This is a genomic window from Mitsuokella jalaludinii (assembly GCF_928722185.1).
Lineage (GTDB): Bacteria > Bacillota > Negativicutes > Selenomonadales > Selenomonadaceae > Mitsuokella > Mitsuokella jalaludinii.
In genome coordinates this window covers 747,975-975,894 of the sequence record NZ_CAKMXA010000001.1, presented here as the reverse complement: position 1 = coordinate 975,894, position 227,920 = coordinate 747,975, and the positions used below count along the sequence as shown (strand labels likewise).

At 58.5% G+C, this 227,920-nt stretch carries 232 protein-coding genes, 3 tRNA genes, 1 other RNA gene, 2 pseudogenes and 1 riboswitch (1 of these 239 running past the window's edge); of the genes and pseudogenes, 201 read left to right on the top strand and 37 right to left on the bottom strand.

Annotated elements, in window-relative coordinates:
• The 7 genes from QDI87_RS04630 to QDI87_RS04600 form a co-directional block, all read right to left on the bottom strand.
• On the bottom strand, positions 1–81 hold the 5' end (the start) of the coding sequence (locus QDI87_RS04630; RefSeq protein ID WP_036373539.1) for an ABC transporter substrate-binding protein. The gene continues 1,242 nt to the left of window position 1, outside the view; 81 of the gene's 1,323 nt are visible here — the first part of the coding sequence; it begins with the start codon at positions 79–81; its stop codon lies off the left edge, out of view.
• Positions 78–770 (bottom strand): response regulator transcription factor, encoded by a 693-nt coding sequence (locus QDI87_RS04625; RefSeq protein ID WP_211248158.1) that lies wholly within the window; start codon positions 768–770, stop codon positions 78–80. The genes QDI87_RS04630 and QDI87_RS04625 overlap by 4 nt, the downstream gene beginning before the upstream one ends.
• The gene (locus tag QDI87_RS04620) at positions 767–2,119 is read right to left on the bottom strand and encodes a sensor histidine kinase (protein WP_255240499.1); all 1,353 of its coding nucleotides are present in this window, start codon (positions 2,117–2,119) and stop codon (positions 767–769) included. The genes QDI87_RS04625 and QDI87_RS04620 overlap by 4 nt, the downstream gene beginning before the upstream one ends.
• Positions 2,120–3,085, bottom strand: coding sequence for a sugar ABC transporter substrate-binding protein (locus QDI87_RS04615; protein ID WP_255240500.1), 966 nt, complete (start codon positions 3,083–3,085; stop codon positions 2,120–2,122). It abuts the gene before it with no gap.
• A gap of 201 nt (positions 3,086–3,286) precedes the next feature.
• Positions 3,287–4,162, bottom strand: a complete 876-nt coding sequence (gene manZ / locus QDI87_RS04610; protein ID WP_172674652.1) for a PTS mannose transporter subunit IID — start codon at positions 4,160–4,162, stop codon at positions 3,287–3,289.
• Entirely contained in the window at positions 4,134–4,952 is an 819-nt protein-coding gene (locus QDI87_RS04605; RefSeq protein WP_255240501.1) for a PTS mannose/fructose/sorbose transporter subunit IIC, read from the bottom strand. The genes manZ and QDI87_RS04605 overlap by 29 nt, the downstream gene beginning before the upstream one ends.
• Positions 4,953–5,038: 86 nt before the next feature.
• Positions 5,039–5,530, bottom strand: a complete 492-nt coding sequence (locus tag QDI87_RS04600; RefSeq protein ID WP_255240502.1) for a PTS system mannose/fructose/N-acetylgalactosamine-transporter subunit IIB — start codon at positions 5,528–5,530, stop codon at positions 5,039–5,041.
• Between the two features lie 253 nt (positions 5,531–5,783).
• On the opposite strand from QDI87_RS04600, the gene uvrB reads away from it, so the two are divergent.
• The 5 genes from uvrB to QDI87_RS04575 all read left to right on the top strand — a co-directional run bounded on the left by uvrB (position 5,784) and on the right by QDI87_RS04575 (position 14,273).
• The gene (uvrB, locus tag QDI87_RS04595; protein WP_255240503.1) at positions 5,784–7,850 is read left to right on the top strand and encodes an excinuclease ABC subunit UvrB; all 2,067 of its coding nucleotides are present in this window, start codon (positions 5,784–5,786) and stop codon (positions 7,848–7,850) included.
• A gap of 70 nt (positions 7,851–7,920) precedes the next feature.
• Positions 7,921–10,749, top strand: coding sequence for an excinuclease ABC subunit UvrA (uvrA, locus tag QDI87_RS04590; protein WP_278742368.1), 2,829 nt, complete (start codon positions 7,921–7,923; stop codon positions 10,747–10,749).
• A gap of 327 nt (positions 10,750–11,076) precedes the next feature.
• Positions 11,077–12,381 (top strand): RNA-guided endonuclease IscB, encoded by a 1,305-nt coding sequence (iscB, locus tag QDI87_RS04585; protein ID WP_278742366.1) that lies wholly within the window; start codon positions 11,077–11,079, stop codon positions 12,379–12,381.
• 50 nt (positions 12,382–12,431) lie between these two features.
• A complete protein-coding gene (locus QDI87_RS04580) occupies positions 12,432–12,764 on the top strand; it encodes a hypothetical protein (RefSeq protein WP_270843152.1) in 333 nt (110 codons plus the stop codon).
• A 60-nt stretch (positions 12,765–12,824) separates the two neighbouring features.
• Positions 12,825–14,273, top strand: coding sequence for a sodium:solute symporter family protein (locus tag QDI87_RS04575; RefSeq protein ID WP_278742364.1), 1,449 nt, complete (start codon positions 12,825–12,827; stop codon positions 14,271–14,273).
• Between the two features lie 261 nt (positions 14,274–14,534).
• On the opposite strand, the gene QDI87_RS04570 is transcribed toward QDI87_RS04575, so the two are convergent.
• Complete coding sequence (locus QDI87_RS04570; protein WP_278742362.1) at positions 14,535–15,584, bottom strand: Fic family protein; 1,050 nt, start codon at positions 15,582–15,584, stop codon at positions 14,535–14,537.
• 113 nt (positions 15,585–15,697) lie between these two features.
• Between QDI87_RS04570 and QDI87_RS04565 the strand changes: the two genes are divergently transcribed.
• From QDI87_RS04565 to QDI87_RS04370, 40 genes and pseudogenes are all read left to right on the top strand, one after another.
• Positions 15,698–15,865, top strand: a complete 168-nt coding sequence (locus tag QDI87_RS04565; protein ID WP_278742360.1) for a hypothetical protein — start codon at positions 15,698–15,700, stop codon at positions 15,863–15,865.
• A gap of 33 nt (positions 15,866–15,898) precedes the next feature.
• On the top strand, positions 15,899–16,099 hold the full coding sequence (locus QDI87_RS04560; RefSeq protein WP_278743396.1) for a hypothetical protein: 201 nt from the start codon (positions 15,899–15,901) through the stop codon (positions 16,097–16,099).
• A 3-nt stretch (positions 16,100–16,102) separates the two neighbouring features.
• The gene (locus QDI87_RS04555) at positions 16,103–16,282 is read left to right on the top strand and encodes a hypothetical protein (RefSeq protein WP_278742358.1); all 180 of its coding nucleotides are present in this window, start codon (positions 16,103–16,105) and stop codon (positions 16,280–16,282) included.
• Positions 16,279–16,764 (top strand): annotated as a pseudogene (locus tag QDI87_RS04550) (N-acetylmuramoyl-L-alanine amidase family protein); the annotation flags it as partial. The gene QDI87_RS04555 and the pseudogene QDI87_RS04550, both read left to right, overlap by 4 nt.
• 81 nt (positions 16,765–16,845) lie before the next feature.
• On the top strand, positions 16,846–17,106 hold the full coding sequence (locus QDI87_RS04545; protein WP_278742354.1) for a hypothetical protein: 261 nt from the start codon (positions 16,846–16,848) through the stop codon (positions 17,104–17,106).
• A 96-nt stretch (positions 17,107–17,202) separates the two neighbouring features.
• Positions 17,203–17,592, top strand: coding sequence for a hypothetical protein (locus tag QDI87_RS04540; protein ID WP_278742352.1), 390 nt, complete (start codon positions 17,203–17,205; stop codon positions 17,590–17,592).
• A 1-nt stretch (position 17,593) separates the two neighbouring features.
• Positions 17,594–18,088, top strand: a complete 495-nt coding sequence (locus QDI87_RS04535) for a site-specific DNA-methyltransferase (protein WP_278742350.1) — start codon at positions 17,594–17,596, stop codon at positions 18,086–18,088.
• Positions 18,089–18,143: 55 nt separating this feature from the next.
• Complete coding sequence (locus QDI87_RS04530; protein ID WP_278742348.1) at positions 18,144–19,622, top strand: site-specific DNA-methyltransferase; 1,479 nt, start codon at positions 18,144–18,146, stop codon at positions 19,620–19,622.
• Between the two features lie 4 nt (positions 19,623–19,626).
• Positions 19,627–22,290, top strand: a complete 2,664-nt coding sequence (locus tag QDI87_RS04525) for a DEAD/DEAH box helicase family protein (RefSeq protein ID WP_278742346.1) — start codon at positions 19,627–19,629, stop codon at positions 22,288–22,290.
• Positions 22,291–22,910: 620 nt separating this feature from the next.
• Positions 22,911–23,450, top strand: a complete 540-nt coding sequence (locus tag QDI87_RS04520; RefSeq protein ID WP_278742345.1) for an IS66 family transposase — start codon at positions 22,911–22,913, stop codon at positions 23,448–23,450.
• Between the two features lie 81 nt (positions 23,451–23,531).
• Positions 23,532–23,657, top strand: coding sequence for a hypothetical protein (locus tag QDI87_RS04515; RefSeq protein ID WP_278742342.1), 126 nt, complete (start codon positions 23,532–23,534; stop codon positions 23,655–23,657).
• 570 nt (positions 23,658–24,227) lie between these two features.
• Entirely contained in the window at positions 24,228–24,863 is a 636-nt protein-coding gene (locus QDI87_RS04510; RefSeq protein WP_278742341.1) for an IS607 family transposase, read from the top strand.
• Complete coding sequence (locus QDI87_RS04505) at positions 24,823–26,052, top strand: RNA-guided endonuclease InsQ/TnpB family protein (protein ID WP_278742339.1); 1,230 nt, start codon at positions 24,823–24,825, stop codon at positions 26,050–26,052. Before QDI87_RS04510 ends, QDI87_RS04505 begins: the two co-directional genes overlap by 41 nt.
• Positions 26,053–26,692: 640 nt before the next feature.
• Entirely contained in the window at positions 26,693–27,991 is a 1,299-nt protein-coding gene (locus QDI87_RS04500; protein WP_278519791.1) for a fused HPr family phosphocarrier protein/2-hydroxyacid dehydrogenase, read from the top strand.
• Positions 27,992–28,291: 300 nt separating this feature from the next.
• Complete coding sequence (locus QDI87_RS04495; protein ID WP_255240511.1) at positions 28,292–29,710, top strand: diguanylate cyclase domain-containing protein; 1,419 nt, start codon at positions 28,292–28,294, stop codon at positions 29,708–29,710.
• Positions 29,711–30,071: 361 nt separating this feature from the next.
• Positions 30,072–32,750 (top strand): valine--tRNA ligase, encoded by a 2,679-nt coding sequence (locus QDI87_RS04490; protein ID WP_278742337.1) that lies wholly within the window; start codon positions 30,072–30,074, stop codon positions 32,748–32,750.
• Between the two features lie 17 nt (positions 32,751–32,767).
• The gene (locus tag QDI87_RS04485; RefSeq protein ID WP_055160054.1) at positions 32,768–34,072 is read left to right on the top strand and encodes a bifunctional folylpolyglutamate synthase/dihydrofolate synthase; all 1,305 of its coding nucleotides are present in this window, start codon (positions 32,768–32,770) and stop codon (positions 34,070–34,072) included.
• A 25-nt stretch (positions 34,073–34,097) separates the two neighbouring features.
• Positions 34,098–35,420, top strand: a pseudogene (locus tag QDI87_RS11705) (O-antigen ligase family protein); the annotation flags it as partial.
• Between the two features lie 604 nt (positions 35,421–36,024).
• Entirely contained in the window at positions 36,025–36,654 is a 630-nt protein-coding gene (locus QDI87_RS04475) for a redox-sensing transcriptional repressor Rex (RefSeq protein WP_036374397.1), read from the top strand.
• A gap of 197 nt (positions 36,655–36,851) precedes the next feature.
• Positions 36,852–38,381 carry an acetyl-CoA hydrolase/transferase family protein gene (locus QDI87_RS04470; protein ID WP_278742336.1) on the top strand — a complete coding sequence of 510 codons (1,530 nt, stop codon included), beginning with the start codon at positions 36,852–36,854 and terminating at the stop codon, positions 38,379–38,381.
• Between the two features lie 90 nt (positions 38,382–38,471).
• On the top strand, positions 38,472–40,001 hold the full coding sequence (gene mmdA / locus QDI87_RS04465) for a methylmalonyl-CoA decarboxylase subunit alpha (RefSeq protein ID WP_036373488.1): 1,530 nt from the start codon (positions 38,472–38,474) through the stop codon (positions 39,999–40,001).
• A gap of 20 nt (positions 40,002–40,021) precedes the next feature.
• Positions 40,022–40,177 (top strand): hypothetical protein, encoded by a 156-nt coding sequence (locus tag QDI87_RS04460; protein ID WP_036373485.1) that lies wholly within the window; start codon positions 40,022–40,024, stop codon positions 40,175–40,177.
• Positions 40,178–40,258: 81 nt separating this feature from the next.
• Positions 40,259–40,666: a biotin/lipoyl-containing protein gene (locus QDI87_RS04455; RefSeq protein ID WP_036373482.1), complete on the top strand. Its 408-nt coding sequence runs from the start codon at positions 40,259–40,261 to the stop codon at positions 40,664–40,666.
• Between the two features lie 141 nt (positions 40,667–40,807).
• Positions 40,808–41,683, top strand: a complete 876-nt coding sequence (locus tag QDI87_RS04450) for a metal ABC transporter substrate-binding protein (RefSeq protein WP_415950080.1) — start codon at positions 40,808–40,810, stop codon at positions 41,681–41,683.
• Positions 41,684–41,818: 135 nt separating this feature from the next.
• Positions 41,819–42,685 (top strand): hypothetical protein, encoded by an 867-nt coding sequence (locus tag QDI87_RS04445; protein WP_036373476.1) that lies wholly within the window; start codon positions 41,819–41,821, stop codon positions 42,683–42,685.
• A 41-nt stretch (positions 42,686–42,726) separates the two neighbouring features.
• Positions 42,727–43,404 (top strand): CsgG/HfaB family protein, encoded by a 678-nt coding sequence (locus tag QDI87_RS04440; RefSeq protein ID WP_036373473.1) that lies wholly within the window; start codon positions 42,727–42,729, stop codon positions 43,402–43,404.
• Positions 43,405–43,446: 42 nt separating this feature from the next.
• On the top strand, positions 43,447–44,301 hold the full coding sequence (locus tag QDI87_RS04435; protein ID WP_036373468.1) for a hypothetical protein: 855 nt from the start codon (positions 43,447–43,449) through the stop codon (positions 44,299–44,301).
• Positions 44,279–44,926, top strand: coding sequence for a hypothetical protein (locus QDI87_RS04430; protein WP_155948019.1), 648 nt, complete (start codon positions 44,279–44,281; stop codon positions 44,924–44,926). The genes QDI87_RS04435 and QDI87_RS04430 overlap by 23 nt, the downstream gene beginning before the upstream one ends.
• Positions 44,927–44,960: 34 nt before the next feature.
• Positions 44,961–46,253: a hypothetical protein gene (locus QDI87_RS04425; RefSeq protein ID WP_255240513.1), complete on the top strand. Its 1,293-nt coding sequence runs from the start codon at positions 44,961–44,963 to the stop codon at positions 46,251–46,253.
• A 167-nt stretch (positions 46,254–46,420) separates the two neighbouring features.
• Positions 46,421–46,873, top strand: coding sequence for a CtsR family transcriptional regulator (locus QDI87_RS04420; protein WP_036373454.1), 453 nt, complete (start codon positions 46,421–46,423; stop codon positions 46,871–46,873).
• Between the two features lie 87 nt (positions 46,874–46,960).
• Positions 46,961–47,512 carry a UvrB/UvrC motif-containing protein gene (locus QDI87_RS04415; protein WP_036373451.1) on the top strand — a complete coding sequence of 184 codons (552 nt, stop codon included), beginning with the start codon at positions 46,961–46,963 and terminating at the stop codon, positions 47,510–47,512.
• The gene (locus tag QDI87_RS04410) at positions 47,499–48,587 is read left to right on the top strand and encodes a protein arginine kinase (protein WP_255240514.1); all 1,089 of its coding nucleotides are present in this window, start codon (positions 47,499–47,501) and stop codon (positions 48,585–48,587) included. The genes QDI87_RS04415 and QDI87_RS04410 overlap by 14 nt, the downstream gene beginning before the upstream one ends.
• The gene (locus QDI87_RS04405) at positions 48,584–51,085 is read left to right on the top strand and encodes an ATP-dependent Clp protease ATP-binding subunit (protein ID WP_036373445.1); all 2,502 of its coding nucleotides are present in this window, start codon (positions 48,584–48,586) and stop codon (positions 51,083–51,085) included. Before QDI87_RS04410 ends, QDI87_RS04405 begins: the two co-directional genes overlap by 4 nt.
• Before the next feature lie 2 nt (positions 51,086–51,087).
• On the top strand, positions 51,088–51,219 hold the full coding sequence (locus tag QDI87_RS04400) for a hypothetical protein (RefSeq protein ID WP_255240516.1): 132 nt from the start codon (positions 51,088–51,090) through the stop codon (positions 51,217–51,219).
• Positions 51,220–51,270: 51 nt separating this feature from the next.
• Positions 51,271–52,650, top strand: coding sequence for a DNA repair protein RadA (radA, locus tag QDI87_RS04395; RefSeq protein WP_036373442.1), 1,380 nt, complete (start codon positions 51,271–51,273; stop codon positions 52,648–52,650).
• Positions 52,651–52,732: 82 nt separating this feature from the next.
• Complete coding sequence (locus QDI87_RS04390) at positions 52,733–53,923, top strand: D-alanyl-D-alanine carboxypeptidase family protein (RefSeq protein ID WP_051652116.1); 1,191 nt, start codon at positions 52,733–52,735, stop codon at positions 53,921–53,923.
• 61 nt (positions 53,924–53,984) lie between these two features.
• A tRNA-Leu gene (locus QDI87_RS04385) sits at positions 53,985–54,069 on the top strand.
• A 59-nt stretch (positions 54,070–54,128) separates the two neighbouring features.
• Positions 54,129–55,442: a TrkH family potassium uptake protein gene (locus QDI87_RS04380; protein ID WP_036373438.1), complete on the top strand. Its 1,314-nt coding sequence runs from the start codon at positions 54,129–54,131 to the stop codon at positions 55,440–55,442.
• Positions 55,443–55,497: 55 nt separating this feature from the next.
• Positions 55,498–56,154 carry a potassium channel family protein gene (locus QDI87_RS04375; RefSeq protein ID WP_036373432.1) on the top strand — a complete coding sequence of 219 codons (657 nt, stop codon included), beginning with the start codon at positions 55,498–55,500 and terminating at the stop codon, positions 56,152–56,154.
• A gap of 24 nt (positions 56,155–56,178) precedes the next feature.
• Positions 56,179–57,384 carry an alanyl-tRNA editing protein gene (locus QDI87_RS04370; protein ID WP_051652115.1) on the top strand — a complete coding sequence of 402 codons (1,206 nt, stop codon included), beginning with the start codon at positions 56,179–56,181 and terminating at the stop codon, positions 57,382–57,384.
• Positions 57,385–57,442: 58 nt separating this feature from the next.
• On the opposite strand, the gene accC is transcribed toward QDI87_RS04370, so the two are convergent.
• The gene (gene accC, locus QDI87_RS04365; RefSeq protein ID WP_036373427.1) at positions 57,443–58,810 is read right to left on the bottom strand and encodes an acetyl-CoA carboxylase biotin carboxylase subunit; all 1,368 of its coding nucleotides are present in this window, start codon (positions 58,808–58,810) and stop codon (positions 57,443–57,445) included.
• 185 nt (positions 58,811–58,995) lie between these two features.
• Between accC and uvrC the strand changes: the two genes are divergently transcribed.
• The 8 genes from uvrC to QDI87_RS04325 all read left to right on the top strand — a co-directional run bounded on the left by uvrC (position 58,996) and on the right by QDI87_RS04325 (position 66,859).
• Positions 58,996–60,849, top strand: a complete 1,854-nt coding sequence (uvrC, locus tag QDI87_RS04360) for an excinuclease ABC subunit UvrC (protein ID WP_036373424.1) — start codon at positions 58,996–58,998, stop codon at positions 60,847–60,849.
• Positions 60,850–60,856: 7 nt separating this feature from the next.
• Positions 60,857–61,759 (top strand): PHP domain-containing protein, encoded by a 903-nt coding sequence (locus tag QDI87_RS04355; protein WP_036373421.1) that lies wholly within the window; start codon positions 60,857–60,859, stop codon positions 61,757–61,759.
• A gap of 55 nt (positions 61,760–61,814) precedes the next feature.
• On the top strand, positions 61,815–61,979 hold the full coding sequence (locus QDI87_RS04350; RefSeq protein WP_036373418.1) for a rubredoxin: 165 nt from the start codon (positions 61,815–61,817) through the stop codon (positions 61,977–61,979).
• A gap of 317 nt (positions 61,980–62,296) precedes the next feature.
• Positions 62,297–63,265, top strand: a complete 969-nt coding sequence (locus tag QDI87_RS04345) for a malate dehydrogenase (RefSeq protein ID WP_036373415.1) — start codon at positions 62,297–62,299, stop codon at positions 63,263–63,265.
• Between the two features lie 141 nt (positions 63,266–63,406).
• On the top strand, positions 63,407–63,937 hold the full coding sequence (gene tadA, locus QDI87_RS04340) for a tRNA adenosine(34) deaminase TadA (protein WP_051652114.1): 531 nt from the start codon (positions 63,407–63,409) through the stop codon (positions 63,935–63,937).
• A complete protein-coding gene (locus QDI87_RS04335; RefSeq protein WP_255240517.1) occupies positions 63,906–65,270 on the top strand; it encodes an MATE family efflux transporter in 1,365 nt (454 codons plus the stop codon). The genes tadA and QDI87_RS04335 overlap by 32 nt, the downstream gene beginning before the upstream one ends.
• 22 nt (positions 65,271–65,292) lie before the next feature.
• Entirely contained in the window at positions 65,293–65,580 is a 288-nt protein-coding gene (locus QDI87_RS04330; RefSeq protein WP_051652113.1) for a hypothetical protein, read from the top strand.
• Between the two features lie 160 nt (positions 65,581–65,740).
• Positions 65,741–66,859: an alpha/beta hydrolase gene (locus tag QDI87_RS04325; protein WP_148485425.1), complete on the top strand. Its 1,119-nt coding sequence runs from the start codon at positions 65,741–65,743 to the stop codon at positions 66,857–66,859.
• Between the two features lie 17 nt (positions 66,860–66,876).
• Here QDI87_RS04325 and QDI87_RS04320 read toward each other — a convergent pair whose 3' ends face one another.
• Positions 66,877–67,755: a hypothetical protein gene (locus tag QDI87_RS04320; RefSeq protein ID WP_278742333.1), complete on the bottom strand. Its 879-nt coding sequence runs from the start codon at positions 67,753–67,755 to the stop codon at positions 66,877–66,879.
• A gap of 138 nt (positions 67,756–67,893) precedes the next feature.
• On the opposite strand from QDI87_RS04320, the gene QDI87_RS04315 reads away from it, so the two are divergent.
• Positions 67,894–69,018, top strand: a complete 1,125-nt coding sequence (locus QDI87_RS04315) for an MBL fold metallo-hydrolase (RefSeq protein ID WP_036373407.1) — start codon at positions 67,894–67,896, stop codon at positions 69,016–69,018.
• A gap of 70 nt (positions 69,019–69,088) precedes the next feature.
• On the opposite strand, the gene QDI87_RS04310 is transcribed toward QDI87_RS04315, so the two are convergent.
• Positions 69,089–69,289, bottom strand: coding sequence for a hypothetical protein (locus tag QDI87_RS04310; protein WP_036373404.1), 201 nt, complete (start codon positions 69,287–69,289; stop codon positions 69,089–69,091).
• A 154-nt stretch (positions 69,290–69,443) separates the two neighbouring features.
• Here QDI87_RS04310 and QDI87_RS04305 point away from each other — a divergent pair, with 154 nt between their 5' ends.
• The 5 genes from QDI87_RS04305 to QDI87_RS04285 all read left to right on the top strand — a co-directional run bounded on the left by QDI87_RS04305 (position 69,444) and on the right by QDI87_RS04285 (position 71,932).
• A complete protein-coding gene (locus QDI87_RS04305) occupies positions 69,444–69,653 on the top strand; it encodes a hypothetical protein (RefSeq protein ID WP_036373401.1) in 210 nt (69 codons plus the stop codon).
• Complete coding sequence (locus tag QDI87_RS04300) at positions 69,650–70,069, top strand: cupin domain-containing protein (RefSeq protein WP_036373397.1); 420 nt, start codon at positions 69,650–69,652, stop codon at positions 70,067–70,069. Before QDI87_RS04305 ends, QDI87_RS04300 begins: the two co-directional genes overlap by 4 nt.
• A 31-nt stretch (positions 70,070–70,100) precedes the next feature.
• Positions 70,101–70,559, top strand: a complete 459-nt coding sequence (locus QDI87_RS04295) for a carboxymuconolactone decarboxylase family protein (RefSeq protein ID WP_081828369.1) — start codon at positions 70,101–70,103, stop codon at positions 70,557–70,559.
• A gap of 61 nt (positions 70,560–70,620) precedes the next feature.
• Positions 70,621–70,788, top strand: coding sequence for a flavodoxin (locus QDI87_RS04290; RefSeq protein ID WP_081828368.1), 168 nt, complete (start codon positions 70,621–70,623; stop codon positions 70,786–70,788).
• Between the two features lie 37 nt (positions 70,789–70,825).
• Positions 70,826–71,932: a DUF362 domain-containing protein gene (locus tag QDI87_RS04285; RefSeq protein WP_278742331.1), complete on the top strand. Its 1,107-nt coding sequence runs from the start codon at positions 70,826–70,828 to the stop codon at positions 71,930–71,932.
• Positions 71,933–71,996: 64 nt separating this feature from the next.
• Here the strand turns inward: QDI87_RS04285 and QDI87_RS04280 are convergent, their stop codons facing one another.
• Entirely contained in the window at positions 71,997–72,938 is a 942-nt protein-coding gene (locus QDI87_RS04280) for a ketopantoate reductase family protein (RefSeq protein ID WP_278742330.1), read from the bottom strand.
• Between the two features lie 35 nt (positions 72,939–72,973).
• Positions 72,974–73,396: a PPC domain-containing DNA-binding protein gene (locus tag QDI87_RS04275; protein WP_055160090.1), complete on the bottom strand. Its 423-nt coding sequence runs from the start codon at positions 73,394–73,396 to the stop codon at positions 72,974–72,976.
• Between the two features lie 319 nt (positions 73,397–73,715).
• On the opposite strand from QDI87_RS04275, the gene QDI87_RS04270 reads away from it, so the two are divergent.
• Both QDI87_RS04270 and QDI87_RS04265 read left to right on the top strand, forming a co-directional pair.
• Positions 73,716–74,669 (top strand): magnesium transporter CorA family protein, encoded by a 954-nt coding sequence (locus tag QDI87_RS04270; RefSeq protein ID WP_036373389.1) that lies wholly within the window; start codon positions 73,716–73,718, stop codon positions 74,667–74,669.
• 11 nt (positions 74,670–74,680) lie between these two features.
• Positions 74,681–74,908, top strand: coding sequence for a hypothetical protein (locus QDI87_RS04265; RefSeq protein ID WP_255240523.1), 228 nt, complete (start codon positions 74,681–74,683; stop codon positions 74,906–74,908).
• A 54-nt stretch (positions 74,909–74,962) separates the two neighbouring features.
• Here QDI87_RS04265 and QDI87_RS04260 read toward each other — a convergent pair whose 3' ends face one another.
• Complete coding sequence (locus QDI87_RS04260; RefSeq protein ID WP_278742327.1) at positions 74,963–75,682, bottom strand: hypothetical protein; 720 nt, start codon at positions 75,680–75,682, stop codon at positions 74,963–74,965.
• A 239-nt stretch (positions 75,683–75,921) separates the two neighbouring features.
• Here QDI87_RS04260 and QDI87_RS04255 point away from each other — a divergent pair, with 239 nt between their 5' ends.
• The 9 genes from QDI87_RS04255 (at position 75,922) to QDI87_RS04215 (ending at position 83,946) form a co-directional block, all read left to right on the top strand.
• Entirely contained in the window at positions 75,922–76,308 is a 387-nt protein-coding gene (locus QDI87_RS04255; protein ID WP_278742325.1) for a hypothetical protein, read from the top strand.
• Positions 76,309–76,344: 36 nt separating this feature from the next.
• On the top strand, positions 76,345–77,049 hold the full coding sequence (locus tag QDI87_RS04250; protein WP_055160098.1) for a hypothetical protein: 705 nt from the start codon (positions 76,345–76,347) through the stop codon (positions 77,047–77,049).
• Positions 77,050–77,305: 256 nt separating this feature from the next.
• On the top strand, positions 77,306–77,764 hold the full coding sequence (locus QDI87_RS04245) for a DoxX family protein (protein WP_278742322.1): 459 nt from the start codon (positions 77,306–77,308) through the stop codon (positions 77,762–77,764).
• Between the two features lie 178 nt (positions 77,765–77,942).
• A complete protein-coding gene (locus tag QDI87_RS04240) occupies positions 77,943–78,680 on the top strand; it encodes a carboxymuconolactone decarboxylase family protein (RefSeq protein WP_055160102.1) in 738 nt (245 codons plus the stop codon).
• 29 nt (positions 78,681–78,709) lie between these two features.
• On the top strand, positions 78,710–79,879 hold the full coding sequence (locus tag QDI87_RS04235) for an iron-containing alcohol dehydrogenase (RefSeq protein WP_278742317.1): 1,170 nt from the start codon (positions 78,710–78,712) through the stop codon (positions 79,877–79,879).
• Between the two features lie 150 nt (positions 79,880–80,029).
• Positions 80,030–80,920 (top strand): LysR family transcriptional regulator, encoded by an 891-nt coding sequence (locus QDI87_RS04230; RefSeq protein WP_278742314.1) that lies wholly within the window; start codon positions 80,030–80,032, stop codon positions 80,918–80,920.
• Positions 80,921–81,138: 218 nt separating this feature from the next.
• A complete protein-coding gene (locus QDI87_RS04225) occupies positions 81,139–82,227 on the top strand; it encodes an alpha/beta hydrolase (protein WP_051652248.1) in 1,089 nt (362 codons plus the stop codon).
• Positions 82,228–82,331: 104 nt separating this feature from the next.
• Positions 82,332–82,724, top strand: coding sequence for a cyclophilin-like fold protein (locus QDI87_RS04220; RefSeq protein ID WP_278742310.1), 393 nt, complete (start codon positions 82,332–82,334; stop codon positions 82,722–82,724).
• Between the two features lie 40 nt (positions 82,725–82,764).
• Positions 82,765–83,946 carry an MFS transporter gene (locus QDI87_RS04215; protein ID WP_036377607.1) on the top strand — a complete coding sequence of 394 codons (1,182 nt, stop codon included), beginning with the start codon at positions 82,765–82,767 and terminating at the stop codon, positions 83,944–83,946.
• A gap of 9 nt (positions 83,947–83,955) precedes the next feature.
• On the opposite strand, the gene QDI87_RS04210 is transcribed toward QDI87_RS04215, so the two are convergent.
• On the bottom strand, positions 83,956–84,870 hold the full coding sequence (locus QDI87_RS04210) for a LysR family transcriptional regulator (protein ID WP_278742305.1): 915 nt from the start codon (positions 84,868–84,870) through the stop codon (positions 83,956–83,958).
• 192 nt (positions 84,871–85,062) lie between these two features.
• Here QDI87_RS04210 and QDI87_RS04205 point away from each other — a divergent pair, with 192 nt between their 5' ends.
• From QDI87_RS04205 to QDI87_RS04175, 7 genes are read left to right on the top strand one after another with little or no spacing between them, the layout of a single operon-like run.
• A complete protein-coding gene (locus QDI87_RS04205; RefSeq protein WP_036377613.1) occupies positions 85,063–85,614 on the top strand; it encodes a flavin reductase family protein in 552 nt (183 codons plus the stop codon).
• Between the two features lie 17 nt (positions 85,615–85,631).
• Positions 85,632–85,865: a hypothetical protein gene (locus QDI87_RS04200; RefSeq protein ID WP_036377616.1), complete on the top strand. Its 234-nt coding sequence runs from the start codon at positions 85,632–85,634 to the stop codon at positions 85,863–85,865.
• Positions 85,855–86,541, top strand: coding sequence for a flavodoxin family protein (locus tag QDI87_RS04195; protein ID WP_036377619.1), 687 nt, complete (start codon positions 85,855–85,857; stop codon positions 86,539–86,541). Before QDI87_RS04200 ends, QDI87_RS04195 begins: the two co-directional genes overlap by 11 nt.
• 28 nt (positions 86,542–86,569) lie before the next feature.
• Positions 86,570–87,577, top strand: a complete 1,008-nt coding sequence (locus QDI87_RS04190; RefSeq protein ID WP_036377621.1) for an aldo/keto reductase — start codon at positions 86,570–86,572, stop codon at positions 87,575–87,577.
• Positions 87,578–87,625: 48 nt separating this feature from the next.
• Positions 87,626–87,859 (top strand): hypothetical protein, encoded by a 234-nt coding sequence (locus tag QDI87_RS04185; RefSeq protein WP_226867961.1) that lies wholly within the window; start codon positions 87,626–87,628, stop codon positions 87,857–87,859.
• On the top strand, positions 87,856–88,518 hold the full coding sequence (locus QDI87_RS04180) for a hypothetical protein (RefSeq protein ID WP_036377627.1): 663 nt from the start codon (positions 87,856–87,858) through the stop codon (positions 88,516–88,518). Before QDI87_RS04185 ends, QDI87_RS04180 begins: the two co-directional genes overlap by 4 nt.
• The gene (locus tag QDI87_RS04175; RefSeq protein ID WP_036377630.1) at positions 88,515–89,180 is read left to right on the top strand and encodes a flavodoxin; all 666 of its coding nucleotides are present in this window, start codon (positions 88,515–88,517) and stop codon (positions 89,178–89,180) included. Before QDI87_RS04180 ends, QDI87_RS04175 begins: the two co-directional genes overlap by 4 nt.
• A gap of 39 nt (positions 89,181–89,219) precedes the next feature.
• Here QDI87_RS04175 and QDI87_RS04170 read toward each other — a convergent pair whose 3' ends face one another.
• A complete protein-coding gene (locus QDI87_RS04170; RefSeq protein WP_081828462.1) occupies positions 89,220–90,479 on the bottom strand; it encodes a purple acid phosphatase family protein in 1,260 nt (419 codons plus the stop codon).
• Positions 90,480–90,634: 155 nt separating this feature from the next.
• Here QDI87_RS04170 and amrA point away from each other — a divergent pair, with 155 nt between their 5' ends.
• Entirely contained in the window at positions 90,635–92,023 is a 1,389-nt protein-coding gene (gene amrA, locus QDI87_RS04165) for an AmmeMemoRadiSam system protein A (protein WP_036377636.1), read from the top strand.
• Entirely contained in the window at positions 92,016–92,888 is an 873-nt protein-coding gene (amrS, locus tag QDI87_RS04160; protein WP_036377638.1) for an AmmeMemoRadiSam system radical SAM enzyme, read from the top strand. The genes amrA and amrS overlap by 8 nt, the downstream gene beginning before the upstream one ends.
• Here amrS and QDI87_RS04155 read toward each other — a convergent pair whose 3' ends face one another.
• The gene (locus QDI87_RS04155; protein ID WP_036377641.1) at positions 92,889–93,587 is read right to left on the bottom strand and encodes a TVP38/TMEM64 family protein; all 699 of its coding nucleotides are present in this window, start codon (positions 93,585–93,587) and stop codon (positions 92,889–92,891) included.
• A 178-nt stretch (positions 93,588–93,765) separates the two neighbouring features.
• On the opposite strand from QDI87_RS04155, the gene QDI87_RS04150 reads away from it, so the two are divergent.
• The 53 genes from QDI87_RS04150 to purD all read left to right on the top strand — a co-directional run bounded on the left by QDI87_RS04150 (position 93,766) and on the right by purD (position 137,421).
• A complete protein-coding gene (locus tag QDI87_RS04150) occupies positions 93,766–95,037 on the top strand; it encodes a hypothetical protein (protein ID WP_036377644.1) in 1,272 nt (423 codons plus the stop codon).
• Between the two features lie 31 nt (positions 95,038–95,068).
• Entirely contained in the window at positions 95,069–95,953 is an 885-nt protein-coding gene (locus tag QDI87_RS04145; RefSeq protein WP_414683472.1) for a glucosaminidase domain-containing protein, read from the top strand.
• An 83-nt stretch (positions 95,954–96,036) separates the two neighbouring features.
• Positions 96,037–97,656, top strand: coding sequence for an ABC-F family ATP-binding cassette domain-containing protein (locus QDI87_RS04140; RefSeq protein WP_278519714.1), 1,620 nt, complete (start codon positions 96,037–96,039; stop codon positions 97,654–97,656).
• Between the two features lie 47 nt (positions 97,657–97,703).
• Entirely contained in the window at positions 97,704–99,305 is a 1,602-nt protein-coding gene (locus QDI87_RS04135; RefSeq protein WP_036377653.1) for an ABC1 kinase family protein, read from the top strand.
• Between the two features lie 163 nt (positions 99,306–99,468).
• Positions 99,469–99,825 (top strand): chorismate mutase, encoded by a 357-nt coding sequence (aroH, locus tag QDI87_RS04130; RefSeq protein ID WP_036377818.1) that lies wholly within the window; start codon positions 99,469–99,471, stop codon positions 99,823–99,825.
• A gap of 135 nt (positions 99,826–99,960) precedes the next feature.
• Complete coding sequence (gene tkt / locus QDI87_RS04125) at positions 99,961–101,964, top strand: transketolase (protein ID WP_036377656.1); 2,004 nt, start codon at positions 99,961–99,963, stop codon at positions 101,962–101,964.
• 275 nt (positions 101,965–102,239) lie between these two features.
• Positions 102,240–102,497, top strand: a complete 258-nt coding sequence (locus tag QDI87_RS04120; protein WP_036377659.1) for a ribosomal L7Ae/L30e/S12e/Gadd45 family protein — start codon at positions 102,240–102,242, stop codon at positions 102,495–102,497.
• Between the two features lie 70 nt (positions 102,498–102,567).
• Positions 102,568–102,951: a 30S ribosomal protein S12 gene (rpsL, locus tag QDI87_RS04115; RefSeq protein ID WP_278742297.1), complete on the top strand. Its 384-nt coding sequence runs from the start codon at positions 102,568–102,570 to the stop codon at positions 102,949–102,951.
• Positions 102,952–103,007: 56 nt separating this feature from the next.
• Positions 103,008–103,478: a 30S ribosomal protein S7 gene (gene rpsG / locus QDI87_RS04110; protein ID WP_036377662.1), complete on the top strand. Its 471-nt coding sequence runs from the start codon at positions 103,008–103,010 to the stop codon at positions 103,476–103,478.
• Between the two features lie 54 nt (positions 103,479–103,532).
• Positions 103,533–105,611 (top strand): elongation factor G, encoded by a 2,079-nt coding sequence (gene fusA / locus QDI87_RS04105; protein ID WP_036377666.1) that lies wholly within the window; start codon positions 103,533–103,535, stop codon positions 105,609–105,611.
• Between the two features lie 17 nt (positions 105,612–105,628).
• Positions 105,629–106,822 carry an elongation factor Tu gene (tuf, locus tag QDI87_RS04100; protein ID WP_036377671.1) on the top strand — a complete coding sequence of 398 codons (1,194 nt, stop codon included), beginning with the start codon at positions 105,629–105,631 and terminating at the stop codon, positions 106,820–106,822.
• Between the two features lie 175 nt (positions 106,823–106,997).
• The gene (gene rpsJ / locus QDI87_RS04095; protein ID WP_029540488.1) at positions 106,998–107,309 is read left to right on the top strand and encodes a 30S ribosomal protein S10; all 312 of its coding nucleotides are present in this window, start codon (positions 106,998–107,000) and stop codon (positions 107,307–107,309) included.
• 18 nt (positions 107,310–107,327) lie between these two features.
• Positions 107,328–107,972, top strand: coding sequence for a 50S ribosomal protein L3 (gene rplC, locus QDI87_RS04090; protein WP_036377679.1), 645 nt, complete (start codon positions 107,328–107,330; stop codon positions 107,970–107,972).
• 23 nt (positions 107,973–107,995) lie between these two features.
• Positions 107,996–108,619 carry a 50S ribosomal protein L4 gene (gene rplD / locus QDI87_RS04085; protein ID WP_036377685.1) on the top strand — a complete coding sequence of 208 codons (624 nt, stop codon included), beginning with the start codon at positions 107,996–107,998 and terminating at the stop codon, positions 108,617–108,619.
• The gene (gene rplW, locus QDI87_RS04080) at positions 108,619–108,900 is read left to right on the top strand and encodes a 50S ribosomal protein L23 (RefSeq protein WP_005842100.1); all 282 of its coding nucleotides are present in this window, start codon (positions 108,619–108,621) and stop codon (positions 108,898–108,900) included. The genes rplD and rplW overlap by 1 nt, the downstream gene beginning before the upstream one ends.
• Before the next feature lie 23 nt (positions 108,901–108,923).
• Complete coding sequence (gene rplB, locus QDI87_RS04075; RefSeq protein ID WP_072003590.1) at positions 108,924–109,751, top strand: 50S ribosomal protein L2; 828 nt, start codon at positions 108,924–108,926, stop codon at positions 109,749–109,751.
• A gap of 49 nt (positions 109,752–109,800) precedes the next feature.
• Positions 109,801–110,082: a 30S ribosomal protein S19 gene (gene rpsS / locus QDI87_RS04070; protein ID WP_036377701.1), complete on the top strand. Its 282-nt coding sequence runs from the start codon at positions 109,801–109,803 to the stop codon at positions 110,080–110,082.
• A 21-nt stretch (positions 110,083–110,103) separates the two neighbouring features.
• A complete protein-coding gene (rplV, locus tag QDI87_RS04065; protein ID WP_036377705.1) occupies positions 110,104–110,439 on the top strand; it encodes a 50S ribosomal protein L22 in 336 nt (111 codons plus the stop codon).
• A gap of 17 nt (positions 110,440–110,456) precedes the next feature.
• Positions 110,457–111,125, top strand: coding sequence for a 30S ribosomal protein S3 (gene rpsC, locus QDI87_RS04060; RefSeq protein WP_036377712.1), 669 nt, complete (start codon positions 110,457–110,459; stop codon positions 111,123–111,125).
• The gene (gene rplP / locus QDI87_RS04055) at positions 111,125–111,568 is read left to right on the top strand and encodes a 50S ribosomal protein L16 (protein ID WP_036377718.1); all 444 of its coding nucleotides are present in this window, start codon (positions 111,125–111,127) and stop codon (positions 111,566–111,568) included. Before rpsC ends, rplP begins: the two co-directional genes overlap by 1 nt.
• Positions 111,558–111,752: a 50S ribosomal protein L29 gene (rpmC, locus tag QDI87_RS04050; RefSeq protein WP_005842110.1), complete on the top strand. Its 195-nt coding sequence runs from the start codon at positions 111,558–111,560 to the stop codon at positions 111,750–111,752. Before rplP ends, rpmC begins: the two co-directional genes overlap by 11 nt.
• A 38-nt stretch (positions 111,753–111,790) precedes the next feature.
• Entirely contained in the window at positions 111,791–112,048 is a 258-nt protein-coding gene (gene rpsQ, locus QDI87_RS04045; RefSeq protein WP_036377724.1) for a 30S ribosomal protein S17, read from the top strand.
• A 30-nt stretch (positions 112,049–112,078) separates the two neighbouring features.
• Positions 112,079–112,447: a 50S ribosomal protein L14 gene (gene rplN, locus QDI87_RS04040; protein WP_005842114.1), complete on the top strand. Its 369-nt coding sequence runs from the start codon at positions 112,079–112,081 to the stop codon at positions 112,445–112,447.
• A gap of 18 nt (positions 112,448–112,465) precedes the next feature.
• Positions 112,466–112,798 (top strand): 50S ribosomal protein L24, encoded by a 333-nt coding sequence (gene rplX / locus QDI87_RS04035; protein WP_036377730.1) that lies wholly within the window; start codon positions 112,466–112,468, stop codon positions 112,796–112,798.
• Between the two features lie 20 nt (positions 112,799–112,818).
• On the top strand, positions 112,819–113,358 hold the full coding sequence (rplE, locus tag QDI87_RS04030; RefSeq protein WP_005842117.1) for a 50S ribosomal protein L5: 540 nt from the start codon (positions 112,819–112,821) through the stop codon (positions 113,356–113,358).
• Between the two features lie 14 nt (positions 113,359–113,372).
• Complete coding sequence (locus tag QDI87_RS04025; RefSeq protein ID WP_036377733.1) at positions 113,373–113,558, top strand: type Z 30S ribosomal protein S14; 186 nt, start codon at positions 113,373–113,375, stop codon at positions 113,556–113,558.
• A 33-nt stretch (positions 113,559–113,591) separates the two neighbouring features.
• Positions 113,592–113,990 (top strand): 30S ribosomal protein S8, encoded by a 399-nt coding sequence (rpsH, locus tag QDI87_RS04020; RefSeq protein WP_036377737.1) that lies wholly within the window; start codon positions 113,592–113,594, stop codon positions 113,988–113,990.
• 22 nt (positions 113,991–114,012) lie between these two features.
• Positions 114,013–114,564: a 50S ribosomal protein L6 gene (gene rplF / locus QDI87_RS04015; RefSeq protein ID WP_036377741.1), complete on the top strand. Its 552-nt coding sequence runs from the start codon at positions 114,013–114,015 to the stop codon at positions 114,562–114,564.
• A gap of 30 nt (positions 114,565–114,594) precedes the next feature.
• Positions 114,595–114,954, top strand: coding sequence for a 50S ribosomal protein L18 (gene rplR, locus QDI87_RS04010; RefSeq protein WP_036377745.1), 360 nt, complete (start codon positions 114,595–114,597; stop codon positions 114,952–114,954).
• Positions 114,955–114,979: 25 nt separating this feature from the next.
• On the top strand, positions 114,980–115,486 hold the full coding sequence (gene rpsE / locus QDI87_RS04005; RefSeq protein ID WP_036377748.1) for a 30S ribosomal protein S5: 507 nt from the start codon (positions 114,980–114,982) through the stop codon (positions 115,484–115,486).
• A gap of 15 nt (positions 115,487–115,501) precedes the next feature.
• Entirely contained in the window at positions 115,502–115,687 is a 186-nt protein-coding gene (rpmD, locus tag QDI87_RS04000; protein WP_036377750.1) for a 50S ribosomal protein L30, read from the top strand.
• Between the two features lie 22 nt (positions 115,688–115,709).
• Positions 115,710–116,150, top strand: coding sequence for a 50S ribosomal protein L15 (gene rplO, locus QDI87_RS03995; RefSeq protein WP_005842128.1), 441 nt, complete (start codon positions 115,710–115,712; stop codon positions 116,148–116,150).
• Position 116,151: 1 nt separating this feature from the next.
• Positions 116,152–117,408: a preprotein translocase subunit SecY gene (gene secY / locus QDI87_RS03990; protein WP_036377753.1), complete on the top strand. Its 1,257-nt coding sequence runs from the start codon at positions 116,152–116,154 to the stop codon at positions 117,406–117,408.
• Between the two features lie 14 nt (positions 117,409–117,422).
• On the top strand, positions 117,423–118,067 hold the full coding sequence (locus QDI87_RS03985; RefSeq protein WP_036377758.1) for an adenylate kinase: 645 nt from the start codon (positions 117,423–117,425) through the stop codon (positions 118,065–118,067).
• Between the two features lie 209 nt (positions 118,068–118,276).
• Positions 118,277–118,495, top strand: a complete 219-nt coding sequence (gene infA / locus QDI87_RS03980) for a translation initiation factor IF-1 (RefSeq protein WP_009645081.1) — start codon at positions 118,277–118,279, stop codon at positions 118,493–118,495.
• A gap of 133 nt (positions 118,496–118,628) precedes the next feature.
• Positions 118,629–118,742, top strand: a complete 114-nt coding sequence (rpmJ, locus tag QDI87_RS03975; protein ID WP_005842139.1) for a 50S ribosomal protein L36 — start codon at positions 118,629–118,631, stop codon at positions 118,740–118,742.
• Between the two features lie 26 nt (positions 118,743–118,768).
• Positions 118,769–119,140, top strand: coding sequence for a 30S ribosomal protein S13 (gene rpsM, locus QDI87_RS03970; protein WP_036377765.1), 372 nt, complete (start codon positions 118,769–118,771; stop codon positions 119,138–119,140).
• 17 nt (positions 119,141–119,157) lie between these two features.
• The gene (gene rpsK / locus QDI87_RS03965) at positions 119,158–119,550 is read left to right on the top strand and encodes a 30S ribosomal protein S11 (RefSeq protein ID WP_005842142.1); all 393 of its coding nucleotides are present in this window, start codon (positions 119,158–119,160) and stop codon (positions 119,548–119,550) included.
• A 19-nt stretch (positions 119,551–119,569) separates the two neighbouring features.
• Entirely contained in the window at positions 119,570–120,163 is a 594-nt protein-coding gene (rpsD, locus tag QDI87_RS03960; RefSeq protein ID WP_005842145.1) for a 30S ribosomal protein S4, read from the top strand.
• Positions 120,164–120,212: 49 nt separating this feature from the next.
• Positions 120,213–121,172, top strand: coding sequence for a DNA-directed RNA polymerase subunit alpha (locus QDI87_RS03955; RefSeq protein ID WP_036377770.1), 960 nt, complete (start codon positions 120,213–120,215; stop codon positions 121,170–121,172).
• Between the two features lie 19 nt (positions 121,173–121,191).
• Positions 121,192–121,530 carry a 50S ribosomal protein L17 gene (gene rplQ / locus QDI87_RS03950; protein WP_036377775.1) on the top strand — a complete coding sequence of 113 codons (339 nt, stop codon included), beginning with the start codon at positions 121,192–121,194 and terminating at the stop codon, positions 121,528–121,530.
• A 185-nt stretch (positions 121,531–121,715) separates the two neighbouring features.
• Entirely contained in the window at positions 121,716–122,606 is an 891-nt protein-coding gene (locus QDI87_RS03945) for an energy-coupling factor transporter ATPase (protein ID WP_278742283.1), read from the top strand.
• 1 nt (position 122,607) lies between these two features.
• Entirely contained in the window at positions 122,608–123,504 is an 897-nt protein-coding gene (locus QDI87_RS03940; protein WP_278742280.1) for an energy-coupling factor transporter ATPase, read from the top strand.
• Positions 123,494–124,285 carry an energy-coupling factor transporter transmembrane component T family protein gene (locus QDI87_RS03935; protein ID WP_036377780.1) on the top strand — a complete coding sequence of 264 codons (792 nt, stop codon included), beginning with the start codon at positions 123,494–123,496 and terminating at the stop codon, positions 124,283–124,285. The genes QDI87_RS03940 and QDI87_RS03935 overlap by 11 nt, the downstream gene beginning before the upstream one ends.
• A 42-nt stretch (positions 124,286–124,327) precedes the next feature.
• Positions 124,328–125,122 (top strand): tRNA pseudouridine(38-40) synthase TruA, encoded by a 795-nt coding sequence (gene truA, locus QDI87_RS03930; RefSeq protein WP_036377783.1) that lies wholly within the window; start codon positions 124,328–124,330, stop codon positions 125,120–125,122.
• A 186-nt stretch (positions 125,123–125,308) separates the two neighbouring features.
• Positions 125,309–129,574 carry a 2-hydroxyacyl-CoA dehydratase gene (locus tag QDI87_RS03925; protein ID WP_255240489.1) on the top strand — a complete coding sequence of 1,422 codons (4,266 nt, stop codon included), beginning with the start codon at positions 125,309–125,311 and terminating at the stop codon, positions 129,572–129,574.
• An 862-nt stretch (positions 129,575–130,436) separates the two neighbouring features.
• The gene (locus QDI87_RS03920) at positions 130,437–131,309 is read left to right on the top strand and encodes a phosphoribosylaminoimidazolesuccinocarboxamide synthase (RefSeq protein WP_278519698.1); all 873 of its coding nucleotides are present in this window, start codon (positions 130,437–130,439) and stop codon (positions 131,307–131,309) included.
• Between the two features lie 150 nt (positions 131,310–131,459).
• Positions 131,460–131,945 (top strand): 5-(carboxyamino)imidazole ribonucleotide mutase, encoded by a 486-nt coding sequence (gene purE, locus QDI87_RS03915; protein ID WP_036377789.1) that lies wholly within the window; start codon positions 131,460–131,462, stop codon positions 131,943–131,945.
• Between the two features lie 87 nt (positions 131,946–132,032).
• A complete protein-coding gene (purF, locus tag QDI87_RS03910; RefSeq protein ID WP_255240487.1) occupies positions 132,033–133,472 on the top strand; it encodes an amidophosphoribosyltransferase in 1,440 nt (479 codons plus the stop codon).
• A 63-nt stretch (positions 133,473–133,535) separates the two neighbouring features.
• A complete protein-coding gene (gene purM, locus QDI87_RS03905) occupies positions 133,536–134,588 on the top strand; it encodes a phosphoribosylformylglycinamidine cyclo-ligase (RefSeq protein ID WP_255240486.1) in 1,053 nt (350 codons plus the stop codon).
• A complete protein-coding gene (purN, locus tag QDI87_RS03900) occupies positions 134,581–135,201 on the top strand; it encodes a phosphoribosylglycinamide formyltransferase (protein ID WP_255240485.1) in 621 nt (206 codons plus the stop codon). Before purM ends, purN begins: the two co-directional genes overlap by 8 nt.
• Before the next feature lie 259 nt (positions 135,202–135,460).
• Complete coding sequence (locus QDI87_RS03895) at positions 135,461–136,054, top strand: IMP cyclohydrolase (protein ID WP_081828463.1); 594 nt, start codon at positions 135,461–135,463, stop codon at positions 136,052–136,054.
• An 83-nt stretch (positions 136,055–136,137) separates the two neighbouring features.
• The gene (gene purD, locus QDI87_RS03890; RefSeq protein WP_255240484.1) at positions 136,138–137,421 is read left to right on the top strand and encodes a phosphoribosylamine--glycine ligase; all 1,284 of its coding nucleotides are present in this window, start codon (positions 136,138–136,140) and stop codon (positions 137,419–137,421) included.
• A gap of 452 nt (positions 137,422–137,873) precedes the next feature.
• Here the strand turns inward: purD and QDI87_RS03885 are convergent.
• Positions 137,874–137,950: transfer RNA gene (locus QDI87_RS03885), tRNA-Pro, on the bottom strand.
• Positions 137,951–138,061: 111 nt separating this feature from the next.
• Positions 138,062–138,138: transfer RNA gene (locus QDI87_RS03880), tRNA-Pro, on the bottom strand.
• Between the two features lie 201 nt (positions 138,139–138,339).
• Between QDI87_RS03880 and QDI87_RS03875 the strand changes: the two genes are divergently transcribed.
• Together QDI87_RS03875 and QDI87_RS03870 are read left to right on the top strand one after the other, a co-directional pair.
• Positions 138,340–138,720: a universal stress protein gene (locus QDI87_RS03875; RefSeq protein WP_036378899.1), complete on the top strand. Its 381-nt coding sequence runs from the start codon at positions 138,340–138,342 to the stop codon at positions 138,718–138,720.
• A gap of 178 nt (positions 138,721–138,898) precedes the next feature.
• Positions 138,899–139,954, top strand: coding sequence for an AI-2E family transporter (locus QDI87_RS03870; RefSeq protein WP_036378898.1), 1,056 nt, complete (start codon positions 138,899–138,901; stop codon positions 139,952–139,954).
• Positions 139,955–140,008: 54 nt separating this feature from the next.
• Here the strand turns inward: QDI87_RS03870 and QDI87_RS03865 are convergent, their stop codons facing one another.
• The gene (locus QDI87_RS03865) at positions 140,009–140,359 is read right to left on the bottom strand and encodes a YezD family protein (protein WP_036378897.1); all 351 of its coding nucleotides are present in this window, start codon (positions 140,357–140,359) and stop codon (positions 140,009–140,011) included.
• A 233-nt stretch (positions 140,360–140,592) separates the two neighbouring features.
• Between QDI87_RS03865 and QDI87_RS03860 the strand changes: the two genes are divergently transcribed.
• The 4 genes from QDI87_RS03860 to QDI87_RS03845 all read left to right on the top strand — a co-directional run bounded on the left by QDI87_RS03860 (position 140,593) and on the right by QDI87_RS03845 (position 143,179).
• The gene (locus QDI87_RS03860) at positions 140,593–141,519 is read left to right on the top strand and encodes an NAD(P)/FAD-dependent oxidoreductase (RefSeq protein WP_036378895.1); all 927 of its coding nucleotides are present in this window, start codon (positions 140,593–140,595) and stop codon (positions 141,517–141,519) included.
• Between the two features lie 49 nt (positions 141,520–141,568).
• Positions 141,569–141,799 (top strand): glutaredoxin family protein, encoded by a 231-nt coding sequence (locus QDI87_RS03855; protein WP_005842176.1) that lies wholly within the window; start codon positions 141,569–141,571, stop codon positions 141,797–141,799.
• A 309-nt stretch (positions 141,800–142,108) separates the two neighbouring features.
• The gene (locus QDI87_RS03850) at positions 142,109–142,561 is read left to right on the top strand and encodes a hypothetical protein (protein ID WP_255240483.1); all 453 of its coding nucleotides are present in this window, start codon (positions 142,109–142,111) and stop codon (positions 142,559–142,561) included.
• 117 nt (positions 142,562–142,678) lie between these two features.
• Positions 142,679–143,179 (top strand): hypothetical protein, encoded by a 501-nt coding sequence (locus QDI87_RS03845; protein WP_036378512.1) that lies wholly within the window; start codon positions 142,679–142,681, stop codon positions 143,177–143,179.
• Positions 143,180–143,273: 94 nt separating this feature from the next.
• Here the strand turns inward: QDI87_RS03845 and QDI87_RS03840 are convergent, their stop codons facing one another.
• A complete protein-coding gene (locus tag QDI87_RS03840; protein WP_055160167.1) occupies positions 143,274–143,825 on the bottom strand; it encodes a phosphoribosyltransferase family protein in 552 nt (183 codons plus the stop codon).
• A gap of 132 nt (positions 143,826–143,957) precedes the next feature.
• Between QDI87_RS03840 and QDI87_RS03835 the strand changes: the two genes are divergently transcribed.
• From QDI87_RS03835 to QDI87_RS03810, 6 genes are all read left to right on the top strand, one after another.
• Positions 143,958–144,227 carry a hypothetical protein gene (locus QDI87_RS03835; protein ID WP_255240482.1) on the top strand — a complete coding sequence of 90 codons (270 nt, stop codon included), beginning with the start codon at positions 143,958–143,960 and terminating at the stop codon, positions 144,225–144,227.
• A gap of 114 nt (positions 144,228–144,341) precedes the next feature.
• Positions 144,342–144,678, top strand: a transfer-messenger RNA (tmRNA) gene (ssrA, locus tag QDI87_RS03830).
• Positions 144,679–144,865: 187 nt separating this feature from the next.
• Positions 144,866–145,879 carry a cobalt transporter CbiM gene (gene cbiM, locus QDI87_RS03825; protein ID WP_255240481.1) on the top strand — a complete coding sequence of 338 codons (1,014 nt, stop codon included), beginning with the start codon at positions 144,866–144,868 and terminating at the stop codon, positions 145,877–145,879.
• Positions 145,880–145,905: 26 nt separating this feature from the next.
• Positions 145,906–146,712, top strand: a complete 807-nt coding sequence (locus QDI87_RS03820; RefSeq protein WP_255240480.1) for an energy-coupling factor transporter transmembrane component T family protein — start codon at positions 145,906–145,908, stop codon at positions 146,710–146,712.
• Positions 146,709–147,371, top strand: a complete 663-nt coding sequence (locus QDI87_RS03815; RefSeq protein WP_036378516.1) for an energy-coupling factor ABC transporter ATP-binding protein — start codon at positions 146,709–146,711, stop codon at positions 147,369–147,371. Before QDI87_RS03820 ends, QDI87_RS03815 begins: the two co-directional genes overlap by 4 nt.
• Before the next feature lie 417 nt (positions 147,372–147,788).
• The gene (locus QDI87_RS03810; protein WP_036378517.1) at positions 147,789–148,649 is read left to right on the top strand and encodes an EamA family transporter; all 861 of its coding nucleotides are present in this window, start codon (positions 147,789–147,791) and stop codon (positions 148,647–148,649) included.
• Between the two features lie 12 nt (positions 148,650–148,661).
• On the opposite strand, the gene QDI87_RS03805 is transcribed toward QDI87_RS03810, so the two are convergent.
• Positions 148,662–150,020, bottom strand: coding sequence for an MATE family efflux transporter (locus QDI87_RS03805; RefSeq protein WP_036378518.1), 1,359 nt, complete (start codon positions 150,018–150,020; stop codon positions 148,662–148,664).
• A gap of 625 nt (positions 150,021–150,645) precedes the next feature.
• Positions 150,646–151,350: a hypothetical protein gene (locus QDI87_RS03800; RefSeq protein WP_036378519.1), complete on the bottom strand. Its 705-nt coding sequence runs from the start codon at positions 151,348–151,350 to the stop codon at positions 150,646–150,648.
• A 65-nt stretch (positions 151,351–151,415) separates the two neighbouring features.
• Between QDI87_RS03800 and QDI87_RS03795 the strand changes: the two genes are divergently transcribed.
• A complete protein-coding gene (locus tag QDI87_RS03795; protein ID WP_278519679.1) occupies positions 151,416–153,128 on the top strand; it encodes a phosphoethanolamine transferase in 1,713 nt (570 codons plus the stop codon).
• A gap of 73 nt (positions 153,129–153,201) precedes the next feature.
• Here the strand turns inward: QDI87_RS03795 and cydC are convergent, their stop codons facing one another.
• Genes cydC through QDI87_RS03775 form a run of 4 tightly spaced genes read right to left on the bottom strand, consistent with a single transcriptional unit; the run spans position 153,202 to position 158,855 of the window.
• Positions 153,202–154,821, bottom strand: a complete 1,620-nt coding sequence (gene cydC, locus QDI87_RS03790; protein WP_278519677.1) for a thiol reductant ABC exporter subunit CydC — start codon at positions 154,819–154,821, stop codon at positions 153,202–153,204.
• Positions 154,818–156,452, bottom strand: coding sequence for an ABC transporter ATP-binding protein/permease (locus QDI87_RS03785; protein ID WP_051652285.1), 1,635 nt, complete (start codon positions 156,450–156,452; stop codon positions 154,818–154,820). The genes cydC and QDI87_RS03785 overlap by 4 nt, the downstream gene beginning before the upstream one ends.
• A 19-nt stretch (positions 156,453–156,471) precedes the next feature.
• Positions 156,472–157,485: a cytochrome d ubiquinol oxidase subunit II gene (gene cydB, locus QDI87_RS03780; RefSeq protein WP_036378532.1), complete on the bottom strand. Its 1,014-nt coding sequence runs from the start codon at positions 157,483–157,485 to the stop codon at positions 156,472–156,474.
• Positions 157,485–158,855 (bottom strand): cytochrome ubiquinol oxidase subunit I, encoded by a 1,371-nt coding sequence (locus QDI87_RS03775; protein WP_036378521.1) that lies wholly within the window; start codon positions 158,853–158,855, stop codon positions 157,485–157,487. The genes cydB and QDI87_RS03775 overlap by 1 nt, the downstream gene beginning before the upstream one ends.
• A 211-nt stretch (positions 158,856–159,066) precedes the next feature.
• Between QDI87_RS03775 and QDI87_RS03770 the strand changes: the two genes are divergently transcribed.
• From QDI87_RS03770 to QDI87_RS03745, 6 genes are all read left to right on the top strand, one after another.
• Positions 159,067–159,918, top strand: a complete 852-nt coding sequence (locus QDI87_RS03770; protein ID WP_036378522.1) for a 4Fe-4S binding protein — start codon at positions 159,067–159,069, stop codon at positions 159,916–159,918.
• Between the two features lie 22 nt (positions 159,919–159,940).
• The gene (gene ispE, locus QDI87_RS03765; RefSeq protein WP_248617188.1) at positions 159,941–160,825 is read left to right on the top strand and encodes a 4-(cytidine 5'-diphospho)-2-C-methyl-D-erythritol kinase; all 885 of its coding nucleotides are present in this window, start codon (positions 159,941–159,943) and stop codon (positions 160,823–160,825) included.
• 9 nt (positions 160,826–160,834) lie between these two features.
• The gene (locus tag QDI87_RS03760; RefSeq protein WP_036378523.1) at positions 160,835–161,599 is read left to right on the top strand and encodes a GntR family transcriptional regulator; all 765 of its coding nucleotides are present in this window, start codon (positions 160,835–160,837) and stop codon (positions 161,597–161,599) included.
• Between the two features lie 39 nt (positions 161,600–161,638).
• A complete protein-coding gene (gene glmU / locus QDI87_RS03755) occupies positions 161,639–163,006 on the top strand; it encodes a bifunctional UDP-N-acetylglucosamine diphosphorylase/glucosamine-1-phosphate N-acetyltransferase GlmU (protein ID WP_036378524.1) in 1,368 nt (455 codons plus the stop codon).
• Positions 163,007–163,151: 145 nt separating this feature from the next.
• Positions 163,152–164,099, top strand: coding sequence for a ribose-phosphate diphosphokinase (locus QDI87_RS03750; protein WP_036378525.1), 948 nt, complete (start codon positions 163,152–163,154; stop codon positions 164,097–164,099).
• A 103-nt stretch (positions 164,100–164,202) separates the two neighbouring features.
• On the top strand, positions 164,203–164,904 hold the full coding sequence (locus tag QDI87_RS03745; RefSeq protein ID WP_155948134.1) for a Crp/Fnr family transcriptional regulator: 702 nt from the start codon (positions 164,203–164,205) through the stop codon (positions 164,902–164,904).
• 13 nt (positions 164,905–164,917) lie between these two features.
• Here the strand turns inward: QDI87_RS03745 and trxA are convergent, their stop codons facing one another.
• The gene (gene trxA / locus QDI87_RS03740; protein ID WP_036378526.1) at positions 164,918–165,226 is read right to left on the bottom strand and encodes a thioredoxin; all 309 of its coding nucleotides are present in this window, start codon (positions 165,224–165,226) and stop codon (positions 164,918–164,920) included.
• Positions 165,227–165,570: 344 nt separating this feature from the next.
• Between trxA and QDI87_RS03735 the strand changes: the two genes are divergently transcribed.
• From QDI87_RS03735 to thiC, 7 genes are all read left to right on the top strand, one after another.
• Positions 165,571–166,419: an undecaprenyl-diphosphate phosphatase gene (locus QDI87_RS03735; RefSeq protein WP_036378527.1), complete on the top strand. Its 849-nt coding sequence runs from the start codon at positions 165,571–165,573 to the stop codon at positions 166,417–166,419.
• A gap of 118 nt (positions 166,420–166,537) precedes the next feature.
• On the top strand, positions 166,538–167,197 hold the full coding sequence (pth, locus tag QDI87_RS03730) for an aminoacyl-tRNA hydrolase (protein WP_278742267.1): 660 nt from the start codon (positions 166,538–166,540) through the stop codon (positions 167,195–167,197).
• On the top strand, positions 167,181–168,431 hold the full coding sequence (locus QDI87_RS03725) for a radical SAM protein (protein WP_036377838.1): 1,251 nt from the start codon (positions 167,181–167,183) through the stop codon (positions 168,429–168,431). The genes pth and QDI87_RS03725 overlap by 17 nt, the downstream gene beginning before the upstream one ends.
• A 136-nt stretch (positions 168,432–168,567) precedes the next feature.
• Positions 168,568–170,025, top strand: a complete 1,458-nt coding sequence (locus QDI87_RS03720) for a DUF438 domain-containing protein (RefSeq protein ID WP_278742266.1) — start codon at positions 168,568–168,570, stop codon at positions 170,023–170,025.
• Between the two features lie 157 nt (positions 170,026–170,182).
• Positions 170,183–170,629: an Hsp20/alpha crystallin family protein gene (locus tag QDI87_RS03715; RefSeq protein WP_036377842.1), complete on the top strand. Its 447-nt coding sequence runs from the start codon at positions 170,183–170,185 to the stop codon at positions 170,627–170,629.
• A 42-nt stretch (positions 170,630–170,671) separates the two neighbouring features.
• Positions 170,672–171,655, top strand: a complete 984-nt coding sequence (locus tag QDI87_RS03710; RefSeq protein WP_278519662.1) for a phenylacetate--CoA ligase family protein — start codon at positions 170,672–170,674, stop codon at positions 171,653–171,655.
• A gap of 87 nt (positions 171,656–171,742) precedes the next feature.
• Positions 171,743–171,838: riboswitch (TPP riboswitch) on the top strand.
• A gap of 49 nt (positions 171,839–171,887) precedes the next feature.
• The gene (gene thiC / locus QDI87_RS03705; protein ID WP_278519660.1) at positions 171,888–173,195 is read left to right on the top strand and encodes a phosphomethylpyrimidine synthase ThiC; all 1,308 of its coding nucleotides are present in this window, start codon (positions 171,888–171,890) and stop codon (positions 173,193–173,195) included.
• A 106-nt stretch (positions 173,196–173,301) separates the two neighbouring features.
• Here thiC and QDI87_RS03700 read toward each other — a convergent pair whose 3' ends face one another.
• The gene (locus tag QDI87_RS03700) at positions 173,302–174,384 is read right to left on the bottom strand and encodes a M48 family metallopeptidase (RefSeq protein ID WP_255240463.1); all 1,083 of its coding nucleotides are present in this window, start codon (positions 174,382–174,384) and stop codon (positions 173,302–173,304) included.
• Between the two features lie 251 nt (positions 174,385–174,635).
• On the opposite strand from QDI87_RS03700, the gene QDI87_RS03695 reads away from it, so the two are divergent.
• The 8 genes from QDI87_RS03695 to ftsH all read left to right on the top strand — a co-directional run bounded on the left by QDI87_RS03695 (position 174,636) and on the right by ftsH (position 182,478).
• The gene (locus tag QDI87_RS03695) at positions 174,636–175,085 is read left to right on the top strand and encodes a CBS domain-containing protein (protein ID WP_255240462.1); all 450 of its coding nucleotides are present in this window, start codon (positions 174,636–174,638) and stop codon (positions 175,083–175,085) included.
• Positions 175,086–175,289: 204 nt separating this feature from the next.
• Positions 175,290–176,864, top strand: coding sequence for a ribonuclease Y (rny, locus tag QDI87_RS03690; RefSeq protein ID WP_051652249.1), 1,575 nt, complete (start codon positions 175,290–175,292; stop codon positions 176,862–176,864).
• A gap of 66 nt (positions 176,865–176,930) precedes the next feature.
• Positions 176,931–177,476, top strand: a complete 546-nt coding sequence (locus QDI87_RS03685) for a hypothetical protein (RefSeq protein WP_051652250.1) — start codon at positions 176,931–176,933, stop codon at positions 177,474–177,476.
• Between the two features lie 41 nt (positions 177,477–177,517).
• Entirely contained in the window at positions 177,518–178,303 is a 786-nt protein-coding gene (locus tag QDI87_RS03680) for a TIGR00282 family metallophosphoesterase (RefSeq protein WP_255240494.1), read from the top strand.
• Between the two features lie 153 nt (positions 178,304–178,456).
• Positions 178,457–178,717 (top strand): stage V sporulation protein S, encoded by a 261-nt coding sequence (locus tag QDI87_RS03675; RefSeq protein ID WP_036377856.1) that lies wholly within the window; start codon positions 178,457–178,459, stop codon positions 178,715–178,717.
• Positions 178,718–178,764: 47 nt separating this feature from the next.
• Positions 178,765–179,595, top strand: coding sequence for a PHP domain-containing protein (locus tag QDI87_RS03670; RefSeq protein ID WP_278742261.1), 831 nt, complete (start codon positions 178,765–178,767; stop codon positions 179,593–179,595).
• 16 nt (positions 179,596–179,611) lie between these two features.
• Positions 179,612–180,445 carry an Asp23/Gls24 family envelope stress response protein gene (locus tag QDI87_RS03665; protein WP_255240461.1) on the top strand — a complete coding sequence of 278 codons (834 nt, stop codon included), beginning with the start codon at positions 179,612–179,614 and terminating at the stop codon, positions 180,443–180,445.
• Between the two features lie 53 nt (positions 180,446–180,498).
• Complete coding sequence (ftsH, locus tag QDI87_RS03660) at positions 180,499–182,478, top strand: ATP-dependent zinc metalloprotease FtsH (RefSeq protein WP_255240460.1); 1,980 nt, start codon at positions 180,499–180,501, stop codon at positions 182,476–182,478.
• A gap of 100 nt (positions 182,479–182,578) precedes the next feature.
• Here ftsH and QDI87_RS03655 read toward each other — a convergent pair whose 3' ends face one another.
• Together QDI87_RS03655 and QDI87_RS03650 are read right to left on the bottom strand one after the other, a co-directional pair.
• Positions 182,579–183,817 (bottom strand): aspartate aminotransferase family protein, encoded by a 1,239-nt coding sequence (locus tag QDI87_RS03655; RefSeq protein ID WP_244881844.1) that lies wholly within the window; start codon positions 183,815–183,817, stop codon positions 182,579–182,581.
• Positions 183,818–183,937: 120 nt separating this feature from the next.
• The gene (locus QDI87_RS03650) at positions 183,938–185,893 is read right to left on the bottom strand and encodes a peptidase U32 family protein (protein ID WP_278742258.1); all 1,956 of its coding nucleotides are present in this window, start codon (positions 185,891–185,893) and stop codon (positions 183,938–183,940) included.
• Positions 185,894–186,333: 440 nt separating this feature from the next.
• On the opposite strand from QDI87_RS03650, the gene pheS reads away from it, so the two are divergent.
• The 23 genes from pheS to QDI87_RS03535 all read left to right on the top strand — a co-directional run bounded on the left by pheS (position 186,334) and on the right by QDI87_RS03535 (position 205,495).
• Positions 186,334–187,362: a phenylalanine--tRNA ligase subunit alpha gene (gene pheS / locus QDI87_RS03645; RefSeq protein ID WP_005842326.1), complete on the top strand. Its 1,029-nt coding sequence runs from the start codon at positions 186,334–186,336 to the stop codon at positions 187,360–187,362.
• Positions 187,363–187,377: 15 nt separating this feature from the next.
• Positions 187,378–189,813, top strand: coding sequence for a phenylalanine--tRNA ligase subunit beta (gene pheT, locus QDI87_RS03640; protein ID WP_278742255.1), 2,436 nt, complete (start codon positions 187,378–187,380; stop codon positions 189,811–189,813).
• Positions 189,814–189,861: 48 nt separating this feature from the next.
• On the top strand, positions 189,862–190,122 hold the full coding sequence (locus QDI87_RS03635; protein ID WP_005842329.1) for a cell division protein ZapA: 261 nt from the start codon (positions 189,862–189,864) through the stop codon (positions 190,120–190,122).
• A gap of 184 nt (positions 190,123–190,306) precedes the next feature.
• On the top strand, positions 190,307–190,951 hold the full coding sequence (locus tag QDI87_RS03630; RefSeq protein ID WP_270843380.1) for a TetR/AcrR family transcriptional regulator: 645 nt from the start codon (positions 190,307–190,309) through the stop codon (positions 190,949–190,951).
• Between the two features lie 148 nt (positions 190,952–191,099).
• Positions 191,100–192,110 (top strand): HlyD family secretion protein, encoded by a 1,011-nt coding sequence (locus QDI87_RS03625; protein WP_278742254.1) that lies wholly within the window; start codon positions 191,100–191,102, stop codon positions 192,108–192,110.
• On the top strand, positions 192,107–193,288 hold the full coding sequence (locus QDI87_RS03620) for an ABC transporter permease (RefSeq protein WP_270843291.1): 1,182 nt from the start codon (positions 192,107–192,109) through the stop codon (positions 193,286–193,288). Before QDI87_RS03625 ends, QDI87_RS03620 begins: the two co-directional genes overlap by 4 nt.
• Entirely contained in the window at positions 193,285–194,475 is a 1,191-nt protein-coding gene (locus tag QDI87_RS03615) for an ABC transporter permease (protein WP_270843289.1), read from the top strand. The genes QDI87_RS03620 and QDI87_RS03615 overlap by 4 nt, the downstream gene beginning before the upstream one ends.
• A 67-nt stretch (positions 194,476–194,542) precedes the next feature.
• Positions 194,543–195,334: an acyloxyacyl hydrolase gene (locus QDI87_RS03610; RefSeq protein WP_278742252.1), complete on the top strand. Its 792-nt coding sequence runs from the start codon at positions 194,543–194,545 to the stop codon at positions 195,332–195,334.
• Positions 195,335–195,584: 250 nt separating this feature from the next.
• Complete coding sequence (locus tag QDI87_RS03605) at positions 195,585–196,013, top strand: competence type IV pilus major pilin ComGC (protein ID WP_051652252.1); 429 nt, start codon at positions 195,585–195,587, stop codon at positions 196,011–196,013.
• A 102-nt stretch (positions 196,014–196,115) separates the two neighbouring features.
• Positions 196,116–196,565, top strand: coding sequence for a prepilin peptidase (locus tag QDI87_RS03600; RefSeq protein WP_255240450.1), 450 nt, complete (start codon positions 196,116–196,118; stop codon positions 196,563–196,565).
• Positions 196,562–197,062, top strand: a complete 501-nt coding sequence (locus QDI87_RS03595; protein ID WP_036377873.1) for a pilus assembly FimT family protein — start codon at positions 196,562–196,564, stop codon at positions 197,060–197,062. The genes QDI87_RS03600 and QDI87_RS03595 overlap by 4 nt, the downstream gene beginning before the upstream one ends.
• Positions 197,059–197,493, top strand: coding sequence for a hypothetical protein (locus QDI87_RS03590; protein ID WP_055160220.1), 435 nt, complete (start codon positions 197,059–197,061; stop codon positions 197,491–197,493). Before QDI87_RS03595 ends, QDI87_RS03590 begins: the two co-directional genes overlap by 4 nt.
• Complete coding sequence (locus QDI87_RS03585; protein WP_055160222.1) at positions 197,477–197,998, top strand: hypothetical protein; 522 nt, start codon at positions 197,477–197,479, stop codon at positions 197,996–197,998. The genes QDI87_RS03590 and QDI87_RS03585 overlap by 17 nt, the downstream gene beginning before the upstream one ends.
• 17 nt (positions 197,999–198,015) lie before the next feature.
• Entirely contained in the window at positions 198,016–198,435 is a 420-nt protein-coding gene (locus QDI87_RS03580) for a hypothetical protein (RefSeq protein WP_226867429.1), read from the top strand.
• Positions 198,410–199,651 (top strand): PilN domain-containing protein, encoded by a 1,242-nt coding sequence (locus QDI87_RS03575; RefSeq protein WP_278742250.1) that lies wholly within the window; start codon positions 198,410–198,412, stop codon positions 199,649–199,651. Before QDI87_RS03580 ends, QDI87_RS03575 begins: the two co-directional genes overlap by 26 nt.
• 17 nt (positions 199,652–199,668) lie before the next feature.
• Positions 199,669–200,289, top strand: a complete 621-nt coding sequence (locus tag QDI87_RS03570; RefSeq protein ID WP_255240447.1) for a type 4a pilus biogenesis protein PilO — start codon at positions 199,669–199,671, stop codon at positions 200,287–200,289.
• A gap of 94 nt (positions 200,290–200,383) precedes the next feature.
• Positions 200,384–201,541: a chorismate synthase gene (aroC, locus tag QDI87_RS03565; RefSeq protein WP_278742249.1), complete on the top strand. Its 1,158-nt coding sequence runs from the start codon at positions 200,384–200,386 to the stop codon at positions 201,539–201,541.
• A 5-nt stretch (positions 201,542–201,546) separates the two neighbouring features.
• On the top strand, positions 201,547–202,077 hold the full coding sequence (locus tag QDI87_RS03560) for a shikimate kinase (protein WP_278743370.1): 531 nt from the start codon (positions 201,547–201,549) through the stop codon (positions 202,075–202,077).
• Positions 202,070–203,158, top strand: a complete 1,089-nt coding sequence (gene aroB / locus QDI87_RS03555) for a 3-dehydroquinate synthase (RefSeq protein WP_278742248.1) — start codon at positions 202,070–202,072, stop codon at positions 203,156–203,158. The genes QDI87_RS03560 and aroB overlap by 8 nt, the downstream gene beginning before the upstream one ends.
• A gap of 134 nt (positions 203,159–203,292) precedes the next feature.
• Positions 203,293–203,634, top strand: coding sequence for a 50S ribosomal protein L19 (gene rplS, locus QDI87_RS03550; protein ID WP_036377891.1), 342 nt, complete (start codon positions 203,293–203,295; stop codon positions 203,632–203,634).
• A 60-nt stretch (positions 203,635–203,694) separates the two neighbouring features.
• On the top strand, positions 203,695–204,216 hold the full coding sequence (gene lepB / locus QDI87_RS03545; protein ID WP_036377894.1) for a signal peptidase I: 522 nt from the start codon (positions 203,695–203,697) through the stop codon (positions 204,214–204,216).
• Between the two features lie 17 nt (positions 204,217–204,233).
• On the top strand, positions 204,234–204,989 hold the full coding sequence (locus QDI87_RS03540) for an exodeoxyribonuclease III (RefSeq protein WP_055160233.1): 756 nt from the start codon (positions 204,234–204,236) through the stop codon (positions 204,987–204,989).
• The gene (locus tag QDI87_RS03535; RefSeq protein WP_055160235.1) at positions 204,986–205,495 is read left to right on the top strand and encodes an NUDIX hydrolase; all 510 of its coding nucleotides are present in this window, start codon (positions 204,986–204,988) and stop codon (positions 205,493–205,495) included. Before QDI87_RS03540 ends, QDI87_RS03535 begins: the two co-directional genes overlap by 4 nt.
• A 118-nt stretch (positions 205,496–205,613) precedes the next feature.
• On the opposite strand, the gene QDI87_RS03530 is transcribed toward QDI87_RS03535, so the two are convergent.
• Entirely contained in the window at positions 205,614–207,626 is a 2,013-nt protein-coding gene (locus QDI87_RS03530) for a molybdopterin-containing oxidoreductase family protein (RefSeq protein WP_278742246.1), read from the bottom strand.
• A gap of 166 nt (positions 207,627–207,792) precedes the next feature.
• Here QDI87_RS03530 and QDI87_RS03525 point away from each other — a divergent pair, with 166 nt between their 5' ends.
• The gene (locus tag QDI87_RS03525) at positions 207,793–209,418 is read left to right on the top strand and encodes a peptide chain release factor 3 (RefSeq protein ID WP_036377902.1); all 1,626 of its coding nucleotides are present in this window, start codon (positions 207,793–207,795) and stop codon (positions 209,416–209,418) included.
• 61 nt (positions 209,419–209,479) lie between these two features.
• Here QDI87_RS03525 and QDI87_RS03520 read toward each other — a convergent pair whose 3' ends face one another.
• The 3 genes from QDI87_RS03520 to QDI87_RS03510 all read right to left on the bottom strand — a co-directional run bounded on the left by QDI87_RS03520 (position 209,480) and on the right by QDI87_RS03510 (position 212,009).
• The gene (locus QDI87_RS03520; RefSeq protein WP_278742245.1) at positions 209,480–209,923 is read right to left on the bottom strand and encodes a MarR family winged helix-turn-helix transcriptional regulator; all 444 of its coding nucleotides are present in this window, start codon (positions 209,921–209,923) and stop codon (positions 209,480–209,482) included.
• A 3-nt stretch (positions 209,924–209,926) separates the two neighbouring features.
• Positions 209,927–211,075: an MFS transporter gene (locus tag QDI87_RS03515; RefSeq protein WP_244881838.1), complete on the bottom strand. Its 1,149-nt coding sequence runs from the start codon at positions 211,073–211,075 to the stop codon at positions 209,927–209,929.
• 169 nt (positions 211,076–211,244) lie between these two features.
• The gene (locus QDI87_RS03510) at positions 211,245–212,009 is read right to left on the bottom strand and encodes a DUF4931 domain-containing protein (RefSeq protein ID WP_055160244.1); all 765 of its coding nucleotides are present in this window, start codon (positions 212,007–212,009) and stop codon (positions 211,245–211,247) included.
• 238 nt (positions 212,010–212,247) lie between these two features.
• On the opposite strand from QDI87_RS03510, the gene QDI87_RS03505 reads away from it, so the two are divergent.
• Positions 212,248–213,903: a putative polysaccharide biosynthesis protein gene (locus QDI87_RS03505; RefSeq protein ID WP_036377950.1), complete on the top strand. Its 1,656-nt coding sequence runs from the start codon at positions 212,248–212,250 to the stop codon at positions 213,901–213,903.
• Between the two features lie 35 nt (positions 213,904–213,938).
• On the top strand, positions 213,939–214,817 hold the full coding sequence (locus tag QDI87_RS03500) for a diacylglycerol/lipid kinase family protein (RefSeq protein WP_036377909.1): 879 nt from the start codon (positions 213,939–213,941) through the stop codon (positions 214,815–214,817).
• A 122-nt stretch (positions 214,818–214,939) separates the two neighbouring features.
• Here QDI87_RS03500 and QDI87_RS03495 read toward each other — a convergent pair whose 3' ends face one another.
• Positions 214,940–216,187, bottom strand: a complete 1,248-nt coding sequence (locus tag QDI87_RS03495) for an ATP-binding protein (RefSeq protein ID WP_278742243.1) — start codon at positions 216,185–216,187, stop codon at positions 214,940–214,942.
• A gap of 91 nt (positions 216,188–216,278) precedes the next feature.
• Positions 216,279–217,550, bottom strand: a complete 1,272-nt coding sequence (locus tag QDI87_RS03490; protein WP_278742241.1) for a tRNA(Met) cytidine acetate ligase — start codon at positions 217,548–217,550, stop codon at positions 216,279–216,281.
• A 354-nt stretch (positions 217,551–217,904) separates the two neighbouring features.
• On the opposite strand from QDI87_RS03490, the gene mnmA reads away from it, so the two are divergent.
• The 9 genes from mnmA (at position 217,905) to QDI87_RS03445 (ending at position 227,772) form a co-directional block, all read left to right on the top strand.
• Complete coding sequence (gene mnmA / locus QDI87_RS03485; RefSeq protein WP_036377914.1) at positions 217,905–219,005, top strand: tRNA 2-thiouridine(34) synthase MnmA; 1,101 nt, start codon at positions 217,905–217,907, stop codon at positions 219,003–219,005.
• Positions 219,002–220,012 carry an NYN domain-containing protein gene (locus QDI87_RS03480; RefSeq protein ID WP_278742240.1) on the top strand — a complete coding sequence of 337 codons (1,011 nt, stop codon included), beginning with the start codon at positions 219,002–219,004 and terminating at the stop codon, positions 220,010–220,012. The genes mnmA and QDI87_RS03480 overlap by 4 nt, the downstream gene beginning before the upstream one ends.
• A 56-nt stretch (positions 220,013–220,068) precedes the next feature.
• Complete coding sequence (locus tag QDI87_RS03475) at positions 220,069–220,512, top strand: DUF3783 domain-containing protein (protein WP_055160253.1); 444 nt, start codon at positions 220,069–220,071, stop codon at positions 220,510–220,512.
• On the top strand, positions 220,505–221,452 hold the full coding sequence (locus QDI87_RS03470) for a hypothetical protein (RefSeq protein ID WP_278742239.1): 948 nt from the start codon (positions 220,505–220,507) through the stop codon (positions 221,450–221,452). Before QDI87_RS03475 ends, QDI87_RS03470 begins: the two co-directional genes overlap by 8 nt.
• 66 nt (positions 221,453–221,518) lie before the next feature.
• Positions 221,519–222,472, top strand: a complete 954-nt coding sequence (locus QDI87_RS03465) for an ABC transporter substrate-binding protein (RefSeq protein ID WP_036377953.1) — start codon at positions 221,519–221,521, stop codon at positions 222,470–222,472.
• Between the two features lie 23 nt (positions 222,473–222,495).
• Entirely contained in the window at positions 222,496–223,284 is a 789-nt protein-coding gene (locus QDI87_RS03460) for an ABC transporter ATP-binding protein (protein WP_055160257.1), read from the top strand.
• Positions 223,281–224,030 (top strand): ABC transporter permease, encoded by a 750-nt coding sequence (locus QDI87_RS03455; protein ID WP_278742238.1) that lies wholly within the window; start codon positions 223,281–223,283, stop codon positions 224,028–224,030. Before QDI87_RS03460 ends, QDI87_RS03455 begins: the two co-directional genes overlap by 4 nt.
• Positions 224,031–224,040: 10 nt before the next feature.
• Positions 224,041–225,702, top strand: coding sequence for a hypothetical protein (locus QDI87_RS03450; RefSeq protein ID WP_278742237.1), 1,662 nt, complete (start codon positions 224,041–224,043; stop codon positions 225,700–225,702).
• Positions 225,703–225,885: 183 nt separating this feature from the next.
• Positions 225,886–227,772 carry a glutamine synthetase gene (locus QDI87_RS03445; RefSeq protein ID WP_036377926.1) on the top strand — a complete coding sequence of 629 codons (1,887 nt, stop codon included), beginning with the start codon at positions 225,886–225,888 and terminating at the stop codon, positions 227,770–227,772.
• The last annotated feature ends 148 nt before the right edge of the window (positions 227,773–227,920 follow it).

Sequence of the window (227,920 nt, the reverse complement as noted above, 5' to 3'; positions counted from 1 at the left end):
ATAGAGCGAGAAGAAGACGAAGGCGTACGCGACGAGCAGCAGCAAAGCAAAGGGAGAGCGCAGGCGACGCTTCCCGCTCATGGATGTACCTCTTCATTTGCAAGACCCGTCTGCACGGCCCAGATTGCGAGCTGCGTGCGGTCGCGCAGATTGAGCTTAGAGAGGGCTGAGGAGAGGCCGTTGCGGATGGTGCCGTCTGAGAGCGAGAGCTTTGCCGCGATTTCCTTGTTCGAGAGGCCGCGGCCGACGAGCAGCGCGATATTGCGCTCCGTGTGGCCGAGGACAGCGGCGTCCATCGTCTCCTCAGGCGAGGTCGTGAGGCTCGACTGTGCCATCTGGTTGAAGAACTTGACGACCTTCGTCACGATGCCCGGGTTGATCATGGCGCCGCCCTGCGCGACCGTGCGGATGGCCGCGCTGAGCTCCGGCACCGACACGCCCTTCAAGAGGTAGCCGCTCGCGCCGTACTTGAGGGCGTTGAAGACGTATTCGTCGTCGTCGAACGTCGTGAGGATGATGATGCGGACCTGCGGCCAGCGTTCTTTGACGGCGTGCGTCGCTTCCACGCCGTCGAGCTCCGGCATGCGCACATCCATGAGCACGACGTCAGGCAGTGCTTTCCTGCCCTTCTCGATGAGCTCGATGAGCTCGCGGCCGTTGCCTGCAAGCCCCGTGACTTCCATATCGGCATTGGCGCCCAGTACGATGCTGAGACTGTCGCGGATGAGCTCCTGGTCATCTGCAATCATGATCTTGATCTTGTCCATCATAAAAAGTTCGATGCCTCCTCATTTTCTGGCAGGATTGCCTCGAGTGTGAACCCGGAGTCGCTCCAGTAGCGGAGCTTGCCGTGCAGCAGGGCAAGGCGCTCCTGCATGTGGCGCAGGCCGAAGCCCTTCTCGAGCTCGGCGATGTCGGCGCCCTCGCCGTCATCGGCGAGCAGCAGGTAGATGGCGCCGCGCTTGGCGCCAATGGTGATCTCGAGGTGCTTGGCGTGGCCGTGGCGCCTTGCGTTCGTCATGCCTTCCTGTACGACGCGGTAGAGAACCTCTTCCTGGTCGGGGCGCAGGCGCTCGGGCCACTCGAGGACCTCGAAGTCGATCTTCATGCCGGTCGAGCTCGCGAATTCCTCCACCATGTTCACGATGGCCTGCCGCAGCGGCAGGTGCTCGAGGTCGTCGGGCCGCAGCTTCTTGACGCTGCGGCGCACATCCTTGAGGCCGCGCAGGGCCGTCTCCTTTATTTTGACGAGCTGTTCCTTGGCCTTGTCGGGGGCGAGGTCGACGAGCAGCGCGGTGGCGTCGAGCCCCGCGGCGATGCCGGTCAGCGCGTGGCCGAGCGTGTCATGGATCTCGCGCGCGAGGCGGTTGCGCTCGCGCGTCTCGGCCATGGACTCCGCTTCGATCGCGTAGGCGCGCAGGCGCGTGTTCGCCTCTTCGAGCTGGGCGTTGAGGCTCGCGATGCGCTGCTTCTCCTGGTGGTTCTGGCGGATGAGCAGCGTCAGGTAGAAGACGAAGAGGATGAGGTTGAACGAGGCGAGGCCCGTGTGCATCAGGTGGATCCAGGACCGCGCAGACGGCGCGTAGTACGAGGTGTAGACGTCAAACGGCGTGACCTGATGCTCGAAGAACATCGCATTGTAGTCGACGATGGCGTAGAGGCCGAGCATGGCGCAGGTCAGCACGACGAGCTGGTGGCGGCCGGAATAGCGGTGCAGGAGGTCGGCGACGACGAGCAGCACGACGCCGTCGTAGGCGAGGTCGAGGCTGCGCAGCAGGACGATGCAGACGAAGATCTCTGCCGTGAGGCAGGCGTAGCGCATCGTCGGCATCATCTTGCCTTCGCGGTAGAGCCAGCCGAGCAGGGCGAGCAGCAGGAAGGCGCCGACTGAAGTGAAGAAGCCCGATACGGGCGGCAGCGGCACGCTCGACAGCTGCTCGAGGAAGGCGCGCGCGTGGAACGACCGGATGATCTTGTCCTGCGTGAGGCTCATGAAGGCGGCAGTCAGCGTGACGACCATGCCGTTGTAGATGATCAGGACGTCGTGCATCTGGTGCAGCTCGCTGGCGTCGAGCGCGCGCGCGAGGCGCTTGGCGCGGCGTAGGCTTGTGTCGCTCATTCAATCCCACTCCTTTGTCTTGGCGGGCGTCAGGTTTTCCTGCGTCCATAGATGGGTTGGCAGCTGGATCAGGCGGTCGACCGGCTCGCCGTCCAAGAGGCGGTAGGCCTGCTGTGCCGCGAGGCGGCCGATACGGCGCGGCGACTGGGCCGCCGTCGCCGTCATGCGCCCCGCAAGGATCAGCTCCTTCGTCTCGGGGACGCCGTCGACGCCGTAGACGCGGAACGACTGCAGCCTGCCGCAGGACTCGAGCGCAGCCATAGCACCTAGTGCAGATGGATCGTTGAGCGCCATGACAGTGTCGGCCTCGGGATGGCGGCCGAGCATCTCCTGCATGGCCGGCATGGCGCGCTCGAGCTGCCCGTCACACTCCGCCTCGTCGACGATGGTGAAGCCCGGATGGCCCGCGATCGTCTGCCGGAAGCCCGTGATGCGGTCGACGGCTGAGTGCGCACTGCTGTGCTTGAGAAGTAGGATGTTCGCGTGGTCAGCGTGCTGCAGGAGGTGCTCGGCGCAGGCGCGGCCGGCCGCGTAGTTGTCCGTCTCGATGGTCGAGGCGACAAAGTCGCTATCCTGGACATTCGTGTCGATCGTGATGACGGGGATGTGGGCTGCGCGTGCAGCTTCAAGCGCTGGCCCCATGCGCTCGAAGTCGACGGGGTTGAGGAAGATGACGGAGACGCCCTCGCGGATGAGGTCCTCAATCTCCTCGGTCTGCTTCTCGACCGAGAGCGCCGGGTCGCGCGAGAGCAGCACATCGCCGTGCTTCTCGACCTCCGTTCGGATCTCCTCGTCGATGATTTCGTAGAACGGGTTGTTGAGCGTCATGTAGACGGCGCCGAAGCGCTTCTGGTGTTCCTCTTGCTTCGCGCTGAGGTCGCGCTGCGGCGCACTGAGGGCGCCGAGGGCGAGGCAGATGATGATGATGGCCATCAGGAAGGCGATCATCCGTATTTCCCGGATCATGGCAGTTCCTTTCTTGCAGGTCTTGCGGGCAGGTGGTGTGCCTGGAAATTAAGATAGAAAATCGTTGCTGCTTTGATTATACCATAAGGGCCAGCCCCTCAGGCCGTGTATTCGGGCAAAAAATCCCGCAAGGACGTTGTGGGTCCTTGCGGGATGATGTCATAAGCTGTATTGGATCAGGCTCTTGCTGCAGTCAGACAATCAGGCGAACAGGCCGATTGCATAGCCGACGATGCCGAGGGCGAAGAGGCCAAGGATGATGATGAGCGGGTTGACGTTCTTGCGCAGGAGCCACATGCAGGCGAAGGTCATGAGCAGCGGCACGATGCCAGGCATGAGGCTGTCGAGGATGGTCTGGACCGTCGTCGTGACCTGCTCGCCGGCGCTGTTCGTGTAGCTCGAGAGCACGAGCGGCATGTTGACGGTCGTCCACTTCGCGACGAGGGCGCCCATGACGAGAAGTCCGAGGACGGAGGAGCCTTCCGTGAGGAAGCGCATCTTGTTGCCGCCCATCTCATCGACGAGCTCCGTGCCCTTCGAGTAGCCGTACATGACGCCGTACCAGTTCGTGGCGAGGCGGATGGCGTTGAAGACGAGGAAGAAGATCAGCGGGCCCATGATGCTGCCCGTCAGGGCGATGCCAGCGCCGAGTGCGGCGAGCACCGGGCGCAGCGTGCCCCAGAAGATCGGGTCGCCGACGCCGGCGAGCGGGCCCATGAGGCCGACCTTGACGCCGGAGATTGTCTGGTCGCTGATGTCCGCGCCATTGGCTTTCTTCTCCTCCATGGCGGCCGTGATGCCCATGATCGGCGTGGCGAGGAACGGCTGCGTGTTGAAGAATTCGAGGTGGCGCTTCATAGCGGCGGCCATTGCCGGCTTATCGTCCTTGTAGACCTTCCGCAGGGCCGGCAGCAGCGAGACGCAGAAGCCGATGGCCTGCATGCGCTCGAAGTTGAACGAGCCCAGGAGGAAGTTCGAGCGGATGAAGATGTTGATGAGATCTTTTTTGTTGAGTTTCTTTTCCATGATCGTGTTTTCCTCCTTCACCTTACATGAGATCGGAGTCGTCGATGTCATCGAGCCCCGTGCCGCCAGCTGCGCCAGGGCCGCCCGTCTTGGCGGCCTCTTCGATGGCGATGTCGCGCTGCAGGCCCTTGATGTGGAAGTAAGCAGCGATCAGGCCGATGGCGCCGAAGCCGATGAGGTTGACGTTCGTGAAGACGGCGACGAGGAAACCGAGGAAGAAGAACGGCATGAGCGATTTCGCGTTCATCATGTTGATGACCATCGCATAACCGACGACGACGATGAAGCCGCCGGCGACCTGCAGGCCGCGCGTGATGACTTCAGGGATCGAAGCGAGCATGGCGTTGACGGTGTCCGTGCCGGCGATGGCAGCGACGAGGGCAGCCGGTACAGCGACGCGGATGGCCTGCAGAAGGAGGCCGCCGAGGTGGCACATCTCGATGCCGAAGCCATTGCCCTCGAGGGCGAACTTATCGGCGAGGTGCTGGAAGAAGACGGTGATCGTGCGGACGAAGATCGTCAGGACCTGGCCTGCAGCGGCGAGCGGCACGGCAATCGCGATGCCGGCGCCGATGCTCTGGTGGCCGACGATGACGAGGATGGCGGAGACGACGGATGCGAGCGCGGCATCTGGTGCCATGGCTGCACCGACGTTCATCCAGCCGAGTGCGAGCATTTCAAGTGTACCGCCGAGGATGATACCGGTTGTGATATCGCCGAGCACGAGGCCGACGAGCGTGCAGGCGACGAGCGGGCGATGGAATTGTGCTTCGTCGAGGACCGACCCCATGCCAGCGACGGCTGCGACGAGGATGAGCAGGATGAACTGGATTGTAGTCATTTTGAATGTTCCCCCTTCAGGATATGGCGGCAGCCTCCCCAAGGCTGCCGCTTGTTTCATTTCCCAAAATCAGTCGGATCAGCCGCTCAGAGCAGGTCCTTTGCCTTGAGTGCCTCGATGGCGTCTTTCTTCGGCTCGTTAGCGAGCTTGCGGATCTCGACTTCGATGCCCATGTCGACGAGCTCCTTGATGGCCTGTGCATCATCCTTGTTGACTGCGACGGCCTGGGAGATCAGCGTGTCGCCGTCCTTGTAGGTCATGCCGCCAAGGTTGACCGACTTGAACGGGATGCCGCCCTTGACGGCGCGCACGACATCGCGCGGGTTCGTGAAGAGGAACAGCGTCTTGAAGGGCGCGTACTTCGGGTTCTTGTAGGCGGCAACGGCCTTCTCGACCGGGATGACGTAAGCCTTGATGCCCGGAGGAGCGACCTGCAGCAGGAGCTTCTTGCGCAGTGCGTCCTGTGCGACATCGTCGTTGCAGCACATGATGCGGTTGCAGCCCGTCACCTTTGTCCATACCGTAGCGACCTGGCCGTGGATCAGACGATCGTCAATGCGGCAAAATGCGATTTCCATGATAGAACCTCTCTTTCTTATCCTAAAGCAGCGCCGCTCTTTCTTGGCGGCTGCTCATCTATCTGACGATTCATATAATACAATAAAACAAGAAAGAAATCATCTGATATGCGTCACAACATGACGGAAGAAGCGTATGACATTTGTCATATCGCCAATTCTTATGGATTTTTTGCGATGCGGTGTATATAATAGATGTACGATTCACGGAGAACACGTGACAGGATACAGATTCAGATATGGAGGGACTCACATGGCTATGGTGCCGAAACTCAATACGATGCATTTTGACAAGGAGACGCCGTTTCAGGTCGTAGCACCATTTGAGCCGATGGGCGACCAGCCGCAGGCCATCGAGGAGCTGGCTGCAGGCGTCGAGAACGGACAGCAGGCGCAGGTCCTCCTGGGCGCGACGGGCACGGGCAAGACGTACACGATCGCCAAGGTCATCGAGAAGGTGCAGAAGCCGACGCTCGTCATCGCCCACAACAAGACGCTTGCGGCGCAGCTCGCGAGTGAGTTCAAGGCGTTCTTTCCCCATAATTACGTCGGGTACTTCGTCAGCTATTACGATTTCTATCAGCCGGAAGCCTACATCGCCTCGACCGATACGTACATCGAGAAGGATGCGTCGATCAACGATGAGATCGATGAACTGCGCCACAGTGCGACGTGCTCGCTGTTTGAGCGGCGCGATGTTATCATCGTCGCCTCTGTCTCCTGCATCTACGGCCTGGGCTCGCCGGAGAGCTACCACGAGATGGTGCTGTCGCTGCACAAGGGGCAGACGGTCGAGCGCGACGCGATCTTAAAGAAGCTCGTCTCCATCCGCTACGAGCGCAATGACGTCGCCTTCGAGCGCGGCCAGTTCCGCGTGCGCGGCGATGTCATCGAAGTCTTCCCGGCCGGCTATAACAACCGCGCCGTGCGCATCGAACTCTTCGGCGATGAGGTGGACCGCATCGTCGAGTTCGATGTCGTGACGGGGGAGGTCTACGGCGAGCGCACGCATTCGATGATCTTCCCGGCCTCGCACTACGTCACGGAGGACGAAGACCTCAAGATCGCGATGAAGGACATCGAGGCGGAGATGGAGCAGCAGGTCAAGAAGTTCAAGGCGGAGGGCAAGCTCATCGAGGCCCAGCGCATCGAGCAGCGCACGCGCTACGATCTCGAGATGATGCAGGAGATGGGCTACTGCTCGGGCATCGAGAATTACTCGCGCCATCTGACGCACCGCAAGGCAGGGGAGGCGCCCTACACCCTGCTCGACTACTTCCCGGAGGACTTCCTCATCGTCATGGATGAGTCGCATGTGACGCTGCCGCAGCTCCACGCGATGTACGCCGGCGACCGCAGCCGCAAGGTGTCGCTCGTCGAGAACGGCTTCCGCCTGCCGTCGGCCTTCGACAACCGCCCGCTTACCTTCGAGGAATTCGCCGCGCGCATCAACCAGATCATCTACGTCTCGGCGACGCCGGGCAAATACGAGCTCGAGCGGGCCCAGCAGGTCGCTCAGCAGATCATCCGCCCGACGGGACTCTTAGATCCTGAGATCGAAGTGCGGCCGCTCGAGGGGCAGATCGATGACCTGCTCGCCGAGATCAAGCTGCGCATCGAGCGCCACGAGCGTGTGCTCGTCACGACGCTGACGAAGAAGATGGCGGAGAACCTCACAGACTACTTCACGGAGGTCGGCGTCAAGGTGCGCTACCTCCATTCCGACATCGCGACGATCGAGCGCGCGGAGATCATCCACGACCTGCGCGCCGGCGAATTCGATGTGCTCGTCGGCATCAACCTTCTGCGCGAGGGCCTCGACATGCCGGAAGTCTCGCTGATCGCCATCCTCGATGCCGACAAAGAGGGCTTCCTGCGCTCCGACACATCGCTCATCCAGATCATCGGCCGCGCGGCCCGCAATGCGCACGGCCACGTCATCATGTACGCCGACCGCATCACGGACTCCATGAAGCGCGCCATCGACGAGACGGCGCGTCGCCGCGAGATCCAGCAGGGCTACAACAAGGCGCACGGCATCACGCCGAAGACGATTGTCAAGCCCATCAAGCCGCTCATTGAGACGACACTCGTCGCCGAGTCGGGCGGCAAGTACGAGGTGAAGCCGGGCAAGAAGAAGCTGACGAAGAAGGACAGGGAGAACCTCATCAAGACGCTGACGCGCGAGATGCAGCAGGCGTCGCGTGCGCTCGAGTTCGAGCGGGCCGCAGAGCTGCGCGACATGATTTTAGAGCTCGACGGCAGCCTGCCCGGCGCGGCACCAAAGAAGGCATCCAAGAGCAGGCGAAGCAAGAAGTGAGCGCCACGGGTGCGATCATAGATACATCGATACTAGATAATGAGTAGATACTAGATAATAGGTAAAAGCAATGGAACGATACATCAAGATACGGGGCGCCAGAGCCCACAACCTCAAGAACATCAACGTCGACATCCCGCGCGACAAGCTCGTCGTCATCACGGGCCTGTCGGGCTCCGGCAAGTCGTCGCTGGCCTTCGACACCATCTACGCCGAGGGGCAGCGCCGCTACGTCGAGTCGCTCTCGTCGTACGCGCGCCAGTTCCTCGGCCAGATGGACAAGCCGGACGTCGACCAGATCGACGGCCTCTCGCCGGCCATCTCAATCGACCAGAAGACGACGAGCCACAACCCGCGCTCGACCGTCGGCACGGTCACGGAGATCTACGACTACCTCAGACTGCTCTTCGCGCGCGTCGGCCATCCGCACTGTCCGAAGTGCGGCAAGCCCATCACGCAGCAGTCGGTCGACCAGATGATCGACCAGATCCGCGAGCTGCCGGAGCGCACGAAGCTGCTCGTCATGGCGCAGGTCGTGCGCGGCAAGAAGGGCGAGCACAAGAAAGTCCTCGCGCACATCCGTCACGAAGGCTATGTGCGCGTGCGCATCGACGGCGAGGTCATGGACATCGGCGAGGACATCCAGCTCGAGAAGAACAAGAAGCACACGATAGAGGTCGTCATCGACCGCCTCGTCGTGCGCGAGGGCATGGAGTCGCGCCTGGCCGACTCACTCGAGACGGCGCTGAAGCTCGGCGAAGGCGTCGCCTATGTGCAGATCGTCGGTGGCGAGCTCCTGATGTTCAGCGAGAACTTCGCCTGCGTGGACTGCGGCATCAGCCTGCCCGAGATCACGCCGCGCATGTTCTCGTTCAACAACCCATATGGCGCCTGCCCCGTCTGCACGGGCCTCGGCAGCCACATGGAGTTCGATGAAGAGCTCGTCGTGCCCGACGCGAGCCTGAGCGTGGGCGGCGGTGTCTTTGCGCCGCTCTCGAAGAACCTGCACTCCTACGCGATGTGCGTGATGAAAGCCATCCTCGAGCGCCGCGGCTACAGCCTTGAGACGCCGTGGCAGGAAATCGACAAGAAGACGCAGCAGGTCCTGCTCTACGGCTCCGGCGAGGAGCGCTTCCACTTCCGCTACACGAACATGTTCGGCGAGGACAAGGAGTACTTCGTGCCGTTCGAGGGCGTCATGCCGCTGCTCGCGCGCCGCTACCACGAGACGGACAGTGACGAGATGCGCGAGTCGTACGAGAACTACATGACCGAGATCCCCTGCAAGGCATGCCATGGCGCGCGTTTAAAGCCGGAGACGCTCGCGGTCACCGTCGGCGGCAAGAACATCGACGAAGTCACGCGCATGACGATCCGCCAGGCCGATGCGTTCTTCCTGCAGCTGACGCTGACGCAGCGCGAGACGAAGATCGCGCACCAGATTCTCAAGGAAATCCACGCGCGCCTGAAGTTCCTCCTGGATGTCGGGCTCGACTACCTGACGCTCTCGCGCTCGGCGGGGACGCTTTCCGGCGGCGAGGCACAGCGCATCCGCCTCGCGACGCAGATCGGCTCGGGCCTGCAGGGCGTCCTCTACGTCCTCGACGAGCCGAGCATCGGCCTGCACCAGCGCGACAACAACCGCCTGCTCGCGACGCTCAAGCACCTGCGCGATCTCGGCAATACGCTGATCGTCGTCGAACACGACGAGGACACGATGTACGCGGCCGACCACATCATCGACATCGGCCCGGGCGCCGGCGCGCACGGCGGTCGCGTCGTCGCCGAGGGCACGGCCGAGGAGATCAAGAAGAACCCCGACTCCGTCACGGGCGCCTACCTCTCGCGCCGCAAATTCATCCCGGTCCCTCAAAAGCGCCGCCCAGGGAACGGCAAGTTCATCGAAGTCGTCGGCGCAGCAGAGAACAACCTCAAGAACCTGACGGTCAAGTTCCCGCTCGGTACCTTGACGCTCGTCACGGGCGTCTCGGGCTCTGGCAAGTCGACGCTCGTCAACGAGATCCTTTACAAGGGCATCGCCTCGCGCCTCTACCACGTGAAGGGCAAGCCGGGCAAGCACAAGAAGATCAAGGGACTCGAGAACATCGACAAGATCATCGACATCGACCAGCAGCCCATCGGCCGCACGCCGCGCTCGAATCCCGCGACGTACACGGGCGTATTCGATGCGATACGCGACCTCTTCAGCCAGACGAGCGAAGCGCGCATGCGCGGCTACAAGGCCGGCCGCTTCAGCTTCAACGTCAAGGGCGGCCGCTGCGAGGCCTGCAAAGGCGACGGCATCCTCAAGATCGAGATGCACTTCCTGCCCGACGTCTACGTGCCCTGCGAGGTCTGCAAGGGCGCGCGCTACAACCGCGAGACGCTCGAGGTCCGCTACAAGGGCAAGAACATCTCCGAAGTCCTCGACATGACGATCGACGAGGCCGTCGACTTCTTCGCCAATGTGCCGCGCATCGCGCGCAAGCTGAAGATCATCCAGGATGTCGGCCTCGGCTACATCAAGCTCGGCCAGCCGGCGACGACGCTCTCGGGCGGCGAGGCGCAGCGCGTCAAGCTCGCGACAGAGCTCTCGCGCCGCTCGACGGGCAAGACGCTCTACATCCTTGACGAGCCGACGACGGGCCTGCACACGGCCGACATCCACAAGCTCCTCGACATCCTGCAGCGCCTCGTCTCAGGCGGCGACACGGTCGTCGTCATCGAACACAATCTCGATGTCATCAAGACGGCGGACTACATCATCGATCTCGGCCCGGAGGGCGGCGACAAGGGCGGCACCATCGTGGCGACGGGGCGCCCCGAGGACATCGTCAAAGTGCCGGAGTCGTACACGGGCAAGTTCCTCAGGCCCTTGCTCGAAGAAAAGAACGGCTGATGCAAAAAGCATCTTGCGGAGGGCAGACGTTCTTCCTATAATGAAGGTGAATCATGAAGTTGCATGACAGAACTTGAAAGGACGAACTAATAAGTAGTCGATAGTATCGATAAATCTACGCATAAGTGGACAAATATCTCATGCATAGATGCTTATGAAGCCGTTTCAAGCCCCAGTGACCGTGTTCAGCGAAAGCTGCTTGCGGGATGAACTAAGTTATCAGAATAAGCTAAAGACTCACCTGCGGATGTAAACCATCAGTCCGCTGCTCTGAGAGTGCCAACTAAGAAACATCGCTAATGTCCTGCGGTGATAACAGGGAAACACATGGGCTTCCTGACGACATGGGCAAGAAGGAAAATTCTTCCAAAAGGAAAGGTGGCAGAGATGCCAAAAATCAAGAAATATGCGTTCGTTTTGGACGCGAAAAGAAAACAACTTGACCCAACAATCGAGCAGAATGCTTGGCGGCTTGTTCGTCAATATAAAGCTCGACTGGTATCGAAGTTTCCAATGATAATTCAATTGAATAAAGTCATGGATAATCCCAACAATGATGAAATTCGTTGTGGTATTGACGATGGTGCGAATCATGTCGGCATGGCTCTGGTGCAGAAATGCCAGACCAGAAACAAGGTTTTGTTCAAAGGCACTATCGAGCAGCGCAAGGATGTCAAGCATTTGCTGACCGTTCGTCGTGGCTATCGCAGGTATCATAGATACCATAAGCAGTATCGCCCCGCCAGGTTTCTAAACCGTGCATCATCAAGGCGTAGCGGCAGGCTAATGCCTTCGATAATCCAAAGAAAACAGGCAATTCTTCGAGTAATTGACAGACTTAGGCAGTGGGTTCGCATTGACGGCTACTGGTTGGAAGACGTAAAAATTGACATTCGGGCACTAACCGATGGCTACAAGCCTTATCGTTGGCAATACCAGAAGTCGAACAGGCTGGACAACAATCTTCGGCTGGCAGCTATTCATCGTGATGGCTGCAAGTGTGTGGAATGCGGCAAGACCAAAACTCGTTTTGAAGTACATCACATTACTCCACGAAAGACCGGCGGGGCTGATACTATAAGTAATCTGATAACACTATGCCCTAAATGCCATGCTAAAACTTTTGGCAGGGAATCACAGTTTGCAGATAGGTACTATGCTTTGATTGGCTCCACAGGTCATGTCGAAGGACTTGATGATGCCCAGCGTGTTATGCAGGGCAAGCATTGGTTCAGAGAACAACTGCAACAAAGAGGTTCGCTAGTTTTGACTACTGGCGGCAACACCGCCAATAAACGTGAAGACTGGGATATTGCAAAGACTCACTCCAATGATGCAGTCTGTATAACTGACTTGAAGCCAGAGAACATAGACATCGAAGAGTGGACTATAAAGCCTATGCGTCGCAAAAACAAAGCTGGAGTCGATGAAGTCTGCGGTTTCCATCATCGGGATTATGTGACCTACACTTATCGCAACGGTGAAACTCATACGGGTTACGTTACCGCAATGTATCCCGACAAAAACCAGTTGAATTTCCAATCCCCTACAAAGCATTGCAAACGGGTTAATGCTCTGAAAGCAAGGCTTTTGTGGAGATATGACAAGATATATTGGTTCAAATGTGCTTAGACAAACACTTCCGGACACATTTGACCATATTTTTAAAAGGAGGAGTTCTTATGGATAGCTTGAAGGGATTCCTGGCGGCACTCGCGGGCATCGGCGTTGCGCTCGGCGGCACGCTCTTCGTCATCGTGGCGGCCCTCGTCATCATCGGCCTGTTCTTCACGGGCATCTTCGCGATGATCGGCCTGTCCATCACGATGCTGGCCATCGCCATCGAAGTCGGCCTCGCCTACATCGTCGGCTGCATCATCCACTACATCGCTCTGCGCGTACTCGGCTGGCTCTACGGTGTGACGCACATCGGCTGGCTCGCCGATTACTACCACCGCAATACGGCGGCCGTCGTCATCGCTGTCGCCGGCGTTCTCTGGATCTGGTTCGGGTGACCGTTCAATGCCCCGGCTCATAGGAGCGGGGGTTTTTCTTTTTTGGAGTGTGTTTTTTTCATGGACATTTCTTTGTTTCAACTCGTCGTCATCTGCGCGACGATTGCCGTCGTCCTCGGCTTCGGCATCCGGGCGGCGCGGTCGGTCCACTCGACGAAAGGCTTCAGTGTCGGCGGGCGCTCGGCCGGTGTGCCGCTCGTCGCGGGCGGCATCGCGGGCACGTGTGTCGGCGGCGGTGCGACAGTCGGCACGGCGCAGCTCGCCGCGACAGTCGGACTGTCGGCCTGGTGGTTCACCATCGGCTCGGGCGTTGGCCTCATCATCATGGGCCTCTTCTACGCCAAGCCCCTGCGCCGCACGGCACTCGAGACAATCCCGCAGTTCCTCGCCCAGAACTTCGGCGTGACCTGCGGCATCTTCTCGAGTGTCGTCTCATCCATCGGCATCTTGTTCAGCGCGGTGGCAAGCTGCCTGCCGGCCATCTACATCATCGCCTCGATCTTCGGCATCTCGTTTTTGCCCGCGACGATCCTGCTCATCCTGACCGTCGCAGCCTATGCCTTTTTCGGCGGAATGAAGAGTGCCGGCGTAGGCGGCATCCTCAAGATGATCGTCATCTGGATCACGATGGCCATCGCCGGCGTCATGGCAGCGCACTCGCTGTTCGCAGACCCGGCCGTCGCGGCGGCGCTGCCAGAGGGCGCGTTCAGCCTGCTGCACGGTGATATGAGCCACATCCTCGCGAACTTCTCGTCCGTCGTCATCGGCATGCTCTGCACGCAGTCGTACATCCAGGCCATCTTCTCGGCCTCGAACCCGCGCACGGCCTCCGTTGCGGCCTTCACGGCGGCGCTCATCAGCCTGCCAGTCGGACTGCCGTGCGCGATGGTCGGCATCTACATGGGCGCGGCCCATCCTGAGATCATGCCGATCCTCTCGCTGCCCGTCTACCTCTTGACGGAGCAGCCATCCCTGCTCGGCGGCATCGCCATGGGTGGCATCATGCTCTCGCTCATCGGCTCGATTGCCGGACTCTCGCTCGGCATCGGCACGATGCTCTCGCGCGACATCTTCCACCGCGCCCGCGTGACGCTACGCGCGCGCAAGATCCACAAGCTCGCCGAAGATCCTGAGAACCAGATCATCGACATCACAGAAATCCCGACACCCAACCACCCGTACCACCTCTCAGAGCTCGCCGTTACGCGCCTGATCGTCCTTCTGACCATCACGCTGGCCGCCTTTATCGCTCTGGCCAACGAGGGCAGCCAGGTCCTCTTCTGGAATTTCCTGTCCATGGCCCTGCGCAGCGGCGGCATCTTCCTGCCGCTGAGCTTCGCCATCTTCGCGCCAGGCACGATCACCGCCATGAGCGCCACACTCTCCATGGCCCTCTCGACCGTCGCCGCCCTCGCCGCCGTCTTCCTCGGCGCCGCCGGCAACCCGCTCTTCTTCGGCCTCGCCGTCAGCGCCCTGTGCCTCATCCCGTGCTGGCTGCGCCATCGCTGATGACTCGGCAAAGCAGCGCAGGCAGGTTTTTTCCAATTTCTGTGGAATAATTAACAAGATGATGAAGATATTCAGGAACCCCTGCTGTCTCTCACAGCGGGGGCTCTTGTCGTCCGCCGCATACGCGATGACTTGAACCGGCGTTAACCATTATCTTGTCGCATAGAAAAAGCGGCTTGCCATTCAGGCGAACCGCAAATCCATTATTTTTTTCGTGTCCTATTGACGGGGTGCACACCATAGTGTAAGCTGCTTGTCTTTTTATCGCTTGCGGATATATGCTGTGGCCGGACCAGAGCCAACTTTGATGATATAGCCCTCTTTTACCAGACTGGACAAAGTGCGTTCTATAGTTCCCTGGCTGATATCCGGGCAGCGTTCCATCAGATCCTTTTTGCTGATTTTTCCTAGTGTCTGGGAAATGATGGCCTTGATACGGTCTGGCTTGGAAATCTTTTTGGTTACCAAGTATTGAATCCGGTCTTCGAATTCATCATATGCTTTTATGATGATGCCCAAATAATATTTCACAAAAGGAGCATAGGTGTTTTGATTTTCGTGCCAGCCGAAAGAACTTGCCTGAAGAGCTTCATAGTAAGTGGTTTTCGTTTTTTCAATCAGCATTTCCAGGCTGATGTATTTCCCGACGATGTAGCCGGCACGATATAAAAGAAGGAGTGTCAGAAGCCGGCTCATCCGTCCGTTTCCGTCATTGAATGGATGAATGCAGAGAAAATCCAGGATGAACATGGGAGTCAGCAGCAATTTATCTATGATGTTTTCCTGCCAGGCATTCTGGAACGATTGACATAAAGAATCCATAGCGTCAGCTGTCTGAAAAGCAGGAACGGGAATAAACCTGGTCTTTTGATGCCCTTGTGCATCTGTTTCCGCAATGACGTTATCTGTGTTTTTATAGTCTCCTCCAATGGCTCCTGTTGAGTAAGAGTACAGATCTCGGTGGAGCTGCCTGATGACATTAGGGGCAGGGGGAATATAGTCGTGATTTTCATGAATCAAGGCGAGTACTTCACGATATCCGGCAATTTCCTGTTCAGACCGATTGTGCGGTTCAGCTTTTTGGCTGACCAGTGCTTCTAATCGTTTGTCACTGGTGAAGATTCCCTCGATACGGTTGGAAGACCCTGTACTCTGGATCATGGCAACGTCTACCAGTGTTTTCAGTTCGTCTGTATTTGCCTCCAGAAATAAATCCTGCCGTCCCTTGTGTTCATGGATACAGGTGAGAAGCTGGACGATTTCAGGTGTCAGTAAATTTTGTATTTCCTGCGAGTAGTTAAATGTCCGCATAAAAATCTCCCTCATTTTTCTGTTATCTGCCACATTTTAGCATGAAATGAGGCAGATAACAAGAGAATGAGGCAGATAAATAAGGCGGATGATGGAAAGGAAGGTGAAACAGCATGGCTAATAACGCCATTGATGTCGCTATCCGGCTGCGGGATCTGTTCATTCCCACGGTGCGGAGCGTCAATGCCAGCCTGGGGACCATGAAGACCCAGATGGCGGCGGTGAAACAATCGGTCAGCGGCCTGTCGGACAAGCTGACGGAGCATGAACACATCCAGTAGACGGGAAGCAAGATTTCCGGCCTGTCGGACAAGATGGCCCTGCTTACCCACGAAGCCATCATCAGCCCGCAGGTCTTCGACTGGGTGCAGGAAGAAATCAAGCGGCGGCGTGAAGGCAGGAGCCGCTACAGCGGCGTATCCATCTTATCAGCAGCTGACCGCATCTTGGCCATGGAGGATTTCGATATCGTCCGCGAGGATGGCGCTGTGACTGTCACGCCGAAGGCGGTGTAAGGCATGTTTGAAAAAGTGAATATTCCCGACTATATCGTCATCATCGGTCTGGTAACAGCACTGATCCTGGCGATTTTTTATGCCTTGAACGAGCTGGCCATGTCCATTGCATCAGGGCTTCTCGGTTACATCGGCTGCACCGTGAAGTCCGCCATTCATCAGAAAGGAGAAGAAAAACCATGAAAGTATTCCTGAATCCCGGTCATGCGCTGGGCGGGCATCCCGACCCGGGAGCCGTCAACAGTGAAAGCGGTCTGCGTGAATGTGACGTGGCCCTGGCCGTCGGTCAATCTGCGGAAAGTTACCTGAATGCGGCAGGAGTAGCAACAGAACTGCTCCAGTCCAACAGCCTGGAGGAAATCTGCGAGGCCGCCAATGCCAGTGATGCCGACATCTTCGTGTCCATCCACTGCAATGCCGCCGAAGCCGAGGATGCCAACGGCACAGAAACCTGGGCCTGCGCCGGAAGTTACCGTGGCAGCATGCTGGCCAACTGCATCCAGAACCAGATTGTCGATGCCCTGGATACGACAGATTGTGGCGTGAAGATTGCCACGCCCGGCGTCAACGGCCTGTATGTCCTCACGAACACCGACATGCCAGCCGTCCTGGTCGAGCTGGCCTTCATCACCAATCCCGGCGATGAAGATATCCTTGCCAATACCTAGGAGGCCCTGGCCAGAGCTGTCGCCAGGGGAGTGACAGATTATGAACAGCTGATCCTGGGAGGTAAATGACCATGAACCGTGAAGAAATCAAGAAAGCCGTTGCCGATGCCGTCGTATCCTTCGCCAGGAGCGAAGCCGAAGCAGCCATCAAGTCCCATCGACCTGGATGACGTCCAGAAGATGGTGGAAGCCCAGATGAAGAACCTCACGGACCCGCTGAAAGTGGAAATCCAGGCCACCACCAGCTGGTGGGGCAAAATCCGCAACCGCCTCTACATCACCCTGATGCAGCAGGTGGTCAAAGCCATCGTGGCTGATGTAAAACAGAAGATTGCATGAGAAAAAGCCGGTATGGGACATCGGGAAGGATGTTCTGTACCGGCTTTTTGTGTTATACTAAATTAGTTATACAGCACCTTACACCTTTTAGGCAGCATGCCAAAATTATTTAGCCAGTTTCATCAGCGTATTGAAATGGACACCTGTTCAAAATATTTGCCGAACTTCACAATGATGATTATCATCCGTGCTCAGGAGCACAGGCTCATTTCTGACTGTGTCTGGAATAAACTCCAACGCAAGCTAGATAGTAGCAATTCAGGCTTTTTGGATATGCCTGTGAAAGAAAGTGACGGTAAAGCCAGTGTATGGAGGACATGTCCTCCATACACTGGCTTTACCGATAAATACATAAGAAATTCGGCAAAGAATGCAAAACTGCTGCTGAAGGTGTTGCTCGAAAGCTCGAATGAACTGGTACAACTTAACACCGTAGAAATACGGTACAACGGACCTGAAATTTTTATGGAAGATGGAGAGAATTGATATGAAGAACTTTTTTGCCACTGTTCTTGATGTCCTTAAACAGGACAAGCGATTTTTTGCTGAAAATGGGACATTTCTGCGTAATTCTGTCTATGAGGCGGCGATGCAGATGGACAAGGATCTGATACATCTACTTGTTTCAAATGATGAGACGAAAGCTCGCTTTTTTACCGAGGTCGATGGCGTCTTTGTTTTTGACAAAGTTGGCTTTGCATGGGTGATTAACAACCGTGAATTCTTACCAGATAGCTATACCCGTTTCAAAAATAAGATTGGTCTTATTGACGAAAATGGCGATATGATTACGACTTCCGGAAAGGTTGAACTTGTATTCCCGTACAAGGACTGTGTACTCGAGGGTGGACAGACGAAAGAGGATCAGAAACGTTCGGAGATTTTCTATAATGAGACACTTGCTCCTGATGAAATTGACCGGCTTCTTTATCCAAAGGTATTGGTGAATGTGAAACGTGTCCACTCGGGGGGGGGTAGATGAACATATAACGGAGTTTCGTGATGATGATAACCTTATTATAAAAGGTAATAATCTTTTGGCGCTGGCTTCGTTGCTCAAGCGGTATGAGAGACGAGTAAAGTGCATTTATATTGACCCACCTTACAACACTGGCAGCGATAGTTTTGGCTATAATGATAATTTCAATCATAGCTCATGGCTTGCTTTTATGAAAAATAGGTTAATAATGGCTCACAAGTTATTAAGGCCTGATGGAGTGATTTATGTGCAGTGCGATGATAACGAGCAGGCATATCTCAAAGTATTGATGGATGGCATTTTTGGTGAAAGCAATTTTATTTCAACAATAGCGTATCAGCGTTCAGGTGTGGCAGGATTAGGACAAGGGGGAAGTTTTGTTGTAAACGTAACAGAATACATCACAGTATTTGCAAAAGATAAATCGCTTTTTTCTGCTCATGATATGGAAACGGCAGTACCTTTGGAAAAAAAGCATATGCAGAGATATAATTCTATTTTGCGAACTGTTGGACAAAAGGAATTGTATAGAACTTTTATATCAAAATCAACAGGTGAGGAAATAAAAATATACAAACATAAGAATTATAAAATTGAGTCGATTTCTCTCAGAAACTTCTCAAAAAGAGAAGATGAGATTCGAGATATTTATGATAAAAATTATGATTATATTTATCGATTAAATGTTCCTCAAGATGAAAATACATTCCAGTGGGATATCATAAATTCTTTTGACGATGATGAGCTATACTCTGTAGAGTATTTAGTCAGTAGAGGAAAATCAAAGGGGAAAGTTGTGACGAATTATTATTATAAAAAACAGCTGTTTGCGTGGCTGAATACTAACAGAGAGGCAGTCGAGAAGGGGATTAAACTTAAGGCATTGAAAACCAATAAAATGTCAGATTTCTGGACTCATGGAGAGATACCAAAAGCCGATTTAGCAAACGAAGGAGGAGTAAAACTCAAGCGTGGAAAGAAGCCGGAGCAGCTACTCAGGCGTATCATTTCTATTTCAACAGAAGAGAAAGACTTAGTGCTGGATTTCTTTTTGGGATCAGGAACAACGGCTGCAGTTGCGCATAAAATGAATAGAAGATATATTGGAATCGAACAGCTTGATTATGCTAACAACGATAGTATCACCAGATTAGAAAATGTAATTAAAGGTGATCGCTCTGGTATTTCTAATACAGTTGGATGGAACGGCGGCGGATCATTTGTTTATTGTGAGCTTGCAAAGCTCAATCAGAACTTCGTGGATGAGATTCAAGTTGCTTCGAAAACAACTGTTCTTAAGGACATCTACAGCCGTATGGTAAAGAGTGGATTCATTAGCTGCAAGGTGGATCCGGCGGATATTGAAGCTACGGCTTCAGATTTTGAATCGCTTTCCCTTGATGACCAGAAGCGCTTTCTGATGGAACTTTTAGACAAGAATCTGCTCTATGTGAATTATTGTGACATGGATGACGAGGACTTCGAAATTTCTAAGGCGGACAAGGCATTTACAAGAAGCTTTTACAAGGAGGTCTAAGCGCATGGCATTTTTATATAATAAGATGGATGTCCTGCGCGAAGCGGGAGTAGGTAAGGAAATACCATCATACATACAGCAAAATATCAATCCAAATTTTGAACTTCGCCCTTATCAGAAAAAAGCTTTCGAGAATTTCGTCACTTATTTTGAAGGAAATCTGCGTCAGAATCCGTCTCAGACCTTGTTTCATATGGCGACAGGAAGCGGAAAGACTCTGATAATGGCAGGGCTTATGCTCTATCTTTATAAGCGGGGATATCGAAATTTCTTGTTCTTTGTAAACTTATCCAATATTGTGGAAAAGACGAAAGTGAACTTTCTCGATGCTTCTTCGACAAAATATCTGTTCAATGATGAGATTGTTATTGATGGAGAAAGAGTTGTCATCCAAGAAGTGAGCAATTTCCAAACTTCTGATCCTGATAAGATTAATATTTGCTTTTCAAGCACTCAGGGGCTCCATATGGATATGTGGATGACAAAGGAAAATGGGATGTCATTTGATGATTTTGACAATCAGAAAGTTGTGCTTATATCTGATGAAGCGCACCATTTGAATGTAGACACGAAAAAGAAAATGTCGGCGGCAGAATCTGATAGCTATCATTCATGGGAACAGACCGTAAAGAATATATTCAGTAGGAACCCTGGTAATGTGCTGCTTGAATTTACAGCGACATGTGACCTTGAAAATCAGGCTATCAAAGCTGCCTATGAAAACAAGATTATTTTCAATTATCCGCTTCCAAATTTCTATCAGGATAGATATTCAAAGGATATTGTGACACTCCGCTCTGATCTGCCGCTGATGGATCGCGCTTTGCAGGCATTGGTACTAAGCCAGTATCGTTTGAAAGTGTTTCAGGATCACCGGTTGGCTATAAAGCCTGTCGTTTTGTTCAAAGCAGCGAAGATTGCTGATAGCAAAGAGTTCATGGCATCTTTCATCGATATAATAAGTCATCTGTCAGGGAATAAACTGCTGGAGCTTTTCACTTCAACGGATAATCCTGTTATAAAAAAAGCCTATACTTACTTTACAGATAATGGCATCTCTGCGGATACGCTCGCTGCAGAACTACGAGATGACTTTGCGGAACCGCATTGTGTTTCTGTAAATGATGATAAGGATGCCAAAAATAAGCAGATTCTCTTGAATTCTTTGGAAGATGCGGATAATCCATACAGAGCGATTTTTGAAGTCAAGAAGCTAGATGAGGGCTGGGATGTCCTTAATCTATTTGATATTGTTCGTTTATATGAAACTCGTCAGTCAAGCGGAAGAAAAATATCCCCGGCAACAATTGCTGAGGCTCAGCTGATTGGACGTGGTGCGAGGTACTGCCCGTTCCAGATAGATCCGGAACAGCCGAAATATCAGAGAAAATATGACGACGATATAACAAATGAGATGAGGGTTTGCGAGACGCTTTTCTATCATTGCCAAAACGATCATCGATACGTGACAGAGCTTCATCAGGCTCTTCGCGAGATTGGACTTGATACAGATAAAATTGTTCAAAGGGAATATGTACTTAAAGAAGATTTTAAGACAGACCCGCTCTATCAAGATGGATTGATTTTTATAAATGACCGTGAAGTTAAGAGTCGTAAAGAAGTATTCGGACTTCAGCCGAATGTTCGTGATGCTCTTTATAGCTATACGTGCTCCTCAGGCAGTTCTGGTTTGGATGCGATTATGCTGGAAGGACAAGATGGCAATGATTATACAGTGAGCAATCTGAAAACTGTGCACATGACTATCGGAGAAATAGCAAGTATTAACTATGCCATTGTTAACAAAGCTATGATGAAATATCCGATTTTCAGATTCAATATACTGAAATCGTATTTTCCCAATGTCCACTCTACGAGGGAGTTCATTACAAAAGATGAGTATCTTGGGAAAGTAAGAATTGATATCCATTGTCCTGAAGAAAAACCAGCTGTCAATGTGTTGTACCAGGCGGTCTTCAATACGCTTAAGAAGATCAGTGATTCGATTTCTGGTATAGAGGAAACATATTGGGGAACAAAAAAGTTTAGAGCACATCGTGTTCGTGAAGTATTCCGTAATAAAACAGTCAACTACACTGAGCCACATGATGGTGGCGTGGGTATCTCTCAGAATGATTCGTCTGTCCCGGAGAAATGGAAAATAGATTTGTCTCAGGAAGATTGGTTTGTTTATACCGATAACTTCGGAACTTCCGAAGAAAAAGCGTTTGTTGCATATTTTCGTGATTATGTAGAGGAGCTACGAAAAGTATACAGCAAGGTATATCTGGTAAGAAACGAGCGGGAATTCCACCTCTATTCATTTGAAGATGGAGAGCGTTTCGAGCCGGACTATGTAATATTCCTTCAGCGGCCAGAAACGGATGGATTCGAGCAGCTACAAATATTCGTGGAGCCGAAGGGAACTATGCTTCTTGAAAAAGATAAGTGGAAAGAGAATTTCCTGCTGCAGATGAAAGCAGAAGCAATTTCAGTGACAACATACGTTGATAATAATCAGTATAGGATCTGGGGACTGCACTTTTTCAATCAAGATACTCGTATGAAAGAGTTTGATGAAGAGATGCAGAGCCTGATTTCTGCATATGGTTCGTCAGGAACAAGCTCTAAAGAAGACGGAATACCGAATGAATTAGTGGTTCATTAAGTGCAAGTAATAAAAATCGGATGCTCATCACGGGCATCCGTATTTTTTTGCCTTCATAGTACTTAACGATAGCTGTTCTGTAAGCGCTAAATAATACAGTGTATATACTCTCTCTCCGCCTTGTGGGATAATGGTCTCACATGAATGCATTAAGGCACGCGCCGAGAAATTTGGTAATATGAGGAAATATAGGAAATTCAGGAATCTCGGGAAGTCCGGGAAAATCGGTAAATTCGGTAATCCTCAGAAGCGGCGGTATGTGCCTCGGTGGACGCAGGGGGGTATCCGTATGACGTCAGTTCGTCAGGCAAAACATCATCATAATGTTCAGAAGTGGACGCAGATCATCATGGAGCAACGGGCCAGCGGGCTTTCCGGCCTGGCATATTGTCGCCGTGCAGAAATCAACTTCGGCACTGACCGAGCCACCCGAATCCGCATCGCAGGAAGAGGTTCACTTCGTTTCATTAGAAGTGCACAAGGCCGTCCTCTCAACCAGCGCAATCACTATAGCCAGCTTTGGAGATCTCCTGTGGGACAACACGTATCACGGTAACAGAAGATACGCCGCCAAAACTTTTGTGACAGACTCTCTGTATCCTAAGGGACGTGTTCTCATCATGCTAATCCGAGAACTCACGGCGGAACATATCTATCTGGCTTGCGGCTATACAGACATGCGGAAGTCCATCGACAAAGGGCTTGCAGGGCTCACGAAAGAAGAGCGCGAAGAACAGCGTCTCCGGCTTGAAAAAGAGAAGATCGAGGCTTATTTCGCATGGCTTCAGGACATCGAGCTGAAAGTCCTGCCGAAATCCAAACTCGGCAAAGCCGTCCAGTACTCCCTGAGCCATAAAGAAGCGCTCCAGGCCTTCCTGAAAAGCGGCAACGCTGCGCTCTCGAATAACATCTGCGAGCGCGCCATCCGCAATTTCACCATCGGCCGCAAGAATTGGTTGTTCAGCGACTCCCCGAAAGGAGCCAAGGCCAGCGCCGCCGTCTACAGCATCATCGAGACTGCCAATGCCAACGGCCTGAACCCGTTCCAGTACCTCAAGTACCTCTTCGAGCACCTGACGAATGCTGACATCCAGCGGCATCCCGAGCACCTCGACGACGTCCTGCCATGGAACGAGACCATCCAGCAAAACTGCAAATGAACCATCAAAGCTCCACTGCTCCTCAGCGGAGCTTTTTTGATATGTGCCTCAGCGACAACGAAAGGGTGAACCATCAAGGCGATGAATTATACACCAGGTGATTTAGCGCTTACAGAAGTCCGACAGTCGGCGGAGTCGGTGCTGGCAGCCATCGACAGCATGAAGCAGTCAATCCTCGCGAGAGCGTTCCGCGGGGAACTTGGGTAACTAAACTGTTGCCAGATATTTACTCAAACAGATAAATATCTGTAAAAATTTATCGACAGAATACCCTTCGTATCAGGAAAACTGGTGCGAACTCAGTGTTAAATGCTTTTAATCCTTAAGAGCCTCACACCGAAACAGCAGCTGGAAACGGCAAACTGCTTGGTGCGAAAGCAGAAAAAACGTGAGGATGGCATAAGGTGAAACAAAACGAATCAGTGCTGGCGAAAGGCAAAGCGTGACACGCCAGAAACGTTCGCCCTAAGTGCTAAGACAATGGGTGTTTAGCAGGGAAAGCCCTAAACAGCAAAGTATGCTGCATGGGAGACCCCCAACGACTATCTCCTAGAGGGAGAGTAAAACCGCAAGCCAATGGCGGAAGAAAAATACTGCCCCTAAAAAAAGGGTGAAGATATAGTCTGCGCTCATGTGAAAGCATGAGAGGTCTGCTGGTGACAGCAAGACTGCCATGGGAGCTGCGTCCTATGGTGAACAAGATAAATCTATAAATATCTAATATAATACTGCATATCTGCTCATCTTTTGTTATAATATAAGCAGGAGGTGAAACAGATGAAACTCATAAGCATAGGCACATTTGCAAGAGAAGTTGGGTTAACCCCAACAACATTAAGGCGGATGCATAAAACGGGAGAACTTGTCCCTACGTATGTATCCAAAGGCGGAACGAGATATTATTCTGCGGAGCAATTAAAAAAGTTTTCTCATCAAGAAAGCCAAAGCAATCTGGTAATCGGCTATTGCCGTGTATCGACGCCGGCACAGAAAGACGACTTGGAGAAACAGGTTGAAAACGTCAAAGCGTATATGTATGCCAAAGGATATGAATTTGAAATCATCCGGGACATCGGTTCTGGTATTAATTACAAGAAAAAAGGCTTGCGCAAGCTCATTGAAAAAATTAATAATCAAGAGGCTTCCAAAGTCGTAATCCTTTACAAAGACCGGCTTGTCCGGTTCGGCTTTGAACTTATTGAGTATCTGTGCACCATCAATCACGTGGAAATCGAAATTATCGACAAGACCGAACAAAGCAAAGAGCAAGAGCTGACGGATGACTTGATTCAAATCATTACTGTTTTTGCCAACAGGCTTTGCGGTCAACGGTCAAAAAAGACGAAGAAACTGATTGAAGAGGTGAAACAAAATGCTTCGAGGGAAGAAGATCCGGCTTCTGCCGACGCCTGAACAGGAAATCCTTTTCTGTTCAGGCGCCGGCACATCGAGATGGGCGTACAACTACTTCCTCGCTCGCAACGAGGAACAGTATAAGACTTATCTCGCCAACGGTAGAAAAGGTAAGAAGAGCATTTCTGAGGGCGTCATCCGCAAGGAAATCAACAATCAGCTCAAACCGACAACGCACCAATGGCTGAAAGAAGTCGGCAGCAATGTCATGAAACAGGCAGTCAAGGAAGCAGACCGTGCCATGAAGAAATTCCTCAGCGGTGCTGCTGGCAGACCGAAATTCAAGACAAAGCGCAGAACCACGCCGCGTTTTTATGTGAACTATGAAAGCCTTACCCGCAAAAATGGCGGCTTTCACGGTGAGAAAATCGGTTTCGTGAGGACTGCTGAGCCATTGCCGAAGATTCCGAAGGGCTGTCATTATTCGACCCCTTGGATTTCGTTTGATGGCAAATACTGGTATATCGGCTTTGGCTATGAGGTGCCGGACAGGCTGAATGTTGAATTGACTGGAGATTCCATCGGGATCGACCTTGGCGTAAAAGAACTGGCTGTCTGCTATGCTTTCGGCGAACGAAAAAAGACGGTGTTTAAAAACATCAACAAAACAAAGGAAGTACACCGCCTTGAAAAAAAGCTCCGCCGCGAACAGCGCAGGCAGAGCCGGAAGTTTACAGCCAACATCGACCATTACGAAACCGTACAGCGGAACGAGAAAAGGCCGGGCCGCAGGCCTATCTGGAAACGGCCAATCCGAGAATGCCGGAATCTTGAACGGCAGCGGCAAAGGATAATCCTGCTTCATCGCCGCTTGAAAAACATTCGGGAGAATCATATCCATCAGACGACTGCCGCGATCGTGAAAAACAAGCCATCGCGTATCGTCATGGAAGACCTGAATGTCAAGGGCATGATGAAGAACAGGTATCTCGCGAAAGAAATTGCGTCCGAGAAATTCTACGAATTTCGCCGTCAGATGGAGTATAAATGTGAACCGTACGGCATCCAGCTTGTTTTTGCGGACAGCTTCTACCCAAGTTCGAAGACATGTTCTCATTGCGGTCATATCAAGAAAGACCTCAAGCTGAACAACAGAACTTACATCTGCCCTGCTTGCGGCCATGTGATAGACCGTGACCTGAATGCGGCAATCAATCTTGCAAAATACTTTAAATCTGAGATCGCTTAACATTTCGAGAAGCACTTAGATATGTACCTATCGCTACTGGGGAATTTAAGCCTGTGGAGCGTTATATCAAACGAAAGTAGCTGCCTGCTTCGGCAGGGCAAAATCGGACGCAATGAAACAGGAAGGATGTTTGTGAAGACATTCAAAGTGTAAATTTGTATAGTATAAAATAGATATTTACAGATTTATCGTAGCGGGCGTGACATCCCGTGCTGGCTGCGTCGTCGCTGAGCGCTTGCTCGCTACTACGTTACTCTTTCTTTGTCTTTGCTTTGTCTTGTCTTAGAGGAGCTCGGAAGCCTTGTGCGCCAACGGATTGCGGCTTTTTACTATGTCATATAGGAACACAGGGCGGACACGGACTGATCATATCCTGAACCATAAACCGGGACAGTTCGTCAAATTATCCACACCTGCCGCGATTTATCCACAGGATATCCACAGGAAATCCACAGAGTTATGGACAGGGTGGAGGTTCACGGGATACCCATCAGGCAGTCACAACTAGCCAATCTCGGTAACAGTCGTTCAAAAAAGTGCAGAGGACTGCAAATATGTTATTGCTTTCACACGCGCGGCGTCGTATAATCGTATTAGCAATACGATAAATGTACCGCATTTTTTGGGGAGGATCTTATCAATGAAAAAATTCCAAGTCGTCGTGAAGTGCTCACTCGGTATCCATGCGCGTCCCGCAGCTCAGATCGCGCAGGCATGCAGCAACCTGCGGGCGGCGGTGACGCTCGAGGTCGATAATGAGACTGCCCAGGGCAACAACGTGCTGGAGATCTTGAACCTCCACGCTCCGAAAGGCGCAACGGTCAATGTCACCGTGGACGGCCCCGATGAGGAAGAGGCTGCACAGCAGATCCAGGCTGTTTTCGATGCCATGGGCCCGAAGGAGAAGAAGGGCTCTGTCCTCAAGGTTGCCTTTTTCGGCACGAAAGACTATGACCGTCTCTACTTCAGCGAGCTCGCAAAGGACAAGGGCGAGGGCACGTACAACGTCGAACTCAAGTATTTCTCGAGCCGCCTGACGGATGAGACGGCACATCTCGCCAACGGCTATGACGCTGTCTGCATCTTCGTCAACGACGAGGCACCGCGTTCTGTCATCGAGCAGCTGCATGACGGCGGCGTCCGCCTGATCCTCCTGCGCTGCGCCGGCTTCAACAATGTCGACAAGAAGGCCGCTGCCGAGTACGGCATCACGGTCCTGCGCGTACCGGCTTACTCCCCGTACGCAGTGGCAGAGCATGCCATGGCGACGCTGCAGGCTGCAAACCGCCGCCTGCACAAGGCATACAACAAGGTGCGTGACAACAACTTCGACCTCACGGGCCTGCTCGGCGTCGATCTCCACAACAAGGTCGCCGGCATCCTCGGCACGGGCCGCATCGGCCAGTGCATGGCGCGCATCTGCAAGGGCTACGGCATGACGGTCATCGGCTGGGATGCATTCCCGAACAAGAAGCTCGAGGAAGAGGGGCTGCTCACCTATGCTTCGAAGGAAGAGGTCCTGAAGCGCTCTGACCTCATCTCCATTCACGCACCGCTCATCATGGGCGAAGGCGGCACGTATCATCTCATTGATGAGAAGGCCATCTCCCTCATGAAGGACGATGTCATGCTCACGAATGCTGCACGCGGCGGCCTCATCGATACGGAAGCGCTCATTGCCGCGCTCAAGAAGGGCAAGTTCCATGCGGTTGCGCTCGACGTCTACGAGGGCGAGGATGCCAATGTTTACACGGACCACAGCTTCGACGTCCCGACGGAGGATGTCACGGGCCGTCTGCTCATGTTCCCGCAGGTCATCCTCACGAGCCATCAGGCATTCTTCACGCGCGAGGCCCTGCAGGCCATCGCGACGGTGACGATGGAGAACGCCCGCAATTTCAACGAGGGCCGTCCGTTCGGTGCTGCTGAGGTGAAATAAGCACGATCACAGATTCTGATCTCTAACTTTTATGTTACGGAGAGGGGCACATGCCCCTCTCTTTTTTTGCCAAAACCTTGCGTGAGGTTTGGCAGGGGAGAAGACGGCAGTCGGCAGCGTCGGCGCTGGCAGGCTTCGACAGCATGAAGCCGTCGATCCTTGCGCGGGCGTTTCGCGGGGGCTTGGGCGTAAAAAAATGTGCAAAGGTTGGCGAATAGTGTTAGAATGAAATGAGAAAAATAGTACGGCTTGTTTTGTAGAGTGTGCAGAGCATGTCGTGATAGGTAGTAGGTGATCACGATGGAGAAGAATTGGATGCCGGACATCTACAGCGATGTTCCGGTGGCGTATGCAGTCTACAAGCTGATTTTTGCAGAAGATGGCAGGACAGTCGAGGATGCAGAGTATGTCTATGTCAACAAGATCTACAGTGAGATGGCAGGTGTGGGGCCTGAGGAGCTCCTGGGACAGCGTTTCCTGTCCTGCTATGAACGTGCTAATCCGATCTGGATGACGTACTGCGCGAAGGCTAGCCTGGATGGTGAGGTCATCCATGACTGCATCTATGCGCCAGAGATTGGGCACTGGCTCGACTTCACGATCATGCCGCTCAAGCAGCCGGGGTATGTCGCGTACACGTTCATAAATGTCGACATCGACCGTGAGAGGCAGATGGAGATGAAGCGCGAGTTCACGACGAAGGACATCGTCCTGCGCATCTCAAAGATCCTCAGCAGCGAGGAGGCTTATGAGGTGGCGATGAATCACGCGCTGCAGGAACTCAGCCGCATCCTGCATCCGGACCGGCTCTACATCCTCGAGACGGACGGCAAGACCGTCTCGAACACGTTCGAGTGGTGCGCGCCGGGCGTCGCGCCGGAGATCGACACGCTGCAGCATCTCGACTACGAGCAGTACATCGGCGGCTGGGAGAAATTCCTCAAGCACGCGACGAGCGTCATCATCGAGGACATCGAAGTGCTCAAGGCGGACGACCCCGTCGACTACTGGAACCTCAAGCGCCAGGGCATCGAGCGCATCATCGATGCGCCGATCTACCACGATGGCAAGATCATCGGCTACCTCGGCGCCGATAACTACGAGAAGAGCGATATGATCAACACGGTCGCCATCCTCGAGACGGTGTCGTACTTCATCTCGTCGAAGATCACGAACCACCGCCTCATGGTGGAGCTCGAGCACGCGAGCCGCCATGACGCCCTGACGGGCCTCCACAACCGCAACGCCTGCATGGAGAAGATTGACTTCCTCACGAAGTACTCGAGCAGCGTGGGCATCGTCTACGCCGATGTCAACGGCCTCAAGGAGATCAATGACACACTCGGCCACCAGGCGGGCGATGCGGCGCTCCGGCAGGCGGCGCGCCTGCTGACGAAGTGCTACGGCCTCGAGAACACCTACCGCATTGGCGGCGACGAGTTCCTCGTCCTCGTGCCGCTCGTCACCGAGCTCGACTTCAAGACGAGCGTCCGCCGCCTGCGCGAATTGGCCGCGGGCAAGACCGACTTGTCCATTGCCATCGGCAGCGAATGGGTGGCAGACACCGCGCACCTCGAAAGGGCCATCACAAAGACCGACCAGCGCATGTACTGCGACAAGGTCGAGTACTACAACCGCCGCGGCAAGAAGCGCGAGACTCGCCACGACCTCAACGCCTTCCGCCGCATGGCCGCCAAAAGCCTGCCAACCGCGGACTGACGCCATCCGGGAGCGCAGTCGGACTGTCGGACGATTGCCTTGTCTTGAATGCTTTGCATTGCATTTTAGGGCTTCTTGTGATAAGATAACTTCCATAATGTGAAATACGCAAAGACGATGACGAAGAGGAGTAGGGATCTTCCCTGGCAAAGAGACGGGACGGCTGGTGTGAGTCCTGGCAGGGGGATGCGGAAGGTCGCTTCGGAGTTGCTTCGCTGAGGCTTTTGCTTAGGCGGGGACGTGGGCGGCGTTAACGCGAGAGTCACGCGGCATGGGCTGCGTGAGAAGATTGGTGGTACCACGAAGGCAGGCGCTTTCGTCCTTTTGGGACGGAAGCGCTTTATTTATGAGGAGGATTACAATGCCAGAGAAAGAAGAGCTCGGGAACAACATCCCGAAGGTTTATGACCCGCAGTCGTTTGAGAAGAAGTGGTATGAGTTCTGGGAGAAGAACAAGTTCTTCCACGCAGAGGTCGACAAGAGCAAGAAGCCGTACAGCATGGTCATCCCGCCGCCGAATGTCACGGGCCAGCTGCACATGGGCCACGCGCTCGACAACACGCTGCAGGACATCCTGATCCGCTACCACCGCATGCAGGGCTACAACACGGTCTGGATCCCGGGCTGCGACCATGCCGGCATCGCGACGCAGGCAAAGGTCGAGGGCAAGCTCCGCGAGGAGGGCACGAACCGCTATGAGCTCGGCCGCGAGAAGTTCCTCGAGCGCGTCTGGGACTGGAAGGAGAAGTTCGGCAGCCGCATCATGTTCCAGCTGCGTTCGCTCGGCTCCTCGCTCGACTGGGACCGCGAGCGCTTCACGATGGACGAGGGCTGCAGCCGCGCCGTCCGCGAGGTCTTCGTCAGCCTCTATGAAAAAGGCCTCATCTACCAGGGCACGCGCATCACGAACTGGTGCCCGTCGTGCAATACGGCCATCTCGGACATCGAGGTCGAGCATGAGACGGAGCAGGGTCATCTCTGGCATCTGCGCTATGAGGTAGAGGGCGAGCCGGGCAAGTACGTTGAGATCGCGACGACGCGCCCGGAGACGATGTTCGGCGATACGGGCGTCGCCGTCCATCCGGACGACGAGCGCTACAAGGATCTCGTCGGCAAGACGCTCATACTGCCGGTCGTCGGCCGCCGCATCCCGCTGTTTGCGGATGAGTACGTCGACAAAGAATTCGGTACAGGCGCCGTCAAGGTCACGCCGGCTCACGATCCGAATGACTTCGAGATGGGCCAGCGCCATCACCTTGAGGAGATCAAGGTCATCGGCAACACGGGCAAGATGCTCGAGGGTGCCGGCAAGTACGCGGGCATGGACCGCTACGAGTGCCGCAAGGCGCTCGTCAAGGAGCTCGAGGAGACGGGCGTGCTCGTCTCGGTCGAGGAGCATGAGCACTCCGTCGGCCACTGCTCGCGCTGCCATTCGACGATCGAGCCGCTCGTCTCGAAGCAGTGGTTCGTCAAGATGGAGAGCCTTGCCAAGCCGGCCATCGAAGCCGTCAAGGACGGCCGCATCCAGTTCGTGCCGGAGCGCTTCACGAAGACGTACATCAACTGGCTCGAGAACATCCGCGACTGGTGCATCTCGCGCCAGCTCTGGTGGGGTCACCGCATCCCGGCCTGGTACTGCGATGACTGCGGTGAGACGAGCGTCTCGCGCACGGACCTGACGGAATGCCCGCATTGCCATAGCCACCACATCCACCAGGATGAGGATGTGCTCGACACGTGGTTCAGCTCGGGCCTCTGGCCGTTTGAGACGTTCGGCTGGCCGGACAAGACGCCGGAGCTTGAGCAGTTCTACCCGACGGCGACGCTCGTCACGGGCTACGACATCATCTTCTTCTGGGTGGCTCGCATGGTCATGATGGGCCTGGAGTTCGGCAAGGACATCCCGTTCCACCATGTCTTCATCCACGGCCTCGTGCGCGACAGCCAGGGCCGCAAGATGAGCAAGTCGCTCGGCAACGGCATCGATCCGGTCGAAGTCGTCGAGAAGTACGGCGCCGATACGCTGCGCTTCATGCTCATCACGGGCAATACGCCGGGCAACGACATGCGCTTCTACTGGGAGCGCGTCGAGAGTGCGCGCAACTTCGCCAACAAGATCTGGAATGCGTCGCGCTACATGCTCATGAACCTCGAGGGCTTCGACAAGGACTTCAAGCCGGAGGCGAGCGACTTCACGCTGGCCGACAAGTGGATCCTCTCGCGCTACGCCAAGACGGCGGAGGGCGTGACGAAGAACCTCGATAACTTCGAGCTCGGCGAGGCCGGCCGCATGATCTACGAGTTCATCTGGAACGAGTTCTGCGACTGGTACATCGAGCTGACGAAGGCGCGCCTCTACGACAAGGAGAACGAGCGCGCGAAGAACACGGCCCTCTACGTATTGTCGTACGTCCTCGAGCACACGCTGCGCCTGCTGCATCCTTTTATGCCGTTCCTCACGGAGGAGATCTGGCAGAAGGTGCCGCATGATGGGCAGTGGAAGAGCATCATGATCGCGGACTGGCCGGCGGCTGACGCTTCGCTTCGCGACGATGCGGCTGAGGCGCAGATGACGGCCATCATGGAGACAATCAAGACGGTCCGCAACCTGCGCGCCGAGGTCGGCGCGGCTCCGGGCCACAAGAGCGAGGTCATGCTGCACTTCACGGAGAGCAGCCTGCGCCCGGTCTTTGAGGAGAACGAGGGCTACCTCAAGGCGCTCGCTGCTGCTGAGCCGGTCACGCTGCTCGCAGACGATGCGGAGAAGCCGGAGAACGCCATGGCCGGTGTCGTCGGCGGTGTCGAGATCTACCTGCCGCTCAAGGGCCTCATCGACGTCGAGAAGGAGACGGCCCGCCTGCAGAAGGAACTCGATAAGCTCGAGAAGGAGATAGGGCGCCTCTCGGGCAAGCTCAGCAACGAGGGCTTCCTCAAGAAGGCCCCGGAGGCTGTCGTCGCCAAGGAGCGCGAGAAGCTCGCTGGCTATGAGGAGAAGAAGCAGGCGGTCGAGGGACGCATCCAGGACCTCGCCAAGCTTTGAGAATGGAGCGACGCGATATGAATTATCAGGAAGCCATTTCTTATCTGGAAGGGCTCAAGATATTTGGCATCCGCCTGGGCCTCACGCGCATCGAGCGGCTCCTCGAGCTGCTCGGCCGGCCGCAGGACCGCTATCGCACGGTCCATGTGACGGGCACGAACGGCAAGGGCTCTGTCTCGGCGATGGTCGAGGGAGCGCTGCGCCGCAGCGGCATCCACACGGGCTTCTACAGCTCGCCGCACCTCGTCTCGTACACGGAGCGCATCCGCGTTGACGGGCAGAATATCAGTGAGCAGGATTTTGCAGCGGGCATGACGGTCATCCGCGAGAAGATCGACCTGATGCTCGCAGAGGGCGCGGAGTGTCCGACGCAGTTTGAAGTGCTCACAGCGCTCGGCTTCTACTACTTTGCCAAGTGCCAGGTCGAGTATGCCGTCATCGAGGTCGGCCTCGGCGGCACGCTCGACTCGACGAATGTCATCACGCCGGAAGTCTCGGTCATCACGAATGTCACGATGGAGCACGCCGACAAGCTCGGCGGCACGCTCCAGAGCATCGCGGAGAACAAGGCTGGCATCATCAAGGACGGCGTGCCCGTCGTGACGGCCGCCAAGGGGGAGCCGCTTTCTGTCATCCGCGCGGTGGCCGAGGAAAAGAGCGCCGACATCTTCGTGGCTGGCGAGGATTTCTCCTCGAAGTTCATCAGCTGCGACGGCTGCGTGCAGCAGCTTGAGTTCAGCTCGGAGCTTCTGGGCATCGATCATCAGCCGTATGAGTTGCATCTGCTCGGTGTCCATCAAGTCGAGAACAGCGCGGTGGCCCTGATGACCCTGCGCCTGCTGCACAATATTGACGCGCGCCTCACGATGGAGACGGTCACGGAGGCGCTGCGCCTCGTGAGCTGGCCGGCCCGCTTTGAGCGGCTCGACTTCGGGGCGCAGACCGTCATCGTGGACGGCGCTCACAACCCGGCCGGCATGCGGGCGCTGCGCTCTAGCCTCGATGCGATCTTTCCCGCCGAGGAGCGCGTACTGCTCCTCGGCATCCTCAAGGACAAGGACATCGATGCGATGCTCCACATCCTCTTGCGGCCGAACGACACAGTCGTCGTGACCGTGCCGCAGTCGGAGCGCGCCGATTCGGCTGCCGACCTCCTGCGCCGCGTCGCGCCGGCCGTGCAGCATGTCGAGGCCTTCGAGGCGAACAAAGAGGCGCTTGACCGCGCGCTGGAGCTCGCCAACGGCGAGAAGCTTCTCGTCATCGCGGGCTCCCTGTACCTCGTCGGCGGCGTCCGCGAGATGCTGCTGCAGCGGAAGGGGTGAGCAAATGAAGAAGGATAAGACAAACCTGACGGGCGCGCACATCCGCGAGAAGCGCCGGGCCCTCGCACAAGGCCGCTGGAAGCGGCGCGCGAGCGCGATTGCCTGGTACGGCCTCCTGGCCGAGGTGTTCTTCCTGCCGCTCTCGCCGGGCGCGGCGACAGTCGCTCTGCTCGTCGGCATCGCGGGGACTGCCCTGCGGTTCTACGTGGACAAGGATTTCCACTTCCGCCACCTGCGCTTCGACGTGCCGGCGGTGCTCTTCGTGGCCATCAGCGCCCTGTCGGTGCTGTCCTCGCCGGACCGCGGCTTTAGTTTCTACAACTATTACAACCTCGTCGGCGTCTACGTGCTGACGTATCTCCTGATCGGGCAGAACGTCCGGGAGCCCTGGCAGATGAAGTCCATCCTGCGCATGGCCTGCGCGGCAGCTGTCATCGTCCTGCTCTATGGCTACTATCAGTTCCTGTTCGGCATTGACATCAGTTCGATGAAGTGGGTGGACGGCGATGCCTTCCCAGAGCTGCGCAAGCGCGTCTTCTCGACCTGGGAGAACCCGAACATCCTCGCGGGTTACCTCGACATCCTCATCTGCCTGGCCTTCGGCCTCTTCATGAAGTGCCGTAACCGCGAGCGCCGCATCCTCCTGGGCGCGTTCATGCTCGCGGCAGCGGCCTGCCTGGCGATGACGTATGCGCGCGGCGCCTGCCTCGTCATTGCGGTCATCCTCGCGGGCTACGGTGCGCTCCGTGACCGCCGCGTGCTCGCCGCCTGTGTCGTCGTCATCGCGCTTCTTTTCGCCGTTGACCCGATGCTCTACGAGCGCATCACGTCCGTCTTTACGAAGGTGGACACCTCGACGGAGATGCGCCTGGCGTTCTGGGAGAGCACGGTCGCGATGATCCAGGACCACCCGTTCCTCGGCATCGGCTGGGGCGCTTACTGGATGGTCTACCCCGAGTACGACTTCTACCTGCAGGGGGCCAATGTGCTCATCGTCCATGCGCACAACATCTACCTCAACTACATGGCAGAGATCGGCATCCCGGGCGCCGTCGCGTTCTTCTGGTTCTTCTTCGGCACGATGATCATGGCACTGCGCACGCACTTCCCGGAAATGCCTGTGCGCAAGCTGCGCGGCGCCTTCCGCTGGGAACGCCTCTGGACCGACTGGGAGGAGAGTGACATCCTCGCGGGCCTGAGCCAGGGCATCGGCCTCGCCGTGCTCTCCGTCGCGCTCAACGGCCTGACGGACGATCTGCTCTTCAACATCCCGTCATCGATGCTGCTCTGGATGATCGCGGCCCTCGCGGGCGTGCTCTCGTGCATGAGCCCGCAGAAGACGGCCGCGGAGAAGAAGGCGGGCGGCAATGAATTCCTCGCAAGGTTCCGCGCGACAGCCGTCCAGAACGCCAAAGAGGCCAAGGACAAGGTGCAGGGCAAGGTCGAGGCGAAAGTCCACGGCATGCTCTACCGCGAGACGCCGGTCGAGCCGGTGGGAGCGGCCAAAGCGGCGTCCGACTCCAAGTCGGCCGAGACGACTGCCGAAAGCAGCGCACCTGAGCCGGTGAAAACGGCTGACGCGCCAGAAGCGTCTGAAGCACCGCAGAAGCCGCTCGACCCGATGGACGAATTGGCTGAAGAAGTCCGCAAGGCGCTCGAGCAGCGCAAGCAGGAAGAAGAAGCGGCTGAGGCAGAAGCGGCAGCCAAAGAGACTGCCGCAGCGCCGAAGGGCGAAGTTGAGGCCGAAACGCCGGCATCTGAGCCGGAGCAGGAAGGTGCTGACACTGCAGGATCTGCTGAAGACGCTGCATCTCCTGAGCCAGACAGACCGGAACAGACGGAACAGACGGAGCTGACGGAAGAGAAGGCAGAGACAGCCGGAAAGCCAGAAGATGGCGAGAAAGCTGAGAAGAAGGCAGAAGAGAAGAAGAAAGCGAAGGAGGCAGACAGCCATGAAGAAAACGAACGCGATATCAAAGGCGACCATTGACCGCCTGCCGCTCTACTTCCGCACCCTGCGCCTCCTGCAGGACGAGGGCCGCGACATCGTTTCGTCGGATGAGCTCGGCCGCCGCCTCGGCATCACGCCGGAACAGATCCGCAAGGACCTCGCGTCCTTCGGCCAGTTCGGCAAGAAGGGCGTCGGTTACTACGTCAATGAGCTCAAGCGCAACATCGGCGGGATCCTGGGCCTCGACAATCACTGGAACATCGCGATCGTCGGCATCGGCCACCTCGGCGTCGCGCTCGCGAACTACCAGAACTTCGTGACGCTCGGCTTCAACCTCGTCGCACTCTTCGACCAAGACCCGAATGTCATCGGCCGCACGGTCAACCACGTGAAGGTGGAGGACATCAGCCATCTCAAGGCCATCGTCAAGCAGCGCAACATCCAGATCGGCATCATCGCGGTGCCGGCAGCGTTTGCGCAGGGCGTGGCCGATCAGCTCGTCGCGGCCGGCGTCAAGGGCATCTGGAACTTCGCGCCAATCAAGATGCAGGTCCCCGAGACGATGCACATCGTCAACGAAGACCTCTCGATTGGGCTCAGCAGCCTCTCGTACCACATCACGCGCATGTGACCGTCAAGCAAGAAGCACGCTCTAAGGGCGTGCTTTTTTGCTGTCAGGCAGGAACTCGGGAGAAAAGCGAGAATAGTAAGAAGCAGGATACATAGGCATTATCATCGATGCCAAAACGATACACAAAGACGATGATCCATTTTTATGGAATGGCCCGGAGTGCGTCTCTGGGCAAAGGGAAACAAGGAGGTTTTTCCATGGTAGATATCCTCGATCGTGTGCGCAACAAGGCGCTGCAGTCCAAGATCGTGACGCCGGAGGAAGCGGCAGACTTCATCAAGCCGGGCATGACCCTTGCGACGAGCGGCTTCACATCCTCAGCCTACCCGAAGGCGGTGCCGCTCGCTCTCGCGGACCGCATGAAGAAGGACCCGTTCACGGTCAACATCATGACGGGCGCTTCGACGGGCCCGGAGTTCGATGAAGCGCTCGCCTCGGTCCACGGCATCAAGAAACGCCTGCCGTTCCAGACGGACAAGGTGCTGCGCAGCCAGATCAACGACGGCACGGTCGATTACATCGACATCCATCTGTCGGAGGTCGCGCAGCTCTCGCGCTGTGGCTACCTCGGCAACCTTGACGTTGCCGTCATCGAGGCCTGCGCCATCACGGAGGAAGGCAACATCATCCCGACGACGGCCGTCGGCAACTCGGCCTCGTTCGTGCAGACGGCCGACACCGTCATCATCGAGGTCAACAACGCGCAGCCGCTGGAGTTCGAGGGCATGCACGATGTCTACCTGCCGCTCGACCCGCCGAACCGCCTGCCTATCCCGATCGTGCGCGTCGACGACCGCATCGGCACGCCGTACATCCCGTGCCCGCAGGACAAGATCCGCTGCATCGTGCCGTGCGACATCGCAGACCACACGCGCTCGCTCGCGCCGCTCGACGCGACGGCGCAGCAGATGGCCGACCTGACGATTGACTTCCTCAAGCGCGAGATAAAGGCTGGCCGCATGCCGAAGAACCTGCTGCCGATACAGTCGGGCGTCGGCAATGTCGCCAATGCCGTCACGGCGGGCTTTGTCCGCTCGGACTTCCGCGACCTCACGGTCTACACGGAGGTCATCCAGGACGGCATGCTCGACCTCATCGATGCGGGCAAGCTCAACTTCGCCTCGGGCACGGCCTTCTCGCCGTCTCCTGAGGGCATGGCGCGCTTCTTCAAGGACATCGAGACGTACAAGAAGTACATGATCCTGCGCCCGCAGGAGATCTCGAACAGCGCGGAGGTCATCCGCCGCCTCGGCGTCATTGCGATGAACACGGCCGTCGAAGTCGACATCTACGGCAATGTCAACTCGACGCACATCGCGGGCACGCACATGATCAACGGCATCGGCGGCAGCGGCGACTTCGCGCGCAACGCCTACCTGACTATCTTCTACACGCCGTCGGTGGCCAAGGGCGGCAAGATCTCGGCCGTCGTGCCATTCTGCTCGCATGTCGACCAGCCGGAGCACGACGTCGACGTCATCATCACGGAGCAGGGCGTGGCCGACCTGCGCGGCAAGTCGCCGCGCCAGCGCGCCAAGGAGATCATCGAGAACTGCGCGCACCCCGACTTCCGCCCGATGCTGCGCGACTACTTCCAGCGCGCCGACGCGAAGACGAACCACGCGCACACGCCGCACCTCCTCGATGAGGCCTTCTCGTTCCACCAGCGCTATCTGGAGACGGGCAGCATGAAGCGCGAGAGTCAGGAAGATACAGGAAAGGTGTGACCAGAATTTAGTATCAGCTTGCAATTTTGGGTGAAATAGTGCACAATAAGAGGGCAGAACTATGCTCATAACTCGTATAGGAGGATTTTAATGGCAAGCGTTCAGGAAAAAATCGCTCAGATGAACGCGATGAAGGAGCACATCCGTCAGGGTGGTGGCGCCGCTCGCGTTGAGAAACAGCATGCTCAGGGAAAATACACGGCGCGCGAGCGCCTCGAGAAGCTCTTTGACGAGAATTCTTTCGTCGAGCTCGATATGTTCGTCAAGCACCGCTGCTCGAACTTCGGCATGGACAAGAAGGACATGCCGGGCGACGGCATCGTCACGGGCTACGGCACGGTCGACGGCCGTCTGATCTACGCCTACGCGCAGGACTTCACCGTCTCGGGCGGCAGCCTCGGCGAGAAGCACGCCCACAAGATCTGGAAGGTCCAGGATCTCGCGCTCAAGATGGGCGCTCCGTGCATCGGCATCAATGATTCAGGCGGCGCCCGCATCCAGGAGGGCGTCGACGCGCTCTCAGGCTTCGGCGGCATCTTCTTCCGCAATACGGCCGCTTCGGGCGTCATCCCGCAGATCTCGGTCATCATGGGACCGTGCGCGGGCGGCGCTGTCTACAGCCCGGCCATCACGGACTTCATCTTCATGGTCAAGAACACGAGCCAGATGTTCATCACGGGCCCGGCCGTCATCAAGTCGGTCACGGCTGAGGAAGTCACGCCGGAGCAGCTCGGCGGCGCCATCACGCACAGCACGCGCTCGGGCGTCGCGCACTTCGCCTGCGAGGACGAGGACGACTGCATCGCGAAGATCCGCGAGCTGCTCTCGTACCTGCCGAGCAACAACCTCGAGAACGCGCCTGCTGTCGAGCCGACGGACGACCCGGACCGCCAGGATGAGAGCCTCAACTCCATCGTGCCGGACAATCCGAACATGCCATACGACATGAAGGAAGTCATCCGCTCGCTCGTCGATGACGGCGAGTTCTTCGAGATCCAGAAGCTCTTTGCGACGAACATCGTCATCGGCTACGCGCGCCTCGACGGCAAGGTCGTCGGCATCGTCGCCAACCAGCCGAAGGTCATGGCGGGCTGCCTCGACGTCGATGCGTCCGATAAGGCGGCGCGCTTCGTCCGCTTCTGCGATGCCTTCAACATCCCGCTCTTGACGCTCGTCGACGTCCCGGGCTTCCTGCCGGGCGTCAACCAGGAGCACACGGGCATCATCCGCCACGGCGCGAAGATGCTCTACGCCTACAGCGAGGCGACGGTGCCGAAGGTCACGGTCATCACGCGCAAGGCGTACGGCGGTGCCTACATCGCCATGTGCTGCCACGAGCTTGGCTCGGATCAGGTCATGGCCTGGCCGTCGGCTGAGATTGCCGTCATGGGTCCGTCGGGCGCGGCCAACATCATCTTCCGCCGCGATCCGGACAAGGAAGCCAAGACGCAGCAGTACATCGACGACTTCTCGACGCCGTACCTCGCCGCAGAGCGCGGTTACGTCGACATGGTCATCGAGCCGAAGGAGACGCGCCCGCTGCTCATCACGGCCTTCAATGCGCTCGCGAGCAAGCGCGAGGTAGGCCCGGCGAAGAAGCACGGCAATATCCCGCTTTGATTTGGATTCGGAGGCTAAAGATGAGATTTGATGTAAGAGGTGTCAAGCCGGAAGTCGTCGCTGCGATCGCGGCTGCCATCCAGATGATGACAACGCCGGAGCACAAGGTCGTTGCGCTGCGCATCCGCCGCAGCAGCAATGAATGGTCGCTCTCCGCGCGCGGCGGCAGACGCTGAGACAATAGCAAGCGCTAGAGTCGGTTCAGGGAATCGATGATCGGATAATCGAAAGATGATACAGGTTGGAGGAAACATTTCATGAAAAAGTTCAACATCAAGGTCAACGGCATCTCGTATGAGGTAGAGATTGAGGAAGTCAAGGACGGCGCCCCGCAGGCTGCTGCACCGAAAATCGCCGCACCGAAAGTGACGCCGAAGGTTGCCGCTCCGAAGGTCGAGGCACCGAAGGCTGCACCGGTCAAGTCCAAGGAAGCTGTTGCAGCAGGTGCCGGTGAGCACTCCATCGACGCGCCGATGCCGGGCAAGATCGTCAAGGTCGTTGTCGAAGAAGGCCAGAGCGTCAAGGCTGGCGAAGTGCTGCTCGTCCTCGAGGCCATGAAGATGCAGAATGAGATCACGGCCGATGCAGACGGCACGGTCAAGGCCGTCAACGTCGAAGCTGGCCAGAATGTCAAGGTCAAGGAATCGCTTGTGATCCTTGGCTGAGCCAATCGAGCGATAAAGGAAGAGGCTGCCCATGTGGCGGCCTCTTTTTCTTGACAGCGCAGAGCTTGTCCTTTATAATTGAGAAGATATTTCAATGTAATGCGAACAGGAGGGAATCTTTTGAAACGAATCCTTATTGCCATGCTGCTCGTGCTGCTGGCTCTGGGTGCAGCTGGCTGCGGCACACAGCAGCAGAGCGGCCACGACAAGAAGTTCCGCATCGTCACGTCGTTCTACCCGATGTACATCGATGCCATCAACATCACGAAGGGCGTCGACGGCGTCGAGGTCGTCAACATGACGAAGCCGCAGACGGGCTGCCTGCACGACTACCAGCTGACGACGGAGGACATGAAGACGCTCGAGAAAGCCGATGCGTTCATCGTCAATGGCGCGGGCATGGAGAGTTTCCTCGACAAGGTCATCAAGCAGCAGAAGAACCTCAAGATCATCGACGCCTCGAAGTCGGACGACATCAACTTCCTCAAGGACGGCGACGAGGTCAACCCGCATGTCTGGCTCAGCGTGACCTACAACATCGCGCAAGTCGAGGCCATCACCTCGCAGCTCTGTGAGGCGGACCCGGAGCACGCCGACGCTTACCGCAAGAATGCGCTCGACTACGTCACGAAGCTCACGGCCCTGCGCGAGGAGATGCACAAGGAGCTCGACAACCTGCCGCACAGGGATATCGTGACGTTCCACGAGGCATTCCCGTACCTCGCGAAGGAGTTCAAGCTCAACATCATCAGCGTCATCGAGCGCGAGCCGGGCACGGAGCCGACGCCGCACGAGCTCGAGGAGACGGTCGCCAAGGTCAACGCGCTGCCTGTCAAGGTGCTCTTCACGGAGCCGCAGTACTCGCCGACCGCCGCGCAGACGATTGCGAGCGAGACGGGCGCGAAGATGTACGAGCTCGACCCGGTCGTCACGGGTGAGGCCAACGAAGAGGCGATGGACGCCTACATCACGGCGATGAAAAAGAATATGGAGGTGCTCAAGGAGGCGCTGCAGTAAGCGTACTTGGGCCTGGGGGAAGTCTCCTGCACAACGTGCGGGAGACTTTCTTTATTTGCGAAATGAGCCATATGAGGATATAATAAATTTTATCGAAGATGAAGATTAGGAGAGAATCAGAGAACGGAGGAAGAAATGGAGCGATTCAAGAGACTTATCGAGCGCGGCCTGCTGACGGTGTCGGCGCTCTTCCTGCTGAGTGCGTCGGCAGCGGCGCAGTCGGTCGTCGTCGACGGTGTCGGCGCGGATGAGCGCGCGGCACTGATCGACGCTTCGCGCGCGGCCGTCGAGCAGGTCGCGGGTACCTTCATCGACTCGCGCACGCTCGTCGAGAACGCGGCCGTGAAACTCGACCAGATCTACACGAAGGCACAGGGCTTCGTCACGGGGACCGAGATCCTCGCGAAGGAGCAGCAGGGCGGCTTTGTCCACCTGCGCGCCCGCATCGATGTCGACACGAGTCCCGATGCACAGCTCATGAACAACCTCAGCATGATCATGATGCTCAATGACCCGCGCATTGCCGTCGTGGTGCGCGAAGCGGACGGCGGTCACGACCGCGCAGCGGAGTCGGCGCTCGATTCCAAGCTGCTCGAGCTCGGCTTCTCGCATGTTGTCGCCTCAGAGCGCACGGCGGGCCTCGACCTCAGCGGCCTCGTCAGTGCTTCTTCGCGCACGGCGGCCGGACAGTCGCTCGGTGCCGACTACCTCGTGCTCGGCAGCGTCGAGTCGCAGGCCACGGACATCTCGCTGCCCGACGGCGAGGACGGCAGCTACCGCAAGACGCAGCTCAAGTCGGGTCGCGCGCGCCTGACGGTCAATGTCATCCGCACCGCGACGGGCGAAGTCGTCGGCACCTTCACCACGACGGCAAAGGGCGTCGGCACGAGCGAGGCGATGGCCAGGAGCAAGGCCGTCGAGAAGGCTTCTTCTAAGGCCGCGGAGCGCCTCGAGGAGAAGTTCCGCCATCTCGGGTCGGAAGCTGGCACCCAGGAATGGTGAGCGAAAGATAAGAGTGATCGGTCAAAGAGAGGGGCATCTTTATGATAGAGAGAACGAGAAGCAGGCTCGGGCGCATCATCGCTGTGCTGTTCATGTGCTTTGCACTCATGGCGGGCACGTGCATGGCCGCCAGTCTCAAGAGCCATCCGACTGTCGGCATCCTGCCGCTTGAGAATCGGGGACTCATCTCGCCCGACTGGGACCGCGACGAAATGGGTGCAGCCGTCGAGTACATCTATACGGACTTATTGGACAGCGGCCGCTTCAAGCTGCTGGACCGGACGCGCCAACGCGCGCTGACCGATGAGTACGCGCATGATTTATCCGGGCTCGTCGATGAGGATACGGCGCCTGCCATCGGCAATCAGTACGGCGCGCAGTACTTGCTCATGGGCAGCATCATCGGCGTGACGACGCGCCGCTCGGAGACGACGGTCGTCGGCGCGGGCACGAAGCGCGCCCAGGTCACGGCGACCGTCAGCCTGCGCCTCGTCGACACAGAGACGGGCCAGGTCGTGCTCGCGGCGACGGGCCGCTCGCGCAAGAACAACACGCTCGTCAAGGCACCGCTCGGCCTCATCCGCATTGGCACGGAAGAGGTCGACAAGGAACAGGTCAATGAAGCGCTCGAAGACGCCATCTCGGATGCCGTCGACGGCCCGCGCGGCCTGCTCGCGCGCATGGACGGCAGGGTGGGCGCGAAGAAATCGAAGCGCTGAGCGCATGTGTCGTGTTTATCGTGTGTTGACGGAGGATAATCGATGCAGATTTCATGGAAGAATGTATTCCTGCTCGCGGCCCTTCTCTTTGCCCTACCACTGACGGGCACGCCTGCCCAGGCTGCCGGCCTTTTCGGCGGCACGCCGGCAGGGGACAGCGTCTTTGTCGGCGAGGTGCAGAGCTACGGTGACTATGAGCTCAAGGCGGATGCCTGCGCGACGTTTGTCGACAAGCTGGCCGAGGCCCTGCGTCAGCAGGGCATTGCCGTCAGCGGGCGAGCTGACCTCACGAACGAGGAGGGCCGCCACGACGCGATCGGCAGCGGCGATGAGGCGGCGGAACTGTCGGAGATCCACATGGACGCCATCGTCCACGGCCATCAGTTCGACCGCGGCTACACGGCGGCCAAGCTCGCGCACTATGCGGACCTGGCGATGGGCCGCGCCTACTTCCATCAGGAGGAGCGACTGGCCGCTTGGAAAAAGAGCACGCAGGTCTACCGCCTCTCGCCGGACAAGCAGCGCACGGCCGCAGCCATTGCCGCGAAGTACGGTGCCGACTACATGCTCTTCGTCAACCTCAAGGACTTCGATGTGCGCCTCAAGCACAGCATCTTCGCGACGCATACGGAGCGCGAGACGAAGGGCAAGAAGCTCAGCGCCTCGCTCGACTACTACCTCGTCAACGCCAGGACGGGCCGCGTCTACGAGAAGCACATCGAGAACAAGAAGACGGCGCAGATGGTCAACTTCGGCCTCGGCAAGACGGGCAAGGGCATGGATGTCGATACTCTGCTCGGCGAGGTCATGGAGACGTCGGCCAAGGACATCGCCGACGATGTCAAGAAGCACGGACTGGATGAGGTGAAGGGCAATGGCACATCGTTGGTTCATTGAGAAAGGCAGGCTCTGCCTTGCGGCCATGCTGCTTGCCTTGACGGCCGTCCTCGCCTTCGGCAGCCTGACGGCGGAGGCCGCCAAGCCGCGCGTCGCCATCGTCGGCTTCACGAGCCGCGTCCAGAAGACGGACATCACGCTGACGGACCTCAAGGAGCCGCTGCCCGAGATCTTGACGGTCGCGCGCGAGCAGCTGACCGCAGAGCTCGCGGGCGAGGCGAAGTTCGACCTCTACGACTTCGGCGCGCAGTCGACAAAAGCGCGCTGCGATGAGGCCGCCTTTGTCGAGGCGCTCGGTGCGGGCGACATCGTGCCGGAGCTGGCGGGCAAGGCCGACTACTATGTCTTCGGCTACCTGACGACGCTCGGCAAGGTCAAGGCGCAGAGCGGCGCGCTCGGCCTATCGGGCCGTGACAAGACGGTCCACGCCGAGCTATCCCTGCGCGTCATGGACGCGCACACGGGGGCCATTGTCTTCGTGACGAAGGCCGACTCGCGCCGCAAGGCAGAGCTCGCCTACAACGCTGTCTGGCAGCGCCACGACAGCGGCGAGGAAGACGCCATTGCTGAAGCCATAGAGGATGCGGCGACCAACCTTGCGGCGCAGTTCAAGCAGGCCATGTGAGAGCAGGCCATCTGAGAGAATCGGAGGAGATGGAATGATGGGGAAGAAGGGAATGCTGCGCGGCTTGGCGCTAGGTTGCCTGATGGCGGCGCTTTCGCTCGCGCAGCCCGTGTCGTCTGAGGCGGCGGGCAATATCTGGATGGATGAGAGTGCGGAGGTTCAGGCGAAGTCTTTTAAGAAGGTCGTCCTGTTCCCGATACGCTACCTGGGTGAACCGGATGGCCGTGTCGACCAGTTCCAGGGCTACAACGCCGCTCTCGCGAAGCGCATCAACAAGCGCATCAAGCGGACGAACTTCATGAAGTTCGAGGATCCGGGCGACGCGAAGGCGGCCGACAAGAAGCGCGAGAAGCGCGAGATCCTGCGCGACGATCCTGCTTACCGCGAACTCTTGCGCCACTTCGACAGCGAGGCAGACCGCGCGAAGGCCGTCTACGACACGACGGGCGCGGAGGGATATCTCTTGCCGCATATCCGCTACGAGCAGGAGCGCGTCGACCACTCGCCGGCGACATGGACGACGGTCAAGATGGAATCGTACTACGACATCGAGAACGGCCCGCAAGGCGACAAGTCGAAGTGCAACTACCACAGCTGGTACGCCAATCACCTGATCCCCGCGCATGACTCCACACTGCAGATGCTCGACATGGACTTTCGCCTCTACGACGCGGCGACGGGCAAGGAGGCCATGACGCTCATTGACTATTACCGCAACTACGGAGTCGACCAGTGGCACGCCTTCGACCAGATCGCCAAGAATTTCACGGGCGACTGGAACCGCCTCAAGAAGGACCGCGACCGGGATGTGCCGGCCGGTGCGCCGACGCTCGGCTTCCGCAATCTCGAATTGCCGTGGAGCGCTTCGCAGGATGAATTCGCGATCAAGACAATCTACTACGCCTACAAGGACGAGGCGGGCGACGACCTCCGGCGCGTCAAGGCCGACTACGCGCCGAAAGGCGGCCGCTACTACGTGACGGGTGCCATCACGGACTACGCGCGCGGTGAGACTTGGTGTCCGCCGACAGCCTCGACGAGCGCGGTGAAGGACCGCGAAGAGGAATTCAAGTGGTACGACGACAAGGGAAATGAGCACAAGGGCAAGCGCGTCTACTATAAGACCGAGGTCACGGATTCCTACGGCTACTACCGCTTCTGGTACCGCGCGGCGGCCGACCTCTCGCTCGTCGACTCGCGCACGGGCCGCGTTGTGCTCTCGTGCAGCCTCGCGGCAGAAGATGACGACCGCTACGCCAACGCCCTGCGCAAGATCTTCAAGAGCTTCTACAAAGATGTCGACAAGGCCATCGGCATAGACAGCTGACTGCCGGATCGTCGGACGGTCCGACGGCTCGTCCGACTCTGTCCTACTGCGTCACCGCGGCGATGTTTTCGCCATGCGGTGACTTTTTTCTTGCAATAAGTCAAAAAAACAAATATAATAAAGGTAATAATAGTCAAATAGTCAATTTAAAAACGAAGGTGATTATCTTGAGTAATATTGCAGATTTGATTGAAGCTTACATCCTGCGCCAGCTCGCTGCGAAACAGGATGGCAAAGTGGAACTGCGCCGCACGGATATCGCCGATGAGATCTCGTGCGCGCCGTCGCAGATCAGCTACGTGCTGTCGACGCGCTTCACGCCGGCCAAGGGCTTTGCTGTCGAGTCGCGCCGCGGCCTCGGCGGCTATATCCGCATCGTGCAGGTGCCGCTCAAGAATCTCGTCTATCAGGACATGATGGACAAGATCACGGAGGAGACGGATTACGCGACCATCCAGTCGATGGTGCACTACCTCTTGCAGCACGCGATGATCACGAACCGCGAGGCCGCCCTGATGATGCAGGTCGTGTCCTCGGTCTTCCAGTCGGAGGGGATGACGCCGAAGGAGCGCGTCCACCTCTTGAAATCCATGTTGCTGACGGTGGAGAAATTCTCGTAGGGCCGCCGACTGCCATGCGGCCGACTGACGGGTCATGCAGAGAAGAGTCATCGTCATCATGGAACGAAAGAGTAGAGGAGGAATATCATGTTATGTGAGGATTGCGGCCGCAACCGCGCGGTCGTCCATATTACACAGATCGGGCCGGACGGCAAGATCGAGAAGAACCTCTGTGAGAGATGCGCGGCCAAGTACGGCGAATTCCTCATGGAGAACCAGAAACATCGCAATGTGTCGATGAACGACTTTTTGAAGGGCGTCTTCAGTGCGGGGGCGCAGGGGGAGAAGCCGCAGCAGGAGAAGGTGACGGAGCTCGTCTGCCCGAACTGCGGCATGAGTTACCGCGACTTCCAGCAGACAGGCAAGATCGGCTGCAGCGTCTGCTACGCGACGTTCCGCCGCCAGCTCGAGCCGCTATTGCGCCGTATCCACGGGTCGAGCACACACAGCGGCAAGATCCCGCACCGCACGGGCGGCACGCTTACGATGAAGCACACGATCGAGAGTCTGCGCAGCTCGCTTAAGGAGTGCGTCGCGCAGGAAGAGTATGAGAAGGCCGCGGAGCTGCGCGACAAGATCCGCCAGCTCGAGCATGAACTCATGGAGACGGAAGGGGGCGAGAGCGATGGCCGTCAATGAACTCCTGCGCAGCAGCAGCCTCTCGTGGCTCGCCGCTTCGGGCAAGGACAGCGATGTCGTGCTCTCGAGCCGCGTCCGCCTCGCGCGCAATTTCAAGGAAATCCCGTTCCCGAACCGCGCGGACTTCAACCAGCTCGCCGCGGTTCGCCTGCAGGCCGAGAAGCTCCTGCCGGGCATCGCGGCGGATCTCGGGCAGGCCTTTGACCTCCTCGACCTCGAGCGCATCACGCCCCTGCAGCGCGATGTCCTCATCGAGAAGCAGCTCATCAGCCGCAACTTCATCCAGAATCCGCAGCACCGCATCGCCTTCATCACGGCGGACCGCGCGACGAGCATCATGGTCAACGAAGAGGATCACCTGCGCATCCAGTGCATGGCGCCGGGGCTCGACCTCGACACGCCTTTTGCGCGCGCCTCGCACATCGACGACATGGTCGAGTCGCAGGTCGACATCGCCTTTGACGAGAAGATGGGCTACCTGACCTCGTGTCCGACGAATCTCGGCACGGGCCTGCGCGCCTCGGTGCTGCTGCACCTGCCGGGCCTCGTCTTCACGCGCAACATCCAGAGCATCATGAACATCTCGCCGCAGCTCGGCCTCGCCATCCGCAGTGTCTACGGCGACGAGACGGAGAGCGTCGGCAACCTGTTCCAGATCTCGAACCAGCTGACGCTCGGCTTCTCGGAGCAGGAGATCCTCGAGAACCTCAAGACGGCCGTCATGGAGATCGTCTCGCACGAGCGCCAGGCGCGCAAGGCTCTGGCCCTCTACATGAAGGAGCGTCTCGAGGACGAAGTCTGGCGCTCCTACGGCACGCTGCGCTACGCGCGGCTGCTCTCGGAGAAGGAAGTGCTCGAGCTCTTGTCGAAGGTGCGCCTCGGCATCGACCTCAAGCTCATCAACGAGGTCGCGCCGGACTGCTACGCAGAGATCCTCATCAGCAGCCGCACGAGCTACTTGCAGAATCTCGCGGAGAACGAGAATTTATCGAAGCATGAAATCGACAGGCTGCGGGCCGAGCATGTGCGCAATGCCCTGCTCGCTCACACCCGGAGTCAGGAGGCTCCAAAATGAATTATCGCAATCACTTCACGAGCCGCGCCATCAAGGCGATTGAGTTTGCTCAGTACGCCTCGCGTGAGCTCGAACAAGATTATATCGGGACGGAGCATCTGCTTCTAGGCCTGCTGCACGAGGAGGGCAGCGTCGCCGCGGCGGCTATGCAGGCCGTCGGGCTGCGCTTCGACGACGTCATGCAGCGCGTCGAGACGATGGTCGCCGGCGACGCCGAGTACCCGGCCGACAACCCCTACTACACGCCGCGCGCCAAGCGCGTCATGGAGGGGGCCATCGAGGAGGCGCAGACGCTCGGCCACAACTACATCGGCACGGAGCACATCCTGCTCTCGCTCTTAGAGGAGACGGAGGGCGCGGCGGCAGAATTGCTCGCCAATATGGGCGTCGATATCGACGCCCTGCAGAACGAGGTGCTCGACCGCATCGACCACCCGCATCCGGAGGGCGACGGCCCCGAGCCGGGCCGCGCCGAGAAGGGCAAGGGGCGCCAGGCGCCGCAGCTCCTCAAGAAGTACGGCCGCAACCTCAACGACATGGCCAAGGAAGACCGCATGGATCCCGTCATCGGCCGCGATAAGGAGATCCAGCGCGTCATCCAGATCCTCGCGCGCCGCACGAAGAACAACCCGATCCTCTTAGGCGAGCCGGGCGTCGGCAAGACGGCCATCGCCGAGGGACTCGCGCAGCGCATCGTCGAGGGCTCTGTGCCGTACATGCTGCAGGACAAGAAGGTCATCTCCTTGTCGCTCGCCTCAATCGTCGCCGGCGCGAAGTACCGCGGCGAGTTCGAGGAGCGCCTCAAGGGACTCATCGACGAGGTGCGTCAGGACGGCTCGGTCATCCTCTTCATCGATGAGATGCACACACTCGTTGGCGCGGGTGCGGCAGAGGGCGCGCTCGACGCCGCCAATATCTTGAAGCCGGCGCTCTCGCGCGGCGAGATCCAGATCATCGGTGCGACGACGCTCGACGAGTACAAGAAGCATCTCGAGAAGGATGCCGCGCTCTCGCGCCGCTTCCAGACCATCCTCGTAGAGGAGCCGGGCATCGAGGATGCCAAGAAGATCCTCATGGGCCTGCGCGCCAAGTACGAGGCCTTCCACTGCGCCCATATCGAGGACGCGGCCATCGAGGCGGCCGTGCGCCTCTCGCACCGCTACATCACCGACCGCTTCCTTCCGGACAAGGCCATCGACCTCATGGACGAAGCGGCCTCGAAGGTCCGCATGAAGCAGGTCGCCCAGCCGGAGAAGCTGCAGGAGATCCGCTCGCGCCTCGAGAAGCTCGGCGTGGAGAAGGAAGCTGCCATCTCGGCGCAGGACTACGAGCGCGCGGCCAAGATCCGCGATGATGAGCAGAAGGTCAAGGAAGAGCTCGAAGAGGCTAAGCGCCGGTTCGAGAAGCGCGGCAAGAGCCGCATCACGGTCACGGCCGACGACATCGCCGACGTCGTCGCGCAGTGGACGGGCGTGCCTGTGCGCCAGATTGCGGCGAAGGAGTCCGACCGCCTGCTGCACATGGAGAAGATCCTCTCGCGCCGCGTCGTCGGACAGAAAGAGGCTGTCGAGGCCGTCAGCAAGGCCATCCGCCGCGCTCGGGCCGGCCTCAAGGACCCGAAGCGCCCGATCGGCTCTTTCCTGTTCCTCGGCCCGACGGGCGTCGGCAAGACAGAGCTTGCCAAGGCGCTCTCGGAGGCTCTCTTCGGCACGGAGGACGCCATCATCCGCTTCGACATGTCGGAGTACATGGAGAAGTACGCCGTCTCGCGCATGGTCGGCGCGCCTCCTGGCTACGTCGGTTACGAAGAGGGCGGCCAGCTCACGGACGCTGTGCGCCGCAAGCCGTACTCCATCATCCTGCTCGACGAGATCGAGAAGGCACATCCCGACATCTTCAACGTGCTGCTGCAGGTCCTCGACGATGGCCGCCTGACGGACGGCCAGGGCCGCACGGTCGATTTCCGCAACACCGTCATCATCATGACGAGCAACGCCGGTGCAAGCCTCTTGAAGAAGAGTGCTCCTGCCCTCGGCTTTGCCGTCGGCTCGGGCGATGAGAAGCAGGAGGCAGAGGAGGCGGCCAAGAAGCGCGTGCTCGAAGAAGTGCGCCACATCTTCAAGCCGGAATTCCTCAACCGCATCGATGAGCTCATCGTCTTCCACCCGCTCGGCCGCGAAGAGCTCTCGAAGATCATCGACATCCTCTTGCGCGATGTCCGCGAGCGCCTCGCCGACAAGGAGATCCGCCTCGAGGTCAGCCCGGCCGCCAAGAGCATGCTCGTCGAGAAGGGCACGGACTTCAAGTACGGCGCACGTCCCCTGAAGCGCGCCATCCAGAAGCTCATCGAGGATGAGATCGCCGAGCACCTGCTCGCGCGCGATTTCCGCCGCGGCGACACGATCCAGGTGCGCAAGAGCGGCGCCAAGCTCGACTTTGTGCGCAAGGATAAGGAGAAGGCCAAAGAGAAGGCAGTGTCCAAGACGACGGAGGCGTGACGGTGCGGAAGAATACGCTTCGCCCAGAAGGATTCTGGGCAAGGCTGCAGAACTTCATCCTGAACGCCATATGGTCCATCGCCTGGCTCGGGCGGTGGACCATCCGTCTGCTCAGGCGCTTTCTGCAGCGCTGAATGTAACATAGGGAAATGAGATATGGCTGATCGATCATAGGAGGTGGCGTCGTGCCAAAGAAGAAGAAAACCGTCTACGTCTGCCAGGAGTGCGGCTACGATACACCCAAGTGGATGGGGCGCTGTCCGGGCTGTGGGGCCTGGAATACGCTCGTCGAGGAGACAATCGCACCGGAGAGCGCAAAGGGCGGCCTGCGCCTCGGCCTCTCGGATGCCCAGAAGCCGCAGCCAATCGCTGCGGTCAAGATCGAGGACATGCCGCGCTTCTTGACGGGCTCTGGAGAGCTCGACCGCGTGCTCGGCGGCGGCATCATCCCGGGCTCGATGGTCCTGATTGTCGGCGATCCGGGCGTCGGCAAGTCGAGCCTGACACTGCGCGTCTGCGCCGACGTCGCGCGCCAGGGCAAGAAAGTCCTCTATGTGACGGGCGAGGAGAGCACGCGCCAGGTCCGCATGCGCGCCGACCGCCTGCAGGCGCTTGCCGACACGCTCTTCGTCGTCAGCGAGACGAACCTTGAGACGATCGAGACGCATGTGGAGAATCTCAAGCCGGAACTCCTCGTCATCGACTCCATCCAGACCATCCTCAAGCCCGACGTGCAGAGCGCGCCGGGCAGCGTCTCGCAGGTGCGCGAGTGCGCCGTCGACCTTCTGCGCATCGCCAAGACGAACGGCATTGCCGCCTTCATCATCGGCCATGTGACGAAGGATGGCACCTTGGCCGGCCCGCGCGTCCTCGAGCACATCGTTGACACCGTGCTCTACTTCGAGGGCGAGCGCAACGCCGAGTACCGCGTCCTGCGCGCCGTCAAGAACCGCTTCGGCAGCACGAATGAGCTCGGCCTCTTTGAGATGCGCGACGTCGGGCTCGTCGATGTGCCCGATGCCTCGAAGCTCTTCCTGTCGGACCGCGAGCAGGACACAGGCACGGTCATCATCCCGACCGTCGAGGGCACGCGGCCGCTGCTCGTCGAGCTGCAGGCGCTCGTCGCCCCGACGCCCTACGTGCCGCCGCGCCGCACGGCCGACTCCGTCGACATCAAGCGCATCCAGCTCCTCTTGGCCGTGCTCGAGAAGCGCGTCCACCTGTCGGTCGGTGCCTGCGACGTCTACGTCAAGGTGGCCGGCGGCATCCGCATCGACGAGCCGGCGGCCGACCTCGGCATCTGTGTCGCCATGGCCTCGAGCTTTGCGAACCGCCTGCTGCGCCCGAAGACGATCGTCTTCGGCGAAGTCGGACTGTCGGGCGAGGTCCGCGCCGTGAGCCAGGCCGACCTGCGCATCAACGAGGCACGCCGCCTCGGCTTCACGCACGTTGTGCTGCCGATGAAGAACTACCGTCAGCTCAAGGGCAGCGTCGAGGGCATCGCGCTCTACGGCGCTGAGACGATAGGCGACGCCCTGCGCCTGGCCATGCCGCGCGAATCGTGAGACTGTCCCTGCTGTCCGTTCCATCTGTCCCGTATCCGTGCTATAATGAGACGGTAATCCCCGCAGTAATCGGGAATCAATCATGGAAGGGAAGGGTGATTCTTTGAGAATCCTGCCGCATATTCATAAGATAGGCCTCGTCTTCCTGCTCGCGCTCGCCGTCGTGCTGCCGTCTGTGGCACGGATGGGCGAGGCTGCTGCAGCGGAGCCTGACATACAGGCGGAGGCCGCCATCCTCATCGACGCCGATACGGGTCGCGTGCTCTGGTCGAAGAACGGCGAGGAGCGCCATTATCCGGCCAGCATGACGAAGATGATGACATGCCTTTTGGGCATCCAGCTCATGCCGCCCGACGCGAAGGTCACGATCTCGCAGGCGGCGGCCAGCACGGAGGATCTGCCGCTGCACATCGCGCGCGGCGACGTCCTGACGGCGGAAGAGCTCATGCGCGGCATGATGATGGTGTCCGACAACGGGGCGGCTGTCGCCATTGCCGAGCACATCGACGGCAGCGCGGCCGTCTTTGCCGAGCGCATGAACGAGAAGGCGCAGGAGATCGGCATGCAAAACACGCACTTCGCCAATCCGAATGGCCTTACAGACCCCAACCACTACTCGACGCCGCACGACATGGCGCGCCTCGCGCAGTACGCGATGAAGAATCCCGTCTTCCGCGACTTCGTGCGCCAGAAGGAGCGCCGCGTCACCTGGATCGCGCCGTCCGGAAAGACGCTCATGGCCGAGAACACGAATGAGCTGCTCGGCCGCTATGAAGGTATCACGGGCGTCAAGACGGGCTGGACGCGTGCCGCGGGCGGCTGCCTTGCGGCTTCGGCCGAGCGCCAGGGCGTGCACCTCATCGCCGTCTTGATGAAGGCGCCGGATGAAACGACGCGCTTCTCCGATATGCGGAAGATCCTCGACTACGGCTTCGCGAGTGTGACGCTCGTCAAGGGTCCGACGATCAAGGAGGCCTCGCGCCACGTCTGGGTCAAGGACGGCACGGCAGCGCGCACCGTCGTGCGCCCGGCGACCGACATCGAGTACCCGCTCTTGCCGGGCGAGGAGGCGAGCCATGTCAAGGTGACATATGATGTGCCGGCGGTCATCAGCGCGCCCGTCGCATCCGGCCAGGTCGTCGGCCGCGTCATCCTCACGTACGACGGCGAGGAGATCGGCCGCGTCGACATGGTGGCCGATGACGTGCCCGAGGGCTTCAGCCTCGGCTCGTGGCTTGTCGGCCTCTTTGAGAGACCGCTCTCCTGGCTCTGAGCGATTCTTAAAAATTGACAGCGAATTTGAGGATATGGTATAATAGTCCTCGTTGATTTGAGCGGATGTGGCGGAACTGGCAGACGCGCTGGATTTAGGATCCAGTGCCGCAAGGCGTATGGGTTCGAGCCCCTTCATCCGCACCAGCCAAAGACGACAGGCAGCATCTTTGATGCTGCCTGTTTTTATATGTTGGAGGAGTTCCATGAATATCTTTTCCTTGCTGCAGCGGCTCTCATCGTTCCAGATCATCGTGCTGAGCTTCGCCTTCCTGATCGGCACGGGGACGCTTCTCTTGATGACGCCCTGGGCGACGCAGGACGGGCAGGGGGCGGCGTTGCTGACTGCCTGCTTCACAGCCGTCTCGGCCTCGTGCGTGACGGGGCTGACGGTCGTCGACACAGCGGCCTACTGGTCGTCGTTCGGCCAGCTCGTCATCCTGCTCCTCATCCAGGTCGGCGGCCTCGGCGTTGTGACGATGGCTGTCGCCATCACGGTCGGCATGGGCCAGCACGTCAGTCTCATGCAGCGCAGCACGATGCAGGACGCCATCTCGGCGCAGCAGATCGGCGGCATCGTGCGCATGCTGCGCTTCGTCCTGAAGTTCACGGCCGGCACGGAGCTCTTGGGCGCCTGTCTGCTTTGGCCGCACTTCGCGCGCGATTACGGCTGGCTGCAGGGCATCTGGATGGCGATCTTCCACTCCGTCTCGGCGTTCTGCAACGCCGGCTTCGACCTCATGAGCTCGCGCGGCGGCGGCTCGCTGATGGCCTATGCGGGCGATCCGCTCGTCAATCTGACCATCATGGGGCTCATCGTGGCCGGCGGCCTGGGCTTCCTGACATGGGCCGACTTCTCGGTCAATCGTCTGCACTGGCGCAAGTGGACGTTCCAGACGCGCATCATCCTCCTGATGACGGCCCTGCTCGTCGCCGTGCCGGCGCTCCTCTTTTTCACGCAGGAGCCCATAAGCGGCTGGCAGGCGCTCTTCCAGTCGGTCACGACACGCACGGCAGGATTCAATACGATGGACATCGAAACCTTGAGCGAGGGGAGCCGCTGCATCATGATCATCCTGATGCTGACAGGCGGCGCGCCGGGTTCGACGGCCGGCGGCATCAAGACGACGACGGCCTTTGCCCTGTTCATGACGATGGTATCCGTCCTGCGCATGCGCGGCGATGTGGAGTGCCAGTCGCGCCGCATCCCGACGGAGACGGTGCGCCATGCGCTGGCCATCTTCGTCATGTACCTCTTCTTGTTCTTCGGCGCGAGCATCGCCATTGGCTACCTCGACCGTGCTCCGATGATCGATGCGATGGTCGAAGTCTCGTCGGCGCTCGGGACAGTCGGACTGTCCATCGGCCTGACGGAGAAATTGTCGCCTCTGTCGCAGATCATGCTGATGTTCTTGATGTACTTCGGCCGCGTCGGGGCCCTGACGATGATCTACGCGCTGCACAAGCGCAAGAAGGCCGTGCCGTGCCGCCTGCCAGAGGGCAGATTGACCGTCGGCTGACCGGGCTGTGCCCTGATGCTATTTCTTCCATGCGTTACGTGAGGTAGATGAAACCATGAAATCCATATTACTGATCGGCCTCGGCCGCTATGGCCGCCATGTCGCGCGCAAGCTCCACGCGATGCACCACGAGATCATGGCGGTGGACAAGAATGAGGAGCTCGTCAATGAGGTGCTGCCCTACACGAACAGCGCGCTGATCGCGGACAGCACGGACGGGCACTTCCTCGAGTCACTCGGCGTGCGCAACTTCGACGCCTGCATCGTCGCCATCGGCGACGACTTCCAGAGCTCCTTGGAGACGACGCTGCGCCTGCGCGAGCTCGGCGCGAAATACATCGTCGCGCGTGCCTCGAGCAGCATCCACGAGAAATTCCTGCTGCGCAACGGTGCCGACGAGGTCGTCTACCCCGAGAAGCAGCTGGCCCTCTGGACGGCCATCCGCTGCGGCTCGGACCACCTGCTCGACTACTTCGAGCTCAGCAAGAATTACGCCATCTACGAGATCGCGATGCCGGAAATCTGGGCAGGCCACACCGTCGGCGAGCTTGACATCCGCCGCATCCACCACGTCAATGTCCTCGGCATCAAGCACGAGGGCAGCCTCGACGTGGAGATCACGCCGAAGACGCTGCTACGGGCAGAGGACTCCATCCTCTTGCTCGGCGCACAGGAGGCCGTAAAGAAATTGATAGACGATGGTGAGAGATAAGCTTTTGAGAAAGGAAGGGTTAACGTGGAGACAAAGCGTTTATTCGACGAGAATGTCATGCAGAGAGAATGTGAGGCTGTAGTCGTGCACACCGAGCCGTATCATGAGGGCTATGCTGTCGTGCTCGACCAGACGGTCTTCTTCCCGGAGGGCGGTGGCCAGCTCAGCGACACGGGCACACTGACGGCAGGGGAGAAGGCGCTTCCTGTCAAGCACGTCCACGAGAAGGCGGGCGAGATCTTCCACGAGACGAAGGAGCCCTTGGCGCCCGGCACGAAGGTAGTGGCAAAGCTCGACTGGCCTGTCCGCTTCGACCACATGCAGCAGCACTGCGGCGAGCACATGCTCTCGTACGCCTTCTACAAGCTCTTCGGCGCCCACAATGTGGGCTTCCACATGAGCGCGGACATGGTCGGTATCGATCTCGACAGGGAAGTCGACTGGCAGCAGGCCCTGCAGGCGGAGCGCTTCACGAACCGCGAAATCCAGGAAGACCGTCCCATCACGACGAAGCTCGTGCCGGCAGAAGAGGCGGCGAAGATGAACCTGCGCAAGTTCAACGACAAACTCACCGGCACCCTGCGCATCGTCTCGGTGGAGGGCAGTGACTCCTGCACGTGCTGCGGCACCCATCCGACTTCGAGCGGCATGGTCGGCCTCGTCAAGATCTTCAAGGTGGAGAAGCACAAGGAAGGCTCGCGCATCAGCTTCCTCTGCGGCAGAGAGGCGCTCGAGCGCGTCGAGCAGTACATGCTCGCGGCTCTCGAGGCCTCGAATCTCCTGTCCATCAAGGAGACGGAGCTGCCAGAAGGCGTCGCGCGCCTGCAGCAGGAGACGAAGGAGCTCGGCGAGCGCCTGACGGAGTGCACGGGCAAGCTCCTGGAGTACCGCATCGAGGAGATGAAGGCGCATCCGGCCACGACAGAGGCGGGCCATGCGAAATTCGTCTTCCTCGAGTCCGACATGACGCCGAAGGAGGCCAAGGCACTCGCCAAGCGCCTCGGCGAGATCCCTGAAGCCTTCTCCGCCATCTTCTATCAGAACGGCGAGCGCCTCAACTACATGTTCCTTGCGACGGACGGCGCTGAGCTGAGCTGCCAGCAGGTCATCCGCACGGTCAACGAAGCCTTCGGCGGCCGCGGCGGCGGACGCCCCGAGTCGTGCCAGGGCAGCGCCATCTGCCCTGCAGACTGGCGCGAGAAGGCGGAGGCGCTCATGTCCGCTCTTTGAGCCATGAGCCCATAAAAAAAGAGCCCCCTTTGGGGCTCCTTTTTTTATGGGGCATGGCTCAGGCAAAGTAGTTCTTGCCGTTGCCCTTCTGTGCTTCGTAGGTGGCGATGCGCTTCTTGATGAACTGCGTATCGATGTTGCCTGTGCGGAAGTAGCTGTCGCTGAGGATCTTCTGGTGCAGGGAGATTGTCGTCTTGACACCGTCGATGCGGAACTCCTTGAGCGCGCGCTGCATGATCTTGATGGCGTCGCCGCGCGTGCGGCCGTGGACGATGAGCTTCGCGATCATCGAGTCGTAGTACGGCTCGATCGAGAGGCCAGCCGTCACGCCTGAATCGAAGCGGACGCGCGGGCCGCTCGGCTCGTGCAGGAACGTGATCTGGCCCGGCGACGGCATGAAGTTGTTGTCCGGGTCCTCGGCGTTGATGCGGCACTCGATGGCATGGCCCTGGAAGTGGACGTCGGCCTGCGTGATGTCGAGCGGCTCGCCGGCAGCGATGCGGATCTGCGTGCGCACGATGTCGATGCCCGTGACTTCTTCCGTGACGCCGTGCTCGACCTGGATACGCGGGTTGATCTCCATGAAGTAGAACTGGTTGTCCTTGAGGTCCAGGAGGAACTCGACCGTGCCGACGTTGGAGTAGTGGACGCTCTTGGCGGCCTTGACGGCCAGCGTGCCGACCTGCTTGCGCATCTCGTGCGTCAGCGCGATCGACGGCGACTCCTCGAGGAGCTTCTGGTTGCGGCGCTGGATGGAGCACTCGCGCTCGCCGAGGTGGATGACCTCGCCGTAGTTGTCGGCGACAATCTGGACTTCGATGTGGCGCGAACGCTCGATGTAGTGCTCGAAGTAGTAGTTGATCTTCTTGAGGTCGACGAGTGTGTCGAGGATGTCCTTGAGCTCGTCCTCATCGTGTGCGACATACATGCCCTTGCCGCCACCGCCCGAGACCGGCTTGAGGATGACGGGGTAGCCGACTTCCTTGGCCGCCTTGACAGCCTCTTTGTTGTTCTTGAGCGGCTCGCTGCCCTTGGCCATCGGGATGCCGGACGGCTGCATGGAGGCGCGGGCGACGTCTTTGTCGCCGACGAGGCGGATCGTCTCCGGCATCGGTCCGATCCAGGTGATGCCGTGCTCGGTGACCTGCTGGGCGAAGTCTGCATCCTCCGAGAGGAAGCCGTAGCCCGGGTGGATGGCGTCAGCGCCCGTCTCGAGCGCTGCGCGCAGGATCGAGTCCTTGTTTAAGTAGCTGTCTGTGGCATCGGCGCCGCCGACGCAGACGGCGTGGTCGGCCAGCTGTACGTGAAGTGCATTCTCGTCTGCTTCCGAGAAGATGGCGACCGTCTCGATGTCGAGCTCCTCGCAGGCGCGGATGATGCGCACGGCAATCTCGCCGCGGTTGGCGATCAGAACGCGTTTGAACATGGGAAAATCCCTCCTGAATCACAGTATTACGATAGCAGATATTATAACCAGCTGCTAATTCCAAATCTGCCTTGATTTTATCACATGCACCGCGGAAATGCAATATTCCCTCATGGAATCCCCGTGGGATTTGCGGTATAATGGAATGAATTTCAACCATGCAGTTTAAGAAAGGTCGTGAGCGATTGACGGACATTGTCGCAGAGAAACTCAAGCTGCTGCCGGACAGCCCCGGCGTCTACATCATGAAGGACGCGTCGGGCCGCATCATCTACGTCGGCAAGGCGGTCGTCCTCAAGAACCGCGTGCGCCAGTACTTCCAGCACAACAAGAACCACTCGCCGAAGGTCAAGGCAATGGTCTCGCACATCGCGGATTTTGAGATCATCATGACGCACTCAGAAGTCGAGGCGCTGATCCTCGAGTGCAACCTCATCAAGAAGCATCGCCCGCACTACAACATCAGCCTCAAGGACGACAAGAGCTACCCGTACGTCAAGGTCACGGTGCAGGAGGAGTACCCGCGCGTCTTCCTGACGCACCGCGTGACGAAGGACGGCTCGCGCTACTTCGGCCCCTATACGGACGTCACGGCCGTGCACCAGAGCTTGAAGCTCCTGCGCCGCCTCTTCCCGCTGCGCACCTGCCGCCACCTGCAGGACCGGCCCTGTCTGGAGTACCACATCAAGCGCTGCCTCGCGCCGTGCGTCGGCAAGGTCACGAAGGAGGACTACGCGGCGATGATCCGCGCCGTCCTGCTCTTCCTCGAAGGGCGCACGGAGGATGTGGAGCGCGAATTGAAGTTCCGCATGGAGCAGGCGGCCGCGGCCTTCCACTTCGAGACGGCGGCGCGCCTGCGGGACCAGCTTCGCGCCGTGCAGAAGATCGCCGAGAAACAGAATATCGTCACGGGTGCGGGCGATCAGGACGCAATCGGCATCGCGCGCTCGGAGATCGGCGTCTGTGTCCAGGTCTTCTTCATCCGCGCGGGCAAGATGATCGGGCGCGAGCACTTCCTCTTGCAGGGCAGCGAGGAGGAGAGCGACGCCGACATCCTCGCGGCGTTCCTCTCGCAGTACTATCATCGGGCGGCCTTCGTGCCGCGCGAGGTCCTGCTGCCGCTGGCCATCGCAGAGGAGGAGCGGGCGCTCCTCGAGAGCTGGCTGACCGAGAAGAAGCACGGCAATAAGGTGCAGCTCCTCGTGCCGCAGCGCGGCACGAAGCGCGACATCGTCGCGATGGCCGAGAGCAATGCCGAGAAGTACCTCTCGGATGAAGCCGCGCGCATCAAGCAGGCTGACGAGAAGACGATGGGTGCCGTGCGCGAGCTCGGCCGCTATCTCGGGCTCAAGAAGATGCCCTACCGCATGGAGTGCTTCGATATCTCGCACATCCAGGGGTCGGAGACTGTCGCCTCGATGGTCGTCTTCGAGGGCGGTCTTCCCAAGAAGTCGGACTACCGCCGCTTCAAGATCCAGAGCACAGAGGGCAAGCCCGACGACTTCCTTTCAATGCGCGAGGTCACGACGCGCCGCTATGTTGGACTGCCCGAGGAAGAATTGCCAGACCTCATCGTCATCGACGGCGGCAAGGGACAGCTCTCTTCAGCCCTCGAGATCATCCGCGGCGCGGGCGGTCACAAGGATGTGCCTGTCGTCGGCCTCGCCAAGCAGTTCGAGCTCGTCTTCACGGAGGGCGAGAGCGAGCCTGTCGTCTTGCCGCGCCACAGCCAGGCGCTCTACCTCATCGAGCGCATCCGCGACGAGGCGCACCGTTTCGCCATCACGTACCACCGCAAATTGCGCGGCAAGCGCAATCTCGTCTCCATCCTCGACCACATTGTCGGCATCGGCCCGAAACGGCGCCAGGCGCTGCGCAGCCACTTCGGCACGATTGCGCGCATCCGCGAGGCGAGCGTTGAGGAACTGCAGCAGGCGCCGGGCATGAACCGCCCCGCGGCCGAGGCAGTCTATCATTTTTTTCAGGCACAGCGTGATATGACGCGCTATCATGCAGATGGCGCCAATGGAAAGGAATAAAGAAATTATGAACATCATCGATCTGCACGTCCACTCTCTTGTCTCGGACGGCAGCTATTCGCCGCACGACCTGGCCGTCCACGCCAGAGAAGTGGGTCTCTCAGCCTTCGCGCTGACAGACCACGACAACATCGCGGGCAATGAGGAGGCCGCTGCCGCCGCCAGGGAGCAGGGGCTGGATTTCCTGAACGGCATGGAGCTCACGGCCGACTTCATGGATCGCAAGCTCCACATTGTCTGCCTGGGCTTTGATGCGGACCATCCGAGCTTCCGCCAGCTCTACGCCGAGATCCGCCGCGTCAAGGAGGGGAAAATCCCTGAGATTATCGACTACGTGCGCGCCAAGGGCATCGACATCTCCTTGGAGAAAGTCCGCCCGTTCGCCTATGGCAAGGTGCTCGACCGCTACGCCATCATGCGCTACCTCGTCTCGCTGCACCTCTACGACAGGGCGCAGCCGCTCTGGGATCACTACCTCGATCCGGCGGTCAGAGAGCTCGGCCTCGACCAGAATATGCCGGTGGAGGAGGCACTGCCCGTCATCCACGAGGCAGGCGGCGTGACATCTCTCGCACACTTCCACAAGAAGATCGGCCTCAAGGGCCTCTCGCGCGCCGAGCAGGAAGCGGCCATCGCGCGCCTGCACGCGATGGGGCTCGACGGCATGGAGCGCTGGTATCCGAACTACACGCAGGAGGATTCTGACTTTGCCGCGCACATGATTGAGAAGTACCATCTGCTCACGACAGGCGGCACAGACTTCCACGGCAGCAACCGCCCGCAGATCGAGATGGGCCACGGCATCGCGGGCAATATGGCCATTCCCTACGAGGTCTACACGAAAATCATTCTTTCCTGCAAAAAATTTCGCGATGGCAAGCAGGAGAATGGCGGGAGCATCGCGAATTAAAGACCTGTAGAAGTATTTAGTGTATGGAATCAAAAGTCAAAAGGAGGCTTTTCTGATGAAAGTTTGGGTTTGCACGGTCTGTGGCTGGATTTACGACGAGGCAAAGGGCGATCCGGATTACGATCTCGCACCGGGCGTTCCGTTTGCGGATCTGCCGGATGATTTCGTCTGCCCGCTCTGCGGCGTCGGCAAGGACATGTTCGAAGAACAGCAGTCCTGATGGCCGTGCTGCCGTGTCGTGAAGCAGGCATGCGCAAGGGGAGGGAGACCGGGTGGTTTCTCTCCCCTTTTTTGCATCATTCCCTTATGCGGCGCGTCTTTCAGCCATTCATGACCGATTGGAATCACACGTCATGAATAAATTATGCTAATGCCGCAATAAAATGTACACAGAATGCATTGATTTTTTGATGTTACTTTGCTATAATTTACACGTAATGAATCATAAGTCTGATGCATACTTTGTTGGCATTCCGAAGGCGGTTTCTGACAGGTTGCTCAGAATGTCGCTTTCAAACTATAAGGAGGCAATTTATTATGAAGGTAACAGTTGTTGGTGCAGGTAATGTTGGTGCAACGGTCGCAAACGTTCTTGCTACGAAGAAGTTCTGCAGCGAGGTTGTTCTTGTTGATATCAAGGAAGGCGTTCCGCAGGGCAAGGCCATGGATATCATGCAGACGGCTCACATGCTGAACTTTGACACGACGGTAACGGGCGTTACGGCTCTGCCGAACGATCCGGAAGGTTATGCTCCGACGGCTGGTTCTGATGTTGTCGTTGTCACGTCTGGTATGCCGCGCAAACCGGGCATGAGCCGTGAGGATCTCATCGGCGTCAACGCTAAGATCGTCAAGAGCGTTGTTGACCAGGCCCTCAAGTATTCCCCGAATGCTTACTTCATCATCATCTCCAACCCGATGGATGCTATGACGTTCCTGACGCTCAAGGACACGAAGCTTCCGCGCAACCGCATCCTCGGCCAGGGCGGCATGCTCGACAGCAGCCGTTTCCGTTATTTCCTCGCACAGGCTCTGACGAAGGCTGGCTATCCGGCTACGCCGGCTGACGTTGATGGCATGGTCATCGGCGGCCACAGCGACAAGACGATGGTTCCGCTCGTCAGCTATGCAACGCTGCGCGGCATCCCTGTAACGCAGCTCCTGAGCAAGGAAGCACTCGACGACGTTGTCGCTCAGACGAAGGTCGGCGGCGCTACGCTGACGAAGCTCCTTGGCACGTCCGCTTGGATTGCACCGGGCGCTGCAGCTGCTACGATGGTTGAAGCCATCGCCCTCGATGCCAAGAAGCTCATCCCGTGCTGCGTCTACCTCGAAGGCGAGTATGGCGAGAAGGACCTCTGCATCGGCGTACCGTGCATCCTCGGCAAGAACGGCCTCGAGAAGATCGTCGAGATCAAGCTCGATGGCGACGAGAAGGCTAAATTCGAAGAGAGCGTTCAGGCTGCTCGCAACACGAACGCAAAACTCGGCGATGCCCTCAAATAATTGCCTCCTGCAATTGCAATCGCATAAAGAAAGCTCCTGCTTCGGCAGGAGCTTTTTTGTGTCCAGTTGACGGTGGAGGGCGGGCTGCGCTATGATGTTCGTATTGAGAATGAATTGGTGAGAAGAACAGGGGGATGTTTGATGCACGATGATGCCTACTACATGAGGCTGGCGCTCGAGGAGGCGCAGAAGGCGTATGACCTCGAGGAGGTGCCGATTGGCGCCGTGCTCGTCGACAGCGAGGGCGAGGTCGTCGCGCGCGGCCACAACATGCGCGAGGTCTGGCACGATGCGACGGCGCACGCCGAGATGATCGCGATACGCGAGGCCTGCGCGAAGCAGGAACGCTGGCGCCTCTCGGGACTCACGCTCTACGTGACGATCGAGCCGTGCCCGATGTGTGCCGGTGCCATTGTCATGAGCCGCGTCGACCGCGTCGTCTACGGCAGTACGGACGCGAGGGCCGGGGCCTGTGAATCGGTGTTCAATATCCCGGGCAATCCAACGCTCAATCACCGTCCGGAAATCACGGCCGGCGTGCTGCAGGAAGAATGTGCGGGCATCATGAAGCGCTTCTTCAAGATGCGGCGCGAGCAGCAAAAGGCACTCAAGAAGCTGAAAAAGCAGAAGGAGGCGGCAGATGATGGATGTTCAGAAGAAGATGACGGTTGATATGCTGCACGGTTCGATGGCGGGGCCGATGGTTATCTTTGCCCTGCCGCTCGCGCTCACGGGCGTGCTGCAGCAGCTCTTCAATACGGCGGATACGCTGGTGCTCGGTCAATTCGTCGGCACGGATGCCCTCGCGGCCGTCGGCAACAACGCGCCGATTATCAGCCTGCTCGTCAATCTCTTTATCGGTATCTCGCTCGGTGCCAACGTCGTCATCGCACGCTTCATCGGTGCGCATGACTTAAAAGAGACGATACGGGCCGTCCATACGTCTTTTCTTTTGGCACTGCTCCTAGGCATTTTCGTGGCCGTCCTCGGTGAGCTCATCGCAAGACCCATGCTCGAGCTTCTGGCCGTGCCGGATTCCGTCATGCCGGCTGCAGAGCTCTATCTGCGCATCTACTTCCTCGGCATGCCGGCCATCGGGCTCTATAACTTCGAGTCAGCCATCTATCGAAGCCGCGGCAATACGTGGACACCGCTCAAAGCCTTGGCCGCAGCGAGCGGCCTCAACATCGTGCTGAACCTCGTGACCGTGCTCGTTTTCGACTGGGGCGTGGGCGGCGTGGCTGCGGCGACGGCGCTGTCTAATTATCTGAGTGCCTGGATGCTTTATCATGCGCTCTGCCATGAACACGGCATCATCCGGCTCGAACCCGGCGCCATCCGCATGGAAAAGTCGTACGCGAAGGAAATCCTGCGCATCGGCTTGCCTGCAGGCATTCAGGGCATGGTGTTTGCCCTGTCGAATCTCGTCATTCAGGCGGCCATCAACAGCCTTGGTACGGTCGTCATGGCAGCTTCGACGGCGGCGTTCACCATCGAAATCAACATTTACGTGCTGCTCATCGCCTTCGGCCAGGCCGTGACGACGTTCGTGAGTCAGAACTACGGCGCGGGCAATCTTGCGCGCTGCCGCAAAGCCACAAAAACGGGCTTCAGCGTGACGATGCTCGTGACCGTCGTGCTTTCCGCGCTGGCCTGCCTGTTTGCGAACGAGCTTCTGGCCTTGTTCAATGATAACCCCGCTGTCATCGAGATTGGCCGTATCCGCATTTTCTACATCATCGGCTTTTATTTTCTCTGTGTCTTTATCGAGATTCTCTCGGGGGCCCTGCGCGGCTACGGCTACTCGCTGCCGCCGGCTCTTTTAATGCTCGTGACCATCTGCGGCGTGCGCATCGCGTGGATTTATACGGCGTTTGCCGCCAAACCGACGTTCACGAACATCATGATTTCATATCCTCTGAGCTGGGTCATCACAGCCGTACTGCTCATCGGCATTTACGCCTTCTACCGCAAACACATTAAGCCGTTAGCGCTGCGTCTTTGAGAGCAGAAAGCAGATATGGGGAATGTTCAATCATTGGTTGGGCTGTGATACCAGCGATCTCTCCATCCGTTCGACTTGCAATCTGGCGTATAACGCAGCTTTTTTGGCCGAACAGCGTCTGGGACTGATGCTTTCGTTTGCCGGTATAGTTGCCACCGACGAAGCGCATCATCCGGAGCTGACGTTTCGTCCGCTGCAGCCGGCCTTGTACTCTCATAATTACTTGATTTGGAAGGAAGGGCAGACATTTTCGCGGGCTGCCGGCGTCGTACGTGCCCGTTTGGACGAAATTTTCGGCACTCGCGAATAATATGCTTACTGAGCATGAAAAGGGATAAATACCAAGTATTGGTAATAAAACACCTCTCATTGTATAATTAAATCAGTTCAAGGAACAAAATGACGATTTGCTTACACGATGAGAGGTGTTTTTGATGCAAAAGAAAAAATACATGAAAAGGATGTTGGTTATGGCCACGTTAGGCGTGACCATGGCTTTAGGCACAGTGGGCATGACGGCAGAAGCCGCCGCCCAGACGGATAAGGCACAGACGAACGTGCAGACACAGCAGGCTGTCGCAGACACGAAAGTACAGGGGGAGAGCAATTTGAAACTGACAACAGAATGGGATAAAGTTTTTCCGGAAAGCAGGGATGTCAACCATCGCAAAGTGACGTTTCACAACCGTTACGGCATTGAACTTGCCGCCGACCTCTATGAGCCGAAAAAAATTACAGGCAAACTCGCGGCCGTTGCGGTCAGCGGACCTTTCGGCGCGGTTAAGGAACAGTCTTCAGGGCTTTATGCACAGGAACTGGCGAAACGCGGTTTCCTGACGATTGCCTTTGATCCCTCGTTTACGGGCGAGAGCGGCGGCGTGAACGGTGTGCGCAATGTGGCATCTCCTGATATCAACACCGAGGATTTTTCGGCAGCCGTCGATTTCCTGTCCAATGAAAAAGATGTCGACCCGGACCGCATCGGCATTCTCGGCATCTGCGGCTGGGGCGGCATGGCTCTCAATGCGGCGGCCATGGATACGCGCATCAAGGCTACGGTGGTTTCGACCATGTATGATATGAGCCGTGTCATGGCCAATGGCTACTTCGATTACGATAAGGACGCAGAGACCATCAAGAAAGAGCGCATGGCAAACCGCAGGGCACTCAATGCTCAGCGCACCGAGGACTACCGCACGGGCACGTACAAGCGGGCGGGCGGTGTCGTCGACCCGCTGCCGGCCGATGCCCCGCAGTTCGTCAAGGATTACTACGCTTATTACAAGACGAAGCGCGGCTATCATCCGCGTTCCCTGAATTCCAACGAGGGCTGGAATCTGACGAATGCTCTTTCGTTCATGAATATGCCGCTGCTTACCTATGCTGATGAAATCGAAAGTGCCGTACTGGTCATCCACGGAGAAAAAGCGCATTCGCGCTACTTCGGTGAGGATGCCTTCAAGAAGCTCAAAGGCGATAACAAAGAGCTGATGATTATCCCCGGTGCCAACCATACGGATCTTTACGACAATATGGAAAAAATCCCGTTTGACAAAATCACGTCATTCTTCCAGAAGTATCTGAAATGATGAGATGAGAAAATTTGTTAGTAAGAATTTTGTCGGGCAGCCAGCCACTGGCTCCATGTTTGCTGAAAATTTGACGCACAGTTTTCTTTGACATAATGGGCGAAAAGCTGCAGGCCATGATAACGCGGCCCGCTTGAAAGGTCGGCGCCGCCTAGGCTGCGCTGATGCGTAATTGCCTCATCTGCTGTGACGGATGGATGTTCCAGCAGCTCATAGAGTACCATGAAGGTCGTCGTGCGCCCCTGTCCGGCCTGGCAGTGGAAGAAGAGCCAGCCGTGATGCTTTGACAGGCTGCGGTAAAAGTCGACGAAATCATCGATGACGGCAGGTGCCGGCCATTCCATGTCGGTCGCGGCAAAGCGCTTGTAGCCGAGCCCGGCTCTGCGCGCCAGTTCGCGTTCCGTCGACCAGCTTTGAACCGGTTCATCAAAAGAATCCTTGATGTGTTCTTCATCATAACGGCCCATCGGCAGGGCTTGGACAACGTGTCCAAGAGCCCTCTGCAGGCGGGCCGTTTCGTCTTGTTCGACTTCTGTTGCGGCAAGGCCGCGATTCGCCGCATTCTGCGGGCCATGCCAGCTCACGGCCGCATGATTGAGAAAGCCGTGGGATTCCTGCCGCAGGTCGATATCCCAGATTGGCATATCGGGCGAGACGCCAAGAAGTGCGGGCAGATGGGCGAGGACTTCTTTTGTCGGCTGCCCGCCGCCCGCAATTTTAAGATCTGCATCGCGGCGGAAATGAATCGGCTCGTCACTGCCGATGGCCGCATCGAGCCGCCAGGCAGGTTCCTCAGAAACTGCAGCCGCAGCGATGGCTGGTGCATTTATTAGTATCAGACAGACGGCCAGCAGCAGAGAGAAATTTATTTTTTTGTGCAGGATATGATAAAGCAAGTGGCAGCATCCTTTCAATTTGTAAAATGAATTTTTCTACATACGGCGTGACTTTTTACCGTTTTTGTTGGCGCAGGAAGAAAAATGCGGTATAATTGTTCTCAATACCATTCTATCGAATGAGAGAGGAAGCAAACGATGACAAGACGTGAATTTATTTTAGCCGGTCTGGGGCTGCTCGGCGCAGCGGCTGCGGGCGGCGTTTATTCTTATGTGCATCGGCCAAAGTTTGGAGAGCTGCCGTCAGGTGACCGCTTAAAACGCATGCAGGCCTCGCCGCATTACCATGGGGACCATTTTGAGAACCTCGTACCTGTGCCCGTCATGTCGGAAGACGAGGGCGGGCATGAAAACCGCTTCGTAGCCACGTGGAAATTTCTGTTTGGTGATAAGAAAGGCCTGGTGCCCGCTCATCCCCTGCCGACAGAGAAGGCGAATCTTCTGGCTCTGCCGCGCGAGCAGGATGCCGTGGTCTGGCTTGGCCATTCGAGCTTTTTCGTGCAGCTCGGCGGCTGCCGCATTCTCATCGACCCCGTGTTCAGCAGCTACGCTTCGCCATTGTGGTTTATCAACCGCGCGTTTGCAGGCTCGAATGTCTATACGGCCGAGGATTTCCCGGAAATCGATGTGCTTGCCATGAGCCACGACCATTGGGACCACCTCGACTATCCGACGGTCATGGCCCTGAAGTCAAGGGTTCATCACGTCGTCTGCCCGCTCGGCGTCGGCGCCTATTTTGAGCAGTGGGGCTTTGCGAAAGACAGCATCCACGAAGAAGACTGGGATACGGAAATCAAGCTTTCGGCTACGCTCTCCGTCCATATCCTGCCGTCGCAGCATTTTTCGGGCCGTTTCCTCAAGCAGAATCCCACGCTCTGGTGCGGCATGGCCTTCATCACGCCAAAGCGCAGCCTTTATTACACGGGCGATGGCGGCTATGGCGCGCATTTTAAGGTCATTGGCAAGAAGTTCGGCGGCTTTGACTGCGTGCTCGCTGAAAACGGCCAGTACAACCTCGCATGGCATCACATCCACATGCTGCCCGAGGAAACGGCGCAGGCCTGTGAAGATGTCGGGGCAAAATTTGTCATCCCCACGCATAACAGCAAATTCGCGCTGGCCCGCCATCCGTGGCAGGAGCCGATGGCAAGGCTGCAGGCGGCGAGCCAGGATAAATCTTATCAGCTCCTGACCCCGGAAATCGGCGCCCTCGTGCTGCTTGACCAGAAGCAGAGCTTCTCGCCCTGGTGGCAGACGGCATAAGAAACTGTAAAAGACACTGGGAAGCAGCTGGTTGCGTCCATATATGATACAGCCAGCAGCTTTTTTTAGCCTATTTGCTGTCATCGCGTGTCACGATGCCAATAGGAATAGGCTCGGGCAGGCGGATATAATGATAATCTTCAAGTGGGAACGGCTCAATCATCAGCGCGAAATCGATGAGGCCGAGCGCGAGAATTTCCTCCGCGCGCTGCCGAAGGTGCATGCCGTCCTCGGTCAGAAGCGTGCTGCGGCTGGTACGCGTAAATCTCATCGAGTATCATCTGCTTTTATTTTACCGGGCAGGTGATTTTTTTACAATGATTTTGATACGCAAAACATATAACATATCCTAAGACATAAGCATTTCACATTACAATTATGTCCTGCTATGATAAAAGCATCAGGAGAGGAAAGGAGCGAAAGACATGCATGATGAACTCCTTGACGCTGGCTGCACGCCTGAATGCCAGGCAGAGTACGATGCCCTGCCCGACGATGAGGCGCGCCTCTGCTACTTGAAACGGCACAGGCGCCATCTGGTCGAGACCCTGCACCAGCAGCAGGAAAAACTTTCCTGCCTCGATTATATGATTTTTACACTCGAACAGCATTCGAAAGGACGGGAGATCGTATGACACTCGATGAAATCAAGCAGGCAAGTCCCTTTGCCATCGGCGGGGAAAATGTCAATTACGCACAGTATTTTGATGGCAAGAGTTATTTAAATGGACTCTCGCTGCAGCAGGTTTATGTCGGCAATGTAACGTTTGAACCGGGCTGCCGCAATCATTGGCATATCCACCATGCCGAATCGGGCGGCGGCCAGATCCTTTTGGTCACGGCCGGCCGCGGCTGGTATCAGGAATGGGGAAAACCGGCAAGAGAACTCAAGGCCGGCGATGTCGTCAACATCCCGCCGGAAGTCAAGCACTGGCATGGCGCAGCCAAAGACAGTGCGTTCCAGCATCTGGCCATCGAGGTACCGGGCGAGGAGACGAGCAACGAATGGTGCGAGCCCGTAGACTCGGCTGCCTATGATGCACTGCCATGAAATCCGGGAGAAAAATAAGGAGAAAAATAAAATGAAACAGAGTGGCAAGATGAAAGTCATGGCTGCCCTACTGGCAGGTATCATGCTTTTGGGCAGTGGTTTTTCGATGAAAGAGGCAAGTGCAATGGAACAGAATCATGGCAAAACAGAAACGCAGAAAAAGGCCGTCAAAATCGTGCAGACGGCCGGACGCAACCAGCTCGGCGATTTTGCACCGGACTTTGCGCGCTATAACGATGATATCCTTTTCGGCGAGGTCTGGAGCAAAAATGATGTGCTTTCGCTGCATGACCGCAGCATCGTGACGGTTTCAGCACTTATCGCACAGGGCATCACGGATAGCTCGCTCAAATACCATATCGGTGAGGCCAAGAAAAATGGCGTGACGAAGGCCGAGATGGCTGAAATCATCACGCAGGTCGGCTTTTACGGCGGCTGGCCCAAGGCGTGGGCGGCGTTCCGTTACGCCAAAGAAGTTTACGCAGAATAAGCTGCATCATTTCTCATTTGGCGATATGATCGAGCAGATGGGCAGAAATTTATGAGGCAGTATTTACTATTCGAATACAGGCCGTACGGAACAGGTCGCTAAGGACTTAGCAAAGGCCAAGAATGCTGATATCATGAAAATTGAGGCAGATCCTGAGTATACAGAGGCAGACCTTGACTACCATAATAAAGGCAGCCGCGTCAGCGTTTCCAAGTCTGTTTCCGCTTAACTTTATTTTACTGATACGTTAGGAAGGGGATACTATCATGAAAGGCATGACAAGACGTAATTTTGTAAAAATGGCCGGAATTGCGATGGCGACGGCAGCAGCAGGCAGTCTTTGGCAGGATAAGACTTCACTGGCAGAGACGGCAGATGCTCCTGCAGCACCGAAGGCGGCAGAGGGCGGCGACCATTATGTAGCACCTTCCCAGCGTCAGGGCGGTGAGGCTGTCGTATATTTTACGCGGGATCTTTCTGCGGCCGGCCTGCTCAAGGCGTACGATGCCATTGCGCAGAATATGACGGGCAAAGTCAGCATCAAGCTGCATACGGGCGAGCCGCACGGCCCGAACATCATCCCGCGTCCGTGGGTCAAGACGCTTATAGCAGAGAAACTGCCGAAAGCCAATATTGTCGAAACGAATACCTATTATCAGGGCGCGCGCTATACGACGGCCGAGCACCGCAAGACGCTGGCTGTCAACGGCTGGGATTTTGCGCCGGTCGATATCATGGATGAAGGGGGCACGTCTATGCTGCCGGTCAAGGGCGGCAAATGGTTCACGGAAATGTCTGTGGGCTCGCACATGCTGAATTACGACTCGCTGCTCGTCCTTACGCATTTTAAGGGCCATACGATGGGCGGCTTCGGCGGTTCCAACAAGAACATCGGCATTGGCTGCGCCGACGGCCGCATCGGCAAGAAAATGATTCATACCGGCGATACGGGTACGCAGTGGGGAATCGGCAAGGAAGAACTCATGGAGCGTATCTCTGAATCTGCGAAAGCAACGGCTGACCATTTTGGCGACTACATTGCCTACATCAACGTGCTGCGCAACATGTCGGTTTCATGTGACTGCGAAGGCACGGCGGCTCAGCCGGTCGTCACGCCGAATATCGGCATTCTCGCTTCGACGGATATTCTCGCAGCCGACCAAGCATCTGTTGACCTCGTCTATGCTTTGCCGGAAAAATACCGCCACGACCTCGTCGAGCGCATGGAAACCCGCCATGGCCTGCGTCAGCTCAGCTATATGAAAGAACTTGGCATGGGCTGCGACCGCTATGTCATTCTCGATGTGGACCATGGGGATAAGCCCATCACGCTGGCCGAAGCCGTGAAGAATGTAAAGCCGTTCAAAGCGTAATTTTAGCGAAATAAAAAGCCCTGTTCCTTATATTATGGAAGGAGCAGGGCTTTTTTATCTAGATTCAGGCAAGCCCCTGGGCTTTGCCCCAGTCGTTGATTTTCTGGTAGAGCGGGGTTGGTACGTGATACTTCTCGCCGAGTTCGACGATGCGTGAGACGAGACCTTTAAATTCCGACGGGCCGCCCGCGGCGACGTCGCGCTGCATCGAGGTCGTGAGCCCTGGTGCGAAGGCGTCCATGAGCCGCAGGTCGGTTGCGACGAGGTCGCGGTCGAAGGTGATGCCCATGGCGTGGCCGACGGCTTCGACTTCTTTGATGAGGCCGATAAAGGTCTCGCGGACTTCCAGTTTCTCCCCAAATGCCTCACTCGTCACGCCGAAGTAGAGGCCAGCCGCACCCATCGGTGAGACGAAGGAGAACTTCGTCAGGGCATCGCGCTGGATGTCTTCGGTGAAATGGGCGTGGATATCAGCCGCGCGCATGATGTTCTCGAGCGCAGCAGCTTTCGGGGCGAGACGGTCACACTGTCCCGGGCGGAAGCCGTAGAAGACGCGCAGGATTTCCTGCGGCTGCTCGATGATGCCGGGGCCTCCGCGCTTGGCAAAGACGTAGATGCAGCCGTCGAGCACCGTCTTGCCGGGCAGTTTTTCCTGCATGACGGCGCCCGTGCCGAAGACATTGAGGATCGGGATGACGAGCGTGTCAGGGCCCGCGATGCGGCGCGTGAGCGCGATGGCAGCGTCGAGTCCGTAATACTTGACACAGATGAAGAGCACATCGGGTGTGTCATGGTAATCGTCTGCGAGCATCGCCTTGCACGGTTTGATGCGGATGTCGCCGCGATGATTCGTGTGGATGGTCAGGCCGTCCTTTTGCATGGCGGCGAGGTGCGCGCCGCGCGCTAGGAACGTCACATCGTTGCCGGCGTTTGCGAGATAGCCGCCGATGACGCCGCCCGTGCCGCCGACGCCAAAGATGGCGAATTTCAGATTTGTGGTATTCATGAGGGATTCCTTTCTGATCGGACCTTGGGAGAAAATCAGAACTTCCAGATGTTCAGGCCCGTCTCCTCGCTCTTGCGGCGGTCGACGCTGCCCGCGAGCTTTGTGATGACGATCTCGGCCGTCGCGCTGATGATGGCCTCGTTGAGGTGGCCGCCGTGTGCTGCGCCCTGCTCGTCGCCGACGGCGATGTGGAAGTGGCTGTAGGGCTTGCCCGCCATCGTGTCGATCGTGCCCGTCAGCGAGAGCATCTCGAAGGCGCCCTCGAGGGTGTTGGCCTTGTAGTGCTGCTCCGGCACATTGTAGACGCCCATGACGACCTTCTTGACGGCGCCGAGCCCCTGGACCATGGCGAGCTCAATCTTCTCTTCCTTGGCGACCTGCATCAGCGAGGTGACGATCTCGTCGTTCGGGTCGAGCCGCACGAGGATGTGCTGGCTGTCGATATTCTTGTACTCCATTTTAATCACTCCTTCATTGGATGGATTCGCCTTTTTTAGGTGAAATCCTTCTCTGCGCGGCTTAACACATTTTTTACACGCGGATGCTGGACAAGATCGCGGCGTTGGTAATATAATGAAGTTCGGAAAAGCTGCCCGTGCGGCAGCTGCATTTTTCTTGTGAGAATCAAGTGACAGAGAAGAAAGGCTGGTGAGATCATGGACGATCACCCTAGTGCGATAGATCCCAAACGATGTGATACAAGTGGGGGAGTGATCTCCATGGCCTGCCGCTAAGCGCAGCGGGCAGGAGTCTCCCCGTGGAAAGGAGATTCTATCCATGCTGCAGATCTATAAATCCCTGGAGAGCGGCCCACTGCAGGAATTGACGCTCAAGACGCTCGAGAAGGGCGCCTGGATCAACATCGTCGATCCGACGCCGTACGAGCTCAAGGTCGTCAGCAATCTCACCGAGGTTGATCCCGACTTCCTGCGCTCCGCACTCGATGATGAGGAGCGCTCCCATACGGACGTCGAGGAGAACTCGGTCATGGTCCTGACGAATGTGCCGGTCTTCCGCGGCGAGGACAGCTACGATGCCCTGCCGCTCGCCATCATTGTGACGGATGAGTACATCATCACCGTCTGCCTCGAGGAGACGCCCGTCATCACGGAGTTCAACGAGCGCACATCGCGCCTCTTCCGCACCTACAAGAAGACGCGCTTCCTGTTCCAGATCCTCTACAAGTCGGCGACGTACTTCCTGCGCTATCTGCGCCAGATCTCGAAGCTGTCGGAGGAGATCGAGGACCAGCTGCGCCACGACATGAAGAACAGCGAGATCCTGCGCCTCCTCGAGCTGCAGAAGGGCCTGACGTACTTCAATGCGGCCATCCGCTCGAACGGCGCCGTGCTCGACAAACTGCTGCGCATGCGCAACAACACGAGCCTGACGCCTATTCTCAAGGCGTACGAGGAGGATGAGGACCTCCTGGAGGATGTCATCATCGAGAACAAGCAGGCGAAGGAGATGGTCGAGATGTACAGCAAGATCCTCGCGCGCCTCGCCGACACGTTCTCGTCAATCATCTCGAACAACCAGAACCTTGTCATGAAATTCTTGGCGGCGATGACGATCATTCTGGCCATCCCGACCGTCGTCTCGAGCTTCTTTGGCATGAATGTGCCCGTGCCGTTCGCCGAAAATGCGCACGGCTTCCTCTATGTCATGTGCATCGCCTTCAGCATCAGCATCGTCAGTGCCTACGTGCTCTGGCACCGCGATATGTTCTGAGGAGGAGAGCCATGGTACTTGCCGAATCGAAACTCAGGGTCGGCGTCATCTACGGCGATCCTGTGAATCATGAATACGTCTACATGCCGGGCAGCGAGCTCGGCGTCAAGGATCCCGTCTGCGTCTACGAAGCAGACGGCATGCGCGAAGACATCGACATGCACGAGGCCCTGCGCCTCATCCGCGTGCGGAGCCTCAAGCCCGCCCGCCACCCCGTCTGGGGAGAGAGCTCCTGCTGAACGGAGAAGAAAAGACACATGCTGCAATCGTGTATTGCTGCATGTGTCTTTTTTTCATTCGTAGGCAGGGATGTCCCTTTCGCCGCGGTAGAAGCGGGTCGGCCCCGTCTTGAAATCGTGTTCATGGTCAGCCGGGACAGACAGGTCCGCGAGCCGCTGCCAGTCGAGCTCGAGCATCCGCGTCGTCGGCATCATCGCGATGACGTTCTCGACATCCGTGTGGATCTCGTGCCAGATGGGAACTCCTTCTTCATCGCGCTCGCCGCAGTAGACGCGGATCGTGTGCGTCTCGAGGTCCTGCGTGTAGGCCGCCGCAAAAGACAGGTCCGTTGCGTGTGCGCGCTTGCCGGACCAGGCGTGATAGCTCCAGCTCATCGTCGCGATCTCGAGGTAGAGCAGCTTGCCTTCGGTCATCCACATCTCGCCGCCGGGATCGCCCTCCGGGTAGAGATTGTAGATCTTGCCGTCCTTCCAGGTGTAGGCCTGCCAGACATGCCAGCGCTCCAGATCTCCAATCAGGAGTTCCGGCACATCGTCCTCGTCCATCCAGACGAAGGCGTAGCCTGTCCCCTCGGGACCGGCCACCTTGGCCGCGGCACTCAGTTGCCAGCCGCCTATCGTATCACGGTCTTCGACAATAGCAGAGCGGTACTCGCTCAGGAATGCCTGATAATCCATCCAGTAAGGCAGCGGACTTTCCTCACAAGCCCTTGCTGTCGGCGCATACAGCAGGCATCCACAGATGAGCAGCATCATCAGGAATCGCTTCAGCATGACATCACCTCCGCATCACAGAATCCTCTCTATCCTTAGTATACGACAATCGGCGACCCGACCGACCTGTCGGGAATGACAGGTCGGTCGGATATTTCTGCGACAGTTTTTCATGCTGGCCTGATTTTTTTTGCTGACCTGTCATTTTGTACAGTACGGTCGGGCCTTCCGCCATTGTATACTGAAAGCGAATGAGAAAGCGATTCAAGGATTTTGACTTTAAGGAAGGAGAGATTGCCATGAAGAGATTCGCAAAGCGCATGATGCCCATCTTGACGGCGGGCTGCCTGCTCTGCCTGCTGCTCGCTGGCTGCATGTCGGACAAGTACGAGAACAGCGAATACGTCGGCGTATGGAAGGCCACGACGGGCTCGATGGGCGGCATCAATGTCAATGTTGCCAAGTCGGTCGGCGGCGAGTTCACGCTGGACCTCCAGCCGAACGGCGATGTCAAGGCTGTCGTCGGCGATGAAAAGGGCAACGGCGACTGGGAGGAGACGGCGAATGGCTTCAAGATCAAGGATTCGTCCGGTGAGATGGTCTTCGTGAAGGTGGAGACTGGCAAAGTCAAGACGGACTATTCGGGCATGACCATCTTGTTCGAGAAACAGGCAAAGGATAAGTGACGGAGCGGTGTTGAGTTTTGAGAGGAAGTGAGTAACGTGAAGCGGATATTCCTAGTCCTGCTCATCGTCTTTTCCCTGGCAGCAGCGGGCTGCATCAAAGCGGAAGAAAGCGTGACCATCAAGGAGGACGGCTCCAGCACGATGGTGACGCGCATGGTCGGCAATATGTTTGCCGCAGAGGCCCTGAAGGCCACGAAGAATGAATTCGTCGCGGAGAATCCCGATGCCGTCGTCAAAGACGTCAATGACGGCGACATGACGGGCTACGAGGTCACGGTATCGTATCCGGACATCGAGACGCTGGCAGCCAAGGGCGGCGACATGTTCACGGCGGTGGAAGGGCGCAATGCAGGCGTCACCGTCACGCGTTCGTGGTTCTACGACGCCTACACCTTCGATCTCTTCGCCAAGGGCGAGGAGACGGACATGGGCGCGCAGGATCCCGAGAGCAAGAAGATGGTACAGGGCATGCTCGACCAGGTTCAGTATAATTTCACGCTGAACCTGCCTGTCAAGCCTGAGACGCAGAATGCAGACAGCGTCGCTGGTGACGGCAAGAGCCTGACCTGGAACCTCAAGAAGACCATCTCGGAGGGCAAAGACGTCAGGATGCAGGCGAGCTACCGCATCTACAACCAGGCGCACATCGCCCTGACGGTCGGTATCATCGTCCTGGCCTTGCTGCTCGCGGGCGGTTTCCTCTACATGCGGCGCAGGAAACAGGCCGATGAGACGGCGTAAAAGTAAGTTGCTGTCTTCTTGACAGAGAGCCCCGCCTGTTCCATCCCTATGATACGAGCAGGCGGGGCATGTTCTTCTTTTCATAAGCCTGGCGATGTATCGCCGGGCTGTTTTTCTTTGTGTTGCAACAATACGCAAGCATTTCATACCTGGTAAATGAAAAAATCGCTCTTGTGCCTATCACATACTCAATATATCATATAAGTAAATAATAAATATCCGTTAGATATTGTGATAGAAACAAGGAGAGATCACCATGAAATCATTGCAGTACATCAATAGCATCATCGCGTCGAAGAAGAACATCGGCTTGCTCGTCTTCCGCATCTTGATCGGCATTGCCTTCATCTGGCATGGCGTGCCGAAGCTCTTGAGCGGCCCTGAGGGGTGGACGGCACTCGGTTCGATGATGGGCGCACTCGGCATCCATATCTTCCCGACGTTCTTCGGACTGCTTTCCGGCCTGGCGGAGACGTTCGGCGGACTCTTCATCCTGCTTGGCCTGTTCTACCGCCCGATGGCCCTCTTCCTCGTCGGCAACCTCATGATGGCGACCTCCATCGAGCTTGCCTCCGGCGCACCGCTCCTGCAGGTCTCTCGCCCCTTTGAGGAAGGTGTCTTTTACCTCGGCGTCGTCTTCGCCGGTCCGGGCCGCTACAGCCTCGACCACCTGCTTCGCAATGAAGTCAGTGAAGAAGAACACAATCCTTTCTGAATATCCGCAAGAAAGCCCTGTCTGTTTTGGTTCAACTGGAACAGGCAGGGCTTTCTCTTTGGTCTATGTGGAATACATTTTAAGAATGACAGATGATTTTTGATAAGCATTTCACATGGTATGCATGCCCTGTTATGATAAAAGAAAAAGATGAAGTCGTGAGACAGGAGGATTTGTCATGGAAAAACAGACAGCAGGACGCAAGGCATTGGGCGATTTTGCACCGCAGTTCGCGGCGCTCAACGATGATGTGCTCTTTGGCGAGGTGTGGGCCAAGGAAAATGAGCTCTCGCCGAAGCTTCGCAGCATCGCGACGGTCTCGGCGCTTGTCGGCAAGGGCACTGCTGGTGACGCACTGCGCTACCACCTGCAGACGGCGCGGCAGCATGGTGTCACGAGAGAGGAGATGGCCGCATTGCTCACGCATCTGGCCTTCTACGCTGGCTGGCCGAATGCCTGGGCTGCCTTCCCCGTGGCCAAGGAAGTCTACGCCGATGCAACGGATGCAGATGGGCGCGGCGGCTTCTTCGGACTCGGCGAGCCCAATGATGCCTACGCCAAGTACTTCACGGGGCGGTCGTATTTGAACGTCTTGTCGAAGCCAAGCGAGCCGCTTGTCATCTGCAACGTCACATTCGAGCCGGGCTGCCGCAATTTCTGGCACATCCACCACGCTGCGCAGGGCGGCGGCCAGGTCCTCATCTGCGTCGATGGCGAGGGCTGGTATCAGGAAGAAGGCAAGGCGCCGCAGAGCCTCACACCAGGCGACATCGTCGAGATCCCCGCAGGCGTCAAGCACTGGCACGGCGCCAAGCGGCACAGTTGGTTCTCGCATCTCGCGTTCGAGATCCCGGGAACGGAGACGAGCAATGAGTGGTGCGAGCCCGTCACAGATGAGGTGTATCCGCAGGATTGACACGATAGTTTAGAAGGAGATTGAATCATATGTTAGGAAATTTTTCGTATTGCAACCCGGCAAAGCTTTATTTTGGCGATCAGTCGCTCGATTACTTGAACACGGAACTGCCGAAGTACGGCAAGAACGTCGTCCTGATCTATGGCGGCGGCTCGATCAAGAAGAACGGCATCTACGACGATGTCATCAAGATCCTCGAGGCGCAGGGCAAGAATGTGGCAGAGATCGCGGGCGTCATGCCAAATCCGACGCTCGCGAAGCTCTATGAGGGCATCGAGATCGCGCGCAAGCATCAGGCGGATCTGCTCCTGGCCGTCGGCGGCGGTTCAGTCTGCGATTACGCCAAGGCGGTGTCCGTCTCAGTCAACTGCGAGGAAGACCCGTGGGAGAAATATTTCGTGCGCTTTGAGGAGCCGTCCTGCGAGACGCTGCCGGTCGGCTGCGTGCTGACGATGGTCGGGACGGGCTCGGAGATGAATGCAGGTTGTGTCATCACCAATCAGGAGACAAAGCAGAAAATAGGTCACGTCTTTGCAGACGAGAAGATCATCCCGCGCTTTGCCATCCTGAACCCGCGGTACACGATGACGTTGCCGCACCGCCAGATGGTAGCAGGCATCTACGATATCTTCAATCACATCTGCGAGCAGTATTTCTCCGGTGAGGATGATAACACGAGCGATTACATCAGCGAAGGCCTGATGCGCTCCGTCCTGCACGCCAGCCGCATTGCCAACAGGAACCCGCAGGACTACGAGGCACGCAGCAACCTGATGTGGACGGCGACCTGGGCGCTCAACACGCTGATTGCCAAGGGGAAAAGCACGGACTGGATGGTCCACATGCTCGGCCAGGCTGTCGGCGCTTATACGAATGCGACGCACGGCATGACGCTTGCAGCTGTCTCACTGCCGTACTACCGCCACATCCTGCCGTACGGCCTGCCGAAATTCAAGCGCTTCGCCATTGAAGTCTGGAAGGTCAACCCGGAAGGCAAGGCGGATGAGGAGATTGCCGAGGAAGGCCTCAAGGCCATGGAAGATTGGATGAAGGAACTCGGGCTTGCCATGAAGATCTCCGAGCTCGGCGCGACAAAAGATATGATCGATGGCATCGCCGATGCTACGTTCCTACTCGAGGGCGGCTACAAGGTGCTGAGTCGTAAGGAAGTCGTTGAAATTTTGAAGGAAAGTCTCTGATGAAAAAAAAGGCTCTCGCGGAGAGGGCCTTTTTGATTTTATAGGATGGCGACGGAAGAGACGTTCCGTTCACCCCCTCGTCTATTTCATTTCTTTTATATATAATAGAGGAAGTGTACCAATCATAGAAGATGATGGAGGAGTGGGAGAATGGAAATACGCGTACTGCAGTACTTTATGGCGGTAGCCAGGCATGAGAACATCACCAAGGCGGCGGAGGAACTTCACCTGACGCAGCCGACGCTTTCGCGGCAGCTGTCGGATCTCGAGGACGAACTGGGTGCGCAGCTGCTCGTGCGCGGGAAGCGCAAGACGCAGCTGACGGAAGCCGGACTGATATTCAAGGCGAGAGCGCAGGAGATTCTCAGCCTGACAGAAAAGACGAAGGAGCAGTTTGCCAAGATGGATGAGCTCGTGGCGGGGGACATCTACATTGGTGCCGGCGAGACGCAGGCGATGGCCTGTGTCGCGAAAGTCCTGGTGCCGCTGCGCCGCTCCTATCCTCACATCCAGTTCCATCTGGTCAGCGGCAATGAAGACCTGATCTACGATTCTCTGCAGAAGGGATTGCTCGACTTCGGGCTCGTCTGCCGGGCGGATGCACCGCGGACGTATGTGTTTCGCCGCATCCCGCACGACGATGCCTGGGGCCTCATGATGCGGGCAGACAACCCTCTGGCGGTCAAAGAGGCCGTACAGCGCGCCGATCTCTTGCAGGAGCCGCTCATTGTATCGGAACAGGCAATGAAACATCACGAGCTGGATCATTATTTCGGCAGCGCAGCGGAGAAAATCGAGGTGGCCGGCACTTACAACTTGCTCTACAATACGATCTTCTTCATCGAGGCGGGCATGGGCAGTGCGCTTTGCTTCAAGGGCATGGCGGATGCCGTAGGTTCGTCACGCGGGCTCGTCTTCCGTCCCTTGGACCCCGTGATTCGCTCGGCGAATTATGTGGTCTGGCGCAGAGACCAGGTCTTCTCCCGCGCCGGTCGTCTCGTCGTGGCGGCCCTGGACGAAGCGTTCTCTCATCATGCCTAAAATGTATCATAGGTTATTAAAACCAAGTATTTGTAATCATATACCCCTTCTCTTATAATGAATGCATCAAGTAAAACAACCGGGCATGCAGCGGTGAGCTGCAACGATGCAACAATAAGGAAGGGGTTTTTTCCATGAAGACATTCAAGAGCAAGAAAAGAGCCGCTTGGCTGATGGCCGCTGTGATGATGGGGACGTTCACTTTTGGAGGGATGACGATGCATACGACTTATGCAGCCGTGCCGACGAAAACGCTTGTGCACGATTCACAGATGAAGCATGCGACGATCAAGGATCTGGACAACGACACGCGCGTCTTCGCCGTGGACAAGACGATTGAGGCCAAGAAGGTCACGTTCCAGAACCGTTACGGCTTCGATGTGGCGGGCCACCTCTACCTGCCGAAGGATTTCGATGACAAGAAGCAGTACAAGGCTGTCGTCGTGACGGGCCCGTTCGGCGCAGTCAAGGAGCAGTCCTCAGGCCTCTACGCACAGGAGATGGCCAAGAATGGCTTTGTTGCCGTCGCCTTCGATCCGTCGACCACGGGGGAGAGCAGCGGCAAGCGCCGCAATATGGGCTCGCCGGAGATCTTCACGGAAGATTACAGCGCGGCGGTCGATTTCGTCAGCAACCTCAAGTTCGTCAACCCGCAGCAGATCGGTGCCATTGGCATCTGTGGTCTCTCGGGCATGGCCATCACGGCAGCGACGAATGATACGCGCATCAAGGCGGTCGCGACCTCGGCTATGTACGACATGTCGGACAGCATCCGCAACCACTATCAAGGGGATTACTATACGCCGGAGCAGCGCGAGATTGTCAAGCACCACCTGGCCGAGATGCGCGATGAGGAGGCAAAGACAGGCAAGTCCATTCCCGGCTCGCATGAGCTCGCCGTCGATAAGGATGGCAAGGTGATCTCGACGAAGACGATGTTCCCCGACAAGCTGCCGGCGGATGCACCGGATGTCGTGAAGGGCTTCTACGATTATTACGTCGGCCGCGCTTACCATCCGCGCGCCATCAACTCCAACACGCTGGCCTGGGATTCGACGACGCCATACGGCTTCTTCAACTTCTCGCTGATGGATCACATCAAGGAACTCAGCCCGCGCCCGCTGCTGCTCATCACAGGGGACAAGGCGCATTCTAAGTACTTCTCGGATGCGGTCTATGAAGCGGCAGATGGTCCGAAGGAGGAGATTGTCGTTCCGGGTGCTACGCATACGGATCTCTACGACCAGATGGACAAGATCCCCTTCGACCGCCTCGTCGCGTTTTTCAACAAGTACCTCGGTGAATGATTGCTGGAAAGACGTACCCGGGAGGAAGATGTTTGATGAGCAGATTGTTCTTTTTCTGTTGTGCTCTGATTGCACTTCTCGTGCTGGGATGTGGCGGCCCCGGAGTGGCAGCCACATCCTTGTCCGGGAAGGAGGCAGAGATGCACGAGACAGGAGCAGCATCCCTACTAGTGGGCAGCAAAGCGTATGCTCTGAAGTGGGCTGACACGGAGGCTGCTGCCGAGCTGCGGCAGCAGTTGCCGCTGGCCAAGACGTTTACAGAACTCCATGGCAACGAGAAATACTACAAACTGCCGCAGCACCTGACAGCGGCGGACGAAGATGTCCGCGAGATCCATAAGGGAGATGTCATGCTGTTTGACGGCCAGTATGTCGTGGTGTTCTATCAGGATTTTCAGACGACCTACCGCTACACGCGTCTGGGTCACGTCGAAGCAGCCAATGATCTGGACGCTGCTCTGGGGGCAGGTGATGTATTCCTGACCTTGCAACCATGAGATGGGGAGAGCGGTCTGGAGGCGGAAAGGATGAGATGATATGAAACGACAGCAGCTATTGCTCTTGATCTTGGCATTTGGTGTGTTCAGCATCCTCAATACGGAGATGGGCATCATCGGTATCCTGCCGATGGCGGCGGAGATGTACCAGGTGGATATCGTACAGGCGGGGATGCTCGTCAGTCTGTTCGCGCTTGGCGTGGCCATCGCAGGGCCGACGATGCCGTTGCTGTTCTCGCGCTTCAATCGCAAGCACGTGATGCTGCTTGTGCTGGGCGTGTTCACGATCTGCAATGCACTGGCCGTCGTTGCGAGCGACTTCCAGCTCCTTTTAGTGCTGCGCGTCGTGCCGGCCTTTTTCCACCCGGTCTACTGTGCACTCGCCTTCAGCGTGGCCGCTGCCTCGGTGGCTCCAGAGGATGCGCCGCGGGCTGTGGCGCGCATCAACATGGGCGTCGCGGCCGGCATGGTCGTCGGCGTGCCCATCAGCAATGTCCTGGCAGCGACGTTTGACTTTTCGATGGCGATGGTCTTCTTTGCAGGCGTGACGGGGCTCATGTTTCTGCTGACACTGGCCTTTGTGCCGGACTTGCCGGTGACGCAGCCAATGCGCTACGGCGCGCAGCTTTCCGTTCTGAAGCGCCCGCCGGTCTGGCTGGCCATCGTGGCGGTCATCTGCCTCAACGGTTCCATCTTCGGTGTCTACAACTACCTCGCTGATTATTTGCAGAAGGTTGCGGCACTGCCGGGAGAGCTCATCGCAGCGCTGCTCCTCGTCTATGGCCTCTTGAACATCTGCGGAAGCTATCTGGGGGGCAATTTCCTCGCCAGGTGTCCCAGCACGACCGTACGCCTTTTCCCGCTGTGTACCATCGCGCTCTACTGCCTGCTCTTTGTGGGCGGTGGGAAGTTGCTGCCTCTTCTTGCGGCACTGATTGTGGCCTGGGGTATCCTCGGTGGCATCAATGCGAACATCAATCAGTACCTGCTGGCCTGCGTGGCATCGGATGCGCCGGATTTCAGCAACGGCCTGTTCCTGACAGCGGCCAATCTCGGCTGCATGGCGGGAACCATAATCAGCGGCTTTTTCATCCGCAGCCTCGGCCTGCCCTTCGTCGTCTGCGGTGGCCTGCTGCTGGCGGCCGCTGCCCTGCTACTCACAAAGTTCGTACACTGCCGGGCAGATGAGCAACAGGCGACGGATTGTCCTATCGGCTCGTAACAAGTGGTTTTATGGCAGATTGCTGTTCGTTTTTGACGCTTCGGCGATGTGCTTCCGGAGCTCTTCAAGGAAGACACTGCTGGATTTTGAGAGCAGGCGGTATTTCTTCCAGACGATGACGGCGCTGAGCGTGAGGGCGGGCTCGAGTGGGATGAACTTTAAGTGGCCGGTGTCGAGCTGCAGCAGTTCGTCGATGCCAATCGCATTCACGATGCCCGTGCGGATGAAGTGGGAAGCGTTACTGATGAGGTCGAACTTGCCGACGATGTTCATCGTTTCAGCGGATACCTTGCCGCCCGACCATTGACGGTAGTCATAGCGGTTGAGCGACTGGCGTGAGGAGACGAGCAGCGGCATTGCGTTCAGGTCATCGGGCGTGATGCCGCTATTCTGCGCCCATTTGCTGTCATCGCGCGTCACGATGCCGACGCGCATCGTTTCGGGCAGCCGGATGAAGTGATACTGCTCGACGTTGAATGGTTCGATCATCAGCGCAAAGTCGATAAGGCCGTGGGCGAGTTTTTCCTCGACGGTGTCAGCATTGCCGGTGAAGAGCTCGACCGTCAGGCGCGGGTAGCGGCTATGCAGCTCGGCAAAGAGATCGGCGAGGATGTGCATGGCATGCGTCTCGCCTGCGCCGATGCGGATACAGCCCGCAAGGTCAATCGTGTCATTCTTCATCTCGTCTTCTGTCTGGTTGACGAGCGCGAGGATTTCCTCGGCCCGCTGGCGCAGGTGTATGCCGTCCTCTGTCAGCACGGTGCTGCGGCTCGTGCGCGTGAAGAGCTTCTTGCCGAGCTCGTCTTCGAGGTCGGCAATCTGGCGCGAGAGTGTCGGCTGCGTCACATGCAGCACATTGGCGGCCTCGGTCATATTCTGTTCCCTGGCCACGGCCAGGAAGTACGATAAGGTGCGCAGTTCCATCAAAGATTCCCCTTTCGTCCGTATGCGATAAAAGTACCTGCTTCTATTTTAGGGAGCAGGTACTTTTTTGACAAGCATTTAATAATAAAAATGTATGACGCAAGCTGAAATATAAGCATTTCACATTTCAATGTAGAGCAGGTAAGATAAGAGTAGCAAGAGACGAAGATAAGAACTGGGAGGACAATAGAAATGAAGAAAAATATTGGTAAAGCCTTGGCACTGTATCCGGCACCGCTTATCGTTGTCGGCAGCCTGGTCGACGGCAAGCCGAATTGGACGCTCGTCGCGCATGCAGGCATCATGGCTCACAGCCATCTGATGCTCTCGATGGTCGAGAGCCATTATACGAATCGAGGAATCCTGGCGACGAAGAACGTATCGGTCAATGTCGTGGATGAGAGCTGGCTCAAAGAAGCGGACTATATGGGCGTAGTTTCCGGGAACAAGACCGATAAGTCTGGGACGTTTGCCTATACGCTCGGAGAGCAGGGGACACCGCTCATCGACAAGGCCAAAGTCTCGATTGAGTGTTCTGTCATCGATGACTACAAGCTGGATGGATTCGATAATTTCATCTGCCGCATTGAGAATACGTATGCAAGTGAGACGATCCTCAACAAAGCAGGCAAGATCGATTACCACGTGTTCAAGCCTGTCCTGTTCGAATTCCCGACGTATGAGTACTTCGTCACGGGAGAAAAGGTCGGTGACTGCGCGCGCATGAATCGCAACGCTCAGTGACGGTATGAGGGAAGCATATGGATTTGAAATCAATGAACCGCGGATATCAACAGGGAATATGTGAGGCCGATGCCTGCCGGTGCGAGCTTTCATCGTTGCCGGACGATGCCGCGCGCATCTGTTTTCTCAAGCGTCATCGACGCAAGCTCATGGCAGCCTTGCATGAGGCGGAGGAAAAGCTCTCCTGCATCGACTACATGATCTATGAACTGGAGAGGAAGCAGAAAGGGGGCGGCTCTGATGAATCGTAGGGAATTCTTGAAACTGACAGGCATGGGAGCCATGACGGTATTCCTCAGCGGCTGTGGCCTTTCGGCACTGACGGGACAGGAAAAGGATGCTTCAGGTATGGCAGCGCATGAGAAAGGTGAGATTTCGGGAGGGAAAGCAATGAAGATTGTCGTGATCACAAGCAGTCCGCATCCACATGATGAATCAACATCCATCTATCTGGCTGACCGCTTCACAAAAGGAGCAACACAGGCCGGCCATGAGGTATTCACCTTTGACGCGGCCAACAGTGAGACGCATCCGTGCCGCGGCTGCGACCAGTGCCATATGGATGGCCCGTGTATCTGGAAGGACGACATCGAGAACGCCTTGATGCCGAAGATGCTGGAGGCAGATCTGCTCGTGCTGACGACGCCGCTCTATTACTTCGGCATGTCGGCACAGCTCAAGACAATCGTTGACCGCTTCTACTCGCGGACGGGCAGGCTGCACGGCAAGAAGTCCATCCTGATCGCGACGGCTTACAACCGTGACGATTGGACGATGGCGGCACTCGTCGATCACTACGACACACTGGTCCGCTATATGGAATGGCAGGATGTCGGCAAAGTACTCGGCATCGGCTGCGGTTCGCGCTCGCTCGTTGAGAACTCGAAGTTCGGCGACATGGCAGAGCAGATGGGGGCGAATCTTTGAGTAATAGGGTGAATGAAGGAGCAGGAATATGGAATACACGAGATTGGGCAAGACGGATATTGAGGTTTCGCGCGTATGCCTGGGCTGCATGAGTTTTGGCAAGCCGACGATGCATGCGTGGACGCTCGATGAAGCGGCGAGCGAGCAGGTGATCTGCCACGCGCTGGCCCTTGGCATCAATTTCTTTGACACGGCAAACTGCTACAGCAGCGGGACGTCGGAGGAGTACCTTGGTCGGGCGCTGCAACGCAATCATATTCCCCGGGATAAGGTTGTGTTGGCCTCGAAGGTCTACTTTAATGAAGGCCGTCTTTCAAAGAATGCCATCCAGAGGGAAATCGAGGGCAGCCTGAAACGCCTCGGCACGGATTACCTGGACCTTTACATCATCCATCGTTTCGATTATGACACGCCGATGGAAGAGACGATGGAAGCCCTGGATGGGCTTGTCCGGGTCGGCAAGGTACGGGCCATCGGAGCTTCCGCGATGTATGGGTACCAGTTTATGAACATGCAGCATATCGCTGAACAGCACGGTTGGACGCCGTTCTCTGTCATGGAGAACCACTACAACTTGCTCTACCGCGAAGATGAGCGGGAACTCATCCCCATCTGCAAGCAGATGCAGGTTTCATTGATGCCGTACAGTTCGCTAGCAGCCGGTCATCTGGCGCGCAGGACATGGCGTTCTGATTCCCTGCGTGGCAAGACCGACCGCGTGGCCATGGGGAAATATGACCGAAGCGAACAGGAGGACATGAAGATTGTCGAGCGTGTCTATGAGCTGTCGGAGCGCTATGGTGTCAAGATGCAACAGATTGCTCTGGCCTGGGAATGGGCGAAAGGTGTTGCCACCCCGATTGTCGGCGCGACAAAGACGAAGTATCTCGATGATGCAGTTGGCGCACTCGCCGTCTCGCTGACCGAAGAGGACATTGCCTATCTGGAGGAGCCTTACATTCCACACAGGGTTGTCGGGGCCATCCTCGAGAATCCGCCGCAGGGCGTCGTTCTGCTCGATGAAAAGAACGAATAAGAAAAGCATATATGAATCCATGAGGAAAGGAAACTGGGGGATGATGGTATGATTTTTCAGAGGAGCAGACCGGATTGGAAAGGGCGACTGGCCAGCGTCCTCATCCTCTTTGGACTTGTCTATGCGTGGCTCTGCTTCACATGCGTCTTGCGTCAGGGCCATGTCTCGGAGGACGACTACGTGCGCATGACGCAGGAAATCGTCGAGCAGAGCTTGCCGAAGGATGCTGTGCCGGCTGGTTGGGAGCGTTCGGTAAGGGAGACGAGAGAGGTGCAGCCATGAGGTACGGCCTGGATATCTTGATGCTCGTCCTGCTGGTCGGTGAGATGATGTTCTTCTATCTGCCGCCTCTGGTACATGAAGCTGTAGGGGTGGCCTTCTTGTTGCCGATTGCCTGGCATCTCGCACTCAACCGCCGCTATGTCTCGTCGCTTGGAAGCGGACGGTGGAATGAGCCGCGGGCTCTTCGGTGCCTGCTGAACATCCTGTTCGCTGCTGCCTGCTTTTTGACGGTCATCAGCGGCTGCCTGACATCGAGCGAGCTCTTTGCAGATGTCGTGCCGTTCTCGCTGCGCGGCAATCCTTCGCTCTATCAGCTGCACAGCACGGCGGCGCGGTACTTCCTGGTCTTAGCGGGACTCCATCTCGGTCTGCACTTGAAGGCTTGGTGGCAGAAATGGCTGCACGCTGCAGGCATCCCCTCGCGGCCATTGCCTGCAAGGATGCTCCTATTGGGGTTCGGTATGCTGCTAGGGGCAGCCGGTATCTATGCAGCCCATCAAGATCGGCTCGTCGAGCACCTGCAGGGCGCACATATCTTCATGACGCCGGCACTTTCATATAATGGTGCGGGCTATGCGTTGACGCAGGCAGGCATCTTCCTGTTGTTTGCCGAGATTGGCTGGCTTTTATCGCTTTGGAAAGGAGTGCGGAAAAAATGAATCGCAGAGAGTTTTTGAGAATCGGTGGCATGAGCATGATGGCTCTGGTACTTGGCGGATGCGGACTGTCCTCGCTGACGGGGGAGTCATCGGGCGGACAGGCTGGCAGCAGCGCGGCCGCCGGCACGGCAGCGTCCTCCTCGTCGGGTACGGCAGCGGCGGCAGGCGGCAAGACGCTTGTCGTCTATTATTCCGCCACAGGACGCACGGAGCGGGTGGCTGAGGTCATTGCCAAGGAGCGTGGGGCGGATATCATGAAGCTTGTCCCTTCGCCGGACTACATGGAGGCAGACCTCGACTACAATGACGCGGGCAGCCGCGTGAGCCGCGAGCACGACGACGCTTCGCTGCGCGAGAAGATCCAGCTCCAGAAGGCGGTGCCCGACAACTGGGCCTCGTATGACACGGTCTTCATCGGCTACCCGATCTGGTGGGGGATTGCAGCCTGGCCGGTCGATGCTTTCGTCAAGGCCAATGATTTTTCGGGTAAGCAGGTTGTGACCTTTGCGACGGCTGCGAGCTCACCGCTCGGCAACAGCGGCAAACTCCTCGCCGAGATGGCCGGAGGCAAGGGCAGCTGGCAGGACGGCACGTGCTTCACGGGCAGCCTCAGCGATGCCAAGGTCAAGGACTGGCTCAAGTCCCTCAAGCTGTCAAACTAACAGAAACACCTCGATGCATGGACGGCATCGAGGTGTTTTTCATTTCGTCAGCGTGACGCGGTCAATCGTGGAGCCGTCTTCCAGGAAGCAGGTGGCGATGAGCTTTGCAGGCGTGACGGTGAGCGTCATGTAGTTGCGGTAGCGGTTTGGGTCGGACTGGTCGAGGCTGACTTTGTCAAAGGTCGTGTCGGGCGGCACGGTGTACCGCTCGTTGCCGGCGGGACCGAACATCAGGTAGACCGGACCGCGGCGGTCTGGCTGTTCGTTGTAGATATGGCCGCGGTTGCGGTAGGTGTGCATGTGGCCGGTGAGTACCAGGTCGATGCCGAGCGCATCGAAGGCCTTCATGAAGTCGTGGCCGACATCGCTGATGCCGCCTGCATGGCCCGTGCCCGGCTGGTACTCGTCGTAGGCGATGACGTCCTTGTGCATCAGGACGATGTTCCAGGGTTTTTGGGAAGATTCGGCATCGTGCTTGAGCCAGAGCAGCTCTTCCTGCAGGAGGCCGGGCTTCAGGTCGTCGAGCTCAGTGATCTGCGTGTTGAGCACGATGAAGTGGGCGGGGCCGTAGTCGAATGAATAGTAGTAGCCGGGGAAATTCCGACTGCCGTTATCGGGGACCGAAAAGGATGTGAGATAGCGGCGCGGCAGGGCAAACTGCCAGTCGAGACCGTAGCATTCATGGTTGCCCATGACGGGGACGAACGGCATGTCCTTCGCGCGGCCGCCCGTGAGCACGGAGAGAAAACTGTCCCAGTGCCAAGAGGATTGGCCGTTGTCGGTGAGGTCGCCGATGTCGGCGAGAAATGATGCCTGGGGATTGCGCGCAAGGGCTTTCTCGAGGAGCTGTGCGAAGGGTTCATATGTTTCGCCGCACTGGGAGTCGTCGATCAGCAGTGCCTCGAAGGCGGATACTTCACTGGCAGCCGTCACAATCGGCAGTGTGACGGTCTCATCTGCCATCCGGATGGTGCCCTCGTAATGCGTTGCGGGTGCCAGGCCCGTGAGGTGCACGGTGTAGAACGTCGTGGTCGTCGCGTCCTGCAGCAGGGTGTTGGCCTCTGGTGCATAGGGCTCAGGACTGCCGCCCGGCGCGGTCAGTACAAAGGCTGCATCCTGACGCCCGCCGTCTGCCTGCCACATGACGGTGCGGCTCGTGCTGGAGTCTGCTGTGATGATCTGGCGCGGGAACTGTATCGTGCGGCTCGCAGCAGATGCCGGGATGTATCGCCCGAGGCCGAGTGCTACGAGCGCGCTCGTGCAGAGTTTGAGGAAGGTTCTTCTGGACATTTTATGCATGATTTCCTCCTGTCGATTTCTTACTAGTATTATACGTCATTTGCCCCGCTGGGACAATTTTCCTGCGATGAAAGCAGGATTTTTTTGAAATTTCTCGTAATCTTTTTATTAGTGATGAATTGGATTTTGATTCCTGGTCAAAAGGAGGGATTCTTATGGCAGTCGTGGCTGCTATGGCGGTGCCACATCCGCCCATCATCCTGCCGGAGATCGGCAGGGGTGAGGAGAAGAAGATTGCGAGGACGACGGCGGCTTATCGCGAGGTCATGCGCCGTGCGGCGGCGCTGGAGCCGGATACGGTCGTCATCACGAGCCCGCACGCGACACTTTACAGCGATTACTTCCACATTTCACCGGGCAAGAAGGCTGTGGGGGATTTCTCGGCGTTCCGTTGCCCGGAAGTCAAGATCGAGGCGGCGTACGATGATGTCTTCTCAAAGGCACTGGCGGATTCCTGTGCGGCAGACGATCTTCCTGCCGGATTCCTCGGCGAGCGGGAGCCGGCGCTCGACCACGGCACGATGATCCCGCTCTACTTCCTGCAGCCGGAGCTCAAAAAGCCGGTCAAGGTCGTGCGCATCGGGCTCTCGGGCCTCGGCGCGGATGTCCACTACCGGCTCGGCGAGAAGATCGCAGAGACGGCAGAAAAGCTCGGCCGCCGCGTCGTATTCATCGCGAGCGGCGACCTCTCGCACAAGCTCAAGGAAGATGGCCCGTACGGCTTTGCCAAGGAAGGGCCTGTCTTTGACGAGAAAGTCACGAAGGCTCTCGGCGCGGCGGATTTCCTGTCTCTTCTGACGATCTCGCCGGAACTTGCTGAGGGCGCGGCAGAGTGCGGCCTGCGCTCCTTCTGGATCATGGCGGGCGCCTTTGACTGCCAGATGGTCCATGCGGAACTCCTCGCGCATGAGGGCCCGTTTGGCGTCGGCTACGGCGTCGCATACTTCACGCCGGAAGGCCGTGATGATTCGCGCGACATCGGCCGCCAGCTCATCGAGAAGGAGGCGAATGACATCGCGGCGATACGCGAGCATGAGGACGCTTATGTGCGCCTGGCGCGCGCGAGTCTCGAAACGTTTGTGCGCAGCCACGTCATGATGCCCCTGCCGAAAGACCTTCCTGAGGATCTGCAGGACAGGCGCGCGGGGTGCTTCGTCTCCATCAAGAAGGATGGACGCCTGCGCGGCTGCATCGGCACGCTGGCACCGGGCCGCCGCAATCTCGCCGAGGAGATCATCTGCAACGCCGTCTCGGCTGGCATGCACGACCCGCGCTTCCCGCAGGTCACGCCGGACGAACTTTCGAGACTAGTCTACGATGTCGATGTGCTGTCTGAGCCGGAGCCGATTGACTCGCCGAAGGCTCTTGACGTCAAGCGCTACGGCGTCATCGTGCAGAACGGTGAGCGGCGCGGCGTCCTGCTGCCGGATCTCGCGGGCGTCGATTCCGTCGAGCAGCAGATCGCCATCGCGCGCCGCAAGGGCAATATCGGCGCGAAGGAGAAGGTAACGCTCTGGCGCTTCGAGGTGAAGCGCCATGTCTGATGCAACTGGAGTACCTGGCAGAAAAGCTGTCTGCTGGCTCTGCCCGCACCGCTGCCATCTTTCTGATGGGCAGACAGGATTCTGCCGCGCGAGGCAGAATCAGGGTGGCATCATCCGCTCTCTGAGTTACGGCCTCTTGACGTCGGCGGCACTCGACCCCATCGAGAAGAAGCCGCTCTATCACTTCCGTCCCGGCAGCATGATCCTGTCGCTCGGCAGTTTCGGCTGCAATCTGCGCTGCCCGTTCTGCCAGAATTACACGATCTCACAGGCGGGGCGCGACGGATTTGAGGGACAGCAGCTGCCGATGGACCGCACATCGCCGAAGGAGATTGTGGCGGCGGCTCAGCGGCTCGAGGAGACGTCGGGCAATATCGGTGTGGCCTTTACCTACAACGAACCGCTCGTCGGCTATGAATTCGTCTGCGATACGGCACGCCTGCTCAAGGAAGCGGGCCTCGCCGTCGTGCTCGTGACGAACGGCCAGATCACGGCAGAGCCTTGGCTGCACTTGCTGCCGTATGTCGATGCGGTCAACATCGACCTCAAGGGCTTCACGCAGTCGTTCTACGACTGGATCGGCGGTGACCTCAAGACGACAAAAGCCGCCATCGAGATGGCGGCCGAAGCGGGCGTCCATGTGGAAGTCACGACGCTCGTGATACCGGGAAAGAACGATAGCGCCGAGGAGATGGCGGCGGAGGCAGAGTGGCTGGCGGGCATCTCAGCGGAGCTGCCGCTCCACCTCTCGCGTTACTTCCCGCGCTACCTTTCAGATATCCCCATGACGCCTGCTGAGACGCTGCAGCGACTCAGGCGGATTGCCGGAGCAAGGCTGCGCTTTGTTCACCTCGGCAATGTCTGATCACGCTTCTGGTGCGTGCTTGGCAGCTCGTTTCTCGTAGATCCAGGCGCCCACGACCAGGACGACGGCGAAGATGCAGACGACGATGAGGCGCGTCGGGTCTTCCTGATGCGTGAGCGTGTCGTGGCCAATGATGGCCTCGATGCCCGTCGAGGGGAATTTGCCGACGAAGGAGGCGATGACGTAATCGCGCATCGACATGGCGGAGAGTGCGCCGAGCGCATTGAGCAGGATGGAGGGGAAGTACGGCACCATGCGGGCAATCAGCATGACGACGAAGCCCCGCCTGCCGCTGTACTTATCGAGATTTGATAGGGTCGGGTGCTTGTTGATGATCTTCTCGGCCGCATCGCGGAAGAAGAAGCGCAGCAGCACGAAGCTCAGCAGGACGCCGACGGTCTCGGCGGTGACGGAGAGGAAGATGCCCCAGAAGATGCCGAAGATCAGCGTGTTGGCTGTCGAGAAGATGATGGCGGGCGGAAAGCCCAGCGCATTGACGAAGAGCGTCAAGAGGAAGCTGAAGACGACGGCCCATTTGCCGAAGGAGGCGATGTAGGCGGCTGTCTCCTGGATGTCGCCGCGTGCGAGCAGCCCGCAGAGGTGCGGCAGGAAGGCAGGGTCTGCCAGGTGGATGATGAGGAAGAGCAGGACGATGGCCAGTGCAGCAGCCACCTTGACCATGCCCATGGATTTTTTCATATGGTGATTCCTCCTAGAGTCAATCTTGCTGGTGTTTGTCTTTTCATTATAGCATCGATTCGATGGAGATTGCCTGAATCCCACCGACTTTTTGCAGGAGTTCCTGTACATCGATGGAGATTCCTTGGATTCTATGATAAAATAAAAAATATTAGTCTGATTTCAAGGAGGAGTTCTCATGCAGGAATTGCTGCCTGGATTTTTGGCAGCGCTCTCTCTTTCGGCCTCGCTGCTGCTCGTGCCGACGCTCCTGACACAGGTGGGGGCGCCGTTCATGGGCATCTACACGGCCTCGATGCTCATGGCCTTCGCGGGCACGCTGGCCTTCGGGAGGCTCGGTCTGCCCGTCGCTGCAGCGCCGGGAGCGGCGCTGACCTCGTGGCTCGTCGCCATCGTCATGCTTGCGCACGGCGTGAGCTGGCAGATGGTGCTCTTCATGGGCGCTGTCGTCTCGCTCGTCATGACGGCAGCACTCGCCTTCACTGTATTCTCGAAGCGGCCGGGACGGCTGGCGGGACTTGTTCAGCTTTTCCCCCCGTGCATCGCGGACGGCCTTCAGGGTGCTGTCGGCCTCATGCTGCTCGTGCAGGGCCTCTATCAGGGGCACCTCCTCATGGGCTCGCCGACGGGCCCTGTGCAGCTCGGCAATATGGCCGATCCTGTCGCGTATATCAGTCTCGTCGGCATCATCGCGATGCTCTCCCTCATGGCTGTCGGAGCGCGCTGGGCCGTGCTCGGCGGCGTTCTCACGAGCGCTGTTCTCGCTTTCTCTGGCGGCTTCTGGGTACTGCCGGACGCTCCTTTTTTCCTGCCGGAGGGCCTTGACCGCACCGGCCTTCAGCTCATATTCATGAACGGGTGGGAAAATATAAGGGTATGTGATTATGCAGACCTCTCGCTCGTCCTTGTGCTCTTCCTCATTCTCTCAGGGTGGGGAGGGCTCAAGGCACTTGCTCCGCATCTTGATGACGGGCAGATGGGACGGTCACTGCTATCCCTGAGTGGCCTGAGCTTCATCGCCTGCCTGCTCGGCACGATGCCGCTGACGGCGGCGCCGGAGTCGGCGGCGGGGCAGGCCACGGGCGGCCGCACGGGCCGCATGGCGTACTGGACGGCAGCCTTCCTCGCGCTCCTGCTCTTCATGGAGCCGACGCTGCAGTCGATGGCCTCATTCCCGAGCATCTTCGCTCCGGCCTTCGCCGGGGCAGGGCTCGTACTCCTGCTGCGCATGAAGCCGGTGTTCTCAGGCGGTCTTGCAGACAAGGTGGCAGCGGGGCTGCTCTTCCTCATCTTGCCGCTGACGCAGGACGTTGCGGCAGGTCTCGGGGCGGCCTGCATCGCTTACGTCAGCCTGACCCTGCTGTCGGGCGGGCACGTCAGCCGCTTCCTGCGCGTGCTGGCGGTGGCCTTCCTCTTGTATTTTTTCTATGGTTTCTGGTCAATCTTGTAACTCGTATATCGTATAAGGAGTGTTTCGATCCGTGTCAATGCATTGGAATTCGTATGGAAAATATCTGTTAACGGGAGTCGTTCTCGGCTCGTTCCTGCTTTATGCGCCGTCTGTCACAGAGGCAAAGCGCGCCCACAAAGCACCGCAGAACAGCGCTGAGGTCACGGTAGCCGTGCCGGATGTCATGAACGAGACAAAGCAGGCACAAAGACCTTCCCGCAAGCATCAGGCCGACCCGAAGATCGGCATCCGCCAGGATCTGCGCGGTGAGGATCAGCTGCACGCAACATCGGAAAAGGAACTGTCGGGCGGCAGCGACTTCCAGTCGCGCATCCACAACATCCTCTATCCGTCTGGACAGGCCGCTCAGCAGATGACACCGCTTGCCGTGCCGCAGACCATCTCGGCTTACGACAACTCGATCATCGGCACGCCGCTCGCGAGCCAGGAGCAGTGCGTGCGCTACCTCTTGAGCAACAACCCGAACCCGGACATCACCGTTTCGCCGCAGCAGCTCGTCTCGTACTACTATGAAGAGGGTGCGCGCGAGGGCATCCGCCCGGACGTCGCCTTTGCTCAGGCGCTCAAGGAGACAGGCTTCTTCCGCTACGGCGGCGATGTCATCCCGCAGCAGAACAACTTCTGCGGCCTCGGGACGACGGGCGGCGGCGTCAAGGGCGCTTTCTTCGCGACGGCGCAGCTCGGTGTCCGCGCGCACATCCAGCACCTCTTGGCGTATTCGTCGACGCGCGAGCCGAGCGAGCCGGTCATCGACCCGCGCTACCAGCTCGTGCGCGACTCCTACGGCACGCGCACGCTCGGCACGTGGGAAGACCTCAACGGCCGCTGGGCTGTGCCGGGATACACGTACGGCCAGAGCATCCTCTCGATGTTCCGAGCCATGCTGACCGAATGATGCAGGGGCATCTGAGCCCTCTGTCATGCATAAAGAAATCAAGATCGCAATTATTTCCAGATTGAAAGGGATGAAATCACTCGATGATTACAGTCAATAATGTCAGCCTCCAGTTTGGCAAGCGCGTCCTCTACAAGGACGTCAACCTCAAGTTCACGCCGGGCAACTGCTACGGCATCATCGGCGCGAACGGTGCCGGCAAGTCCACCTTCCTCAAATTGCTGGCAGGCGACATTGAGCCGACGGGCGGCACAATCGAGATTACACCGGGCGAGCGCCTCGCTGTCCTGCAGCAGGACCACTATGCCTATGATGACTACGAGGTCCTGCGCACGGTCATCATGGGCCACAAGCGCCTTGTGGAGATCATGGATGAGAAGGATGCGCTCTACGCGAAGCCGGATTTCTCCGAAGAGGACGGCATGCGCGCTTCGGAGCTCGAGGCGGAGTTTGCCGAACTCAACGGCTGGGATGCAGAGTCCGAGGCCGCACGTCTGTTGAACGGCCTCGGCATCCCCGAAGAGGAGCACACGATGAAGATGGCGGACCTCACGGCGAAGGAGAAGGTCCGCGTGCTGCTCGCCCAGGCGCTCTTCGGCAGCCCGGATATCCTGCTCTTAGATGAGCCGACGAACCATCTCGATGTTGAGTCGATCAACTGGCTCGAGAACTTCCTCGCCGACTTCCCGAATACGGTCATCGTCGTCTCGCATGACCGCCACTTCCTCAACCAGGTCTGCACCTACATCTGCGACGTTGACTTCGGCGAGATCAAGCTCTATGCGGGCAACTACGATTTCTGGTATCAGTCGAGCCAGCTCGCCCTGCAGCTGCAGAAGGAGCAGAACAAGAAGGCCGAGGAGAAGATCAAGGAACTGCAGACCTTCATCGCGCGCTTTGCCGCCAATGCTGCGAAGTCCAAGCAGGCGACGAGCCGCAAGAAATTGCTCGACAAGATCAAGGTCGAGGACATCAAGCCGTCTTCGCGCCGCTATCCGTATATCGCCTTCACGCCGGACCGCGAGGCGGGCGACCAGCTGCTCCAGGTCGACGGCATCTCCAAGTCGGTCGACGGTGAGCAGGTCCTCAAGAATGTCAGCTTCACGCTGAAGCGCGGCGACAAGGTCGCTTTCGTCGGCCCGAACAGCATCGGCAAGACGATGCTCTTCAAGATCCTCATGGGCGAGGAGCAGGCGGACGAGGGTACGTTCAAGTGGGGCGTGACGACGACGCAGGCATACCTGCCGTCTGACAACTCGGCTTACTTCGACGGCGTCGACCTCAACCTTGTCGACTGGCTGCGCCAGTATTCGAAGGATCCGGATGAGACGTTCGTGCGCGGCTTCCTCGGCCGCATGCTGTTCTCGGGCGAGGAGAGCCAGAAGAAGGCATCGGTCCTTTCCGGTGGCGAGCGCGTGCGCTGCATGCTCTCGCGCATGATGCTCTCGGGCGCGAATGTGCTGCTCCTCGATGAGCCGACGAACCACCTCGACCTCGAGTCGATCACGGCACTCAACAACGGCCTGATCGCCTTCAAGGGCACGGCGCTCTTCGTCTCGCACGACCACGAGTTCGTCCAGACGATCGCGAACCGCATCATCGACATCACGCCGGACGGCGTTGTCGACCGCCTCTCGACGTACGATGACTTCCTCGCGAATGAGACGGTGCGCCAGCAGCTCCAGGAGAAGTACAAGAAGTAAGACGTTAGACACTGAAGATGTAAGGATGTAAGGATGGGCGATGACGGATGCTCGATAAATTCTTGCAGAATGCGATAGAGGATGCGGGCGCTACAGGGCGCCTGCGCGAGATGATCGGTGTCCTGCGCAGACGCGAAGTCGTGCGCGGCATGACGCCGGAGAAGCTGCGGCAGGTCCTCGAGGACCTCGGTCCGACATTTGTCAAGCTCGGCCAGATCATGAGCATGCGGCCGGACTTCCTGCCGCCGGAGTACTGCGATGAGCTCATGAAGCTGCAGTCCGGTGCGAAGCCGCTGCCGTTTCCCATCATCCTCGAGGTCATCGAGAAGGAGTACAGCCGCCGCTGGTCTCAGATCTTCCGCTCCATCGACGAGGAAGCGCTGGGTTCGGCGAGCATCGCACAGGTGCACCGCGCTGTGCTGACCTCAGGCGAGAAAGTCGTCATCAAGGTGCAGCGGCCGGGCATCTACGAGATCATGAGCAAGGACATCGTGCTCCTCAAGCGCGCGGCGACGCTATTGAAGATCGTCAGCCACTCGCAGGATGTCCTCGACTTCAACATGGTCCTCGACGAGATGTGGACGATCGCCAAACAGGAGATGGACTTCCTCATGGAGGCCGACCACATCGAAGAGTTCGAGCACCTCAACCGCGATGTCGACTATGTCAGCTGCCCACGGGTCTTCCGACAGCTCTCGACGCAGCACATTCTCGTCATGGAGTTTGTCGACGGCATCCGCATCGATGACTTCGACAAGCTGCGCGCGAATGGCTACGACATCAACCTGCTCGGGCGCCATCTCGGCGAGAACTACGTCAAGCAGATCATCGAGGACGGCTACTTCCATGCCGACCCCCACCCGGGCAATATCTGGGTGAAGAACGGCCGCATCGTCTGGCTGGACCTCGGCATGATGGGGCGCCTCTCGAGCCGCGACCGCATTGCCATCCGCAAGGCTGTGATGGCGCTGGCGAATCACGATACCTTTGAGATGAAAGCCGCCGTGCTCTCTCTGGGTGTCGTGCGCGGCCGCATTAACCACACAGCGCTCTATCAGGACATCGATTCGATGATGGCGCAGTACAGCTCACTCGACTTCAAGTCGCTGCAGATGGGCGTCTTGACGCGCCAGATCATGAATATCCTGCGCGTCCACCGCATCGCCTGCCCACAGGGGCTCTCGATGTTCGCGCGCGGTGTCCTGACGATTGAGGGCGTCATGCGTCTCTGCTGCCCGAAGGTCAGCTTCGTCGAGATCTTCGCGAAGAGCCTCGCCCTCGACTTCAAGAAGAACTTCAGTTGGCACGATGAGATGGACAAGGTCAAGCGCGAGGGCTTCCTGCTCATGCGCAAGTCCGCACAACTGCCGGAACAGATCTCGGACATCCTCAAGATGACGATGAGCGGCCAGACGAAGGTCAACCTCGACCTCACAGGCTCGGAGGAGCCGCTGAACCGCATGGACAAGATGATCAACAAGGTCATCATCGCCGTGCTCTGCGCAGCGCTGCTCCTCGGATCCAGCACGATCTGCACGACGAATATGACGCCGAAGATCATGGAGATTCCCCTGCTCGGTTTCCTCGGGTACCTCATCGCCTTTGTGCTGAGTATCCGCCTGATCTGGGAGATACACAAAGGAGCCTAGCTCCAAGACCCGCCGCACTGCGGCGGGTCTTTTTACGTGCGGCATGTGGCGGGATTCTGTGCGGCATGGTAAAATGATGACAGAGGTATAACCGTTGCAGGCAAATGGCAAGACCATGTGCGATGGTGCGTAGAGATGGAAAAGGAGCGATGCAGATATGGGCATGAGAGGTGTGCGCGGTGCGATCACCGTGGAACAGAACGAAAAGGAAGCAATCTGGCAGGCGGCCAAGGCGATGATGCAGGAGCTCATCGAGCGCAATGAACTGGCACCGGAGGATATCGGTGCGGTGATCTTCAGCATGACGGAAGATCTCACGGCGGCTTTCCCGACGGCTGGTGTGCGCCAGCTGCCGGGCTTCGACCTCGTGCCGCTCTTTGACGCGCGTCAATGTGCGATTGAGGGCAGCCTGGAGAAGTGCATTCGCGTGCTCGTGCTCGCCGATACGGGAAAAGCACAGCGTGATATCCACCACATCTATATGGGAAAGGCTGTCGCACTTCGTCCTGATATACGCTGAACACCATGGAATTGGTACCAAGTCATATAAAATTTCTACAAGCTACTGTACTTTTTATATAAAATCTTGTAGAATAGATGGAGTGAGAGGATTCATCAGGAATTTTCAGAATCAAGTGGTAAGGAGAGATACACTTTGAGTAACATCGATACGAAATGCGTCAACGCGATCCGCGTGCTCGCAGCAGATGCAATCCAGAAGGCAAAATCCGGTCATCCGGGCCTGCCGCTCGGCAGCGCTCCGATGGCGTATGAGCTCTGGGCAAATCACATGAACCACAATGCCAAGGACCCGAAATGGGCCAACCGCGACCGCTTCATCCTGTCGGGCGGCCACGGCTCGACGCTGCTCTATTCGCTGCTCCATTTCTACGGCTACGGCCTGACGATGGACGATATGAAAGAGTTCCGCCAGATGGGCTCGCTGACGCCGGGCCATCCGGAGTACGGTCACACGGTCGGCGTCGAAGCCACGACGGGCCCGCTCGGCGCAGGCATGGGCATGGCTGTCGGCATGGCGATGGCAGAGGCACACCTCGCTTCGATGTTCAACCGCCCGGGCTACCCGGTTGTCGACCATTACACGTTCGCGCTCGGCGGCGACGGCTGCATGATGGAAGGCATTTCCTCGGAGGCGTTCTCGCTCGCTGGCACGCTTGGCCTTTCGAAGCTCATCATCCTCTACGATTCCAACAAGATCTCCATCGAGGGCAATACGGACATCGCCTTCACGGAGGATGTCCAGGCTCGTATGCGTGCCTTTGGGTTCCAGACGATCACAGTCGAGGACGGCAATGATCTCGAGGCCATCGGCAAGGCCATCGAAGAAGCGAAGGCTGACAAGGAGCATCCGTCCTTCATCACGGTCAAGACGCAGATCGGCTACGGCTGCCCGGCCAAGCAGGGCAAGGCCAGCGCTCACGGCGAGCCGCTCGGCGAGGAGAACGTCAAGGCCATGAAGGAGAACCTCGGCTGGCCGGAACCGGACAAGTCCTTCAACATCCCGCAGGATGTCTACGACCACTATGCAGACCTCGCCAAGAAGGGTGAGGCGGCAGAGGCTGCCTGGAACAAGATGTTCGCTGAGTACTGCGAGAAGTTCCCGGAGGACAAGGCTCGCTGGGAGAAGTACCACACGGCTGTCAATGCCGAGGCGCTCTACAACAGCGATGAGTTCTGGGCTTATGAGGACAAGGCTGTCGCAACGCGCAATCTCTCCGGCAAGATGATCAACCGCCTCAAGGACATCATGCCGAACCTCATCGGCGGCAGTGCTGATCTCGCACCGTCGAACAAGACGCATATGGAAGGCGAGGGGGACTTCAGCAAGTTCAACTATGCGGGCCGCAACCTGCATTTCGGCGTCCGCGAGCTCGCCATGGCCGCGATTGCCAATGGCCTGATGCTCCACGGCGGCCTGCGCGCCTATGTCGCGACGTTCTTCGTCTTCAGTGACTACACGAAGCCGATGGTCCGCCTGGCTGCCCTGATGGGCCTGCCGGTGACGTACGTCTTCACGCACGACAGCATCGGTGTTGGCGAGGATGGCCCGACGCATGAGCCAATCGAGCAGATGGCCATGCTGCGCGCCCTGCCGAACATCAATGTCTTCCGCCCGGCTGATGCAACGGAGACGGCTGCCGGCTGGTACCTCGCTGTGACGTCTACGAAGACGCCGACGGCTCTCGTGCTCACGCGCCAGAACCTGCCGCAGCTCCCGGGCTCGAGCAAGGATGCCCTCAAGGGTGCTTATGTCGTCTCCGAGGCGAAGGATCCGGCGAACATGGCCGGTATCCTCATCGGCACGGGCTCTGAGGTATCGCTGGCCATCGAGGCACAGGAAGAGCTCGCCAAGAGCGGCATCGACGTCCGCGTCGTCTCGATGCCGTGCATGGATCTCTTTGAGCAGCAGAGCGCTGAGTATAAGGAGAGCGTCCTGCCGAAGGATGTCCGCGCGCGCGTCGCTGTCGAGGCGCTCTCGAGCTTCGGCTGGGGCCGCTACGTCGGCCTCGACGGTGCAACGGTCTGCATGGAGAGCTTCGGCGCTTCGGCACCGGCGGCACAGCTCTTCGAGAAGTTCGGCTTCACGAAGCAGCATGTCGTAGAAGTCGCCATGAAAGTCATTGCTGCCAATAACTGATCGAATTGCATAGTCTCAGGGCGGTCGAGCCGCTCTGTATACATAAAAGGTCCGCAGTCTGCGGGCCTTTTATTTTTTGTATACTTTTGCCAGCAATGTCCTCTGTACGAGGAATAAAAGTGCTGTTTTTGCGCGTGTCCATAAAAATGATACGCTAGACAGCGTGGACACACAAAACTTTATAAAATAAGTGTTGACAAGGGTTTTGGAGGGTGTTATATTATAGGAGTGCCTGATTCAAGCGCACGATTTAGTGATACAGGAGAGTGAAAGCAATGACACTGGATGCACTGAAAAGCGCCAGTCGGGTAATGGGTATCAAGCAGGTTTCCAAAGCTGTGAAGCGCGGAGATGCGGAATGCGTCTTCGTTGCCGATGATGCAGATGAACGCGTCATCGGACCGCTGCAGATTCTCTGCCGGGAACAGGATGTCTCGGTCGAGCATGCGGCGACGATGGCTGACCTCGGCAATGCATGTGGCATTGAGGTCGGCGCGGCAGCGGCGGCAGTCCTCAAGCAGCCTATTTGTTAAAAACTCAGGAGCTCTGCTTCGGGGTTTTAATAAATAATAAATTCTCAATATGAAGGAAGGAGGTGCATGTATGCCTACTATCAATCAGTTAGTTCGTAAGAGCAGAAAGAGCATGCAGGAGAAGTCCAAAGCACCAGCACTCAAGAATTGCCCGCAGAAACGTGGTGTTTGCACGCGTGTTTACACGTCTACGCCGAAGAAGCCGAACTCGGCTCTGCGTAAGGTTGCCCGTGTTCGTTTGACGAACAGCATCGAGGTTACCGCATACATCCCAGGCATTGGTCATAATCTTCAGGAGCATAGCGTTGTTCTGATTCGCGGCGGTCGTGTCAAGGACCTGCCAGGTGTTCGTTACCACGTCATCCGCGGCTCGCTCGATACTGCCGGTGTGCAGGATCGCGGCCAGGGTCGTTCCAAGTACGGTGCGAAGAAAGCTAAAGCGAAGAAGAAGTAATGAAACGGTTCCTGCCCTGAGCAGGAAAATATGCTAATGAAGAAGGAGGTAAAACAATGCCAAGAAAAGGTTCCGTACCGAAGCGCGACGTACTGCCGGATCCGGTGTACCACAGCAAGACGGTTACGAAATTCATCAATAAGGTAATGCTCTCCGGTAAGAAGAGCGTTGCAGAGCGCGTCGTTTACGATGCGTTTGAGACGATCCGTGCCAAGACGGGCAAGGATCCTCTCGAGGTTTTTGAGACTGCTCTCAAGAACGTTATGCCGGTTCTCGAGGTTCGCGCACGCCGCGTCGGTGGTGCTAACTACCAGGTTCCGGTCGAGGTTCGTCCGGACCGCCGCATGACGCTCGGCATTCGCTGGCTCGTCAACTATGCTCGTCTCCGCGGTGAGAAGACGATGGATGAGCGTCTTTCCGGTGAGCTCATGGATGCTGCAAACAACACGGGTGCAGCAATCAAGAAGAAGGAAGACACGCACAAGATGGCAGAGGCCAACAAGGCTTTCGCTCACTATCGTTGGTAAGACTCAGTCTTCTCCTGCTGTGACGGGAGAAGAGTTCAAAGAAGGAGAACAAAAGTGGCAAGAGAGTATTCCCTTGAAAAGACTCGTAACATCGGTATCATGGCTCACATCGATGCCGGTAAGACGACGACCACGGAGCGTATCCTCTTCTACACGGGTGTCAATCACAAGATCGGTGAAGTACATGATGGTGCTGCAACGATGGACTGGATGGTTCAGGAGCAGGAGCGTGGTATCACGATCACGTCCGCTGCAACGACCTGCCATTGGAAAAATCATCGCATCAACATCATTGATACGCCGGGTCACGTGGACTTCACGGTAGAGGTTGAGCGTTCCCTGCGCGTACTCGATGGCGCTGTAGCAGTCCTGACTGCTCGCGGCGGTGTTGAGCCTCAGACTGAGACCGTTTGGCGTCAGGCTGAGAATTACAATGTTCCGCGTATGGCTTATGTCAATAAGATGGACATCACCGGCGCGGACTTCTTCAATGTCATCAAGATGATGAAGGAACGCCTCAATGCAAACGCAGTTGCAATCCAGCTGCCGATCGGCGCTGAGGACACGTTCAAGGGCATCATCGATCTCGTCAAGATGGAAGCCATCGTCTATGAAGACGACCTCGGCAAAGTCGAAGATGAAGTCGCGATCCCGGATGACATGAAGGATCAGGCTGAAGAATACCGTGAAATCCTCCTCGAGGCTCTTTCCGAGCTCGACGATGACTTCATGGAGAAATATCTCGGCGGCGAGGAGATCACGGAAGACGAGATCAAGGCTGTTATCCGCAAGGGTACGGTTTCCTGCAAGCTCTGCCCGGTCACCTGCGGTACTTCCTATCGCAACAAGGGTGTCCAGCCGCTCCTCGATGCAATCGTCGATTACATGCCGGCTCCGACGGATATCCCGCCGATCGCTGGCATCAACCCGGAAACGGGCGAAGAGGACCATCGTCCGTCGAGCGACGATGAGCCGTTCGCCGCTCTCGCATTCAAGATCATGACGGATCCGTACGTCGGCAAGCTCGCATTCTTCCGCGTATACTCCGGCATCCTCGATGGCGGCTCTTACGTGTACAACTCCACGAAGGGCAAGAAAGAGCGTATCGGCCGTATCCTGCAGATGCATGCGAACAACCGTAAGGAAATCGACCGCGTCTACAGCGGTGATATCGCTGCTGCCGTCGGCCTCAAGGATACGACGACGGGCGACACGCTCTGCGATGAAGAGCATCCGATCATCCTCGAGTCGATGGTATTCCCGGATCCGGTTATCTCCGTTGCGGTTGAGCCGTCGACGAAGAACGACCAGGAGAAGATGGGCGTAGCACTCCAGAAGCTCGCAGAAGAGGATCCGACCTTCCGCGTCCGCACGGACCAGGAGACGGGCCAGACGATCATCTCCGGCATGGGTGAGCTTCACCTGCAGATCATCGTTGACCGCATGCTCCGCGAGTTCAAGGTCGACTGCAAAGTCGGCGAGCCGCAGGTTGCATACCGCGAGACGATCCGCAAGTCCGTTGAGGCTGAAGGTAAGTTCGTCCGCCAGTCCGGTGGTCACGGCCAGTACGGTCACTGCTGGCTTAAACTCGAGCCGCAGGAGCCGGGCGAAGGCTTCTCGTTCGAGAACAAGGTTGTCGGCGGCGCTATCCCGAAAGAATTCATCAAGCCGATTGAAGATGGTGTCAAGCAGGCTATGGAAGCTGGCGTTGTCGCTGGTTATCCGATGGTCGACATCAAGGCAACGGTCTTCGATGGTTCCTTCCACGAAGTCGACTCCTCTGAGGCAGCCTTCAAGGTTGCCGGCTCCATGGCTTTCCGCAATGGTGCTGAAAAAGCAAATCCGGTTCTGCTTGAGCCGTATGTAAAAGTCGAAGTCACTGTACCGGAAGAGTACATGGGCGATGTCATCGGCGATCTGAACTCCCGCCGCGGCCGTATCGATGGTATGGAAGCGCGCAATGGTTCCCAGGTCATCACGGGCTTCGTTCCGCTCTCCGAGATGTTCGGTTACTCGACGGATCTGCGTTCCAAGACTCAGGGCCGAGGGAACTACAGCATGGAAGTTGCTTACTATGATGAAGTTCCTAAAAATATTGCTGACAAGATTGTCGCAAAAAACAAAGGTGAATAAGGGAGGAAAAAATCACAATGGCTAAAGAAAAGTTTGAAAGAACCAAACCGCATGTTAACATCGGCACCATCGGTCACGTCGACCATGGCAAGACGACGCTGACGGCTGCAATCACGAAGGTTCTCTCCGAGACTCCGGGTTGCAAAGCTTCTTTCGAAGATTACGCTGATATCGATAAGGCTCCGGAGGAGCGCGAGCGCGGTATCACGATCAACACGGCACACGTTGAGTATGAGACGCCGAAACGTCACTATGCACACGTTGACTGCCCGGGCCACGCTGACTATGTCAAGAACATGATCACGGGCGCCGCTCAGATGGATGGTGCAATCCTCGTCGTTTCCGCTGCTGATGGCCCGATGCCGCAGACGCGTGAGCACATCCTGCTCGCTCGCCAGGTCGGTGTTCCGGCAATCGTTGTCTTCCTCAACAAGGTTGACCAGGTTGACGATCCGGAGCTCCTCGAGCTCGTCGAGATGGAAGTTCGCGAGCTGCTCTCCAGCTACGATTTCCCGGGCGATGACATCCCTGTAATCGCTGGTTCCGCTCTGAAGGCCCTCGAAGGCGACGAAGAGCAGAAGAAGAACATCATCAAGCTCATGGAAGCTGTTGATGACTACATCCCGACGCCGGAGCGCGACAACGCTAAGCCGTTCCTGATGCCGGTCGAGGATGTCTTCACGATCACGGGCCGTGGTACGGTTGCAACGGGCCGCGTTGAGCGTGGTGAGCTCAAGATGAACGATACGGTTGAGATCGTTGGTCTGCAGGACGAGCCGCGTCAGACGGTTGTCACGGGCATCGAGATGTTCCGCAAGATGCTTGATTTCGCTGAGGCTGGCGACAACATCGGTGCTCTGCTCCGTGGTATCGACCGCAAAGAGATTGAGCGTGGCCAGGTTCTCGCAAAGCCGGGCACGATTCATCCGCACACGAAGTTCAAGGCTCAGGTCTATGTCCTGACGAAAGAAGAAGGCGGCCGTCATACGCCGTTCTTCACGAACTATCGCCCGCAGTTCTACTTCCGCACGACGGACGTAACTGGCGTAGTCAAACTGCCGGAAGGCACGGAGATGGTTATGCCTGGCGATAACGTCGAGATGGAAGTTGAGCTCATCACCCCGATCGCTATCGAGAAGGGCCTGCGCTTCGCTATCCGCGAAGGTGGTCACACGGTTGGTGCTGGCCGCGTAACGGAAGTCGAAGGCTAATCTTTCAACTTAATCTTTTCATAAGAGCGGCGCTCGCGTCGCTCTTATTTAAAGGTTAAAATCAATATGGTACCCCCCAATGCGATGACGTGGCAGATGGCTCGGGTGTACCCGAGGGAACTGTTACGGAGAAATGTTTGGGCCAAGAGCCTGGACGATAAGGAGGAAAAACAAATTGTCTAAACAGCAGAAAATCAGAATCCGTTTGAAGGCTTATGATCATAAAGCCCTCGATCAGAGTGCCGTAAAGATTGTCGATACGGCAAAGAAGACTGGTGCAATGGTATCCGGTCCGATTCCTCTTCCGACGGAAAAGAACATCTACACGATCCTGCGTTCCCCGCATGTCAACAAGGACAGCCGTGAGCAGTTTGAAATGCGCACGCATAAGCGCCTGATCGACATCCTGCAACCGACCAACAAGACGGTCGATGCTCTGATGCGTCTTGACCTGCCGGCAGGCGTAGACATCGAGATCAAACTTTAATCCGAGGAGGTGGAATGAATGTCGAAAGCTATCTTAGGTAGAAAACTTGGTATGACTCAGATCTTCACGGAAGAAGGCAAGGTTGTCCCGGTTACGGTCGTAGAGTCTGGCAACAACATCGTCATCCAGAACAAGACGGTTGAGTCCGACGGCTATAATGCAGTACAGCTCGGCTTCGGTGAAGTTAAAGAAAATAAAGTGAACAAACCCCTGAAAGGCCATTTCGAGAAGGCAGGCGTCAGCCCTGTAAAGTTCATTCGCGAGATGCGTCTTGCAGATGCTTCTGAATACAAAGTCGGTGACACCATCGGCGTTGACATATTTAGTGCTGGAGAACTTGTTGATGTTACGGGTACTTCCAAGGGCAAGGGTTTTGCCGGCGGTATCAAGCGTCACAACTTCGCTCGCGGTCCTATGGGCCATGGCTCCAAGTCCCATCGTGAGCCGGGTTCCACGGGTGCTATGATCTCCGGTCCTGGCGGACGTGTCCTCAAGGGCAAGAAGCTGCCGGGCCGCATGGGTGGCGAGCGCGTTACGGTTCAGCGCCTCACGGTCGTCCGTGTCGATGCAGACCGCAACCTCATCCTCATCAAGGGTGCTATTCCGGGCCCGAAGAAGAGCTTCGTTGTGATCAAGAACACCGTTAAGCCGGGCAAAAACTGATTGGAAGGAGGACACCAACAATTATGGCTACAGTAGCAGTTTATGACATCACCAACAATCAGGTTGGCGATATCGAATTGAATGACAGCATCTTCGGCGTAGAGATGAATGCAGGCCTCCTGCATCAGGCCGTCGTGATGCAGCTCGCAGCTCAGCGCCTCGGCACGCATGCCACGAAGACGCGCGGCTTTGTCCGCGGTGGCGGCCGTAAGCCGTGGAAGCAGAAGGGCACGGGCCGTGCACGTGCTGGTTCGACGCGCAGCCCGCTGTGGGTTGGCGGTGGTACGGTCTTCGGACCGCATCCGCGCAAGTATGCGTTCAGCATGCCGCGCAAGCAGCGTCGCCTCGCACTCAAGTGCGCACTCTCCGATAAAGTCAAGAGCGGCGACCTCATCGTTCTCGAGAGCCTCAACTTCGATGCTCCGAAGACGAAGCAGGTTGTCAAGATGCTCGGTGACTTCGGCGTCGATTCCAAGGCCCTCTTCATCACGGCTGATGAAGCTGAGAACGTCGAGAAATCCGCACGCAACATCCCGGGTGCGAAAGCCATCCAGGCTCTTGGCCTGAATGTCTATGATATCCTTCATCATGACAAGCTGTTCATCACGAAGGATGCCATCACCCGTATCGAGGAGGTATTCGCATAATGGAAGCACGTGATATCCTGATCCGTCCGCTGATCACTGAGAGAACGACTCAGCTCATGGCTGAAGGCAAGTACGTCTTCGTTGTTGCGAAAGCAGCCAACAAGATCGAGATTGCCAAAGCAGTCGCTGAGATCTTCAAAGTCAAAGTTGAGAAAGTCAATACGGTCAACGTACTTGGCAAAACGAAACGCATGGGCCGCACGTCTGGCAAGCGCCCTGACTATAAAAAAGCCATCGTGAAGCTCGCTGCTGGCGAAAGCATCGAGTTCTTCGAGGCATAATCGAGAAAAGGAGGTACATTTAAGTGGCAGTAAAGAGTTTTAAACCATATTCTGCAGGCCGACGCTTCATGACGGTCGCATCGTTCGATGAGATCACGGCAAGCAAGCCTGAGAAGTCCCTGACGGAACGCCTGAAGAAGAACGGCGGCCGTAACCAGCAGGGCCGCCTGACCGTCCGCCATCAGGGCGGCGGCCATAAGCGCCTCTATCGCGTGATCGATTTCAAGCGCACGAAGGACGGTATCCCGGCTCGCGTCGCTACGATTGAGTACGATCCGAACCGCAGCGCCCGCATCGCTCTGCTCAACTACGTTGACGGCGAGAAGCGCTACATCCTCGCACCGAACGGCCTCAAGGTCGGCGATCAGGTCGTTTCCGGCCCGGACGCTGATATCAAGGTCGGCAACGCACTCCCGCTCAAGAACATCCCGGTCGGCACGACGGTACACAATGTCGAGCTCAAGATCGGCAAGGGCGCACAGCTCGTCCGCAGTGCTGGTACGTCCGCACAGCTCATGGCTAAGGAAGGCGATTATGCACTCCTCCGCATGCCGTCTGGTGAGCTCCGCAAGGTGCACATCAATTGCCGCGCCACGATCGGCGAGGTCGGCAATCTCGAACACGAGAACATCACGATCGGTAAGGCTGGCCGTAACCGCTGGCTCGGCGTTCGCCCGGAGAACCGCGGCGTAGCGATGAACCCGAACGACCATCCGCACGGCGGCGGCGAGGGCCGCTCCCCTGTTGGCCGCAAGCACCCTGTTACGAAATGGGGCAAATGCGCTATGGGTGCAAAGACCCGTCGCAAGAAAGCATCCGACAAGCTCATCGTCAAAGGACGCACGAAATAATAGAAATCGACAGGCAGCCTAGTGCCGCCTGACGAAAGGAGGAGACACTTTGTCAAGATCTATTAAAAAAGGACCTTACGTTGCAGAGAGCCTGATGAAGAAGATCACGGCCCTGAACGAGGCTAACGATAAGAAGGTTGTCAAGACCTGGTCGAGAAGCTCCACGATTTTCCCGGATTTCGTCGGTCACACGATTGCCGTCCATGATGGTCGCAAGCACGTGCCGGTCTACATCACGGAAGACATGGTAGGCCACAAGCTCGGTGAGTTTGCACCGACGCGCACGTTCAAAGGCCATGCCGGCGAAGAGAGAAAGACCTCTCTGAGATAATTTTGCGAAAGGAGAATCCTTGTGGAATCTAAAGCAGTAGCTAAATATGTTCGCATCGCTCCGCGCAAAGTTCGTGTCGTCATGGATCTCATCCGTGGCAAGAACGTCGCTGAAGCGTTCGCGATTCTGAAATTCACGCCGAAGGCTGGTGCCGAGGTAGTTGAGAAAGTCCTGCGTTCTGCTGTTGCAAACGCTGAGAACAACTTTGATATGGACGTCGAGAAGCTCTACGTCAAGACGGCTTTCGCTGATCAGGGCCCGACGCTCAAGCGCATCCATCCGCGTTCCCGTGGACAGGCGTTCAAGATCTTGAAGCGTACGTCCCATGTAACCATCGTCGTTGACGAGAAGAACTGAGCAAGGAGGGAAACGGTTTGGGTCAGAAAGTAAATCCGCATGGTATTCGTCTTGGCGTCGTCAAGACCTGGGATGCTAAGTGGTATGCAGACAAAGATTTTGCAGAGAACCTGCATGAAGATATCAAAATCCGTGACTATCTGAAGCAGAGCCTTCAGGCAGCCGGTGTGTCCAGAATCGAGACGGAGCGCAGCAAGAACCGTCTGAAGCTCACGATCCATACGGCTAAGCCGGGCATGGTCATCGGCCGTGGCGGTTCGGGCATTGAGCAGATCAAAGAAGGTCTGAAGAAGTACACGACGAAGCGCGTGGACATCAACATCGCAGAGATCAAGCAGCCGGATATGGACGCTACGCTCGTCGCTGAGAACATCGCTCAGCAGCTCGAGCGCCGCATCGCTTTCCGCCGTGCGATGAAGCAGGCCGTTGGCCGCACGATGCGTCTCGGCGCTAAGGGCATCAAGATCGCTTGCAGCGGTCGCCTTGGCGGTGCTGAGATCGCACGTAAGGAATCCTATCGTGAAGGAAGTATCCCACTTCATACGCTCCGCGCTGATATCGATTACGGTACGGCAGAAGCTCACACGACTTATGGCCGCATCGGCATCAAGGTCTGGATCTTCAAGGGCGAAGTTCTTCCGGAAAGAAAGCAGGCTAAGACTGCAGCTGAAGGGAGCGAAGCTTAATGTTATTACCAAAGAGAGTCAAATACCGTAAACAGTTCCGTGGCCGCATGAAGGGCAAGGCTCATCGCGGCAATACGCTGAGCCATGGTGAGTTCGGTCTTGTAGCACTGGAGCCGGCATGGATCACGAACCGCCAGATCGAGGCAGCTCGTATCGCCATGACGCGTTACATCAAGCGCGGTGGCCAGGTCTGGATCAAGATTTTCCCGGATAAGCCGGTAACGGCAAAGCCGGCTGAGACACGCATGGGTTCCGGTAAAGGTTCGCCGGAGTACTGGGTAGCTGTCGTGAAGCCGGGCCGCGTGCTCTTCGAGATGGATGGTGTTTCCAAGGAAATCGCTATGGAAGCAATGCGTCTCGCAGGCCACAAGCTCCCGATCAAGACGAAGTTCGTTGTGAAGGAAGACAATAAAGCAGAGGGCGGTGAAGTAAATGAAGGTTAATGAGATTCGCGAGATGAACGCTGAGGAGCTCAACCAGAAGCTTGCTTCGCTCAAAGAGGAACTTTTCAACCTCCGTTTCCAGCTCGCCACCGGCCAGCTCGAGAACCCGATGCGTATCAAGGAAGTAAAGAAGACGATCGCCCGCATCAAGACGATCCAGCGTGAGAACGAGCTCAAGGCTTGATCACGGAAACTGATATGCAGAAGGAAGGAGGCTCCCTGATGAGCGAAAGAAACGTACGTAAGACTAAGATTGGTAAGGTCATCTCCGATAAGATGGACAAGACCGTTGTTGTTGCAGTCGAGGAACTCGAGCAGCACAAGCTTTACAAGAAGCCGGTCAAGAGAACGGTCAAATTCCACGCACACGATGAGAAGAACGACGCACATGTTGGCGACAAGGTTTCCATCATGGAAACGCGCCCGCTGTCCAAGACGAAGCGCTGGAGAGTCGTTGAAGTCGTAGAACGCGCGAAATAATCCCAAATTATCGAAGAAGGAGGTCAAACAATGATCCAACAGCAAACCATCCTGAATGTTGGTGACAACACTGGTGCAAAGGAAATCATGTGCATCCGTGTTCTCGGCGGTTCCTACCGTAAATACGCTAACATTGGTGATATCATCGTAGCTGCAGTCAAATCTGCTGCTCCGGGCGGCACGGTCAAGAAGGGCGATGTCGTAAAGGCAGTCGTAGTCCGCAGCGTCAAGGGCCTGCGCCGTGCAGATGGCTCCTACATCCGTTTCGACGAGAATGCAGCCGTCATCATCAAGGACGACAAGACGCCGAAAGGCACGCGTATTTTTGGACCGGTAGCCAGAGAGCTTCGCGATAAAGACTTCATGAAGATCGTTTCCCTGGCTCCTGAAGTACTTTAATTGTGAGGAGGTGCTATTTTGTCACTCGTAAAACTGAACGTTAAGAAGGGCGACACGGTTCTCGTGCTGTCCGGCAAAGATAAAGGCAAGCAGGGCAAAGTCATCGCAGCTATGCCGAAGAAGGGTAAGGTTGTCGTCGAAGGCGTCAACAAAGTGAAGCGTCACACGAAGCCGAACCAGAAGGCTCCGCAGGGCGGCATCCTCGTCAAGGAAGCTCCGATGCATGCATGCAAAGTCATGCTCGTCTGCCCGGCATGCCAGAAGGCAACGCGCGTTGCTCACAAGGAAGTCAATGGCAAGATGGTCCGCGCTTGCAAGAAGTGCGGCGAAGTCATCGACCAGACGAAATAATCACGAAAGGAGGAGCATAAGTGGATAGATTACAGGAAAAATACCAGAACGAAGTCTGCAAGGCTATGACGGAGAAGTTCGGCTACAAGAACGTCATGCAGCTTCCGAAAATCGAGAAAGTCATCATCAACATGGGTGTCGGTGAAGCCGTTGGCAACCCGAAGGCCCTCGATGCTGCCGTGAATGATCTGACGATCATCTCGGGCCAGAAGCCGCTCCTGACGCGTGCGAAGAAGTCCCTCGCCGCTTGGAAACTGCGTGAAGGCATGCCGATCGGCTGCAAGGTAACGCTGCGCGGCACGCGCATGTACCAGTTCCTCGATAAGTTCATGAACGTCGCTCTCCCGCGCGTCCGTGACTTCCGCGGTGTATCTGACAAGGCTTTCGACGGCCGTGGCAACTACGCTGTCGGTCTCAAAGAGCAGCTCATCTTCCCGGAAATCGAATACGATAAGATCGATAAGATCCGTGGCATGAACATTGTAATTGTTACGACGGCACAGACGGATGAAGAAGCCAGAGAGCTCCTGAAACTCATGGGTATGCCGTTCAAAGCATAAGGAGGTAAGGAAACTTGGCTAAGAAGTCTATGATTGAGAAGTGGAGCAAGGAACCGAAGTTCTCCACGCGCGGCTACAACCGCTGCAAGATCTGCGGCCGTCCGCATGGTTATATGCGCAAGTTCGACATGTGCCGTATCTGCTTCCGCGAGCAGAGCTACAAAGGTGCTATCCCTGGCGTAACGAAAGCCAGCTGGTAATTTTGACATTTTGAAAGGAGGATATCGGTTCACATGGTAATGACTGATCCTATTGCAGATATGCTGACCCGTTTGCGCAATGCAAACTCTGTATTCCACGAGAAGGTGGAAATCCCGGCTTCCAAGATCAAGACCGCTATTGCAGAGGTCCTGAAGGAAGAGGGCTTCATCAAAGACTACACGTTCACGGAGGACAACAAGCAGGGCGTTCTCACGATCGACCTCAAGTACGGTCCGCAGCGTGAGAAAGTCATCTCCGGTATCAAACGCATTTCGAAACCGGGCCTTCGCCAGTACGCAAAGCACGATGAGCTTCCGCGTGTCCTGGGCGGCCTTGGCATCGCCATCATCTCCACCTCGAAGGGCATCATGAGCGACAAGCAGGCCCGCAAGGCTGGTCTCGGCGGCGAAGTCATCGCTTACGTTTGGTAATTAGTAGTCAGGAGGTGTACAGATGTCAAGAATTGGTAGAGCACCGATTGAAATCCCGGCTGGCGTAACGGTTACGCTCGGCGAGGACAATCTGGTGAAAGTAAAGGGCCCGAAAGGTGAACTTTCCCGCCACATTCATCCGGATATGAAAGTAACCGTCGAAGGCAATGTTATCACGGTAACGCGTCCTTCCGACGATAAAACGCACAGATCTCTCCATGGTCTCAGCCGTACGCTGATCCACAACATGGTCGTCGGCGTAACGGAAGGTTTCTCCAAGAACCTCGAAATCAACGGCGTTGGTTATCGTGCCCAGAAGCAGGGCAAGAACCTCAACCTCTCCCTTGGTTTCTCCCATCCGGTCGTCGTTGAGCCGCCGCAGGGCATCGAGTTCGATGTTCCGTCGGCCAATGCCATCACGGTCAAGGGCATCGACAAGGAAGTTGTCGGCCAGATCGCTGCGGAGATCCGCAGCTTCCGTGAGCCGGAGCCGTACAAAGGCAAGGGTATCAAGTACGCTGGTGAGCACATCCGCCGCAAGGAAGGTAAAGCCGGCGCTAAGGGCAAGAAATAAGGACCAAATTCTAGAAAGGAGTGAATCTCTGTGCTTCTTAAAGCAGATAAGAACAAGGCACGCCAGAAACGTCATCTGCGCGTCCGCAACCATATCGCAGGCACGGCGGCTCGTCCGCGCCTCAACGTATATCGCAGCCTCGCAAACATCTATGCGCAGGTCATCGATGATGAGAAGGGCGTAACGCTCGTCTCTGCAAGCTCCCAGGACAAGGGTTTCGAGAACTACGGCGGCAACATCGAAGCAGCTAAGGCTGTCGGTGCAGAAGTCGCTAAGCGCGCTCTCGAAAAGGGCATCACGGAAGTCGTATTCGACCGTGGCGGCTATGTTTACCATGGCCGTGTCGCCGCACTCGCTGAAGCAGCCCGTGAAGCTGGGCTGAAATTCTAAGACAAAGTCCAAAGGAGGTAAATGAATGGCTAGAAATATGGACAACGAGACTCCTGAGTTCGAGGAGAAAGTTGTATATATCAATCGAGTTGCAAAAGTCGTCAAGGGCGGCCGCCGCTTCTCGTTCAGTGCCCTTGTTGTCGTCGGCAACAAGAAAGGCAAGGTAGGCGTTGGCCTCGGCAAGGCTGCTGAGGTTCCGGAGGCAATCCGCAAGGGCGTCGAGGATGCGAAGAAGAACCTCGTCGAAGTCGCCCTCTACGACAACCGCACGATCCCGCACGAGATGATCGGCATCTTCGGTGCTGGCAAAGTCATGATGAAGCCGGCTGCCAAAGGTACTGGTGTCATCGCTGGCGGCCCGGCTCGTGCCGTCCTCGAGCTCGCTGGTATCCGCGATATCCTGACGAAGTCTCTCGGCTCCGCAAACCCGAACAACATGGTCCGCGCAACGATGGAAGGCCTCAAGGCACTCAAGCGTGCTGAGGCTGTCGCTGAGCTCCGTGGTAAGACGGTTCAGGAAATCTTAGGTTAATAGGAGGCTCACAAAATGGCAAAAGTTAAAGTCACGCTGAAGAGAAGCTTGATCGGTCGCCCGGAAACGCAGCGCAGAACCGTTCGTGCTCTTGGACTGCGCAAGATCAACTCTGTTGTTGAGCTTCCGGATAACCCGGCCATCCGTGGCCAGCTCCACAAAGTAGAGCATCTGATCAAGGTAGAAGAAATCGCAGACTAAGACGAGACAGGAGGTGCACTAGATGAAGTTACATGAATTACAGCCAGCAGCTGGTTCCCGCAAGGTCCGCAACCGCGTCGGCCGCGGCCTCGGCTCCGGCAATGGCAAGACGGCTGGTCGCGGCATGAAAGGCCAGAATTCCCGCAGCGGCGGCGGCGTTCGCACGGGTTTTGAAGGCGGCCAGATGCCGATCTACCGTCGTCTGCCGAAGCGCGGCTTCAAGAATGTCTGGGCTAAGACGTTCGCAGAAGTCAACGTTGAGACGCTCAACCGCTTCGAAGACGGCACGACGGTCGATCCGGTCGTGCTCGTTGAGTCCGGCATCCTGAAGAATGTTCAGGATGGCATCCGAATCCTCGGCAACGGCGAGCTCACGAAGAAGCTGACGGTCCGTGCCAACGGCTTCACGAAATCCGCAGAGGAGAAGATCACGGCAGCAGGTGGCAAAGTCGAGGTGATCTGAGGTGCTTTCAGCCCTTGGCAACATCTTTAAGATACCCGAACTTCGCCAGAAGATCATCTTCACGTTGATCATGTTCGCCATCTTCCGGATGGGGACGCACATCCCCGTCCCGGGAGTTGATCCGACCGCGATCGAGAAGCTCTTCGCAAACGGCAATCTGTTCGGTCTCTTGGACCTTTTTTCCGGTGGTGCGTTCAGTAAGTTCTCCATCTTCGCGATGAGCATCACGCCGTACATCAATGCGGCCATTATCATCCAGCTCCTCAATGTCGTCATCCCGACCCTCGAGCAGTGGTCGAAGGAAGGCGAGGAGGGGCACAAGAAGACGACGCAGGTCACGCGCTATCTGACCGTCGTGCTCGCCTTCCTCCAGGCAATCGGCATGTCCATTGGCCTGAAGGAAGCCATCCTGAATCCGAACCCCGTCAACATCCTGATCATCGCGATCACGCTGACGGCCGGTACGGTATTCCTCATGTGGGTGGGCGAGCAGATTACGGCGCAGGGTGTCGGCAATGGTATCTCGCTTATCATCTTTGCCGGCATCGTTGCGGCCCTGCCGAAGAACATCGGAACGATCTACCATTATGTGCAGGCTGGCACGATCAGCTATTTCAGTGTGTTCCTGTTTGGCGTCATCGCCCTGGCGATGGTCGTCTTCGTCATCCACATTGAGACGGGCTTCCGCCGCATCCCGATTTCCTACGCCAAGCGCGTGGTCGGTCAGAGAGCGTATGGCGGTCATTCCAGCCACATCCCGCTGAAAGTCAATCAGGCGGGCGTCATTCCCATCATCTTTGCGTCATCCGTGCTGATGTTCCCGGTGACCGTGGCCCAGTTCATCGATGTGCCCTGGGTCAAGACGGTGGCCAGCTATCTCGAGTGGGGCAAGCCGCTTCAGACGACGCTCTACGTCGCGCTGATCATCTTCTTCACGTATTTCTACACGGCTGTTACCGTAAAGATCCCGGATATGGCGGACAATCTGAAGAAATACGGTGGCTTCATCCCTGGCATCCGCCCAGGCCAGCCAACGGCAGATTATCTGGATCATGTCCTGACGCGTATCACGCTGGCAGGTTCCGTGTTCCTGGCCTTCATTGCCGTCCTTCCGAATATGATTGCTGCGGCAACGCATATCGAAGGTGTCTATTTCGGCGGTACGGCCCTGCTCATCGTCGTCGGTGTTGCACTGCAGACGATGAAGCAGATTGAGTCCATGGTCGTCATGCGTCATTACGAAGGGTTCATGAAATAAGAGGAGGAAGCATCATGCATATCTTGTTAATGGGCCCCCCGGGTGCCGGTAAGGGCACGCAGGCGGCTGAGCTCGTCAAAGCCTTCGATATCCCGCACATCTCCACGGGCGATATGTTCCGTGCAGCGGTCAAAGAGGGAACGGAGCTCGGCAAGCAGGCGAAAGCGTGCATGGACGCAGGCAAGCTTGTACCGGATTCCGTCACGATCGGCATCGTGCGCGAGCGTCTCTCTAAAGACGATTGCAAGAAGGGATTCATCCTCGATGGCTTCCCGCGCACGGTCGAGCAGGCAGATGCCCTGACGGGAATCCTCAAGGATCTCGGCCTCACGCTCACGCGCGTCCTGAACATCAACGTCCCGGCTGAAGATCTCATCGAGCGCGCAGTCGGACGCCGCATCTGCAAGAAGTGCGGTGCTACGTATCACACGAAGTTCAACCCTCCGAAGAAAGAGGGCATCTGCGATGTGTGCGGCAGCGAGCTCTTCCAGCGTGCGGATGACACGGCAGAGACGATGAAGAATCGCCTTTCCGTATACGAGGCTTCGACGAAGCCGCTCATCGACTACTACAAGGCAGCCGGTGTCTATACGGAAGTCGATGGCAGACAGTCCATCGAGAAAGTCACGCAGGATCTCATCGAGACACTGAAGGCTTGAACGGAGGCTGTCGGTGATCCCCATCTGCACGGGATCACCACCGAATGATAGATGTTATTGTAAGGGCGGCCATTGGCCGCCCATTACAATGATATATGCATTTTTTAGAAGAATAACCTGTTGTTGGGCATGGCATTAGAAAATCACACTCCTTAGATGAGATGACTTTGGCCCAACCAATTTCCATGAAGCATAAAGGGAGAAATGACATGTCGAAGCAAGATGTTATTGAAGTAGAAGGCAAAGTCCTGGAAGCACTGCCGAATGCAATGTTCCAGGTTGAGCTGGAGAATGGTCACGTTGTACTGGCGCATGTATCCGGTAAGATCCGCATGAATTTCATCCGCATCCTTCCCGGTGACAAAGTCACGATCGAACTCACGCCTTATGACTTAACGCGCGGCCGTATAACCTACCGATTCAAATGAGCCAGGCTGTTCATTTTGCCCATCGTGAAAAAATATTTGACTTTTTTCGCTCCTGCCACTAGGCAGAACCGTGGAAACATGGTATACTAGCAAAATGACAAGGCTGACAATATCGAAAAGGGGGCATATAACGATGAAGGTAAAACCGTCAGTAAAGCGGATTTGCGAGAAGTGCAAGATCATCAAGCGCAAAGGCCGTGTAATGGTCATCTGCGAAAATCCGAAACACAAACAGAGACAAGGTTAATGAATGAATAAGGAGGTGCTTTATTAATGGCACGTATTGCCGGTGTAGATTTACCCCGTGACAAGAGAATTGAAATTGCTTTGACGTACATTTTTGGTATTGGTCTCAAGACTTCTCAGGATCTCCTGAAGATGACTGGCATCAATCCGGATACTCGTACGCGAGACCTCACGGAGGACGAAGTTGTAAAACTTCGTGATGTCATCGATAAGAACGTCGTGGTCGAAGGTGACCTTCGCCGCGAGCGCCAGATGAACATCAAGAGACTCGTTGATATCGGCTGCTACCGTGGTCGTCGCCACCGTCTTGGTCTTCCTGTCCGTGGACAGAACACAAAGAACAACGCCCGCACGCGTAAAGGCCCGAAAAAGGCTGTAGCAGGCAAGAAAAAGGACTAATAAAGGAGGGTTAACTGGTGGCAGTTAAGAAAGCAGTTCGCACGAAGAAAAAAGTTCGTAAGAACATTGAATATGGCGTAGCACATATCAGCTCTACGTTCAACAACACAATCGTTACGCTCACCGATAAGAGCGGTAATGCACTTTCCTGGGCCAGCGCTGGCGGCCTCGGTTTCCGCGGCTCCCGCAAGAGCACGCCGTTCGCTGCACAGATGGCAGCTGAGACGGCTGCAAAGGCAGCCATGGAACACGGCCTCAAGCAGGTCGAAGTTTACGTCAAGGGTCCTGGTGCCGGCCGTGAAGCCGCAATCCGTTCCCTGCAGGCAACGGGCCTCGAGGTCAACATGATCAAGGATGTTACCCCGATTCCGCACAACGGATGCCGTCCGCCGAAGCGTAGAAGAGTATAATAGGAGGTGCATTTAACCGATGGCAATTGATAGAGTACCAGCCCTGAAGAGATGCCGTGCCCTCGGCCTCGAGCCGGCTGTTATTGGTCGTTCCAAAGAATCGAAGCGTCAGCTCCGTCGCACGAACCGCAAGGTTTCTGAGTACGGCACGCAGCTGAAGGAAAAGCAGAAAGCAAAGTTCATCTACGGCGTGCTCGAGAAGCAGTTCCGTGGATACTACGATAAAGCAAAGAAGATGCAGGGCGTCACGGGTGAAAACCTCCTCGGCCTTCTCGAGCGCCGTCTCGACAACGTCGTTTACCGCCTTGGCCTCGCCAACACGCGCCGTCAGGCTCGTCAGCTCGTCCGTCATGGCCACTTCACGGTCAACGGCAAGCGCGTTGACATCCCGTCCGCACTCGTAAACGCTGGCGACGTCATCGCTGTGGCAGAGAAGAGCCAGAGCAATGCATTCTTCAAGGAGCTCAAAGAGAGCAGCAACGCGCTGTCTGCTCCAGCATGGCTCCAGGCCGATCAGGCCAACCTCACGGGTACGGTAACGCGTTTCCCGAACCGTGATGAGATCGATGTTCCTGTCAATGAGCAGGCTATCGTCGAGTTGTACTCCAAATAATGAATATTTGTGCCTGTGCGCATAGTGTTATTGAGGAGGTTCATTCAAGATGATAGACATCGAGAAACCGAAAATTGAAATTGCGGAAATCAGTGAAGACAACCGCTACGGCAAGTTCATCTGCGAGCCGCTCGAGCGCGGTTACGGCACGACGTTCGGCAACAGCCTGCGCCGCATGCTGCTGTCTTCTCTCGAAGGTGCTGCGATTACCTCCATCCGAATCGATGGCGTTCTCCACGAGTTCTCCACGATTCCGGGCGTCCGGGATGATGTGACGAACATCGTCCTCAACCTCAAAGAGCTCTGCCTCAAGATGACGGGCAATGAGCCGCGAATCATCCGCATCGATGTTGAGGGAGAAAAAGAGGTAACGGCTGCCGACATCATCTGTGATGCCGACATCGAGATCCTTAACCCGGACCTCCACATTGCGACGGTCAACGAAGACGGCAAGCTCAAGATTGAGATGACTGTCGAGCGTGGCCGTGGCTACGTCCCGGCAGACAAGAACAAGAAGCCGGACGACACGATCGGTGTCATTCCGATCGACTCCATCTTCTCCCCGGTCAAACGCGTGAACTACACGGTACAGGATACGCGTGTAGGCAATGTCACGGACTATGACCGCCTTATCCTCGAAGTTTGGACCGATGGTTCGCTTCGCCCGGAAGAGGCCGTCAGCAAGGCCGCTGGCATTCTTGTCATGCACCTCAAGCTGTTCCAGAACATGGATGGCCTGCCGGAGGAAGAGGAGGAAGAGGAAGCAACCTTCCCAGAGGAGGAAGAAGACGATTCTTCCAAGGTTCTCGATATGACGATCGAAGACCTCGACCTCTCCGTACGTTCCTTCAACTGTCTCAAGCGCGCCAATATCAACACGGTCGCTGACCTTGCTGAGAAGACGGAAGATGACATGATGAAGGTCCGCAACCTCGGACGCAAATCTCTTGAGGAAGTCAAGAAGAAGCTCGAGGAACTCGGTTTAACGCTCAAACAAAACAACGACTGACAGGAAAGTAGGGAAATCAATGAGCTACAGAAAATTAGGACGTAACTCCGCAGCCCGCAAGGCGCTGTTCACGAGCATTCTCACTTCCTTCTTCAGATATGGCCGCATTGAGACGACGGAAGCTAAGGCAAAAGAGCTCCGCAAGTTCGCTGAAAACCTCATCACGCTCGCAAAGCGCGGTGACCTCAGCGCTCGTCGCCAGGCAATCGCTCAGCTGGCTGATGAAGATGTAGTAAGAAAGCTTTTCGATGAGATCGCAAGCAAGTACGCTGACCGCCAGGGCGGTTACACGCGTATCCTCAAGCTCGGCGTTCGCCGCGGCGATGCTGCTCCGATGGTCATCATCGAGCTCGTGTAATCCACATACGGATATACGGACCATACAAAGGCTGTCTGCCCACGCAGGCAGTCTTTTTTTTGCGCTCCTCACATCATGCAGCGTACTGAAAGCGTACTATTCTTTCGTCAACTTTGTTTGGTATTTGTGTTGACCGTCAATCTGCGGTATAATAAGACCATTGATTTGAAAGGGAAGGTGAAGGTATGGCATGGATTGAGCTGGAACATCTCTCGCACTGCTATCAGGCCGGCACGGAGCAGGAGCACCGTGCACTCGACGATGTGAGCCTTGCGGTCGAGGAGGGGGCATTCGTCGCGGTGCTCGGCGCGAATGGCTCGGGCAAATCGACGCTCGCGAAGCACCTCGATGCACTCCTGTTGCCGACGTCTGGCGCCTGCCGTATCGGCGGGCTTGACACGGCTGCGGCGGCCGATACAGGTGAGCTCTGGAAGATCCGCCAGCAGGTCGGCATGGTCTTCCAGAATCCCGACAACCAGCTCATCGCAGCTGTCGTGGAAGATGACGTCGCCTTTGGACCCGAGAACCTCGGCATGCCGCCGGATGAGATCCGCACGGCTGTGCGCGAGGCGCTCGCCTGTGTCAACATGACGCATTACCGCAAGTTTGCGCCGCATCTGCTCTCAGGCGGCCAGAAACAGCGCGTGGCGATTGCGGGGGCACTGGCGATGAAGACGCGCTGCCTCGTGCTCGACGAGCCGACGGCCATGCTCGACCCGCAGGGGCGCGCCGAGGTTATGGAGACGGTCTGCCGCCTGCACGAACAGCAGGGCATCACGATCGTGCTGATTACGCATTTCATGGAGGAGGCGGCGCTGGCAGACCGCGTCATCGTCATGGCGGACGGCCGCGTCGCTGACGACGGCACGCCGCGCGAGATTTTCCGGAAGGCCGCTGCGCTCAAGGCGTTCGGCCTCGATGTGCCGCTGGCGACAGAGCTCGGCCTGGAGCTTCGCGCGTCCGGCCTCGACGTGCCGCAGGACATCCTGACGGATGATGAGCTCACCTCTGCGCTCGTCACACTCGCGGATTATCCGCACGGCTTGACTGCTGCCACAAGAGAGGGGAGGGGTTGACTTGTCCATCACGTTAGAACATGTCGCGTATGTCTACATGCCCGGCACGCCGTTTGAGCATCAGGCGCTCGGCGATATCTCTGCCGTTATCGAGGAGGGCTCACTGACGGCCATCGCCGGCCACACGGGGTCGGGCAAGTCGACGCTCCTGCAGCAGTTCAACGGACTCTTGCAGCCGACGGCAGGCCGCGTGCTCGTCGATGATGTCGACATCAACCCCAAGGCGAAGAAGGATTGCGCGGCGGCCAGGGCCATGCGCCTCAAGGTCGGCATGGTCTTCCAGTACGCCGAGCAGCAGCTCTTCGAGGAAACCATCGAGAAGGACATCGCCTTTGGCCCGAAGAGCCTCGGGCTGTCCGAGGAGGAGACGGCAGAGCGCGTCAAAGAGGCGATGCGGCTCATGCATCTCGACTATGAGACGTACCGCAAGCGCTCGCCGCTCGCGCTCTCAGGCGGCCAGATGCGCCGCGTGGCGATAGCAGGCGTGCTGGCCCTGCGGCCGAAGTACCTCGTCCTCGACGAGCCTGTCGCCGGCCTCGACCCGCGCGGCCGTGAGGAACTGGTGAAGACCATCCGCCATCTGCACGATAGGGAACACGTCACGATCATCCTAGTCTCCCATAATATGGACGATATCGCGCGGCTGGCCGACCACGTGCTCATCATGAACCAGGGACGGCTCGTCTGCGATGCTTCGCCGCGCGAGGCCTTCGCGCAGGAGAATCTGCTCGAAGGGGCCGGCCTCAAGCTGCCACACGTCATGGCGCTGATGAAAGAGCTTCGCGCCAAGGGCCTGCCGGTGCGCATGGACTGCCTGACCATCGAAGAGGCGAAGCGGGAAATCTTGAACGTCTTGAAGGCTGTGAAGGGCAAAGGAGGCAAAAAACATGCTCAGTGACATCACGATTGGGCAGTACTTCCCCGGCAATTCCATCCTGCACCGGCTTGACCCGCGCACGAAGGTCGTGCTGCTCTTCTTCTACCTCGTCCTGATCTTCCTCTGCAAGAGCGGCATCTCCTATGGCGTGATGACGGTGTTGACGGCAGTCTTGATGCTGCTCTCCAAGGTGCCCATGCGCATGATGCTGCGCTCGCTGAGACCGCTCTGGTGGATCATCCTCTTCACCTTCGTCGTGCACATCTTCAGCACGCCGGGCGAGGAACTCTGCAAGGTCGCCTTCCTGAGCGTGACAGCGGAGGGCATCGTCGAGGGTTTCTATATCTGCCTGCGCCTTGTGCTCTTGATCCTCCTATCCTCGCTGCTGACCTTCACGACGAGCCCGCTGAAGCTCACAGATGCGATGGAGGCCCTGCTCTCGCCGGGCAAGCGCGTCGGCGTGCCGGCACATGAGCTCGCGATGATGATGACGATTGCCCTGCGCTTCGTGCCGACGCTCATCCAGGAGACGGACCGCATCATGAAGGCGCAGCAGTCGCGCGGTGCAGATTTCATGACCGGCAGCATCATGAAGCGCATGCAGGCATTCGTGCCCGTGCTCGTGCCGCTCTTCCTGTCGGCCTTCCGCCGCGCCGATGACCTCGCGATGGCGATGGAGGCGCGCTGCTACCGCGGCGGCGAGGGCAGGACGCAGATGAAGGCCCTGAAGATCACGAGCATCGACTATGTGGCCTGGGGCTTCAGCATCCTGCTGATTGCGGCAGTGCTGGCCCTCCGATGAATCGATGAACTCTATGAACAACAGAAAGGACTTCATGCAGCGATGAAACGAGAACACAAGGCGGAAATGAAGGCGCGCGCGCGCAATATCGTCCTCAAGGTCGCCTATGACGGCACGGCCTACCACGGCTTCCAGCGCCAGACGCCGCCAGTCGTTGCCGTGCAAAATATATTGGAAGAGAAACTGCAGGTGGTCTTCGGCGATTCCATCGAGCTCGCGGCATCGGGCCGCACGGATGCCGGCGTCCATGCCTACGGTCAGGTCGTCAACTTCTTCACGGATGGGCGCATCCCCACGGACCGCATTGTGCGCGCTGTCAACAGCCTGCTGCCCTCGGACATCGTCGTGCGGGCGGCGGGGGAGGCAGACCGCGACTTCAGCGCGCGCCACAGTGCGAAGAGCAAGACGTACATCTACCGCATCCAGCGCGGCGAAGTGCCTGATCCCATGACGGCGCGCTACGCCTGGTACATCCGGCGGCCGCTCGATGTCGCCGCCATGCGCGAGGCGTTCGGCTACATCCTCGGCACGCACGATTTCTCCGCCTTCCGCGCGAGTGGCGGTGCGCCGATGAGCCCCGTGCGCACGATGTACGAAGCGGCCGTCGAAGAAGCGGCGGGCAATCAGCTCGTCTGCCGCATCCACGGCAATGGCTTCCTCTATCACATGGTCCGCAACATCATCGGCACGGTCGCGAATGTCGGCCTCGGCATCATCACGCCGCAGCGCTTCCAGGAGATCCTCGACGGATGCGACAGGACGAAGGCTGCGGCGACAGCGCCGGCCTGCGGCCTCTTCCTCGAAGAAGTCGACTACGGCGAGCGCTTCCATTTCTGATCCAGCAACTTCTCCGCGTTTTGAGCCGCTCTGCTCCAGACTATTGGCAGAACGGCTCGTTTTGTGCTGTGATGTCCGGACTTGCGAACGAGTCGCAGATGGGTTAGAATAAAATGTGACCCTCGAAACAGGGGGGCTTATTCACTTATTTTCCAGAATCAATTCAAGACACTAGGTGGTGTGAATATGAAATCTGTATTGAATGTGGGGATTGATGTCGGTTCGACGACCATCAAGCTCGTCGTTCTCGACCATGAGAAGAAGATCCTCTACAAGAATTATGCGCGCCATTTCTCGGAGATCGGCAATGCCTTGCAGGAGAATCTGACGCATCTGAAATCCATCGTCGGCGAGAAGAAGTTCTCGTTTGCCCTGACGGGTTCAGCCGGCATGGGCATCGCTCAGCGCATTGGCCTGCCCTTCGTACAGGAGGTCATCGCCTGTGCCGCAGCGGTCAAAGCGCTCATCCCGCAGACGGATACCGTCGTCGAGCTCGGCGGCGAGGATGCGAAGATCACGTACTTCGGCGATGCGCCGGAGCAGCGCATGAATGGCGTCTGCGCCGGCGGCACGGGCTCGTTCATCGATCACATGGCCTCGCTCTTGTCGACCGATGCCAAGGGGCTCGACGACCTCGCGGTTAAAGGCAAGCAGATCTACACGATCGCCTCGCGCTGCGGCGTCTTCGCCAAGACGGATATCCAGGCGCTCATGAACGACGGTGCCGAAAAGGCGGATATTGCGCTGTCGATTTTCCAGGCGGTCGTCAATCAGACCATTGGCAACCTCGCGCAGGGCAGGCCGATAAGCGGCCACGTCGCCTTCCTAGGCGGCCCGCTGCACTTCCTGCCGGAGCTGCGCAAGCGCTTCATCGAGACGCTGAAGCTCGACGATGAACATGTCGTTCACGTCGACTACGGCAATTACTTCGTCGCCATGGGTGCGGCGCTCTCTGACGAGGCAGAGGTCATCGACGTCGCGCGCCTCGAGCAGAGCATCGCGAAAGCGAAGGAAGCTGCTGCAAGGGAGACGCGCAAGGCGGACTTCACGCTGTTCGAGGACCGCGCGGACTATGAGGCATTCAAGGCTCGCCACGACAAGGACAAGGTAAGGCGCGGCGACCTTAGCGCGTACCGCGGCCCTGTCTACATCGGCATCGATGCGGGCTCGACGACGACGAAAATCACGGCCATCGGCAAGGACAAGGAGATCCTCTACACCTCGTACGGCAGCAATCAGGGCTCGCCCTTAAAGACGGTCGTCAAGGAGATGAAGGGCCTCTATGCGGCGCTGCCGGAGGGCACGCAGATTGCGGGCGCGATGACGACGGGCTACGGTGAGGCCATTGTCAAGGCTGCCCTGCACGCTGACGGCGGCGAGGTCGAGACGTTCGCACACCTGCGGGCGGCACAGGAATTCTGCCCGGATGTCACCTTCGTGCTCGACATCGGCGGCCAGGACATGAAGTGCTTCTTCGTCAAGGACGGCAGTATCGGCAACATCACGCTCAACGAGGCGTGCTCGGCCGGCTGCGGCTCCTTCATCCAGAACTTCGCCGAGGGCCTGCACATGACGCCGGCGGAGTTCGCGGCCAAGGCCATCGACTCGAAGGCACCTGTCGACCTCGGCACGCGCTGCACGGTCTTCATGAACTCGAAGGTCAAGCAGGCGCAAAAAGAGGGCGCTGACGTCGCCGACATCTCGGCCGGCATCGCGTTCTCCGTCATCAAGAATGCGCTCTTCAAGGTCATGCAGCTCAAGGATGTCCGCGAGCTCGGCGACCACATCGTCGTGCAGGGCGGCACATTCTACAACGACGCCGTGCTGCGCTGCATGGAGAAACTCCTGGACCGTGACGTCATCCGCCCCGATATCGCGGGCCTGATGGGCGCCTATGGCGCGGCCATCCTCGCGATGGAGGCGGCAGAGGAAGCCGGCACGCAGCAGTCGAGCCTGCTGTCGCCAGATGAGCTCGACCATTTCTCTGTCGCGACGAGTTCCTACCGCTGCCGCGGCTGCGGCAACAAGTGCCTGATCACGATGCAGAAGTTCCCGGACGGCGGCAAGTACTTCACGGGCAACCGCTGCGAGCGCGGCATCGGCGGCCAGAAGAAGGACTCCGACACGCCGAACATCTACCAGTACAAGTACGAGCGTCTGTTCAAGTACTACGAGCCGCTCGAGCAGCCCGTGCGCGGCACGATCGGCCTGCCGCGCGTGCTCAACATGTACGAGGACTACCCGTTCTGGTTCACGTTCTTCACGAAGCTCGGCTACCGCGTCGTGCTCTCGGGCAAGTCGAGCGCGAAGATGTACTTCAAGGGCATGGCGACGGTGCCGTCCGACTCGCTCTGCTACCCGGCCAAGATTGCACACGGCCACATCATGGACCTCATCGAGAAGGGCATCACGAAGATCTTCTACCCGTGCGAGCCCTACAACATGGTCGACGACAAGCACCCGTCTGAGAACCACTACAACTGCCCGATTGTCGCTTCGTACGCTGAGAACATCCGCGGCAACATGGACATCCTGCGCGAGAAGCACATCGACTTCCTGCAGCCGTTCCTGCCAATCAACGACGAGAAGCGCATGGCCGCGCGCCTCTACGAGGAACTCGCCCATGAGGGCCTGAAGAAAGAGGAGATTGTCGAGGCTGTCGACGAGGCCTACAAGGAGCTTGCCCAGTACCGCCAGGATGTGCGCGACTACGGCGCCAAGATCCTCGAGCGCGTCGAGAAGACGGGGGAGCAGGTCATCATGCTCGTCGGCCGCCCCTATCACATCGACCCGGAGATCAACCACGGCATCCCGGAGATGATCCAGAGCTACCATCTGCCCATCATCTCGGAAGACGCCGTCTACCACGTGCCGGTCAAGGCGGCGAATCTCAAGATCGTCAACCAGTGGAGTTACCACGCGCGCCTCTACCATGCGGCGCAGTTCGTCGCAGAGCACCCGAACTTCACGCTGATCCAGTTCAGCTCCTTCGGCTGCGGCCTCGATGCGCTGACGACGGGCCAGGTCAAGGACATTCTCGAGGCCCACAACCGCATCTACACGATGATCAAGCTCGATGAAGTCTCGAACCTCGGCGCCGCCCGCATCCGCCTGCGTTCCCTGATGGCCGCGCTCGCGCGCCGCAAGCCCGTGCCGTATCAGGAAGTCAAGCCAATCGAGCGACCGCACTTCACCGCGGAGTGCAAGAAAACGCACACGATCCTCGCACCGCAGATGGCCCCAATCCATTTCGAGCTCATCAAGTCGGTTATGCGCGATTTCGGCTACAACCTCGTCGTGCCGGAGATGCCGGACAAGGAAGCCATCGACCTCGGCCTGCGCTACGTCAACAACGACATGTGCTACCCATCCATCGTCGTCATCGGCCAGCTCATCGCCGCGCTGAAGTCGGGTGAGTACGACCCCGACCACACGAGCATCGCGATGTTCCAGACCTGCGGTGCCTGCCGCGCGACGAATTACATGAGCGTCCTGCGCCAGGCCCTCAAGTACGCGGGCTTCCCGCAGGTGCCGGTCTTCGCCGTGCACGGCCTGCCGGAGGAGACGGATGCCTTCCGCCTCACGCGCCCGATGCTCATCGCCGCCATCAAGGCCGCGATCTTCGGCGATCTCCTGCAGAACGTCAAGAATCGCATGATGCCGTATGAGCTCCAGAAGGGTGAGACGCAGCGTCTCTTCGACAAGTGGATGGCAAAGTGCAAGGACGTCCTCAAGGACGGCGGCTACTTCAAGTTCCAGCGCACGATCAAGCAGATTGTCAAGGAATTCGACAATATCCCGATCGATGAAGAACTCTGGAAGCCGAAAGTCGGCATTGTCGGCGAGATCCTCGCGAAGTATCACCCGGTTGCGAACAACCACATCGAGAAGGTCCTGATGGAGGAGGGCTCGGAGGTCGTCATGCCGGACTTCGTCGACTTCTTCCTCTACTCGGCCTCCGACCCGATTGTCAAGCACAGGCTGCTCGACGGCAAGAAGCGGAACAGCTTCTTCGGGCGCATGTTCATCAACATCATCAACTTCTACCGCGCGCCGATGCGCAAGGCCCTCAAGAACAGCCGCCACTTCCTCGCACCGCACAAGATCGACGAGACGGCCAAGCTCGCCTCGCGCCATGTCAGCCTCGGCAACATGGCAGGCGAAGGCTGGTTCCTGACCGGCGAGATGGTCAAACTCATTGACGAGGGCGTGCCCAATGTCATCTGCCTCCAGCCATTCGGCTGCCTGCCGAACCACATCACCGGCAAGGGCGTCATGCACGAGCTGCGCGAGAGTTACACGGGAGCCAACCTCACCGCCATCGACTGCGATGCAGGCTCTTCTGAGGTCAATCAGCTCAACCGCATCAAGCTCATGCTCGCCGTCGCGAAAGAGCGCGGCCCCAAGCAGGAGAAAGAGGTGGAGAAGAGCAGCGAGGGAATGCGAGGGTGATTGGCGGTGCTGATTCGTTGAGGTGAGAGGCGTTTGGCAAAGAGATGGATTACCGGTGCTGGATTCGTTGAAATGAGTAGCGGTTGGCAAGGGGCCGGGGGGGGGGGTATGTCCCGGCTTCATCGCTCCGTTAAATGGGACCCATGCCGATGCGTAGTGCTAGGCTGCTTCGCCGCCTGCCGCGGCGCCTTACACGGTAATAGGGGCTGAAAAGTCCTCGGGCCCCATCCCTGCGGGCAATCACTGCGCTCCTGCAGGCGGTACACACCACCCCGGCCTCAGCTCATACCGCTTTCTAAGAGTCCGCTCTAGCTCCATTTTTGCAGATGGAGTAGGGCGGGCTCTTTTTGATTGCCGATGCTGGATTCGCTGAAGTGAGTCGCATTTGGCAAGGGGCCGGTGGGACATGTTCCGGCTTCGTCGCTCTGCTAAATGGCCCCTATGGTGTTTCCAGCAACGAAGGAGCTTCGCCGCCTGCCGCGGCATTCTTACATTGCGACTTGAGGCTAATGGAGTGTTAGGGGCCATCCCTGCGGGCAGCCGCGCCGCTCCTGCAGGCGCAACATGTCTCCCCGACCTCGATGTCAAAGCGCCGCGGCAGGCGGCGAGGTGTGGGGGCGGTGGGGCGTTTCATGCGGCTCATTTAACGGAGTGACGAAACCGGAAGGGTACCACCCCGGCGCTTCGCTGCTCGATGAAAGAAGAGGGCGGCAGCGACGAAGCTGAAATACATCCCCCCTCCCTACGATACGAATCCTGATTTCAAGGACACCTGACCCATTTCTTGACATTTTTCCCATCTGCCGTTATGATGGAGATATAAAAATCCTATCTATCTTTATGTGACGGGAGACGATAACACATGAAAGAGTATAAGCCGTTCAAATCCGGAAAAGTTCGTGAGGTTTACGATGCAGGCGACAGCATCATCATGGTTGCGACAGACCGCATCTCCGCATTCGACCACATCCTCAAGAACAAGATCACGAAGAAGGGCAAAGTCCTGACGCAGATGTCGAAGTTCTGGTTCGACTTCACGAAGGACATCATTCCGAACCACATGATCTCGGTGGACAATAACGACATGCCGGAGTTCTTCCAGCAGCCGCAGTTCCTCGGCAACAGCATGAAGTGCAAGAAACTCACGATGCTGCCGATGGAGTGCATTGTCCGCGGCTATATCACGGGCAGCGGTTGGGCAAGCTATCAGGAGAACGGCACGATTTGCGGCATCAAGCTGCCGGCTGGCCTCAAGGAATCCGAGAAGCTGCCTGAGCCGATCTTCACGCCGAGCACGAAGGCAGAGCTCGGCGACCACGACGAGAATGTCTCCCTCGAGCAGGGTGCTGCTGTCTTCGAGAAGGAGTTCCCGGGCCATGGCATGGAGTATGCCGAGAAACTGCGCGACTACACGATTGCCATCTACAAGAAGTGCGCAGAATACGCTCTTTCGCGCGGCATCATCATCGCCGACACGAAGTTCGAGTTCGGCCTCGATGAGGAGGGCAACATCGTCCTCGGCGACGAGGTCCTGACGCCGGACAGCTCCCGCTTCTGGCCGCTCGAAGGTTATGAGGCAGGCAAGCCGCAGCCGTCGTACGACAAGCAGTTCGTCCGCGACTGGCTCAAGGCAAACCCGGATAGCGACTACAAGCTGCCGCAGGATGTCATCGACAAGACGATTGCCAAATACGTAGAAGCCTACAAGATGATCACGGGCAAGGATCTCGACTGACCCTTGTCTCTTGCTCCCGGCCTGGCCGGGGGCTTTTCCTTTTGTGCAAGGACACCTGTCCTGTTTTTTGTTGACAGCCCAGATTTTTACCGTTATCATTAATGTATGAAATGATGTATTGCTTGAGTGTATAACAGGAGATGATAATCCATGAAAGCAGCTGTTATCATGGGAAGCGACTCCGACTGGCCAATCCTGAAGCCAGCCGTTGAGCTCTTGAAACAGTTTGGTATCGAGTCGGAAGTGACGGTCGCTTCCGCGCACCGCACGCCGGCCAAGGTCCGTGAATTCGTCGAGTCGGCTCCCGCCAAGGGCGTCGGCGTCTTCATTGTCGGTGCAGGCGCTGCCGCACATCTCGCCGGTGTCGTGGCAAGCTACACGACGCTGCCGGTTATCGGCGTGCCGATCAATGCGACGTCGCTCAACGGCATGGACGCACTGCTCTCGACGGTGCAGATGCCGTCGGGCATCCCCGTGGCGACGATGGCCATCAACGGTGCGAAGAACGCTGCCATCTTTGCTGTCGAGATGTTCTCGATTGCAGATGATGACCTCAAGAAGAAGCTCGCTGACTACCGCGCCGATATGGTCGCCGGTGTCGAGAAGAAGGCTGCACGCGTTGCGGCTCAGCTCTGAGCCGCGTCTTTAGCGGCCTTCAGGCTCCATCAAGTCCCTTTGATAAGAAAATGTATCGTCAAGAGAAAAGGAAGAAGCAGAACAACCATGTATGATAATGGCTACAACCCAGAACCGAAGTGGAAAGAGGAATGCGGCGTTTACGGCGTGTACTCCCATACGGAAGATGTCTCCGGTCTGACGTATCTCGGCCTCTACGCCCTGCAGCATCGCGGGCAGGAGAGTGCCGGCATCGCCATCACGGATGGCGCCTGGATGGATGTGACGCGCGGCATGGGCCTCGTCAATGAAGTATTCCGCCATCAGGTCCCGCACATGGAGAATCAGTGCATTGCCGTCGGCCATGTGCGCTATTCGACGACGGGCTCGAGCCTGCTCGCTAACACGCAGCCGCTGCTCGTCAACTATGCGGGCGGCAAGATCGCGCTTGCCCACAACGGCAATCTGACGAATGCTGCTGAGATTCGCCATGACCTCGAGCAGCAGGGCACGATCTTCCAGACGTCCATCGATTCGGAAGTCATTGTGAACCTTGTCGCGCGCTCCCACAAGGAGACGATCGAGGAGCGCATCATCGAGAGCCTCAAGATGGTCAAGGGCTGCTATTGCCTGGCCATCATGACGGAGGAGAAGCTCATCGGCGCCCGCGATCCGCAGGGGTTCCGTCCGCTCTGCATCGGCAAGACAGAGGAGGGCAGCTGGATCCTCTCGTCGGAGACTTGCGGCCTCGATGTCGTCGGCGCTGAGTTCGTGCGCGATGTCCTGCCGGGTGAGATGGTCGTCATCGACCAGGACGGTCTCAAGTCGTATCCGTTCGCGACGGACGAGAAGAAGGCCGGCTGCATCTTCGAGCACATCTACTTCGCACGTCCGGACTCCGTCATCGACGGCCAGAGCGTCCACGAAGCGCGCTTCCTCATGGGGCGCGAGCTCGCGCGCGAGTCGGGCTTCAAGGGCGATATCGTCATCTCCGTCCCGGACTCCGGCACGACGGCAGCGACGGGCTTTGCTTATGAATCGGGCATCCCGTTCGTCGAGGGCCTGATCAAGAACCGCTACATCGGCCGTACCTTCATCCAGCCGACGCAGAAGAAGCGCGACACGGCAGTCAAGCTCAAGCTCAATGCCATCCGCTCCGTCGTCGAGGGCAAGTCGGTCATCATGGTTGATGACTCCATCGTCCGCGGCACGACGAGCGGCAAGATCGTCCGCATGCTCCGGAACGCCGGGGCAAAGGCTGTACACGTCTGCATCAGCAGTCCGCCAATCGGCTATCCATGCTTCTATGGCATCGATACCAGCGTCCGCAAGGAACTCATTGCCGCGACGAAGTCCGTCGAGGAGATCCGCGAGTTCATCGGTGCGGATTCCCTGCACTTCCTGAGCATCGATGGCCTCAAGAGATGTGTGCCGAACCTCAATGCAGAGGACATGTGCTACGCCTGCTTCAACAGTGCCTACCCGATCAAGGACGGCGCAAAGCCGGCAGGCGACAGCAAGTACGTCTTCGAGCAGCGCAAGTGCTGAAGGCGAGCCACAGGATTTTGTCAGACAGGATAAGACAGGATAGGAAAGGAACCAGGAGATCAAATGGCAGAACAACTTACCTATAAGGATTCCGGCGTCGATATCGATGCTGGCAACTACTCCGTCAAACTCATCAAGGACAGCGTCAAGGCGACGTATCGTCCGGAGGTCCTCGGCGACCTCGGCGGCTTCGGCGGTCTTTTTGCGCTGAATTCCGGCAAGTACAAGGAGCCGGTCCTCGTCTCCGGCACGGATGGTGTCGGCACGAAGCTGCGCCTCGCTTTCATGCTCGACAAGCACGACACGATCGGCCAGGATGCTGTTGCCATGTGCGTCAACGACATCCTCGTACAGGGCGCCGAACCGCTCTTCTTCCTCGACTACCTCGCCGTCGGCAAGCTCGACCCGGAGCAGGTCGCCTCTGTCGTCAAGGGCGTCGCGAATGCCTGCAAGGAGTCCGGCTGCGCTCTCATCGGCGGCGAGACGGCTGAGATGAGTGGCTTCTACCCGGTCGGTGAGTACGACATCGCTGGCTTTGCCGTCGGCGTCGTCGAGAAGTCGAAGGTCATCACGAGCGAGCGCGTCAAGGAAGGCGATGTGCTCTTAGGCCTACCTTCCTCCGGTGTCCATTCGAACGGCTATTCCCTCGTGCGCAAGATCTGCTTCGAGCACAAGGGCTTCAAGGGCGACGAGTACATCGACGAGCTCGGCAAGACGATTGGCGAGGAACTCCTGACGCCGACGCGCCTCTATCCGAAGACATGCCTGCCGCTCATCGAGAAATTCGACATCCACGGCATGGTCCACATCACGGGAGGCGGCTTCTACGATAACATCCCGCGCGCACTGCCTGAGGACATGGCCGTCGAGATCGACAGCTCCGTCTGGCAGATGCCGACGATTTTCCGCCTGCTTCAGCAGTGGGGCAATGTCGACTGGCATGAGATGTACCGCACGTTCAACATGGGCATCGGCATGGTCATCATGGCCAGCCGCGAGGAGGCCGACAAGATCAAGGCGCACCTCGAAGCCGAGCATGAGACGGTCTACGAGATCGGCCGCGTCGTCCGCGGCAATCACGATGTGACGATCAAAGGCGGCGTGTTCGATGAGTAAGCAAGTATTGGGCGTGCTGTGCTCCGGCCGCGGCACCGACCTCCAGTCCATCATCGATGCTATCGGCCGCGGTGAAGTCGATGCGACGATTGCCGTCGTGTTGACCGACAAGCCGGATGCCTACGCGCTGACGCGCGCTAAAACGGCCGGCATCAAGGCCGTCTGCATTGACCGTAAGCAGTTTGACGTCCGTCAGCCGTTCGAGGAAGCCCTGATCGCGGCCCTCGATGAGGCAGGCGTCACGCTCGTCGTGCTCGCCGGCTTCATGCGCATCCTGACGCCGTACTTCGTGCGCCACTACGCAGGACGCATCATGAACATCCACCCGGCCCTGCTGCCGAGCTTCCCGGGCGCACACGCGCACCGCGATGTGCTCGCCTACGGCGTCAAAGTCAGCGGCTGCACCGTACACTTTGTCGACGAAGGGACCGACAGCGGCCCCATCATCCTGCAGGCCGCCGTGCCTGTGCTCGATGACGACACCGAGGAGACACTCGGTGCCCGCGTCCTCGAGCAGGAGCACATCATCTACCCGAAAGCCATCCAGCTCTACTGCGAAGGCCGCCTCAAAGTAGAAGGCCGCCACGTGCGCATCCTGTCTGCCAAGCAGTAAACATGCTGGGGATGGGGCTGTGTAAGAAGTAGCTAGGGAAGGGGATGGTGTCCGCCTGCAGAAGCGAAGCGCTTGCCCGAAGGGCTGGCCGACAGATAATCCCCAGCTATGTTCCGCAATGTAAGAACGCCGCGTCAGGCGGCGAACCACCTTTGCCATAAGTAAAGAGGCGAGAAGGCCATTCAGCGAAGCGCCGAAGCCGAAAAAACTCGCCCCTGCCCATGCACGATGTAAACAAACTGAGAAAGAGGTACACACCATGAAGATCAAGCGCGCTCTCATCAGCGTATCGAATAAACAGGGCGTCGTCGAATTCGCCCGCAAGCTCCACGAAGCAGGCGTTGAGATCGTCTCGACGGGCGGCACGATGAAGGCCATCAAAGAGGCCGGTATCCCCGTCACCTATGTCAGCGACGTCACGGGGTTCCCGGAGATCATGGATGGCCGCGTCAAGACCCTGAATCCGTATATCCACGGCGGCATCTTGGCCGTCCGCGACAATCCCGAGCACGTCCGCGAGATGGAGGAGCATCATATCACGGGCATCGACCTCGTCGCCGTCAACCTCTATCCGTTCAAAGAGACGATTGCCAAGCCGAACGTCACGCTCGCTGAGGCCATCGAGAACATCGACATCGGCGGCCCGGCCATGGTCCGCGCTGCAGCCAAGAACTTCAAGTTTGTCACGATCATCACGAACCCGGCCCGCTACGATGCCATTGCCGAGCAGGTCGCGAAGAACGGCTGCGTCGACGACCGCACGCGCATGGAGCTCGCACAGGAGGCCTTTGCCCATACGGCCGCTTACGACACGATGATCAAGGATTATCTCGCCGAGCAGCTCAAGAAATAAGGATACGAGCCTTCCCCTGCGGGCGTTTCTATGCCTGCGGGAGAAGGCTGTTTTGTGATTTACGTGATATTGGAGGAACTACCATGAACATCTTAGTGATCGGTTCCGGTGGCCGCGAGCACACGCTGGCCTGGAAACTCGCGCAGTCGCCGAAGGCAACGAAGCTCTACGCTGTGCCGGGCAATCCGGGCATGGCTGATGTCGCCGAGTGCATCGGAGACGTCGACATCTGCGACAACGAAGCCCTCGTCAAGCTCGCCGAGGAGAAGGCCATCGACCTCGTCGTCGTCGGCCCGGAAGTCCCCTTGACGAATGGCGTCGTCGATGCCATGAACAAGGCCGGCATCAAGGCCTTTGGCCCGCGCAAACTCGCAGCCGAGATCGAGGGCTCCAAGTCCTTCACCAAGAACCTCATGAAGAAGTACGGCATCCCGACAGCCAAGTACGAAGTCTTCACCGATGCCGAAGCAGCCCGCGACTACATCAAGAAGGAGGGCGCCCCAATCGTCATCAAGGCCGACGGCCTTGCCGCCGGCAAGGGCGTCATCGTCGCCATGACACTCGACGAGGCACTCGATGCCGTCCACGAGATCATGGATGACGCCGCCTTCGGCAAGGCAGGCAGCCGCGTCGTCATCGAGGAGTTCATGGACGGTGAGGAAGCCTCCCTCTTAGCCTTCACCGACGGCAAGACCATCTGCCCGATGGTCAGTTCCCAGGACCACAAGCGCGCCTACGACGGCGACAAAGGCCCCAACACCGGCGGCATGGGCACCTATGCACCGGCACCGGTCATGACCGACGAGATGGTGAAGATTGCCACCGAGCGCATCTTGAAGCCGACCATCGCCGCTATGGCAAAAGAAGGCAGGCCCTATAAAGGCTGCCTCTACGCCGGCCTCATGATCACCAAAGAAGGTCCGAAAGTCGTCGAGTTCAACGCCCGCTTCGGCGACCCCGAGACGCAGGTCGTCCTGCCGCTCCTCAAGAGCGATCTCGTCGACATCATGCTCGCCTGCGCCGACGGCACCCTCGACGAAGAGCACATCGAATGGAGCAATGGGGCAGCAGTCTGCGTCGTCATCGCCTCCGGCGGCTACCCGAAAGCCTACAAGAAAGGCTTCCCGATTGATGGCCTTGAAAAAGCAAAAGCCCTCGGCACCCTCGTCTTCCATGCCGGCACCGCCGAGAAAGACGGCAAGATCGTGACGAGCGGCGGACGCGTTCTCGGCGTCGTCGCCACAGCCGAAGATATCCGCACTGCCGTCGACAAAGCCTATAAGGGCGTCAACGCCATCACCTTCGAAGGCGCCTTCCACCGCACGGACATCGCCCATCGCGCCCTCGAGCGCCTGACCGATAAATAAGACAATTTATCCCACTGGTAAAAAGACACGGCCCATATGCCGTGTCTTTTTTATTGGTCTTCCATATCTGAAAAAGTGAGTGCGAGCGAAGCAAAGCACGCCCTAGAACATCGAGGAAAGGGCAGTACCTAGGAAAGAGGTGGGGAATTTTGCCTGCAGAAGTGCTTGCCCGTATGGTTGGCCGGTAGGCAGTAGCTAGGGAAGGGGGATGGTTTTCGCCTGCAGAAGCGGAGTGATTGCCCGTAGGGCTGGCCGACAGAGATGCTTGCTAGGTAATGCGATGTCAGAACGCCGCGTCAGGCGGCGAAGTCACTTAGAAAAAAAAGCAAAGTCGAGGAGGCCATTTAACGGAGCGCCGAAGCCGAAAATCATCCCCCTTCCCCTTATGAGATGTCAACCAGCCTCACGCACGAAAAAAGCCGCCAGCAAAAGCTGACGACTTGAACATTCAATGGTCGGGATGACAGGATTCGAACCTGCGGCCTCATCGTCCCGAACGATGCGCGCTACCAAACTGTGCCACATCCCGTAGTCACAAGAGATATTATACGAAGAATCTATTCTCTTGTCAACACTTTTTACAAAAATAATTCTGCTACGAAAAAAGCCATCCGCAAGAGCAGATGGCTTGAACATTCAATGGTCGGGATGACAGGATTCGAACCTGCGGCCTCATCGTCCCGAACGATGCGCGCTACCAAACTGTGCCACATCCCGTAGTCACAAGAAATATTATACGAAGAATCCACACTCCTGTCAACACCTTTTTCGAAAAAATTTCTTCAGGCTGCCATGAGATAGAAAAAATATGTTCGTAGCGCAAGAAAAAGCCAGATGAAAAGCAGGATTTTCACCAGGTGAGAACGAAATACCCCATATAATCAGAAAATCATTCATCTTCGCATAGGAGGGGTTAATATGGGCAGAATCCAGAAAATCTTAGTACCAGTCGACGGTTCCGTCAACGGCTGCAAGGCCGTCGATGAGGCAATCTTCTTCGCCGAGAAATGCAAAGCCGACCTCGATTTCGTCTACGTCGCCAGCAACATCAACAAAGACATCCCGAGCCACATCGTCTTCGATCGCATTTGGGAGAAACTGCCGGACGACATCAAGGCCTCCAAGCACGTTGAGACGGGCAACATCCCGAAAGCCATCATGCGCGTAGCCACCGAAGAGCACAGTGACCTCATCATCATGGGCAGCCGCGGCCTCGGCCTCTTCAAGGGCGCACTGATCGGCAGTGTCAGCCAGAAAGTCGTCGAAGAATCCCCGATTCCAGTCATGGTCATCAAGTAACTCCAGAACTACACGAAAAGACTGCCTCTGCACAGCAGCAGAAGCTCGCGGGCGGCCGTCTTTTGAGAAAGAAAGGGACTGCCGTCCGCACGGCAGTCCCTTTCTTTCTCTTCTGTTCGCTCTGTGGTATAATCAGGACAGGTATCCTATGTACATCTTCTATGGTTAGGAGTTTCTTATGCGTTTAAAGACTTATCGGACGTCCATCCTGCTCGGCGTGACGTTCACGATCCTCTTGTCGGCGTTCTGGTTCCTGCCGCAGCTGGCGTTCATCATCTTCATTTCGCTGCTCTTACAGCTGCTCTTGACGCCGCTCGTCGACCGGCTCGAGTCCCGGATGAACCGCGGGCTCGCGGCGGCAATCGTGCTCATTGGCTTTCTCACCGTCTGCGGCGGGCTGCTGCTGCTCGTCTCGAGTACGTTCATCCCGACGTTCACGCGGTTCGTCACGGATTTCCCGCAGATCACGGAGAAACTGCAACAGGCGCCTCTGATTCACGACAATGTCTACCTGACGGATGAATTCGAGCAGTTCTGGCTCGAGCTCAAGGCGGCAAGCATTGATGCGCTGAAATCATCGCTGACGATCCTGCTCTCAATCTTCAGCAAGTTCATCGACATGGTCATCATCATCTTTGTCACCTTCTACCTGCTCAAGGACGGCAATGATATCAAGATCTATCTCGCGAGCCTCTTCCCGCAGCGCGACTACAGCCGAGTGCTCGCGCTCTTCAACCGCATCCTCTCAGCTCTGCGCACGTACATCTGCAGCCAACTCGTCATCTGCAGCCTGACGGCCGTCATCGTCTTCCTCTACTACACCTCGCGAAGCCTGCCTTACGCCTCGGTCTTCGCGATGGTATCCGGCATCAGCGAGTTTGTGCCGGTGCTCGGCCCGACTGTCGCCTCGATCTTCGGTATCCTGCTGACGGCGACTGTCGACCCGTGGGTGGCCGTCCAGACGGCAGGCTTCTATTTGATCTTGACACAGGTCAACCACAATCTCGTCTATCCGACGCTGATCGGCAAGTCCCTGAATCTGCATCCAATCGCCATCATCCTCGGCATCATCTTAGGCGGCGAAGTGCTCGGCCCGGCCGGCATGTTCCTCGCAGTGCCCTTCATCGTCATCTGCAAGCTCGTCATCGAGGACATCTATCAGGACCGACTCGAGACAATAAAAAAACTCCGCACGTCCCGCTGGCTGACCAAGGAGAAGCACGAAGACCGTTGAATGTATCCTGCGACAAAAAAGCAGCGCTTCCCGCCTGCGGCAGGACATCTTGAATCAGATGCCCTCGCCGTCAAGGCCGGTGAAGCGCTGTTTTTCTGTGCGTTCGATCTGCATGAGGCGTCCCTTGCGGATGACGAGCACGAGCCTGCCGTACTGCAGCAGGCGGAATTCCTTGCGGATGCGCGCGGCGAGCTCCGTGAGGACGCGCTCGGGGTAGGGGGGCTTTGCATCTTCGGTGTCGTGCCAGCAGTCGAGGCGCTTTTTCTCGCTCCATTCGACCTGCATGAGGACGCCGTCCTGCGCGACGAGGACCATCTCGCCGTAGCTAATGGTGCAGAGGCCTTGGAGGATGTAGGCCATTGCTTTCTGTGGGATTTCGCCTGGGGCTGGTCTGATTCCGGGCATGAGATCGCCTCTTTCCAGATTAATGTATAGTAAACAAATATGTATTTATATACTGCTTTTATCATAGTATAGATGGAGCGAAAAGTCAAGGGAAGCCAAGATGCAGGAAATCTTTTTGTCACTGTAACTCAGTAACAGAAGGTGGCCGCAACATCTGCTATACTGAGGTCAGAAAGCAAGAGAGCCGCTCCGCACGGCAGCGACATGCGGAAGACAGATAACGGAGGGATAGTATGACGAAGGAACGCAAGACAAAAGATGTCATCATCATCGGTGCCGGCATGGCCGGCCTTACGGCAGCGCTCTACGCAGGGCGTTCGAATCTCTCGACGCTCGTGCTCGAGAATGCCATCGTCGGCGGGCAGATCGCCAACGCCGTCGGTATCGAGAATTACCCGGGCTTTACAAAGGTCAGCGGCAGCGACCTGATGACGACCGTCCAACAGCAGGCCGAAGCAGCTGGTGCCGAAGTCGATGAGTTCGACATGATCGAGCGCGTCGACCTCATGGGCAAGACGAAGATTGTCGAGACGCAGAGCTATATCTACGAGGCCAAGGTCGTCATCATCACTTCCGGCATGGAGCGCCGCAAGCTGCCGCTCAAGGAAGAGGCGAAGTATAGCGGCCGCGGCGTCCACTACTGTGAGCTCTGCGACGGCCACATGTATCAGGACAAGGTTATCTCCGTCATGGGCGGCGGCAATGCCGCAGTCGATGCGGCGAACTTCCTGACGAAGTATGCCAAGGAGCTCTACCTCATCCATCGCTCGAAGCTGCGCGCCGACAAGGCATCGCAGGACAAGCTCTTCGCCAATCCGAAGGTCAAAGTGCTGCTCGAGACGGAAATCCGCGCTCTGCACGGTGAAGGCCGCCTGACGAGCATCACCATCTACGACAAGGCAAAGGGTGAGGAGCGCGAGCTGCCCGTCGATGCCATCTTCGTCAACATCGGCGTCGTGCCGAACACCCACCTCTTCGAGGGACAGGTCAAGATGACGGAGAGCGGCCGCATCCTCGCCGGTGAGGATTGCCGCACGAATCTTCCCGGCGTCTTCGCTGCCGGCGATGTGCGAGAGAAGGAAATCCGCCAGCTGACAACAGCAGCGGCCGACGGCACGACAGCCGCCCTGCTCGCCGAGAAGTACATCGAATCTCTGTAAGTGGTTAACAAGAATATCTCGTCATTATTTCTGTATAGGAGGAATCATCATGGTAAAAGTCTATTCTATCACGCAGTGCCCCTGGTGCGATAAAGTCAAAAAATACCTGAAATCCAGAGGTGTGGCCTACGAGGAGCACAACATCGAGCTCAGCGATGCCGACCGCGACGAATGCTACAAGATCTCCGGCGACCTCATCGTGCCTGTCACGACCGTCAACGGCAAGGACTTCGTCGTGAGCTTCGACAAAGCCAAGCTCGACGCACTGCTCGGCCTCTGAGCCTTACAATCATACATTCTCCCTCTTAAGCCAGCTATTTTTAGCTGGCTTTTCTGTTACCCCCATACTATAATGGAAGGTGATAACATAGAATGTTTTACGTTAACGATAGGTGGATAGGTGGTATGTATGAAACCGATGTAATCGAATCATTATCATAAATGGTACCAAAAAGGTCAGGGCATCGTCGAATACGCTCTGATTCTTGCCTTTATCGTCGGCATCGCTGCAGCAATCTTTGCCAAGGGCGGGCTGGCCGAGGCCGTCAGCGATGCCTACTTCCAGATATCCAAGACCATTGCCTATGCGATGGATAATACGAAGGAAGGACATCAGAGATTTGCCCAGAGCCAGCTGGAGCAGGGGCTTAAGAGTGCCATACAAAACAGGAAAATCCGTCTTGAAAGCGAGGGGGCATGGGTAGAGCTTGACCTGCAGTCCAACTGGAATGACAAGATAAAGGCGTATGCAAACGGTGGCAGAGATGGAACCGTGGAGGTCAATGGCTGGCCCTACAAGCAATTTACCGGCCTCTGGAATGCAACGGGCCTGGATCCAAGCCACATTGATCTGGATGAGGCGGACCGGGGCAACTGGGCAGGCGTGCGCATTGAAAAAAAGGGGGATGCCTATAACGTCTATTACTTCAACGGCAAATCAGCCAATGTGGAAAATGATGCGCCTACAGCTACCTATCGGGATACTGCGGCGATGCAGAAGCTTTTCGGCAACGGCCAGGCTCCTGCGACATGGAAGCCGTAAACCGCTCACTTCGATGCGGAAAGAGCTGCGGATTTGACAGTTTCGTAAAAATCATGTAGAATTTTCCTGTATGATTATGACTATCACATGAATGGATTTCATTTTGGAGGGACCTACATGAAAAAATCAGCACTGCTGACGGCGGCACTGCTCCTCGTCAGCTCTTCCTATGCGATGGCAGCTCCTATCAACCAGATGGCCAATCACGAGACGGCTGTCGGCGTTGGCACGAAGGAGAGCTACATCGAGCACAAGGTGACGAATAAGGCGACGGTCGGCTTCCAGTATGCGGACCGCGATGAGAAGGGCGACCACAAGGATGCCTACCTGCAGTACGATATCGTCGGCTCTGAACTCAAGGTCATCGGCGGCTACCGCTGGAACCTCCCGAATGATAAGGATAATGCCTTCGCCGGCGTTGCGGTGAGCACGCCGAAGGTACTGGGCTTTGATGCCTACGCTTCGTATGTCGCGGGCAAGGACTTCAATGAGACGCAGGTCGGTGTCAACAAGAACCTGCTGCTCAATGTCGACCTCAACGTCAACTACCACAACTTCAAGCCGGATGAGGGCAGCCGCGAGAACGGCGTCGGCGTCGGCGTCTCGGTCAAGTTCTGATCGGGTGCATCTGGTGTAAAACCGCATAACTGCGCATAAAAAGAAAACCCGCATCACTGCGGGTTTTCTCATATGCAACTAGGCGATTCAGGGCTCACTGCGCATCAAAGAGCGGCAGCGGCTCGAGGAAGATGATGTCGTCGCGTTTGGCAGCATTGCCCTCGGCGAGCACACATGCCTGGCCGATGACCTTGCCGCCAGCCTTCTCGGTCAGCTCGACGAGCGCCTTCATCGAGCCGCCCGTGCTGATGACATCGTCGAGCAGCAGGACGTTCTTGCCCTTGATGCGTTCGATGTCCGTGCCGTCAAGGCAGAGTTTCTGCGTGCCCTTCGTCGTGATCGAGACATCATCGACCCAGAGCGCGTTCTCCATGTACGCCTTGACCGACTTGCGCGCGACGATGTAGCGGTCCATGCCGAGTGCGCGCGCGAGTTCCTCCGCGAGCGGGATGCCCTTCGTCTCCGCCGTCAGCACGTAATCTGTCTCGGGCGGCACCTTCTTGGCCAGCGCCTGCGCACAGGCGTCCGTGAGCTCCACATCGCCGAGCATGACAAAGCCGGCGATGGCCAGTTTGTCCGTGACATTGAGGATGGGCAGGTTGCGCGTGCAGCCTGCAATGTGTAACGTATAATATCGATCTGCCATCTTAGCACCTCTTCATTTCATCTATATTCCTCATCCATTATACTATGATGATGGGCGCGGTGCAATTGTGTGCAGGCCGTTGGCAGTGAAAATCGAATAAACATCAGCAATTTAGAAAGGAAGTTATCATAAATGAGCGATATCCATGAGATTCACGGCCACGATGAGGCAGAGGGCATCAGCGAGGAGCAGCGTGCCCTCGACCAGATCACGCACATCCTGCTCCACGCCCTGACGGAAGACGGCATCGGCGAGAAACTCGAATCTGCTAAGTCCCAGCAGGACGTCTACAAGGCCCTGCAGACCTTGCCGTACTTCAAGCTGACCATTGACGAGTTCCGCATCGGCATCGAGGCCCTGCGACAGCAGCAGGCTGAGATCCATCAGGATGAGCAGGAATGAGGCAGGGGCCAAAAGAAATTCACAGGAAGACTTGCATTTTTCGACTGCACCGGCTATAATATGAAGATAAGAGAAAAAGCCGTTCAAGACGGCTTTTTTCTAGCATTTCTTATCGGGGGTGCAATGGTTTCGACGGGGTATTGAAGCCACGAAGTTCGCAGGCCAATGGTCATGAATGCCTGAAGCTTGACCGCTAAATTCAACTGACGAAGCTGAATACGCTTACGCTGCCTGAGCCTAGCTCAGATAGCCCCTCTGGAAGTACGAACCGTCAGCCAACCCGGAGGTTTTAAATAAAGACGGCAGTTTCCTGTTTTGTAAAAACAGGTGGTGGAGAACTCTGAATCCTGGAGTTCCGCTCCTATGATGCCCGCATTCCCGGGCTATTGCGATAATGCTTTGTGATGTGGATGTATTTCGGACAGGAGTTCGATTCTCCTCACCTCCACCATTTTGGAGATTCGCCGCTGAGAAGCGGCTTTGATACAAGAAGACTCGGGGCGGATTCCCGGGTCTTTTTGTTTGCCGGTTTGCTGTAGAACGAAATTTCTATCCCCCTGGGAGGCTTACAGCATTCATGAAGATGACGTATAATGAAAGCATCAATCATCATGTTTATTTATAGGGGAGATGAAATCATGCATATTCCAGAGAATTACCTGAGCCCGTCGACGTGTGCGGTACTCGGCGCGGCCATGGTGCCCGTCTGGCTCGTGGCCGTCTCGAAGGTGAGGCGCCATGTGCCGCAGGAGAAGCTGCCGCTCCTGGGCATCGCAGCGGCGCTTTCGTTCCTCGGTATGATGTTCAATGTGCCGCTGCCGGGCGGTACGACGGGCCATGCGGTCGGCGGCACGCTGATCGCGATCTTGTTCGGCCCGTATGCCGCGTGCCTGTCTGTCAGCGTGGCTCTGCTCATCCAGGCACTCTTCTTCGGGGATGGCGGCATCCTGGCCTTTGGCGCGAACTGCTTCAATATGGCGGTTGTCCTGCCGTTCACGGGCTACGCCGTCTACCAGTTCCTGCGCAAACGCCTGACCGCTTCGTCGGGCGAGTACATGGCAGCGGGGCTCGGCGCGTACGTCGGCATCAATGCGGCAGCGCTCGTGGCGGCCATCGAATTTGGCATTCAGCCGCTGCTCTTTACGGATGCAGCCGGCCAGGCGCTCTACTGCCCGTATCCGCTCTGGATCTCGGTGCCGGCGATGATGATCGGCCATCTGACTCTCTTTGGACTCGCGGAGGTCGTCTTCACGACGGCCGTGCTTGCCTACCTGCGCAAGACGTCGCCGGACCTCTTCCAGTCGGTCCGCGTGAAGACGAACCGTGCCCTCTACGGTTTGGTTGCAGCACTGATCGTCTGCACGCCGCTCGGACTGCTCGCGGCAGGAACGGCCTGGGGCGAATGGGATCCGGAGGAACTCGCGGACCAGGACTTCCTCGGCACGGCGCTCGGCTATACGCCGGCGGGGATGGAGCAGGGCTTCTCGTTTGACGCGCTGTTCCCGGACTATGCGATTGCAGGGCTGCCGGATGCCTTCGGCTACATCCTCTCGGCGCTCATCGGCACGGCACTGCTCGTCATCCTCTTCAAGATGGCGGCACCGCTCTTCGCTTCACACACAGATTACGGCGATTCTCTGTCGGGGCGCTGAGTGACTTTTGATTTGAGGTGTTCTTCATGATGGATTTGCCGGATTGGGCAAAGCGAGAAGAATCATACAGACCTGACAAGGACCGGGATGCATTCATCTCCCGGTCCCTTTTGCGCATGATGGAGATGCTCAAGGTCCTGCGCGCGCAGGCGGGCAGGCGTTATCGCGGCCAGGCTGGCATGGCACTCGCGCTGCTCATCCTGCTGCTTTTGGCCGTCGTCACGGCGCGCACGCCTGCATTCCTCTGGACCGTGCTCGGAGGGGAGCTCGTGCTCATGACGGCACTGACAGGGGCACAGCTGCGGCAGATCGTCATGGGAGCATTGACAGCCGCCCTTTTCTGCCTGTTGCTCATCCTGCCAGCGCTCATCTTCTGGAGCACGGGCCCGGCAATCCTGCTGCCGTTCAAGACATTCCTCTGCGTGACAGCGCTCAATCTCCTGCAGCAGTATTTCTCGTGGCATGAGATCACGGCGGCACTGCGGCGCTTCCACCTGCCGCCGGAGGTCATCTTCATCCTTGACACGACGCTGCGCTACCTCGTGCTGCTCGGCGACCAGGCCTCGCTTCTCTTGACGTCGCTGAAGCTGCGCTCTGTCGGCCACAATCCCCGCAAGCACAGGGCGATGGCTGGCATCATGGGCATTGTCATGCAGCGTTCGCAGCGCCTCTCGCTCGAGATGGCCGAGGCCATGCGCTGCCGCTGCTTTACGGGCGAGTACCCCGTCATGGCGGGGGAGAGACGGCGCGGCCCGCTCATGGGGCGGCTGATACTGCTCGCCCTGCTTGCCTTGTATGCTTTCCTGTATCTTCGTCTGGAGGGATTCTTTTGATCGCGCTTGAAGATGTCTGCTGTGCGTTCGACCATGAACCGGTCCTGCGCCACATCAGCTTTACGATAAAGAAGGGGGAGGCCGTGCTCTTGACGGGGCCGAACGGCTCGGGCAAGACGACGCTGCTGCGGCTCTTGAACGGACTCGTATTCCCGGAGATCGGCACGTATACCTTTGAGGGTACGGCCATCACGGCGAAGAAGATGCGCGAGCACCGCTATTCCAAGTACTTCCACCAGCGCGTGGGCTATGTCTGGCAGAACCCGGATGCGCAGCTCTTCTGCGCGAGTGTGGAGGAGGAGCTGGCCTTCGGCCCCCTGCAGATGGGGCTTCCAGAGGACGAGGTGCATCAGCGCGTGGAGGATGCCATTGCGTATTTCTCACTGGAAAAACTGCGCGATAAGGCGCCGTACTTTCTCTCGGGCGGCGAGAAGAAGCGCACGGCTCTGGCTTCGATCTTCACGATGAATCCGCTCGTCTGGACACTTGACGAGCCGGAGAACTTCCTCGATGCCGAGAGTCAGGCATGGCTGACGCAGTTCCTGCAGTCGCTCAAGGATGCGGGCAAGACCATCATCGTGACCTCACACCATCCCGATATCGCTGGCCGGATTGCTGACAGGGAACTGAGACTGACAGCAGAGCATCAGCTGGGGTGATTGCTGGCTAGGGCAAAGAAGAAGGGCAAGATGCAGCAGGGGATGGCTGAGCAAAAGCGGAGCGTTTGGCTGTCTGCGTGAAGAAAGGATTTTTTGCCTACCAGAATCCTTGCAAAAGAGCGTCGTTCAAGCGCAGCGCGTTTAGCTCTTTTGTAAGGCTATCATAAAAGGCAAAAAATCCTTTTAGCAGACGGCCGTCGCGCAGTGTTGCTCAGCCATCCCCTGCCGTCGTCTCTCTTTGAAGACAGCTGGCCTTGACATCTTGGCTCATCTTTTGTTATCCTATACGTGATTTCATCTAAAACTCGGGATGTGTTCCTGAGAGTGGATTTTTCTGACACGCGTCATTTTCGCCACGCAGCGCCTGCTGCGTGGCTTTTTCTGTTGAATGAGAGTTAGGTAAAGGAGAGGGAATACATGAAATACGCGTTGCTTGTCTTTCTCGGGGGATGCAGTTACGGCATCCTCTCGACAATCGTGAAGATTGCCTATGCGGCAGGGCTGACGCCTGCGGAAGTCTGTGGCGGGCAGGTCTTTTTCGGCATGCTTCTGCTGTGGATGGCGGCCCTGCGCCATCGGGGCTTTCCTTTGAATGGCCGTCGGGCATTGACGCTCATTTGCTGCGGCATGCCGATTGGCCTGACGACGATGTTCTATTACACGGCTTTGCAGACGGTCACGGCTTCGTTTGCCATCATCCTGCTCTTCCAGTTCGTCTGGGTCAGCACGGCGATTGACTGCGTCTTCTCGCGCCGCCTGCCGGACAGGCAGAAAATCGCGGCCATCGCGATCCTCTTGCCGGGATCGGTGCTCGCGGCGGGACTCGTTGGCAGTTCGGATAGCATCTCCCTGACGAGCGGCGTGCTCTGGGGACTGGCTTCGGCCGTCAGCTATTCCTTTGTCCTGCTCGTCAGCGGCACGGTCGGCTGTGAGGTGCCGCCCGTACTCAAGAGTGCCCTGATGTCCGTCGGAGCGGCCACTGTGGTTTTTGCCTTCATGCCGCCGACCTTCCTGCTGTCCCTGGGCAGCCTTGCCGCCGCCGCGCCGTACGGCATCCCGCTCGGCATCTTTGGCATTGCACTGCCGCCGCTTCTCTTTTCCATCGGCATCCCGCACACTGGACCGTCGCTCGGCAGCATCCTGACTTCGTCGGAGCTTCCCATGGCCATCCTCATGGCCTTCTTCGTCCTTGGCGAGCACATCGCTCTCGTGCAGTGGCTCGGCGTCGCCCTGATCTTCCTCGGCGTGATCGTGGGGAATCTCAGGACAAAGGGCTGAGGTCGTGCCCCTTCAGGCAGCGGCATCTCTCTTCGCGAAGGCCGGAATGCCGTGGCCACGAAGGTAGAGGAAGGCGCCGATGCAGATGACGACGGAGACGAGGGAGCCTGCTGCTGTCGCGAGGCCCATCGGGAACAGGGTCATGGGGTACCAGATGGAGGTCAGGTAGACGAGCGGGATGCGGGCTGTCACGATGGAGGCGATGTTGTGCAGGAACGAGATCTCGGAGCGTCCACAGGCGCAGAAGTAGCCGCTGAAGCAGAAGTGGATGCCCGCGAAGATGCAGTCGAAGATGTAGCCCTGCAGGTATGCCTCGCCTGCCACGATGACGGCTGCATCGTAAGTGAAGAGCGCGACGATGTCGTAGGCGGCGTACTGCGTGAAGATGGAGACTGTGATACCGAAGCCGACGGTCATCGCGAGTGCATAGCGCAGGGTCTGCTGTGCGCGGCCGACTTTGCCCGCGCCGATGTTCTGCGCGCCGAGCGCCGAGACGGTCGAGAGCATTGACGAGGGCACGAGGAAGATGAAGCTGATGATTTTCTCGACGATGCCGACGGCAGCGGCGTCAGTCAGGCCGCGCATATTCGCGATGACAGTGATGACGAGGAAGGCGACCTGGATGAAACCGTCCTGCAGCGAGATCGGCACGCCGATGCGCAGGAGGCGCCGCAGCACGGGACGTTCCGGACGGAAGTCTTGTCGTGTGAGTGCAATGCCTGCCCGGCCGCTCTTCACGTAGGCGAGGGCGAGCACGACGCTAATGGCCTGTGAGATGACGGTGCCCCAGGCCGCGCCGCTCGGGCCCATCGCCATGGCGCCCATGAAGAGGTAGTCGAGTGCGATGTTGCAGAGGCAGGCCACTGCGACGAAGTACATCGGACTCTTGGCGTCGCCGAGGCCGCGGAAGATGGATGCGATGATGTTGTAGGCGGTGATGAGTGGGATGCCGAAGAAGCAGATGAGGAGATACGACTGTGTGCCAGATACAGCCTCTATCGGTGTTTCCATATCGCTGGTGATTCCGCCGCGCAGCGCGACCAGCAGCATGGCCAGCACGAGTGAGACGCCGAAGAACAGCACAGCCGTCGTGCCGATGGCCTTGCGGATGCGCTGGTGGTCCTCCGCGCCGACAGCCTGTGCAATCGTGACCGTCGTGCCCATCGCGAGCCCCACGATCATAACGGTCAGCATGTGCATGACCTGACTGCCAATCGAAACAGCCGTGATGCTTGCCGCTCCCTCGAACTGGCCGATGATGAAGAGGTCGGCCATGCCGTAGAGCGTCTGCAGGAAATACGAGAAGAAGTATGGCAGCGAGAAATACACGATGTTCTTCGCGACGCTGCCGGTTGTCATGTTCTTGGTCACAAAAATACCCCCTTGACTTCCTAGTAAACACTACAATTCGGATTGAGTCAAGGGGGCAACTGTAGAGTAAGCCCGAGGGGCTGGCTGAGCAACGCTACGCAATGATGTTCTGCTAAAAGAATTTTTTGCCTTTTAATGCAACCTTACAAAACGCTAAACGCGCTTCGCTTGGACGACGCTTTTTTGTAAGGGGCTTGGTGGGAAAAAATCCTTTCTTAACGCAGAACATCAAATGCTACGCTTATGCTCATCCAGCCCTTCGGGCCAAGGTACGGTTGTAAAAAGCCTCAACTGTTCGTCGTATCATCGATGAGCGGATGAGGCTTTTTGCAGGAACGTAGCGGGAGAGAGACTCCGTTGTAGGATGTATCTTTTGGAGGGGGGAGACATTTCGCCTGCAGGAGCGCAGTGACTGCCCGCAGGGCTGTGCCCCGAGGAGGCGTTGCTTTGCCAGTCGATGTGAGAACGCCGCGGCAGGCGGCGGATTATCTTGGCTGCAATCGATCGCATGGGGCACATTTAACGGAGCGACGAAGCCGAAATGTATTCCCCCTCCGTCGGCACACATTTATTTAGCGGAGCGACGAAGCCGAAATACAGCCCCCTTCGTCGGCAAACGCATTTTTCAAATATCCCAGTGCAGGTTATCGGGATTTGGCGTTGCTTTGTCGACTTCTGTGAGGATCCACGAGGCGTTGTCGTGGGTGGCGGAGAAGGCCTTTTCGAGTCCTGCCTCGTATTCCTTCGGGATTTCCATCGCGTGGAGTGCCATGTGCATGTAGTCTTTTGCCACGAGTGTGACGCCGCGCTCGGCGGAGAGCTGAGCCTTGAAGCGGTAGCCGTAGTAGAGGTAACTGTTGTGGTGGATGGGGATGTCTTTGTAGGCTTCGATGCGCTCGTCGACCTCGGCTTCGGCTTCCTGCGTCATATTCATCTTGTGCATGAGGTTCCAGCGGTCGGCCCAGAGCTCGCCGCGCAGGATGTACTTGTAGAGGAAATCCGTCGACTCGGCGAGCTCGATGGCCATGTCGATGTGGCGCAGGCTGTCGTCGAACTTGCCGAGTTCTTTCTCGAGTGAGCTCAAGCGCTGCAGGGCGAAGACCTTTTCCTCGACGTCCTCAGCCTTCTCCTCGTCGATGTCGGCTTCGACGACACTGTGGAAGAGCTCGAGTGCTTCATCCGTCTTGTCGATGCCCTTCATGGCGAGGAAGTGGGCGAGACGCGCGCGGGCGTGCCAGCTGTCCATGCCGCCGGCGAAGAGTTTCTCGGGCGGATGGGCGGGGGAGTCCATCACGAGGTGGACGAGCTTATGGAATGTATCTTGTGTCATGAAAAAACCTCCAGAATCGTGTATAATATCTATAATTATACCATGTATACGGGGAGTTGGGAATTTTGTTGGATGCGTTGAAGTATTTCTTGCTCAGGGCCTGGGCACGCGGTACGCATATCGTCGCACATGAAGCGGGCTTGCTGATCGTGCTCTATCTCCTGAACCTTGCGCCGATTGCCTGGCTCAATGTCCATACCTACGGAGGAGGGCAGCTCGACGTGCTCGCCGTGGATGCGGTCTTCCTGCTCGGCGGGGTGCTGCTCTACATCCTGCTGCTGGGCTTCATTCCGCTACGCAGGCTGCGCCGCCTGTTGTTCGCCGCGTCGTTTTTTCTCTCGCTGCTGCTCGGCGGGGTGGAGTTCTTCTCCATCGTGCAGTACAGCTCGCTCATCGGCGCGGGTATCGTGACAGCGGTGCTGCAGACGAATCCGCGCGAGGCAGGGGAATTCATCCGCATGTACGTGGGCTGGAAGGGCGTGGTAGCTGCTGTCTTGCTCGTCGTGGCGGGTGTCTTTGCCTATCGCAGGCTCGGCGCAGTGAAGATCCCGCTTTTGACGCGTCACCGCCTCTCCATCGCCATCCCGTTCGTCATCGTCGCTTCGCTGGCTGCAGGCGGCATCCTGTTGACGCGCTACTACTCGTTCATCATCAATGATTCGCTCGATGTGCCTGTCGTGCGCGTCGGGCGGGCGGCGACGACATCGGTCGAGAATATCCGCGCGTTTGAGAAGCTCAAGGAGGAGGCATCGTCAGACGTTGAGATCGCGGAGAACCACAGCGATACGCCGTACGTCGTCTTCATCCTCGGCGAGTCGACGACGCGCGACCGCATGCACCTCTATGGCTATCCCTTGGAGAACACGCCGAACCTCGATGCGCTCAATGAGAAAGGGGAGCTCGCCGTCTTCCGCGACACCATCTCGCCGGAGTCTGCGACGGTCGCCGTGCTCCGCAAGCTCTTGACGTTTGCGGACATGGATTCCTCGAAACCGTGGTACGCCTACAACAACATGATCGACACGATGAAGGCGGCAGGCTACCGGACGTACTGGCTCTCGAATCAGGAGAGTTCGGGCATCTGGGGCAATGTCGCGCAGCTTTTTGCGGGCCGCAGTGATTACAGCCGCTTCACGCGCCTGCGTGAGTCGCATGAGGACAGCGGCATCTACGATGAGGCACTGTTCCCGCTCGTCGACGAGGCCCTGCAGTCGCCTGCACCCAAGAATTTCTACCTCATTCACCTGATGGGCGGCCATGGGCTCTACTACATGCGCTTCCCCTACATCTTCTCGAAATTCACGGCCGATGATGTGCCGCCGCCGCAGGATGAGCTGTCTCAGGAAAAGCGCACGGAAATCGCGCAGTATGAGAATGCGCTCTACTACAATGACTTTGTCGTCACGAGCCTGATGGGCAAATTTGCCGATAAGGATGCGATCGTCGTCTACATCCCCGATCACGGCGAGGCGCTCTACGACCGCGGCAGCACGTTCTCGGGCCATGTCGAGGAGCACCCGACGAAGGAGACGCTCGAGGTGCCGATGATTTTCTGGGCATCACCTGCCTACAAGGCACACCATCCGGAGAAGTGGCAGGCGCTCCGGGCGGCCGTCAACCGTCCGTACATGACGGATGACTTCATCCACACACTGCTCGACCTCCTGGATATCCGCACGCCGGAGTATGATCCCAGGAAGAGTGTCATCAATCCCGCGTTCCAGCCGAGAGCGCACCGCATGGTGCAGGGCCACGACTACGATACCGAGATGAAATGATGCGTTATATCAAAAGAAGCCTTGCCGGCTGATGTAGGCAAGGCTTCTTTTTGTCAGCGCTCAGTGCGCGCTGCTATTTCCGCAGTTCAAGGACTTGGGAGAAGTTCTTGAGGATATCGTTTTCATGGGTGATGACGAGCAAGGTCTGGCCAGTCTTATGGATTCTCTGGAAGAGAGCATCGATAAGGGCTGCAGCTGTCTTCGCATCGAGTCCGCAGGTCGGCTCGTCGAGCAGGACGAGGGGCTCATTGCCGGCGATGGCGAGCGCTGTGAGCAGGCGGCTGCGCTGGCCGCCGGAGAGGTTGCAGGCGTCCTCTCCGAGCGGCGTGTCAATGCCATCTGGAAGCGCGGCGATGACTTCGCTGAGCTGGGCGTCTGTGAGTGCTTCATGCATATCCTCTCTGGAGCATTCCGGCCGGTATCGCTCGAAATTCTCGCGGATGGAGCCGGAGAGCAGCACACTGCCCTGGGGCAGGGCGGCGATGGCCTGATGGATGGCGGAGGCGGGAAGGCTGGCATAGGGCTGTCCTTCTAGGAGCAGTGTGCCGCTGTCGGGCGGCCAGACGCCAATCAGGAGTCTTGAGAGCGTCGTCTTGCCCGCGCCGCTTGCGCCGATGATGGCCGTGTGCTGGCCGCGCGCGATGTGGAAGGAGAGATCCTGGAGGATGCCCTGTCCCTGACGGTAAGAGAAGGAAATATCCTGCGCTTCAAGGAGTGGCATGCTGTCCGGCAGGGGGGACTTGCCTGGACTTGTTGCTGCAGGATGTGTCTCTCTGCCTGCTGGCCGGTCCGGCAGGAATTTGGCAGTAGCGAGGCTGCGGCGCCACTGGCGCACGTCTTCTGGCAGATTGCGGAACTCAGCGAGCAGGGCTTGGAGGACGAGGAACCAGACACAGAGGTCGATGCCGCTGAGCTCGTCTGCCGTCACGCGGCAGATCAAGAGCGCAAAAAGGACGAGCAGGAGGGCGGCATCGAGGAGATTTGCCATCGCGTCGCGCCGCGCATCGCCTTGGGCGAGGCGCAGATCGCCCGCGAGCAGCTGGTTTGCTGGGGCGGCAAGGCGGTCTGCAGCAGGTCCGGCCCCCGCGCAGATCAGCTCGTCGGCGCCGCCTGCTGCGTCGAGCAGAGCGCTGCGGTAGGCTGCATCGCGCGCGCGTCGCTCGCGTTCATCTGCATGGCGGCCGAGAATGGCGAGACGCAGGCGCACGAGGCCGAGAACGGGCAGGAGCAGGGCGAAGGGGCCTAGGACTCCGGCGAGCAGCCAGGTGGTGAGTGCGGTGATGGTGGCGATGGCCGTGATGGGCAGCAGCGCGCGGACGTAGAAGTCGCGCAGGTCGTCAGCTCCGGCCATGAGGTCGTGCAGGAATTCGCCCTGGCGCGCGGGCCCGCTGCGCAGCGGCAGGCATCGCGCGGCTGCGTCGTAGAAGGAGAGGCGGATCTCTGTCAGGATGCGGAAGGCCATGCGGTGCGAGAGGTAGCGCTCGCCGTAGCGGAAGACGGCGCGGCCGATGCCGCAGGCACGCACGGTGGTGATGCCGAGTGCCAGCGTGTAGAGGGGCGGCATCAGGGCCGCGGAGGCGACGAGCCAGGCCGAGGCGCCGAGCAGCGCGAGCCCCGTGAAGAGTGCCATGAGGCTCACGAGCAATACGGGCAGGAATTCGGCGGCTGAGGTCAGGCGAAGGAGCTTCCTCATACGGCAGTACCTCCTTTCATCGTGATCGCATCAAAGGTCAGCAGATGGTCTGCTGCATCCTGCAGCTGCTCGTCGTGGCTGATGACAAACAGCGTGTGTGTGCCGCGCAGGGAGAGCAGTACGCTGCGTATCGATGCTGCAGTCTCCTCGTCGAGCGCGGCAGTCGGCTCGTCGAGCAGGATGAGCGGCCGTCCCTGTACGAGGGCGCGCGCGAGGCCGAGGCGCTTGCGCTGGCCCTGCGAGAGGCTCTGGCCGCCCTCGCCGAGAGGAGTTGCGAGTCCCTGCGGCAGAGCGGCCAGCCAGCTGTCGAGGGAGAGATGCTCAAGTGCCGCCCGCACATCGTCCTCGCGGAAACCCGAGTGGAACAGCGTGATGTTCTCCAAGAGCGTCGCATTGAAGAGATGCGGCTCCTGCGGCACATAGCTGCAAGGCGCGGTTTCGGAGCGAAGGATGGTCCCACTCTCTGGCGTCAGCAGCCCTGCGAGCAGGCGCATGAGCGTCGTCTTGCCGCAACCGCTCGGCCCCGAGATCACCGTCAGGCTGCCTTTTGCGACGGCGAACGATACGCAGTCGAGCAGTGGCAGCGGGCTGCCCGGATAGCGGAAGGAGAGAGCCTGCACAGTGAGGGGCGCAGAGGTATCGGGGAAGGGGGGCGCGCCTGGAACTCCTCTTGGTATTGATGCGTTCGAGGCGACTTCCGACAGGGCAGATTCAGCGGTGAAGGCTGTCATGCCGCTGTGGAAAGCCGTGCCGGAGAGGCGTAGCGGCTGGTAGAATTCTGGCGTCAAGAGCAGCACGAAGAAGGCCGCCGTGAATGTCAGCTGCCCGTAGAGCAGCCGCAGACCGATGCTGACGGCGATGATGGCGATGGAGAGCGTCGTGATGAGCTCGAGGGCGAAAGCCGAGACGAAGGAGAGCTGAAGTACGCGCAGAGCGGCTCTTGCAAAGTCGCGGCTTAGACCTCTGACGCGCTCGCGCTCCGCCTGCTCCCGCGAGAAGAGCTTGAGTGTCGGCAGGGCGCGCAGGATCTCCGCGAGTCCTGCCGAGAAGCGGTTCATCTCGCGCCACTGCTCCTCGCTCGCCTCGCGCGTCACGCGCCCGATGAGGTAGAGCAGGAACGGCGCGATCGGGACCGTCACGAGCATCAAGAGACCCGTCATCGGGTCAATGAAGAGCGCGGCTACGAGAAGGCAGGGCATGGCGACGGCGATGCCGAGTACGACGGGCAGGACTTTCGTGAACCAGGCGTCGAGCGCATCCGTGCTCTCGAGTGCGAGCGGCAATAGCCGGCGCGTCAGCGTGCGGTCTGTCTGCCCCTGGCGTGAGAGGAGGTGCAGGTGGAGCTTCTGGCGGACGCTCGCGCGCACGCCATCTGAGAGCGTCTGCAGCAGATGTGCCTGCCGCAGGCCGAGGAGGTGGAGGGAGCCGAGCATAAGAAACAGCACCAGGAGAACTGGTGCTGTCGTGCTGAGGCTCCCCTTCTCGAGAAAGACCTGGCTGGTGGCCAGGCTGGCCGTCCCGCAGGCGCCGAGGATGGCGAGTGCGCGCAGGAGCTCCGTCAGGAACAGCTGCCGCCGCACGCCCTTTTCGCGCTGCAGGGCTCTGTAGAGAAAGGTCTGCTTCATATTCATGGTAGTAGGTATCCGTTCCTCAATAATGTTCTTCTGCATCTTTAGGCGTGACGCGCTTGCGGAAGATGTAGTAGGACCAGCTCTGATAGATCAGGACGATCGGCACAAAGACGGCCGCCGCAATCGTCATGACAGAGAGCGTGTAGGGGCTCGAGGCGGCATTCGTGATTGTCAGGCTCCAGTCCGGGTTGAGGCTCGAGACCATGAGGCGCGGGAAGAGGCCCGCGAAGAAAGCGACGGTCGTCGCGACGATGGCAGCCGTGCTCAGGAGGAAGCTGGCCTTGCCCTTGGCGAGTTTCATGCTCAGGATGGCCATGACGAAGAAGAGCGCAGCGCCGACGAGGGCGACAGCAGCCAGCGGCTTTGTGAAGAGGTCCGTGTACGTCAGCGTCATCGCCATGCAGAGAACGAAGAAGATGGCCGCAGTGACGCCCGTCTTCAGGGCGAGCTGCTGGCAGCGCATGATCAGGCTGCTCTTCGCGAGGCGCAGCGTGAGGAACGCCGTGCCGTGGAACAGGAAGACGAAGAGGAAGGCGAGGCCGCCGACAATCGTGTACGGCGTCAGCAGGTCAAAGAAACCGCCCGTGTAGATCATCTTCTCGTTGATTGGGATGCCGGCGATGAGGTTCGTGACGGCGACGCCCCAGAGAAAGGCGGGCACGATGCTGCCGAAGCAGATGGCGCCATCCCAGAAGCGCTGCCAGCAGGCGCTCTGCTGGCGGCCGCGCAGGTCAAAGGCTACGCCGCGCAGGATGAGCGCGACGAGCATGAGGAAGAGCGCGAGGTAGAAGGCGGAGAACATCGTGGCGTAGACGTGCGGGAAGGCCGCGAAGAGCGCACCGCCCGCCGTGATCATCCAGACTTCGTTGCCGTCCCAGACCGGCGTGATCGTGCGCAGGACTTCGCCGCGCTCCTTCTCATCGGAGGAGAGGAAGGGCAGGATGCCGCCGACGCCGTAGTCGAAGCCCTCGAGGAAGAAGAAGCCCGTGAAGAGTACCGTGATGAGGATGAACCAGAGAATGTTGAGATCCATCATGCATTCCTCCCTTCTTCAAAGGAGATGTGTGTCTTCTTGATAAACCGCATGGCAACCCAGAGGGCAGCGATGGCGAGTACGAGGTAGAGGAGCGTGAAGCCGGCCATCGTCAGCCAGACATCTGCGCCCGTGAGATTCGGTGAGACGGCATCGCTCGTCTTCTGCAGGCCAAACACGATCCAGGGCTGGCGGCCAGCCTCTGCGACGTACCAGCCTACGCTGTTGGCGAGGTACGGCAGCGGCAGCAGCCACGGCAGTGCCTTGAGGAAGTACGGGCAGGCCAATGGGCGGTTCGTGAAGCCGAAGTAAGCGGCAGCGAGGCCGAGGAGGATCATGAGGCCTCCGAGAGCAATCATGATGCGGAAGCTCCAGAAAAGGCCGGTGACATCTGGACGGTATTCATCGGGACCGTACTTCTCCGAGTAGTCCTTCTGGATCTGGTTGATGCCCGGCACGGCGCCGGATGGCGTGTTGTAGAGCATGAAGGAGAAGGCGCCGGGCACGGTGAGCTCGAAGTTGTTCTTGTGTGCATCTTCATCGATGTCGGCGACGATGGCAAACGGCGCCGGGTCTTCCGTCTCCCAGAGCGCCTCGACCGAGGAGAGCTTCATCGGGTTGACCTGTGCGATGTACTGCGCTTGCAGGTGGCCGCTGCCCATCGTGGTAAAGAGACCGAAGAGCATGAAGACGGCACCTGCCTTGAGTGTCTGCGTGAAGGCGCGGCGCGAGGCCTCGTCGTGCAGGACCTTCCAGGCCGAGACAGCCATGACGAGGAAGCCGGCCGTTGCGATGGCGGAGAACAGCGTGTGCGTATACTCGCCGATGACGTACGGATTCGTGACGAGCGCGAAGAAGTCCGTCATCTCTGCGCGGCCGTTGCGGATGACAAAGCCGACCGGATGCTGCATGAAGGAGTTCGCGACGAGGATCCAGAAGGCTGAGAGGTTGCTCGCGAAGGCGACAATCCAGATGCAGATGCAGTGGAGGCGCTCCGAGAGCTTATCCCAGCCGAAGATCCAGATGCCGAGAAAGGTTGACTCGAGGAAGAAGGCCGTGAGTGCCTCGAGCGCGAGCGGCGCGCCGAAGATATCGCCCATGAAGCGGGAATATTCGGACCAGTTCATGCCAAAGTGGAACTCCTGCACGATACCGGTCACGACGCCCATCGAGAAATTGATGATGAAGAGCGTCCCGAAGAAGCGGACGAGCTTGCGGCTGGTTTCTTTCCAGGCCGGGCGCTTTGTGCGGACGTAGCACGTCTCGAGCAGTGCGACGAAGATCGAGAGCCCGAGTGTTACGGGGACAAAGAGAAAATGGTAGACAGTTGTGATGGCGAATTGCCATCGGGATAGGATCAGTGCATCCATGAATGTTGCCCTCCTTTTTTATTAGTGCATCGTGATGCATTCTATTTATGATTCCATTATAGCCTAAAACGGCAGGAGAGACAAGAAAAATTATATTGAATCGTAAAAGAAAATAATTATCGCAGCAATGGGGATTGGATTCCGTAGAAAAATCGCATGAGAAACGTAGATGTGGTATAATAAATACAATATATGATAGGAGAGAAGTATCGTGGAGAAACGAAGTATCGACCTGGGCCGCTGCCTCGTGCGCGACGGCAAGGCGGACTGTCATCGCTGCGAGGAGATCTGCCCGCAGCGGGCCATTGCCAGCCACGCTGTGGACCAAGAAGCCTGCGACGGCTGCGGCCTCTGCACTGCCGTCTGTCCCGCGGCGGCCATTGAGGCGCCGGAGGACTACGCGGAGGCCCTCAAGAAGACGATGGCGCTCACGCCACAGGTCCTCATGTGCGGCAAGGCCAGCCCCGGCGGCGTGCACTGCCTCGGCTTCCTCGACCGCCGGCTGCTCTGGAGCTTGGCGACAAAGCGCCCGCTGAGCCTCGACATCTCACGGTGTGAATCGTGCCGTCCGGCCGTCTTTGCCTGGCTTCAGCAGGAAGTCACGGCCTGCAACGATGCACTCGCGCGGGCGGGAAAGAAGACGATTGCGCTCGTCCACGTCAAGCCGGCACCGCCGCAGCCGAAAAAGCCGCGGAAGGTCGAACGGCGCAGCTTTTTCCAAGCTCTGTTCCACTCGACGGCCGAGGGGCTGCAGGAAATAGCAGAAGCGCAGATCGAGCGGAGCTTCCGCTTCGATGCTTCGGCCTGGCTGCGGGAGCAGCAGACAGAAGCATGCGAGCTGTTCTGTGGGCTGGCGCTGCGAGACGGCTGCACGGCCTGTGGCCTCTGCACCGTCGTCTGCCCGACAGGGGCAGTCGTGCTGGAGCGCGGCGAGCATGCGGCCCTGCACTTTGCGGGGGCATCCTGCACAGGGTGCAATCTCTGTGCACTGCACTGCCCGCAGGGCGCGCTGGAACTCGTGCCGCACTTTGCAGGGCAGCGCGATTTCCCGCTGGACCGCTGACATGATGATAGGAGGGGACGATTTGATTACCGATGATTCGATTATCGTAGACGGAAATGCCAAGATCAACCTGACACTGGACATCTTGGGCAAGCGGCCAGATGGCTATCACGAGGTCGCGATGGTCATGCAGTCCATCGGACTGCACGACACGGTGAAGCTCTCGAAGATCCCGCGCGGCATCGAGCTCGTGCTCGATGTGCCGGGCCTCGAGGCTGATGAGCGGAATCTGGCCTGGCGGGCGGCGCAACTGCTGCTCGGCGGCGAAGAAACTCCGGGCGGCGTGCGCATTGAGCTCACGAAGCGCATCCCGATTGCGGCAGGCCTTGCGGGCGGCAGCGCGGATGCAGCTGCTGTGCTGCGCGGCGTCAATGCACTCTATCATCTCGGCCTGACACAGGAAGAGCTCTGTGCGTACGGTGCGAAGCTCGGCTCCGATATCCCGTTCTGCATCATGGGCGGCACGATGATGGCGACGGGGAGGGGCGAGGTCCTGGAAGCACTGAGCCCGGTGCCGCCGTTCTGGGTCGTGCTCGCCAAGCCTAAGATATCCGTTTCCACGGCCTGGGCTTACCGGAACTACGATGAGCAGGGCACAGAGGTCCACCCCGACAATGCGGCCATCCGCGAGAAAATCGCTGGCCATGACCGGGAAGGCATTGCCTCCCTGTTGTGCAATGTTCTTGAACGTGTTACTATAAAGCAGTATCCGGTCATTGCGCAGTATAAGGCCTGGATGATGGAGAAGGGCGCACTGGCCAGCATGATGTCTGGCAGCGGCCCGACTGTATTCGGGCTCTTTTCGTCAGAGAGCGAGGCACAGTCTGCAGCGGCTTACCTGGAAGAGCGTACGGACGCGGATATCTTCGTCTGCCAGACAGCAGATAAAAATCACGATGAGAATTGAGGGAAGCACATGGAACAGAGATTGTCTCCAATCAAATTAGATAGCTACCAGCCACTGCGCGAGGTGGTCTGCGAATCGTTGCGCGAGGCGATCCGCAAGGGCGTCCTCAAGCCTGGCGAGCGCATCATGGAAATCAAGCTTGCAGAAGAACTTGGCGTGAGCCGCACGCCGGTACGAGAGGCAATCCGCAAGCTGGAGCTCGAGGGATACGTCGTCATGATGCCGCGACGCGGCACGTACGTTGCGGATATGTCAATCCGTGACATCAATGAGATCTTCGAGATCCGCACGGCACTCGAATCCCTCTCGAACAGCCTGGCTGCAGAGCATATCACAGAAGATGAGCTCGAGCACCTGCAGCGCCTGCTCGTCATCATCGGCGGCTACATCAAGGAGTACGAGGAGGGCGACGACCACGAAGCGGCGATGGAGAAGATCGTCGAGACGGACATCGAGTTCCACGACCTGCTCTATCATGCGGCGCGCAACAACCGCCTCGTCGGCATCATCTCGAACCTGCGCGACCAGCTCACCCGTTTTCGCACGCTGTCGATGTCGTATCCGGGCCGCCTTGAGGCGACGCTCGATGAGCACCGCGAGATCGTCGAGGCCATCGCCAACGGCGATGAGCGCGGCGCGAGCAAGGCAGCGGAGCACCATATGGAGAACTCCGAGAAGACGCTGTTGAAGGCGATGGACATCGCGACGAGCCGCAAGGCTGCTGCGAAGGGCTCAAAGAAGAAGAAAGCGCATCCGTCCAAGCAGGACGCATGAGATACATGTTATATGAATAAGAGATGGGAGAACGATAGTATGTCAGATTTAGTAACCGTCATCCTAGCGGCCGGCAAGGGCACGCGCATGAAGTCGAAGCTGCCGAAGGTCCTGCACAAGGCGGGAGGCAAGACGATGCTGCAGCATGTCATCGATGCGGCTAAAGCTGCCGGTGCGAAGCGCAACATCGTCGTGACGGGCTTTGGCGGCGAGATGGTCCGCGAGGCCATCGGCGACCAGGCTGAGTTCGTCACGCAGACGGAGCAGCTCGGCACGGGCCATGCCGTCCTGCAGACGAAAGACCTGCTGAAGGATGAGACGGGCACGGTCATGGTGCTCTGCGGCGACACGCCTCTTTTGACGGGCGCGCTGCTCAAGAAGCTCTACGACGAGCATGTGGCAGCCGAGGCAAAGGCGACGGTCCTCACGGCCATCATGCCGGATGCGACGGGCTATGGCCGCATCATCCGCTCGGCAGACGGCTCTGTCGAGAAGATTGTCGAGCACAAGGATGCGACGGCAGAGGAGCGCGAGGTCCGCGAGGTCAACTCGGGCATCTACTGCTTTGCGGCCAAGGACCTCTTCGAGGCGCTCTCTCACGTCACGAACGACAACGCGCAGGGTGAGTACTACCTGCCGGATGTGCTCGAGATCCTCAAGAAGAAGGGCGAGAAGATCTGGGCTGTCGCCGCTGACGACTACGAGGACACGCTCGGCATCAACTCGCGCCTGCAGCTCGCCGGTGCCGAGAAGATCCTGCGCCGCCGCAAGAACGAGGAGCTCATGAGCGAGGGCGTCACGATCATGGATCCTGCGACGACGTACATCGACGATGATGTCAAGGTCGGCCGCGATACCGTCATCTACCCGATGACGTGGCTCGAGCATGGCACGGTCATCGGTGAGGAATGCGAGATCGGCCCGAATGTCCGCTTCCAGGATGTCAAGTGCGGCAACCGCGTGACAGGCCAGTTCATCTACGCGCACGAGTGCCAGATCGATGACGATGTCAAGCTCGGCCAGTTCGTCCACCTGCGCCCGAACACGCACCTCTTTGAAGGCGTCAAGATCGACAACTTCATCGAAGTCAAGAATTCGAACATCGGCAAGGGCTCGAAACTGCCGCATCTCTCTTACATCGGCGACTGCGACATGGGCGAGAATGTCAACATGGGTTGCGGCACGATCACGGTCAACTACGACGGCAAGGCCAAGCACCGCACGAAGATCGGCAACAATGCCTTCGTCGGCTGCAACTCCAACCTCGTCGCTCCTGTGACGATCGAGGATGATGCCTACATCGCAGCTGGCTCGACCATCACGAAGACGGCACCGAAGGGCAAGCTCTCGATTGCGCGCGCCCGCCAGACGGTCATTGAGAGCTGGCATGACAAGCGCGACGAGTGAGCACGCGTAAAATAAAATAAGCAAAATAAAAGGAAATATGTCCTTTTTGCGCATCCTGTGATATACTGTAAGGAGAGACGAATGGGCGGAGCCCGTCCTCTTCGAGCAATAATTTAGGTGTAAGGATTTGGAGGATTTTATCAAAATGGCTTTAGACACTGCTAACTTATGCATCCTGACCGGTAATGCAAACCCGGATCTTGCAAAGAAGATTGCCGACCACATCGGCGTCAACCTCTGTGATGCATATGTCGGTCATTTCAACAATGGTGAGACGCAGGTCATGATCAGCGAGAGCATCCGCGGCAAGGATATCTTCATCATCCAGCCGACGTCTTATCCCGTCAACGACAACCTCATGGAGCTCTTGATCATGGCAGATGCCTGCAAGCGCGCTTCGGCACACAGCATCACGGCTGTCGTCCCGTATTACGCCTATGCACGTCAGGACCGCAAGACGCGTGGCCGCGAGCCAATCTCGGCAAAGCTCGTCGCCAACCTCATGACGACGGCCGGTGTGACCCGTGTCGTGACCGTTGACCTCCATGCTGGCCAGATCCAGGGCTTCTTTGACATTCCGGTCGATCACCTGGCGGCAGCTCCGGTCATCGCGAACTACTTCCGCGCACAGAAGTTCGACGATGTCGTCGTCGTCTCCCCGGACCTCGGCGGTGTCACGCGTGCGCGCATTCTCGCTGACCACCTGCAGGCACCGATTGCCATCATCGAGAAGCGCCGTCCGAAACCGGGCTGCGCAGAGGTCATGAACCTCATCGGCGATGTCGAGGGCAAGACGGCCGTCATCATCGACGATATTGTCGATACGGCAGGCTCCCTCTGCGAAGGCGCCCGTGCCCTCGAGAAGCGCGGTGCAAAGCGCATCTTTGCTTCGTGCTCGCATGCCATCCTCTCGGACCCGGCTGTCCAGCGCATCAACGAGTCCCCAATCGAGAAGCTCGTCATCACGGATACGATCCCGCTGCCGCCGGAGAAGCAGTCCGACAAGTTCGTCGTCCTGTCGCTTGCCGACGCACTCGGTGATGTCATGATGCGCATCCAGAGCCACCGCTCGGTCAGCCAGCTTTTTCGCTAAGATCCGCGCGTCCTTCAAGGACAGACCGTAAAAAGAAAGAGAGCCTTTGTTGAGGCTCTCTTTTGCTATGTGATCTTTTACTATCTGGAGAAGGTGATGTAACTTGGAACAGAGTCTCGAACAAGGGAAGAAGAGCGTGACAGACCTCTTCATCCGCCATTTCGGCTTCTGGCCGCAGCTCTCTGACCGAGAGAGAGCGCTCCTGAACACCCACACGCATGCTGTCCGCTACAAGCGCGGCACGCAGGTCCATCGCGGGCCATTCGACTGCATCGGCGTCATGCTGATCAAGAGAGGCCAGCTGCGCGTCTACACGCTGTCGGAGGATGGCCGCGATGTGACGCTCTACCGTCTGTTTGCCGATGACATCGGCATCCTGTCAGCTGCCTGCACGCTCGATGCCGTGACGTTTGATGTTTACATCGATGCAGAGGAGGACACTGAGGTGCTGCTGACGGATGCCTCTGCCTTCCGCAAGCTGTCAGAGGGGAACATCTACGTGCGCTGCTTTGCCTACGAGCTTGCCTCGAAGCGCCTGTCAGACATGCTCTGGAAGCTGCAGCAGGTGCTCTTCCTTTCAGCTGATCGCCGCTTCGCCATCTTTCTGCTTGAAGAGAGCGAAAAGCGGAAGAGCGATGTCATCCGGCTGACTCATGAACAGATGGCCCGCTATATGGGAACGGCCCGCGAGGTCGTCACCCGCCTGATCAAGTACTTCAACCAGGAGGGATGGACCACGTCGGGCCGCGGCTATCTGCATATTGAAGATGGCGAGGCGCTCCGCCGTCTCGCCGGAACCTACTGAGGCCTGTGTTCCTTCAGCCGATCAGTTCTTCGACCTTCTCCTTTGGCACGAGGCCGATGGATTCATTGACCTTCGCGCCGTTCTTGAAGACGATCAGCGTCGGGATGCTCATGATGCCGAACTGCTGGGCGAGTTCGGGCTGCTCGTCGACATTGATCTTGCCGACCTTGACTTCCGGATGCTCGCTTGCGACGGCGTCGACAATCGGAGAGAGCATGCGGCACGGACCGCACCACGTCGCCCAGAAGTCGACGAGGACCGTGCCATCTGCTTTCACGACTTCGCTGTCGAAATTCTCTTTGGTAATCACAATTGCTGCCATGATAGGGGAACCTCCTTGCCTAGTATGGTTCTATAGGAGCCATATGAAAAAAGTATCGTGTCTCATCAAGGGGAACGTACTGCCTTCTTCGGTGCACGTTCCCTTGGTTTTTCTCCAGTATAGCAGGGAAACGGCGCTTTTTCCGTGACTTGCTCACAGTTTCCGCACGCTGTTTATCGCGTGTTTAAGTTGGGCTTCTATACTATAAGAAGATTTGCAGCAGGCAGAGCCGTCTTTATCCGGAAATTTCCATGCACAGAAGGGGTAGCTGTGCTATAATGGGCATACTGCCGTGAGCGAAATGCGGTAATGGACATTAAGGTATTACAGGAGGCAAAAAGAAAGTGGATCTAAGTATAGCGGATTTACTCAAGACCATCATTCTCGGCATCGTGGAGGGTCTTACGGAGTGGCTGCCGGTATCGAGTACGGGCCATATGATTCTTGTCGATGAGTTCATCAAGCTCGATGTCAGCAAGGCGTTCATGGACATGTTCCTCGTCGTCATCCAGCTCGGCGCCATCATGGCCGTCGTCGTGCTGAGTTTCGAGAAGCTCAACCCGTTCTCTTCGTGGAAGACGCGCCAGGAGAAGCGTGATACGGTGCAGCTCTGGATGAAGGTCATCGTGGCATGCATCCCTGCGGCAGTCATCGGCCTGCTCTTCAACAAGTACATGGAAGAGCACTTCATGACGGCGCCGGTCGTCGCGACGACGCTGATTTTCTACGGCATCATGTTCATCATCGTCGAGAACTACAACAAGCATCGCCGCCCGGCTATCACGGACCTGCGGCGTCTCGACTACAAGACAGCCCTGATCATCGGCATCTTCCAGGTGCTCTCGCTCGTGCCGGGCACGAGCCGCTCTGGCGCGACGATCCTCGGCGGCCTGCTCTTCGGCGCGAGTCGCACGGTGGCTGCGGAGTTCACGTTCTTCCTGGCCATCCCGGTCATGTTCGGTGCGAGTGCGCTGAAGATGGTCAAGTTCGGCTTCCACTACACGGGTGCGGAGATCCTTATCCTGGTCGTCGGCATGGTCACGGCCTTCATTGTCTCCGTCCTGTCCATTAAGTTCCTCATGCGCTATATCAAGACGAATGACTTCAAGGCATTCGGCTGGTACCGCATCGTGCTCGGCATCATCGTGCTCATCTACCTGTTCATGGTAGGGGATCCGACGGCGAACGATTGATATTCCTCCTGGGCCTCTGGCCCAGGAGTTTTTGTTTTTTGTCTTTCAAAGGCAGATGTGATACACTGGAAAGACGAAGATTAGAGTAAAGAGAACGATACAGGAGATCGATTGCACTATGAAAATCATTGCAGGTCTTGGCAACCCCGGTGCGGAGTATGCGAAGACAAGACATAATGTCGGCTTCATGTTCGTCGACGCGCTGGCGGATGCGCTGGGGCTCTCGGCGTCAGACTGGAAGGACAAGTTCGACGCGAAGGTCGCGGATGCGCGCATCGGCACCGAGAAGGTCGTGCTCGTCAAGCCGCAGACCTATATGAATGAGAGCGGACGTGCCATCGGCCCGTTGATGAACTGGTACAAGCTCGAGCCCGAAGACCTCATCGTCGCGCACGACGACATGGACATCCCCGCCGGCACAATCCGCATCCGCAAGAAGGGCAGTGCGGGCGGCCACAACGGCATCAAGTCCGTTCTCGCGCATGTCGGTGACGAGCACTTCGCGCGCGTGCGCATCGGCATTGGCCGCCCGTTGCCGGGCTGGACTGTCGTCAACCACGTTCTCGCTGCCTTCCCGGAGGAGGACCAGCCAAAGATCCGCGAGGCCATCGACTACCTGATCCCTGCGGTGGAGTGCATCGTGACGCACGATGTCGATATGGCAATGAACCAGTTCAACCCCAAGAAGAAGAAAAAGGCCAAGAAGGCACAGGCTGCAGAAGCGAGCGAAGGAGCAGAAAGAAAGGCAAGGGAGGAACATCATGAGCAAGCAGAATGAGGCCATCACGGCCGTTTATGCCGATGAGGACGGCAACATCCTCGATGCGCCGGGCATGCGTGGCATGGGTCGCACGGGCCGCATGAATGTCCTGCTGAAGCCTGAGGACCTCATTCCGCTGCCGGAGAGTGCGGACCTCATGCTGCTGCCCGACCGCCTGGCCGTCGGCCAGAGCGCGGACGGTGAGACGATGCCAATCAGCGGCCTCGCCGTGGCCGCCATCCTGCCGGCAGGCTACACGCGCCTCTACATGCCAGCCTACGAGCGGGCAGAGGAGGCACAGCGCCTACCGCTCTACGGCTACACGGCTGTTGTCGTCTATCGCGATGAGCTCTACTGTGCGGCCGTCTACACGGATGAGAACGAGAAGTGGGACCCGGTCCACTACAACACGAAGGAACTCGCGAAACTCGTTAAGCGCACGAAGAAGGACCTGCCCGGCAACCGCATCGTCGAGCAGGTCGGCGGCTGCTCTTTGAAGTGGCACTGCTGCACGGCGCAGAACCTCTTCTACCGCCGCTGGGAGTGCGGCATCCCGACATCGCCGGTCTGCAACGCGAACTGCTTCGGCTGCATCTCACTGCAGCCGGCCGAGTGCTGCCCGTCGCCGCAGGAGCGCATCAAGTTCCGCCCGACGCCAGAGGAAATCGCCGAGGTCGGCATCTACCACCTCTCGGTGGCGCCGGATGGCATCATCAGCTTCGGCCAGGGCTGTGAGGGCGAGCCATCGCTGGCGGCTGACAACATCGCGGCGGGCATCAAGCTCATCCGCGCGAAGACGAAGAAGGGCCAGATCAACATGAACTCCAATGCGGGCTGGACCGAGGGCATCAAGAAGATCGTCGATGCCGGTCTCGATTCGCTGCGCGTCTCCATCATCAGCGCGCGCGAGGAAGGTTACGACGCTTACTATCGCGCGAGCTACCACCTCGCCGATGTCAAGGCATCCATCCGCTATGCGCTCGACCACGGCGTCTACGTCTCGTTGAACCTGCTTTACTTCCCGGGATTCAACGACCGCGAGGAGGAACTCGCTGCCTGGCAGGAATTCTTCCGCGAGCTGCCCGTGCAGATGATCCAGGTGCGCAACCTCAACATCGACCCGGATGCCTTCCTCGACATCATGCCGGAGCCGCAGGGCAAGATTCTCGGCACGCGCCGCTTCATCGCTGCGCTCCACGAGGAATTCCCGCAGCTCGTCATCGGCAGCTTCAGCCACTATGTCGAAGCATGAGAGAGGGCTGTGCCTCACAGGTGTGTAACAAATGGTACGACAAAACGGTGCTTGCTGTACTATACTAGTCTCATGCATACGGAATCAACATGATGATACGATAGATAATGTACGGATAGTGTAAGGAGCAATCTCGATGAAAGAACTCGATCTGAAGAAAAGCGTAGCGGAGCTCGTCCGCGAATACCCAGAACTCAAGGAAATCCTCGCGGAAATCGGCTTTCAAGACATCATGAAGCCCGCTGCCCTGAAGCTCATGGGCAGCATCATGACGCTGCCGCGCGGCGCTGTCGTCAAGGGCATCCCGATGGAGAAGATCCGCGCAGCGCTCGAGGCGAAGGGCTTTGTCCTGAAGGGCGCTGAGCAACAGGCGCGCCAGGCCATGCTGCGCGAGTACATCGCGCGACTCAATGGCGGCGAATCGCTTGAATCGGTGCGCGCCGATTTCGTGCGCCACTTCGAGGACGTCAAGGCCGAGGAGATTGCGGAGGCAGAGCAGGACCTCATCAAGGGCGGCGTACCACTGAAGGATGTCCAGCGCCTCTGCGACGTCCACTCCGCGCTGTTCCACGACTGCGCGGAGAGCGGCAGGGACGAGGAGCAGACAGCGCTGCGCAAGACGGCTGAGAAGACGCACGTTGCAGCGGCCTTCCTGACGGCAGACGACTTGCCCGAGGGCCATCCGCTGAGCCTGCTGCGCCTCGAGAATGACGCACTTGTCCGCCACCTCGACGCCATCCACCACGAGATGGTCGGCGGGGAGGATGCGGCAAAGCTCACGGGGCTCATCGCCGCGCTCAACGCCGTGCGCTCGCACTATGCCAAGAAGGAGGAACTCTTGATGCCGCTGCTCTACGACTACGGTGTCACGGGACCCTCACAGGTCATGTGGGGCGTCGACGATGAGATCAAGCGCGAGCTCGGCGTCATCACGAAGGCACTCAAGGCGGACAGCGAGAACTATCCGCTCTACAAGGGCCGCATCGAGCCGCTCTGCGCGCGCATCCGCGAGATGGTCTTCAAGGAAGACCGCATCCTCTTCCCGCTCTCCCTGCGCTATCTGACGCAGGAACAGTGGTTCATGGTCTACCGCGACCTCTTCGAGATGGGCATGGCCTTCGTCGATGTCGAGACGATGCCGCGCTGGCCAGAGGGTGACGCGTGGATGGAGAAGCAGTCGGTAGCCGACAGACAGCCGGAGATTCTCGAGGGCAAGGTCAAGCTGCCGACGGGCGAGCTCACGTTGCGTCAGCTCCAGGGCATCCTGAAGCTTCTCGATGTCGACATCACCTTCATCGACAAGGATGACATCCTGCGCTATTTCCTCAACGAGGGCAAGGTCTTCTCGCGTCCGCTCTCGGCGCTCGGGCGCGAGGTCTACAGCTGCCATCCGCCCGAGATCATCCCCGTTGTGCGCCAGATGATACTCGACTTCAAGGCGAAGAAGCGCACTCAGATGGAGATCTATCGCCGCATCATGGGCCGCCCTGTCGGCGTCCGCTACATGGCCGTCTACGATGACGATGGCGAGTACCTGGGTACGGTCGAATTCGTCCAGGACTTCCAGAAGGCTCTCGATAAATTCCAGAAGTGATTTTCTGATTTCCGCAGATGATAGGAGACAGAAAGGCAAAAGCCAGTTTCTCACAGAAGAGAAGCTGGCTTTTCTTGTAATTTTCACACATTTCTTGTATAATGGGAATAACGATAGAACATGTATATCGATTCAAAAGAATCTGGAGGCGATTATGATGATCAGACCGATTCCCTTCAATATCCGTGAGAATGCTGAGCGAGGCCGTGAGGTCCTCGAGAAGGCACTCGACTTCATGACGGAGCAGCCGTGCAATCCGCTCGGCCGCGTCAGTGGGGCACTTTCGTCGTTCCGCGTCGATGTCATCGACACGCCGGACCGCTATGAGATTTTCGCCGAGCTGCCGGGATTCCACAAGGAGCAGATCACGGTGTCGTATGACGATGGCACGGGCTACCTGACGATTAAGGCAGAGCGCCCGGAAGTGGACATGGATGTCAAGTACATCTGCCGCGAGCGCCGCACGGGCACCTTCGAGCGCACCTTCGAGATTGACGGCATCGTCAAGGATGAAGTCTCCGTCTCGTTCGAGGACGGCGTGCTTCACATCGTCCTGCCGAAAGAGCCGGCAGAGACGAATAAGACCGTATTCGATATCCAGTGAGATTCCCGCGGGCTGCCCGACGGGACAAGAGGAGAGATGTCTTTGTTTGCCAATCCATCGATGGAACAGATTGCGCCCGAGGAGCTGCGGGCGCTGCAGGAGAAGCGCCTGCAGAAGCAGTTGCGCTGGGCCGCGGAGAAGAGCGCGCATTACCGCGAGGCGTTTGCCGAGCGGGGCATGAACGGCCAGTCGCTGAAGGAGTTGAAGGAGACGGGTGCGCTTCAGGCCTTGCCGCTGCTCAGCGCCGCTGATTTTGCGGGCCGGAAATCATTCGACTTCCTGACGATGCCGCTCTCGAGCCTGCTGCGCATCTCGCAGATGCGGGCGGCAAGTGGCGAGGGGGCGCCGTTCGTCCACTTTGCGACGAATGGCGATATCGCGCACCGCATCGAACTGGTGACGCGGAGCCTCGTGGCCTGCGGCCTGCACAATGCCGCGCTTGCAGCCGTGCTCGGCGATGGCGCAGACAGCCGCATCATGGATGTCCACTATGCGCTCGAGTTCATCGGCGCGGCCACCATGATGCTTGGCACTGAGCCGGAGCGATGGGCAGAGCAGCTGGATCTCGTGACGCCGGAGACGCTCATCGGTACGCCTGAGCGCCTGCTTGCACTCGATGATGCCCTGCTGCAGCGCGGCAGCGGCCTCAGCGAACTGCCGCTCTCGCGCATCATCTTCCTGCATGAGAGCGCGCCGAGCGCTGAGCTCGCCGCGTCGCTGCAGGCGATGACGTCGGCCAGGGTCTATCACATGCTGGCCCTGCCGGAGCTCGGCACGGCGGCGCCTTTTTTGCCCTGTGAGCCTGGTGAGCTGGCCTTTCACCTCCAGGAAGATTTCGTGCTGGGCGAGGTCATCGACCCGCAGACCGGAGAGCCGGCAGAGGCAGCCGGTGAGCTCGTCCTGACGACTCTGCTGGCGGAGGCCATGCCGCTCGTGCGCCTGCGCACGGGCCTCTATGTCGAGCCGATTCCTGCGCCTTGCACCTGTGGCCGCACGATGCGCCGCTTCCGCCTTGTCCTGCCTTGAGGCAGTCTCTCGAGGTGTTGCATTTTGTGATGAATTCTGATAAACTGATAGAGAAGCTTGCTTCTGCAGGTAAAAACCGCATAAAAGACGATTCACTAGGGGAGCCATCTGGCTGAGAGGAGTATTCCGACCCTTGGAACCTGTTGGGTTAAGACCTGCGTAGGGAAGTGACAGAGCATATCTTGCCGTCCGGTACGCCGGGCGGCTTTTGTTTTTCAGGAGGTATTGTTACATGGCGACACAAATGCAGCAGGCCCGTGAGGGCCGCATCACCGATGCGATGAAGATTGTAGCACAGGAGGAGCACATCCCTGTCGAGACAATCCGCGAGCGCGTGGCAAACGGCACGATTGCCATCTGCGCGAATGTCAATCACGAGAACCTGCGCCCGCGCGGCGTCGGCGAGGGACTGCGCGTCAAGGTCAATGCGAACATCGGCACGTCGAGTACGTTCCCGGACATCGAGCCGGAGCTCGAGAAACTCGATGAGGCCGTGCGCTGCGGCGCCGACGCTGTCATGGATCTCTCGACGGGCAACAACATCGACATCTCGCGTCAGCGCATCATCGAGCATTCGCCGATTATGGTCGGCACGGTGCCTTTGTATCAGGCGACGGTGCGCTCCATCCGCGAGCACGGCGCCGTCGTCGAGATGACGGATGACGACATCCTCGAGACGATCGAGCAGCAGGCCAAGGACGGCGCGGACTTCATGACGCTGCACTGCGGTGTCACGCGCAGCGCCATCGAGCGCATGCGCCGCCAGGGCCGCATCATGGACATCGTGAGCCGCGGCGGCTCCTTCATCGCGGGCTGGATGCTGCACAACGAGATGGAGAACCCGCTCTACGAGCACTACGACGACATCCTCGACATCTGCGAGAAGTACGATGTGACCATCAGCCTCGGCGACGGCATGCGTCCGGGCTGCACGGCCGATGCGACGGACCGCGGCCAGCTCACGGAGCTCATCACGCTCGGCGAGCTCGTGGACCGCGCCTGGAAGCGCGGCGTCCAGGTCATGGTCGAGGGGCCGGGCCACGTGCCGTACGATCAGATTGAGGCGAACATGAAGCTCGAGAAGCGCCTCTGCCGCCACGCGCCGTTCTATGTGCTTGGACCTCTTGTAACGGATATCGCACCGGGCTATGACCACATCACGGCGGCCATCGGCGGCACGCTCGCCGCTGTCTCCGGCGCGGACTTCCTCTGCTACGTCACCCCGGCCGAGCACCTGGCGCTGCCGACGATCGAGGATGTCCACACGGGCGTCATCACGAGCCGCATCGCCGCCCATGCCGCTGACCTCGTGCGCGGCGTGCCGGGTGCGCGCGAATGGGACCTCGAGATGGCCAAGGCGCGCAAAGTCCTCGACTGGAACCGCCAGATGGAACTCGCCATCGATCCAGAGCTCGCCAAGAAGAAGCGCGGCGCCCGCAATCCGGCTGACGAAGGTGCTTGCTCGATGTGCGGCGACTACTGCGCTGTCGAGATCATCAACAAGTACTTCCACAAAGAGAACTGCCCGTGTCAGGACTGATTTGAATCTTCGGTACCCGCTGTGTTCGTTTATCACGATTTACCGCATATGAAAAAGCTGCTGCCTGATTGCTGGGCAGCAGCTTTTTCGTAGGTGCATCTGCAAATTATTTGATTTTGTTGAGGCGGTCGGCGAGTTTCTGGGCCGATTCGTCGTCGTAGGTGCAGGTCATGATGGGCTGTACGCCGAGCATGACCGTCTTGCCGTCGACATAGGCGGCGTCCTTGTTGTGACCGTTGTGGTAGGCCGCCGCGAGATTGCCGACGACGAAGTAGGAGCGCTCAGCACTAGACATATCACCGAGGGCAGCTGGCGTGACGAAGTCCTTGCCGTTGACCTTGACCGTGCCGTCCTTGACTGTCACGTGCTTGTTGCTGTACTCGTAGAGCTTCTTAGCATAGGCGTCGCGGCGGTCGCCGTCCGATGGATGGTCGGAGAGGAATTGCTGCATCACGTTTTCCTGTCCTTTGGACTTATCCATGACGCGCTGCCAGACCGCGGCACACGCGCCGGGGTTGTAGTTGGAGTGGGTGATGTACTCGAAGGCCAGCGCATCTGCCTCGCGCTCCATCGGCTTCGTGATATTGCGGTTGTTGATGACGTTCGCCACGATGACGCCGAGGTCCGTGCCCGTCGCCGCGCCGAGGATTGACATGTTGAGGCTGCGACGCGCACCTTTTGCAGGATGGTCTTTTTGCCCATGCCCCATCTCATGCCCGAGCACGACAGCAATTTCGTCGTCGTTCGTCAGGACGCTGAAGAGCCCTGTGTTGATGCTCATGTTGTGGCCGAGCGTGCAGAAGGCATTGAAGCTCTTGTCCTGATTGATGAAGTAGTTGTAGGGCTTGTCGTAGATCGTCGGATCGACCGCGCCGATTGCTGCCGTCAGGTTCGCCATAATGGTGTCGATCTTGTTGTTGTAGTAGGTGTTGTAGTTGACGCCGTACTGCTTCTTCATCTCCTCGAAGAACTCCTGGCGGCCTTCTTCGGAGTCATTGTACTTCTTGAGGAACGCTGTGAGCTGTGCATGCGCTGCCGCGCCCTGAATGCCAGCGCCGATGATGCTTCCCCACCCAAACTCCGCATGGGCGACTGGTGCCGGGGCGAGCCCGTACGCGCCGGGAATCATGATCATACCCGCTGCGAGGACGGAGACGATTCGTTTCTGCAAGGATTTCTTGATTTTCATAATGCTCATCCTTCCACTGCTGAGGTGCTATGCCATCAAACTGTCTTGAAAATGTATCCTCTGGATCTTGCTTGTTCACTTTTATTATAGGGAGAATAGTGAGAAAAAACAAGATAAAGGCGGAAGATGCATACCGTGATTTGCAGAAAATTTTATGACAGGAAGGTAAATCGTCGAAAGATAGCGAATCCTTAAGCAAAGAGGGTGATTCCTCGTGTATTGTGCCATCAATCAGGAATGAGGTGTTTCATATGCTGGTGAAAGATATCATGACGAAGGATGTCGTTACGGTCAAGAAGGAGGCGTCGATCCGCGAGATCGCGCAGACGATCGTGGATCACGATGTCTCGGGTCTGCCGGTCATGGATGATGACGGCACGGTCTGCGGCATTGTCAGCGAGGGCGACCTCGTGCGTAAGGAGTTTGCGCCGGAGCTGCCGGATGAGCTCTGCATCCTCGGCGCGGTCATCTACTACTCGGGCCTGCGCGAGTACCAGGACGCCTTCCGCAAGATCGCGGCCATCTCGGCAGAGCAGCTCATGACGAAGAAGATCATCTCCGTTAAGGCAGACGATGATGTCAGCGAGGTGGCGAAGATCCTCTACAACAAGCATGTCAAGCGCGTGCCTGTGCTCGACGAGAAGAAGCATCTGCTCGGCATCGTCAGCCGCCGCGACATCGTCAAGATGATGCTCGCGTGATTCCCTCTGCCGCTTCATCAAGGCCGGCCTCCGTGATTTTGGCGGAGGCCGGCTTTTCCTTGTCCTCTCATTTTCTTTGCTGCATGCTCTTCTTGACAGAAATATTTTCACAGCATCTCTCCAGCGCGATGAGTTTTCTTGACACTAAAGGAAAAAATCTGTAAGATAGAAAGGTATAGTTATGTCACAACTACCGATATAAATATGCATGAAAGCAAAAAAACGAAAAGGGGGGTGAATATTATCGTTACAATAATATTAGCGGTAATAGTAGCAGCATTCGTCGGCGCGAGTGTCGGCTACGTCATGCGCAAGCGCACGGCGGAGTCGCAGATCGGCTCGGCGGAAGCTGAAGCAAAACGGATTGTAGATGATGCAGCCCAGCGTGGCGAGACGAAGAAGAAAGAAGCTCTGCTCGAGGCGAAGGAAGACATCCATCGCCTGCGCCAGGAACTCGACCGTGAGACGAAAGAACGTCGCTCGGAACTCCAGCGCCAGGAGCGCCGCGTCGTCCAGAAAGAGGAGAACCTCGACCGCAAGCTCGATTCCATCGAGAAGCGCGAAGAATCCTTGTCGCGTAAGGAAGCGCGCCTCGACAAGAGCCAGGCTGCCGTCAATGAGATGCACGAGCAGCAGAAGGCAGAGCTCGAGCGCATCTCGGGCCTGACGGCAGAGGAAGCCCGCACGACTCTCATGGCAGAGGCAGAGGAAGAGCTCAAGCACGAGAAGGCCATGAAGATCAAGGAGTACGAGCAGCAGGTGAAGGATGAGTCGGACAAGAAGGCTCGCGAAATCCTCTCGACGGCCATCCAGCGCTGCGCTGCCGACCACGTCGCCGAGACGACCGTCTCTGTCGTCGCTCTGCCGAACGATGAGATGAAGGGGCGCATCATCGGCCGCGAGGGCCGTAACATCCGCACGCTCGAGACGCTGACAGGCATCGACCTCATCATCGACGACACGCCGGAAGCTGTCATCTTGTCGGGCTTCGACCCGGTGCGCCGCGAAATCGCTCGCATTGCGCTTGAGAAGCTCATCCAGGACGGCCGCATCCATCCAGCCCGCATCGAGGAGATGGTCGAGAAGGCGAAACGCGAAGTCGACCAGCGCATCAAGGAAGCCGGCGAGCAGGCGACGTTCGAGACGGGCGTCCACGGACTCCATCCGGAGCTCGTCCGTCTGCTCGGCCGCCTGCGCTACCGCACGAGCTACGGCCAGAACGTGCTCAATCATTCCATCGAAGTCGCGCACCTCGCCGGTGTCATGGCAGCTGAGCTCGGCTGTGATGTCATGCTCGCGAAGCGCGGCGGTCTGCTGCACGATATTGGCAAGGCCATCGACCACGAGGTCGAGGGTTCGCATACGACCATCGGTGCCGATATCGCCCGCAAGTACCGCGAGTCGAAAGACGTCATCAATGCGATCCTCTCGCATCACGGTGATGTCGAAGCGACGAGCGTCGAATCGGTTCTCGTGTCGGCTGCTGACGCTGTTTCAGCAGCGCGTCCGGGCGCACGCCGCGAGAGCCTTGAGTCATATCTCAAGCGCCTCAAGAGCCTTGAGGGAATTGCCGAATCCTTCGACGGCGTCGAGCGCTGCTTTGCCATCCAGGCAGGCCGCGAGATCCGTGTCATGGTCAAGCCGGACAAGGTTGACGATGCGGAGGCCGCGGCACTCGCTCATAACATTGTCAAGAAGATCGAAGACGAGCTCGAGTATCCGGGGCAGATTAAGGCCACGGTCATCCGCGAGACGCGCGTCGTCGATTATGCAAAATAAACGGTTCTGCTGTACTGAGGGTGCGGGCTTTGTCCCGGACCCTCAGTCTGTTAAGAGGATACTATCATGTTTGGTTTCAGATCACAGCGCAGCAAAGAGGAGGAGAAGGCAGGCATCCAGTTCCTGGCTTCGATGCTCGTCTGCTATCCGGAGATCAGCTCTTTGTCGTACGATCCGCGACGCTCGACGCTGACGTTTGAGTTCATCGTACGCGGCGATTACCCCGCACGCGAGCTCGATGCCTTTGCGCGGCTTCTCTCGGAGAGCATTGAGACATACCACGTGCTGGTCGCCGACGAAGAGGTCGGCGCCAACATCTGGGTCGAGGAAGTCTCTGCCGAGAAAAAGACGGTCATGTTCCATGTCGAGCGCGATGTCATGACACTCGAGCGCGACGAGCTGACGCTCATCGCACGCCTGTTCACGGAGCGCTTCGGCAAGGCGCTGCTCGTCGACGAGCACTCGCTGCAGAAGCTCGAAGAGGACTTCGCGACGGTGCAGAGTGAGCTTCTCGACCAGATGCTCGACCAGGTCCAGCGGCGGGAGTTCCGCTTCCGCATGCACATGGTCGGCCTGCGCGAGAACGACCGCGTCGTCGTCTACAATCGCTGACGCGCTGATACGCTGCTGTGCAGAAGAAAGAGGGAGATATGTTGAAAGTCATGCTGGTAGGAGATGTCATCGGCCACTCGGGCCGACGGGCATTCTGCAAGATCACGCCGAAGCTGCGCAAGGAGAAGGCTATTGACGTCGTCATCGTCAATGGCGAGAACTCCGCGGGCGGCAAGGGCTTCACACGCAAGTCGCTCGATGAGCTCTATCGCGGCGGTGCCGATGTCATCACATCGGGTAATCACGTCTGGGACAAGCGGGATGTGCTCGAGTTCATCGATCAGGAGCCATTCCTGATCCGCCCAGCCAATTATCCAGAGGGCACGCCTGGCAAGGGCTGGTGCTCGTACCCGTTCAAGGCGAAGAACATCGGTGTCATGAACCTCTCGGGCCGCGCCTTCATGCCGCCACTCGACTGCCCCTTCCAGAAGGTCGAGGCGCTCCTGCACGAGATGCAGGATGAGTGCGACATCATTTTCCTGGACTTCCATGCAGAGACGACGTCCGAGAAGATTGCAATGGGCTGGTACCTCGATGGCCGCGTCAACGGCGTCGTCGGCACGCACACACACGTGCAGACAGCCGATGAGCGCATCCTGCCGCAGGGCACGGCCTATATCACGGATCTCGGCATGGTCGGTCCGCGCGACTCTGTGCTCGGCGTCAAGACTGACCTCATCCTCAAGAAGTTCACGACGGCCATGCCCGTCCGCTTCGATGTCGCTGAAGGCCCCTGCGTCTACTCAGCCTTGATCGTCGAGATCGACACGGCGACAAACAAGACTTGCGGCATCGAGCGCATCATGCTGCAGGAAGATGCGCTCTGAGCACGGAGTGCAAACACACTTTTGAGAAATAGCGCGGGAAAAGAAGGATTTCCATGCTCGACGACGAATAATAGAAACTAGTGATAGTATGAATAACAGCATGCATAGCGATTCATATTCCAGCAGTAGGTGAACAAGGAGGTCGTGCTAATCATGGAAGTCTTGAAAGTTTCTGCAAAGTCGAATCCGAATTCTGTTGCCGGCGCATTGGCTGGCGTGATCCGTGAGAATGGGAGTGCGGAGATGCAGGCCATCGGAGCCGGTGCGCTCAATCAGGCCGTCAAGGCCGTCGCGATTGCCCGTGGCTTTGTCGCACCACACGGCGTCGATCTCATCTGCATCCCGGCCTTCACCGACATCAAGATCGACGGGGAAGAGCGCACGGCAATCAAGCTGATTGTGGAGCCCCGCTGAGGCGGCTCTGATGATGGATCAAGAGACGATTTAGGAGTGAAATCAGGATGCCAAGTGATTTGCATATGCACACGACGTACTCGGACGGCAAATTGACGCCTGAGGAACTCGTGGCAAAGGCGAAGGAGGCTGGCCTCACGTACATGGCCATCACGGACCACGATACCGTGGAAGGGATCAGCCATCTCTACGAGAACGGCCTGTACCCGGCGAGGGGGATACACATCATCCCCGGGATAGAGTTCAGCGCGCATCATCCGACGCGTGAAATCCACATCTTGGGATACAATGTCGACATCTATTACGGAGAACTCGTCGATAAGCTCAACGATGTCACAGAGGCGCGCTGGACGCGCTTCAGCGAGATGGTGGAGAAGCTCCAGCATCTCGGCTATGAGATCAGCGAGACAGAGGTCCTGACGATTGCGGGCACGAGCCGTTCCATCAGCCGCTCTCACATCGGACGCGTCCTCGTCAAGAAGGGGTATTTCCTGACGGTCCGCGATGCCTTTGAAGCGATGCTCATGAAGGGCAAGCCCGCCTATGTGCCGCATTATCACCTTGAGGTCGAGGACATCATCGGCCTCATCAAGGCGGCTGGTGGTACTCCCGTGCTCGCGCACCCGAAGCTCATCGGTGACGACAGGCTTGTCGAGGAGCTCTGTTGCCGCGGCATCGAGGGTCTCGAGGTCTTCTATCCGCAGCACGATGAAGCTGACACAGCGCGTTACCTCGACATGGCGAAGCGCTATCAGTTGCTCGTGACGGGCGGCTCAGATTACCATGGCTTCGCGACGCGCTACCCGCAGGACCTCGGCGTCTTCACCATCGATGACTGCTGGGCGGAGAAACTATACCGCCCGGCCCAGAAACTCTGAAAGCAAGGGGAAAAAGATGGATGTCATTGCCTTAGTCGGTCCAAGTGGGACCGGAAAGAGTCATCGCGCGCTGATTGTCGCGCATAAGAATGGTGCCGATGCCATCATCGATGATGGCATCCTCATTAAGGACGGCAAGATCTTGGCGGGCCACTCTGCCAAGAAGGAGCAGAGCAAGATCATGGCCGTCCGCCGGGCTATCTTTGTACTGCCGGGTCATGCAGAGGAGGTGCGCAAGGCCATCGAGAACTCGAAGCCGCACCGCATCCTGATCCTCGGCACCTCGGAGAACATGGTCCAGAAGATCACGAAGGCCCTGCGCCTGCCGCCCATCGCGAAGATCATCCGCATCGAGGACATCGCCACGCGGTCAGAGATGGAGAAGGCGCGCTTCTACCGCGTCAAACAGGGGAAGCACATCATCCCGGTGCCGACGATTGAGCTCAAGCCGCATTTTTCCGGCTACCTCATCGATCCGCTCCAGTCGTTCTTCAAGCGCTCCTCGACGCGGCGGCGCCGCCTGGGCGAGAAGTCTATCGTCAGGCCGGTCTTCAGCTATTACGGCAAGCTCGTCATCGATGATTCCGCCATCAAGGGCATCGTGCGCCACGTCATCCTCGCAGAGGGGCCTTTCAGCAAGGTCAGCGATGTGGAGGTCAAGCACCTCTTCGTCGGCGATGAGGACCAGGGACTGCGCATCTCCTGCAACGTCGTGCTGACGTACGGCAACCACATCCCGACGCTCCTGAAGCAGGCGCAGGAGAAGGTCACGAGCCATGTCGAGTTCATGACCGGCATGATTGTCCACGAGGTGGACATCGTCGTCAAGACACTCTACGTACGAGCATGATCGTGCCCCCGCGAGAGGCTGCGGGGGCTTTTCTTTATCTGGAGGTGACTACTATGAAAGAAGTTAAATCGCCAAAGAAGCCGATGGCCTTTTACTATATCGTCGTCTTGGCCCTGATCCTTCTCTTCAACGAGATGGCCAGGCCTTACATGGAGCAGGCACAGATCGTGCCGGTCGACTACAGCACGTTCATGCAGTCCATCGACGACAAGACGGTCGACCACGTCGAGATCCAGTCGAACCAGATCCTCTACACGGTCAAGGACGACCACAAGAAGTACAAGACCGGCATCATGAACGATCCGACGCTGGCGCAGCGACTGATGGAGTCGGGGGCGACCTTCACACAGGATATCAAGGAGGAGACATCGCCGCTCATGAGTTTCTTCCTGGCCTGGATCCTGCCGCTCTTGATTTTCTTCGCCATTGGCCAGTATATGAGCCGCAAGATCATGGACCGGGCAGGGGGTAACTCGATGATGTTCGGCGGCTCAGGCAATCAGGCGAAGATATACGTGCCATCGTCGGAGGGCATCCACTTCAGTGATGTGGCTGGCGAGGATGAGGCCAAGGAGAACCTCTCCGAGATTGTCGACTATCTGCACAATCCTGCGAAGTACACGAGCATCGGCGCCTCGATGCCGAAGGGCGTGCTGCTCGTCGGCCCTCCGGGCACCGGCAAGACGATGCTCGCGAAGGCTGTCGCCGGCGAGGCCAATGTGCCGTTCTTCTCGATTGCCGGCTCGGAGTTCGTCGAGATGTTCGTCGGCATGGGTGCTTCGAAGGTCCGCGATCTCTTCAAGCAGGCCAAGGAGAAGGCGCCGTGCATCGTCTTCATCGATGAGATCGATGCAATCGGCCAGAAGCGCACGGGCGCCACGATGGGCAATGACGAGCGCGAGCAGACGCTCAACCAGCTGCTGACTGAGATGGACGGCTTTGAGGGCAATACGGGCGTCATCATCCTCGCTGCGACGAACCGCCCCGATTCGCTTGACCCGGCGCTGCTGCGCCCCGGCCGTTTTGACCGCCGCGTGCCGGTCGAGCTGCCGGACCTCAAGGGACGTGAGGACATCCTCAAGGTGCATGCAAAGAAGGTCCGCATGGCGGACGATGTCAACTTCCACACGATCGCGCGCATGGCCGCCGGTGCCTCTGGCGCAGAGCTCGCCAACATCATCAACGAGGGCGCGCTGCGCGCTGTGCGCTCGGGCCGCAGCGAGGTGACGGAGGCGGATCTCGAGGAGAGCATCGAGGTCGTTATCGCTGGCTACCAGAAGAAGAACGCCATCCTGTCGGATGCCGAGAAGCGCACGGTCGCCTATCACGAGATCGGCCATGCGCTCGTCGCGGCTCTGCAGTCGCACTCCGCACCGGTCCAGAAGATTACCATCATCCCGCGCACGTCAGGTGCTCTCGGCTACACGATGCAGGTCGAGCAGCAGGATAAGTACATTCTCTCCCGCGAGGAGCTCGAGAACAAGATCGCGACGTTCACGGCCGGCCGCGCAGCCGAGGAGGTCAAGTTCGGCCTCGTCAGCACGGGCGCCTCGAATGATATCGAGCAGGCGACGAAGCTCGCCCGTGCGATGATCACGCGCTACGGCATGAGCGAGGAATTCGACATGGTCGCCATGGAGACGGTCAACAACCGCTACCTCGGCGGCGATACGAGCCTGACCTGCTCTGCTGCTACGCAGCAGCAGATCGACAAGAAGGTCGTCGAGCTCGTGCGCAAGCAGCACGAGAAGGCCATCGGCCTATTGAAGGCCCACATGGACAAGCTTGACGCGCTCGCCTCGTACCTCTACGAGAAGGAGACAATCACCGGCGAAGAGTTCATGAAGATCCTCGAAGGTGACAAAGCGGAAGAACCGCAGGTCGAAGCCGCCGAGCAGAAACTCCTCGCAGATGAAGCGAAAGACGACAGGGCGGATGCCGAAAAGGCGAAGAAGCTCGCTTTCCTGCCGGAAGAGGAGCGTGGCAGCGAGACGAAGCCCAATCCCGATGAAGTGAAGAACGATAACGCATAAAGGATGATGACCTGGATGCAAAAAGGCCGCCCCTTGTTGATGGGGGTGGCCTTTTTGTGTCGGGGCTCATTTCATTGTCGGAGATGTGCAGTGAAGCGTATCAGAGCTTCTTCTCGGTCAGCACCATCTCGAGTGCATTGAGCACGTTGTCGATGTCTTCTGCCGTGATGACGAGCGGCGGCTGGAAGGCCATGACGTTGCGGGCGACGCCGTTCTTGCCGATGATGAAGCCGCGGTCTTTGAGCGTCTCGAGTACATCGTCGAGCTCTGCGGCAGCAGGGCTCTTGTCGGCGTGAACGAACTCAGCACCCGTCATGAGGCCGAGGCCGCGGATATCGCCGATGATGGCATGGCGCTTCTGGATCTCGCGCAGGCCGGCGCGCAGCTGCTCGCCGCGCTCGCTGGCATTCTGGCAGAGGTCGTGCTTCTCGATGTAGTCGAGCACGGCGAGGCCGGCCGTCGTCGAGACGGGGTTGCCGCCGAGCGTCGAGGCGCCCGGGCGCGTGTAGGTATCGGCAATCTCCGCCGTCGAGATGAAGGCCGAGATCGGAGCGCCGTTGCCGAGTGCCTTGGCTACGGCCATGATGTCCGGCACGACGCCGAAGTTCTCGATGGCAAACATCCTGCCCGTGCGTCCAAAGCCCGTCTGGACTTCGTCGGCGATGAAGAGCGTGTTGTGCTGTGCGAGGATTTCCTTGACGCGCTGGAAGTATCCCTCAGGCGGCACGACGATGCCTGCATTGCCCTGGATCGTCTCCGCGATGAAGGCGCCGGGATGACCGGCCGTTGACGTCTGGATGACGTCCTCGACCATGTTGGCGCAGGCGAGGTCACACGTCTCGCGCTTCTTGCCGAGCGGGCAGCGGTAGCAGTACGGGTTCGGTGCGAAGTGGATGCCGCCGACAGGATTCTCATCCGTGCGCCACATCTGGATGCCCGTCACGCTCATGCCGAGCTTCGTGCGGCCGTGCAGGCCGTTCCGCAGGGCGATAATCTCGTTGTTGCCCGTGTAGATGGAGGCGAGCAGCAGCGCGCCCTCCGTGGCCTCTGAGCCGGTCGAGCAGAAGAACGTCTTCTGCAGCTTGCCCGGCGTCACTTCGGCGAGCTTTTCGGCGAGGTTCACGAAGTTCTCCGTCAGGTAGATGTTGCAGACGTGCTGCAGCGTGCCGACCTGCTCCTGGACTTTCTTCGTGATCTCCGGATTGCAGTGGCCGCAGTTCATGACCGATACGCCTGCGAAGCAGTCGAGGTACTTGCGTCCCTCGCTGTCGTAGAGGTACTGCATCGAGCCCTTGACGAACTGACGCGGCTCCTTGTAGAAGTGGCCGAGACACGGCATGATGTACTTTTTCTTTTTCTCGATGATGGCCTCTGGGCCGATGTAAGCTTTCTCTGCCAAATGAAACCCTCCTAATGCATGTGATGGATGTATCGTGGTATATGATGAAGCGGGTGCCGGTCAGATGGAGTTGCGGCTCTGGCGGAAGCGATAGGTGCCGATTCCCCACTCGCGCGGGCTCAGGCGCTCGACTTCCTCGAACGCTGCGTGGTCGAAGGCTTCTTCAGCGCTCTTGCCGGCTGCGAGCGCGTCGAGCGCCTCGCGGTAGAGCTTCGTCACGCGGCCCGTGAGCTCCGGCGTGTAGTCCTGCGCTTCGATGCGGTAGGAAGCAAGGCCGTTGAACTTCGCGAGGTACGGGTAGAGGCAGAGGTCCTTGGCGAAGTAGAGATGATTGCGCCCGTACTGGTCAATGCGGATGGCGTGTTTCTCGCCGGCCGTGTCGAGGAGCGCGTAGTGGCGGTCGAGGACCTCCGGGTTGTCGAGCTCGTTGAATTCCGGCAGGCTCATTGCCGGGAAGTCATGGTCACAGATCATCGACTCGTAGGAGCCGTGTACGACCGTCTCGAGCGGCAGTTCTGCCGTCTCGACGATTTCGCGCAGCTGCTCGAATGAGAGCTCGTACGATGTCGCGGCCATGGACAGGCCGTTTTCCTTCAGGAACTTTGCGGCGAGCTGGTTGAAGAGGTTGAACGAGATATCGGCCTGCACTGGCAGATCCGTGATGCTCTGCGCGAGTTTCAGCGAACCGAGGTTGCTGACCATCAGGCCGTCCGGTCTGATCTCGCGCAGCGCCGTGAAGAACTGCTCGAGTTCACCGCACTCGCGGCGCATTGTCGTGCGTGGCGTCGTGACGACGACGCGCGCCTTGCCCTTCGCGTAGGCGAGAATCTCTTCGTAGTCGCCGAGCTTCCACGGGCGCAGCGGGCGGAAGGCCTCGCCGCCGACATAGACCGTATCGGCGCCGCTACGGATAGCTGCCTTGGCTGATTCGACCGTATTGCAGCGCACACTGAGCACGCGGTGCGCTGCATTCTCTTTCTCGATATCGCATTCCTGGCGCAGCACCTCATCCTGGAAGCCTGCCTCCTTGACCGCATGGCTGAAGAAGCGCGGCTCGCGCTCACCCGTGAAGCCGATGTCTTTCTTGCCCGGCTGGCCGAAGGCGAACGTCGTCGTGAAATCGCGCGCGCGGTTGTCGTAGAGCGTCTTCCAGCCCTCTTCATCTGTCGTGTAGCCGTTCGGATCTGCGATGTAGGCATCGATGGCCTTGCGGTACGTCGAGACGATGCGGCGGATGAAGCCAGCCGGGCGCATGCGGCCTTCAATCTTGAAGGAGAAGACGCCTGCCTGGATGAGCTGCGGGATGGCGCGGTACATGCACATGTCCTTGAGGGCGAGCTTGTAGGCACCGGGGCCATCTTTGTCGAGGACTTCGCCCGTCTTCTCGTCGATGAGCTTGTAGGCCCAACGGCACGGCTTGAGGCAGCGGCCGCGATTGCCGCTCTGGCCGAAGAGCACGCCTGAGTGGATGCACTGCCCCGACTCGCTGATGCACATGTCGCCGTGCATGAAGTACTCGACCTCGATGCCCGTGCGCTCGCGGAAGAGGCTGAGCTCGGAGAGCGTCATCTCACGGCCGACGACGATGCGCGTGATGCCGTATTCCTTGAGCTTCTCGATGGCATGCTCATTGTGGGTGTTCATCATGACCGACGTGTGCAGCGGGATCGTGATGCCCATCTCGTGCACGAGCTCGAGCACCGCGAAATCCTGTACGAGCAGTGCGTCGGGGCGGATTTCGTTGAGGTAGGCGAGGTATTCGCGCAGCGCCGGGATCTCCTCGTTGCTGATGAGGTTGTTGAGCGTGATGTAGAGGCGCACGCCGTGTTCATGCGCGTAGTCGATGGCCTTCTTCAAGAGCGCATCGTCGAAGTTGAATTCGCCCTCGTGCATGCGCATGTTGAAGTGCTTGCCGCCGAGATAGACAGCATCTGCGCCAGACTCCACGCCAGCGACCAGCGCGTCCCACGTGCCGGCCGGGGCCAGGAGCTCTACCGATTTGCGATTGAGTAACATAGTTGTAAAAATCTCCCTTTTTTGAAAAGAATTCGAAAATAGAACCAAGAATAACAACAGCTACGACAAAAGATGACTTCCAATATTATATCAGGTATTTCCCATTCTATCAATTTCTATCTTTTATATGTGCGATACATGCGATGCATGCGGCAGGGGCAAAGAGGACGATTTGCATTTTCCACGTCGTTGTGCTATATTAAGAGAATCATGACGATGATGAAGAAGAGTATCCTGAGCGCGCATCGACAGGGAGTCCTGCCTGGACTGGGAGCAGGATGGTGTGCACAGGTGAAGTTCGCTTCGGAGTCTCCGCAGGAAATGGCGGACGCAGGGCTGCGTTAGAGCCAAACGAAGCTACAAATCAGGGTGGTACCGCGAATCCTACCTTCGCCCCTCGTTTTCGGGGGCGGAGGTTTTTTATTTTCTAGGAGGTCAGTATGGAGGACAAGATTGAACAGCTGAAGGCACAGGCTGCCGAGGCAATCAAGAACGCTGCAGGGAATCTCTCGGAGCTCGACGATATCCGCGTCAAGTTCCTCGGCAAGAAGGGCGAGTTCACGACCATCTTGCGCGGCATGGGAGCACTGGCAAAGGAAGACCGGCCGAAGGTCGGCAAGATCGTCAACGAGGCGAAGGCGGAGATCGCTGCTCTCATCCAGCAGAAGAATGAGGAGCTCAAGGCTCGCGAGATGCAGGCACGTCTCGAGCGCGAGAAGATCGACGTCACGCTGCCGGGCCGCCAGCAGCCGCTCGGCCATCTGCACCCGCTGACGCTGACGCTCGAGCGCATCAAGGACATCTTTTTCCGCATGGGCTTCTCCGTCGAGGAAGGCCCGGAGATCGAGAAGGACTACTACAACTTCGAGGCACTCAATCTGCCGAAGGACCATCCGGCCCGCGACATGCAGGATTCGTTCTACATCACGGAGGACATCCTCATGCGCTCGCAGACGTCGCCGGTACAGGCGCGCACGATGCAGAAGAATGAGCCGAACGCGCCGATCCGCATGATCGCGCCGGGCCGCGTCTATCGCCGCGATGAGTACGATGCGACGCACTCGCCGATGTTCACGCAGGTCGAAGGCCTCGTCATCGACGAGGGCATCACGTTTGCCGACCTCAAGGGCACGCTCGAGCTCTTCCTGCGCCAGATCTTCAGCGAGGACGTCAAGGTCCGCCTGCGTCCGAGCTTCTTCCCGTTCACGGAGCCGTCGACGGAGGTCGATATCTCCTGCGTCATGTGCCACGGCAAGGGCTGCAAGGTCTGCAAGGGCACGGGCTGGCTCGAGATCCTCGGCGCTGGCATGGTCCATCCGCATGTGCTGGAGATGAGCGGCTACGATCCGAAGAAGGTCTCGGGCTTCGCCTTCGGCATGGGCGTGGAGCGCATCGCGATGCTCTCGTACGGCGTCGACGACCTGCGCCTGTTCTACGACAACGACATGCGCTTCCTGCGCCAGTTCTGAGAGAGGAGATAGACAATGCAAGTTTCCATTAAGTGGTTGAAGGACTATATTGATTTTGACTGGTCGGCAGAGGAGCTGGCTGACCGCTTCACGATGGCTGGCGTGCCGGTTGAGAACGTCATCCGCGCGGACGAGGGCCTCGACAAGGTCGTCACGGGCCGCATCGAGAAACTCGAGAAGCATCCGGACTCGGATCACCTCCAGATCTGCCAGATGAACGTCGGCGAGAAGGAGCTCATCCAGATCATCACGGGCGCACAGAATGTGGCTGAGGGCCAGGTCGTGCCGGTCGCGATGGTCGGCGCGCATCTGCCGAACGGCCTCCACATCAAGAAGGGCAAGCTGCGCGGCCTGCCGTCAAACGGCATGCTCTGCTCGGCTGGCGAGCTCCACCTCGACCTCACGAAGCTGACAGAAGAGGAGAAGGACGGCATCTACATCCTGCCAGAGGGCACGCCGGTCGGCGTGCCGGCCAAGGACGTGCTGGGCCTTGACGATGTCGTGCTCGAGTTCGAGCTCACGGCAAACCGCGGCGACTGCTTCAGTGTCATCGGCCTTGTGCGCGAGATTGCCGTGCTGACGGGCAACAAGCCGAAATGGCCGGTCATCGCCTGCAAGGAGGATGATGAAGCCAAGGCAGCGGACATGGTCTCGGTCGGCATCGAGGCGCGCGACCTCTGCGACCGCTTCAGCGCGCGCGTCATCAAGAACGTCAAGATCGGCCCGTCGCCTGAGTGGATGCAGCAGCGCCTCGAGGGTGCTGGCATTCGCGCCATCAACAATGTCGTCGATGTGACGAACTTCGTCATGATCGAGCTCGGCCAGCCGATGCATGCCTATGACTACGACGAGATCACGGGCCACACGCTGACGGCCCGCCTCGCAAAAGCGGGCGAGAATCTCCACACGCTCGACGACAGCTCGCGCCTTGCCAAGGGCACGGAGCTCGTCATCGCGGATGCAGAGCATCCGGCGGGTCTCGCAGGCATTATGGGCGGCCTCGAGACGGAGGTCACGGAGAAGACGCGGACGGTCGTACTCGAAGCTGCGTCGTTCAACGGGCCGAGTATCCGCCGCACGGCGCGCGCCTGCGGCCTGCACTCGGAGGCTTCGGGCCGCTTTGAGCGCGGTGTCGATGTGACGAACACGCCGCGCGCACTCGAGCGCGCCTGCCAGCTGTTGCAGGACATGGGCGCCTGCACGGTCACGCAGGGCGTCGTTGACTGCTACCCGGATAAGAAGCAGCCGGTGACGATCGACTACACGACGGACGAGATCAATCACCGACTCGGCACGGCTATCCCGGGCGAGGAGATGGTCAAGATCCTGACGTCGCTGGGCTTTGAGGTTGAGGCCAAGGGCAATGAGAGCTACCATGTCACGGTGCCGTCGTGGCGCAATGACTGCACGTACATGGAAGACCTCTCGGAGGAAGTCGCGCGCATCTATGGGTTCGACAACATTGCGAGCACGACGCCTTTTGGGCGCATGGTCCAGGGCAAGCAGAGCGCGAAGCAGAACTTTGTCGACAAGATCAAGCACACACTTGTTAGCCTCGGCATGACGGAAGAGCTGTCGTTCGCCTTTACGAGCACGGATCTCTTCGACAAGCTGCTCGTGCCAGAGGATTCGCCGCTTCGCCAGGCCGTCCCCATCCTGAACCCGCTGACGGATGAGGCGCCGCTCGTCCGTACGTGCCTCTTGACCTCCATCATGGAGAATGCCGTGCGCAACTTCTCGCGCAAGAACAACGACATCAAGCTCTTCGACGTCGCACCAGTATTCCTGCCGAAACAGCTGCCGCTGACGGAACTGCCGGAGGAGCGCCTGATGGTCGCGGGCCTCATCACGGGCCGCCGCGAGGAAGTCGGCTGGAACCAGGGGAATGAGATGGTCGACTTCTTCGACATGAAGGGCATCGTCGAGGAACTCTTCCGCGTACTCGGCATCGCGAAGTACACGGTCGAGGCCGGCGAGCACTTCGCCATGCACCCGGGCAAGACGGCCCTCTTCAAGAAGGGCCGCGAGGTTATCGCCGCCGTCGGCGAGCTTCACCCGCAGGCTGCCGTGAACTTCGGCATCAAGCAGAAGGTCTACCTCTTCGAGATGGACCTCGAGGTACTCATGAAGTACACGGGCAAGAGCTTCCACTTCGAGTCGCTGCCGAAGTACCCGGCCATCGCGCGTGACCTCGCCATCGTCGTCGATGAGAGCGTCGCCTCGGCTGATATCGAGCGCGTCATCGCGAAGAATGGCGGCAAGCACTTCAAGGGCGTCACGCTGTTCGACGTCTACACGGGCGAGCACGTCGCGAAGGGCAAGAAGAGCCTGGCCTTCAACCTGCAGTTCCAGTCGAAGGACAAGACGCTGACGGATGATGAGGCCGATGCAGCCTTTAAGAACATCCTCCAGGCTGTCGAGAAGCACTTCGATGCGGAGCTGCGTGCCTGAGTCATTTTGAGGCATTGTTGAGAGAGTAGTAGGACGGAGGTGCATCAGATGGCTGATGTGGACCCAAAGGCGCCTCAGCGCGTCGTCGTCGAGATTTTCGGCGAGAGCTACCCGCTGCGGACGGATGACCCCGCGCGCCTCAAGAAGCTGGCGGCCGGCGTGGATCACCTGATGAAGAAGATGGCAGGCAGCGTCAAGAGCTTTGACGGCACGAAGATTGCCGTGCTCACGGCGCTGCAGCTCGCCGACGAATACGATAAGCTCAAGCAGGACTACGACGAACTCGTCGAGCTGCTGGACGAGAAATAACAAATACCACCGAGCATAACGGCTCTGCCAAGAGGCCGCCCCGCAAAGGGCGGCCTTTTGCTATGCTGATCTTGAACGAGATGGCGATTTTCTCTTGACGATAGAAAATCTTTTCCGTATAATATTATTATAAACAAAGGAGTTGAACATGTTCAACTTAAAAAGAATCAGGGGGAAATATGAGATGAAACAACACACACAGGAGATCCGGCAGCGCGTGCTGGAAAGCGCCAAAGAATTGCTGATCGAGCAGGGGTACAAGAAGACGACGATCCGCAGCATCGTGGAGCGGTCGGGCGTATTGACGGGCAGCATCTACTACTTCTTCAAGAACAAGGAAGCCATCTTCGCGGAGATGCTCGAGTCCATCATCCACCAGTGCATCGAGAAGATTGACACGTGCTGCGAGGGGGAGACAGCCGCGTTCAAGTTCGCTGTGCTCTGCGAGGTGGAGCTCAAGAAGATGCAGGACGACCCGCGCATCCGCGAGATCTACTTCGAGTGCTACCGCTCGCCGGTCATCTTCGAGAAGTTCGTCGACCTTTTTGCCTCGTTTGCCAAGCGGCTGTTCGGCACGCGCTTCACGGATGAGGAGTACCGCCAGAAGAACCTGCTGATCAAGGGCGCGATGGGCGCGAGTATCACGGCGCTCTACTTCGAGCACGAGATGGACGACGCGCGGACGCGCGCAGAGGTCATCCGCGGCACGCTGCGCCTTATGAGCGTCCCGGAGGCGGAAATCGCGGCGACGATGGACCGCATGCGCGGCCGCGAGGAGCTCTGGCAGCACATCGCACAGGAACTCGTCGAGATGCCGCTGGCCATCTGAGCCGGTGCATCAAGGCAGCGCGGCGCCATGCGCATGCGCCTGCATCATGGGCTGACGCATGCCGTTATTTGAACGTGTTCAAATAATAGGAGATGAAAATATTGAGGTGAGGAACATGAGAAACAAGAAGACGATGAGGATGATGGGGATGAAAAAATGGGAGCGCATCTTGGCGCTCTGCCTGGCCATGCTGATGACGCTGCTCATCTGCACGGGCTGCGGCAGGACGGCCGATGCCGACAAGACGACATGGGGCCGCGCGGATGCGAAGGAGATCGACGTCAACTCGAAGATCGCGGGCCGCGTCGTCGCGCTCTACGTCAAGGAGGGCGATACAGTCAAGGAAGGGCAGGTCATCGCGCGCATCGACAAGCGCAGCCTCGAGGCCCAGAAGGCCGAGGCTGAGGCCAGCATCCGCGCCCTGCGCGCCCAGCAGGCACAGGCGTCCGTGACGACGAACATGGAGTCGGGCACGACTTCGTCGGCCGTCTCGCAGGCGCAGGCCACGGCGGACAAGGCGCGGGCGGACCTCGCGCTCTCGCAGGCCGACCACGACCGCTATGCGGAACTCCTCGCGCAGGGCGCCGTCTCGCGCCAGACGTTCGACCAGTACGACACGAAGTACCAGACGGCGCAGGCCACCTACGCGCAGGCGCAGGCGGCAGTCAACCAGGCACAGGCCGGCACGCTGCAGACGGACGCTTCGCGAGCCAATGAGCAGGCGCTGGCGATGAAGCTGGAGCAGGCGGAGGCCACGCTGCAGAACATCGAGGTATCGCTCGACGAGACGGAGATCCGCGCGCCGTTCGACGGTGTCATCACGCAGAAGTACATCGAAGAAGGCTCGATGATCTCGAATGGCACGCCGCTCGTCGCGGTGCAGGACCCGCAGGACAACTGGGTCGACATCAAGGTGCCGGAGACGGAGCTCTCGAAGTACGCCGTCGGCCAGCAGGTCAAGCTCATCGGCCGCGATGGCAAGACGGAAGTCACGGGCACCATCACGGATATCAGCAAGAAAGCGGAATTCGCGACACAGCGCGCGACGAGCGAGCGCGGCGATGAGACGGATATCGTCAGCTTCAACGTCAAGGTACAGGTCGACTCCGATGTCCTGCGCCCGGGCATGCGCTTCCGCCTGGCCGGTGATGCGTCATGACACGGCTGCTCGCGGCACTGCGCACGATCTATGAGGTCGCGGCCGATGAGTTCTGGTACCTCGTGAAGGGCAGGCCGCCCGTGGCGCTCGTGCCCTTCATCGTGCCGCTCGGCTTTGCCGTGCTCTTCGGCTTCGTCTATCAGCAGAACGTCGTCAACCACATCCCGATGGTCGTCTGGGACGAGGACCAGTCGGCGACGAGCCGTTCGCTGATCCAGGCCTACACGGATGCGGACCGCTTCGACTTCGTCGCGCAGGTCGACACAGAAGAGGAGATGATCGATGCGCTCCACGCGGGCGAGGCGCGCGTGGCCCTGGCCATCCCGAGGGACTTCGACAAGGAGCTCAAGTCGGGGCAGGGCACGGACTTCCTGCTGATGGTCGACTCGTCGAACAACATGTTCGGCAATGCGGCCATCAGCGCCTCGCAGGAGGTCAGCCGCTCGTTCTCTGTGGCGGCGGGCCAGCAGCTGCTCGAGAGCCAGGGCCTGCTGCCGGATGACGCCATCGTATCCGTCTATCCCGTGCGCATGGGCGTGCGCATCCTCGGCAACCCGGCCAACGGCTACGCGTCCTTCATGCTCTCGGGCCTCATGATGAATGGCCTGCAGATCGGCATCATGCTCTCGCTCGCGCCTGCGCTCGTCACGGAGCTCTTCAGGCGCCGCTTCGCCGATCGGAATGCCTTCCTGATCCTGCTCGGCAAGAGCCTGCCGTACTGGTGCTTTGCGCTCACAGCCTACGTGCTCGCGCTGCTCGTCGTCATCTACGGCTTTGCCGTGCCGATGCGTGGCAGCTGGGCGGAGGCCGTGCTCTTAGGCGCTGCCTTCATCTTCTTCGTCAGCAGCGTCCTGCACGTCTTCTCGGCCTGCTGTCCGACGCGCGTGCTCTCGCTGCAGGCCCCGATGGTTTACATCATGCCGGGCCTGCTCTACAGCGGTCTCTCGTGGCCGAACTTCGACATGAGTGACATCGCTTCAATGCTCGGCATGCTGATGCCGATGACGTACGGCGGCGACACGCTGCGCGACATCCTGCTGAGCGGCACGGCGCCCGCGCTCTACAAGAACTGTCTGGTCATGCTCTTGGGCGGTCTCGGCTGCCAGCTCGTGGCCTCGCTGCTCTTCTACCTGCGGCGCAAGCATCACTTCTGGACCGGAGAGGAGGGGTCCGTATGAAGGATCTGCTCTTGGCCATCCGGCGTGAATTCCTCACGGCCCTGCACGACCCGCGCCGCCTCGTCTTCCTGTTCGGCGCGGCCGTGGCCTACCTCATCGTCTTCGGCCTGCTCTACGTGCCGAACATCGTCAAGGATGTGCCGTGCGTCGTCTACGATGCGGAGAACTCGCACTTCTCGCGCGAGCTCGTCCGCGACATCGAGAGCAGCGACAGCATGCGCGCCGTTCTCTTTGTCGACAGCGAGGAGGATATGCGCGAGGCGCTGCGCCAGAAGCAGGCGTATGCGGCCATCGAGATCCCGGCGGACTTCTCGCGCAAGGTCAAGACAGGGCAGAGCGCCGAGGTGCTCTACATGGCCAACGGCGCGAACATCATCCTGACGAACATCACGAGCTCGGCCATGCAGGACATCCTCGCCGACTTTTCGGACCGCTTCGCCGCAGAGCGCACCGCCCTGCGCACGGGTGGCGATGAGGAGCTCTTGCAGCACATGATCTCGCCGGTCCACGCCCATCTGCGCGTGCTCTACAACACGACGCAGGGCTACATGTTCTTCTTCCTGCTCGGCCTCGCGATGGTCGCGTTCCAGCAGGGCATCCTCTTCGCCGTCGGCGCGGCGATCTGCGGCGAGTACGAGCAGCTGCGCGCGGGCGAGGGCGACTGGCAGGGGCCTTCGTGGCTGCTGCTCGTCGCCAAGCTCGTGCTCTACTTCGTGCTCGCCATGCTCTCGTACCTGCTCGTCACCGTGCTCGTGCAGTACGTCTTCGCGATACCGCTGAAGGCGCCTCTTGGCACATTGCTCGGTTTGGCCGCTGCCTTTATCATCGCGGCGATGAGCTTCGCCATCTTTGCCTCGGCCATCTTCCCGCGCGAGATGGAGTTCGTGCGGGCCATCATCATGTACCCGGTGCCGGCCTTCATCCTGTCGGGCTACACCTGGCCGCAGGAGTCGATGCCCGCTTGGCTGCAGACGGTCGCCGAGGCGTTCCCGCTCTCGTGGTTCTCGAACACCGTGCGCGAGCTCTTCCTCGCGGGCCATTCGCCGCGCCTTGCCGGCGACTATCAGGCGTTCGCTGTGCTCACGGCCGTCTTCCTGAGCCTCGGCGCCATGCTCTTCTGCTGGCGCATGCGGCGCTACCGGCGCGCGGCAGCTCAGGCACCGGAGCAGACGGTGGAAAGGAATTGAGAGGCGGTTGCATCTGTGATAGAATAAGACAAAGATACAGAAATCGAGAAAAGGATGGCGCATCATCATGGCAATGAAACACGATACCGCACAGAAACCATCAAAGTGGAGCTGCGCACTGCTCGCTCTGCCGGCAGCGGCCCTCAGCCTTCTCGCTTGGCAGGCGACGGCTCTGGCCGCCGAGCCAGTGGATGCTGCAGTGAATCAGACAGCAGAAAACGCAGGACAGGCGACGCAGCAGGAGGCGGGCAAGACAGAGGCAAAGCAGCCGCAGAGGCTCCATGTCGAGCCGGTCAAGGCAGCTGAGACCGCCAAGATGCCGTCCGCAACGACAGCGCCGACAACTGCAGAGCCCGCGGCCAAGAACGCCGAGCCGCGCAAGGATATCGAAGTGCAGCTCGAGTATCTCGAGGGCCGCTTCTTCAAGAAGCGCGATGTCGATCTCTACAACGTGCATGTCTACCGCCAGTACAAGGAGCTCGGCGCTCTCTCGCTGCACTACGGCCTGACGTTCGAGCGCGCGACGGGCAGCACGACGGAGGATGATATCTGGCGCGATGCTGAGGCCGTCGGCTTCGGCCCATCTTACATGATGCGCTGGACGAAGCACGTCTCGGGCAAGCTCGACGGCTCCGTCGACGCTTCGGGTAGCCTGATGGCCTACAACCACGCACATCCGGGCAATGGCCGTGCCTACGGTTTCCTCTGGCGCATCGGCCCGCGCCTGACGTATCACTACACCGACCGCGATTCGTTGAGCCTTGCCTACCTCTTCCATCATTCGTCGAACGGCATGGGCACCCACAATCCGGGCTACAACGGCGTCGGCTTCTCGCTGGGATTCACGCACTGGTATTGAATCACATAGCTGTTTGCTATTCCCTGAAAGAGCACCTTCTCTTAGAATCGGTATTCTAGAGAGGGTGCTCTTTTTTACGAATAGCTATTTGTAATAATATAAATATTTTAAATCTTTGCAGGATTTAGAGGCATCCACCTAGAAGAATATAAATATCCGCTGGATGTGGACAAGTCGGGTGTGGGAATGTGTACACCGTATCAGCTCCGGAGGCGGAGCAGAGTATTTGATTCGAGAGGAGGATTCTTTCATGCAAACTCGACAGAATGAAGCAGGTTTCACCTTGATCGGCATGCTGATTGCCGTGGGCATCGTGGCAATCCTCGCGATGATTGCCGTACCGAAATTCACTTCTGCCATCACGTCGGCCAATACGGCCAAGATCCAGTCTGACTTGTCCACACTGGACACAGCGATTGCCGTCTATGAGATCGATACGGGCAAGACGCCGGGGGCAATCGCGGACCTGAAGGATTATCTGCAGGATACGACGATAGCGCCGCCGAAGGGGAAATGCTACTTAGAGGGTGCAGCTACAGAGATCACGGCTAAAGAGTACACAATCGATACGGCGAACAGCAGGGCACTTTGCCAGGGCAAGACCGTCGGTGCATTCACAAAAGAGAAAAGAGCTGCAGATGTGAAACCGGAAAGTGGAAATACTGGTACAGGTGGTTGAGTAATGGCTAAGCAACTGTCCTTACAGGTATGCATCATTATCATGATGATACTGTTTTTGATGTTTGCCGGCCTGTCACTGGTTGACATGGAGTGCCTTGCGATGGCCCGCGGTGGTCTGTTCTGCGTGTTTTTGCTCGCCATGGCAGTCATTGACTTCCGCACAGGACTGCTGCCGGATAAGGGAAATCTCTATCTGGCCGCTCTCGGTCTGGTGATGGCTGCAATCGTGGGCAGTCTGCGGGATGCACTCTTGGGCGCTTTGCTCGGCGCAGCCCTGCTCTTTGCTCTGCGCACGCTGTCGCGCGGCGGCATCGGGCTCGGCGACGTCAAGTATGCGGCGGCCTTCGGCATCTGGCTCGGCTGGCAGGGGACATTATTGGCTCTCATGCTGGCCTTTGCTCTCGGGGCCTGCCTGGCGCTCGTCTTGCTCGGCATTGGGCGGCTGGGCCGTCGGGACAGGCTGGCTTTTGGCCCGTTCCTGTCGGCGGGGGCATACCTGAGCTACATCGGCAGTGCGGCATTCTGGTCTGCCTATGAGGTCCTGCTATGAAGGAGCATGGCTCTCTGCTCATTGAGGTCATCATCGCCTGCGCCGTCCTCGCGGTGTTTGCGATGGTGGCGCTGCCGAACGGGCTGGCAATCTACCGCGAAGCGGCAGTGGAGTACGAAGTGCAGTGCCTTCTGAGCGATATCCGCTACATGCGCGAGGTCTCGCGCACGACGGAACGCTGGCCGAAGAGCATGGAGCGGAGAGATGCTTATCAGCTGCCGCTGCGCCGCCAGGCGCAAATGCGATTCCGGCGCGGCGGCTACACCATGCTGGCTGGTTCGGCTGTGCACAGCAGCCATGATTTCCTGCCAGGTATCGTGATCACGGGGCGCTTTGCCACAAGCTCGAGGGACGGCATTGCTCTGACGTTTGGTGATGACGGCCTCTTGGCGACACCGTGCACGATGTTGATCTACATGGAGGGCCATCCGCAGTCGGCGCGCAAGCTGATCCTGAGTGCGGGCGGCCGCTGCCGCGTGGAGAGGAGTGTAAAATGACGCGATGGTCGGATGCGAGCGGCTTTTTCCTGCTCGAGACAATGGGGGTGGCGGCCGTGCTCATCGTGATGGCCGGTGCCCTGATGCTTTTCCGCCAGGGTGTGCTCATGGAGGAGCAGACTCGTTTCGAGGCGGCGGCGACTTGCTTGGCGGAGTCAGAACTGGCTTACATCGAGTACCGCGCCACAGCTGGAACACTGACAGAAGGCGCGTCTGAGCGCAGGGAATACGTCGTGTTCTCACCGGCTGCCATTGGATCTGCCACTGAGGATGAAACGGGAGGTGACTTCCTGCTCCGCACGGATATCCAGCGGATGGAGCAGGAGGGCACCTATCTCGCTGCCGTGACCGTCGCATGGCAGACGCGCGGCGGGCGACAGCACAAACAGTCGTATCAGAGGAGGGTAGGAGTGTATGAAAGGGAGCCGTAACACATCGGGATTCATCCTGCTCGACATGCTCGTCTCTCTGCCCATCCTCGTCTTTCTCCTGGCAGCGATGGGGGCCATGGCAGTCATGGCCTTCCGCGCTGCCTTTTTCATGATGGCGGACAGTGAGCTACAGCAGGAGGTCCAGATGGCTGTGCGCCAGGTAGCTGAAGACGCGCGGACCTCGTATGCAATCCGAGGCTTCACGAAGGACGAGAAACCTGGCTACACCTTCTATCAGTACCGCTCGCCGGATGAAGCTTCCTCGAGTACGTTCCGCACGCAATACTGGGTCCATAAGGTGGGGTCTGTAGACAAGCTCGTCTGGAAGGATGAGATGCGTCCGCTGACGGGCAATCACTCGCTGGCGGGCGTCGACATCACGGCATTCTCCTGTAGCGAGGTCGCACCGCGCCTGCACGAGATACGGCTGACGGGCAGGAGTCGCGTGACGCGCCACAGCTACACACTTGCCGTCTGTGTCTACGGGCCAGAGCGGATGGATTAGTGAAGGAGGGAAAGGCGATGGGACGGGAGAGCCAGCAGGGGTCGGCTGTCATCTGGGCGCTTCTAGTGACAATATTTGCCATGATGCTCGCCACGGCCGTCTGCTACACAGCCTACAACAGCCGGAAGATGGCGGCCTCATACGAGCGCGAAGTGACACTGCGTTTGGCGGCAGAGGCAGCCTTGCTGGAGGCCTTGCAGCGTGTCGAGAAGGAGCCTGTTCTCGTCGATACAGGCATGATAATCGCGCCGCGCGAGGTCGAGACGGAGAAGGGCACGCTCGTCGTGCAGGCCGCAGCGGAGCAGAAAGCGGGCTCTTACTGGCTCGTCGCTGTGGCGCGCGAGAAGTCGGGTGACGTCTGGCAGCGCCATAAGATTGCGCGAGCCCGCTTAGAGAAGAAGGAGGATGGCTATGTCTGGAAGGGAAGGAGCCGCTGAGGCACGCGGCAGGATGGGGAGTATGCAGGCGCTCTGCCGCGGCCTGCTGGCAGCGTGGCGCAGCAGAGATGCAGTCCGTGAGAGCAGCTGGCTCTGGGATGGGTGCCGTCGCGTCGTCGGGATTGCCGAGGCCTCCGGAGGCAGGGCTCTGCTCTTTGCCGAGCTGCTGGCAGAGGGCGAGTCGTATCAGCTCGTGCGCACGGCAAAAGAGCAGCTTGCAGGCGATGTCACGATGGCGGAGGCCGCTGCCATGCGCGCCAAGCGGGAAGGCTGGCAGGCGCTTGACTTCGCTGTCTGTCTGCCAGATGAGGTGGTCCGCTTCTATGAGATGGAGCTGCCGCCTCACATGGAAGGAGACGAGTGGCGCGAGGCGGCGCACTGGGAACTCGATGCGCGCCTGATGGCCGAGGGGCTCGATGCTGATGCGTATGCGATGGCTTATCGCCGCCAGGGCGAGGTTTCTGTGATGCTCGCCGCTGCTGAGCATCAGTATCTGGAAGGCCTCCAAGCAGGTTTTGCTTCACAGGGCATCACCCTGCGCGGCATGGCTGCTCTTGCGCCTGATGATGGCAGCGGTGAGGCTCTGCTGGCCGAGCACGGCCTGGAGCTCTTGCCGGCGCAGCGCATGTTCCTGCCGGCGATCGCCGCTGCCCTTGCTGCGCTTTCGGACGAGCCGGTTCTGAGCCTGCGGCTTTGGGGCGAGATGATTCCGAGGCGTCACTTCCGCTACCGTCGCCTGGCCGCTCTCTGCTGCGCCGTGACATTCCTCATTCTCTTTGCCGCGGCTTTTTTTGATACGCGGGCCTATTTCGAGGCGAAGCGCGACTGTGAGCGGGAGGAGCAGGCGCTCGCACTGCTGCAGCGCGACGAGAAGACGATGAGGATGACGGCGAAGCTGCAGCAGGAAATCCAGCAGCGCGATGCGAAGGCAGCGCGCCTCGTGGAGGGCGCCATGCCCTGGTACAGCGTGATGGTCCATCTCGGGCGGCCGGAGCTGCAGACGGAAGGCGTATGGCTCAAGTCCGTCGCGCTGCGACAGGACAAGAAGATCGAGATACGCGGCGCGGCGCTCAGCTACGGCGCGCTCTCCTCGTTCCTGCAGTCCTTCGAGGCGGACCGGGACTTCTTCCCGCAGGGGCCGATACTCGAGGAGTCAGCAGAGGAAACGGGAGCAGAGAAGCCTGGCATCGCATTCCGCATCAGCTTGGGCATCTAGCGTAAAGGGGGCTGGGTATGGTGAAGGGAGTAAAATGGCTGAAGCATTGCGGCGGGGAAGGACGCTTTTCCCTCGGCTGCTGTCTCACATGCTTCGCGGCACTGTTGCTCTATCTGTTCTTCGTGCACCTGCCGTTGCAGGAGGCATGCGCGTCGTACGAGGGGCGGCGGGCGGAACTGCGCGGGCGTCTGGCCGCTGTCATGAACTTCAAGAATGTGCACGGCGATATGGCGGCGTACGCCAAAGAACTCTCAGATCGGGAGGTGCGCGCGCAGCGCGTGCTGCCGATGAGCCTCGGGCAGGGCGTCTTCTTGCAGGAGCTCCAGCAAAAAGCCCTGCAGAGTCAGGTGAAGCTCCAGAAAGTCGTACCAGCTGAGACGCGCACGGTGGACGGCGTGCAGCAGATGCCTGTCAGCATATCCTGCAGCGGCTCGTACTTTGCTGTGCTTGACTTCCTGCGCCGTATGCAGCAGTCAGAGCGCCTGCTCTCCATCCATGAGACACGCATCGAGCAGCGCACGGAAGCGCAATCGGAAGTCGGGGCGCTTCAGTGTCAGCTTGTTGTCACAGCCTACGCCTGGCCACAGGGCGGCGCGCAGGATGGGATGGAAGGCGAGGAAGGAATGTCTCGTGAGTGATGACATCTGGATGCTGAAATAAGACCTTGATTTATAGGCTCGTATCCTTTACACTGTAATCAATAATGATTTGAAATACGTGAGGTGTATGAATATGAGCGAATTGCGTTTTATGACAGCAGGCGAATCACACGGTTCGTGCCTGACGGCTATCTTAGAGGGCCTGCCAGCCGGTCTCAAGCTAGATCTCGATGCAATCAACAAGGACTTGGCGCGCCGCCAGCAGGGCTACGGCCGCGGCGGCCGCATGAAGATCGAGAAGGACAAGGTCAACGTCCTCTCAGGCGTGCGCTTCAATGAGACGATTGGCGGCCCCATCACGCTGCAGGTCGTCAACCGCGATTTCCAGAACTGGGGCGAGCGCATGGCGGCGTTTGGTGAGCCGGCCGGTGAGAAGGTCACGGCAGCACGCCCGGGCCATGCGGATTTCACGGGTATCCGCAAGTATGACCGCAAAGATGTGCGCGACATCCTCGAGCGCTCGAGTGCGCGCGAGACGACGATGCGCGTGGCCGTCGGCGCTGTCTGCAAGGAATTCCTCAAGGCGCTCGGCATTACGGTCGTCTCGCAGGTCACCTGCATTGGCGGTGTCGCCATCGACCCGGCGAGGGTTGACCGCGCGAAGCTCGGCACGGATATCTCGGACCTCAACTGCTACGATGCGGAGGCTGAGGCGAAGATGAAGGCGAAGATCAAGGAGGCGCGCAAGGCGGGCGACACGCTCGGCGGCATCTTCGAGATCACAGTGCGCGGCCTGCCGGCAGGGCTAGGCAGTCACATCCAGTGGGACCGCCGCCTCGACGGCAAGCTCGCCGGCGCGCTGATGTCGATTCAGGCCATCAAGGGCGTGGAGATCGGCGCAGGCTTTGACTGCGCTATCCTGCCGGGCAGCCAGATCCACGATGAGATGTTCCTCGATGCGGCGGGCAAGGTCTACCGCAAGACGAACCGCGCGGGCGGTCTCGAGGGCGGCATGACGAATGGAGAAGAGCTCGTCGTCAAGGCGGCGATGAAGCCAATCCCGACGCTCATGCAGCCGCTTCATTCAGTCGATATCGAGAGCCATGAGGAAGTGCTGGCCTGCAAGGAGCGCAGCGACACGTGTGCCGTCTCGGCGGCCTCTGTCGTCGGCGAGGCGATGACGGCCTTCGTCATGGCCCAGGCCATCTGCGACAAGTTCGGCTCGGATGCGATGGTGGACCTCCAGGCAGCTCTCGCCGCCTACAAGGCGCGCATCGGGAAGGAATGGTGATGGCGGTGAAGAACATCGTGCTGATCGGCTTCATGGGCACGGGCAAGACGAGCACGGGCCGCGTGCTCGCGCAGCGGCTCGGCGCAGCCTTCCTCGACCTCGACCAGGAGATCGAGCGTGAGGCGGGCATGGCCATCCCCGACATGTTCGCGCAGAAGGGGGAGGCGTACTTCCGCGCGCGAGAGCACGAGATGGTCGAGCGCGTTGCAGGGCGCAGGAACGCCGTCATCTCGACGGGCGGCGGCACGGTCAAAGATCCCCGGAATGTAGCAGCTTTGCGCGAGAACGGCGTCATCGTCTGCCTGCAGGCAGACGTCGAGACAATCCTCGAGCGCACGGCCAGCAAGGGCGAGCGACCCGTTCTCGACAAGGAGGACCAGGGCAACCGCCGCCTGGCAATCGAGAAGCTCATCGAGGAGCGGCGCGAGCTCTACCGCCAGGCGGACTTCTCGGTCGATACGAGCAAGCTCTCGCCGCTGCAGGTCGTCGAGGAAATCCTTCATTATCTGAAAGCAAGAGGTGTCGTCCATGCGTAAGGTACGCGTCGCTCTCGGAGAAGAGAGCTATGATATCGTGATCGGTTACGGTCTGGAACAGGAACTTCGGGCATTCGTGCAGGGAGCCGGCTTTTCGCGCCAGGCCATGCTCGTGACAGACAGCAACGTGGGACCGCTCTACGGCGAGAACGTTCGCGCCATCCTAGAGGCCGGCGGCCTCTCGGTGACGGTCGTGACGATTCCCGCCGGTGAGAGTTCCAAGAGCCTCGCTGTTGCGGAGAAGCTCTACACGAGGGCTATCGAGCTCGGCCTCGACCGCAAGTCGCCGATCTTTGCGCTCGGCGGCGGTGTCGTCGGCGACCTCGCAGGGTTCATCGCGGCGACGTACATGCGCGGCGTTCCGTTCGTGCAGTTGCCGACGAGCCTCCTGGCGCAGGTCGACTCGAGCGTCGGCGGCAAGGTGGCCGTCAATCACGCACTGGGCAAGAACCTCATCGGGGCCTTTTACCAGCCTGAGGCCGTATTCATGGACCTCGCCATGATGAAGACGCTGCCGAAGCGCGAGATCTACACGGGTCTCGGCGAGATCATCAAGTACGGCATCATCTACGATGCGGCGTTTTTCGCGTATCTTGAGCAGCATGTGCAGGACGTGTTGTCGCTTGAACAGGAAGCCGCCGTCCACATGATTGCGCGCTCGTGCGAAATCAAGGCGGCTGTCGTCAGCCAGGACGAGAAGGAGAGCGGCCTGCGCCGCATCCTGAACTTCGGCCATACGATGGCACATGCCATCGAGAAGGAGACGGGCTACCTGCGCTACAATCACGGCGAGGCTGTTGCAATCGGCATGGTCGGCGCGGCGGACATCAGCGCGCGCCTCGGCATGATAGAGGAGGCGGATGTCGCGCGCGTCACAGCGCTCATCGAGCGCCTGCACCTGCCGACTGTCGCGGAGGGCTGCACGGTCGACGCGATGTATCAGGATATCTTCCACGACAAGAAGACCATCAACGGCAAAGTTAACTGGGTCCTCATGAAGGGAATCGGCGAGGTGACCTGCCGCAACGATGTGCCGGAAGACATCGTGCGCGCTGCGATGGCCGCGCGCATCGGCAAATGACAGGCATAGATCAAAAAATTTGTGAAGGGCGGTTGAAACCGCCCTTTTTTTATGGTATGCTATCTAGGTATATGGACGGTCCTCTGAGTGAGCATCGGGCTTGCCATGAACGTCTGACATCAAGGAGGAAAAAAATGAACATCATCGAAACCTTAGAAAAAGAACAGCTCCGCTCGGATATTCCGGATTTCGCACCTGGTGACACGGTCCGCGTCCATGCCAAGATCGTCGAGGGCTCCCGCGAGCGTATCCAGATGTTCGAGGGCGTCGTCATCAGCCGTCAGGGCACGGGTGTCCGTGAGACGTTCACGGTTCGCCGCATCTCCTACGGTATCGGCGTTGAGCGTATGTTCCCGGTACATTCCCCGCGCATCGAGAAGATCGACGTTCTCCGCAAGGGTATTGTCCGTCGTGCAAAACTCTATTATCTGCGCAACCTTACGGGTAAAGCTGCTCGTATCAAAGAAAAACGCTAATCTGCGTACGGTAGGGACTGCTTTGGCAGTCCCTATTTGTTTGTGAACAGGAGGAACACTATGAGTTCATTGGGAGAAGAGGCTAAAGACTGGGTCATATCCATTGTCATCGCGATTGTCCTGGCCTTCATCATCCGTCAGTTCGTTGTCGAGCTCTACATCGTCGACGGCCCGTCGATGCGCCCGACTCTGCAGTCGCAGGAGAGGCTCGTCGTCAACAAGTTCATCTACGATTTCCGCGCGCCGCAGAAGGGCGAGATCCTCGTCTTCGAGTATCCGCGCGATACGAGCCGCGACTTCATCAAGCGCGTCATCGCGACGCCGGGTGACACCATCGAGATCAAGGATGGCCGCGTCTACGTCAACGACCAGATGCTCGATGAGGACTACATCCTCGAGAAGACGCGCAGCGAGTACCCGAAGGCGACGGTGCCACAGGGCACGGTATTCGTCATGGGCGATAACCGCAACAACTCGGAGGACAGCCGCTTCGCCGATGTCGGCTTCGTGCCCTACAAGCTCATCAAGGGCAAGGCCGTGCTCGTCTTCTGGCCGCTCAGCGCGTTCAAGACGCTGCCTTGACGGGGAGGGACGTATAGATGAAGTGCATTTCCTGGAATGTCAATGGCCTTCGGGCCTGCCTCAAGAAGGGCTTCATGGAGTCGTTCGTGAAGCTCGATGCAGATATCTTTGCACTGCAGGAGACGAAGATGCAGCCTGAACAGGCCATCCTCGACCTGCCGGGCTACAAGCAGTACTGGAACAGCGCGGAGCGCAAGGGCTATTCGGGCACAGCGGTCTTCTCGCGCATCGAGCCGCTTTCGGTGACGTACGGCCTCGGCATCGAGGAGCACGACCACGAGGGCCGCGTGATCACGCTGGAGTTGCCTGACTGCTACTTCGTGACGGTCTACACGCCGAACTCGAAGCGCGGACTCGAGCGCCTTGCCTACCGCATGGAGTGGGAGGATGCGTTCCGCGCGTATCTCGTGACCTTAGATGCGAAGAAGCCCGTCATCGTCTGCGGTGATCTCAATGTCGCGCATGCGGAGATTGACCTCAAGAACCCGAAGACGAATCACCGCAATGCGGGCTTCACGGATGAGGAGCGCGGCAAGTTCACGGAACTCCTGGATGCGGGCTTCATTGACACGTTCCGCGCACTTTACCCGGACCGCGCGGGCATCTACACGTGGTGGTCCTATCTGCGCAAGGCGCGTGAGACGAATGCGGGCTGGCGCATCGACTACTTTGTGACGTCGGCGCGGCTGCGCGAGAAGATTGCGGATGCGACCATCCACAACGAGATCTTCGGCAGCGACCACTGCCCGGTCGGACTGGAGCTCAGAGCATGACAGCGACAGCTCTGGAGAAGGGCCGCAAGAAGACGAATCTGACGACGCTCTGCTACATCGAGCAGGACGGCAAGTACCTGATGATGCACCGGGTCAAGAAGGCGCATGACATCAATCACGACAAGTGGATTGGCGTCGGCGGCCACTTTGAGCCGGATGAGACGCCGGAGGAGTGCCTGCTGCGCGAGGTGCGGGAGGAGACGGGGCTCGTGCTCGACTCGTTCCGGCTGCGCGGCATCATCACGTTCATGTCGGACAAGTGGCAGACGGAGTACATGTTCCTCTACACGGCAGATGCGTTCCACGGGCAGCTCGTCGGCCGCGACGACTGCCGCGAGGGCACGCTCGAGTGGGTGGCGAAGGATGCGGTCTACGACCTGCCCATCTGGGAGGGAGATAAGATCTTCTTCCGGCTGATGGAGCAGCAGGAGGCGGTGTTCTCGCTGAAACTCCGCTATGTGGGAGATGCGCTCGTCGAGAAGGCGCTGGATGGAAAGGCGTTCTGAGGTGTGAAGAGCGTTCGTCAAATGAGATAGGAAAACCCGGTACGAGCCAATCCTCGTACCGGGTTTTGTTTTGCATCGTGTGGGGCGGGCGAGGGCACCTGCTCCGGCTTCGCCGAAGTCAGCCTTTTTCTATCGTTACGCTGACGTCGTAGAAGGTGCTGCCGCCGTCTTTGTCGGTGAGGCGCATGGAGGTCAGGCGGTTGGTGTTGCCGTCTTTGGTGTAGCACTGCCACCAGACGCCTTCGGTGACGAGAGTGCCGCGCTTGACGCGGTCGGAGGTCTTGATGGTGAAGTGGGCTTGGCCGCGCTTATTGCGGGCTCGGACGGGGTCGCCGTCCTGGAGACTGCGTTCGGCGGCGTCGTCTGGGTGGATGAGGAGTGTCATGACGCCATCGCGCGTGAGCTCTTCGCGTTCGTTGAAGGAACTGTCGAGGATGCGCATGTCGGGGGCGTTGATGAGTGGGAAGGGCTCTGCGTCGCCGTGGGGCGGGAAGTAGTCGGGCAGGGATGGCTGGCAGGCTGGATTCTCGATCTCGATTCTCTGGGAGGGTGTCTGGAAGTCCATCTTGTAGTCTTTGGGCAGAGGCAGGTTGACGGGGCGGCAGTCTCGGAGCTGCTGGAGCGCGTCGTCGCCGAGAGGCAGGGGCCAGGCTCTCTTTGTGCTGGCGATGAGCTCTTCGACGAGTTCTTCTTCACTCTTGTCGAAGATGGGGTCAGCAAGGTGCATGGCTTTTGCGAGCAGGCGGGCGGTCTGCCAGTTGCTCTTGCTCTCGCCGACGGGCGGGATGACGGCCCGGGCGCGCTGAATGGCGTAGTGGCCGTAGGAGTAGTAGATGTCTTCGCTCTCGAGCGAGGTGGTGGCGGGTAGGATGATGTCGGCATAGCGGGCGGTGTCTGTGAGGAAGCGCTCATGGACGACAGTGAAGAGGTCCTCGCGCTCTAGTCCCTGCATGACGCGGTTCTGGTCGGGGGCGGTGCAGGCAGGGTTGGAGGAGTAGACGTAGAGTGCCTTGATGGGCGGCGTCAGGCTTGCATCGTTGAGCGCGTGTCCGAGCTCGCACATGTTGATGTGGCGCACGCCGGGACGCTCGAGATCAGGGCGACGGATGATGCTCTTGTCGAAGGCGTGGCTGCCAGAGGCGGAGGTCAGGAGGCCGCCTCCCTTTTTTGCATAGGCGCCGACGAAGGCGGGCAGGCAGGTGATGAGGCGCGTCGTCATGGAGCCGTTGGTGTAGCGCGACTGGCCGCTGCCGAGACGGATGAAGGGGGCGCGGGCACGTCCGTAGGCGCGCGCGAAGCTGCGGATGTCTTCAGCGGGGATGCCGGTGATGTCTGCGGCGGCTTCTGGCGTGTAGCGCGGCAGGATCTTGCGTTCGAGTGCTTCGGCACCCTGCACATGCCCGCGCAGGAAAGCGCGGTCGCAGAGGCCTTCTTTGGTAAGCACGTGCAGCACGGCGAGGGCGAGAGCACCGTCGGTGCCGGGCCGCGGGCAGAGGAAGGCGTCGGCACAGTCGGCCGTCTTCGTGCGGTACGTGTCGATGCAGTAGATCCTGGCACCTCTTTGGCGGGCAATCTCGATGTCGTGGCGGAAGTGGATGTCGGTCGCGAGCATGCTGATGCTCCAGAGTATGATCATGTCGCTTTCTTGTGCCTCCTGCGGGGCAGTCGGCAGCGTCGCGCCCATGACATCACGGTAGCCGCGGCTCTTGGCCGGCGCGCAGATGGTGCGGTCGAGACTCGTGGCGCCGAGCGCGTAGAAGAGCGCATGACCGGCGCTGTAACCAATCGTGCCCATCGTGCCGGCATAGGAGTAGGGCAGGATGGCCTCGGCGCCGAAGTCATCGATGATGGACTGCCAGTGCTCGGCGATCTCAGCGATGGCCGCATCCCAGCTGATGGGCTTGAAACGTCCTTCCCCCTTCTTGCCGATGCGCTTCAAGGGTGTCATGATGCGTCCCTTGGCGTGGACGGTGCGCTCGTAGTGGGCCATCTTGGGGCAGAGCGTGCCGCGCGTGAAGGGGTGATTGGGGTCGTCTGCAATGTGGACGGCGCGGCCATCCTGCACGGTGACGAGCAGACCGCAGCAGTCGGGGCAGTCGTAGGGGCAGACGGACGGCTTGATTTCGTTCATAAGAACCTCCTGTAGGCAGATGTGAGATGTCTCTATTATACCATAGCTCATGGCCGGACGCCTCATGCAGGAAAAATGGGATTGCAGGAGGAGAAGGCTCTATGATAGAATGGTAAGCAGTGCAATTTGACCTGTATCATTCATATATATTGGGAGGAAAAGGATTTTGTCAGCTTTAAGCGAAGAACTCGATAAGGAAATCAAGAAGCGCCGCACGTTTGCGATCATCTCGCACCCGGATGCCGGTAAGACGACGCTGACGGAGAAACTCTTGCTCTACGGTGGTGCCATCCACCTCGCGGGCTCCATCAAGTCGCGCAAGACGCAGCGCCATGCGGTGTCGGACTGGATGGAGATCGAGAAGCAGCGCGGTATCTCGGTCACGTCGTCGGTGCTGCAGTTCGACTACGCGGGCTGCCGCATCAACATCCTCGATACGCCGGGCCATCAGGACTTCTCGGAGGACACGTACCGCACGCTCATGGCCGTCGACAGTGCCGTCATGGTCATCGATGTCGCGAAGGGCGTCGAGGCGCAGACGAAGAAGCTCTTCAAGGTCTGCAAGCAGCGCGGCATCCCCATCTTCACGTTCGTCAACAAGCTCGACCACTACGGTAAGCTGCCGATCGACATCATGGACGAGATCGAGAACGTGCTCGGCATCCGCTCGTATCCGATGAACTGGCCAATCGGCCAGGACGGCCAGTACATGGGCGTCTATGACCGTCGCAACAAGAAGGTCCTGCTCTTTGCCGCTGATACGACGCACGGCCAGGAGGCGCGCATCGCCGATGTCTACGAGCCGGATGACCCGGCTGTCATCGAGCGCATTGGTGAGGATACGTGGCAGGCCCTGCAGGACGACATCGAGCTGCTCGACGAGGCCGGCGAGGCGTTCGACATGGAGAAGGTCAATTCAGGCGAGCTCACGCCGATGTTCTTCGGCTCGGCCATGACGAACTTCGGCGTGCAGGACTTCCTCGAGGGCTACATCCGCATGGCGCCGACGCCGCAGCCGCGTCTGTCGAGCGATGGCCTCATTGCGCCGGACGACGAGAAGTTCTCGGGCTTCGTCTTCAAGATCCAGGCCAATATGAACCCGGCACACCGCGACCGCCTGGCCTTCATCCGCATCTGCTCGGGCAAATTCGAGCGCAACATGAGCGTCTGGCATGAGCGCTCGGGCAAGATCATCAAGCTCGCGCAGCCGCAGCAGTTCCTCGCGCAGGACCGCCAGATCATCGACACGGCCTACCCGGGCGACATCGTCGGTCTCTTCGACCCGGGCATCTTCGGCATCGGCGATACGATCTGCGACGAGAGCCACAAGTTCAAGTACGCTGACTTCCCGGTCTTCCCGCCCGAGAAGTTCGCGCGCGTACAGGCGAAGGATACGATGAAGCGCAAGCAGTTCGTCAAGGGCATCGAGCAGCTGACGCAGGAAGGCGCTATCCAGCTCTTCCAGCAGGCAGGTGCCGGCATGGAGTCGTACATTGTCGGCACAGTCGGCACGCTGCAGTTCGAGGTCCTCGAATACCGCCTCAAGAACGAGTACAACGTCGACATCACGATGAACATGCAGCCGTATGAGGTCGCGCGCTGGCTCGCCTTCAAGGACGGCCGTGAAGTCACGCCGGCTGCTCTCAAGGGCGCCGACCGCGGCATGTTCGTCTACGACCGCAAGGGCAACCCGGTGCTGCTCGTCAGCAACGAGTGGGCACTCGGCTGGATCATGGACAACAACCCGGACCTCATCCTCAATCACGTGCCGTTTGACCGCAAAGAGGCTTGAGCCGCAGCTTCTCTTGCATCAAAAAACCCCAGACAGGGCGAAAGCCTTGTCTGGGGTTCTTTTATTCTGCGGATAAGTTCCGCTGGATGCGCAGCATCACATCGTTGAGGCCCTGCAGCATTTCGGGTGAAAGGCCCTGCAGAGCCTTGCGGCGGTGTTCGGCCACGGCGCTGGACAAGTCGCGGTGGGCTTGTGCGCCCTTTTCCGTGAGCTCGATGAATTTGCCGCGGGTATTGGGATGGGCGACGCGCGTAATCAGGCCTTTCTTCTCCATCTTCGTCAAGGTCTTGGAGATGGCCGCGGGCTCTACGCCCAGGTATTGGCTCAGTGCGGTCTGTGCACAGTCCTCGCGGTGATGGATCAGGTTCAGGATGGTCCATTCGGAGCTGTAGATGCCAGTGTCGGCAATCTCCTGATTCAGCGTCTTGGAGAAGAGCCGCATCGTCTGGTAGAGCTGATGAATCAGGCGGTCACTGTCGCTCTCCTGCCAGATGGTCTTGTCCATGGTTTACTCCTCTGCTTCTTCTGGCTGGCGCACCTGGCGGGCGAGGCGGTGCGTCAGCAGGCCGAATACCACGAAGGCGGCCATGATGGCGAGGACATAGCGGTACATGGTGATGTAGCCGACTGTGTCGGCCAGGCTGCCGAGCACGACGATGCCGGTGCTCGTGCCGATGTCCAGCATGTTGTAGAAGGTGGCACTGGCAGCGCTGCGGCGGTCTGCCCGGACGACATTGAGCATCCACGTCATGAGTGCTGGCAGCAGGAGGCCGGCACCGAGGCCGTAGAAGACGGAGGCGGTGAGCAGCATGGGCAGACTGCCTGCTGCGAGGATCAGGGCAAGGGCCACGCAGTAGAGCAGGGCTCCTGGAATTACGACGGCAAAGGCGCCGTAGCGGTCGAGAAGACGACCGCCGAACGGGCGGGACAGAAAGATGAAGACGGTTCCCACGATGAAGAACAGGCCGGCACTGCTGATGCCGGCCTCAGCGGCCATCATCGCGATGAATGTGTTGACGCTGCCGTAAGCGGCGCCGAAGAGGATGGTCAGGATGGCGGGGACGCCAGTCCCTGACTCATAGAGGCGGTTGCGGAAGGAGAGGTGCACGGCCGGCACGGGGAGCGCCGGTTCCCTCTCGGCTGTGCGGTCCTGGCGGGCGGCAAGAAGCGCTGCGAGCGTCGCGACGCCAGAAGCGATGAACAGGGCCCAGGGGCTGATGTCGGAAAGCAGCACCAGGCCGAATGCCGGAGCCAGTGCCATCGCGATCGTGCTGCCCAGGCCGAAGTAACCGATGCCCTCACCGCGGCGCGAGGCCGGGATGACGTCAGCGACCAGCGCTGCGGCGAAGGTCGTGCTGAGCCCAAAGCCGAAGCCGTGGATGACGCGGGCGATGACGATGGCACCGACGGAATCCAGCAGTGCGTATCCTGCCGTTGCCAGCAGGGAGAAGAGAAGGCCGGCATAGAGACAGGTCTTCTTGCCGAAGGCGCGCACGCCGGTGTCGGTGAAGAGGCGGATGAAGATGGCGGAATACCCAAAGATGCCGGCAATCAAGCCGATCTCTGAGCCAGATGCACCCAAGCTTGCCACGTAGATGGGCAGGGTGGGGAGCAGGATATGGAATCCGGCAAACAGCAGGCCATTTGCCGCAGTCAAAGCAATGAAATCTCGGGACCAAAGTTTTTCTGTTGTCATGAAGACGACCACTCCTTTTCAATATGAATATTAACTAGTTAATTTACGTTGCGTTAACTAGTTTAATCTATTTGGCGCACTTTGTCAAAGGATAAATGTTGACATATCCCTGGCTGGAGTGCGTGGGTGTTCAGAAATAGCGCTGCCGGATGGCGTGGATGGCTTCATCGAGGCTGCTCGGGCGGAAGTGGATGCCGTAGCCGACGAAGATCGGCGGCGTGGCGAAGCGCGGCAGGAGCTTGACGGCGATACGCCCGCCGAGGTCGTAGAAGAAGATGTTGTAGCTCTGCGTCTGGCTGCCGAAGTGATGCGTGAGGAAGTCGACGATGATCTGGATGAAGTCTGCCGTCGTGTCGATGGCAGCTGACGTGAGCTTCTTTGGCAGGATGTTGAACTCCCAGAAGCCGATGCGCGGCACGTCGGAGACATTGAGGATGACGCCGTCGCGCTCATGGATGGCGGGGCCCCGGAATTCTTCGGGGTGGCAGAGCAGCTCCTTCTTCACGTGTGGAAGGCCGACGAGCTGCATGTGGGGGTGGCGGATGGTGCCGCCGGAGAGCGGTCCGTAGTTCTTGAAGAAGAGCACGGCCTCATAGCGGCCGCTTTCTCTGAGCTCCTGCCACATGCGGAGCCCGAAGCGGATGAGCGCGTGCATGTGCTCCTTCGTGTAGGCGGGCATGTCGCTCTTGCATTCGCGCCCCTCGATGAGCACGAACTGGTCGGCGCCTTCAATGACATTGTATTTGTTGCGCAGGAAGATCATGTCGCCCTCCGTTGCGATGACATCCGTCAGGTTCGCGCGGTCGCAGAACGGGCAGGCCTGCTCGCGGTGGCGTATTGTTTCGGGTTTATGGCGGGCTGCGCTGACGTCGAAGCCCATGAGATTGATGTCCATGCTGCTTTCCTCTCTATATTTGTCAAGAAACTACTGGATTGATTCGTCCAATAATGATATAATCTCAATGTTGAGTACCATTATAGCGGTATACGGACGTTTTTGCAATTTGAGAGAGGCGGGGGAACCTGCCTTTCTTCTTTCCTAGTTCCAGCTGGTTCCAGCAGTTTTCGCAAATCTATGCACGTAGGCGGTGTTTTCCATTAGCAAGCAAGATGTAGAGGCAAATGTGCAGTCGGTGCAGCAGCCTCAGAAGTCCCCGGAAGCGGGGAAGAAGTCCAGCAAGGGAGAGTCCTTCCTCAAGGGCACGTTCATCCTGACGATTGCCGGCTTTGTCGTCAAGGTCATCGGCTCCCTCAACTGGATCTTCGTATCGCGTATCCTCGGCGGTGAGGGTATCGGCCTTTACCAGATGGCCTTCCCAATCTATTTCTTCGCGATGACGGTCTCACAGGCCGGCGTGCCGGTGGCCATCTCCATCATCACGGCGGAGCGCGTGGCGCTCAAGGATATCTATGGCGCCAAGCGCGTCTTCCGCATCTCGATGGGACTGATGCTCGTCACGGGCCTTTTATTCTCCATCCTGACGTATTTCGCAGCGGACTGGCTCATCGAGTGGCACTTCATCCGCGATGCGCGCGCGTACCTCTCGATGGTCGTGCTCGCGCCGACGGTATTCTTCGTGACCTTCCTCGCGGCTTCGCGCGGCTATCTGCAGGGCTGGCAGCGCATGACGCCGACGGCCGTCTCGCAGATTGTGGAGCAGATCTTCCGCGTCATCACGATGATCCTCCTCGCGCAGCTCTTCCTGCCCTGGGGACTCGAGTACGCTTCGGCCGGCGCTTCGCTCGGCGCACTCGTCGGCGCGGTCACGGGCCTCATCGTGCTCGTCTACTACCACTGGAAGCTCGACCGCGATATCGAGCGCGACTACGGCCACGACATAAAGCCCTTGCCGGGCACGGAGCACGAGTCCATCCTCAAGATCATGCGCCGCATCTTCATGTTGTCGCTGCCAGTCTCGGCGGCGAGCATCATGTTGCCGGTCGTCTCGAACCTCGACCTCATGATTGTGCCGCAGCGTCTCGAGGTCGCGGGCTACAGCGTCAATGAGGCGACGGAGCTCTTCGGTTACCTGACTGGCATGGCGGTGCCGCTCGTCAATCTCTCGTGCATCATCACGGCTTCGATGGCCATGAGCATCGTGCCGGCCATCTCGGAGGCGCGGGCCCTGCGCGACATGAAGCGCGTCTACAATCAGACAGCGGCTTCGGTGCGCATCTCGAACTTTGTTTGCTTCCCGGCCTTTGTCATCGTCTTCGTGCTCGCGACGCCAATCTCGTCGCTCATCTACAATGCGCCGGGCGCCGGCCCGGCCGTCATGATCTCGGCCTTCAGCATCGTGCTGCTCGGCCTGCATCAGGTCTCGACAGGCATCCTGCAGGGCCTTGGCCATCCGACCATCCCGATGGTCAACATGATCCTCGCGGCGGCGGCCAAAGTCATCCTCAACTGGGAACTCACGGCGCTGCCATGGCTCGGTATCATGGGTGCGGCCTGGGCGACTGCGGCGGACATGGGCGTCGCGGCCATCATCAACCTGTTCTTCATCTACAAGTTCATCGGCTACCGTATGGAGATCCCGCAGCTCTTGAAAACGCTGTTTGCCGCGGCAGTCATGGCGGTCGCCGTCTACTTCTTCTATGACTGGACGATGGCCTGGTGGAATATCGGTGCCATCTCGACGTTCGGCGCGGTGTTCTTCGGCTGCTTTGTCTACATCGCGGTCATGCTGCTCGTCGGCGGCCTGCTCGAGGATGACCTCGCACGCATGCCGATGATCGGCCGCATCGGCATCCGCATCCTGCGCCGCATCGGCGTATTCAAATCGTGAGAATATCATTTCGGAATAGATAGGGGGAACGCATCTTGAAGAAGCTCGTGCTCTTCTACAATCCTGTTTCAGGGCATGCGGCGTTCAAGAATAAGCTCGACTGGATGGTCGAGGCTTTTCAGCGCCGCGGCATCCTCGTCGTCTTTTACCGCACGCGCAAGGAGGGCAATGAGGCCTTCATCCCGTTCGTGCGCGAGGTGAATCCTGACGGCCTGCTCGTCGCAGGCGGCGACGGCACGGTCCATGAGATCGTCAACCTCATGATGAGGGGCCATCTCGACTTGCCGCTCGGCATCATCGGCAGCGGCACGTCGAATGACTTTGCGACGTATCTCGGCGTCAATGCGGACCTTGAGGCGTACCTCGATACCATCGTCTCGGGCCGCTCGCGCCGCGTGGACCTCGGTCTCGTGGACGGCACGTACTTCATCAATGTCGCGAGCGGCGGCGCGATGGCCTGCATCGCGCACGAGGTCAATGTGCGCATCAAGAATTCGCTCGGCAAGATGGCGTACTACCTCAAGGGCATCGGGGATCTGCCGAAGTTCCGCTACTTCCCGCTCAAGATTGAGGCGGATGGGGCGCATTATGAGCTCGAGACGTTCCTCTTCGTCATCATCAATAGTCCGGTCGTCGGCAGCATGAAGAATGTGGCGCGCGGTGTGGCGGTCGATGACGGCAAGCTCGATCTGCTGTCAATCGGCAAGTGCAGCATCCCGAAGCTCATGAGCATCACGGCAGACCTCATCGCGGGCAAGCCGGTGTCGGAGCGGGAGAACGTACTGCACGTGCAGGCGAAGTCGTTCCACATCGAGTCGGGCATCTCAGTCGAGAGCGACATCGACGGTGAGTGCGGGCCGATGTTGCCGCTGCGCATCGAGACCGTGCCGCGGGCAGTGGCGATTTACTGCTGAAACACACCTACAACTGCATATAAAAAGGCTGCGCATCATGGTTACGATCGATGCGCAGTCTTTTTCAGTATGGAATGGGTGTGCGTTCCGGCTTCAGCGTTCAGCCGAATGGTACCCCGGTATTATGCATCGTGATCATCGAGCTGGCCGAGGTAGTGGGCGACGAACTGCTGGGCGGTGCGGCCGCTGCGGCCGCTGTGGGTCATTTCCCAGCGGACGCCTGCGATGCGCAGTTCTTCTGGCGTCAGCTTGATGCCCTCTTTGCGCAGCATGTGGTCGATGATGGCGAGGTACTCTTTCTGGTCGGGAGCGTAGTACTGGATGATCAGGCCGAAGCGGTCGGAGAGGGAGATCGTCTCGTTCATGCTGTCGTCGCGGTAGACGTCGTCCTGGCTCTCGCTGCGGTCGCGCCAGCTCTCGCGGATAAGGTGGCGGCGGTTGGAGGTAGCGTAAATGAGGACGTTCTCGGGGCGCGATTCGACGCCGCCCTCGATGGCGGATTTGAGGTACTTGTACTCGGCATCGGATTCCTCGAAAGAGAGATCGTCGAGGAAGATGATGAAGCGCTTGCTGGCGAAGTAGCGCAGGGCGTCCATGATGTCGGGCAGGTGGCTGAGCTGGGGCTTGGTGAGCTGTAGGATGCGCAGGCCGCGGCTGTAGTAGACGTTGGCGAGGGCCTTGACGGCGGAAGACTTGCCGGTGCCGCGTGCGCCGACGAGCAGGACGTTGTTGGCGGGCTTGCGCTGGACGAAGGCTTCGGTATTGTCAATCAGCTGCTCTTTCTGGTGCGCGTAGCCGATGATGTCTTCCATCTGCATGGCCTCGAAGTGGCGGATGCCGATGAGGCGCTGGAGCTTCGCATCCCAGCGGAAGGCTTTGAAGGAGGCGATGTCGCCGTAGCCGAAGCTCTGGTAGTAGCGCAGCAGGGCCTCGGCGAAATTTTCGGCAGTGCGGGCGTTCTTGAGCAGCTCTTCGAGTGCGGTCGAGGCCTCTGTGTGGAGCGGCACGGTCGGCTTGTAGGCGTCGAGCAGTGTCAGGTCGAGGTAGAGGCTCGCTGGCTCAGTCAGGAAGGGCAGGAGCAGCGTGAGGTCGTGCAGGAAGGCCTGCTTGAGGCTCGTCCCGACGGGGCTGTCGTGCATCTCGATGGTCTGGGCAGCGAGGTTGGGGTCGTGCACGAGCAGGTAGATGATGTAGCTGCGCAGCAGGTTGCCGTGCAGGCCGACATCTTCAGTCGTCTCGATGATTTTCGCGGCGCACGGCCCTGTCTGGCGCTTGTCGCCGTCGAGCACGGCCATCAACGATTGGATGGCCGTGTCATCGAGCAGGCTGCGGCAGATCAGCAGTTTGTGCAGATTCGGGTATTCAGACATGGTAATTCCTCCTGATAAAATGCATGTGTTAGTGAGATAGTCTCCTCATTATACTCTGTATCGGTATGATTGTAAATGTGTAAACTGAGATTCAGGTATGTGAGGCGTTCGTGAGGAAGTGCGGCGAGCTGGTGAAATCGCTCTGCTTGAGGCTCGCGAGCGGCGCTTCTGCGGGCAAGGCCAGGGCGCGCAGTTCGGTGGCCTTGGTGTCGAGGGCGAGCATCGCCTGCAGCGGTGTCAGGCAGCCTTCGAGGCGCTGGCGGGAGTTGAGTGCGGCGCTGACCTTGGTGATGAGGGGGAGCGTGCTGCGCTTCTTGATCTCGTGCAGGAGCTCGCGGCCTGTTTCGTCAAAGGCGAGCACGCGCGCGTAGAGAGGGCCTGTCTCATCGGCGGTACGGGCAGCATGCTCCGTCGAACCGAGCAGCAGATGCGGGATGATGCGGCTGATACGGCTCGCGGGATAGCGGCTCGTGACCATCTTGGCAAGGAGTCCTGCAAGTGAACGGCTCTGTGCGCTCTTGGCGAGCAGCCGGTTCGCAAGCCCTTCCTGCAGGCCGAAGACCGCCTTGAGTTCGCCTTCCTGCATCGTCAGCAGCCGCGCGAGCAGGGGGGCAAAGAGACGCTCCGTCGAGGCAATCTCCGCGGGGCACGCCTGACGGATGGCAGCGTACGTCGCCTCGGGCAGGGACTCCTCCAGTGCCGCGAAGTCGGGCTGCGCTTTTGCGAGCTCTCTGCGGATAGCTGAGGCGCTGGCAAAGTGGCCGAGTGACGGCGCATGGTAGCCCGCGCCGCGCCGCGCGACTAGCAGCGGCTCGATGCCCGGTGCATAGCGCTGCAGTGCGCGCAGGTACTCGATGGCGAGGATGTTGTTGGGCTGCCGCAGAAGATCCGCCGCAAGGCCGCTCTCCTGCGCTAAGATCGCAGTCAGGGCTTTTGCGTATGAAGCGCCTGCGCGCAGGGCTTCATGGAGCTTTGCCTGCGTCTCTGGTGCGTCGATGGCGCGGGCTGCTGTCATGAGCGGCGTGAGTTCGGGGCATTCCGCGCCAAAGGAAAGCGTCTCGACACAGCCAAGCCCCTGTAGCAGCCGCACGCCCCCGCGCGCAAAGTCCTGGGCGCTGCGGCAGGCGAAGAGGAAGGGGAGCTCTAAGACGAGCTGACAGCCGCCGCGCACGGCGAGGTCCGCGCGTTGCCACTTGTCAAAGATTGCCGCCTCGCCGCGCTGCGTGAAACTGCCGCTCATCACCGCGATGATAGCCGCATCATCGTCAAAGCGGGAGCGCACGGATTCGCGGATGGCACGGAGCTGATAGGCGTGGCCCTGATGGAAGGGATTGTATTCGGCGATGATGCCAACGACATGCATAAGGAAGAGCTCCTTTCGTGTGATAACTAGATACGAATGTATGGCATGTACCACGATCGATTCGATGTATGAGGTACTTGCGACAAGGGCCGGAACATATCCCCCCGCTCCCTTGCTGATGCACCGAGCCCCCAAGAATCAGCGGTGGGAATCATTTATTATACAGACGTTTGCTGGATTCTTTATCTAGTCTAGCAGAAGCCCCCTTCCGCGTCCAATCTGTTTGGGCTTTTCCTGCGGATATGGTATACTAGGATATACGGGCAGTCATCGGGCTGTCTTTTTCATAGAAGGGAATCGGCTTGACCGATGTGTATAGATACGAAAGAAGAGAAGAAAGGATATGATAACAGAATGACGAAAAAGAAGGTAGTCGTCGCGATGAGCGGCGGTGTGGACAGCTCGCTTACGGCGGCGCTGCTCAAGGAGCAGGGCTATGAGGCCATCGGTGTGACGATGCGCCTGTCGGAGGAGAGCCGTGATTTTGATGAGAATGACCGCGGCTGCTGCAGTCTCAGCAGTGTTGACGACGCGCGCCGCGTGGCGGAGATCATCGGCATCCCGCACTATGTCATGAATTTCAAGGAGATGTTCCAGGAGAAGGTTATCGACTACTTCCTGGCGGACTACGCGAAGGGATGGACGCCGAATCCTTGCATCGCCTGCAACCGCTATGTCAAGTTCGAAGGCCTCCTGCAGAAGGCGATGGAGCTCGGCGCGGAATACGTTGCGACGGGGCACTATGCGCGCATCGGGCAGGATGAGACGGGCCGCTATGTGCTCAAGAAGGGCATCGACACACACAAGGACCAGTCGTACGCGCTCTACCACCTCAACCAGCAGTCGCTTGCGCACTTCCTGATGCCGCTCGGCGACTACACGAAGGTGGAGACGCGCGAGCTGGCGGAGCGCTACAAGCTGCCCGTCGCCCACAAGCCGGACAGCCAGGAGATCTGCTTTGTGCCGCATGATGACTACAAGGCATACCTGCGCGCGAAGAACCCCGCCTGCCTGCATCCGGGCGACATCGTCGACACGGAAGGCCATGTACTCGGCCATCACGAGGGCGTGCCGCTCTACACGATCGGCCAGCGCAAGGGACTCGGCATCGCGCATCCGGAGCCGCTCTACGTCGTGAACCTCGACATGGCGCACGACCGCGTCATCGTCGGCGGAGCAAAGGATGTCTATGCGGACGGCCTCATAGCGGGCGACCTTAACTGGATTGCCATCGATGCACTCGAGGCGCCCATCGCGGTCACGGCCAAGGTACGCTACGGCCGTCGCGAAGGCCGCGCGCATGTCGAGCCGCTTGTGGGTGGCAAAGTGAAGGTTCGCTTTGAAGAGCCGCAGCGCGCGGTGACGCCGGGGCAGTCGGTCGTCTTCTACGACGGCGATACGGTCGTTGGCGGCGGCATCATCGAGAAGGCACTGCGGAAGGGGGAAGAGGTATGACACTGGAATCCAGCAATACGACGGTCGGCATCCTCTACGACATTGAGAATGCGCCGTTTGAGATGCTCAACTACACACTCGGTAAGGCGCGCCGATTCCAGCCGTGCCGCACGATCGTGATTTCGGATTGGGAGGAGCGCCCCGAACAGAAGCGCTGGGAGAAGCTCCTGCGCCGTCCGGGCTTCACGTTCCGCCAGATCAGCAGGACCTTCCTCGGCAAGAACTCGCTGGACTCGGCCCTCTACGATTCGGCAAAACTGCTCTACGAAGAGGGCGTGCGCCGCTACTTCATCATCACGACGGACTCGGATTTCGTGCGCATCGCGCAGATGCTCAACTCGAAGGAGAAGTCCTATATCATCGGTGTTGGCACGAAGCAGGCCAGTGAGACATTGCGCAATGCCTACGATGAATTCATCGTGTATCCAGCGGAGGAGAAAGAGACTGTGAGAAAGAAACACGCGCGCAAGGGCGCAGAGGCGGGCGAGAAGGCTGAAGTGGCTCTCGAGCAGACTGATACCAAGAAAGCCGAGCCGAAAAAGGATGCCAAGTCCAAGAAGGCCAAGGCAAATAAAGCCGAGAAGAACGAGAAGGAAAAAGCGGTGAAAGCCGAGAAGCAGGAAAAAGCGGCCAAGGCCGCAAAAGCTGCAAAAGAGACGAAGAATACAAAAGAGGTAAAAGAAGCAAAGGAGGCAAAGCCTGCCAAGGCTGCAAAGCAGGTGAAAGCCGCAAAACCGGCCAAGAATGCGAAGCCGGGCAAAGCGGTGAAAGCCGAGAGCGCCGAGAAAGCAGAGCAGGCCAATCATCAGGAAGCTGCGACTGCACCGGTGCCATCTCCTGCGGTCCAGCATGAGCACAAGAGCAAGGCGGCCGTACTGCCGGAAGGCACGTTTGCCGTGCGTCTGCCGAAGACGCTTCGCAAACAGCTCGAAGCGCGCATGCAGGAAGAGGAAGTCACGATGGATGAACTCATCACGTATCTTTTGACGCGCGGTCTCTCCCGATGATAGCGATGACAGATGGACAATGGATGGACAATGATTGATGGAAAGGATATATACAAATGAAACGAGAAGAACTGGTCCTGTTCTACCAATTCCGTGATGACGAGAAGCTCGCGCTCGCACAGAAGACGCTGCACCGCCTCGGCATACACACAAAAGTGCTGTCGGAAGAAGCGTGGCGCGAGAAGATCGGCTATTTGCTGGGCCTCAAGGGCTTCCGCGCGGCCAATCCAGAGGATTACGAAGGCGACCCGTTCGTCTTCCCGCATGAGGTCATGGTCCTGCAGCACATCCGCAACAAGCGCCTCGACGCCGTTCTCAAGGCACTCAAGGACGCCGGTGTGCCGCAGGTCCACTACAAGTCGGTCGTCACGCCGTTCAACACGCTCTGGACACTGCGCCGCCTTTGCGAGACGATGCAGAAGGAGCATGCGGCGATGATCGAGATGGAAGAAGTGAAGGAAAAGAAGAAGCAGGAGGCTGCAGGCGACGGCGATGAATGACACGGAACGCGATCTGAGCAAGGGCGCAGGCGGGAAGCCGGAGAGCCCCGGTGCGGCGGGAAAAGCTGAACCAGTGGATCGGACAGCAAGCCGTGGCCGCACGGCCTCGCTCGACAAGACAGCGCGCCTCGACGATACGCAGGAGTTGCCACCTGACCTTGCAGCTTCGGCAGCGACTGAGGAAGAGCCCATCCAACAGCCCTTCCCGCAGGCGGGCGGATCTGCAGCTGGCGGCGATGTGCGCGAGCTCGCACCCAACAAGGATCTGCGGGAACAGACAAAGAAGCAAGCAGAGGCCAGGAAAAAACAGCAGAGCTGGCCCGTGCGCCACAAGAAGGCGCTGCTGCTCGGCGTCGGCTTCCTCATCGCTGTCTTCATCGGCTTTGCGCTCGCTGGCTATCGCCAGGACCAGGCCGACCTCCAGAACAACGAGCGCCAGCATCAGGAACAGCAGATGCAGGAGCGCGCACAGAAGCTCGATGCACAGGAAAGCGACCTGCAGAAACAGCGCCAGGCTCTCGAGGCCAAGAAGAAGGCGCTCGAAGAGAAACAGCGCAGTCTTGAGCGTGAGCAGGGCCGCATTGAAGGGCGCGGTCAGGCCCTGCAGGACAGCGCCGATGGTGAATCGGGTGTCCAGAAGTTCCTCGACAAGGTGACAGGGCAGGCAGAGAAGAAGCAGAAGGCCGCAGAGGAGAACCGGCGGCAGGGTGCTGATGCCGCCGCATCAGCTGCCAGTGTGCAGCAATCCCTCGACGATGCCCAGTCGATGCTCGACGACGTCCAGCAGAAGCTCGACGATGTGCAGTCCATGAAGAATGAGGCTGGCAGGGTCAAGGACAAGGCGGCGAGTGCGTATGCGGAAAACAAGGACACGATCGATACTGTGCTCTCCTATGCCAAGGAGGGCGCCGCGATGCTCGGCAACCTGCTGCTCCCGTGAGCCTGTGACAATGCGATACAGGTGTTGTGCAGGCATACTGGATAGAAAGGAAATGTGAAAGTGAAGATGAAGATTTGGAAACGCGTAGGCTGCCTCGCACTTGCAGCCGCGGCGATGCTTGCAGTCGCTGGCTGCGGCACGGGCAGCCAGTCGGCCGGCTCGGGTAAGATGCAGGAGCTTTCCATCGGCCTGATGCCGGATACGGACTCCCTGCCATTCCTGATTGCCGAAGAGAAGGGTTACTTTGCAGACGAAGGCGTCAAGGTCAATCTCAAGCCGTTCAAGAGCGCGATGGATCGTGATTCTGCCATGCAGAGCGGCCATCTCGACGGTGCTGTCTCCGACATGCTTGCCGCTGCCTTTGCCAAGGACGGCGGTTTCGATGTCAAGGTCACATCCTCGACGGACGGCAGCTACAAGCTCATCGCCGGCAAGGCAGAGCCCGCCGCAGATGTCAAGGGCCTGCGTGGCAAGGATGTCAGCGTCTCGCGCAATACAATCATCGAGTACGTGACGGACGAGATCCTCGCGAAGGATGGCCTGAAGGGCGATGACATCAACAAGGTCATCATCCCGCAGATCCCGACGCGCCTCGAGATGCTGCAGAACGGCAAACTCGCTGCCGCAACGCTGCCTGAGCCGATGGCCAGTATCGCCATCTATAACGGCGGCCGCCTCCTCAAGAGCTCCGATGACCTCGGCATCAACCCGGGCGTCATCCTCTTCACGGATAAGGCCACCAAGGACAAGCAGAAAGAGATCCAGGCGATGTACCGCGCCTACAACCGTGCCGTCGATTACCTCAACAATGCGCCGCGTGAGGAATACATTGACTTCGTCATCGAGAAGGCCGGTTTCCCGCCTGCCGCCAAAGAGGCACTGAAACTGCCGACGTACCACAAGGCAGCACTGCCGAAGGAGCAGGACGTGACGGACTGCATCAAGTGGCTCAACGACAAAGATTTGGTAAAGGAGACGTACGGGTATGATGACCTCGTCATCAATCTGCTCGGCGAATGAAATGGCATATGAATCCAACTGACATGATTGCATTCGATCACCTGACGGTGCGCTACCGGAGTGCGGAGTGTGCTGCAGCTGCTGCGATTGCCGATGTCAGCCTGACCGTTCCGCAAGGAACGGTTTGTGCTATCATCGGCCCTTCAGGCTGCGGCAAGTCGACGCTTCTGCGGGCAGTGGCGGGGCTCGTGCAGCCTGAGAGCGGCTGCGTGAAGATTGCGGGCGGCAAGGCGGACCCGAAGAAGTACCGCATCGGCTTCATGCCGCAGAACTACGGCCTGCTGCCGTGGCAGACAGTGCGCGAGAACATCGTGCTGGGCTGCCGCATTCGCCATGACTGGCACGCGGGCCGCGAGGAGGATGAAGCGAGGCTGGCGCGGCTCATGGCAGCACTCCACATCGAAGGGCTGGCCACGCGCTACCCGCATGAGCTCAGCGGCGGCCAGCAGCAGCGCGTGAGCCTCGCACGCTCTTTCCTGCTGCAGCCGGACATCCTGCTGATGGACGAGCCCTTCTCGGCGCTCGATGCCATCACGCGCGAGGAGATGCAGGACGTTTTCCTAGCGCTCTGGCAGGAGCAGCATGTCACGACGCTGCTCGTTACGCATTACGTCGAGGAGGCGCTCTACCTCGGGCAGAAGATCGCGCTGATGGCGGCAGATCCAGGCCGCATCGCGCGCGTCTTCGACAATCCGCTCGGCGGTCATCCGGAACAGCGCGGCAGCCGGGAATTCTTTGAGATGAGCCGTGCCCTGCGCGAAGAGATACGGGGCATCAGCGCACAGCATGCAGGAGAGGGGGCGGCGTCATGAAGGGCATCTCGCACACCCTGATCTCATACCTTGCTGCAGCTGTCTTCCTGCTCGCAATCTGGTGGGGGCTCGCGCTGCTGCTCGAGCTGCCCATCGTGCCGACGCCCGATAAGGTGTTCGTGCGCCTGACAGATGTCTTCGCGCGCGACATCCTCGAGCACGCGGCCTACAGCCTCTGGCGCATTGCAGCAGGCCTCGGTCTGGCTGTCTGCATCGGCTATCCGCTCGGCGTCATCATGGGCTACTTCCGCCAGGCCGACCGCTTCCTGTCCCCGGTCGTCTACCTGACGTACCCAATCCCGAAGATCGCGCTGCTGCCAATCCTCATGCTGCTCGCCGGTGTCGGCGAGCTATCGAAAATCCTCATGATCTTCCTGATCATCGTCTTTCAGGTCGTCGTGGCGGTGCGCGACGCCATCCGCACGCTGCCGGAGGAGCGCTATTATCCGCTCTACTCGCTCGGCGCCTCGCTTGGCCAGATCTTCCGTTTCGTCATCCTGCCGGCCTCCCTGCCGAAGTTCATCACGGCCATCCGCGTCGCGATGGCGACGGCCGTCTCGGTGCTGTTCTTCACGGAGACGTTCGGCACGCAGTACGGCATGGGCTACTACATCATGGATGCCTGGCTGCGCGTCAACTACTTGGAGATGTACGCGGGCATCCTCGTCCTCAGCGTCATGGGCCTCCTGCTCTTCGGCATCATCGATTGCTTTGAGCATGTGGCTTGCCGCTGGCAGCGGAAGTGAGGCGCTTGGCTTGAAGAAATTTGTTTTTGTGGTGCTCATGCTGCTCGTCGGCGCGGGCTGGGCCGGCTTCCATGCGCCCGAGCTCTTGCCGCAGGCGCAGCGGTTGGCAGATGATGCGTTGAGTCACTTCGAGCGCGATGACGGGGCCATCCACGTCGAGGGCAGCAGCGCGGCCCTGCCGGATGTCAAGAAGGCGGCTTCTGCCTTTGACGGACTGACACAGGAAAAACTCGGCGCCGTGCGCCATCATTCTGTCCGCGTATTCGTGGCCGCTTCCGATGCGGATTACCGCCGCATCCTCAAGGAAGAGTTCTCGCTCTCCGACGAGGAGGCACAGGAGGTCGCCGCCATCTCGGGCGGCTGGTCGGGCGGGCGGCTGCATGTCACGGCGGTCAACGCGAAGGCCGGCGTCATGGACAGCCATAGCGACCGCTATGCGACGACGGCGCACGAGCTCTTCCACCAGCTCCAGTACGAGCTGAGCCGCGGGCGCGACACGGACAAGGAAGCCCTGTTCTGGCTGGAAGAGGGCTCTGCTGACTATGTCGGCGCCATGATGGCCGAGCATCTCGGCGGCCGCAAGCTCGCGCGTTGGCAGAATGATGTGCTCGACGATCTCTTGGGCGCGCCGCACGCCGCGCGCCCCGACCAGCTCATCCACCTGGAATTTGCCGAGCGCAAGGCCATCATGGCAAAGGAATACCACGCCTACGAGATGGCCGACATGATGACCGTGCAGCTGCTTGCGCGCTTCCCCGAAGAGCAGCGCGGCCAGAGACTCGCTGCCTACTTCACCGCTCTCGGTGAGGGAAAGTCAGGGGAGGAGGCGTTTGCGCAGACTTTCGGCCTGACGCTCGACGATTTCCTCCAGGAGTTTGCCGCCTGGTGGCAGGCGCAGAAGAGTGAGCCGGCCAAGATACAGATCGAGATAGGTGAAGGCGTGACCAACGCCCAGGCAGACGCCTACGCCGCCGAGGCCGAGGCCGTGCAGTCGCTCTTGCAGCGCCGCTTCGGCCAGACGCTGCGCGGCAGCTACACGCTCGTGCTCGCCAGTGGCAAAGAAGAGCTCGCACAGGCCGTCAGCGCGCGTTCTGATATGACGTCCGATGAAGCGCGGAAGAATGTCGGCGAGAGCCTCTGGCTCGAGAACGGCAGCACGGTCTTCCTCGATGCGGCAGCACTAGACTCGCGCCGCCAGCAGATCTTCAGTATGGGCGTCATGCTCACGCGCGTCATGGAGGCACAGGCCATGGGCGGCACCGAGCAGGAAGTCGCCTGGCTTGCGCGCGGCACGGCCTATCTCATCGGCACGCTGCGCCTCAGCGAGGAAGGGCTCGGCAGCTTCGAGGATTACCGCCGCAGCTGGCTCAGTGTGCTCCAGGAGAAGGGGCGCTTCCCCGATGGCGCAGACTTGACCGCGCCAGAGTCCTATGACAGGGCTGTCGCTTCGTTCGGCGATGAGTCGTGCTCGCTCGTCGCGGAGCTCACCGCGCATGACCTGCTGGCGCGCCGCGGCTGGGGCAGCTTTGCCAAGTGGATGCGCGCCACAAGTCTAGCGGGCGGCGACGGCGAGAAGGCCTTCCGTAGTACTTACGGGGAAGGCGCATCCGCCTACGCGTCAGCAGCATCCACGAGGCTGCTCCGCGAGGTGCAGGACATGTATACACGCTAGCCCTCTTTACAAATGGATGAGGCTGTGCTAACATAGGGATTGTTCAAGCGGGTGCGCTCGAACGAGACGAATAGTCATATGGCAATGGCGCCATGCAGAGGTGATACTTCCGATTCGTATGATCGGGATGTTTTTTTCTGCATGGCTTTTTTGTTGCTTAATTTTAAAAAGGGTGGTATAAACATGGACGAGTTACTTTATGTGATTCCTGCAAACTCCGAAAAAGAAGAAATCCTGAACACGCTCAAAGCACATCCCGAGATCAAGTTCGTATCGCTAGTCGGCATCGATATGGCCGGCAACGATACGGATGAGAAGATCCCGATGCGCATCTTCCTCAAGGATATCGATGAGTTCTATGCTGGCACGGCTGTCCAGACGGATGGTTCTTCCGTCGTACTGACGGGCATCGCCACCCTGAACAACGCGAAAGTCGATATGCCGGTCGATCCTTCCGTCAACTGGTTCGTCGACTACAACATGGAGAACTACGACGAGGAGACGGGCAAGCCAATCGGCACGCTGCGCATCCCGTCCTTCCTGATCCACGAAGGCAAGCGCGTCGATTCGCGCGCTGTCCTCGCTGACACGCTCGCCTATGTCAAGAAAGAGCTGATGGCCCTCTTCAAGGAGCACCCGCAGATTTCCGGCATCGAGAGCGTCAACGGCACGGATGTGACGGACATCCAGTTCACCTCCGCTACGGAGCTCGAGTTCTGGGTCAAGACGCCGCTTGAGGATGCTGCCATCGAAGAGATGTCTGCTTCGCAGGTCCTGCAGGAGCAGTACTGGGAGCGCACGCACGGTATCGTCCGCACGGCTATGGAGCAGTGCCTGCTCGTCCTCGATAAATACGGCTTCAAGGTCGAGATGGGCCATAAGGAAGTCGGCGGTCTCAAAGCACAGATTGACGAGAGCGGCCGCATGACGCACGTCTGCGAGCAGCTCGAGATCGACTGGCGCTTTGCAGATGCCCTGCAGGCTGCCGACAATGAGCTCTTCGTCCGCACGATCGTAAGAGAGGTCTTCCGCGGCATGGGCCTCGAAGTCAACTTCAAGGCAAAACCGATGATCGGCCTGGCTGGCAACGGCGAGCACACGCACATCGGCATGGCTGCCATCACGAAAGACGGCAAGCTCCACAACCTCTTCACGGCTGACGATCAGAAAAAAGACTTCATGAGCGCCATCGGCTACGGCTCCCTCATGGGCCTGCTCAAGAACTACGAGGTCATCAACCCGTTCGTCTCCGCTACGAACGATTCCCTCAACCGCCTCAAACCGGGCTTCGAGGCTCCGGTATGCGTCGTCACGTCCCTCGGCCATACGCCGGAGATCCCGTCGCGTAACCGCACGATCCTCGCTGGCCTGATCCGCGATCTCAGCAACCCGTACGCAACGCGCTTTGAGCTGCGTGCCTGCAACCCGTACACGAATACGTACCTCGTCCTCGCAGCCATCTACTCGGCTTGCCTCGACGGTGTCAAGGCCTGCGCTACGCATACGACGGCAGAATGCCTCGCCGAGATTTCCAAGGATGCCGGTGAAGAGGGCTTCTACCTCGAGAAAGACCGTGCATACCGCAGTGAAGACGATGTCTTCGAAGACTACACGGAAGAAGAGCGCACGCGCCTCTTCGGTGCTCCGCCAGCTACGGTCTGGGAGAACATGCAGAACTTCGAGAACTACCCGGCAAAGCTCGCCGTCATCACGGCTGGCGGCGCACTGCGTGACCAGATTATCGAAGCCTTCCGCGCTGGTGCTCTGACGCGCTGGAAGACCGAGCTCATCGCCCGCATCATCCCGGAGAACCGCGACATCGTCCGCGCAGCCAAGGAAGCCAAGACCGACTTCGTCACCGACCTCGATTCCTACAACTGGAACAAGATCAACGGCATCCGCAGCTACCTCGCCAAGGACAGCATCGATGAGAAGTCCCTCTTCACGCTCCTTATCAACGCCCTCAACGATGGCGATTACGCAACGGCATCCGGCCTGCAGGTCGAGATGTACGACAAAGTCGAAGAGCTCAAGAGCCTCTACGACTCCTACGTCAAGAACATGATCTGATTGCCACCGGCAACCAGCGATAAAAAGGCACCGCCTCGGCGGTGCCTTTTTTCATGTCTTTGCGAGATGGCAGGATATTGCAGATTCATAGCGAATATTAATACAATAGCATTCAACGGATAATGAAAATTTGACCTTGTGTATGGGG

What these genes read in the sequence shown, in the direction of transcription:
- QDI87_RS04625 (WP_211248158.1), bottom strand. Translation starts at nt 770, where the DNA reads ATGATGGACAAGATCAAGATCATGATTGCAGATGACCAGGAGCTCATC.
- QDI87_RS04620 (WP_255240499.1), bottom strand. Translation starts at nt 2,119, where the DNA reads ATGAGCGACACAAGCCTACGCCGCGCCAAGCGCCTCGCGCGCGCGCTC.
- QDI87_RS04615 (WP_255240500.1), bottom strand. Translation starts at nt 3,085, where the DNA reads ATGATCCGGGAAATACGGATGATCGCCTTCCTGATGGCCATCATCATC.
- manZ (WP_172674652.1), bottom strand. Translation starts at nt 4,162, where the DNA reads ATGACATCGACGACTCCGATCTCATGTAAGGTGAAGGAGGAAAACACG.
- QDI87_RS04605 (WP_255240501.1), bottom strand. Translation starts at nt 4,952, where the DNA reads ATGACTACAATCCAGTTCATCCTGCTCATCCTCGTCGCAGCCGTCGCT.
- QDI87_RS04600 (WP_255240502.1), bottom strand. Translation starts at nt 5,530, where the DNA reads ATGGAAATCGCATTTTGCCGCATTGACGATCGTCTGATCCACGGCCAG.
- uvrB (WP_255240503.1), top strand. Translation starts at nt 5,784, where the DNA reads ATGGCTATGGTGCCGAAACTCAATACGATGCATTTTGACAAGGAGACG.
- uvrA (WP_278742368.1), top strand. Translation starts at nt 7,921, where the DNA reads ATGGAACGATACATCAAGATACGGGGCGCCAGAGCCCACAACCTCAAG.
- iscB (WP_278742366.1), top strand. Translation starts at nt 11,077, where the DNA reads ATGGGCTTCCTGACGACATGGGCAAGAAGGAAAATTCTTCCAAAAGGA.
- QDI87_RS04580 (WP_270843152.1), top strand. Translation starts at nt 12,432, where the DNA reads ATGGATAGCTTGAAGGGATTCCTGGCGGCACTCGCGGGCATCGGCGTT.
- QDI87_RS04575 (WP_278742364.1), top strand. Translation starts at nt 12,825, where the DNA reads ATGGACATTTCTTTGTTTCAACTCGTCGTCATCTGCGCGACGATTGCC.
- QDI87_RS04570 (WP_278742362.1), bottom strand. Translation starts at nt 15,584, where the DNA reads ATGCGGACATTTAACTACTCGCAGGAAATACAAAATTTACTGACACCT.
- QDI87_RS04565 (WP_278742360.1), top strand. Translation starts at nt 15,698, where the DNA reads ATGGCTAATAACGCCATTGATGTCGCTATCCGGCTGCGGGATCTGTTC.
- QDI87_RS04560 (WP_278743396.1), top strand. Translation starts at nt 15,899, where the DNA reads ATGGCCCTGCTTACCCACGAAGCCATCATCAGCCCGCAGGTCTTCGAC.
- QDI87_RS04555 (WP_278742358.1), top strand. Translation starts at nt 16,103, where the DNA reads ATGTTTGAAAAAGTGAATATTCCCGACTATATCGTCATCATCGGTCTG.
- QDI87_RS04540 (WP_278742352.1), top strand. Translation starts at nt 17,203, where the DNA reads ATGCCAAAATTATTTAGCCAGTTTCATCAGCGTATTGAAATGGACACC.
- QDI87_RS04535 (WP_278742350.1), top strand. Translation starts at nt 17,594, where the DNA reads ATGAAGAACTTTTTTGCCACTGTTCTTGATGTCCTTAAACAGGACAAG.
- QDI87_RS04525 (WP_278742346.1), top strand. Translation starts at nt 19,627, where the DNA reads ATGGCATTTTTATATAATAAGATGGATGTCCTGCGCGAAGCGGGAGTA.
- QDI87_RS04520 (WP_278742345.1), top strand. Translation starts at nt 22,911, where the DNA reads ATGCTAATCCGAGAACTCACGGCGGAACATATCTATCTGGCTTGCGGC.
- QDI87_RS04515 (WP_278742342.1), top strand. Translation starts at nt 23,532, where the DNA reads ATGAATTATACACCAGGTGATTTAGCGCTTACAGAAGTCCGACAGTCG.
- QDI87_RS04510 (WP_278742341.1), top strand. Translation starts at nt 24,228, where the DNA reads ATGAAACTCATAAGCATAGGCACATTTGCAAGAGAAGTTGGGTTAACC.
- QDI87_RS04505 (WP_278742339.1), top strand. Translation starts at nt 24,823, where the DNA reads ATGCTTCGAGGGAAGAAGATCCGGCTTCTGCCGACGCCTGAACAGGAA.
- QDI87_RS04500 (WP_278519791.1), top strand. Translation starts at nt 26,693, where the DNA reads ATGAAAAAATTCCAAGTCGTCGTGAAGTGCTCACTCGGTATCCATGCG.
- QDI87_RS04495 (WP_255240511.1), top strand. Translation starts at nt 28,292, where the DNA reads ATGGAGAAGAATTGGATGCCGGACATCTACAGCGATGTTCCGGTGGCG.
- QDI87_RS04490 (WP_278742337.1), top strand. Translation starts at nt 30,072, where the DNA reads ATGCCAGAGAAAGAAGAGCTCGGGAACAACATCCCGAAGGTTTATGAC.
- QDI87_RS04485 (WP_055160054.1), top strand. Translation starts at nt 32,768, where the DNA reads ATGAATTATCAGGAAGCCATTTCTTATCTGGAAGGGCTCAAGATATTT.
- QDI87_RS04475 (WP_036374397.1), top strand. Translation starts at nt 36,025, where the DNA reads ATGAAGAAAACGAACGCGATATCAAAGGCGACCATTGACCGCCTGCCG.
- QDI87_RS04470 (WP_278742336.1), top strand. Translation starts at nt 36,852, where the DNA reads ATGGTAGATATCCTCGATCGTGTGCGCAACAAGGCGCTGCAGTCCAAG.
- mmdA (WP_036373488.1), top strand. Translation starts at nt 38,472, where the DNA reads ATGGCAAGCGTTCAGGAAAAAATCGCTCAGATGAACGCGATGAAGGAG.
- QDI87_RS04460 (WP_036373485.1), top strand. Translation starts at nt 40,022, where the DNA reads ATGAGATTTGATGTAAGAGGTGTCAAGCCGGAAGTCGTCGCTGCGATC.
- QDI87_RS04455 (WP_036373482.1), top strand. Translation starts at nt 40,259, where the DNA reads ATGAAAAAGTTCAACATCAAGGTCAACGGCATCTCGTATGAGGTAGAG.
- QDI87_RS04450 (WP_415950080.1), top strand. Translation starts at nt 40,808, where the DNA reads ATGCTGCTCGTGCTGCTGGCTCTGGGTGCAGCTGGCTGCGGCACACAG.
- QDI87_RS04445 (WP_036373476.1), top strand. Translation starts at nt 41,819, where the DNA reads ATGGAGCGATTCAAGAGACTTATCGAGCGCGGCCTGCTGACGGTGTCG.
- QDI87_RS04440 (WP_036373473.1), top strand. Translation starts at nt 42,727, where the DNA reads ATGATAGAGAGAACGAGAAGCAGGCTCGGGCGCATCATCGCTGTGCTG.
- QDI87_RS04435 (WP_036373468.1), top strand. Translation starts at nt 43,447, where the DNA reads ATGCAGATTTCATGGAAGAATGTATTCCTGCTCGCGGCCCTTCTCTTT.
- QDI87_RS04430 (WP_155948019.1), top strand. Translation starts at nt 44,279, where the DNA reads ATGGCACATCGTTGGTTCATTGAGAAAGGCAGGCTCTGCCTTGCGGCC.
- QDI87_RS04425 (WP_255240513.1), top strand. Translation starts at nt 44,961, where the DNA reads ATGATGGGGAAGAAGGGAATGCTGCGCGGCTTGGCGCTAGGTTGCCTG.
- QDI87_RS04415 (WP_036373451.1), top strand. Translation starts at nt 46,961, where the DNA reads ATGTTATGTGAGGATTGCGGCCGCAACCGCGCGGTCGTCCATATTACA.
- QDI87_RS04410 (WP_255240514.1), top strand. Translation starts at nt 47,499, where the DNA reads ATGGCCGTCAATGAACTCCTGCGCAGCAGCAGCCTCTCGTGGCTCGCC.
- QDI87_RS04405 (WP_036373445.1), top strand. Translation starts at nt 48,584, where the DNA reads ATGAATTATCGCAATCACTTCACGAGCCGCGCCATCAAGGCGATTGAG.
- QDI87_RS04390 (WP_051652116.1), top strand. Translation starts at nt 52,733, where the DNA reads ATGGAAGGGAAGGGTGATTCTTTGAGAATCCTGCCGCATATTCATAAG.
- QDI87_RS04380 (WP_036373438.1), top strand. Translation starts at nt 54,129, where the DNA reads ATGAATATCTTTTCCTTGCTGCAGCGGCTCTCATCGTTCCAGATCATC.
- QDI87_RS04375 (WP_036373432.1), top strand. Translation starts at nt 55,498, where the DNA reads ATGAAATCCATATTACTGATCGGCCTCGGCCGCTATGGCCGCCATGTC.
- accC (WP_036373427.1), bottom strand. Translation starts at nt 58,810, where the DNA reads ATGTTCAAACGCGTTCTGATCGCCAACCGCGGCGAGATTGCCGTGCGC.
- QDI87_RS04355 (WP_036373421.1), top strand. Translation starts at nt 60,857, where the DNA reads ATGAACATCATCGATCTGCACGTCCACTCTCTTGTCTCGGACGGCAGC.
- QDI87_RS04350 (WP_036373418.1), top strand. Translation starts at nt 61,815, where the DNA reads ATGAAAGTTTGGGTTTGCACGGTCTGTGGCTGGATTTACGACGAGGCA.
- QDI87_RS04345 (WP_036373415.1), top strand. Translation starts at nt 62,297, where the DNA reads ATGAAGGTAACAGTTGTTGGTGCAGGTAATGTTGGTGCAACGGTCGCA.
- tadA (WP_051652114.1), top strand. Translation starts at nt 63,407, where the DNA reads ATGCACGATGATGCCTACTACATGAGGCTGGCGCTCGAGGAGGCGCAG.
- QDI87_RS04335 (WP_255240517.1), top strand. Translation starts at nt 63,906, where the DNA reads ATGATGGATGTTCAGAAGAAGATGACGGTTGATATGCTGCACGGTTCG.
- QDI87_RS04330 (WP_051652113.1), top strand. Translation starts at nt 65,293, where the DNA reads ATGTTCAATCATTGGTTGGGCTGTGATACCAGCGATCTCTCCATCCGT.
- QDI87_RS04325 (WP_148485425.1), top strand. Translation starts at nt 65,741, where the DNA reads ATGGCCACGTTAGGCGTGACCATGGCTTTAGGCACAGTGGGCATGACG.
- QDI87_RS04315 (WP_036373407.1), top strand. Translation starts at nt 67,894, where the DNA reads ATGACAAGACGTGAATTTATTTTAGCCGGTCTGGGGCTGCTCGGCGCA.
- QDI87_RS04310 (WP_036373404.1), bottom strand. Translation starts at nt 69,289, where the DNA reads ATGAGATTTACGCGTACCAGCCGCAGCACGCTTCTGACCGAGGACGGC.
- QDI87_RS04305 (WP_036373401.1), top strand. Translation starts at nt 69,444, where the DNA reads ATGCATGATGAACTCCTTGACGCTGGCTGCACGCCTGAATGCCAGGCA.
- QDI87_RS04300 (WP_036373397.1), top strand. Translation starts at nt 69,650, where the DNA reads ATGACACTCGATGAAATCAAGCAGGCAAGTCCCTTTGCCATCGGCGGG.
- QDI87_RS04295 (WP_081828369.1), top strand. Translation starts at nt 70,101, where the DNA reads ATGAAACAGAGTGGCAAGATGAAAGTCATGGCTGCCCTACTGGCAGGT.
- QDI87_RS04285 (WP_278742331.1), top strand. Translation starts at nt 70,826, where the DNA reads ATGAAAGGCATGACAAGACGTAATTTTGTAAAAATGGCCGGAATTGCG.
- QDI87_RS04280 (WP_278742330.1), bottom strand. Translation starts at nt 72,938, where the DNA reads ATGAATACCACAAATCTGAAATTCGCCATCTTTGGCGTCGGCGGCACG.
- QDI87_RS04275 (WP_055160090.1), bottom strand. Translation starts at nt 73,396, where the DNA reads ATGGAGTACAAGAATATCGACAGCCAGCACATCCTCGTGCGGCTCGAC.
- QDI87_RS04270 (WP_036373389.1), top strand. Translation starts at nt 73,716, where the DNA reads ATGCTGCAGATCTATAAATCCCTGGAGAGCGGCCCACTGCAGGAATTG.
- QDI87_RS04265 (WP_255240523.1), top strand. Translation starts at nt 74,681, where the DNA reads ATGGTACTTGCCGAATCGAAACTCAGGGTCGGCGTCATCTACGGCGAT.
- QDI87_RS04260 (WP_278742327.1), bottom strand. Translation starts at nt 75,682, where the DNA reads ATGCTGAAGCGATTCCTGATGATGCTGCTCATCTGTGGATGCCTGCTG.
- QDI87_RS04255 (WP_278742325.1), top strand. Translation starts at nt 75,922, where the DNA reads ATGAAGAGATTCGCAAAGCGCATGATGCCCATCTTGACGGCGGGCTGC.
- QDI87_RS04245 (WP_278742322.1), top strand. Translation starts at nt 77,306, where the DNA reads ATGAAATCATTGCAGTACATCAATAGCATCATCGCGTCGAAGAAGAAC.
- QDI87_RS04240 (WP_055160102.1), top strand. Translation starts at nt 77,943, where the DNA reads ATGGAAAAACAGACAGCAGGACGCAAGGCATTGGGCGATTTTGCACCG.
- QDI87_RS04235 (WP_278742317.1), top strand. Translation starts at nt 78,710, where the DNA reads ATGTTAGGAAATTTTTCGTATTGCAACCCGGCAAAGCTTTATTTTGGC.
- QDI87_RS04230 (WP_278742314.1), top strand. Translation starts at nt 80,030, where the DNA reads ATGGAAATACGCGTACTGCAGTACTTTATGGCGGTAGCCAGGCATGAG.
- QDI87_RS04225 (WP_051652248.1), top strand. Translation starts at nt 81,139, where the DNA reads ATGCATACGACTTATGCAGCCGTGCCGACGAAAACGCTTGTGCACGAT.
- QDI87_RS04215 (WP_036377607.1), top strand. Translation starts at nt 82,765, where the DNA reads ATGAAACGACAGCAGCTATTGCTCTTGATCTTGGCATTTGGTGTGTTC.
- QDI87_RS04210 (WP_278742305.1), bottom strand. Translation starts at nt 84,870, where the DNA reads ATGGAACTGCGCACCTTATCGTACTTCCTGGCCGTGGCCAGGGAACAG.
- QDI87_RS04205 (WP_036377613.1), top strand. Translation starts at nt 85,063, where the DNA reads ATGAAGAAAAATATTGGTAAAGCCTTGGCACTGTATCCGGCACCGCTT.
- QDI87_RS04200 (WP_036377616.1), top strand. Translation starts at nt 85,632, where the DNA reads ATGGATTTGAAATCAATGAACCGCGGATATCAACAGGGAATATGTGAG.
- QDI87_RS04195 (WP_036377619.1), top strand. Translation starts at nt 85,855, where the DNA reads ATGAATCGTAGGGAATTCTTGAAACTGACAGGCATGGGAGCCATGACG.
- QDI87_RS04190 (WP_036377621.1), top strand. Translation starts at nt 86,570, where the DNA reads ATGGAATACACGAGATTGGGCAAGACGGATATTGAGGTTTCGCGCGTA.
- QDI87_RS04185 (WP_226867961.1), top strand. Translation starts at nt 87,626, where the DNA reads ATGATTTTTCAGAGGAGCAGACCGGATTGGAAAGGGCGACTGGCCAGC.
- QDI87_RS04180 (WP_036377627.1), top strand. Translation starts at nt 87,856, where the DNA reads ATGAGGTACGGCCTGGATATCTTGATGCTCGTCCTGCTGGTCGGTGAG.
- QDI87_RS04175 (WP_036377630.1), top strand. Translation starts at nt 88,515, where the DNA reads ATGAATCGCAGAGAGTTTTTGAGAATCGGTGGCATGAGCATGATGGCT.
- QDI87_RS04170 (WP_081828462.1), bottom strand. Translation starts at nt 90,479, where the DNA reads ATGCATAAAATGTCCAGAAGAACCTTCCTCAAACTCTGCACGAGCGCG.
- amrA (WP_036377636.1), top strand. Translation starts at nt 90,635, where the DNA reads ATGGCAGTCGTGGCTGCTATGGCGGTGCCACATCCGCCCATCATCCTG.
- amrS (WP_036377638.1), top strand. Translation starts at nt 92,016, where the DNA reads ATGTCTGATGCAACTGGAGTACCTGGCAGAAAAGCTGTCTGCTGGCTC.
- QDI87_RS04155 (WP_036377641.1), bottom strand. Translation starts at nt 93,587, where the DNA reads ATGAAAAAATCCATGGGCATGGTCAAGGTGGCTGCTGCACTGGCCATC.
- QDI87_RS04150 (WP_036377644.1), top strand. Translation starts at nt 93,766, where the DNA reads ATGCAGGAATTGCTGCCTGGATTTTTGGCAGCGCTCTCTCTTTCGGCC.
- QDI87_RS04140 (WP_278519714.1), top strand. Translation starts at nt 96,037, where the DNA reads ATGATTACAGTCAATAATGTCAGCCTCCAGTTTGGCAAGCGCGTCCTC.
- QDI87_RS04135 (WP_036377653.1), top strand. Translation starts at nt 97,704, where the DNA reads ATGCTCGATAAATTCTTGCAGAATGCGATAGAGGATGCGGGCGCTACA.
- aroH (WP_036377818.1), top strand. Translation starts at nt 99,469, where the DNA reads ATGAGAGGTGTGCGCGGTGCGATCACCGTGGAACAGAACGAAAAGGAA.
- QDI87_RS04120 (WP_036377659.1), top strand. Translation starts at nt 102,240, where the DNA reads ATGACACTGGATGCACTGAAAAGCGCCAGTCGGGTAATGGGTATCAAG.
- rpsL (WP_278742297.1), top strand. Translation starts at nt 102,568, where the DNA reads ATGCCTACTATCAATCAGTTAGTTCGTAAGAGCAGAAAGAGCATGCAG.
- rpsG (WP_036377662.1), top strand. Translation starts at nt 103,008, where the DNA reads ATGCCAAGAAAAGGTTCCGTACCGAAGCGCGACGTACTGCCGGATCCG.
- tuf (WP_036377671.1), top strand. Translation starts at nt 105,629, where the DNA reads ATGGCTAAAGAAAAGTTTGAAAGAACCAAACCGCATGTTAACATCGGC.
- rplC (WP_036377679.1), top strand. Translation starts at nt 107,328, where the DNA reads ATGTCGAAAGCTATCTTAGGTAGAAAACTTGGTATGACTCAGATCTTC.
- rplD (WP_036377685.1), top strand. Translation starts at nt 107,996, where the DNA reads ATGGCTACAGTAGCAGTTTATGACATCACCAACAATCAGGTTGGCGAT.
- rplW (WP_005842100.1), top strand. Translation starts at nt 108,619, where the DNA reads ATGGAAGCACGTGATATCCTGATCCGTCCGCTGATCACTGAGAGAACG.
- rplP (WP_036377718.1), top strand. Translation starts at nt 111,125, where the DNA reads ATGTTATTACCAAAGAGAGTCAAATACCGTAAACAGTTCCGTGGCCGC.
- rpmC (WP_005842110.1), top strand. Translation starts at nt 111,558, where the DNA reads ATGAAGGTTAATGAGATTCGCGAGATGAACGCTGAGGAGCTCAACCAG.
- rpsQ (WP_036377724.1), top strand. Translation starts at nt 111,791, where the DNA reads ATGAGCGAAAGAAACGTACGTAAGACTAAGATTGGTAAGGTCATCTCC.
- rplN (WP_005842114.1), top strand. Translation starts at nt 112,079, where the DNA reads ATGATCCAACAGCAAACCATCCTGAATGTTGGTGACAACACTGGTGCA.
- rpsH (WP_036377737.1), top strand. Translation starts at nt 113,592, where the DNA reads ATGGTAATGACTGATCCTATTGCAGATATGCTGACCCGTTTGCGCAAT.
- rplF (WP_036377741.1), top strand. Translation starts at nt 114,013, where the DNA reads ATGTCAAGAATTGGTAGAGCACCGATTGAAATCCCGGCTGGCGTAACG.
- rpsE (WP_036377748.1), top strand. Translation starts at nt 114,980, where the DNA reads ATGGCTAGAAATATGGACAACGAGACTCCTGAGTTCGAGGAGAAAGTT.
- rpmD (WP_036377750.1), top strand. Translation starts at nt 115,502, where the DNA reads ATGGCAAAAGTTAAAGTCACGCTGAAGAGAAGCTTGATCGGTCGCCCG.
- rplO (WP_005842128.1), top strand. Translation starts at nt 115,710, where the DNA reads ATGAAGTTACATGAATTACAGCCAGCAGCTGGTTCCCGCAAGGTCCGC.
- QDI87_RS03985 (WP_036377758.1), top strand. Translation starts at nt 117,423, where the DNA reads ATGCATATCTTGTTAATGGGCCCCCCGGGTGCCGGTAAGGGCACGCAG.
- infA (WP_009645081.1), top strand. Translation starts at nt 118,277, where the DNA reads ATGTCGAAGCAAGATGTTATTGAAGTAGAAGGCAAAGTCCTGGAAGCA.
- rpmJ (WP_005842139.1), top strand. Translation starts at nt 118,629, where the DNA reads ATGAAGGTAAAACCGTCAGTAAAGCGGATTTGCGAGAAGTGCAAGATC.
- rpsM (WP_036377765.1), top strand. Translation starts at nt 118,769, where the DNA reads ATGGCACGTATTGCCGGTGTAGATTTACCCCGTGACAAGAGAATTGAA.
- rpsD (WP_005842145.1), top strand. Translation starts at nt 119,570, where the DNA reads ATGGCAATTGATAGAGTACCAGCCCTGAAGAGATGCCGTGCCCTCGGC.
- QDI87_RS03955 (WP_036377770.1), top strand. Translation starts at nt 120,213, where the DNA reads ATGATAGACATCGAGAAACCGAAAATTGAAATTGCGGAAATCAGTGAA.
- rplQ (WP_036377775.1), top strand. Translation starts at nt 121,192, where the DNA reads ATGAGCTACAGAAAATTAGGACGTAACTCCGCAGCCCGCAAGGCGCTG.
- QDI87_RS03945 (WP_278742283.1), top strand. Translation starts at nt 121,716, where the DNA reads ATGGCATGGATTGAGCTGGAACATCTCTCGCACTGCTATCAGGCCGGC.
- QDI87_RS03935 (WP_036377780.1), top strand. Translation starts at nt 123,494, where the DNA reads ATGCTCAGTGACATCACGATTGGGCAGTACTTCCCCGGCAATTCCATC.
- truA (WP_036377783.1), top strand. Translation starts at nt 124,328, where the DNA reads ATGAAACGAGAACACAAGGCGGAAATGAAGGCGCGCGCGCGCAATATC.
- QDI87_RS03925 (WP_255240489.1), top strand. Translation starts at nt 125,309, where the DNA reads ATGAAATCTGTATTGAATGTGGGGATTGATGTCGGTTCGACGACCATC.
- QDI87_RS03920 (WP_278519698.1), top strand. Translation starts at nt 130,437, where the DNA reads ATGAAAGAGTATAAGCCGTTCAAATCCGGAAAAGTTCGTGAGGTTTAC.
- purE (WP_036377789.1), top strand. Translation starts at nt 131,460, where the DNA reads ATGAAAGCAGCTGTTATCATGGGAAGCGACTCCGACTGGCCAATCCTG.
- purF (WP_255240487.1), top strand. Translation starts at nt 132,033, where the DNA reads ATGTATGATAATGGCTACAACCCAGAACCGAAGTGGAAAGAGGAATGC.
- purM (WP_255240486.1), top strand. Translation starts at nt 133,536, where the DNA reads ATGGCAGAACAACTTACCTATAAGGATTCCGGCGTCGATATCGATGCT.
- purN (WP_255240485.1), top strand. Translation starts at nt 134,581, where the DNA reads ATGAGTAAGCAAGTATTGGGCGTGCTGTGCTCCGGCCGCGGCACCGAC.
- QDI87_RS03895 (WP_081828463.1), top strand. Translation starts at nt 135,461, where the DNA reads ATGAAGATCAAGCGCGCTCTCATCAGCGTATCGAATAAACAGGGCGTC.
- purD (WP_255240484.1), top strand. Translation starts at nt 136,138, where the DNA reads ATGAACATCTTAGTGATCGGTTCCGGTGGCCGCGAGCACACGCTGGCC.
- QDI87_RS03875 (WP_036378899.1), top strand. Translation starts at nt 138,340, where the DNA reads ATGGGCAGAATCCAGAAAATCTTAGTACCAGTCGACGGTTCCGTCAAC.
- QDI87_RS03870 (WP_036378898.1), top strand. Translation starts at nt 138,899, where the DNA reads ATGCGTTTAAAGACTTATCGGACGTCCATCCTGCTCGGCGTGACGTTC.
- QDI87_RS03865 (WP_036378897.1), bottom strand. Translation starts at nt 140,359, where the DNA reads ATGCCCGGAATCAGACCAGCCCCAGGCGAAATCCCACAGAAAGCAATG.
- QDI87_RS03860 (WP_036378895.1), top strand. Translation starts at nt 140,593, where the DNA reads ATGACGAAGGAACGCAAGACAAAAGATGTCATCATCATCGGTGCCGGC.
- QDI87_RS03855 (WP_005842176.1), top strand. Translation starts at nt 141,569, where the DNA reads ATGGTAAAAGTCTATTCTATCACGCAGTGCCCCTGGTGCGATAAAGTC.
- QDI87_RS03850 (WP_255240483.1), top strand. Translation starts at nt 142,109, where the DNA reads ATGGATAATACGAAGGAAGGACATCAGAGATTTGCCCAGAGCCAGCTG.
- QDI87_RS03845 (WP_036378512.1), top strand. Translation starts at nt 142,679, where the DNA reads ATGAAAAAATCAGCACTGCTGACGGCGGCACTGCTCCTCGTCAGCTCT.
- QDI87_RS03840 (WP_055160167.1), bottom strand. Translation starts at nt 143,825, where the DNA reads ATGGCAGATCGATATTATACGTTACACATTGCAGGCTGCACGCGCAAC.
- QDI87_RS03835 (WP_255240482.1), top strand. Translation starts at nt 143,958, where the DNA reads ATGAGCGATATCCATGAGATTCACGGCCACGATGAGGCAGAGGGCATC.
- cbiM (WP_255240481.1), top strand. Translation starts at nt 144,866, where the DNA reads ATGCATATTCCAGAGAATTACCTGAGCCCGTCGACGTGTGCGGTACTC.
- QDI87_RS03820 (WP_255240480.1), top strand. Translation starts at nt 145,906, where the DNA reads ATGATGGATTTGCCGGATTGGGCAAAGCGAGAAGAATCATACAGACCT.
- QDI87_RS03810 (WP_036378517.1), top strand. Translation starts at nt 147,789, where the DNA reads ATGAAATACGCGTTGCTTGTCTTTCTCGGGGGATGCAGTTACGGCATC.
- QDI87_RS03800 (WP_036378519.1), bottom strand. Translation starts at nt 151,350, where the DNA reads ATGACACAAGATACATTCCATAAGCTCGTCCACCTCGTGATGGACTCC.
- cydC (WP_278519677.1), bottom strand. Translation starts at nt 154,821, where the DNA reads ATGAGGAAGCTCCTTCGCCTGACCTCAGCCGCCGAATTCCTGCCCGTA.
- QDI87_RS03785 (WP_051652285.1), bottom strand. Translation starts at nt 156,452, where the DNA reads ATGAATATGAAGCAGACCTTTCTCTACAGAGCCCTGCAGCGCGAAAAG.
- cydB (WP_036378532.1), bottom strand. Translation starts at nt 157,485, where the DNA reads ATGGATCTCAACATTCTCTGGTTCATCCTCATCACGGTACTCTTCACG.
- QDI87_RS03775 (WP_036378521.1), bottom strand. Translation starts at nt 158,855, where the DNA reads ATGGATGCACTGATCCTATCCCGATGGCAATTCGCCATCACAACTGTC.
- QDI87_RS03760 (WP_036378523.1), top strand. Translation starts at nt 160,835, where the DNA reads ATGGAACAGAGATTGTCTCCAATCAAATTAGATAGCTACCAGCCACTG.
- glmU (WP_036378524.1), top strand. Translation starts at nt 161,639, where the DNA reads ATGTCAGATTTAGTAACCGTCATCCTAGCGGCCGGCAAGGGCACGCGC.
- QDI87_RS03750 (WP_036378525.1), top strand. Translation starts at nt 163,152, where the DNA reads ATGGCTTTAGACACTGCTAACTTATGCATCCTGACCGGTAATGCAAAC.
- trxA (WP_036378526.1), bottom strand. Translation starts at nt 165,226, where the DNA reads ATGGCAGCAATTGTGATTACCAAAGAGAATTTCGACAGCGAAGTCGTG.
- pth (WP_278742267.1), top strand. Translation starts at nt 166,538, where the DNA reads ATGAAAATCATTGCAGGTCTTGGCAACCCCGGTGCGGAGTATGCGAAG.
- QDI87_RS03725 (WP_036377838.1), top strand. Translation starts at nt 167,181, where the DNA reads ATGAGCAAGCAGAATGAGGCCATCACGGCCGTTTATGCCGATGAGGAC.
- QDI87_RS03720 (WP_278742266.1), top strand. Translation starts at nt 168,568, where the DNA reads ATGAAAGAACTCGATCTGAAGAAAAGCGTAGCGGAGCTCGTCCGCGAA.
- QDI87_RS03715 (WP_036377842.1), top strand. Translation starts at nt 170,183, where the DNA reads ATGATCAGACCGATTCCCTTCAATATCCGTGAGAATGCTGAGCGAGGC.
- thiC (WP_278519660.1), top strand. Translation starts at nt 171,888, where the DNA reads ATGGCGACACAAATGCAGCAGGCCCGTGAGGGCCGCATCACCGATGCG.
- QDI87_RS03700 (WP_255240463.1), bottom strand. Translation starts at nt 174,384, where the DNA reads ATGAAAATCAAGAAATCCTTGCAGAAACGAATCGTCTCCGTCCTCGCA.
- QDI87_RS03695 (WP_255240462.1), top strand. Translation starts at nt 174,636, where the DNA reads ATGCTGGTGAAAGATATCATGACGAAGGATGTCGTTACGGTCAAGAAG.
- rny (WP_051652249.1), top strand. Translation starts at nt 175,290, where the DNA reads ATGCATGAAAGCAAAAAAACGAAAAGGGGGGTGAATATTATCGTTACA.
- QDI87_RS03685 (WP_051652250.1), top strand. Translation starts at nt 176,931, where the DNA reads ATGTTTGGTTTCAGATCACAGCGCAGCAAAGAGGAGGAGAAGGCAGGC.
- QDI87_RS03675 (WP_036377856.1), top strand. Translation starts at nt 178,457, where the DNA reads ATGGAAGTCTTGAAAGTTTCTGCAAAGTCGAATCCGAATTCTGTTGCC.
- QDI87_RS03670 (WP_278742261.1), top strand. Translation starts at nt 178,765, where the DNA reads ATGCCAAGTGATTTGCATATGCACACGACGTACTCGGACGGCAAATTG.
- QDI87_RS03665 (WP_255240461.1), top strand. Translation starts at nt 179,612, where the DNA reads ATGGATGTCATTGCCTTAGTCGGTCCAAGTGGGACCGGAAAGAGTCAT.
- ftsH (WP_255240460.1), top strand. Translation starts at nt 180,499, where the DNA reads ATGAAAGAAGTTAAATCGCCAAAGAAGCCGATGGCCTTTTACTATATC.
- QDI87_RS03655 (WP_244881844.1), bottom strand. Translation starts at nt 183,817, where the DNA reads ATGCCGTGTCTCGGCCACTTCTACAAGGAGCCGCGTCAGTTCGTCAAG.
- QDI87_RS03650 (WP_278742258.1), bottom strand. Translation starts at nt 185,893, where the DNA reads ATGTTACTCAATCGCAAATCGGTAGAGCTCCTGGCCCCGGCCGGCACG.
- pheS (WP_005842326.1), top strand. Translation starts at nt 186,334, where the DNA reads ATGGAGGACAAGATTGAACAGCTGAAGGCACAGGCTGCCGAGGCAATC.
- pheT (WP_278742255.1), top strand. Translation starts at nt 187,378, where the DNA reads ATGCAAGTTTCCATTAAGTGGTTGAAGGACTATATTGATTTTGACTGG.
- QDI87_RS03635 (WP_005842329.1), top strand. Translation starts at nt 189,862, where the DNA reads ATGGCTGATGTGGACCCAAAGGCGCCTCAGCGCGTCGTCGTCGAGATT.
- QDI87_RS03630 (WP_270843380.1), top strand. Translation starts at nt 190,307, where the DNA reads ATGAAACAACACACACAGGAGATCCGGCAGCGCGTGCTGGAAAGCGCC.
- QDI87_RS03625 (WP_278742254.1), top strand. Translation starts at nt 191,100, where the DNA reads ATGAAAAAATGGGAGCGCATCTTGGCGCTCTGCCTGGCCATGCTGATG.
- QDI87_RS03620 (WP_270843291.1), top strand. Translation starts at nt 192,107, where the DNA reads ATGACACGGCTGCTCGCGGCACTGCGCACGATCTATGAGGTCGCGGCC.
- QDI87_RS03615 (WP_270843289.1), top strand. Translation starts at nt 193,285, where the DNA reads ATGAAGGATCTGCTCTTGGCCATCCGGCGTGAATTCCTCACGGCCCTG.
- QDI87_RS03610 (WP_278742252.1), top strand. Translation starts at nt 194,543, where the DNA reads ATGGCAATGAAACACGATACCGCACAGAAACCATCAAAGTGGAGCTGC.
- QDI87_RS03605 (WP_051652252.1), top strand. Translation starts at nt 195,585, where the DNA reads ATGCAAACTCGACAGAATGAAGCAGGTTTCACCTTGATCGGCATGCTG.
- QDI87_RS03600 (WP_255240450.1), top strand. Translation starts at nt 196,116, where the DNA reads ATGGCCCGCGGTGGTCTGTTCTGCGTGTTTTTGCTCGCCATGGCAGTC.
- QDI87_RS03595 (WP_036377873.1), top strand. Translation starts at nt 196,562, where the DNA reads ATGAAGGAGCATGGCTCTCTGCTCATTGAGGTCATCATCGCCTGCGCC.
- QDI87_RS03590 (WP_055160220.1), top strand. Translation starts at nt 197,059, where the DNA reads ATGACGCGATGGTCGGATGCGAGCGGCTTTTTCCTGCTCGAGACAATG.
- QDI87_RS03585 (WP_055160222.1), top strand. Translation starts at nt 197,477, where the DNA reads ATGAAAGGGAGCCGTAACACATCGGGATTCATCCTGCTCGACATGCTC.
- QDI87_RS03580 (WP_226867429.1), top strand. Translation starts at nt 198,016, where the DNA reads ATGGGACGGGAGAGCCAGCAGGGGTCGGCTGTCATCTGGGCGCTTCTA.
- QDI87_RS03575 (WP_278742250.1), top strand. Translation starts at nt 198,410, where the DNA reads ATGTCTGGAAGGGAAGGAGCCGCTGAGGCACGCGGCAGGATGGGGAGT.
- QDI87_RS03570 (WP_255240447.1), top strand. Translation starts at nt 199,669, where the DNA reads ATGGTGAAGGGAGTAAAATGGCTGAAGCATTGCGGCGGGGAAGGACGC.
- aroC (WP_278742249.1), top strand. Translation starts at nt 200,384, where the DNA reads ATGAGCGAATTGCGTTTTATGACAGCAGGCGAATCACACGGTTCGTGC.
- aroB (WP_278742248.1), top strand. Translation starts at nt 202,070, where the DNA reads ATGCGTAAGGTACGCGTCGCTCTCGGAGAAGAGAGCTATGATATCGTG.
- rplS (WP_036377891.1), top strand. Translation starts at nt 203,293, where the DNA reads ATGAACATCATCGAAACCTTAGAAAAAGAACAGCTCCGCTCGGATATT.
- lepB (WP_036377894.1), top strand. Translation starts at nt 203,695, where the DNA reads ATGAGTTCATTGGGAGAAGAGGCTAAAGACTGGGTCATATCCATTGTC.
- QDI87_RS03540 (WP_055160233.1), top strand. Translation starts at nt 204,234, where the DNA reads ATGAAGTGCATTTCCTGGAATGTCAATGGCCTTCGGGCCTGCCTCAAG.
- QDI87_RS03535 (WP_055160235.1), top strand. Translation starts at nt 204,986, where the DNA reads ATGACAGCGACAGCTCTGGAGAAGGGCCGCAAGAAGACGAATCTGACG.
- QDI87_RS03530 (WP_278742246.1), bottom strand. Translation starts at nt 207,626, where the DNA reads ATGAACGAAATCAAGCCGTCCGTCTGCCCCTACGACTGCCCCGACTGC.
- QDI87_RS03520 (WP_278742245.1), bottom strand. Translation starts at nt 209,923, where the DNA reads ATGGACAAGACCATCTGGCAGGAGAGCGACAGTGACCGCCTGATTCAT.
- QDI87_RS03510 (WP_055160244.1), bottom strand. Translation starts at nt 212,009, where the DNA reads ATGGACATCAATCTCATGGGCTTCGACGTCAGCGCAGCCCGCCATAAA.
- QDI87_RS03495 (WP_278742243.1), bottom strand. Translation starts at nt 216,187, where the DNA reads ATGTCTGAATACCCGAATCTGCACAAACTGCTGATCTGCCGCAGCCTG.
- QDI87_RS03490 (WP_278742241.1), bottom strand. Translation starts at nt 217,550, where the DNA reads ATGCATGTCGTTGGCATCATCGCCGAATACAATCCCTTCCATCAGGGC.
- mnmA (WP_036377914.1), top strand. Translation starts at nt 217,905, where the DNA reads ATGACGAAAAAGAAGGTAGTCGTCGCGATGAGCGGCGGTGTGGACAGC.
- QDI87_RS03480 (WP_278742240.1), top strand. Translation starts at nt 219,002, where the DNA reads ATGACACTGGAATCCAGCAATACGACGGTCGGCATCCTCTACGACATT.
- QDI87_RS03475 (WP_055160253.1), top strand. Translation starts at nt 220,069, where the DNA reads ATGAAACGAGAAGAACTGGTCCTGTTCTACCAATTCCGTGATGACGAG.
- QDI87_RS03470 (WP_278742239.1), top strand. Translation starts at nt 220,505, where the DNA reads ATGAATGACACGGAACGCGATCTGAGCAAGGGCGCAGGCGGGAAGCCG.
- QDI87_RS03465 (WP_036377953.1), top strand. Translation starts at nt 221,519, where the DNA reads ATGAAGATTTGGAAACGCGTAGGCTGCCTCGCACTTGCAGCCGCGGCG.
- QDI87_RS03460 (WP_055160257.1), top strand. Translation starts at nt 222,496, where the DNA reads ATGATTGCATTCGATCACCTGACGGTGCGCTACCGGAGTGCGGAGTGT.
- QDI87_RS03455 (WP_278742238.1), top strand. Translation starts at nt 223,281, where the DNA reads ATGAAGGGCATCTCGCACACCCTGATCTCATACCTTGCTGCAGCTGTC.
- QDI87_RS03445 (WP_036377926.1), top strand. Translation starts at nt 225,886, where the DNA reads ATGGACGAGTTACTTTATGTGATTCCTGCAAACTCCGAAAAAGAAGAA.